The 226,682-nt window shown below is 60.8% G+C and carries 213 protein-coding genes, 2 tRNA genes and 11 pseudogenes (2 of these 226 cut by a window edge); 138 read left to right on the forward strand and 88 right to left on the reverse strand.

Annotation, left to right across the window (positions count from 1 at the left end):
- The 3 genes from BM110_RS09670 to BM110_RS09680 form a co-directional block, all read left to right on the forward strand.
- A protein-coding gene (locus BM110_RS09670) for a hypothetical protein (protein WP_093513253.1) crosses the window boundary here: on the forward strand, positions 1-2,765 show its 3' portion. The gene continues 1,066 nt to the left of window position 1, outside the view; only the last 2,765 of its 3,831 coding nucleotides appear in the window; its start codon lies off the left edge, out of view; it ends in the stop codon at positions 2,763-2,765.
- Between the two features lie 231 nt (positions 2,766-2,996).
- On the forward strand, positions 2,997-3,362 hold the full coding sequence (locus BM110_RS09675) for a response regulator (protein WP_092243648.1): 366 nt from the start codon (positions 2,997-2,999) through the stop codon (positions 3,360-3,362).
- Between the two features lie 159 nt (positions 3,363-3,521).
- Positions 3,522-4,922: a DUF1254 domain-containing protein gene (locus BM110_RS09680; RefSeq protein ID WP_092243651.1), complete on the forward strand. Its 1,401-nt coding sequence runs from the start codon at positions 3,522-3,524 to the stop codon at positions 4,920-4,922.
- Between the two features lie 60 nt (positions 4,923-4,982).
- On the opposite strand, the gene BM110_RS09685 is transcribed toward BM110_RS09680, so the two are convergent.
- Together BM110_RS09685 and BM110_RS09690 are read right to left on the reverse strand one after the other, a co-directional pair.
- On the reverse strand, positions 4,983-5,651 hold the full coding sequence (locus tag BM110_RS09685) for a DUF3313 domain-containing protein (protein ID WP_071488282.1): 669 nt from the start codon (positions 5,649-5,651) through the stop codon (positions 4,983-4,985).
- Between the two features lie 90 nt (positions 5,652-5,741).
- Positions 5,742-6,236, reverse strand: coding sequence for a hypothetical protein (locus tag BM110_RS09690; RefSeq protein WP_071488281.1), 495 nt, complete (start codon positions 6,234-6,236; stop codon positions 5,742-5,744).
- 166 nt (positions 6,237-6,402) lie between these two features.
- Here BM110_RS09690 and ccoN point away from each other — a divergent pair, with 166 nt between their 5' ends.
- The 3 genes from ccoN to BM110_RS09705 all read left to right on the forward strand — a co-directional run bounded on the left by ccoN (position 6,403) and on the right by BM110_RS09705 (position 8,824).
- Positions 6,403-7,830: a cytochrome-c oxidase, cbb3-type subunit I gene (gene ccoN, locus BM110_RS09695; RefSeq protein ID WP_093513254.1), complete on the forward strand. Its 1,428-nt coding sequence runs from the start codon at positions 6,403-6,405 to the stop codon at positions 7,828-7,830.
- 1 nt (position 7,831) lies between these two features.
- Positions 7,832-8,041: a cbb3-type cytochrome c oxidase subunit 3 gene (locus BM110_RS09700; protein ID WP_092243660.1), complete on the forward strand. Its 210-nt coding sequence runs from the start codon at positions 7,832-7,834 to the stop codon at positions 8,039-8,041.
- A 90-nt stretch (positions 8,042-8,131) separates the two neighbouring features.
- Positions 8,132-8,824 carry an aspartate/glutamate racemase family protein gene (locus tag BM110_RS09705; protein WP_092243663.1) on the forward strand — a complete coding sequence of 231 codons (693 nt, stop codon included), beginning with the start codon at positions 8,132-8,134 and terminating at the stop codon, positions 8,822-8,824.
- Here BM110_RS09705 and BM110_RS09710 read toward each other — a convergent pair.
- The 6 genes from BM110_RS09710 to BM110_RS09735 all read right to left on the reverse strand — a co-directional run bounded on the left by BM110_RS09710 (position 8,821) and on the right by BM110_RS09735 (position 14,958).
- Entirely contained in the window at positions 8,821-9,333 is a 513-nt protein-coding gene (locus BM110_RS09710; protein WP_092243666.1) for a GNAT family N-acetyltransferase, read from the reverse strand. The two genes, BM110_RS09705 and BM110_RS09710, sit on opposite strands and share 4 nt — an antisense overlap.
- Positions 9,334-9,394: 61 nt before the next feature.
- A complete protein-coding gene (locus BM110_RS09715; RefSeq protein WP_093513255.1) occupies positions 9,395-10,459 on the reverse strand; it encodes a DUF1176 domain-containing protein in 1,065 nt (354 codons plus the stop codon).
- Positions 10,460-10,521: 62 nt separating this feature from the next.
- Positions 10,522-11,244 (reverse strand): HNH endonuclease, encoded by a 723-nt coding sequence (locus BM110_RS29310; RefSeq protein WP_139220322.1) that lies wholly within the window; start codon positions 11,242-11,244, stop codon positions 10,522-10,524.
- Positions 11,241-12,518, reverse strand: a complete 1,278-nt coding sequence (locus tag BM110_RS09725) for an AAA family ATPase (protein WP_092243674.1) — start codon at positions 12,516-12,518, stop codon at positions 11,241-11,243. The genes BM110_RS29310 and BM110_RS09725 overlap by 4 nt, the downstream gene beginning before the upstream one ends.
- A 102-nt stretch (positions 12,519-12,620) precedes the next feature.
- Positions 12,621-13,760, reverse strand: a complete 1,140-nt coding sequence (locus BM110_RS09730) for a glycerate kinase (RefSeq protein ID WP_092243677.1) — start codon at positions 13,758-13,760, stop codon at positions 12,621-12,623.
- 91 nt (positions 13,761-13,851) lie between these two features.
- Positions 13,852-14,958 carry a sugar diacid recognition domain-containing protein gene (locus tag BM110_RS09735; protein ID WP_092243680.1) on the reverse strand — a complete coding sequence of 369 codons (1,107 nt, stop codon included), beginning with the start codon at positions 14,956-14,958 and terminating at the stop codon, positions 13,852-13,854.
- A gap of 160 nt (positions 14,959-15,118) precedes the next feature.
- Here BM110_RS09735 and BM110_RS09740 point away from each other — a divergent pair, with 160 nt between their 5' ends.
- Positions 15,119-16,429 (forward strand): MFS transporter, encoded by a 1,311-nt coding sequence (locus BM110_RS09740; RefSeq protein ID WP_093513256.1) that lies wholly within the window; start codon positions 15,119-15,121, stop codon positions 16,427-16,429.
- Positions 16,430-16,714: 285 nt separating this feature from the next.
- Here BM110_RS09740 and BM110_RS09750 read toward each other — a convergent pair whose 3' ends face one another.
- Positions 16,715-17,419, reverse strand: a complete 705-nt coding sequence (locus BM110_RS09750; RefSeq protein WP_093513257.1) for an SDR family oxidoreductase — start codon at positions 17,417-17,419, stop codon at positions 16,715-16,717.
- Between the two features lie 100 nt (positions 17,420-17,519).
- On the opposite strand from BM110_RS09750, the gene BM110_RS09755 reads away from it, so the two are divergent.
- The 3 genes from BM110_RS09755 (at position 17,520) to rarD (ending at position 20,670) form a co-directional block, all read left to right on the forward strand.
- Positions 17,520-18,422, forward strand: a complete 903-nt coding sequence (locus tag BM110_RS09755; RefSeq protein WP_092243692.1) for a LysR family transcriptional regulator — start codon at positions 17,520-17,522, stop codon at positions 18,420-18,422.
- Between the two features lie 81 nt (positions 18,423-18,503).
- Entirely contained in the window at positions 18,504-19,514 is a 1,011-nt protein-coding gene (locus BM110_RS09760; RefSeq protein ID WP_093513258.1) for an aldo/keto reductase, read from the forward strand.
- Between the two features lie 274 nt (positions 19,515-19,788).
- Positions 19,789-20,670 (forward strand): EamA family transporter RarD, encoded by an 882-nt coding sequence (rarD, locus tag BM110_RS09765; RefSeq protein ID WP_093513417.1) that lies wholly within the window; start codon positions 19,789-19,791, stop codon positions 20,668-20,670.
- A 57-nt stretch (positions 20,671-20,727) separates the two neighbouring features.
- Here the strand turns inward: rarD and hppD are convergent, their stop codons facing one another.
- Positions 20,728-21,804 carry a 4-hydroxyphenylpyruvate dioxygenase gene (hppD, locus tag BM110_RS09770; RefSeq protein WP_058425843.1) on the reverse strand — a complete coding sequence of 359 codons (1,077 nt, stop codon included), beginning with the start codon at positions 21,802-21,804 and terminating at the stop codon, positions 20,728-20,730.
- A 246-nt stretch (positions 21,805-22,050) separates the two neighbouring features.
- On the reverse strand, positions 22,051-22,974 hold the full coding sequence (locus BM110_RS09775; protein WP_093513259.1) for a DMT family transporter: 924 nt from the start codon (positions 22,972-22,974) through the stop codon (positions 22,051-22,053).
- 78 nt (positions 22,975-23,052) lie between these two features.
- Here BM110_RS09775 and BM110_RS09780 point away from each other — a divergent pair, with 78 nt between their 5' ends.
- From BM110_RS09780 to BM110_RS09790, 3 genes are all read left to right on the forward strand, one after another.
- Positions 23,053-23,940: a LysR family transcriptional regulator gene (locus tag BM110_RS09780; RefSeq protein WP_093513260.1), complete on the forward strand. Its 888-nt coding sequence runs from the start codon at positions 23,053-23,055 to the stop codon at positions 23,938-23,940.
- A gap of 346 nt (positions 23,941-24,286) precedes the next feature.
- Entirely contained in the window at positions 24,287-25,828 is a 1,542-nt protein-coding gene (locus BM110_RS09785; RefSeq protein WP_093513261.1) for an EAL domain-containing protein, read from the forward strand.
- Between the two features lie 198 nt (positions 25,829-26,026).
- The gene (locus BM110_RS09790) at positions 26,027-26,389 is read left to right on the forward strand and encodes a histone-like nucleoid-structuring protein, MvaT/MvaU family (protein WP_071488246.1); all 363 of its coding nucleotides are present in this window, start codon (positions 26,027-26,029) and stop codon (positions 26,387-26,389) included.
- 113 nt (positions 26,390-26,502) lie between these two features.
- Here the strand turns inward: BM110_RS09790 and BM110_RS09795 are convergent, their stop codons facing one another.
- Positions 26,503-27,039: a DUF4946 domain-containing protein gene (locus tag BM110_RS09795; RefSeq protein WP_093513418.1), complete on the reverse strand. Its 537-nt coding sequence runs from the start codon at positions 27,037-27,039 to the stop codon at positions 26,503-26,505.
- Between the two features lie 195 nt (positions 27,040-27,234).
- On the opposite strand from BM110_RS09795, the gene gloA reads away from it, so the two are divergent.
- Positions 27,235-27,756 (forward strand): lactoylglutathione lyase, encoded by a 522-nt coding sequence (gloA, locus tag BM110_RS09800; RefSeq protein WP_071488245.1) that lies wholly within the window; start codon positions 27,235-27,237, stop codon positions 27,754-27,756.
- Positions 27,757-27,808: 52 nt separating this feature from the next.
- Here the strand turns inward: gloA and ahpF are convergent, their stop codons facing one another.
- The 3 genes from ahpF to BM110_RS09815 all read right to left on the reverse strand — a co-directional run bounded on the left by ahpF (position 27,809) and on the right by BM110_RS09815 (position 31,143).
- Positions 27,809-29,374, reverse strand: coding sequence for an alkyl hydroperoxide reductase subunit F (gene ahpF / locus BM110_RS09805; RefSeq protein WP_093513262.1), 1,566 nt, complete (start codon positions 29,372-29,374; stop codon positions 27,809-27,811).
- Positions 29,375-29,502: 128 nt separating this feature from the next.
- Positions 29,503-30,066, reverse strand: coding sequence for an alkyl hydroperoxide reductase subunit C (gene ahpC / locus BM110_RS09810; RefSeq protein WP_010210361.1), 564 nt, complete (start codon positions 30,064-30,066; stop codon positions 29,503-29,505).
- A 144-nt stretch (positions 30,067-30,210) separates the two neighbouring features.
- On the reverse strand, positions 30,211-31,143 hold the full coding sequence (locus BM110_RS09815) for a site-specific integrase (protein WP_093121030.1): 933 nt from the start codon (positions 31,141-31,143) through the stop codon (positions 30,211-30,213).
- Between the two features lie 170 nt (positions 31,144-31,313).
- Here BM110_RS09815 and BM110_RS09820 point away from each other — a divergent pair, with 170 nt between their 5' ends.
- Positions 31,314-32,315 carry a DNA-binding protein gene (locus tag BM110_RS09820; protein ID WP_092243709.1) on the forward strand — a complete coding sequence of 334 codons (1,002 nt, stop codon included), beginning with the start codon at positions 31,314-31,316 and terminating at the stop codon, positions 32,313-32,315.
- Between the two features lie 6 nt (positions 32,316-32,321).
- Here BM110_RS09820 and gorA read toward each other — a convergent pair whose 3' ends face one another.
- Together gorA and galU are read right to left on the reverse strand one after the other, a co-directional pair.
- Positions 32,322-33,680: a glutathione-disulfide reductase gene (gorA, locus tag BM110_RS09825; RefSeq protein WP_071488241.1), complete on the reverse strand. Its 1,359-nt coding sequence runs from the start codon at positions 33,678-33,680 to the stop codon at positions 32,322-32,324.
- A 105-nt stretch (positions 33,681-33,785) separates the two neighbouring features.
- Positions 33,786-34,625 carry a UTP--glucose-1-phosphate uridylyltransferase GalU gene (gene galU, locus BM110_RS09830; protein ID WP_003173830.1) on the reverse strand — a complete coding sequence of 280 codons (840 nt, stop codon included), beginning with the start codon at positions 34,623-34,625 and terminating at the stop codon, positions 33,786-33,788.
- A 309-nt stretch (positions 34,626-34,934) separates the two neighbouring features.
- Between galU and BM110_RS09835 the strand changes: the two genes are divergently transcribed.
- On the forward strand, positions 34,935-35,120 hold the full coding sequence (locus BM110_RS09835) for a hypothetical protein (protein ID WP_012724166.1): 186 nt from the start codon (positions 34,935-34,937) through the stop codon (positions 35,118-35,120).
- 143 nt (positions 35,121-35,263) lie between these two features.
- On the forward strand, positions 35,264-35,545 hold the full coding sequence (locus BM110_RS09840) for a hypothetical protein (RefSeq protein ID WP_071488240.1): 282 nt from the start codon (positions 35,264-35,266) through the stop codon (positions 35,543-35,545).
- A 9-nt stretch (positions 35,546-35,554) separates the two neighbouring features.
- Here BM110_RS09840 and BM110_RS09845 read toward each other — a convergent pair whose 3' ends face one another.
- Complete coding sequence (locus BM110_RS09845) at positions 35,555-35,785, reverse strand: hypothetical protein (RefSeq protein WP_071488239.1); 231 nt, start codon at positions 35,783-35,785, stop codon at positions 35,555-35,557.
- Positions 35,786-35,900: 115 nt separating this feature from the next.
- The gene (locus BM110_RS09850; RefSeq protein WP_071488238.1) at positions 35,901-36,254 is read right to left on the reverse strand and encodes a hypothetical protein; all 354 of its coding nucleotides are present in this window, start codon (positions 36,252-36,254) and stop codon (positions 35,901-35,903) included.
- A gap of 212 nt (positions 36,255-36,466) precedes the next feature.
- On the opposite strand from BM110_RS09850, the gene BM110_RS09855 reads away from it, so the two are divergent.
- From BM110_RS09855 to ada, 4 genes are all read left to right on the forward strand, one after another.
- Complete coding sequence (locus tag BM110_RS09855; protein WP_003191319.1) at positions 36,467-36,769, forward strand: DUF1883 domain-containing protein; 303 nt, start codon at positions 36,467-36,469, stop codon at positions 36,767-36,769.
- Between the two features lie 30 nt (positions 36,770-36,799).
- Positions 36,800-36,967, forward strand: a complete 168-nt coding sequence (locus BM110_RS29575) for a hypothetical protein (RefSeq protein WP_012724160.1) — start codon at positions 36,800-36,802, stop codon at positions 36,965-36,967.
- Positions 36,968-36,971: 4 nt separating this feature from the next.
- On the forward strand, positions 36,972-37,637 hold the full coding sequence (gene alkB / locus BM110_RS09865; protein WP_093121032.1) for a DNA oxidative demethylase AlkB: 666 nt from the start codon (positions 36,972-36,974) through the stop codon (positions 37,635-37,637).
- A 75-nt stretch (positions 37,638-37,712) separates the two neighbouring features.
- Positions 37,713-38,765, forward strand: coding sequence for a bifunctional DNA-binding transcriptional regulator/O6-methylguanine-DNA methyltransferase Ada (ada, locus tag BM110_RS09870; RefSeq protein ID WP_092243718.1), 1,053 nt, complete (start codon positions 37,713-37,715; stop codon positions 38,763-38,765).
- A 56-nt stretch (positions 38,766-38,821) separates the two neighbouring features.
- Here ada and BM110_RS09875 read toward each other — a convergent pair whose 3' ends face one another.
- Positions 38,822-39,415: a CGNR zinc finger domain-containing protein gene (locus BM110_RS09875; protein WP_093121033.1), complete on the reverse strand. Its 594-nt coding sequence runs from the start codon at positions 39,413-39,415 to the stop codon at positions 38,822-38,824.
- Positions 39,416-39,589: 174 nt separating this feature from the next.
- Between BM110_RS09875 and BM110_RS09880 the strand changes: the two genes are divergently transcribed.
- From BM110_RS09880 to BM110_RS09915, 8 genes are all read left to right on the forward strand, one after another.
- Positions 39,590-40,468 carry an alpha/beta fold hydrolase gene (locus BM110_RS09880; RefSeq protein ID WP_093513263.1) on the forward strand — a complete coding sequence of 293 codons (879 nt, stop codon included), beginning with the start codon at positions 39,590-39,592 and terminating at the stop codon, positions 40,466-40,468.
- Positions 40,469-40,577: 109 nt separating this feature from the next.
- Entirely contained in the window at positions 40,578-41,636 is a 1,059-nt protein-coding gene (locus BM110_RS09885) for an NAD(P)H-dependent flavin oxidoreductase (protein WP_093513264.1), read from the forward strand.
- Positions 41,637-41,755: 119 nt separating this feature from the next.
- On the forward strand, positions 41,756-42,514 hold the full coding sequence (gene modA, locus BM110_RS09890) for a molybdate ABC transporter substrate-binding protein (protein WP_071488232.1): 759 nt from the start codon (positions 41,756-41,758) through the stop codon (positions 42,512-42,514).
- Positions 42,515-43,195, forward strand: a complete 681-nt coding sequence (gene modB / locus BM110_RS09895) for a molybdate ABC transporter permease subunit (RefSeq protein WP_092243734.1) — start codon at positions 42,515-42,517, stop codon at positions 43,193-43,195. It abuts the gene before it with no gap.
- Between the two features lie 5 nt (positions 43,196-43,200).
- Positions 43,201-44,280 (forward strand): molybdenum ABC transporter ATP-binding protein, encoded by a 1,080-nt coding sequence (modC, locus tag BM110_RS09900; RefSeq protein WP_093513419.1) that lies wholly within the window; start codon positions 43,201-43,203, stop codon positions 44,278-44,280.
- Positions 44,281-44,358: 78 nt separating this feature from the next.
- Positions 44,359-45,396: a DNA topoisomerase IB gene (locus BM110_RS09905; protein ID WP_071488230.1), complete on the forward strand. Its 1,038-nt coding sequence runs from the start codon at positions 44,359-44,361 to the stop codon at positions 45,394-45,396.
- Positions 45,397-45,520: 124 nt separating this feature from the next.
- Complete coding sequence (locus BM110_RS09910) at positions 45,521-47,143, forward strand: ABC-F family ATP-binding cassette domain-containing protein (protein ID WP_093513265.1); 1,623 nt, start codon at positions 45,521-45,523, stop codon at positions 47,141-47,143.
- 69 nt (positions 47,144-47,212) lie between these two features.
- Positions 47,213-47,917 (forward strand): YoaK family protein, encoded by a 705-nt coding sequence (locus tag BM110_RS09915; protein ID WP_093513266.1) that lies wholly within the window; start codon positions 47,213-47,215, stop codon positions 47,915-47,917.
- Positions 47,918-48,061: 144 nt separating this feature from the next.
- On the opposite strand, the gene BM110_RS09920 is transcribed toward BM110_RS09915, so the two are convergent.
- The 4 genes from BM110_RS09920 to BM110_RS09935 all read right to left on the reverse strand — a co-directional run bounded on the left by BM110_RS09920 (position 48,062) and on the right by BM110_RS09935 (position 49,882).
- Positions 48,062-48,415: a hypothetical protein gene (locus tag BM110_RS09920; RefSeq protein WP_058427861.1), complete on the reverse strand. Its 354-nt coding sequence runs from the start codon at positions 48,413-48,415 to the stop codon at positions 48,062-48,064.
- A gap of 176 nt (positions 48,416-48,591) precedes the next feature.
- A complete protein-coding gene (locus tag BM110_RS09925; RefSeq protein WP_071488226.1) occupies positions 48,592-48,903 on the reverse strand; it encodes an AzlD domain-containing protein in 312 nt (103 codons plus the stop codon).
- Positions 48,900-49,595, reverse strand: a complete 696-nt coding sequence (locus BM110_RS09930) for an AzlC family ABC transporter permease (protein ID WP_071488225.1) — start codon at positions 49,593-49,595, stop codon at positions 48,900-48,902. The genes BM110_RS09925 and BM110_RS09930 overlap by 4 nt, the downstream gene beginning before the upstream one ends.
- A gap of 71 nt (positions 49,596-49,666) precedes the next feature.
- Positions 49,667-49,882, reverse strand: a complete 216-nt coding sequence (locus BM110_RS09935; protein ID WP_025856028.1) for a hypothetical protein — start codon at positions 49,880-49,882, stop codon at positions 49,667-49,669.
- Positions 49,883-50,059: 177 nt separating this feature from the next.
- Here BM110_RS09935 and BM110_RS09940 point away from each other — a divergent pair, with 177 nt between their 5' ends.
- The 10 genes from BM110_RS09940 to BM110_RS09985 all read left to right on the forward strand — a co-directional run bounded on the left by BM110_RS09940 (position 50,060) and on the right by BM110_RS09985 (position 59,443).
- A complete protein-coding gene (locus BM110_RS09940; protein ID WP_071488224.1) occupies positions 50,060-50,416 on the forward strand; it encodes a metalloregulator ArsR/SmtB family transcription factor in 357 nt (118 codons plus the stop codon).
- Positions 50,417-50,435: 19 nt separating this feature from the next.
- Complete coding sequence (locus BM110_RS09945) at positions 50,436-51,719, forward strand: arsenic transporter (protein ID WP_093513267.1); 1,284 nt, start codon at positions 50,436-50,438, stop codon at positions 51,717-51,719.
- Positions 51,720-51,732: 13 nt separating this feature from the next.
- Positions 51,733-52,203, forward strand: coding sequence for an arsenate reductase ArsC (locus tag BM110_RS09950; RefSeq protein ID WP_093513268.1), 471 nt, complete (start codon positions 51,733-51,735; stop codon positions 52,201-52,203).
- Between the two features lie 11 nt (positions 52,204-52,214).
- Entirely contained in the window at positions 52,215-52,901 is a 687-nt protein-coding gene (gene arsH / locus BM110_RS09955; protein WP_093121041.1) for an arsenical resistance protein ArsH, read from the forward strand.
- Between the two features lie 49 nt (positions 52,902-52,950).
- On the forward strand, positions 52,951-53,742 hold the full coding sequence (locus BM110_RS09960; protein ID WP_093121042.1) for an AraC family transcriptional regulator: 792 nt from the start codon (positions 52,951-52,953) through the stop codon (positions 53,740-53,742).
- Positions 53,743-53,817: 75 nt separating this feature from the next.
- Entirely contained in the window at positions 53,818-54,429 is a 612-nt protein-coding gene (locus BM110_RS09965) for a LysE family transporter (RefSeq protein WP_093121043.1), read from the forward strand.
- 515 nt (positions 54,430-54,944) lie between these two features.
- Positions 54,945-55,238: a hypothetical protein gene (locus tag BM110_RS09970; protein WP_071488216.1), complete on the forward strand. Its 294-nt coding sequence runs from the start codon at positions 54,945-54,947 to the stop codon at positions 55,236-55,238.
- A 237-nt stretch (positions 55,239-55,475) separates the two neighbouring features.
- Entirely contained in the window at positions 55,476-58,190 is a 2,715-nt protein-coding gene (gene mgtA / locus BM110_RS09975) for a magnesium-translocating P-type ATPase (protein WP_092243754.1), read from the forward strand.
- Between the two features lie 65 nt (positions 58,191-58,255).
- On the forward strand, positions 58,256-58,603 hold the full coding sequence (locus tag BM110_RS09980; protein ID WP_025999705.1) for a DUF2493 domain-containing protein: 348 nt from the start codon (positions 58,256-58,258) through the stop codon (positions 58,601-58,603).
- An 18-nt stretch (positions 58,604-58,621) separates the two neighbouring features.
- A complete protein-coding gene (locus tag BM110_RS09985; protein ID WP_093513269.1) occupies positions 58,622-59,443 on the forward strand; it encodes a hypothetical protein in 822 nt (273 codons plus the stop codon).
- Here the strand turns inward: BM110_RS09985 and BM110_RS09990 are convergent.
- On the reverse strand, positions 59,440-60,129 hold the full coding sequence (locus BM110_RS09990) for a tellurite resistance TerB family protein (protein WP_093121045.1): 690 nt from the start codon (positions 60,127-60,129) through the stop codon (positions 59,440-59,442). The two genes, BM110_RS09985 and BM110_RS09990, sit on opposite strands and share 4 nt — an antisense overlap.
- Before the next feature lie 125 nt (positions 60,130-60,254).
- Here BM110_RS09990 and BM110_RS09995 point away from each other — a divergent pair, with 125 nt between their 5' ends.
- On the forward strand, positions 60,255-60,782 hold the full coding sequence (locus BM110_RS09995) for a DinB family protein (protein ID WP_092243763.1): 528 nt from the start codon (positions 60,255-60,257) through the stop codon (positions 60,780-60,782).
- A gap of 20 nt (positions 60,783-60,802) precedes the next feature.
- On the opposite strand, the gene BM110_RS10000 is transcribed toward BM110_RS09995, so the two are convergent.
- On the reverse strand, positions 60,803-60,988 hold the full coding sequence (locus BM110_RS10000; RefSeq protein WP_093513270.1) for a DUF2188 domain-containing protein: 186 nt from the start codon (positions 60,986-60,988) through the stop codon (positions 60,803-60,805).
- Positions 60,989-61,259: 271 nt separating this feature from the next.
- Here BM110_RS10000 and BM110_RS10005 point away from each other — a divergent pair.
- From BM110_RS10005 to BM110_RS10015, 3 genes and pseudogenes are all read left to right on the forward strand, one after another.
- A tRNA-Leu gene (locus BM110_RS10005) sits at positions 61,260-61,346 on the forward strand.
- 135 nt (positions 61,347-61,481) lie between these two features.
- A pseudogene (locus BM110_RS10010) lies at positions 61,482-61,709 on the forward strand (transposase); the annotation flags it as partial.
- 409 nt (positions 61,710-62,118) lie between these two features.
- Positions 62,119-62,682 carry a hypothetical protein gene (locus tag BM110_RS10015; protein WP_139217581.1) on the forward strand — a complete coding sequence of 188 codons (564 nt, stop codon included), beginning with the start codon at positions 62,119-62,121 and terminating at the stop codon, positions 62,680-62,682.
- A gap of 45 nt (positions 62,683-62,727) precedes the next feature.
- Here BM110_RS10015 and BM110_RS10020 read toward each other — a convergent pair whose 3' ends face one another.
- A complete protein-coding gene (locus BM110_RS10020; RefSeq protein ID WP_093513272.1) occupies positions 62,728-62,919 on the reverse strand; it encodes a hypothetical protein in 192 nt (63 codons plus the stop codon).
- Positions 62,920-63,001: 82 nt separating this feature from the next.
- On the opposite strand from BM110_RS10020, the gene BM110_RS10025 reads away from it, so the two are divergent.
- On the forward strand, positions 63,002-63,877 hold the full coding sequence (locus BM110_RS10025; RefSeq protein ID WP_139212858.1) for a hypothetical protein: 876 nt from the start codon (positions 63,002-63,004) through the stop codon (positions 63,875-63,877).
- Between the two features lie 50 nt (positions 63,878-63,927).
- Here the strand turns inward: BM110_RS10025 and BM110_RS10030 are convergent, their stop codons facing one another.
- Together BM110_RS10030 and BM110_RS10035 are read right to left on the reverse strand one after the other, a co-directional pair.
- Positions 63,928-64,272 (reverse strand): hypothetical protein, encoded by a 345-nt coding sequence (locus BM110_RS10030; protein WP_093121048.1) that lies wholly within the window; start codon positions 64,270-64,272, stop codon positions 63,928-63,930.
- Positions 64,269-64,607: pseudogene (locus BM110_RS10035) on the reverse strand (MFS transporter). The gene BM110_RS10030 and the pseudogene BM110_RS10035 overlap by 4 nt, the downstream one beginning before the upstream one ends.
- Between BM110_RS10035 and BM110_RS10040 the strand changes: the two are divergent.
- The 4 genes and pseudogenes from BM110_RS10040 to BM110_RS10055 all read left to right on the forward strand — a co-directional run bounded on the left by BM110_RS10040 (position 64,515) and on the right by BM110_RS10055 (position 67,924).
- Complete coding sequence (locus BM110_RS10040; RefSeq protein WP_256575383.1) at positions 64,515-65,954, forward strand: Heme peroxidase; 1,440 nt, start codon at positions 64,515-64,517, stop codon at positions 65,952-65,954. The pseudogene BM110_RS10035 and the gene BM110_RS10040 overlap by 93 nt on opposite strands.
- Positions 65,951-66,544, forward strand: coding sequence for a hypothetical protein (locus BM110_RS10045; protein ID WP_093513273.1), 594 nt, complete (start codon positions 65,951-65,953; stop codon positions 66,542-66,544). Before BM110_RS10040 ends, BM110_RS10045 begins: the two co-directional genes overlap by 4 nt.
- A 100-nt stretch (positions 66,545-66,644) precedes the next feature.
- Positions 66,645-67,499, forward strand: a complete 855-nt coding sequence (locus BM110_RS10050; RefSeq protein ID WP_093513274.1) for a hypothetical protein — start codon at positions 66,645-66,647, stop codon at positions 67,497-67,499.
- 94 nt (positions 67,500-67,593) lie between these two features.
- Positions 67,594-67,924: pseudogene (locus BM110_RS10055) on the forward strand (hypothetical protein).
- On the opposite strand, the gene BM110_RS10060 reads toward BM110_RS10055, so the two are convergent.
- The 3 genes from BM110_RS10060 to BM110_RS10070 form a co-directional block, all read right to left on the reverse strand.
- Positions 67,916-68,140: a hypothetical protein gene (locus tag BM110_RS10060; RefSeq protein WP_093513275.1), complete on the reverse strand. Its 225-nt coding sequence runs from the start codon at positions 68,138-68,140 to the stop codon at positions 67,916-67,918. The pseudogene BM110_RS10055 and the gene BM110_RS10060 sit on opposite strands and share 9 nt — an antisense overlap.
- Before the next feature lie 85 nt (positions 68,141-68,225).
- On the reverse strand, positions 68,226-68,768 hold the full coding sequence (locus BM110_RS10065; protein WP_139220324.1) for a hypothetical protein: 543 nt from the start codon (positions 68,766-68,768) through the stop codon (positions 68,226-68,228).
- Positions 68,728-69,285, reverse strand: a complete 558-nt coding sequence (locus BM110_RS10070; RefSeq protein ID WP_093513277.1) for a hypothetical protein — start codon at positions 69,283-69,285, stop codon at positions 68,728-68,730. Before BM110_RS10070 ends, BM110_RS10065 begins: the two co-directional genes overlap by 41 nt.
- A gap of 46 nt (positions 69,286-69,331) precedes the next feature.
- Here BM110_RS10070 and BM110_RS10075 point away from each other — a divergent pair, with 46 nt between their 5' ends.
- Both BM110_RS10075 and BM110_RS10080 read left to right on the forward strand, forming a co-directional pair.
- On the forward strand, positions 69,332-69,577 hold the full coding sequence (locus BM110_RS10075) for a hypothetical protein (protein ID WP_093513278.1): 246 nt from the start codon (positions 69,332-69,334) through the stop codon (positions 69,575-69,577).
- A complete protein-coding gene (locus BM110_RS10080; protein WP_093513279.1) occupies positions 69,574-70,299 on the forward strand; it encodes a hypothetical protein in 726 nt (241 codons plus the stop codon). Before BM110_RS10075 ends, BM110_RS10080 begins: the two co-directional genes overlap by 4 nt.
- Before the next feature lie 99 nt (positions 70,300-70,398).
- Here BM110_RS10080 and BM110_RS10085 read toward each other — a convergent pair whose 3' ends face one another.
- The gene (locus BM110_RS10085) at positions 70,399-71,040 is read right to left on the reverse strand and encodes a hypothetical protein (RefSeq protein ID WP_093513280.1); all 642 of its coding nucleotides are present in this window, start codon (positions 71,038-71,040) and stop codon (positions 70,399-70,401) included.
- 67 nt (positions 71,041-71,107) lie between these two features.
- Here BM110_RS10085 and BM110_RS10090 point away from each other — a divergent pair, with 67 nt between their 5' ends.
- Positions 71,108-73,189: a DNA cytosine methyltransferase gene (locus BM110_RS10090; RefSeq protein ID WP_093513281.1), complete on the forward strand. Its 2,082-nt coding sequence runs from the start codon at positions 71,108-71,110 to the stop codon at positions 73,187-73,189.
- A 313-nt stretch (positions 73,190-73,502) separates the two neighbouring features.
- Here the strand turns inward: BM110_RS10090 and BM110_RS10100 are convergent, their stop codons facing one another.
- Entirely contained in the window at positions 73,503-74,285 is a 783-nt protein-coding gene (locus tag BM110_RS10100; protein ID WP_093513283.1) for a hypothetical protein, read from the reverse strand.
- 128 nt (positions 74,286-74,413) lie between these two features.
- Between BM110_RS10100 and BM110_RS10105 the strand changes: the two genes are divergently transcribed.
- Together BM110_RS10105 and BM110_RS10110 are read left to right on the forward strand one after the other, a co-directional pair.
- Entirely contained in the window at positions 74,414-74,845 is a 432-nt protein-coding gene (locus tag BM110_RS10105) for a hypothetical protein (RefSeq protein ID WP_093513284.1), read from the forward strand.
- Positions 74,842-75,174 (forward strand): DUF4406 domain-containing protein, encoded by a 333-nt coding sequence (locus BM110_RS10110; RefSeq protein ID WP_093513285.1) that lies wholly within the window; start codon positions 74,842-74,844, stop codon positions 75,172-75,174. The genes BM110_RS10105 and BM110_RS10110 overlap by 4 nt, the downstream gene beginning before the upstream one ends.
- On the opposite strand, the gene BM110_RS10115 is transcribed toward BM110_RS10110, so the two are convergent.
- Complete coding sequence (locus BM110_RS10115) at positions 75,171-75,611, reverse strand: hypothetical protein (protein ID WP_093513286.1); 441 nt, start codon at positions 75,609-75,611, stop codon at positions 75,171-75,173. The genes BM110_RS10110 and BM110_RS10115 overlap by 4 nt on opposite strands.
- A 120-nt stretch (positions 75,612-75,731) precedes the next feature.
- Here BM110_RS10115 and BM110_RS10120 point away from each other — a divergent pair, with 120 nt between their 5' ends.
- The 6 genes from BM110_RS10120 (at position 75,732) to xerC (ending at position 78,792) form a co-directional block, all read left to right on the forward strand.
- Positions 75,732-76,157 carry a hypothetical protein gene (locus BM110_RS10120; protein WP_093513287.1) on the forward strand — a complete coding sequence of 142 codons (426 nt, stop codon included), beginning with the start codon at positions 75,732-75,734 and terminating at the stop codon, positions 76,155-76,157.
- Positions 76,154-76,510, forward strand: a complete 357-nt coding sequence (locus tag BM110_RS10125) for a hypothetical protein (protein ID WP_093513288.1) — start codon at positions 76,154-76,156, stop codon at positions 76,508-76,510. Before BM110_RS10120 ends, BM110_RS10125 begins: the two co-directional genes overlap by 4 nt.
- A gap of 234 nt (positions 76,511-76,744) precedes the next feature.
- Positions 76,745-77,287, forward strand: a complete 543-nt coding sequence (locus tag BM110_RS10135) for a hypothetical protein (RefSeq protein ID WP_256575384.1) — start codon at positions 76,745-76,747, stop codon at positions 77,285-77,287.
- 36 nt (positions 77,288-77,323) lie between these two features.
- Complete coding sequence (locus BM110_RS10140) at positions 77,324-77,542, forward strand: hypothetical protein (protein ID WP_093513290.1); 219 nt, start codon at positions 77,324-77,326, stop codon at positions 77,540-77,542.
- A 2-nt stretch (positions 77,543-77,544) separates the two neighbouring features.
- Positions 77,545-77,757 carry a DUF4224 domain-containing protein gene (locus BM110_RS10145; RefSeq protein ID WP_093513291.1) on the forward strand — a complete coding sequence of 71 codons (213 nt, stop codon included), beginning with the start codon at positions 77,545-77,547 and terminating at the stop codon, positions 77,755-77,757.
- Positions 77,758-78,792: a site-specific integrase gene (gene xerC, locus BM110_RS10150; protein WP_093513292.1), complete on the forward strand. Its 1,035-nt coding sequence runs from the start codon at positions 77,758-77,760 to the stop codon at positions 78,790-78,792.
- A 421-nt stretch (positions 78,793-79,213) separates the two neighbouring features.
- On the opposite strand, the gene BM110_RS10155 is transcribed toward xerC, so the two are convergent.
- Complete coding sequence (locus BM110_RS10155; RefSeq protein WP_093513293.1) at positions 79,214-79,411, reverse strand: hypothetical protein; 198 nt, start codon at positions 79,409-79,411, stop codon at positions 79,214-79,216.
- Positions 79,412-79,608: 197 nt separating this feature from the next.
- Here BM110_RS10155 and BM110_RS10160 point away from each other — a divergent pair, with 197 nt between their 5' ends.
- On the forward strand, positions 79,609-80,214 hold the full coding sequence (locus tag BM110_RS10160; RefSeq protein ID WP_093121050.1) for a cysteine hydrolase family protein: 606 nt from the start codon (positions 79,609-79,611) through the stop codon (positions 80,212-80,214).
- 57 nt (positions 80,215-80,271) lie between these two features.
- On the opposite strand, the gene BM110_RS10165 is transcribed toward BM110_RS10160, so the two are convergent.
- The 6 genes from BM110_RS10165 to pstS all read right to left on the reverse strand — a co-directional run bounded on the left by BM110_RS10165 (position 80,272) and on the right by pstS (position 85,389).
- The gene (locus BM110_RS10165; RefSeq protein ID WP_092243784.1) at positions 80,272-80,862 is read right to left on the reverse strand and encodes a hypothetical protein; all 591 of its coding nucleotides are present in this window, start codon (positions 80,860-80,862) and stop codon (positions 80,272-80,274) included.
- Positions 80,862-81,560, reverse strand: a complete 699-nt coding sequence (locus BM110_RS10170; RefSeq protein WP_093513294.1) for a hypothetical protein — start codon at positions 81,558-81,560, stop codon at positions 80,862-80,864. The genes BM110_RS10165 and BM110_RS10170 overlap by 1 nt, the downstream gene beginning before the upstream one ends.
- A 29-nt stretch (positions 81,561-81,589) precedes the next feature.
- A complete protein-coding gene (pstB, locus tag BM110_RS10175; RefSeq protein ID WP_217649954.1) occupies positions 81,590-82,351 on the reverse strand; it encodes a phosphate ABC transporter ATP-binding protein PstB in 762 nt (253 codons plus the stop codon).
- Between the two features lie 76 nt (positions 82,352-82,427).
- A complete protein-coding gene (pstA, locus tag BM110_RS10180; protein WP_058427836.1) occupies positions 82,428-83,321 on the reverse strand; it encodes a phosphate ABC transporter permease PstA in 894 nt (297 codons plus the stop codon).
- Entirely contained in the window at positions 83,321-84,286 is a 966-nt protein-coding gene (gene pstC, locus BM110_RS10185; RefSeq protein ID WP_092243790.1) for a phosphate ABC transporter permease subunit PstC, read from the reverse strand. Before pstC ends, pstA begins: the two co-directional genes overlap by 1 nt.
- Before the next feature lie 74 nt (positions 84,287-84,360).
- Positions 84,361-85,389, reverse strand: coding sequence for a phosphate ABC transporter substrate-binding protein PstS (gene pstS, locus BM110_RS10190; RefSeq protein WP_093121051.1), 1,029 nt, complete (start codon positions 85,387-85,389; stop codon positions 84,361-84,363).
- 141 nt (positions 85,390-85,530) lie between these two features.
- Between pstS and BM110_RS30010 the strand changes: the two are divergent.
- Positions 85,531-85,653 (forward strand): annotated as a pseudogene (locus BM110_RS30010) (hypothetical protein); the annotation flags it as partial.
- A gap of 43 nt (positions 85,654-85,696) precedes the next feature.
- On the opposite strand, the gene treS reads toward BM110_RS30010, so the two are convergent.
- From treS to BM110_RS10210, 3 genes are all read right to left on the reverse strand, one after another.
- Positions 85,697-87,760, reverse strand: a complete 2,064-nt coding sequence (gene treS / locus BM110_RS10200; RefSeq protein ID WP_093513296.1) for a maltose alpha-D-glucosyltransferase — start codon at positions 87,758-87,760, stop codon at positions 85,697-85,699.
- A gap of 43 nt (positions 87,761-87,803) precedes the next feature.
- Positions 87,804-90,833 (reverse strand): YobI family P-loop NTPase, encoded by a 3,030-nt coding sequence (locus BM110_RS10205; protein ID WP_093513297.1) that lies wholly within the window; start codon positions 90,831-90,833, stop codon positions 87,804-87,806.
- Between the two features lie 72 nt (positions 90,834-90,905).
- Entirely contained in the window at positions 90,906-91,697 is a 792-nt protein-coding gene (locus BM110_RS10210; protein WP_093513298.1) for an AraC family transcriptional regulator, read from the reverse strand.
- A 186-nt stretch (positions 91,698-91,883) separates the two neighbouring features.
- Between BM110_RS10210 and BM110_RS10215 the strand changes: the two genes are divergently transcribed.
- Genes BM110_RS10215 through BM110_RS10235 form a run of 5 tightly spaced genes read left to right on the forward strand, consistent with a single transcriptional unit; the run spans position 91,884 to position 98,299 of the window.
- The gene (locus BM110_RS10215; RefSeq protein WP_071488202.1) at positions 91,884-93,503 is read left to right on the forward strand and encodes an APC family permease; all 1,620 of its coding nucleotides are present in this window, start codon (positions 91,884-91,886) and stop codon (positions 93,501-93,503) included.
- A gap of 14 nt (positions 93,504-93,517) precedes the next feature.
- Positions 93,518-94,444, forward strand: coding sequence for a 4-hydroxyproline epimerase (locus BM110_RS10220; RefSeq protein ID WP_093513299.1), 927 nt, complete (start codon positions 93,518-93,520; stop codon positions 94,442-94,444).
- A 33-nt stretch (positions 94,445-94,477) separates the two neighbouring features.
- Complete coding sequence (locus tag BM110_RS10225; protein ID WP_093121057.1) at positions 94,478-95,425, forward strand: dihydrodipicolinate synthase family protein; 948 nt, start codon at positions 94,478-94,480, stop codon at positions 95,423-95,425.
- Between the two features lie 60 nt (positions 95,426-95,485).
- Positions 95,486-97,057, forward strand: a complete 1,572-nt coding sequence (locus BM110_RS10230; RefSeq protein WP_093513300.1) for an aldehyde dehydrogenase (NADP(+)) — start codon at positions 95,486-95,488, stop codon at positions 97,055-97,057.
- Positions 97,058-97,060: 3 nt separating this feature from the next.
- Positions 97,061-98,299 carry an NAD(P)/FAD-dependent oxidoreductase gene (locus tag BM110_RS10235; protein WP_093513301.1) on the forward strand — a complete coding sequence of 413 codons (1,239 nt, stop codon included), beginning with the start codon at positions 97,061-97,063 and terminating at the stop codon, positions 98,297-98,299.
- Positions 98,300-98,498: 199 nt separating this feature from the next.
- Here the strand turns inward: BM110_RS10235 and BM110_RS10240 are convergent, their stop codons facing one another.
- The 4 genes from BM110_RS10240 to BM110_RS10255 form a co-directional block, all read right to left on the reverse strand.
- Complete coding sequence (locus BM110_RS10240) at positions 98,499-99,413, reverse strand: ADP-ribosylglycohydrolase family protein (RefSeq protein WP_093513302.1); 915 nt, start codon at positions 99,411-99,413, stop codon at positions 98,499-98,501.
- Positions 99,414-99,445: 32 nt separating this feature from the next.
- Positions 99,446-100,453, reverse strand: a complete 1,008-nt coding sequence (locus BM110_RS10245; protein ID WP_093513303.1) for a GlxA family transcriptional regulator — start codon at positions 100,451-100,453, stop codon at positions 99,446-99,448.
- 467 nt (positions 100,454-100,920) lie between these two features.
- Entirely contained in the window at positions 100,921-101,529 is a 609-nt protein-coding gene (locus tag BM110_RS10250; RefSeq protein ID WP_071488196.1) for a LysE family translocator, read from the reverse strand.
- A gap of 250 nt (positions 101,530-101,779) precedes the next feature.
- On the reverse strand, positions 101,780-102,244 hold the full coding sequence (locus tag BM110_RS10255; protein ID WP_092243825.1) for a hypothetical protein: 465 nt from the start codon (positions 102,242-102,244) through the stop codon (positions 101,780-101,782).
- Positions 102,245-102,450: 206 nt separating this feature from the next.
- On the opposite strand from BM110_RS10255, the gene gcvA reads away from it, so the two are divergent.
- From gcvA to BM110_RS10270, 3 genes are all read left to right on the forward strand, one after another.
- Positions 102,451-103,356 (forward strand): transcriptional regulator GcvA, encoded by a 906-nt coding sequence (gene gcvA / locus BM110_RS10260; RefSeq protein ID WP_092243828.1) that lies wholly within the window; start codon positions 102,451-102,453, stop codon positions 103,354-103,356.
- 75 nt (positions 103,357-103,431) lie between these two features.
- Positions 103,432-104,259, forward strand: a complete 828-nt coding sequence (locus tag BM110_RS10265; RefSeq protein WP_092243831.1) for a DMT family transporter — start codon at positions 103,432-103,434, stop codon at positions 104,257-104,259.
- A 29-nt stretch (positions 104,260-104,288) separates the two neighbouring features.
- A complete protein-coding gene (locus tag BM110_RS10270; protein ID WP_093513304.1) occupies positions 104,289-105,050 on the forward strand; it encodes an SDR family oxidoreductase in 762 nt (253 codons plus the stop codon).
- A 14-nt stretch (positions 105,051-105,064) separates the two neighbouring features.
- Here the strand turns inward: BM110_RS10270 and BM110_RS10275 are convergent, their stop codons facing one another.
- On the reverse strand, positions 105,065-105,778 hold the full coding sequence (locus tag BM110_RS10275) for a CerR family C-terminal domain-containing protein (RefSeq protein ID WP_071488191.1): 714 nt from the start codon (positions 105,776-105,778) through the stop codon (positions 105,065-105,067).
- A gap of 99 nt (positions 105,779-105,877) precedes the next feature.
- Between BM110_RS10275 and BM110_RS10280 the strand changes: the two genes are divergently transcribed.
- The 5 genes from BM110_RS10280 (at position 105,878) to BM110_RS10300 (ending at position 110,900) form a co-directional block, all read left to right on the forward strand.
- Positions 105,878-106,987: an HlyD family secretion protein gene (locus BM110_RS10280; RefSeq protein ID WP_093513305.1), complete on the forward strand. Its 1,110-nt coding sequence runs from the start codon at positions 105,878-105,880 to the stop codon at positions 106,985-106,987.
- A complete protein-coding gene (locus BM110_RS10285; protein ID WP_093513306.1) occupies positions 106,980-108,548 on the forward strand; it encodes a DHA2 family efflux MFS transporter permease subunit in 1,569 nt (522 codons plus the stop codon). The genes BM110_RS10280 and BM110_RS10285 overlap by 8 nt, the downstream gene beginning before the upstream one ends.
- Positions 108,545-109,963 carry an efflux transporter outer membrane subunit gene (locus BM110_RS10290; RefSeq protein WP_093513307.1) on the forward strand — a complete coding sequence of 473 codons (1,419 nt, stop codon included), beginning with the start codon at positions 108,545-108,547 and terminating at the stop codon, positions 109,961-109,963. The genes BM110_RS10285 and BM110_RS10290 overlap by 4 nt, the downstream gene beginning before the upstream one ends.
- A 99-nt stretch (positions 109,964-110,062) precedes the next feature.
- Positions 110,063-110,317 carry a hypothetical protein gene (locus BM110_RS10295; RefSeq protein WP_078048589.1) on the forward strand — a complete coding sequence of 85 codons (255 nt, stop codon included), beginning with the start codon at positions 110,063-110,065 and terminating at the stop codon, positions 110,315-110,317.
- Positions 110,318-110,513: 196 nt separating this feature from the next.
- On the forward strand, positions 110,514-110,900 hold the full coding sequence (locus tag BM110_RS10300; protein ID WP_071488186.1) for a DUF1090 family protein: 387 nt from the start codon (positions 110,514-110,516) through the stop codon (positions 110,898-110,900).
- Positions 110,901-111,047: 147 nt separating this feature from the next.
- On the opposite strand, the gene BM110_RS10305 is transcribed toward BM110_RS10300, so the two are convergent.
- Both BM110_RS10305 and BM110_RS10310 read right to left on the reverse strand, forming a co-directional pair.
- A tRNA-Cys gene (locus BM110_RS10305) sits at positions 111,048-111,121 on the reverse strand.
- 212 nt (positions 111,122-111,333) lie between these two features.
- Positions 111,334-113,619, reverse strand: a complete 2,286-nt coding sequence (locus BM110_RS10310; protein WP_093513308.1) for a bifunctional acylase PvdQ — start codon at positions 113,617-113,619, stop codon at positions 111,334-111,336.
- 237 nt (positions 113,620-113,856) lie between these two features.
- On the opposite strand from BM110_RS10310, the gene BM110_RS10315 reads away from it, so the two are divergent.
- Complete coding sequence (locus BM110_RS10315) at positions 113,857-114,237, forward strand: fe2+ zn2+ uptake regulation protein (protein ID WP_093121115.1); 381 nt, start codon at positions 113,857-113,859, stop codon at positions 114,235-114,237.
- A gap of 6 nt (positions 114,238-114,243) precedes the next feature.
- Here the strand turns inward: BM110_RS10315 and BM110_RS10320 are convergent, their stop codons facing one another.
- Positions 114,244-114,432, reverse strand: a complete 189-nt coding sequence (locus BM110_RS10320) for a hypothetical protein (protein WP_010210250.1) — start codon at positions 114,430-114,432, stop codon at positions 114,244-114,246.
- 335 nt (positions 114,433-114,767) lie between these two features.
- Between BM110_RS10320 and BM110_RS10325 the strand changes: the two genes are divergently transcribed.
- Positions 114,768-118,277: a membrane-targeted effector domain-containing toxin gene (locus BM110_RS10325; RefSeq protein WP_093513309.1), complete on the forward strand. Its 3,510-nt coding sequence runs from the start codon at positions 114,768-114,770 to the stop codon at positions 118,275-118,277.
- 63 nt (positions 118,278-118,340) lie between these two features.
- Here BM110_RS10325 and BM110_RS10330 read toward each other — a convergent pair whose 3' ends face one another.
- Genes BM110_RS10330 through BM110_RS10350 form a run of 5 tightly spaced genes read right to left on the reverse strand, consistent with a single transcriptional unit; the run spans position 118,341 to position 122,742 of the window.
- Positions 118,341-119,087, reverse strand: coding sequence for an ABC transporter permease (locus BM110_RS10330; protein ID WP_170856070.1), 747 nt, complete (start codon positions 119,085-119,087; stop codon positions 118,341-118,343).
- Between the two features lie 11 nt (positions 119,088-119,098).
- On the reverse strand, positions 119,099-120,298 hold the full coding sequence (locus BM110_RS10335) for an ABC transporter substrate-binding protein (RefSeq protein WP_093513310.1): 1,200 nt from the start codon (positions 120,296-120,298) through the stop codon (positions 119,099-119,101).
- Positions 120,285-121,088, reverse strand: a complete 804-nt coding sequence (locus BM110_RS10340; protein WP_093513311.1) for an ABC transporter ATP-binding protein — start codon at positions 121,086-121,088, stop codon at positions 120,285-120,287. The genes BM110_RS10335 and BM110_RS10340 overlap by 14 nt, the downstream gene beginning before the upstream one ends.
- Complete coding sequence (locus BM110_RS10345) at positions 121,085-122,146, reverse strand: acyl-CoA dehydrogenase family protein (RefSeq protein ID WP_093121120.1); 1,062 nt, start codon at positions 122,144-122,146, stop codon at positions 121,085-121,087. Before BM110_RS10345 ends, BM110_RS10340 begins: the two co-directional genes overlap by 4 nt.
- Before the next feature lie 35 nt (positions 122,147-122,181).
- Positions 122,182-122,742, reverse strand: a complete 561-nt coding sequence (locus BM110_RS10350; protein WP_092243867.1) for a carboxymuconolactone decarboxylase family protein — start codon at positions 122,740-122,742, stop codon at positions 122,182-122,184.
- A 102-nt stretch (positions 122,743-122,844) separates the two neighbouring features.
- Here BM110_RS10350 and BM110_RS10355 point away from each other — a divergent pair, with 102 nt between their 5' ends.
- On the forward strand, positions 122,845-123,750 hold the full coding sequence (locus BM110_RS10355) for an AraC family transcriptional regulator (RefSeq protein ID WP_093513312.1): 906 nt from the start codon (positions 122,845-122,847) through the stop codon (positions 123,748-123,750).
- Here BM110_RS10355 and BM110_RS10360 read toward each other — a convergent pair.
- Positions 123,747-124,658, reverse strand: coding sequence for a LysR family transcriptional regulator (locus tag BM110_RS10360; RefSeq protein WP_093513313.1), 912 nt, complete (start codon positions 124,656-124,658; stop codon positions 123,747-123,749). The two genes, BM110_RS10355 and BM110_RS10360, sit on opposite strands and share 4 nt — an antisense overlap.
- Positions 124,659-124,777: 119 nt before the next feature.
- Here BM110_RS10360 and BM110_RS10365 point away from each other — a divergent pair, with 119 nt between their 5' ends.
- The 21 genes from BM110_RS10365 to BM110_RS10465 all read left to right on the forward strand — a co-directional run bounded on the left by BM110_RS10365 (position 124,778) and on the right by BM110_RS10465 (position 150,896).
- The gene (locus BM110_RS10365) at positions 124,778-125,773 is read left to right on the forward strand and encodes an aldo/keto reductase (protein ID WP_071488175.1); all 996 of its coding nucleotides are present in this window, start codon (positions 124,778-124,780) and stop codon (positions 125,771-125,773) included.
- A 134-nt stretch (positions 125,774-125,907) separates the two neighbouring features.
- Positions 125,908-127,902 (forward strand): methyl-accepting chemotaxis protein, encoded by a 1,995-nt coding sequence (locus BM110_RS10370; protein ID WP_071488174.1) that lies wholly within the window; start codon positions 125,908-125,910, stop codon positions 127,900-127,902.
- Positions 127,903-127,980: 78 nt separating this feature from the next.
- Positions 127,981-128,439 (forward strand): SRPBCC family protein, encoded by a 459-nt coding sequence (locus BM110_RS10375; RefSeq protein WP_093513314.1) that lies wholly within the window; start codon positions 127,981-127,983, stop codon positions 128,437-128,439.
- An 87-nt stretch (positions 128,440-128,526) separates the two neighbouring features.
- A complete protein-coding gene (locus BM110_RS10380; RefSeq protein ID WP_092243878.1) occupies positions 128,527-128,973 on the forward strand; it encodes a DUF411 domain-containing protein in 447 nt (148 codons plus the stop codon).
- A complete protein-coding gene (locus tag BM110_RS10385) occupies positions 128,970-129,401 on the forward strand; it encodes a YqaA family protein (protein WP_093513315.1) in 432 nt (143 codons plus the stop codon). The genes BM110_RS10380 and BM110_RS10385 overlap by 4 nt, the downstream gene beginning before the upstream one ends.
- Positions 129,402-129,457: 56 nt before the next feature.
- A complete protein-coding gene (locus BM110_RS10390; RefSeq protein WP_093121125.1) occupies positions 129,458-130,459 on the forward strand; it encodes an alpha/beta fold hydrolase in 1,002 nt (333 codons plus the stop codon).
- Between the two features lie 27 nt (positions 130,460-130,486).
- Positions 130,487-131,440 carry a D-2-hydroxyacid dehydrogenase family protein gene (locus BM110_RS10395; protein WP_093513316.1) on the forward strand — a complete coding sequence of 318 codons (954 nt, stop codon included), beginning with the start codon at positions 130,487-130,489 and terminating at the stop codon, positions 131,438-131,440.
- 507 nt (positions 131,441-131,947) lie between these two features.
- Positions 131,948-133,501: a glycogen synthase GlgA gene (glgA, locus tag BM110_RS10400; protein ID WP_092243891.1), complete on the forward strand. Its 1,554-nt coding sequence runs from the start codon at positions 131,948-131,950 to the stop codon at positions 133,499-133,501.
- 20 nt (positions 133,502-133,521) lie between these two features.
- Positions 133,522-135,267: a malto-oligosyltrehalose trehalohydrolase gene (treZ, locus tag BM110_RS10405; RefSeq protein ID WP_093121126.1), complete on the forward strand. Its 1,746-nt coding sequence runs from the start codon at positions 133,522-133,524 to the stop codon at positions 135,265-135,267.
- Positions 135,264-137,348 (forward strand): 4-alpha-glucanotransferase, encoded by a 2,085-nt coding sequence (malQ, locus tag BM110_RS10410; RefSeq protein WP_093513317.1) that lies wholly within the window; start codon positions 135,264-135,266, stop codon positions 137,346-137,348. The genes treZ and malQ overlap by 4 nt, the downstream gene beginning before the upstream one ends.
- Positions 137,345-140,095 (forward strand): malto-oligosyltrehalose synthase, encoded by a 2,751-nt coding sequence (locus BM110_RS10415; RefSeq protein ID WP_093513318.1) that lies wholly within the window; start codon positions 137,345-137,347, stop codon positions 140,093-140,095. The genes malQ and BM110_RS10415 overlap by 4 nt, the downstream gene beginning before the upstream one ends.
- Positions 140,096-140,120: 25 nt before the next feature.
- Positions 140,121-140,369, forward strand: a complete 249-nt coding sequence (locus tag BM110_RS10420) for a DUF2934 domain-containing protein (RefSeq protein WP_093121129.1) — start codon at positions 140,121-140,123, stop codon at positions 140,367-140,369.
- 120 nt (positions 140,370-140,489) lie between these two features.
- Complete coding sequence (gene glgX / locus BM110_RS10425; RefSeq protein ID WP_071488163.1) at positions 140,490-142,649, forward strand: glycogen debranching protein GlgX; 2,160 nt, start codon at positions 140,490-140,492, stop codon at positions 142,647-142,649.
- A 1-nt stretch (position 142,650) separates the two neighbouring features.
- Positions 142,651-143,649, forward strand: coding sequence for an acyl-CoA dehydrogenase family protein (locus BM110_RS10430; RefSeq protein ID WP_092243905.1), 999 nt, complete (start codon positions 142,651-142,653; stop codon positions 143,647-143,649).
- Complete coding sequence (locus BM110_RS10435) at positions 143,646-144,404, forward strand: PIG-L deacetylase family protein (protein WP_092243908.1); 759 nt, start codon at positions 143,646-143,648, stop codon at positions 144,402-144,404. The genes BM110_RS10430 and BM110_RS10435 overlap by 4 nt, the downstream gene beginning before the upstream one ends.
- Positions 144,401-145,000 (forward strand): SAM-dependent methyltransferase, encoded by a 600-nt coding sequence (locus tag BM110_RS10440; RefSeq protein ID WP_093513319.1) that lies wholly within the window; start codon positions 144,401-144,403, stop codon positions 144,998-145,000. Before BM110_RS10435 ends, BM110_RS10440 begins: the two co-directional genes overlap by 4 nt.
- The gene (locus BM110_RS10445; protein WP_093121132.1) at positions 144,997-145,656 is read left to right on the forward strand and encodes a glycosyltransferase family 2 protein; all 660 of its coding nucleotides are present in this window, start codon (positions 144,997-144,999) and stop codon (positions 145,654-145,656) included. The genes BM110_RS10440 and BM110_RS10445 overlap by 4 nt, the downstream gene beginning before the upstream one ends.
- A 178-nt stretch (positions 145,657-145,834) precedes the next feature.
- Positions 145,835-146,596, forward strand: coding sequence for a PIG-L deacetylase family protein (locus BM110_RS10450; protein ID WP_093121133.1), 762 nt, complete (start codon positions 145,835-145,837; stop codon positions 146,594-146,596).
- A gap of 249 nt (positions 146,597-146,845) precedes the next feature.
- Positions 146,846-149,257 carry an autotransporter family protein gene (locus tag BM110_RS10455; protein WP_093513320.1) on the forward strand — a complete coding sequence of 804 codons (2,412 nt, stop codon included), beginning with the start codon at positions 146,846-146,848 and terminating at the stop codon, positions 149,255-149,257.
- A gap of 131 nt (positions 149,258-149,388) precedes the next feature.
- Positions 149,389-150,417 carry an alpha/beta fold hydrolase gene (locus BM110_RS10460; protein WP_093513321.1) on the forward strand — a complete coding sequence of 343 codons (1,029 nt, stop codon included), beginning with the start codon at positions 149,389-149,391 and terminating at the stop codon, positions 150,415-150,417.
- A complete protein-coding gene (locus tag BM110_RS10465) occupies positions 150,417-150,896 on the forward strand; it encodes a cytochrome P460 family protein (protein WP_093513322.1) in 480 nt (159 codons plus the stop codon). Before BM110_RS10460 ends, BM110_RS10465 begins: the two co-directional genes overlap by 1 nt.
- 62 nt (positions 150,897-150,958) lie before the next feature.
- On the opposite strand, the gene BM110_RS10470 is transcribed toward BM110_RS10465, so the two are convergent.
- Positions 150,959-152,356, reverse strand: coding sequence for an amino acid permease (locus tag BM110_RS10470; RefSeq protein WP_093121136.1), 1,398 nt, complete (start codon positions 152,354-152,356; stop codon positions 150,959-150,961).
- Between the two features lie 58 nt (positions 152,357-152,414).
- Positions 152,415-153,449 (reverse strand): histone deacetylase family protein, encoded by a 1,035-nt coding sequence (locus BM110_RS10475; RefSeq protein ID WP_093513323.1) that lies wholly within the window; start codon positions 153,447-153,449, stop codon positions 152,415-152,417.
- A 121-nt stretch (positions 153,450-153,570) separates the two neighbouring features.
- Here BM110_RS10475 and BM110_RS10480 point away from each other — a divergent pair, with 121 nt between their 5' ends.
- From BM110_RS10480 to BM110_RS30015, 3 genes are all read left to right on the forward strand, one after another.
- Positions 153,571-154,062, forward strand: coding sequence for an Lrp/AsnC family transcriptional regulator (locus tag BM110_RS10480; RefSeq protein WP_093513324.1), 492 nt, complete (start codon positions 153,571-153,573; stop codon positions 154,060-154,062).
- A gap of 173 nt (positions 154,063-154,235) precedes the next feature.
- Positions 154,236-156,398 carry a TonB-dependent siderophore receptor gene (locus BM110_RS10485; protein ID WP_093513325.1) on the forward strand — a complete coding sequence of 721 codons (2,163 nt, stop codon included), beginning with the start codon at positions 154,236-154,238 and terminating at the stop codon, positions 156,396-156,398.
- Between the two features lie 167 nt (positions 156,399-156,565).
- On the forward strand, positions 156,566-158,062 hold the full coding sequence (locus BM110_RS30015) for a methyl-accepting chemotaxis protein (protein WP_092243934.1): 1,497 nt from the start codon (positions 156,566-156,568) through the stop codon (positions 158,060-158,062).
- 31 nt (positions 158,063-158,093) lie between these two features.
- Here BM110_RS30015 and BM110_RS10495 read toward each other — a convergent pair.
- From BM110_RS10495 to BM110_RS10505, 3 genes and pseudogenes are all read right to left on the reverse strand, one after another.
- Positions 158,094-159,971, reverse strand: a pseudogene (locus BM110_RS10495) (FUSC family protein); the annotation flags it as partial.
- The gene (locus BM110_RS10500) at positions 159,971-160,879 is read right to left on the reverse strand and encodes an efflux RND transporter periplasmic adaptor subunit (protein ID WP_093513326.1); all 909 of its coding nucleotides are present in this window, start codon (positions 160,877-160,879) and stop codon (positions 159,971-159,973) included. The pseudogene BM110_RS10495 and the gene BM110_RS10500, both read right to left, overlap by 1 nt.
- A 10-nt stretch (positions 160,880-160,889) precedes the next feature.
- Positions 160,890-161,078 carry a DUF1656 domain-containing protein gene (locus BM110_RS10505; RefSeq protein WP_092243940.1) on the reverse strand — a complete coding sequence of 63 codons (189 nt, stop codon included), beginning with the start codon at positions 161,076-161,078 and terminating at the stop codon, positions 160,890-160,892.
- Between the two features lie 126 nt (positions 161,079-161,204).
- Here BM110_RS10505 and BM110_RS10510 point away from each other — a divergent pair, with 126 nt between their 5' ends.
- A complete protein-coding gene (locus tag BM110_RS10510; RefSeq protein WP_093513327.1) occupies positions 161,205-162,017 on the forward strand; it encodes an AraC family transcriptional regulator in 813 nt (270 codons plus the stop codon).
- 132 nt (positions 162,018-162,149) lie between these two features.
- Entirely contained in the window at positions 162,150-163,487 is a 1,338-nt protein-coding gene (locus BM110_RS10515; protein WP_093513328.1) for an MFS transporter, read from the forward strand.
- A gap of 123 nt (positions 163,488-163,610) precedes the next feature.
- Here BM110_RS10515 and BM110_RS10520 read toward each other — a convergent pair whose 3' ends face one another.
- On the reverse strand, positions 163,611-164,777 hold the full coding sequence (locus tag BM110_RS10520; RefSeq protein ID WP_093121142.1) for an MFS transporter: 1,167 nt from the start codon (positions 164,775-164,777) through the stop codon (positions 163,611-163,613).
- Positions 164,778-164,871: 94 nt separating this feature from the next.
- Between BM110_RS10520 and BM110_RS10525 the strand changes: the two genes are divergently transcribed.
- The gene (locus tag BM110_RS10525; RefSeq protein WP_093513420.1) at positions 164,872-165,765 is read left to right on the forward strand and encodes a LysR family transcriptional regulator; all 894 of its coding nucleotides are present in this window, start codon (positions 164,872-164,874) and stop codon (positions 165,763-165,765) included.
- On the opposite strand, the gene BM110_RS10530 is transcribed toward BM110_RS10525, so the two are convergent.
- Positions 165,760-166,533, reverse strand: a complete 774-nt coding sequence (locus tag BM110_RS10530; RefSeq protein WP_093513329.1) for an NAD(P)-binding domain-containing protein — start codon at positions 166,531-166,533, stop codon at positions 165,760-165,762. The two genes, BM110_RS10525 and BM110_RS10530, sit on opposite strands and share 6 nt — an antisense overlap.
- Positions 166,534-166,649: 116 nt before the next feature.
- On the opposite strand from BM110_RS10530, the gene BM110_RS10535 reads away from it, so the two are divergent.
- From BM110_RS10535 to BM110_RS10560, 4 genes and pseudogenes are all read left to right on the forward strand, one after another.
- Positions 166,650-167,006 carry a VOC family protein gene (locus BM110_RS10535; protein ID WP_093513330.1) on the forward strand — a complete coding sequence of 119 codons (357 nt, stop codon included), beginning with the start codon at positions 166,650-166,652 and terminating at the stop codon, positions 167,004-167,006.
- Positions 167,007-167,249: 243 nt separating this feature from the next.
- Entirely contained in the window at positions 167,250-167,804 is a 555-nt protein-coding gene (locus BM110_RS10545) for an ATP-binding protein (RefSeq protein WP_093513332.1), read from the forward strand.
- Positions 167,805-167,878: 74 nt separating this feature from the next.
- A pseudogene (locus BM110_RS10550) lies at positions 167,879-168,247 on the forward strand (LysE family translocator); the annotation flags it as partial.
- A 452-nt stretch (positions 168,248-168,699) separates the two neighbouring features.
- Positions 168,700-169,158, forward strand: coding sequence for a hypothetical protein (locus tag BM110_RS10560; protein WP_093513334.1), 459 nt, complete (start codon positions 168,700-168,702; stop codon positions 169,156-169,158).
- 737 nt (positions 169,159-169,895) lie between these two features.
- Here BM110_RS10560 and BM110_RS30095 read toward each other — a convergent pair.
- The 3 genes and pseudogenes from BM110_RS30095 to BM110_RS29335 all read right to left on the reverse strand — a co-directional run.
- Positions 169,896-170,759 carry a methyl-accepting chemotaxis protein gene (locus BM110_RS30095; RefSeq protein WP_371914788.1) on the reverse strand — a complete coding sequence of 288 codons (864 nt, stop codon included), beginning with the start codon at positions 170,757-170,759 and terminating at the stop codon, positions 169,896-169,898.
- Positions 170,751-171,533: pseudogene (locus BM110_RS30100) on the reverse strand (MCP four helix bundle domain-containing protein); the annotation flags it as partial. The gene BM110_RS30095 and the pseudogene BM110_RS30100, both read right to left, overlap by 9 nt.
- Positions 171,534-173,527: 1,994 nt before the next feature.
- Positions 173,528-173,671 (reverse strand): annotated as a pseudogene (locus BM110_RS29335) (DNA polymerase V subunit UmuC); the annotation flags it as partial.
- A 345-nt stretch (positions 173,672-174,016) separates the two neighbouring features.
- Here BM110_RS29335 and BM110_RS10580 point away from each other — a divergent pair.
- The 4 genes from BM110_RS10580 to BM110_RS10595 all read left to right on the forward strand — a co-directional run bounded on the left by BM110_RS10580 (position 174,017) and on the right by BM110_RS10595 (position 175,959).
- Positions 174,017-174,316: a hypothetical protein gene (locus BM110_RS10580; RefSeq protein WP_093513337.1), complete on the forward strand. Its 300-nt coding sequence runs from the start codon at positions 174,017-174,019 to the stop codon at positions 174,314-174,316.
- Positions 174,317-174,425: 109 nt separating this feature from the next.
- Positions 174,426-175,046 carry a LysE family translocator gene (locus BM110_RS10585; protein WP_093513338.1) on the forward strand — a complete coding sequence of 207 codons (621 nt, stop codon included), beginning with the start codon at positions 174,426-174,428 and terminating at the stop codon, positions 175,044-175,046.
- A 3-nt stretch (positions 175,047-175,049) separates the two neighbouring features.
- Positions 175,050-175,442, forward strand: coding sequence for an ester cyclase (locus tag BM110_RS10590; protein WP_071488131.1), 393 nt, complete (start codon positions 175,050-175,052; stop codon positions 175,440-175,442).
- A 34-nt stretch (positions 175,443-175,476) separates the two neighbouring features.
- Positions 175,477-175,959, forward strand: coding sequence for a VOC family protein (locus BM110_RS10595; RefSeq protein ID WP_092243970.1), 483 nt, complete (start codon positions 175,477-175,479; stop codon positions 175,957-175,959).
- On the opposite strand, the gene BM110_RS10600 is transcribed toward BM110_RS10595, so the two are convergent.
- On the reverse strand, positions 175,956-176,852 hold the full coding sequence (locus BM110_RS10600) for an SGNH/GDSL hydrolase family protein (RefSeq protein WP_092243973.1): 897 nt from the start codon (positions 176,850-176,852) through the stop codon (positions 175,956-175,958). The genes BM110_RS10595 and BM110_RS10600 overlap by 4 nt on opposite strands.
- 207 nt (positions 176,853-177,059) lie before the next feature.
- On the opposite strand from BM110_RS10600, the gene BM110_RS10605 reads away from it, so the two are divergent.
- The 4 genes from BM110_RS10605 to BM110_RS10620 all read left to right on the forward strand — a co-directional run bounded on the left by BM110_RS10605 (position 177,060) and on the right by BM110_RS10620 (position 182,264).
- Positions 177,060-178,451, forward strand: coding sequence for a hypothetical protein (locus BM110_RS10605; RefSeq protein ID WP_093513339.1), 1,392 nt, complete (start codon positions 177,060-177,062; stop codon positions 178,449-178,451).
- A gap of 293 nt (positions 178,452-178,744) precedes the next feature.
- Positions 178,745-179,608: a 4-hydroxy-tetrahydrodipicolinate synthase gene (dapA, locus tag BM110_RS10610; RefSeq protein WP_092243979.1), complete on the forward strand. Its 864-nt coding sequence runs from the start codon at positions 178,745-178,747 to the stop codon at positions 179,606-179,608.
- Positions 179,609-179,724: 116 nt separating this feature from the next.
- Complete coding sequence (locus tag BM110_RS10615; protein WP_093513340.1) at positions 179,725-181,101, forward strand: pyridoxal-phosphate dependent enzyme; 1,377 nt, start codon at positions 179,725-179,727, stop codon at positions 181,099-181,101.
- A complete protein-coding gene (locus BM110_RS10620) occupies positions 181,098-182,264 on the forward strand; it encodes a cystathionine gamma-synthase (protein WP_092243985.1) in 1,167 nt (388 codons plus the stop codon). The genes BM110_RS10615 and BM110_RS10620 overlap by 4 nt, the downstream gene beginning before the upstream one ends.
- Positions 182,265-182,504: 240 nt before the next feature.
- On the opposite strand, the gene BM110_RS10630 is transcribed toward BM110_RS10620, so the two are convergent.
- Positions 182,505-184,703: an OsmC domain/YcaO domain-containing protein gene (locus tag BM110_RS10630; RefSeq protein ID WP_093513341.1), complete on the reverse strand. Its 2,199-nt coding sequence runs from the start codon at positions 184,701-184,703 to the stop codon at positions 182,505-182,507.
- 223 nt (positions 184,704-184,926) lie between these two features.
- Here BM110_RS10630 and BM110_RS10635 point away from each other — a divergent pair, with 223 nt between their 5' ends.
- Together BM110_RS10635 and BM110_RS10640 are read left to right on the forward strand one after the other, a co-directional pair.
- Positions 184,927-186,432 (forward strand): methyl-accepting chemotaxis protein, encoded by a 1,506-nt coding sequence (locus BM110_RS10635; protein WP_371914789.1) that lies wholly within the window; start codon positions 184,927-184,929, stop codon positions 186,430-186,432.
- 267 nt (positions 186,433-186,699) lie between these two features.
- Complete coding sequence (locus BM110_RS10640) at positions 186,700-187,320, forward strand: LysE family translocator (protein WP_093513343.1); 621 nt, start codon at positions 186,700-186,702, stop codon at positions 187,318-187,320.
- Here BM110_RS10640 and BM110_RS10645 read toward each other — a convergent pair.
- Positions 187,307-187,969: an O-methyltransferase gene (locus BM110_RS10645; protein ID WP_092243996.1), complete on the reverse strand. Its 663-nt coding sequence runs from the start codon at positions 187,967-187,969 to the stop codon at positions 187,307-187,309. The two genes, BM110_RS10640 and BM110_RS10645, sit on opposite strands and share 14 nt — an antisense overlap.
- A 111-nt stretch (positions 187,970-188,080) precedes the next feature.
- Here BM110_RS10645 and BM110_RS10650 point away from each other — a divergent pair, with 111 nt between their 5' ends.
- A complete protein-coding gene (locus tag BM110_RS10650) occupies positions 188,081-188,713 on the forward strand; it encodes a TetR/AcrR family transcriptional regulator (RefSeq protein WP_093513344.1) in 633 nt (210 codons plus the stop codon).
- A 148-nt stretch (positions 188,714-188,861) separates the two neighbouring features.
- Here BM110_RS10650 and BM110_RS10655 read toward each other — a convergent pair whose 3' ends face one another.
- Positions 188,862-189,374 (reverse strand): GNAT family N-acetyltransferase, encoded by a 513-nt coding sequence (locus BM110_RS10655; protein ID WP_093513345.1) that lies wholly within the window; start codon positions 189,372-189,374, stop codon positions 188,862-188,864.
- 162 nt (positions 189,375-189,536) lie between these two features.
- Here BM110_RS10655 and BM110_RS10660 point away from each other — a divergent pair, with 162 nt between their 5' ends.
- Complete coding sequence (locus tag BM110_RS10660; protein WP_093513346.1) at positions 189,537-190,097, forward strand: cysteine hydrolase family protein; 561 nt, start codon at positions 189,537-189,539, stop codon at positions 190,095-190,097.
- Positions 190,098-190,240: 143 nt separating this feature from the next.
- On the opposite strand, the gene BM110_RS10665 is transcribed toward BM110_RS10660, so the two are convergent.
- A complete protein-coding gene (locus tag BM110_RS10665; protein WP_093513347.1) occupies positions 190,241-191,743 on the reverse strand; it encodes an FAD-dependent oxidoreductase in 1,503 nt (500 codons plus the stop codon).
- Positions 191,744-191,792: 49 nt separating this feature from the next.
- Between BM110_RS10665 and BM110_RS10670 the strand changes: the two genes are divergently transcribed.
- Complete coding sequence (locus BM110_RS10670; RefSeq protein WP_256575385.1) at positions 191,793-192,290, forward strand: MarR family winged helix-turn-helix transcriptional regulator; 498 nt, start codon at positions 191,793-191,795, stop codon at positions 192,288-192,290.
- 231 nt (positions 192,291-192,521) lie between these two features.
- On the opposite strand, the gene nirD is transcribed toward BM110_RS10670, so the two are convergent.
- Both nirD and nirB read right to left on the reverse strand, forming a co-directional pair.
- Positions 192,522-192,884 (reverse strand): nitrite reductase small subunit NirD, encoded by a 363-nt coding sequence (nirD, locus tag BM110_RS10675; protein ID WP_093121166.1) that lies wholly within the window; start codon positions 192,882-192,884, stop codon positions 192,522-192,524.
- Positions 192,884-195,424 carry a nitrite reductase large subunit NirB gene (nirB, locus tag BM110_RS10680; protein WP_093121167.1) on the reverse strand — a complete coding sequence of 847 codons (2,541 nt, stop codon included), beginning with the start codon at positions 195,422-195,424 and terminating at the stop codon, positions 192,884-192,886. Before nirB ends, nirD begins: the two co-directional genes overlap by 1 nt.
- 516 nt (positions 195,425-195,940) lie before the next feature.
- Here nirB and BM110_RS10685 point away from each other — a divergent pair.
- From BM110_RS10685 to BM110_RS30110, 3 genes and pseudogenes are all read left to right on the forward strand, one after another.
- The gene (locus BM110_RS10685; protein ID WP_093513349.1) at positions 195,941-199,915 is read left to right on the forward strand and encodes a bifunctional nitrate reductase/sulfite reductase flavoprotein subunit alpha; all 3,975 of its coding nucleotides are present in this window, start codon (positions 195,941-195,943) and stop codon (positions 199,913-199,915) included.
- A 232-nt stretch (positions 199,916-200,147) separates the two neighbouring features.
- Positions 200,148-201,149 (forward strand): annotated as a pseudogene (locus tag BM110_RS30105) (cache domain-containing protein); the annotation flags it as partial.
- An 87-nt stretch (positions 201,150-201,236) separates the two neighbouring features.
- Positions 201,237-202,004, forward strand: a complete 768-nt coding sequence (locus tag BM110_RS30110; RefSeq protein WP_371322060.1) for a methyl-accepting chemotaxis protein — start codon at positions 201,237-201,239, stop codon at positions 202,002-202,004.
- Between the two features lie 34 nt (positions 202,005-202,038).
- Here the strand turns inward: BM110_RS30110 and BM110_RS10695 are convergent, their stop codons facing one another.
- From BM110_RS10695 to BM110_RS10705, 3 genes are read right to left on the reverse strand one after another with little or no spacing between them, the layout of a single operon-like run.
- Positions 202,039-202,815, reverse strand: a complete 777-nt coding sequence (locus BM110_RS10695) for a nucleotidyltransferase domain-containing protein (RefSeq protein WP_093513350.1) — start codon at positions 202,813-202,815, stop codon at positions 202,039-202,041.
- Positions 202,812-203,291, reverse strand: a complete 480-nt coding sequence (locus BM110_RS10700) for a P-loop nucleotide/nucleoside kinase family protein (RefSeq protein ID WP_093513351.1) — start codon at positions 203,289-203,291, stop codon at positions 202,812-202,814. The genes BM110_RS10695 and BM110_RS10700 overlap by 4 nt, the downstream gene beginning before the upstream one ends.
- Before the next feature lie 48 nt (positions 203,292-203,339).
- Positions 203,340-204,368 (reverse strand): apurinic/apyrimidinic endonuclease family protein, encoded by a 1,029-nt coding sequence (locus tag BM110_RS10705; protein WP_093513352.1) that lies wholly within the window; start codon positions 204,366-204,368, stop codon positions 203,340-203,342.
- Positions 204,369-204,542: 174 nt separating this feature from the next.
- Between BM110_RS10705 and BM110_RS10710 the strand changes: the two genes are divergently transcribed.
- The 3 genes from BM110_RS10710 to BM110_RS10720 all read left to right on the forward strand — a co-directional run bounded on the left by BM110_RS10710 (position 204,543) and on the right by BM110_RS10720 (position 207,236).
- Positions 204,543-204,956 (forward strand): DUF2231 domain-containing protein, encoded by a 414-nt coding sequence (locus BM110_RS10710; RefSeq protein ID WP_071487887.1) that lies wholly within the window; start codon positions 204,543-204,545, stop codon positions 204,954-204,956.
- The gene (locus BM110_RS10715; RefSeq protein ID WP_093513353.1) at positions 204,953-206,245 is read left to right on the forward strand and encodes a PQQ-dependent sugar dehydrogenase; all 1,293 of its coding nucleotides are present in this window, start codon (positions 204,953-204,955) and stop codon (positions 206,243-206,245) included. Before BM110_RS10710 ends, BM110_RS10715 begins: the two co-directional genes overlap by 4 nt.
- A 70-nt stretch (positions 206,246-206,315) precedes the next feature.
- Positions 206,316-207,236: a bifunctional helix-turn-helix transcriptional regulator/GNAT family N-acetyltransferase gene (locus tag BM110_RS10720; protein ID WP_071487889.1), complete on the forward strand. Its 921-nt coding sequence runs from the start codon at positions 206,316-206,318 to the stop codon at positions 207,234-207,236.
- A 37-nt stretch (positions 207,237-207,273) separates the two neighbouring features.
- Here BM110_RS10720 and BM110_RS10725 read toward each other — a convergent pair whose 3' ends face one another.
- A complete protein-coding gene (locus BM110_RS10725) occupies positions 207,274-208,677 on the reverse strand; it encodes an MFS transporter (RefSeq protein ID WP_093121173.1) in 1,404 nt (467 codons plus the stop codon).
- A 143-nt stretch (positions 208,678-208,820) separates the two neighbouring features.
- Positions 208,821-209,351: a GNAT family N-acetyltransferase gene (locus BM110_RS10730; RefSeq protein ID WP_093513354.1), complete on the reverse strand. Its 531-nt coding sequence runs from the start codon at positions 209,349-209,351 to the stop codon at positions 208,821-208,823.
- 153 nt (positions 209,352-209,504) lie between these two features.
- Here BM110_RS10730 and proP point away from each other — a divergent pair, with 153 nt between their 5' ends.
- From proP to BM110_RS10745, 3 genes are all read left to right on the forward strand, one after another.
- Entirely contained in the window at positions 209,505-211,007 is a 1,503-nt protein-coding gene (gene proP / locus BM110_RS10735; RefSeq protein WP_058424053.1) for a glycine betaine/L-proline transporter ProP, read from the forward strand.
- A gap of 55 nt (positions 211,008-211,062) precedes the next feature.
- Complete coding sequence (locus tag BM110_RS10740; RefSeq protein ID WP_058424054.1) at positions 211,063-211,569, forward strand: GAF domain-containing protein; 507 nt, start codon at positions 211,063-211,065, stop codon at positions 211,567-211,569.
- Between the two features lie 73 nt (positions 211,570-211,642).
- A complete protein-coding gene (locus tag BM110_RS10745) occupies positions 211,643-214,237 on the forward strand; it encodes a bifunctional diguanylate cyclase/phosphodiesterase (protein ID WP_093513355.1) in 2,595 nt (864 codons plus the stop codon).
- On the opposite strand, the gene BM110_RS10750 is transcribed toward BM110_RS10745, so the two are convergent.
- Positions 214,194-215,015, reverse strand: a complete 822-nt coding sequence (locus BM110_RS10750) for an AraC family transcriptional regulator (RefSeq protein WP_092244036.1) — start codon at positions 215,013-215,015, stop codon at positions 214,194-214,196. The genes BM110_RS10745 and BM110_RS10750 overlap by 44 nt on opposite strands.
- A 98-nt stretch (positions 215,016-215,113) precedes the next feature.
- On the opposite strand from BM110_RS10750, the gene BM110_RS10755 reads away from it, so the two are divergent.
- Both BM110_RS10755 and BM110_RS10760 read left to right on the forward strand, forming a co-directional pair.
- The gene (locus BM110_RS10755; protein WP_092244039.1) at positions 215,114-216,325 is read left to right on the forward strand and encodes an MFS transporter; all 1,212 of its coding nucleotides are present in this window, start codon (positions 215,114-215,116) and stop codon (positions 216,323-216,325) included.
- A 109-nt stretch (positions 216,326-216,434) separates the two neighbouring features.
- Positions 216,435-217,601 (forward strand): GGDEF domain-containing protein, encoded by a 1,167-nt coding sequence (locus tag BM110_RS10760; protein WP_093513356.1) that lies wholly within the window; start codon positions 216,435-216,437, stop codon positions 217,599-217,601.
- A 5-nt stretch (positions 217,602-217,606) separates the two neighbouring features.
- Here BM110_RS10760 and iolG read toward each other — a convergent pair whose 3' ends face one another.
- Both iolG and BM110_RS10770 read right to left on the reverse strand, forming a co-directional pair.
- Entirely contained in the window at positions 217,607-218,602 is a 996-nt protein-coding gene (gene iolG / locus BM110_RS10765; RefSeq protein ID WP_093513357.1) for an inositol 2-dehydrogenase, read from the reverse strand.
- A gap of 33 nt (positions 218,603-218,635) precedes the next feature.
- Entirely contained in the window at positions 218,636-219,661 is a 1,026-nt protein-coding gene (locus BM110_RS10770; RefSeq protein WP_093513358.1) for a LacI family DNA-binding transcriptional regulator, read from the reverse strand.
- A gap of 125 nt (positions 219,662-219,786) precedes the next feature.
- Between BM110_RS10770 and BM110_RS10775 the strand changes: the two genes are divergently transcribed.
- The 3 genes from BM110_RS10775 to BM110_RS10785 are packed head-to-tail and all read left to right on the forward strand — an operon-like array spanning position 219,787 to position 222,721.
- Positions 219,787-220,623: an SDR family oxidoreductase gene (locus BM110_RS10775; protein WP_093513359.1), complete on the forward strand. Its 837-nt coding sequence runs from the start codon at positions 219,787-219,789 to the stop codon at positions 220,621-220,623.
- Entirely contained in the window at positions 220,623-221,756 is a 1,134-nt protein-coding gene (locus BM110_RS10780; protein WP_093513360.1) for a phytanoyl-CoA dioxygenase family protein, read from the forward strand. The genes BM110_RS10775 and BM110_RS10780 overlap by 1 nt, the downstream gene beginning before the upstream one ends.
- Positions 221,757-221,797: 41 nt before the next feature.
- Positions 221,798-222,721 (forward strand): sugar ABC transporter substrate-binding protein, encoded by a 924-nt coding sequence (locus BM110_RS10785; protein WP_093513361.1) that lies wholly within the window; start codon positions 221,798-221,800, stop codon positions 222,719-222,721.
- 179 nt (positions 222,722-222,900) lie between these two features.
- Here BM110_RS10785 and BM110_RS10790 read toward each other — a convergent pair.
- Positions 222,901-223,017, reverse strand: a pseudogene (locus BM110_RS10790) (DUF2834 domain-containing protein); the annotation flags it as partial.
- On the opposite strand from BM110_RS10790, the pseudogene BM110_RS10795 reads away from it, so the two are divergent.
- Both BM110_RS10795 and BM110_RS10800 read left to right on the forward strand, forming a co-directional pair.
- Positions 222,984-223,445 (forward strand): annotated as a pseudogene (locus tag BM110_RS10795) (transcriptional regulator); the annotation flags it as partial. The pseudogenes BM110_RS10790 and BM110_RS10795 overlap by 34 nt on opposite strands.
- A gap of 54 nt (positions 223,446-223,499) precedes the next feature.
- Entirely contained in the window at positions 223,500-225,200 is a 1,701-nt protein-coding gene (locus BM110_RS10800) for an amidase (protein WP_175507963.1), read from the forward strand.
- A 59-nt stretch (positions 225,201-225,259) separates the two neighbouring features.
- Here the strand turns inward: BM110_RS10800 and BM110_RS10805 are convergent, their stop codons facing one another.
- Together BM110_RS10805 and BM110_RS10810 are read right to left on the reverse strand one after the other, a co-directional pair.
- Positions 225,260-225,730 carry a RidA family protein gene (locus tag BM110_RS10805; RefSeq protein ID WP_071487907.1) on the reverse strand — a complete coding sequence of 157 codons (471 nt, stop codon included), beginning with the start codon at positions 225,728-225,730 and terminating at the stop codon, positions 225,260-225,262.
- A complete protein-coding gene (locus BM110_RS10810) occupies positions 225,727-225,945 on the reverse strand; it encodes a DUF6434 domain-containing protein (RefSeq protein WP_093513363.1) in 219 nt (72 codons plus the stop codon). Before BM110_RS10810 ends, BM110_RS10805 begins: the two co-directional genes overlap by 4 nt.
- Before the next feature lie 246 nt (positions 225,946-226,191).
- On the opposite strand from BM110_RS10810, the gene BM110_RS10815 reads away from it, so the two are divergent.
- Positions 226,192-226,623, forward strand: coding sequence for a nuclear transport factor 2 family protein (locus BM110_RS10815; RefSeq protein ID WP_058424070.1), 432 nt, complete (start codon positions 226,192-226,194; stop codon positions 226,621-226,623).
- A gap of 28 nt (positions 226,624-226,651) precedes the next feature.
- Here BM110_RS10815 and BM110_RS10820 read toward each other — a convergent pair whose 3' ends face one another.
- Positions 226,652-226,682: the final stretch of an aminotransferase-like domain-containing protein gene (locus BM110_RS10820; RefSeq protein WP_093513364.1), read on the reverse strand. Its footprint extends 1,295 nt past the window's final position; the window shows 31 of its 1,326 coding nt (coding positions 1,296-1,326); its start codon lies off the right edge, out of view — the gene reads right to left on this strand; its stop codon occupies positions 226,652-226,654.

Genomic DNA, 226,682 nt, shown 5'->3' on the forward strand with positions numbered 1-226,682 from the left:
TGACCATGGGCTTCGACGAAATCATGATCAAGGCCGAAAAGGCCGCCCAGGCCGATCCGGCGGTGACCGAGCTCGCCCAGCAAACCGCACTGGTCGATTGGGGGGTCGTCAACGGCCTGATCAAGAGAAAAGATGACAAACAGTACACGAATCAAGAACTGGATCAGTTAAGAACCCAATACAACCGCGAGTTTGCCGAGCAGATTGACGCACAAGCGTTAGCCAATGCTGAAATACCCAACCGTAAGGACATCGCCCTTGCCAAACTGAAAGAACGTTTTGGTGAAGGTATTCCGTTTGAACAACCCCTGTTGAAACTCCAGACATCCGGCCATCAATCCACGGCGATGCCGCTTTATGACCCGAACTTGCGGCCTGAAGGGTATTTCTCGATGCTGGACATTGCGATGATGGAAAACCGTCATTACACCTGGACGACCGAGGACCCTCGTATCCCCCTCGCCGAAATCAACGATAATCCTGTGCTCGGCGTGAATGCAGCTTTCAAGCAACACTTCGACGAGGCCATTGTTTCGCGAAAGAAAGGTTTGAGTGCGACCGTCAGGCACCTCATTTCCAAACTTCCCCTGGATCAACGCAAAGACCTGGAATATGGAAAGCTGCGCTTCTTTCATGAGTCCGAGTACAGAATCAATCTCACGGATAAAACACTTCTCCACAAATACTCCACCTTTTCGATAAAAACCGAACGCGACAGCGTGTCGTCTGTTTATGAAGTTGACATCCAGAAAGGCACGATCACCAAGCTGGGGAGCGGCAACCATTACGATGAAACACGCTATGGTCCAGGCTCACGGCAAATTCACCGAACCGAGTTCCGGCCGACCCGCTATAGCCAGGAAAATCAAAAGGAAAACACCGGCGACACGTCAGTCACGCCGAAAAGCTTCAGCAGTGACCGGAGCACCTACATTGCCGATGCGTTCGTCGAGCACCTGGATATCGACAATGCCGATGTTGTAAAAGCGGCCAAAGGTTCTACGCAGTTGGACAAACAGTTTGAAGCACAGGATCGCGCGGCCAACTTCTTCCTGGACCTGATCCCGTTGAGATCGGCCATCGTCAACTTCATAAACGGCAACTATGTGGCGGGCGCTCTTGATCTGACGATGGATGTCATGGGGTTCCTGACCGCTGGCGCAGCGACCGCTGCCAAGCTGGTCAAGGTAGGGGCTATCACCGCCTCTGCGGCTACAAAGCTGGCCAAGGGTGCGCGCGTGATTGGAGCGGCGACCGTCAGTGCGTTCAATCCGCTGGGGGGCGCAGACGACGTGGTATTTGGCGGTGTAAGACTATTGGGCAAAAGCCCTCGGGCACTGGCTAAAGGCATACAAATACTGCGAGGTACATCAGACAGTTACGGGTTGCTGAAAAGCCTCAGCAACCAGTACGACGTAGCCGCGATAGGCAGCTACAAGGTCGGCGAGACAAAGATGCATACGGCTGCCGTGTTCAACGATGGGCAATGGTACCGCTACGACCCGGTCAAGGCTCAACCCTACGGGGCACCTCTGGAAAACTTCACGCCCTCTGTCGCAGCCTCCGGGGGTGAAATCAAAGGGTTGACGGAGTCGGCGACGACCGAGTGGTTCGCCAGTTGGTGGGGCTCCCCGCCTCCTGCCGCCCAGCCCGACCCCAATTACGCCGAGAAATTCACGAACTTGAAGGCGGACGCGTTGAAAACGGATCCCGACGGCTTCCACCTTGGTCTCAACAGCCGGACACCGCCGTCGATTGAGGGTTACTCAACCTCCCTGAACGTTGAGCAGCTCAAGCGACTTGCACTGCAAGCCAATCCGAGCGCGCAAGAGTTGGGACGCCTGAAGCGCCGCATAGATGATCTGGAAGAACTGCCGAACACGTTCTACACCAAAATGGAAAGCCTCAAGGCGTTCGAGGCGGACAGTTTCAAGCAGGGTTACAAGGCGGGAACGCCCGATTCGATAAAGGGGTACAGGCCTGGCCTGAGAATCCCTCAACTTCAGGAACTGGCCTTGCAACCCGGGTTGACGACTCAAGAAATGGGGTGTCTGTACCGACAGGTTGAAAAGCGCGCGATCGAGTTGAATCTTTCCCTTGCCAAACACTTCAGTGAAAACATCAAGACGGCAGGCGGAACCTTCATTCCAATGCCACAGGGCTTTTACCTCAGCCAAGTCAGTCCTATCTCGGGGGGGCAATGTGCCGTGTTTGCGAACTCGATGGCCTATGCCATTCAGGAAGGCAAGCAAGCCACCCTGCTGGAGAATTTATTCACGGTAATGGCTAATCCCGAGCATCCGGCCACACTGGTGTTTCAACAAAACATGCAACGCTTCCAGGCCAAGCTCAGGCATGACTTTCATGTGGGCCAATATAAGCAGCAGCAGACGGCTGCAGAAATCATCGAGCAACTGGCGAATGCCAGTACGTCGACCAGCCTGATGATAGGTAATACAACACACGGAATTACCGCCGGGGTTGTCATCAATGGCGGCAAAAAAGAATGGTTCTACTTCGACCCCAACTTCGGGTTGGCCACATTCAACTCCGAGGCCTCCATGCGCGCTGGAATAGAAAGCGCGATGATCTCGGGGTCAACGAGCCACTGGTTTCCACCCAATCCGGGCTCCTTGACCTATTCTGTTTCGCAATTCAGTGAGTTGCACTTGATGAACACCGTCGAGAGCATCAACGGCGTGCATGATATGGTATCCAATAAGATCTCAATCGCCTCCTCCAGATCGGTATCAAATGCCGGCTGAGGTGCGAGGTGAAGAACCGGCATCCTGCGCTTCCCGCAGATGCCGGGGACTCTCATTAGTACCACGCTGTGCCCCTGTAGAATATCGGTCGCAGACTCATGCGGGACATTCTTTTCCAACACCGGCACAATACCGGCTTCGGTGAGGGAACTTGCCGAGATCGCCGCGACTCATTAGAGGATGGTCTTTGCACCGCTCACGGCCAATCCTTTTCACTCTCGGGAATTTTTTATGTCCGTCACCGCCTCCACCATCCTTGTCGTCGAAGACGATGCCATCGTGCGCATGCTCATCGTCGATGTCCTGGAGGAGTTGGAATTCAACGTACTGGAGGCCGGCGATGCTGAAGAAGCGCTGACCCTGGTGCGAAACACCGACCAGGTGATCGACCTGATGATGACCGACGTCGGTTTGCCGGACATGGATGGCAAGCAACTTGCCACCAAGGTGCGCGAACTGCGTGCGGACCTGCCGATCCTGTTCGCCAGCGGCTATGCGGAAAACATCGAGGTGCCGACTGGCATGCACGTGATCGCCAAGCCGTTCTCGATCGATCAATTACGCGACAAAGTCAAATCGATGCTGCCCGCACGTTAATTCCAGCCTGTACTCCTCGATGCCGCCTGCATGGGCGGCATCTTCGCGTCAGGTGCTCAGAGATTAACGTGACGTTCGGTGAATAAAATCGGAAACTCGGCGCATTCGCGCGCCATTCAGCGCGACCCTGCAACCTGCACTCAGGAAGGACGCAACAACATGATTGGAAAACCGACGCGCCTGCTGTTGGCGAGCCTCTCGATACTCATGAGTACCGGCGCCTGGGCCGACTTCACGGCAACCCCGGCCGAAGCCCGGGCCATTGCCAAGGAAGCCTATCTGTATGGGTTTCCGGTGGTGGACATGTACAAGACGCTCTATACCCAGGCCGTTGACAAGGGCGGTGCCAACTTCAAGGCGCCGTTCAACCAGATCGGCAATACCGCGCAGGTGTTCACGCCCAAGGACACGGCCTTCGTCACGCCCAACGCCGACACGCCCTACTCGTTCGTCTGGATGGACCTGCGCCGCGAACCACTGGTGCTGACCCTGCCCAAGATCGAAGACGATCGCTACTACTCGGTGCAGTTGATCGATCTTTATACGCAGAACTTCGCTTACCTGGGCACCCGCAGCACCGGTAACAACGGCGGCCACTACATGATCGCCGGCCCCGACTGGAAGGGTCAGCAGCCGGTGAATGTCGACCGCGTGATCTACAGCGAAAGCAATATCGCCTACGCCCTGTACCGGACGCAGTTGTTTGATGAAAAAGACCTGGGCAAGGTCAAGCAGATCCAGGCCGGCTACAAAGTGCAGCCACTGAGCAGCTACGTGAAACAACCCGCGCCAGCCAAGGCGCCCAAGGTCGAATGGCCAAAGCCCACGGCGACCATGACCGAAGGCCCGCAACTGTTTCGCTACCTGAACTTCATGCTGGCCTTCGCCGCGCCGCAGGACAGCGAAAAAGACCTGCTGGCCCGGTTTGCCAAGATCGGAATTGCCCCGGGCGCGCCGTTCAAGGTCAAGGAGTTGACCGTCGAACAGCGCAAGGCTCTGGATGAAGGCATTGCCGACGCCCATGCCGAATTTGCCGCGTTCAAGAAAGACAAAGTGGACACTCACCAGGTCACCAGCGGTGATCTGTTCGGCAGCCGCGACCACCTGAACAACAATTACCTGTACCGCTATGCTGGCGCCAACCTGGGCATTTTCGGCAACTCCGCCGACGAAGCCGTCTACATGAGCTACTTCGTCGACAGCGAAGGCAAGCCTGCCAACGGCGCACGACACAGCTACACCGTGCACTTTGCCAAGGACCAACTGCCGCCGGCCGATGCGTTCTGGTCGCTGACCATGTACGACGCCAAGACCAAGCTTTTGGTGCCCAACCACAAGAAGCGCTACCTGATCAATTCGCGAATGCTGCCCACCCTCAAGCGTGACGCCGATGGCGGCCTGACACTGGCCCTGCAGCACCACGAGCCGCCGAAAGCCGAGCAAAGCAACTGGTTGCCGGCGCCACCCGGTCCGTTCTATGCGGTATTGCGCATTTACCTGCCCAAGCCTGAGGTGGGTAACGGCCAATGGAAGCTGCCGCCGTTGACGCCGCTCAAGTAACGTCACGCGCCCGGTCGCAACAAGGGTGAGGGCACCGCAGCCCTCACCTTCTCGCACGTTCTAGCGTGTAAGTTTCACGTACGACTGATGCAGGTCCGACGCCCAGCCGTCAATCACGCTTTTCACGTCATCGGCCTTCATCACCTGCGAATCGTTGGACAGCGGCTTGCCAGTGCCTTTGCGCACCACCTGGGCGAGCACCTTGCCATTGGCACCATCGAGGAACTGCGCCTCGGTGCCCAGGGTGGTTTCCTGATCACGGATCCCGGTGCCGGTGCTTACCGCCGCCACGACGAAGGCCACCGGAATGTACTCATAGGGTTTGAGGCCTTCGGTCTTGCTGCTCACGGCGGTGATTGCTGCGCGCACCACGATCACGCCTGGACCTGGCGCATTGGCCAGGGGCAGGGATTTTTCCAGCTCACGCTTGAGTGCCTGGTTGTAGTAGGTATTGATGCCGTTGAGGGTGGTTAGCGGAATTTTCGCGGTGGCCTGGGGCTTAGGGTAGAACTGGGTCGGTTCGACGTACACCGCGTGATAGCGGCTCAGATCCAGCTCGGGATCGACCCAGCGCATCACCTCGGCCCCCGATGGAGACTTGGCTTCCTTGAGCCGGCTGTAGTCCGAGAGAAAGCCGGAATACTCATCCGGCGCGGTGATCTTGCTGGCACACCCCGCCAGCCCGAGCGAAGCGATGCACAACGTGCAGAGCAAATGCCTAAGTGTCATGTCTGAACTCCCTGGCGGTCGACGTTGGAACACTGAGCTGTAGGTATAGCCAATCCTGGCAAAATAACCCTGTTCCCATCATTCGACGTTTCAGCTGCGTTCGCGGGGGATCAGGCTTTGCAACTGCGAGGCCAGGAAGTTGGCGTCGAATCCAAAGGTGTCCGGATCTTTGAGGCCATTGGTTTTCTTCCACAACCAGTCGTTCTTATCCGCGGGCAACACCAGCGACACACTGCCGTGGCGTGCCGCGGTCAGGCCCATGACCGACACGGAGATCAAGCCGCCCGCGCCCATTACATCCGGCACGAACTCCACCGGTTTGCCGGTGATCTGCACGGTCAGTTTCTCGGTCTTGAATGTCGAGGTCTCCATTGGCACGCTCGGGCCGCTGGCTACGTAAGCTTCACGGTGGACTTCAAGCAACCCCACCGTCTTCACCGGCTCAAGCCACTGCTCGATCTGCCCGAACAGCTCATCGAGCTTCTGCGCCCAACGGGCCGACTGCACGTCGAACTGTTGCTTCTTGTGCGCTTCGCTGTCGGCGTAATGACGAAGCATCTCGCCCAGTTGCTGTACATCATCCATTGCGGCGTTCCTTGGGTGAGCCTGGTTGCGAAGCCTGATCATGGCAGATGCAGCCATTCGACGTACGGCTAAAAACTGATCCGCAACAATGAGGTTTTTCTGAGCCTGTTTTGTTTTACCCATGCTTCCTACAGTGCCGCCACTTGGAACCGTGGGAGGACTGAGCATGAACAGCGCAACAATCGGACAGGCCTATAACTATAAAGTCGTCCGTCAATTCGTTATCGCCACTATCGCCTGGGGCGTGGTGGGCATGGCCATGGGCGTGTGGATCGCCTCGCAACTGGTCTGGCCGCAGATGAACCTGGATTTGCCATGGACCACCTTTGGCCGCCTACGCCCCCTGCACACCAGCCTGGTGATTTTCGGTTTTGCCGGCAGCGCGCAGTTCGCCGCCAGCTATTACGCGGTACAGCGTACCTGCCAGGTACGGCTGTTTTCCGACCGCCTGGCGGCGTTTACCTTTTGGGGTTGGCAGTCGGTGATCGTGATCATGCTGGTCAGCCTGCCGCTGGGTTACACCACCACCAAGGAATACGCCGAGATCGAATTCTCCGGCGCGGTGTGGATGGCGGTGGTCTGGGTGGCGTATGCCATAGTGTTTTTCACCACTGTGGTGCGACGCCAAACCCGGCACATCTACGTGGGCAACTGGTTCTTCGGCGCGTTCATACTGGTGATCGCCATGCTGCATGTGGTCAACCACCTGGCGATCCCGGTGGATTGGTTCAAATCCTATCCGGTGTATTCCGGGGCGACCGATGCCATGGTGCAATGGTGGTACGGGCATAACGCCGTAGGGTTTTTCCTGACCACAGGTTTCCTGGGGATGATGTATTACTTCGTGCCGAAACAAGTCGGGCGCCCGGTGTACTCTTATCGCTTATCCATCGTGCACTTCTGGGCGTTGATCACCCTGTATATCTGGGCCGGTCCGCACCATTTGCACTACACCGCCCTGCCCGACTGGGCGCAGTCGCTGGGCATGGCCATGTCGCTGATCCTGCTGGCGCCTAGCTGGGGCGGCATGATCAACGGCATGATGACCTTGGCCGGCGCCTGGCATCAGTTGCGCACCGACCCGATCCTGCGCTTTCTAGTGCTGTCCCTGGCGTTCTACGGCATGTCGACGTTCGAGGGGCCGATGATGGCGATCAAGACCGTCAACGCCCTCTCCCACTACACCGACTGGACCATCGGCCACGTACACGCCGGGGCCCTGGGCTGGGTGGCGATGATCACCTTCGGCTCGCTGTACCACATGATCCCCAAAGTGTTCGGCCGCGAGCAGATGCACAGCGTGGGGTTGATCAACCTGCACTTCTGGCTGGCCACCATCGGCACCGTGCTCTACATCGCGTCGATGTGGGTCAACGGCATCACCCAGGGCTTGATGTGGCGGGCGGTCAACGATGACGGCACCCTGACCTATTCGTTTGTCGAAGCCTTGCAGGCCAGCCAACCGGGGTTTGTGGTGCGGTTTGCCGGTGGTGTGTTCTTTCTGACCGGCATGCTGCTGATGGCCTACAACATCTGGCGCACGGTGCGCGTCGCGGATCTGCAAATAGCGCAGCTTGATGCGCGGATCGCCTGAAATGTGGGGCCTGTTGATGGTGGTATGCCTGTATGGCGCGGTGGAGTATTGCTTGCGCGGTCAATCGGACAAGAGCCTGGACGACGCCAGCCTGATGCCCTTTGCCGATGACCCGCAAGTGGCGCGGCGTGTGGAGTTGGCGACCGGCAAGCGGGTGCACGCAGTGGCACTGGATGAGGCCAGGCCCGGCTGGACCAGCCTGGACATGTGAAACTGCACCGGTCATTTCGCGGGCAACTGCGTATGACTAATCAATGGCCGATGGGTAAGGTGAAGCGACTTTCCTTGCCAGGAGCATCGCATGCGCACCATCGGCCTTATCGGCGGCATGAGCTGGGAGTCCAGCGCCGAGTACTACCGCATCATCAACCAACGCGTGCGCGACCAGCTCGGCCCGCTGCGCTCGGCACAACTGTTGATGTACAGCGTGGACTTCGGCCCGGTGGAGCAGGCGCAACATGCCGGGCGCTGGGATGACACCGCGCTGATCCTCGAAGACGCCGCGCGCCGTCTGCAAGCCGGTGGCGCCGACTGTGTGGTGCTGTGTACCAACACCATGCATTTGGTGGCGCCACGTATCGAGGCGGCAGTGTCGATCCCCTTCCTGCACATCGCCGATGCGGCGGGTGCGGCTGCCGTTGAGGCCGGCACGCTGACGGTCGGCCTGCTCGGTACGGCGTTTACCATGGAACAGGATTTCCTCAAGTCGCGCCTGGCCGCCCAGGGGCTGACCGTGCTGGTGCCGGAGGCCGACGAGCGTCAGGCCGTGCACCGGATCATCTATGAAGAATTATGCGTCGGCGTGATCAGCGAGGCGTCACGCAAAGTCTACCAAGGTGTCATCGAGTCGCTGGCTGCACGTGGCGCCCAGGCGATCATCCTCGGTTGCACGGAAATCGGTTTGCTGATCAAGCCTGAACACAGCGACCTGCCATTACTGGACACCACCGAGCTGCATGCGCAGGCTGCGGTGGCGTTTGCTTTGCAGGATTAAACCGACTGGCGCAGGCGCGCCATGCTCACGGTGTCGACAAACTGGCCGTCACGCAGGGCGTAATCACGCAATACGCCTTCGACAGCAAAGCCGAACTTGCGGTACAGCCGCTGCGCCGCTTCGTTGTCGGCGTACACCGTGAGTTCCACGCGGTGCAGGTTCATCCAGTTGTCGGCCACGTCCAGCGCGGCCGTCAGCAGCCGCGAACCGACGCCCTTGCCCTGCCACGCCGTTGCCACGCCCATGCCGAACGAACCGACATGGGCCTGGCGCACGCGCAGGTACTGTTCCAGGCCCAGCTGGCCGACCACCTCACCGCCATGCAACGCCACCAGTTGCAGCCGCCGCTCGTTGTCCATCACCAGGCGTTTGCGCCACATCTCGACTGACTGGAAAGGCATTTGCAGCACCTGACGGCACACGGCCGGTTCGTTGTAGAGCGCAGCGACGCCTTCAAGGTGGGCCTCGGTGAAGCGCTGGATCACGATAGGGGGTTCAGGCGTGTGCATGGTGTTTCATCCTTTGAAAGACACGTGGCCGGCCAGTGTAGGGGCGACATTGAGCCGGTGGCTAGGGGGCTGGCACGGTTGACCACAGCGACGGCCAGTCACCGTAACCGACCCCGGTGCAACGCGGCATCCGGTGGAACTCGCTGAGCTGGAAGCGCTTGCCGTCGAACACCCAGGAGGCCCCGCCGCCGCAATCACCGATGCCACGCTGCTTGTAGAAGTAACTCAGTGTGCCGGAAGCCTCGTCATAGCCGACCGAGCCTTGCAGCGCGGCGTCTTCCAGAGGCAGCGGCTGCAGGTCCATCAGCGTCTCGGTGTAGGGCGCCTGCCGCTCACGGCTGCTGACATTGAACTCGCAGTTGTAGGCCGCACAGTCATAACGTGTCACGGTCATTGCCTGGCGTGCCGTCAGGGCACCGGCTTTTGCCTCGGCTTCACCCTCTTCCGGCGTGACGGCCTGCAATGCAGCCGCCACCAACCCGGCCTGCTCCTGCGCGGTCAACGGCGGCGCTGGCGTAAACTTGCGCAATATCGGCGTTGGCGCCCGTGGTGGCACCTCGCTGGGCGCGCCCTTGCCAGGTCGAGCCAGGGCCGTCACGTTGTCCACGCGTCCCTGTACTGCATCCATCAACAGCAGCGAAGCACTCAACCCGCTCAGCGATACGTGCGCGGCGCCCTCGCCTGGCAACTGCAGGCGCTGGCCATTGCGCAGACGCTGCAACCAGCGCCGCGTCCCTGCGCCATCAATCACCCCATACGACTGCACCTCGGGATCACCGCCCTGGTCATCCAGCTCAACGTGCAATTCCCGCGTCAGCTCCAGGCCCAGGGGCTGGCCGTCCAGCGTCAAAGTGGAAAGGTCAACGTCCTGACCTCGATGATCGAAGCGCAAACGCGGATACCCTTGCGGGCCGGCCTGATGCCAGATGTGCAACGTCAACGAGCTGTAGTCCTCTTCATCCACGCCGCTGGGCGCGCTGAGGGCATGACAATTGCGCAGGTTGTCGCAACCGACCACCCACTGCTTGATCTCACGCAGCAGCGGTACGGTTTCGGAGGGTGGTTGGGCGAAGACCGGGGGGGTGGCGCCAGTGAGTAACAGGACCAGGAAGGCGGGGCGCAGCATGGGGACTCTCCGTGTCGAAAAGGCGCGGATTGTCCCATGTTCGGGGTTTGTGGCGGTAGCTGTCAGGGTCTGGCTTGACCACGAACTCGGGCTGCGCGTTTTTCCAGGTTTTGCGCGTGACGCTCGGCTTGCTGCTTGAGGGCCAGGCAGTACTCAGGCAGGCAATGTTGAGCGTCTGGTTTTACGACGTCATCGGCCAGACGCCGAGCGGTTGCGGCAGAAATAGGCGTGCCGCGTGGTTTCAAACGGCCTTTGATGACGGCAGCCCGATCATTGACCAGCGTTGGATGGTTGAGTTTGAGCACTTCGACCGTGGCAATCGCCTCGGGAGTCAGGCCCTTTACATAACCATCACGGGAGTATCGAAACTGCCGCTCGATATTGGCTGTCAGCGGTGAAACAAACGGCTTTGTCACCGTGTTGTAATCGGCCTTTTCCACCGCGCCGTAGCCGCAAGCGACTTTGCTTTGACTGGACGGATAGCAGGCGACTAAGTTTTTGTAAGCAATGTTGCTGTCAGCCTGTTGGTGCTTTTGTGGAATGATGTGCTCGATATGGCAACTGAACTGCGTGCCATGATCTCGAGCCTGACACTCAACGGCTGTCGGCAGCCGTCGCAAGGTATAGGCGCATAAATGAAACTGTTCCTTCAGGAGCGCCTGGCGCACTGCTTCACTCGGGAAGGTGCTTCCCTTGCCGTAGAAAAGGTTGTGGGGGGTGTCGCGATTTACCCTTCGCCACTCAATCAATGCTCGTGGTTCAGCCCCTTTTCTGATCGACTTCACGCTTCGCCCTCTTCGATTGACCTCAGAGAGTCGATATTGGCTTGGGCTTCGAGCACATCAGGTATTTTCCCGACGCTCTCGCGTAATTGCGTTAGTTGGGCTTGGGCCGATTCGAGATTGTCATCGTCGAGATCGCGGTAGATTTTTCTGAGTTGATGACTGACATGTTTGTTCTGGGCAACGCCCCCCATCAGCTCTTCAATGACTTCGCCACTGCGAAGGCCCAGCGAGCGCTCTGGGTGGCCCAGATATTGACCGTCTTTCAAAAGCATCACGGCCCCGGCAGGCAGCTCACCCAGGATTTGCGGAGAATGGGTGGTAATGATGAACTGGCAATTGGGAAACGTGCGCTCAAGCTTTTCAACGACAGTACGTTGCCAGCCTGGATGAAGGTGCAGGTCTAGCTCATCAATAAGCACGACCCCCTTTCCTTTAAGCGGTTCAAGCACTTCTCGGTTGAGTAACGTAAGCCTGCGCGCCAGATCCCCGACCATCGCTAACAGACATTTCTCGCCATCAGAAAGCTGTAAAACGTTGAATTCAAGGTTTTCTTTAAGAACAGTCATTCTCAGGGTTGGCTTACGGCGAATCCTAACGTCCTTGAAACCAGTGAACGTTTCGATCGCATCACGAACTGCCGAAAGCTCCGAGTCTCGATACCCGGGCAAGTCGCGGCTGCGTTCATTTTCGAGATCTTCCTGATTGCGGAACCAAATGAAAAATCTCTTGAAGTCCGCACCTCCGTGGCCAAGTGCATCGTCATAGCCTTCAGCGATTGCATTGATCAAACGCTCCCTGACTCGTAACGGCACATCCAGAACAGCTCTATGGACGTCGTAATAAACAGCTAACGGCAATTCGACAGGCTCGCCGCCGATCAACTCGTAATTGAATGCACTGGTTTCAACAGGAGCAATAGCCCTGTTCAAACGCACCAAGTCACTACTTTGCTCTTTAGGATGCTTACCCTTACCGGAGCGTCGGTTCAACGCGATAGCCCAGTCGACCTCCTCATTAGCCAATGAGACTACAACCGCCAGGCGCGAGTAGTCTTTGCCAACTGTGATGTCGTCTTTGGAAATGGCTCTGGATTTCGAAGCTTGATCAATGATCCGGCATGTCAAATTCGAAAGCGTAATAGCCAACGCATCCAGAATCGAAGACTTGCCCACCCCATTGACGCCCACTAAAGCGACAGTCTGCCTACCCTCGAAATCGAGCTCCATCTTCTCGATACCGCGGAAATTGACAAGGGTAAAACGCTTGATCTGCATGATCGGCTTCCAACGTGCCTGGCCGGGTCAGCCAGTCCTCAAAGTAAGCACGGATCATAGTAATTATCGACTGATCTGTCACGACGCTGACGGTGGCCGCTATCAGCACTCCGTTGCTACGCGCCACACCCGTGCGATAGCCGCCGCGCGCTCGCGCAATAAACGCGGCGCCTCAGCGCAGGCCTGTTCCAAAGTCATCGGTCCTGAGGGCAAGGCAAATGCCGCATCCACGCCATGGGCATACATCTGCTCGTAGCCATCGCCCAAGGTGCCGGCGATCACGATAACGGGCACCTTGTGCTGCCGGGCGATGCGCGCCACGCCGAACGGGGTTTTGCCGCGCAGGGTCTGGGCGTCGAAACGGCCTTCGCCGGTGATCACCAGGTCGGCGCCGCGTACGGCGGCGTCCAGGCCGACCAGTTCGGCCACTACCTCTACGCCAGCGCGGAACTGCGCGCCGAGAAAGGCCTTGGCCGCAAAGCCCAAGCCACCTGCGGCGCCGCTGCCGGGTTCATCGCGTACATCCTTGGATAGCACGTTGGCGCAGTGATCGGCGAAGCGGCCAAGGGCGGCGTCGAGTTGTTGGACTTGCTCGGGATTCGCGCCTTTTTGCGGGCCGAAAATCGCCGAGGCGCCGTGGGGGCCGCACAGCGGATTGTTCACGTCCGCGGCGATTTCAAAGCGTACCTGCGCCAGGCGTGGGTCGAGGTGTTCCAGGCTGATCCGCGCCAGGCGCGCCAGGGCCAGGCCACCGGGTGGCAGCGGTTGGTCGTCGGCGTCGAACAGCTGCACACCGAGCGCCTGCATCGCGCCGGCACCGCCATCGTTGGTGGCACTGCCGCCAATCGCCAGGATGATGCGCTCAGCGCCGGCATCCAGTGCCGCACGGATCAGTTCGCCAGTGCCATGGGTGGTGGTGGTGCATGCGTCGCGCTGGCCCGGCGGTACCAACTGCAGGCCGCTGGCCTCGGCCATTTCGATGATCGCGGTGTGGCTGTCGGCCAACCAGCCCCAGTGTGCTTCAACTGCGCTGTCAAGCGGGCCACGCACGACGTGGTGGCGCAATTGGCCGTTGCACGCCGCGAGCACCGCATCCACTGTGCCTTCACCACCGTCCGCCATTGGGCATTGGACCAACTCGGCATCGGGCCACACCTGTGCCAGCCCTTCGGCAATAGCCTGGGCGACGCCTTCGGCACTCAGGCTGTCCTTGAACGAGTCGGGGGCGATGATGATTTTCATGGGCTTTCTCCGGTTTTTATAACCCCCATGCTGCCAGTTGGCACGGCTGCTGACGCCGGTCCAATGCACAAGTGTGGCGGTGCTTTGTTGTTCATTCCGACAAAGCCTGGGGCAACAGCTGTACGCCCAGGTAGAGGGCGAGCATGCCGTCCAGGGTCAACGGGTCGACGCCACTGAGTTCGGCAATCCGCTCCATGCGATAACGCAGGCTGTTGCGGTGAATACCCAGGGCGTCGGCGCAGGCCTGGCTTTGCCCGTCGTGTTCGCACCAGCTGCGCAGCGTGGCCAGTAGTTGGCCATTGCCGTCCTTGGCCAGCACTTTGCGCAGCGGATTGAGCAGTTCGTCGAGGGCGTCGTCGTTGCGATGGCGCCAGAGCATTACCGGCAGGCGATAGCGGTTGAGCGTCAGCAAGCGTGACTGCGGCAACACATCGCGACCGTAGGCGAGTAAATCACCGACACGCCGATAGCAGCGACGCAGCCCCGCCAGCCCATCCGCTTGCCCGCCCACGGCGACACGCAGGACATGCCAGCCGAGGCCGTCGAGTTTTTCCAGCAGGCGCGGGTTGTCGACCGGCACCGCGGCTGGCCGGCACCACAACAATGAATACTGCGCCGAGCTGACACACCAGCTGTCCGGATAACGCGAGGTCAGCCAGCTACCCAACGCCTCTGCCGATTGCCCCGCGCCGAGTTCAAACAGATAAGGGGTGCGCGCCATCTGCGGCTTGAGCCCCAGTTGCTGGGCTTCGTCCACCAGGCGTGGCGAGTCGCCGGTTTCCGCCAGCAGCAGGGCCAGCAGGTCATCGCAACGCTGGCGCCGCCATTGTTGTTCGGCCTGCTGGTGGCGATGGCTCACCAGCATTTCGGCGGTCATGCGCACCAGTTCGGCGTAGGTACGCAGGCCTTCCGGTTCGCCGGTGATGCCCAGCACGCCGATCAGGCGGCCGTCGTGCAGCAGCGGCAGGTTGATACCCGGCTGCACGCCCTTGAGGTGCTTGGCGGTCTGGCCGTCGATTTCCACCACTCGGCCATTGGCGAGCACCAGTTGCGCGCCCTCATGGCGGGTATTGATACGCTCGGGTTCGCCGCTGCCGAGAATCAGGCCCTGGCTGTCCATGACATTGACGTTGTGAGGCAGGATCGCCATGGTCCGATCGACGATATCCTGCGCCAGGTCATGATCCAGCTCGAACATGCGGCTAAGTTCCTTGAAAGGATGATTGTTCATCGGCACAGCGCAAAGCAGGGTTCGCTGTGCGCAAGCACAAAGACAGCGGCCCGCCAGAGGGCCGAGACTCTTCAGGCGATCAACGTTACCCTCGCATCGCGAAAAATCATAATAAAGAGAGACTCCCATGTCACAGAGCGCCGCAGCCACACTGGCCACCGATGACGATAAAAACGCCATCTACAAGCGCATTACCCTGCGCCTGATCCCCTTCATTTTCATCTGCTATCTGTTCAACTACCTGGACCGGGTAAACGTCGGCTTTGCCAAGCTGCAGATGCTCGACGCGTTGAAATTCAGCGAAACCGTGTACGGCCTCGGGGCCGGGATCTTCTTTATCGGCTACGTGCTGTGCGGGGTGCCGAGCAACCTGGCGTTGACCAGGTTCGGTCCGCGCCGCTGGATTGCGTTGATGATGATCGTCTGGGGCACGCTGTCCACCTGCCTGCTGTTCGTCACCACACCGACGCACTTCTACACCCTGCGCCTGTTCACCGGTGCCGCTGAAGCGGGCTTCTTCCCCGGTGTGGTGCTGTACCTCTCGCAGTGGTTCCCGACGTTCCGCCGTGGGCGGATCATGGCGTTGTTCATGTCGGCCATTCCGGTGTCCGGTTTGCTCGGCAGCCCGTTCTCCGGCTGGATCCTCAACCACTTCGCTGCCGGCCAGGGTGGCCTTGCAGGCTGGCAGTGGATGTTCCTGCTGCAAGGCATCCCGACCGTGATTCTGGGCGCCCTTGCCTACTTCCTGCTCAGCGACAGTTTCGCCAACGCCAAGTGGCTCAAGCCCCACGAACGCGCGGTGCTGGAAGCCGACCAGGCGACTGACCTGGCCAATAAGCCGAAAACCACCACCGATTCGCTGGCCGAAGTGTTCAAGAACCCGGCGATCTGGGCGTTCGGCCTGATCTACTTCTGCATCCAGAGCGGCGTGTACGCCATCAACTTCTGGCTGCCGTCGATCATCAAGAACCTGGGGTTCAGCGATAACCTGGTGATCGGCTGGCTCAGTGCTATCCCCTACCTGCTGGCGGCGGTATTCATGCTGCTGGTGGGCCGTTCCGCCGACTTGCGCAAGGAGCGTCGCTGGCACTTGGTGGTGCCGATGCTGATGGGCGCAATCGGCCTGGTAATCGCGGTGAACTTCGCCACCACGCCGGCGATTGCGATCCTTGGCCTGACCATCGCCACCATGGGCGCCCTCACCGGCCTGCCAATGTTCTGGCCGGTGCCCACCGCCATGCTCAGTGCGAGCGCGGCGGCAGGCGGCCTGGCGTTGATCAATTCCATGGGCCAGATGGCCGGCTTCCTCAGCCCGTATATCGTGGGTTTTGTGAAGGATGCCACCGGGTCCACGGATGTGGCGCTGTACCTGCTGGCGGCGGTGATTGTCGCCGGCAGCGTGTTGGCGTTGCGGATGACGCGTACCCTTAAGGGCTAAGCGGCCTGCGTCAATAAGTGATTTTCGAATCGGGTGCTACGGGTTTCCCCTCCAGCACTCGCTTCTGGTCATCCGTCAGTGGTCTTTGTTCGGTGGGTTGCCGGCCTTGAATCGTGCCGATAATCGACTCGATGAGGGCGTTGGCCCCTGGGAACGGTGTGGGGTGATTTACTGTTGACATGGGCTCTCTCCAGAAAATGAACGTGAAGGGCTGCTCGGCTCGAGCAGCCCTCATGGGCTATGTGGTCTGCCGGACAATTTCGTTCAATCACCTTTCTCAACAAGCTACAGCGTACCGCCGCCGTCGATATCGATCACAGCACCGGTCATAAACCCATTCTCCATCGCCAACACATAGACCTGTGCTACTTCTTCAGCCTGTCCCACTCGCCCTACCGGCACCCCCTCTCCCACCTTGGCGAACATCGCCAGACGTTGTTCTTCAGACAACCCCCCATACGCTGGCGTATCAATCACGCCTGGGCTGATCACATTGACCCGACGCGGGGCCAGTTCTTTGGCCAACTGTTTGCCCAGAGCTTCGGTGGCGGCGTTGATCCCGGTCTTGATGAACTGGCCCGGCGCCAATTTACGTCCCAGTTGCCCAGAGGTCAGGCTGATGCTGCCGTGCTTATCCAGGAATGGCAGCGCCAGTTGGATCGCCCGTAACGAGCCCCAGAGTTTCACGTTGAAGTTGTCCTGAGCCTCGGTCAGATCGGTTTCGATCAAGGTCTTGGCACGCACGGTTGGCCCTGAGGTGTAGACCAGGTGGTCGAACCGCCCCACGCGTTCGAACAATTGTTGCAAAGACCCTGCATCGGTGACGTCCACCGGTTCGCTGCGCAGGCCGTTTACCACGCCGCTGACCAAGCGCCGCCCGGCCAACACCACCTGCGCCCCGCGCGCAGCGGCGGCCTTGGCCACGGCTGCGCCGATTCCGCTGCTGCCGCCAATCACGATGACGGTTTTGCCGTTGAGGGAAGAAGTCATGGGGAAATTCCTGATTGAGAAAGTGAGGGTTCATCTTCCCAGCTTGGCAATCGACGAAAAATCCCGGTAAAACGACAAGATCTTTAAAGGATTTTTACAAATGAGCTCAACCCTCGACCTTGAAGTCTTCGTGCGCACCGCCGACACCGGCAGCCTGTCTGCCGCCGCCCGCGGGCTCGGCTTGACCCCGGCCGCCGCCAGTATCGCCCTCAAGCGCCTGGAAACCCGCCTGGGCATTCGCCTGCTGGCGCGCTCGACCCGCAGCATGCGCTTGACCGAAGAAGGTCGGCGCTACCTGGAGAGCGTGCGCGTCGCACTGGAGGCACTGTCCGAGGGCGAACAGGCGATCAAGCAGCAGGGCCAGAGCCTCAGCGGTTTGCTGCAACTGGCGGCGCCCTCGGACTTCGGGCGCAATGTGCTGCTGGGCTGGCTGGATGCGTTCAAGCTCGAACACCCGAATATCCGCCTGCAATTGCTGCTCAACGACAGCAATGCCGACCTGTTCCGCGACACCGTGGACATTGCCCTGCGCTTTGGTGTCCCCCGGGACTCCAGCCTAGTGGCACTGCCAGTGGTGCCCGACCACCACCGCATCCCCTGCGCCAGCCCGGATTACCTGGCGCGTCACGGCACTCCCCGGACTCCGGCCGACCTGGCACAACACAACACGCTGCGCTACATGCGTCGGGGCCGTGCCAACAATACCTGGTATTTCCGCCAGGGCGCGGTGTTGCAGGAGGTCGAAGTGTCGGGGGACTACTTGAGCGATGACGGCGAAATCGTGCGGCGCTGGGCATTGGCCGGTCACGGCATCGCCTACAAGGCCAACCTGGATATTGCCCAGGACATCAAGGCCGGTCGGCTGGTGCCGTTGCTGCCTGACTGGCAGGGCGAACCGACGCCCTTCAACCTGATGTGCCCGCACCGGCTGCAGGTGTCGGAACGGGTGAAGGTGCTGCACCGTTTCCTGCAGCAGCGTTGTCAGGTGCTGCTGAGTCCATGAAGAAACGCGTGCAGGGCTTGTCCCAGAGCGGCCGAGTCTGGTATTGCATTGGGCACGTTTCCCTGCCTTGAGGAGTTTTCCATGATTTACCGCACATTGGGCCAGTCCGGGTTGAAGGTCAGCGCCTTGACCCTGGGCACCATGATGTTTGGCGAACAGACCAACACCGAGGACTCGCTGCGCATCATCGACAAGGCCTGGGACCAAGGCATCAATTTTATCGACACGGCGGACGTCTACACCGGCGGACGTTCCGAGGAAATCGTCGGCGAAGCCATCGTGCGCAATCGCCAGGACTGGGTGGTGGCGTCCAAGGTTGGCATCGGCCCGGTGGACGGTTTGCCCAACCGCAGCGGCTTGAGCCGCAAACGTATTTTCAATGCACTGGAAGCCAGCCTGACCCGGCTCGATACCGATTACCTGGACATCTACTACCTGCACCGCGAAGACCACAACACCCCGCTGGAAGTGACGGTATCGGCGATCGGCGACCTGATCCGCCAGGGCAAGATCCGCTACTGGGGCCTGTCGAACTATCGCGGCTGGCGCATTGCCGAGGTGATTCGCGTGGCCGAACGCCTGGGTGTCGACAAGCCGATCATCAGCCAGCCGCTGTACAACATCGTCAACCGCCAGGCCGAAGTCGAGCAGCTCACTGCCGCAGCCGCCTATGGCCTGGGTGTGGTGCCTTACAGCCCATTGGCCCGTGGCGTGCTCAGTGGCAAATACGCGCCGGACGTCACCCCCGAGGCCGGCAGCCGTGCGGCGCGCCAGGACAAGCGCATCCTGGAAACCGAATGGCGCGTGGAGTCGCTGCGCATCGCCCAGCAGATCCAGCAGTACACCCAAGGGCGTGGTGTGGGGATCGTGGAGTTTGCGATTGCCTGGGTATTGAACAATTCGGCGGTGAGCTCGGCGATTGTCGGGCCGCGCACCGAAGCGCAATGGGATGCCTACCTCGGGGCGTTGGACGTGAAGATCACGACCGAGGATGAAGCGTTCATCGATTCGCTGGTGACGCCGGGGCATTCGTCGACGCCAGGGTTCAATGACGTCGGGCATTTTGTGTCGGGCCGCGTGGCGCGAGCTTAAGCCCGGTAGCCCTGTTACTGAGCAGAACACAGTATTGTGGCGAGCGGGCTTGCCCCGCGTTGGAGTGCGCAGCGCTCCCAGTTTTTTTGGGCTGCTACGCAACCCAACGCGGGGCAAGCCCGCTCGCCACAGTTAGCCCGCTCCCGCAGCCAACTAACGCGAAAATTTGCTGAAAAACGCCCCAAAACAGCGCACCCCTCTCCTGCTAAAAGCACCATAATCCCCTCCTGAAATTTCCCCTCTTTTCGTATCAATGGTTTTTCGCGAGGACAGCGTGTCTAAAGGTGTGGTGTTATCGGTCTTGGCCTCGGTGTTGTTTGCCGTGATGTATTACTTCACGTCACTGCTCACGCCTTTGAGCGGCCTGGAAATTTTCGGCTGGCGCATGTTGCTCACCGTGCCGTGCATGACGGTGTTCATGATCGTCAGCGGCGAATGGCGACGGGTGTGGGAGCTGCTGCGGATGTTGGCGGCCCGACCTGCCTTGATCGCGGGCGTGCTAGTGTCTTCGGCTTTGCTGGGTGTGCAGCTGTGGCTTTTCATGTGGGCACCGTTGAATGGGCGCAGCCTGGATGTGTCGGTGGGGTACTTCCTGTTGCCGCTGACCATGGTCCTGACCGGCCGCCTGGTGTGGGGCGAACAGCTGTCGTACTTACAACAGATCGCCGTCTGTTTCGCCGGCCTTGGGGTGCTCAACGAGCTGTACCAGGCCGGTGGTTTTTCCTGGGCCACGCTGGTGGTGATCATCGGCTACCCGGTCTATTTCATCGTGCGCAAGTACCTCAAGACCGACCATTTGGGTGGGCTCTGGCTGGACATGGCGTTGATGCTGCCGGTGGCCTGGTGGTTTGTGCAAAGCGGCGAGCAAGGCTTTGCGGTGCTGGATGCGCACCCCAAGCTATACGCGCTGATTCCGACGCTGGGCCTGATCAGCGCGTCAGCACTGGTGAGCTACATCATCGCCAGCCGCCTGCTGGCGTTCAGCCTGTTCGGGCTGCTCAGCTACGTTGAGCCAGTGCTACTGCTGGGAGTGGCGTTGATCCTGGGTGAAGGGATCAAGGGCGGCGAATGGTTGACCTACATCCCAATCTGGCTGGCGGTGATGGTGCTGGTGTTTGAAGGGTTCAAGCACTTGGTACGCCAGCGTAAAGCCTGATCGGCAGACAGCAAAAAGCCCGGCCAGGTTACCCATGGCCGGGCTTTTTCGTGTGCGTTAGTCGGTGGTCAACACCCCACGACGCACCTGGTCGCGTTCGATCGACTCGAACAGCGCCTTGAAGTTACCCTCGCCAAACCCATCATCGCCCTTGCGCTGGATGAACTCGAAGAACACCGGCCCCATCAAGGTTTCCGAGAAGATCTGCAGCAGCAGGCGCTTGTCGCCTTCAACCGAGGAACCGTCCAGCAGAATGCCGCGTGCCTGCAGTTGATCCACCGGCTCGCCATGGTTCGGCAAGCGGCCTTCGAGCATTTCGTAGTAGGTGTCCGGCGGCGCTGTCATAAAGCGCATGCCGATCTTCTTCAACGCGTCCCAGGTCTTGACCAGGTCGTCGGTGAGGAACGCCACGTGCTGGATGCCCTCGCCGTTGAACTGCATCAGGAACTCTTCGATCTGGCCGGCGCCCTTGGACGACTCTTCGTTCAGCGGGATGCGGATCATGCCATCCGGCGCGCTCATGGCCTTGGACGTCAGGCCGGTGTACTCGCCCTTGATATCGAAGTAACGCGCTTCACGGAAGTTGAACAGCTTCTCGTAGAAGTTCGCCCAGTAAACCATGCGGCCGCGATACACGTTGTGGGTCAGATGGTCGATGACCTTCAGTCCCGCACCCACCGGGTTGCGCTCCACGCCTTCGAGGTAGACGAAGTCGATGTCGTAGATCGAGCTGCCTTCGCCGAAACGGTCGATCAGGTACAGCGGCGCGCCGCCGATACCCTTGATGGCTGGCAGGTTCAGCTCCATCGGGCCGGTTTCGATGTGGATCGGCTGGGCGCCCAGTTCCAGCGCGCGGTTGTAGGCTTTTTGCGAGTCCTTGACGCGGAACGCCATGCCGCACACCGACGGGCCGTGTTCGGCAGCGAAGTAGGAAGCGATGCTGTTGGGTTCGTTGTTGAGGATCAGGTTGATCTCGCCCTGGCGATACAGGTGCACGTTCTTGGAACGGTGGGTCGCGACCTTGGTGAAGCCCATGATCTCGAAGATCGGCTCCAGGGTGCCTGGCGTCGGCGACGCGAATTCGATGAATTCAAAGCCCATCAGGCCCATTGGGTTTTCGTATAGATCTGCCATGATTTGGCGCCTCATCATTCTTGTGTTTTGAAGGTTTCAATTGCCAGCAAGGATGGGGAGCACGGGCGGCGCACAGGAAAGACCTCGCACACTGCGGGCGAGGAAGTCACCAAAGATGAGGGGGGAGCCGAGTAGCTTCATGATGTCATCGGTCTCTGACGGCTTAGGCTTGCGTGAGCACAAGTCCATATTCTTGTATGCGTAAATCGATTCTACACAGCGTAACTGCGTTTGTCCGTACTCTTATCAAATCCCCATTACCCGCACCCGTGCAAGGGGTTTATTGCCCAGGTAGATGCCCGCCAGGATGATCGCACCGCCCATCAGCATGGGCAGGGTGAAAGGCTCGTCCAGCAGCACGGCGCCACAGATCACCGCCGTCAGCGGATTGAGCGCGATGAATACACCACTGCGGGTCGCGCCAATACGCCGGATGCCATCGTAATAGCCGATATACGCCAGGGCCGAGCCCAGTACCCCGAGGTAGAGCAGGCTGTACAACTGCGGCAGGTGGATAGCACTGAGCGCAACCAGAGTCAGTCGCCCGCTCAACAGCGTGATGAGCGTAAGCATCAGCGTTCCCAGCAACACCGACCAGGTGACGGTCTGCAAGGGCCCCAGGCGCTGGTTAAGCGCGCGTGCGCCCAGCGAATAGACGCCCCACCCCGCCACGCAGCCGGCGATCAGCAGATCGCCGCGCCAGTCGTTGGTCGCACCCTGCAGCCCCAGTGGGTCGCGGTTGATGATGACAACCGCCGCGCCCGCCAGGCACAACCCGATCCCCAGTGCCTTGCCAAGCCCCAGGCGTTCCTTGAATAACAGCCAGGATGTCAGGCCAATCACCGCTGGGTTCAAGGCGACGATCAGCGATGCCCGCGAGGCGCCGATGTACTGCAAGCCGTAGAAGAAGCACAGGTTGTAGAAAAAGATGCCGAAAAATCCCAGCAATGCCAGTCGCCCCAACTGCGCCAGGTTTGGACGGGCCAGGGGAATGCGCGCAAACGCCATGAACAGCAACAGCGCGACGCTGGCCAGCAGAAAACGCAGGCTGGCCGCCAGCAGCGGGTCGATGGCACCGGACAGGTAGCGCCCGGCGACGAAGGTGCCGCCCCAGATCATGGAGACGGCAGCGAGCTTCAAGTAGGTCAAACAATCGGTGGAAGGTTTCATGGTGGTATTGCTCTGGTGCTGAACGAGTTAGCCTAGTGTTTGCCTGATACTTGATCATCGTAAAATGAGTAAATACTCATGACCCTGACCCAACTTGAAATTTTCTCCCTGGTCGCTGAGCTGCAAGGCTTTACCCATGCGGCCAACCGCCTGGGTATCAGCCAATCGGCGGTGTCCCATGCCATCAAGGGCCTGGAGCAGGAACTGGGGGTGGAGCTGTTCCGTCGTCATCAAGCCCATGTGGCGTTGACCGACATTGGCGAACAATTGCTGCTGCGCGCCCGCGCCATGCTCGGCCTGGCCGGCACCCTTGAACAGGAGGCCGCCGATGCCCGGGGCTTGAAGCGCGGCACGCTGCGCATCGGCTCCTTCGGGCCAACATCGTCCAATCGGCTGTTGCCGCAGATCCTTCGGCCGTTTCGCCAGGCCTACCCCGACATTGAGGCGCATGTCGATGAAGGCCCGGACCGCCAGGTCATCCAATGGCTGGATGAGCGGCGCATCGACGTGGGTTTCGTGGTGCTGGAGCAAGAGCGATTCGACACCTTCGCGCTGTTCACCGATCAGATGGTCGCGCTGTTGCCGGCCAACCACCCCCTGGTCGCACACCCTGCCCTGCGCCTTGGAGATCTCTGCGAGGCGCCCTTCATCCTGACCGAGGCCGGCTCGTCGGAGCTGGTCTCGCGCCTGTTCGCCGATGCCCGGTTGACCCCGAAGGTGCGTTACCGTTGCGCGCAGTTGCTCAGCACGCTGGAAGCGGTGAGCCGTGGCGATGGCGTCAGCGTGGTGGCCCAGGGTTCCCTGCCGGTTACGCCAGACCCGCGTTATGTGGCACGCCCACTGGCACCGGCCATTACCCGTTCGATTGGACTGGCGGTGCTGGACCGCCGCCAGGCGTCACCCGCCACCCTGGCGTTTATTCGCGTGGCACAAGGCCTGGACTATGGGCATGTCACACCGCTATAGCGGCTGGCGATGATGGCGCAGCGCGCCGTTGTCATCCACGGTACTGAAGCGCAGGCTGGCAGCGCCGGATGGCAACTTCAGGATCGCGTCGAAGGACAGGCGGGTGGCGGACCGTGGGGCGATCAGTAGATATGGCGCGTGCCGTTGATGATCACACCGGCATTTACCGTCGCCGGTCCACCGTGCAGCAGCACTGCCAGTAGCAGTCCCAGATAACGCCCGCAAGGCTGCCTACTGACCGAACGGGTAGGTATCCCGAGCTTATTGCGGCGACTGCAACTATCATCGAGTCATGTCCGACCCGCCGTACTGACGCCTCTCTCACCTCGTACCAGGCTTTTACCCCATGCCCCTGACCGTCCAAGGCCCGCGCAGCCGTGCCACCCGTAACCTGATCAGCGTATTTTGCGCCATGGTGCCCGTTGCATTGGGCGTGGCGATCCTCCATTGGCAGGCCGAACGCACCCTTGAACAAAGCACCGCCCAGACCGCGCAGGAAGCTGTGCGCCAATTCGACTTGATGCTCGATAACACCGCCCTCGCCGCCCAGGCGTTGCTGCCACTGGCAGGTCAACCCTGTGATAACGGCGCGCAGCTGGCATTGCGCGAGCAGGTCACGCGCCGTCCATTCGTGCGGGCGACCACCTTGTCCTGGCAGAGAAACATCTACTGCAGCTCGTTGTTTGGCGACCAATACGCGTCGCCGGTCAATCCGGATGATTATGTAGACGGCAAGTTGTGGTTGATGGATGGCAACCCGGTGACGCCGGATACCGCTCTGCTGGTGTACCGGCTGGTCGAGGGTGACAAGGCCGCATTTGCGTCGATCGACGGCTACCACCTGACCAACGCCTTGCGCCTGATCAGTCGTTACGCCGACCTGGTACTGCAAGTCGGGCCCCATTGGCTGGGGGCCGATGGAAAAGTGCATGACACCGCGGTGCCGCTATTTGCCGTGGCGCACCATCATCTTGCATCCTCGCGTTATCACTACAGCGTCGACGCAGGCATGCCGGCTGGCGAAGTCTGGCGCTATATGCAGGCTCGATACCCGGCGTTGTTCAGCCTGCTGGTGTTCTTTGGCGTACTGGCTGGGGCGCTGGCGCATTGGTTGCAAAAACGCTCTTCGGCCCCCACCCATGAACTGTATCGGGCATTGGGCGCCAACGAATTCATTCCGTACTTCCAGCCCGTGGTGCGCGGTGATACCCGTGAATGGGCAGGCTGCGAGGTACTGATGCGCTGGCAACACCCTAAGGAAGGGCTGGTGCGACCCGATCTGTTTATCCCCCTGGCCGAGCATTCGGGCCTGATCGTGCCGATGACTCGTGCTCTCCTGCGCCAGACCGCCGCGCAACTGGCGCCCCATGCCACGCGTTTCAGCCCGGGATTCCATATTGGTGTGAACATCACTGCACGCCACTGCCAGGACCTGGCACTGGTGGAGGACTGCCGTGAGTTTCTCGCCGACTTTCCCGTAGGCCAGGTGACTCTGGTGCTGGAGTTGACCGAACGCGAGTTGATCGAACCCACCGAGATTACCCGCCGCTTGTTCGACGCCTTGCATCAATTGGGGGTGATGATTGCCATTGACGATTTTGGCACCGGCCATTCCAGCCTGGGCTATTTACGCAACTTCAATGTGGACTACTTGAAGATTGACCAGAGTTTTGTCGCCATGATCGGTGCAGATGCACTATCGGGGCATATTCTGGACAGCATCATAGAGCTGTCGGGCAAGCTCGACTTGGGCATTGTTGCAGAAGGTGTGGAGACGCGCGAACAGTGTGATTACCTGGCCGCTCAAGGGGTGGACTTCCTGCAAGGCTACCTGTTTGGAAAGCCTTTACCCTGTGATGAATTTATTAAATCGCTGGCGCGTCATTGAATAGCCATGCACTACCTGTACTGAAATAGTTGGGTCTGGAGAAAAGACATGATTTACTCGTGGCGCATTAACTACTACAATTTTTCCTGCCTGTGCAGAACTCGCGAGACGACTTCTTTCCTGGGTCGCCTTAAAGCGCTTGGCTTATAGCTTTGTCTGCAGTTGATATCAGCCAACTACACTATTGGAGTACAGATTTTGTCCAGACTCGCCGAATTTCGCGCAGCAGAAAAAGCCCTTCAAGAGCAGCTTGCCCAGCTGGAATCCCTGAAGAACGATGCTGGCCTGAAGAAAGAAATCGAATTCGAAGAAAAGCTTCAAGCCCTGATGAAGAGCTATGGCAAAGGCCTGCGCGACATCATTTCCATCCTTGATCCAAACCCGGGCAAGTCCAGCGCCGCTGCTGCCGCACCCAAACAGCGCCGTGCGCGAGTGGTCAAGGTTTACCAGAACCCGCACACCGGTGAACTGATCGAAACCAAAGGCGGTAACCACCGTGGCCTCAAGGCCTGGAAAGAACAGTACGGCCCTGCCACTGTAGATTCCTGGCTTCGCGGCTGATCGTACCGGATTTATAAAGAGCCCCGCTGACGCGGGGCTTTTTTATCTTATAAGGTTCGAAATCGAACTTAAATAACATTTCACTTTGTTCAAAATCGACATGCCTCACGCACTTAAAGTTTCAGGCTATCGCGTACCGAACTGACTTCCTCCTTGCTTGCTTCATACGCATCGGCCTGACCTGCGTATGAAAAAACATACGCCTTATCGGTATCAACCGCGCCCACCAATGTTTGCGAGAGCACGTGCCGCCCGTTCTCGGTTATCACGCAAGTAGTTTCCAGCGCTTCAAGACGGCTCAATGTTGAAGGGCGCATCTTGCTGCACACGCTTTGATAACCGCCCTGGGCAAAATCCTTCTGGATGGATTTGCGCATCTCCAGCAGTACGCCTTGAAGATTAACCTTGTGGCCAACTTCAATCGGTGTCCCGGTCAACTCCATGACCATCAGGGTCGTACCGTTTTCATCATTCTTGATTGCCCGCTGGCGTGATACTGCTTGGGGTTTTACAGGTGCCTGTTCATCCGCGACGACTTCCTCGACCTGCCACCCACCAGGCCAATGAATTTCGGGCTCGGCGGCCACTACGCAGGAACTGCCCAACCACACGCACAGCATGCCCAACAGCGGTTTACGAAATTCAGTCATTACCAAAAACACCCAAGGTTCAATGGCCAAAGTTTGAGCCCCAGCCTCCACAGGCCGCAAGGCCTGCGTGGCTTTTTCATCTGGCGACCGGACCGAGCCTTGCGTATCATGGCCCGGCTGCACGGATGCCAGCCGCAAGCCAAGGAACCGCTCACATTTCAGAGCCGCGTTTGCCCCATTTTTTCTGGAGGGCCCATGAGCCTGCACGAACTGAACACTTTCCCGGGCGTCACTGCCCAACCTGACACCGCCACCGCCAATTTCGTGTTCAACCACACCATGCTGCGGGTCAAGGACATCACCAAGTCGCTGGACTTCTACACCCGTGTCTTGGGCTTTTCCCTGGTTGAAAAACGCGACTTCCCGGAAGCCGAATTCAGCCTGTACTTCCTCGCTCTGGTCGATAAATCACAGATTCCGGCCGACGCTGCCGAGCGCACCCAGTGGATGAAGTCGATTCCAGGCATCCTGGAACTGACCCACAACCACGGCACCGAAAACGACGCTGACTTCGCCTATCACAACGGCAATACCGACCCACGTGGTTTTGGCCATATCTGTATCTCGGTGCCGGATATCGTCGCTGCCTGCGAGCGCTTCGAAGCTTTGGGCTGCGATTTCCAGAAGCGCCTGACCGACGGTCGCATGAAGAGCCTGGCCTTCATCAAGGACCCGGATGGGTATTGGGTCGAAATTATCCAGCCGGCGCCGCTGTAACGAAAAAAACCCCATGATCGCTCATGGGGTTTTTTCATTTGCGCGGCCTTCCTTACGCCGGGACAGAAGTCCGGATCAGGTGATCGAACGCACTGAGGGAAGCCTTGGCGCCCTCGCCCACCGCAATCACGATCTGCTTGTACGGCACTGTGGTGACATCACCGGCAGCGAATACGCCCGGCAGTGACGTCTCGCCACGCGCATCGACGATGATCTCGCCACGCGGCGTCAGTTCCACGGTGCCCTTGAGCCAGTCGGTGTTGGGCAGCAGGCCGATTTGCACAAAGATCCCTTCCAGGTCGATGGTCTTGAACTCGCCGCTGTCACGGTCCTTGTACGCCAGACCGGTAACTTTCTGGCCATCGCCTTTCACTTCGCTGGTCAGCGCGCTGGTGATCACATCAACGTTCGGCAAGCTGTAGAGCTTGCGCTGCAACACGGCGTCGGCGCGCAACTTGCTGTCGAACTCGAGCAAGGTCACGTGGCTGACGATACCGGCCAGATCGATGGCCGCTTCCACGCCGGAGTTGCCGCCGCCGATCACCGCTACACGCTTGCCCTTGAATAACGGACCGTCACAGTGCGGGCAGAAGCACACACCCTTGGCCTTGTATTCCTGCTCGCCCGGGACACCCATTTCTCTCCAGCGGGCGCCGGTCGCCAGGATCACGGTCTTGGATTTGAGAGTAGCACCGCTTTCGAAGCGAATTTCGTGCAGGTCACCGGCGTTTTTCGCCGGAATCAAGGCACTGGCGCGCTGCAGGTTCATGATGTCCACGTCGTACTGGCGCACGTGGGCTTCCAGGGCGCTGGCCAATTTCGGGCCTTCGGTTTCCTGTACCGAAATGAAGTTCTCGATGGACATGGTGTCCAGCACTTGCCCGCCGAAACGCTCGGCGGCGACGCCGGTGCGAATACCTTTGCGTGCGGCGTAGATCGCAGCCGATGAACCGGCAGGACCGCCGCCGACGACGAGTACATCGAAGGTCTCTTTGGCGCTGATTTTCTCGGCGGTTTTTTCGATGCCGCTGGTGTCGAGCTTGGCGAGGATCTCTTCCAGGCCCATGCGACCCTGGCCGAAGTTCACACCATTAAGGTACACACTGGGCACTGCCATGACCTGGCGCTCGTCCACCTCAGCCTGAAACAGTGCGCCGTCGATGGCGACGTGGCGGATGTTAGGGTTGAGCACGGCCATCAGGTTCAACGCCTGGACTACGTCCGGGCAGTTCTGGCAGGACAGCGAGAAGTAAGTCTCGAAGCTGAACTCGCCTTTGAGGGCGCGGATCTGTTCGATCACTTCGACACTGGCCTTCGACGGGTGGCCACCGACTTGCAGCAGGGCCAGCACCAGCGAAGTGAATTCATGGCCCATGGGGATGCCGGCAAAACGCAGGCTGATCTCGGCACCCGGGCGGTTGATGGAGAACGACGGCTTACGCGCATCATTGCCATCGGTTTTCAGGGTAATCAGCGTGGTGAGGCTGACCACGTCCTGCAAAAGGGCAAGCATTTCCTGGGATTTCGCGCCGTCGTCGAGGGAGGCGACGATCTCGATCGGCTGGGTGACCCGTTCCAGGTATGACTTCAACTGAGCTTTAAGATTGGCGTCCAACATACGGGCGATTTCCTGTTCATTCGGTTTATTGCAGACAAAAAAACGCCCGAGCGAATCTCGCCCGGGCGTTTTGGGGGGCGGATGCAGCTTACTTAAGTGCGGATTCCCGCCCTTGAGACTTCACAGACTTAGATCTTGCCGACCAGGTCCAGGGACGGAGCCAGGGTAGCCTCGCCTTCTTTCCACTTGGCTGGGCACACTTCGCCTGGGTGGGCAGCAACGTACTGAGCGGCCTTGATTTTACGCAGCAGTTCGGAAGCATCACGGCCAACACCACCGTCGTTCAGTTCAACGATCTTGATCTGACCTTCCGGGTTGATCACGAAAGTACCGCGGTCTGCCAGGCCGGCTTCTTCGATCAGCACGTCGAAGTTGCGAGAGATGGTCAGGGTCGGGTCGCCGATCATGGTGTACTGGATCTTGCCAATGGCTGGCGAAGTGTTGTGCCAGGCAGCGTGGGCAAAGTGGGTGTCGGTGGAAACGCTGTAGATCTCGACGCCCAGTTTCTGGAACTCGGCATAGTTGTCAGCCAGGTCTTCCAGCTCGGTTGGGCAAACGAAGGTGAAGTCGGCTGGGTAGAAGAACACAACGGACCACTTGCCTTTCAGGTCAGCGTCGGACACATCTACGAAGTTGCCGTTTTTGTAGGCGGTAGCTTTGAACGGTTTTACTTGGCTGTTGATGATAGGCATCGTTGACTCTCCGTCAGGTTTGTAGAAGGGCTTAGCAAGTTGATGAGGTGAATCCTACCCACTCTCTACGCCGATGGCTCATTGGCAAACCTGATGCTGACGATTGGTTTTCCCTATCAGGTGACTGTATTAATAGAAGAAATCTCAAAGCAGCGGTCGGGTCGCCAGGGTCATGCCGAGAAAGGGCGTGGCTTCAACATAGCGCATGGCGGATTTCATGTCGCTCCAGCCGACGTAACTCATCAACGACTTCAAATCCCAGCCGCTGCGATGAGCCCAGGTGGCAAAACCCCGGCGCAGCGAGTGGCTGGTGTAGTGCTCGGCGGGAATGCCGGCGCGCTCCAGGGCCTGGCGCAGCAGCGGGATCACACTGTTGGGGTGCAAGCCCTCTTCCCCCAGGTTGCCCCAGCGATCAATACCGCGAAACACCGGGCCACGTACCAAAGCCGCGGCACTGAGCCACTCGCTATAGGCCTGCACCGGACACAGCCGCAACAGTGCCGGGGTGTGATAGGTCTTGCCGAGGTTGTCGCGGTCGCTTTTGCTGCGGGGTAGATAGAGGCTGATCCCCGCTCCAGGCGTGGCTTGCACATGCTCGATGGAAAGGCGACACAACTCATCGCTGCGAAAGCCACGCCAGAAGCCCAGCAGGATCAACGCAGTATCACGCTTGGCACGCAGCAACCGGGGCTGGTCCTGTGCCTGCGCCGCCTCTATCGCTTCAGCGTCAAGAGAAGCAACCACTTGTTCCAGATGCTTGAGCTGCAACGGTTCGGCTTGCTTCTCCTGCGCCGGGTGCACAGCACGAATGCCCTTGAGTACCTTGCGCACCACGGGCGCCTTGGTCGGGTCAGGAAACCCCTGGCTGGCATGCCACTGCGCCAGTGCCGACAACCGCAGCTTCAGCGTGTTGACTGCCAGCACACCTGCATATGCGACCAGATAGCGCGCCACGCTGTCGCTGGTTGCCGGCAGGAACCCGCCCCAACTCACTTCGAAGTGCTCGATGGCCGCGCGATAACTGCGCCGCGTGTTATCGCGGGTGGCGGCGTTGAGGTAACGATCCAGATCGCTCATGGGAAGCCTATTTGTACTACTGGAGGGGACTTTCGCGAATCAAACACGCATGACACGGGATAATACGCCAATATCCCATCTGTTAAACGATGAGTCACAACAACTTTTTATTTATGATATGGTACGTATATACATACCACGTACCACATTACGAAATCGACGGAGACCCCATGGCTCGCGGCGGCATCAACAAAGCAGTAGTTCAAACAGCCCGCTTGGCAATCCTCGCCCGCGGCGAGAACCCCAGCATCGACGCAGTACGTATCGAGATGGGCAATACGGGCTCGAAAACCACCATTCATCGTTATTTGAAAGAGCTGGATGAAAGCGAAACGCGCACCACCATCACCCAAGCGCCGATCGACGACGAGCTTGGCGAACTGGTGGCGCGACTGGCACAGCGCCTGAAAGAGAAAGCCCAAGAGCCAATCGACCTGGCCCTGGCGCAGTTCGAACAGCAGAAGGCCGCCCTGCTCGCCCAGGTGCAAGCCCTTCAGGAGGCCCATGACCAACTCCAGCAGCGGTTCGATATCCAGGCGGCCGCCCTGGCAGAAGAAAGCGCAGCCCTGCAAACCGCCAGCACCAGCCTGCAGACCGAGCAAACCCGCAACGCCGGGCTGAGCCAGGCGTGCAGTGATTACGAGCTAAGGATCAGCGACAAGGACGAGCAGATTCGCTCGCTGGAAGAAAAGCATCTGCATGCCCGGGACGCCCTGGAGCATTACCGCAATGCCATAAAAGAGCAGCGCGAACAGGAACAGCGCCGCCATGAAGGCCAGTTGCAACAGGTACAGGCAGAACTGCGCCAGGCCCAACAGAGCGCCATGGTGCGCCAGGATGAAATCACCCAACTGCATCGCGACAACGAGCGTCTGTTGATCGAGCACCGGGTAACGGCGAGGGAATTGACTGCACTGCAAGAGCAATCCCGCAAGGATCAGGCCCGGCTGCTCAAGCTGACTGAACAGGTGAGCCTGATTGACAGCGAACGCACCCTGCTGCAGGAGCGCCTGCGAGTAGCAGCGGTGGAGAACCAGTCACGCCAGGAAGCGCTGGGCGAACAGCAGCAAGCCAATAAAACCCTGGAACTGGAGCTGATCAAGGCCCAGGCCAGTGTTGAGGCGCTGCGCCTGGCCGCCGCCGTTGCAGCGGCGCCAGAGGCAACGCCCTAGGCTTGATCAGCCCGCTACGGGCGTGCGCATGGTGACGAACTCTTCCGCCGCCGTCGGGTGCACGCCGATGGTTTCATCGAAGTGCTGCTTGGTCGCGCCTGCCTTGAGCGCGATCGCCAGGCCCTGCACGATTTCACCCGCATCCGGGCCGACCATGTGGCAACCCAGCACTTTGTCGGTGTCGGCGTCGACCACCAGCTTCATCAAGGTCTTTTCCTGGCACTCGGTGAGGGTCAGCTTCATCGGCCGGAAACGGCTTTCGAAGACCTGCACCTTGTGGCCCTTCTCCCTCGCCTCTTCTTCGCAGAGCCCCACGGTGCCAATGTTCGGCAGGCTGAATACCGCCGTCGGGATCATCTTGTAATCCACCGCACGATACTGCTCAGGCTTGAACAGGCGACGCGCCACGGCCATGCCTTCGGCCAGGGCAACCGGCGTCAATTGCACACGACCGATCACATCGCCGATGGCCAGGATCGAGGACTCGGCGGTCTGGTACAGGTCATCCACCTCAACGAAACCACGCTTGTCGAGTTTGACGCCGGTGTTCTCCAAGCCCAGGTTATCCAGCATCGGGCGCCGCCCCGTGGCGTAGAACACGCAATCAGCTTCCAGCACCCGGCCGTCTTTCAGCGTAGCCTTGAGGCTGCCATCGGCCTGTTTGTCGATGCGCTCGATATCGGCATTGAATTGCAGGTCCAGGCCGCGCTTGGTCAGCTCTTCCTTCAAGTGCGTGCGTACCGAACCGTCGAAGCCGCGCAGGAACAGGTCGCCGCGGTACAGCAACGAGGTCTGGGCGCCCAGGCCGTGGAAAATACCGGCAAACTCGACAGCGATGTAACCACCGCCGACCACCAGCACACGCTTGGGCAATTCCTTGAGGAAAAACGCTTCATTGGAGCCAATGGCGTGTTCGCGCCCAGGAATCTCCGGAATCTGCGGCCAACCACCCGTTGCGATCAGAATGTGCCTGGCGGTAAAGCGCTGGCCATTGATTTCGACCTGATGCGGATCCACCAGGCGCGCATGCCCTTCATGCAGGGTTACGCCGCTGTTGACCAGCAGGTTGCGATAGATGCCATTGAGGCGATTGATCTCGCGGTCCTTGTTGGCGATCAAGGTGGCCCAATCAAAATTCGCCTCGCCCAACGACCAGCCAAAACCGCTGGCCTGCTCGAAATCCTCGGCAAAATGAGCGCCGTACACCAACAGTTTTTTCGGCACGCAACCGACGTTGACACAGGTGCCGCCCAGGTAGCGGCTTTCCGCCACGGCCACCTTGGCACCAAAGCCTGCGGCAAAACGTGCCGCACGCACACCGCCGGAACCGGCGCCAATTACATACAGGTCAAAATCGTAGGCCATTTCACTCTCCTCGGCAGGACATCAGCATACCGACTTACATGGGGCTGAAAAACGAAAAAGCCACCCGAAGGTGGCTTTTTTGGAACAGGCTGCCTACACCGTGAATCAGTAAGCCTTGCCAGTCTTGTAGAAGTGCTCGTAGCAGAAGTTGGTCGCTTCGATGTAGCCCTCGGCGCCACCGCAGTCGAAACGCTGGCCCTTGAATTTGTAGGCAATCACGCAACCGTCTTTGGCCTGCTTGAGCAGGGCATCGGTGATCTGGATCTCGCCACCCTTGCCTGGCTCGGTTTCCTCGATCAGCTTGAAGATGTCCGGAGTCAGGATGTAACGACCGATGATCGCCAGGTTGGAAGGTGCGTCTTCCGGCGCTGGTTTCTCGACCATGTCACGCACGCGGATCAGGCCATCGCCAATGTCGTCACCGGCAATAACGCCGTACTTGTTGGTTTCGGTGGGGTTCACTTCCATCACTGCAACGATAGTGCAGCGGTACTTTTGATACAGCTTGACCATCTGGGTCAGTACGCCATCGCCTTCCAGGTTCACACACAGGTCATCCGCCAGGACCACGGCGAACGGTTCGTCACCGATCAACGGGCGGCCGGTCAGGATGGCGTGGCCGAGGCCTTTCATCTGAGTCTGACGGGTGTAGGAGAACGAGCATTCGTCCAGCAGTTTGCGGATGCCGACCAGGTATTTTTCCTTGTCGGTGCCCTTGATCTGGTTTTCCAGCTCGTAGCTGATGTCGAAGTGGTCTTCCAGCGCGCGCTTACCACGGCCGGTCACGATAGAGATTTCGTTCAGGCCGGCATCCAGTGCCTCTTCGACGCCGTACTGAATCAGTGGCTTGTTCACCACCGGCAGCATCTCTTTGGGCATGGCCTTGGTCGCTGGCAAGAAGCGAGTGCCGTAACCGGCTGCTGGGAACAAGCATTTCTTGATCATATGGGTCCTTACAAAGGGCTGTGCGTACGGAATTCGGCGCAGTCTAATCAGGCCGCAGTCACCTTACAATGGGTCCTGCTGGCGTTGCGATGTCATCATAGAGAAAAAATCTCGGCGTAAGTTCCGCGTATCTTACGAAGCGCATCTGCATCGGCACGGCCAAATGAGCCTGCACTGGGTATTTCCAAGGGCTGTGACCTTTTTAGCATGCTTTTACAGCGGTAACACTGACCTAGAATAACTTGCGCGTGCCCGCGACATTTGGCGCTATCATTAGGCCCTTGAACCAGACCACGAGATACTTGATAGATGTCAGAACCAAAAGGCGTGAACGGCTACCTGATCACCAAGCGAGCAGACGGTTGGCACCTGATCAACTTCCACGGCGACAGCGTCGCCGGCGCATTTGCCAGCGAAAGCCAGGCTATTGCCGTAGCCGAAGTGTTTGTGGATGAAGCAGGCCACGCTTCGAGCAAACGGCCCAAGGGCAAGTAAGCGTCAACGCCCTGTGCAGAAGGCCCCGGTGAACGGGGCTTTTTTGTGTTTGTCTGTACGTAGATGGCAGTTCGCTATAATCTCGCCAAAACGCCCCACGACAGTGTCAGCGTGCCCTCCAACACCCTCGATGATGAACCTACATGAATAAGATTCTGGCACTGACTGCAGGACTGGCGCTCGCCGGATGCACCACCACCTCTGACGTCTACCTGAAAAACGGTGAGCAAGGCCTGACCATCGACTGCTCGGGCGAAGCCAATTCCTGGGCCAGTTGCTATGAAAAGGCCGACGCTTCTTGCGCAGGCACCGGCTACCGTATCGTCGGCACCGAAGGCACGCCTTCGCTCAAGGAAAGTGAAAAGACCCTGGGCCAGGACGTTGGCAACTTCAAAAGCCGCAGTGTCGTAGTCGTGTGCAAGTAAGCTTAGCGCCTACAACTGGATGTCGGCGAACTTGATACCCAGGCCACGAATGGTCTCCACCAGGTCATCCAGCCGCGAGAACGACTCGACTTCATCCTGATCGTCCACCAGGAAAAAGCTGCGGCCACCGCTTTTCTTGAAAAATACAATCCACTCCCCCAAGTCAGCGGGGTTCTGGATGATGTGAGTGGCCGATATCTGGCCTTCGGCCTGGCGAGCCCTGACGTGTTCACGCTTCATAAAAGACTTCCCGAAAAAACAAATGCCGCACAAACCGGGGGTTTGCACGGCATTTTTGCATTGAATGGGCGAGAGTTTAACGGATGCCCTGCCCGATCAGTGGGTGAAACGGCGCTTATGAACCGGAAATGCACTCTTCGCCGGCCTTCTTCACATCACCGGGACGGATCGGCACATTGGACATGCTCTCATAGAGCTTGATACTGCTGCCACTGGAGCGGTCTTCGATCTCGAAAATCGCCGACGGGTCAGCCGAGAATTTCTGCGGCACAATCACCTGCACACCGTCCTTATGTGGCTCGATCTGCGGCGGGCGGCGCGTGGTGGACAGTTTGCGCACTACACAGGCAGCATATTCCTGCGGTTTCTTCCCGGAAATGACCGCCAGGGTCGGCGGGGTCTGCTTGATATCTGCAACCGAAGCACACCCACCAATCGCCAGGGCCAGAACCAACACACTCCACTTCATACAAAACCTCCGATAAAGACCCTACGACAGCGGGGATGGTATTTTTCTCCCGCCCACGTAGGATTTATCCCTGAAAACTCGGTAAATAACTGTTTTAAATTGTCGACGTCGTTGAACACGGGCCGATAATAAACGCGCTGGGGCTGATAAACTCCATCTTAACCTACGTATCGTTCTGATTTTTCAGAAAAAGCCCTTCTGGAGACACCCTCATGAAATTCATCCACCAGCGCGAGCACCTCAACGAGGGAGACATTGTTGTCATCGAATGCTCGCAGACTTGTAATATCCGGCTAATGAGCGATGCGAACTTTCGCAGCTTCAAGAATGGCGGCCGACACACCTACCACGGCGGCGCGTTCGACAAGTTCCCCGCCAAGATCACCGCACCGAGCACCGGGTTCTGGAATATCACCCTGGACGTGGTCACACGCCGTGCCATCAGCGTGACCCGCAAACCCGCGCTGTCTCACAAGATCCGCATTGTGCGTCGCACCAGCTCCAAGCTGAGCTGAGCTGACCCGCCCCTCCCACAGGAAACGATCGTGACCGCTACTACCAAATACGTGATCAAGTACAAGCTCAACGGCGAACGCCGCTTTGAGTTCGCTCAACTGCAGACCAACAGCGTCGAAGAAGCCAAGCAAGCCTTGGCGAAAATTCACGATGCCAGTGATGAAATCACCGACATCAATGTGAGCAAGGCGCTGTAGGCGAATGCCCGGCCCCACCGAAGATCTGTTCGCCGAAGACGCCTTGCAGCAACCCGCAGGGCGCGAGCAAATTGGCGAACAGTCCTGCGTATTAAAAGGCTACGCCCTGCCCTGGATTGAGCGCCTTCTACCGGAACTACGGCAGGTGCTGGCTCAATCACCGTTTCGGCAAATGGTCACACCGGGTGGTTTTACCATGTCGGCGGCATTGAGCAGTTGCGGCGACCTGGGCTGGACTACCGACACCTCTGGTTACCGTTACTCATCCGTGGACCCACGTAGCCAGCAACCCTGGCCGCCCATGCCGTGCGCCCTGCGCGAATTGGCGGTGCTGGCGGCCGCTGATGCCGGGTTCCCTGACTTTGCCCCGGACGCCTGCCTGATCAACCGCTATGTACCCGGCGCAAAAATGTCGCTGCATCAAGACAAGAATGAGCGTCGTTACAGCGAACCCGTGGTGTCTGTCTCGCTCGGACTGCCGGCGATTTTCCTGTTTGGTGGGCATGCGCGCAGCGACAAGCCCCGCAAAGTCTCGCTGTTCCATGGCGACGTGGTGGTCTGGGGCGGCGTGGACCGCCTGCGCTTTCATGGCGTGATGCCGATCAAGGAAGGCGTGCACCCGGTGATGGGTGCGCAACGCATCAACCTGACCTTTCGCACCGCCGGCTGATTTGACCGCAAGCTTCAGAGTGCCAGGCGTTCGCGACCCGGCTAATCTGGCCGGGATCCGTCAAGAGTGCCGAACATGACTACCGAACAAGACCCGCGCTGGGCCGCCGTACTTGCCCGTGACCCCAAGGCCGATGCGCTGTTCGTCTATGGCGTGAAGACCACCGGCGTGTACTGCCGCGCCAGTAGCGCTTCACGCTTGCCGCGCCCGGAAAACATCGAGTTCTTCGACACCCCGGCGCAGGCCGAAGCCGCCGGCTATCGCGCCAGCAGACGCGCGGTCGGCGACCAGACCCAGCTAGCGGCGCAGCATGCACAACTGGTGGCCGATGCCTGTCGTCATATCGAACAGGCCGACACTCCACCCAGCCTGAATACGCTGGCACTGCACGCCAATCTCAGCCCCTTTCATTTTCACCGTGTGTTCAAAGCCGTTACTGGCCTGACACCCAAGGGCTATGCCAGCGCCCATCGTTCGCGCAAGGTGCGCGACGGTCTCAAGAGCGCGCACTCAGTGACGGATGCACTGTATGACGCGGGCTTCAACTCCAACAGCCGCTTTTATGAATCCGCCGACCAACTACTTGGCATGAAGCCCGGCGACTACAAGGCCGGGGGCACCAACACTGCGATACTGTTCGCCGTCGGGCAGTGCTCACTGGGAGCGATCCTGGTGGCGCAGAGCGCTCGCGGTGTCTGTGCGATTCTGCTGGGGGATGACCCGGACCAACTGGTGCGCGATCTACAGGATCAATTTCCCAACGCGGAACTGGTGGGCGCCGACCCGGGTTTCGAGCAACTGATTGCGCAGGTCGTGGGGTTTATCGAAGCGCCCGCGCTCGGCCTGGACTTGCCACTGGACCTGCGCGGCACCGCATTCCAGGAACGGGTCTGGCAAGCCTTGCGTGAGATTCCACCGGGCAGCACCGCCAGCTACGCGCAGATCGCCGAGCGCATCGGCGCACCAAAGTCGTTCCGTGCGGTGGCCCAGGCGTGTGGCGCCAACAGCCTGGCGGTGGCCATCCCTTGCCACCGCGTAGTGCGTAGCAATGGTGAGCTATCGGGCTACCGCTGGGGGGTGGAGCGCAAGCAGCAATTGCTCGCCAGAGAACAGTCGTCTAAGACCTAGCGGATCCCTGACTGTCGCGACGTGCTGCTCCTGGATGGTGTGCAAGGCCATCTCCTTCAAAGCTTCAGTTTGCGTTTACGAAATTCAGCGACTTTATGCCGATTGCCACACAACGCCATGCTGCACCAGCGGCGCTTGTGGGCCTTGGTGCGGTCATAAAACCACAAGATGCATTCCGGATGCTCGCAGCGCCGGATCAAATTGAAATCTCCTTCCACCAGCAACGTGGCGGCCGCTTCGGCAATCGGGGCCAGGAACTGTTGCGCCGTCTGCTGCTTGCGCTGGCGCTCAAGCTTTGGCGCCTCGGACGCCGGCCACACCAACTGCGGGTGGCTCACCGCCTTGCGTAAAAAGCCGTTGAGCGCAGCCGGATTGCCAGGTAGTCGCGCTTTGCGCGCAGCCACCAACTCACGAATCACTTCGCGCAACTCCCGCGCAGCGCTGAGCAAGGCCCCTGGTTCAAACTGCGCAATACCGTGTTGTTCAACCCATTGCAGGCGCACCAACCAGGCGGCCACGTCGGCATCGGCCTGCCAGAAATCCCACGGCACGCCGTCGATGTTCGCCAGGGTATTGAGCATGTCCAACACCGGATCATCGGCCAGGACGTAGGGTTCCGAGGGGGCGGCAGTGGATGGGGAAAGGGTCATGGGGCAATCCTCTTGTGAGCGCCCGTATCGTAACCGCTATTACGCCATCAGGATAGTTACAAAAACAATAATTCTAACCCTCATAAATGATTTGACAGGTTACATTAATCAGCGCAGCTTTTTAAAAAGGTAACCCGTAAATCAACTCAATCTAGTTACAAAGGGCATTCCATCATGACCACTCCAACCCCTGTCGTTCACTACCGCCACGTCGATGCCGACGGCGTGCGCATGTTCTACCGCGAGGCCGGTGCTGCATCGGCACCGGTCATGTTGCTGCTGCACGGCTTTCCCAGTTCGTCGCACATGTACCGCGACCTGATCCCCTTGCTTGCCACGCGCTTCCGGGTCATTGCGCCGGACCTGCCGGGCTTCGGCTTCACCGAGGTGCCGGCTGAGCGCGATTACCACTACAGCTTCGACAACCTGGCAATCACGGTCGGGCATTTTGTCGATGCGCTGGCGTTGAGCCGTTACGCCCTATATGTGTTCGACTATGGCGCGCCGGTGGGCCTGCGCCTGGCGGTGGCGCATCCGGAACGGGTCAGCGCACTGGTGTCGCAGAACGGTAACGCCTATCTGGAGGGCCTGGGGGATGCCTGGGCACCGATTCGCAGCTATTGGAACGAGCCGTCCCAGGCCAACCGCGAGGTGATTCGCAACGCAGTGATCAGCCTGGAAGGCACGCGCTACCAATACCTGCATGGCGTAAAGCAGCCCGAGCGGGTAGCCCCGGAATCCTACATGCTCGATGTACTGCTCATGCAGCGCCCCGGCAATGACGAGATCCAACTGGACCTGTTCCTCGACTACCGCAACAACCTGACGCTGTACCCGGCGTTCCAGGCGTTCTTCAAGGCCACACACGTACCCACGCTGGTGATCTGGGGCCAGAACGACCCGTTCTTTATCCCGCCAGGCGCCCACGCCTATAAAACCGACAACCCGAACGCCGTGGTGGAACTGCTCGACACCGGTCACTTCGCCCTGGAAACCCATGCCGCCCATATCGCCGAGCGGATTCACGCCGTACTCGGCAACGCCATTGATTGATGACGCACCACGAAACGCCGCGATCGTCCAGTGAATAAAACAGAGTGGCCGCGGGCCATGGGCCCTGTTAAAACAGCGAAAAGCCTCACTAACGCTGGAGACGCATCCCATGAGCACCTGGCCAGACACCCGCCTTCTCGACCTGCTGGGCATTCAGTTGCCCATCATCCAGGCCCCCATGGCGGTGGGCACGACCACCGCCATGGTTATCGCCGCCAATCAGGCCGGTGCGTTGGGTTCGCTGCCGGCTGCAGCACTGAGCATCGAGCAGCTGCGCGAAGCGCTGACCGCCATTCGCCAGGCCAGCCCACGTCCGATCAACGTCAATTTCTTCTGCCACCAACCGCCCACGCCAGACCCCGAGCGTGATCGCCGCTGGAAGGCACTGCTGGAACCCTACTACCGCGAACTGGGCGCCGACTTTGATGCGCCCACCCCGGTCTCCAACCGTGAACCGTTCAATGACGCCGCGTGCCAGGTCGTCGAAGAATTCCGCCCCGAGGTGGTCAGCTTTCACTTCGGTTTGCCGGAAAAGTCCCTGCTGGACCGGGTGAAAGCCACTGGTGCCAAAGTGCTGTCTTCGGCCACCACCGTGGAAGAAGCGATCTGGCTGGAACAGCATGGCTGCGATGCAATCATCGCCATGGGCAGTGAGGCCGGCGGGCACCGTGGATTGTTCCTCAGCGACGACCTCAATACCCAGATCGGCCTGTTCGCCTTGTTGCCGCAAGTCGTCGACGCCGTCAGCGTGCCAGTGATTGCCGCCGGCGGCATCGGTGATGCGCGCGGGATTGTCGCAGCGTTCGCCCTCGGCGCCTCGGCGGTGCAGATTGGCACGGCGTACCTGTTTACTCCCGAAGCCAACGTCACGGCCTCACATCACTATGCTTTGCGCCATGCCCAGGCCAGCGAAACCGCGCTGACCAACCTGTTCACCGGTCGCCCGGCACGGGGCATCGTCAACCGGGTAATGCGCGAGTTGGGCGCGATCAACCCGGCCGCACCGGCGTTCCCCACTTCCGGTGGCGCGTTGATACCGCTCAAGGCCAAGGATGAAGCGGGCTTCAGCAACCTGTGGTCCGGCCAGGCACTGCGCCTGGGCAAAGACACCACGACTTTTGAACTGACCCGTGAATTGGCGGAGCAGGCGCTGGCCAAGCTCAACTAGCACTCGGCTGTGTGGCAACTTTGCACTGTACCGGCAAAGGCCAACCGCTATATATTCCCATACATAGCGGTTAAGCCTTCTACCTATAACAAGCCGTACACCCTCAAAGGAGCTGTTTCATGAAGAGTCATGCCTCACGCCTGGCCATCCTGGCCGTTGCCCTGGCATTCGGTTCGGCCCACGCCGATGAAGTCCAGGTGGCCGTCGCCGCCAACTTCACTGCACCGATCCAGGCGATCGCCACCGACTTCGAGAAAGATACCGGGCACAAACTGGTCGCGGCCTACGGTGCCACCGGCCAGTTCTACACCCAGATCAAGAATGGCGCGCCGTTCGAAGTATTCCTGAGCGCCGACGACACCACCCCGCAAAAGCTTGAAAGCGAAGGCGATACCGTCAAGGGTTCGCGCTTCACCTACGCCGTCGGCACCCTGGCGCTATGGTCGGCGAAGGACGGTTACGTCGACGCCAAAGGCGACGTATTGAAGAAAAACGAGTTCAAGCACCTGTCGATTGCCAACCCGAAAGCCGCGCCCTATGGCCTGGCTGCCACTCAGGTGTTGGCCAAGGAAGGTCTGACCGACAAGGTCAAGGACAAGATTGTCGAAGGCCAGAACATCACCCAGGCTTATCAGTTCGTGTCCACCGGCAACGCCGAGCTGGGCTTTGTGGCGTTGTCGCAGATTTATAAAGACGGCAACGTCACCAGCGGTTCGGCGTGGATCGTCCCGGCGTCCATGCACGACCCGATCAAACAGGACGCAGTGATCCTCAACAAGGGCAAAGACAGCGCCGCTGCCAAGGCACTGGTCGAATACCTCAAGGGGCCTAAAGCCGCTGCCGTCATCAAGTCCTTTGGTTACGAGCTGGCCAAGTAAATGCCGTTATCGAGTGCCGATTTCTCCGCTATCTGGTTGACCCTCAAACTGGCCTCACTGACCACCGTGATCCTGCTGGTCGTCGGCACTCCGATTGCCTTGTGGCTGTCGCGCACCCGTTCCTGGTGGCGCGGCCCCATTGGTGCGATCGTCGCCTTGCCGTTGGTGTTGCCGCCGACGGTGATCGGTTTCTACCTGTTGTTGACCATGGGGCCCAATGGCTATTTCGGCCAGTTCACTCAGTGGTTGGGCCTGGGCACCCTCACCTTCAGCTTCGCCGGGCTGGTGATCGGCTCAGTGATCTATTCCATGCCGTTTGTGGTGCAGCCGTTGCAAAACGCCTTCTCCGCCATCGGCACACGCCCACTGGAAGTGGCCGCAACTTTGCGTGCCAACCCGTGGGACACTTTTTTCACGGTGATTCTGCCCCTGGCCCGCCCCGGCTTTATCACCGCCTCGATCCTGGGCTTTGCGCACACCGTCGGCGAATTCGGCGTGGTGCTGATGATCGGCGGCAATATCCCGGACAAGACCCGCGTGGTCTCCGTGCAGATCTACGACCATGTGGAAGCCATGGAATACGCCCAGGCCCATTGGCTGGCCGGCTCCATGGTGGTGTTCGCGTTCCTTGTGTTGCTGGCGCTCTACTCCAGCCGTAAAACCAGGATGGGCTGGAGCTGATGTCGATGATCAATGTACGCCTGAACCTCAAGTACTCGAGCTTTGCCCTCGATGTGGACCTGCACCTGCCCGGCCGAGGCGTGACCGCGCTGTTCGGGCATTCCGGTTCCGGCAAGACCACCTGCCTGCGCTGCATCGCCGGGCTGGAACGCGCCGAAGACGGCTTCATCCAGATCAATGATGACGTCTGGCAAGACAGCCGTAACGGGCTGTTCGTGCCGCCGCATAAACGTGCACTGGGCTACGTGTTTCAGGAGGCCAGCCTGTTTCCGCACCTGTCGGTGCGCGCCAACCTGGAGTTCGGCCTCAAGCGGATTGCCCGTCAACAGCGTCGTGTGGACATGGCCCAGGCTACTGAGTTGCTGGGCATCGGTCATCTGCTCGAGCGCCTTCCCCAACACCTCTCCGGCGGCGAGCGCCAGCGCATCGGTATCGCCCGCGCCTTGCTCACCAGCCCGAGCCTGCTGCTGATGGACGAGCCGCTGGCTGCCCTCGACAGTCAGCGCAAGGGGGAAATCCTGCCGTACCTCGAACGCCTGCACGATGAACTGGATATCCCGGTGCTGTACGTCAGCCACGCCCAGGATGAAGTGGCACGCCTGGCCGATCACATCGTGCTGCTCAGCGACGGCAAGGCCCTGGCCAGCGGCCCCATCGGTGAAACCCTGGCACGTCTCGACCTGCCCCTGGCGCGGGGTGACGATGCCGGTGTGATCATCAATGGTACGGTCAGTGCCTACGACGACCACTACCAATTGCTCACGCTGCAACTGCCCGCCAGCGCCCTGCACATGCGCGTGGCCCATGCACCGCTGGCGCTGGGCAAGGCGCTGCGCATCAAGGTGCAGGCGCGCGACGTGAGCCTCAGTCTGCAAGCCGAGGAGCACAGCAGTATCCTCAATCGCCTGCCGGTCACCGTCACCCAGGAAATTGCCGCGGACAACAGCGCTCACGTGCTGGTACGCCTGGACGCGGGAGGCTCGCCGCTGTTGGCGCGCATCACGCGATTCTCCCGCGACCAGTTGCAACTGCACCCCGGCCAGACGTTGTGGGCGCAGATCAAGGCGGTCGCCGTGCTGGCTTGAGCAATCTTTTGGCACGACCGCATACGGCTGCGGTCAATCAGACATACCGGCCTGATGTGTTGCCAAGGAACCCGCCCCATGTCCGACTCTGCGCTGCCCCGCGACCTGCATTACGTTGACGACACCCAGCCCGGCATCCGTCGCAAGACGCTGCGGGGCAAGTTCCAGTATTTCGATTCCAAGGGCGAGCGTATCCGCGATGCGGATGAGATCAAGCGCCTCAATGCCCTCGCCGTACCGCCGGCCTACACCGATGTGTGGATCTGCGCCGACCCGCAAGGCCATCTGCAAGCGACCGGCCGCGACGCGCGCGGGCGCAAGCAGTACCGCTATCACGCGCGCTGGCGTGAGGTGCGCGACAGCGACAAATACTCGCGTCTGCAGGAATTCGGCAACGCCTTGCCGAAGCTGCGCAAACAGTTGGAAGCGCAAATCGCCGAACCCGGCTTTACCCGCGAAAAAGTCCTGGCCACGGTCGTCATGCTGCTGGACGCGACGCTGATCCGGGTCGGCAATACTCAGTATGCGCGGGACAACAAGTCCTACGGGCTGACCACCCTGCGCACCCGTCATGTGGATGTCAAAGGCAGCGAGATTCAGTTCCAGTTTCGTGGAAAGAGCGGCGTAGAGCACCAGATCAGCGTCAAGGACCGGCGCCTGGCCACGGTGGTCAAACGCTGCATGGAGCTGCCGGGGCAGAACCTGTTCCAGTACCTGGACGAAGACGGTGTACGGCACACCGTCAGTTCCCAGGACGTCAATGACTACCTGCACCGCCTCACCGGCGCCGACTTCACCGCCAAGGACTACCGCACCTGGGCCGGCACCGCCATGGCGCTGGCGGTGTTGCGCGAGCTGGAATGGCAGCCTGAGTCGGATGCCAAGCGGCATGTGGTGGCGATGGTCAAGGATGTCGCCAGGCAGTTGGGCAACACGCCGGCGGTGTGCCGCAAATGCTATATCCACCCGGCCGTGCTGGAGCATTTCAGCCTCGGCGAACTCTCCAAATTGCCCAAACCAAGACTGCGCAAAGGGCTCAAGGCCGAAGAAGTGGCCTTGGCGATGTTCCTGGAGCAACTGGCGCAAGACTTGCCGAAAAAAGCCAAGGCGGGTTAGGCTTTGCCTCCCTTCTGATGCGCAGGACGACCGCCGACGTGAACCACTAAGCCTTCCAAAATGTACCCGCAACGAGCCGCCTGGCGCGCTTGTTGGCCTGTCCGACATTTTTTTGGAGGTGCTGATGACTGACGTCAACCGGCTGCCTGTGCTTGTTTCCCTGCAACATTTATCCTTCCGGTTCGCCAATGGCGAGACGCTGCTGGATGACCTCAACCTGTCCATCGATTACACCCCCACCGGTATCGTGGGGCGCAATGGTCGAGGAAAAAGTGTACTCGCCAAATTGATCGCGGGGCTGTTGTCGCCCTCCTCCGGCTCGTTGAATTGCCCGCGCAGCGTGATCTATGTAGCGCAGAACGTCGTGGTAGCGCCAGGCGATACCGTCGCCGATCTTACCGGCACCGCAGTGATATTGACCGCCCTTGAGCGCATGGCCCGAGGCGCCCCACAGATCGATGATCTCGAATTGATCGATGATCGTTGGGACTTGGCCGAGCGTTTGCGCAGTAGCTTGAATGCCGCAGGGTTGTCGCGGCTTTCTGTTGATACCCCAGCCCGTCAACTCAGCGGCGGCCAGTTAGCCAGGGTTGCGATCATCGGCGCGCTGCTGGCCGCGCCACAGTTGCTGGTGCTCGATGAACCCACCAACCACCTCGATAGCGATGGCCGCGCCTGGCTGCTGCGTGTCCTCGACGAATGGCGTGGCGGCCTGCTGGTGGTCAGCCATGACCGGCAATTACTCAACGCCATGGGGCGCATCATTGAACTGTCGCCGCTCGGCGTAAACCTATATGGCGGGAACTACGACGCCTATCGACAACAGCGCGACGCTGAACAGCACGCCGCCGTCGCCGCACTGGAACACGCCCGCCTGGAACGCAGCCGCGAAAAGCGGCGCCTGCAAAAAGGCCACGACAACCTGCAACGCCATGCCGCCCGCTCACGCAAGCATGCGGAAACGGCCAACGTCGATCGCTTCACCAAAGCGCGCTGGAAAGGCGCTGCCACGCAGATCGTCAGCACCCTGCGCAGCGCCCATGAGCAACACAAACAGGAGCTGGATGCCCAGGTGCGCCAAGCCTATGCACGGGTCGAGGATGAAACACCGACGCTGTTGGCATTGCCTGCATCAGCGGTACCCAACGGCCGACAGGTGCTGTCGTTGATCAACGCGCAATTACCCTGGCTGCCGTCGACCTGCCTCAACGTGCACCTCACCGGCCCGGTGCGGGTGGCTGTGCATGGACCCAACGGTTGCGGCAAGTCCACGCTGCTCAAAGTGCTGGCGGGAGAATGGCGTGCGGAAAGCGGCGAATGCCACGTGCACGTGCCCAGCGCCTATATCGATCAGCACCTCGCGCTGCTCGACGACCACCGTTCCATCGTCGAACAACTGAACCTGCTGGACACCTCGCTGGCGGAAGGCGAATTGCGCACGCGCCTGGCCCTGCTGCAACTGGATGCCCTACGTGTGACCCAACCCGCCGGGCGACTCAGCGGCGGCGAACGCTTGAAAGCTGCGATGGCGGTTGCCTTGTGGCGCGCAGTGCCGGCGCAATTGCTGTTGCTGGACGAGCCGACCAACCATTTGGACCTGGAATCGGTGATGGCGTTTGAGCAAGCCATGCAAGGTTTTGCCGGGGCAATGCTGGTGGTGTCCCATGACGCGGCGTTTGTGCAGGCGATCAGGCCGACGCACTTTCTGAATTGGCATCCTGCGGGTTGGACCCTGACGCCTGCCTGAGGTCATTGCATGCGCGCTTAAAGCGTCCTACGGTAGTGGCCGGATAATCTCACCGAGGAACCCGGCCCTATGTTGCCTTCGCCACGAAAGCCCTACGTCAATGCCGCACTGGCCCATCGACAGCGTTGGCGTGGCCGCGTCGGACTGATGCTGGTAGCCAGCCTGTCGGTGCTGGCGGGCATGACCGATGCCATCGGCTTCATGGCGAGCGGTGACTTTGTTTCGTTCATGAGCGGGAACACTACGCGCCTGGCGGTGGCGATAAGCGCGGGTGACCTGGGCCTGACCGGGCGGCTGCTGTTGCTGGTGGCAACTTTTGTGGTGGGTAACGCGCTGGGCGTGGTGGTCAGCCGACTCAGCCGTCGCCATGCCCTGCCCTTGCTGCTGTGTATTGCCGCCTTGCTGTGCGGCGGTGCACTCCTGCCCTTCGCCGATACCTTGCCCGCGCTACTGGCGGCGATCATCGCGATGGGCATGCTCAATGCTGCGGTGGAAGAGGTCAACGGGCTGCCGGTGGGACTGACTTACGTCACCGGCGCACTGTCACGCTTTGGCCGTGGGCTGGGGCGCTGGCTGCTCGGCGAGCGCCGCAATGGCTGGCGCGTACAGTTGATCCCTTGGGCCGGGATGTTTGTGGGTGCGGTGATCGGCGCGCTGCTGGAGCAGCAGCTGGGGCTCAAGGCGCTGATCGTCAGCGGTGTATTGGCGGGGGTTCTGGGGCTGGTATCGCTGAAGATCCCTCGGCGCTGGCACCTGGGCTTCATGCCGCGCTGAAGGTTAAAAGGAGCTCGCCCGACGTTTAGGCCTCGACGTCCGTGTACTGGTAAAGAGCCATCATGTCGGGCGAGCCGGTGAATCATAAGCGAATGCCTCGCGGCTGTCGTGCCAGGCATTTCCTAAATCGACTAAGGCAACGGATTACAGGCAGGTCGCCAATGCGGCCAAACGACGCTTGGCCGGCATGTTGTCTTCGATGGCGTAGTACTTGATGGTGGAACCGCTGCCCGCGCTCTGCACATCGACGAAGTAATCGCCGGCGGTGGTGTACACCGTGAAGCCACCCGCGCCGATTGGCTCCTTGAAGCCGCCGGCGTCAACGCCGAACACACTTTCGTCCTGCCAGCCGAACTGCACGCATTCGGCAACGACCAGGGTGGCCTTGTCCGAAGCCAGGGTCTTGTAAGGCGTGCCTGCGCGCGCCTCTTTCATCTTCGAACCCGCGCAACCGGCCAGGGCCGCCAGTACCAGTGCGCCAATTACCACCTTGTGCATGCCATTGCTCCGTTGGAAAAAAACGCGACTGTACCATTGCCACAGGCCGGACTGACGGCCGCATGAACTTTGTTTCACTGTAAAGGGGCAAGACGCGACCTATAGTGGTCACGCTCATTTTTAGAAGTCTTCCTTCCGCCCGCTCTCCCGCGGGCTTTTTTTCGCCCCGGTTGTACTCAGAGCAGCCAGCGGAACAGATAGAACAACGCCATGCTCAGCAGCACCGTCATCAACACATTGCGCGTCCAGAACATCAATGCCACGGCGCTGATACCCGCCAGCAGGTAAGGGTTGGCCGGGCTCAGGTTGAGCTGGTGGTCAGCCAGGAAAATGATCGGCCCGCAAATCGCCGTGAGCATCCCCGGCACCGCGAATCCCAGAAACTCCCGCGCGCCACGGTTGAGGCGCACCGGCAGGCGTGGCTCGATAAACAGGTAACGGTTGAGAAACACCACCAGGCCCATGGCCACAATCATGATGTAGATCATTGCTGCCCTACTCCCAGTCGCTTGCAGGCATACCCTGCGCTCATGCCCAGCAGGCCGGACACCACCACCGCCGATTCCCAATGCAGGAAGCTCAGCCATACCGAGAACAGCAATGACACCGCCACACAGACCACCGTGGGAACGTCACGCACCACCGGCGTAATCAAGGCGATGAAGGTGGCGGCGATGGAAAATTCCAGGCCCAGTTGGTCGAGGCCGGGAATGCTTTTACCAAGCACGATGCCGGCCAGGGTGAACAGGTTCCAGGCGATATAGAACGTCAGGCCGACACCCAAGGCATACCAGCGATTGAAGGTCTCGCGGTCATAGTGACTGACCAGCGCAAAGAATTCGTCGGTCAGCAGAAAGCCCAGGCTCATGCGCCAGCGGGTCTTGAGGGGAGAAAGGACCGGCCGCAAGTGCATGCCATACAGCAAATGCTGGGAGGTCAGCAGCAAGGTGGTCAGCACGATGGAAATCAGACTGGCGCCGCTCTTGACCATGCCGATGGCAACCAGTTGCGCAGCACCGGCGAATACGATGGCAGAAAGGCCCTGGGCTTCCAACGGGCTGAATTGTGCATCGATGGCCATGGAGCCGGCCAACAGTCCCCAGGGCGCGCAGGCCAGGGACAAGGGAATGACGGCAATGGCGCCGCGAGCGAAGGCGTAATGAGGTAAGGCAGTAGGCATGGAAACGGCTCATCGACAGACAGTCGACAAGCATGCCAGCGCAACAATGGAGTTGTCTTGAACGATCTTGCTCAGGCGAGCCGGACCGACACTTGTTCCACCGAATCACGCGCTTCGCGCAGTTCGTGAGCATCCTGGTTGAGTCGGTGAATAGTATTGAGCAGGCGCTGGCGCAGCACTTCATCGCCGAGCTTTTCGACGGCGCGCATCAGGTCGAACGCCGCGGTTTCGTTATTTTCCGCGACGGAATCCAGGGTCTTGCGCAGGTTGCGAGTGGCACGGGTCACGCGGGGTCTTCCTTCATCAGCAATGGGCAGGCACTTTAGGACATTCGTGTTTCATTTTAATTTCAGACACTTGTGGTGATTTTCGAGACATATGATCCAAGTCAATTGAAACAGGATTTGACCAATACATATGGGAATACGTATATTCGGATAACCATATATACGAAGGCCTTGACCATGTCGGACCTCATCTCCCCGCCCACCCTGTTCAAATGCCTGGCCGATGCCACCCGGGCACGCCTGACGTTATTGATCCTGCGCGAAGGCGAACTTTGCGTGTGCGAACTGATCCATGCCTTGGACGACAGCCAGCCAAAAATCTCCCGTCACCTGGCGCAACTGCGCAGTTGCGGCTTGCTGCTGGATCGTCGTCAGGGTCAATGGATCTATTACCGCATCAATCCGGCATTACCCGACTGGGTCACTGCCGTGCTGCACACCACTTTGCAAGCCAACCAGCCCTGGTTGCACAGCGACGCACTGCGTCTGGATGCAATGGGCGACCGACCACAACGGGCCAGCACCTGCTGCTGAGCCACCGGAGCGTTTATCCATGCTTGTCGCCATCGCGATTTTTATCTTCACCATTGTTCTGGTCATCTGGCAGCCCAAAGGCCTGGGCGTCGGCTGGAGCGCAACCCTGGGCGCGATCCTGGCCCTGGCCTTCGGCGTGATCAGCCTGGCCGACATTCCAGTGGTATGGCACATCATCTGGAATGCCACCGGCACTTTTGTCGCGCTGATCATCATCAGCCTGCTGCTGGATGAGGCCGGTTTTTTTGCCTGGACCGCCTTGCATGTGGCGCGCTGGGGACGTGGACGCGGACGGCGTTTGTTTGCCTATATGGTGCTGCTCGGCGCGCTGGTGTCGGCGTTGTTTGCCAATGACGGCGCAGCGCTGATCCTGACGCCCATCGTGATGTCGATGCTGCTGGCCCTGCGCTTTTCCCCGGCGGCAACCCTGGCTTTCGTCATGGGCGCGGGATTCATCGCCGACACGGCCAGCCTGCCGCTGGTGGTGTCGAACCTGGTGAACATCGTTTCGGCCGACTACTTCAAGATCGGTTTCAACGAATACGCCGCCGTGATGGTGCCGGTGAACTTCGTCAGCGTCGCGGCCACCCTGGCGGTATTGCTGTGGTTCTTCCGCCGCGATATTCCACAAACCTACGACCCGGCCGACCTGGACGACCCCGCCAGCGCCATCCACGACCGCGCGACCTTCCGCGCCGGCTGGTGGGTGCTGGGCATCCTGCTGGTGGGGTGCTTCGCCCTGGAACCGCTGGGCATTCCGATCAGTGCGATTTCCGCCGCCTGTGCCCTGCTGTTGCTGGTGATCGCCGCCAAGGGGCACAAGATTTCCACGCGCAAAGTGCTGAAGGAAGCACCGTGGCAGATCGTGATCTTTTCCCTGGGCATGTACCTGGTGGTCTACGGTCTGCGCAACGCCGGCCTGACCACCTACCTGGCCACCTGGCTCGACACGTTTGCCACTTACGGCGTGTGGGGCGCGGCCATGGGCACCGGTGTGCTGACGGCGCTGCTGTCGTCGGCGATGAACAATCTGCCGACGGTGTTGATCGGCGCGCTGTCCATCGAGTCCAGCCATGCCGGGGGTGTGGTCAAGGACGCGATGATCTACGCCAACGTGATCGGCAGCGACCTCGGCCCGAAGATCACCCCTATCGGCAGCCTGGCCACCTTGCTGTGGCTGCACATCCTGGCGCGCAAAGGCATCAGCATCACCTGGGGCTACTACTTCAAGGTCGGCATCGTGCTGTCCCTGCCGGTGCTGTTGATCACCCTCGCCGCCCTCGCCTTGCGCCTGAGTTTCTAACGGAGATACCCCGATGAAAGTCCTGTTCATGTGTACCGCCAACAGCTGCCGCAGCATCTTGTCCGAAGCCATGTTCAACCACCTGGCGCCGGAAGGCTTCGAAGCGATCAGCTCCGGCAGTTTTCCCAAGGGCCAGGTGCTGCCACGTAGCTTGAGCACGTTGCAGGCGGCCGGGATCAGTACCGAAGGGTTGTACAGCAAGGGCAACGATGCCTTTGAAGGCAGCCCGCCGGATGTGGTGATTACGGTGTGCGACAAGGCCGCCGGCGAAGCCTGCCCGGTGTACTTCGGGCCGGCCGTGAAGGCGCACTGGGGGTTGGAAGACCCGTCGGACGTCCAGGGTGACGACGCCAGTGTGCAAGCGGCATTCGACGCCACACTGAAGACCATCGCCACGCGCTGCAGGGCGTTCTTCGTCCTGCCCTTCGGCGAACTCGGCCCTGCCGACCTCAAGGCGGAACTCGCGCGCATTGCGCAGTTGTAATCGGAGGCCCTATGACGACGCTGCCCAATCTGGACCTGTCCCTGATCGACTCAAAACCGGCCAGCCCGGACCAGCCGCCGCGCATCCTGCTGCTCTACGGTTCGACCCGCGAACGCTCGTTCAGCCGCCTGCTGGTGGAAGAAGCCGCACGGCTGTTGCAGCACTTTGGCGCGCATACCCGCATCTTCAACCCCAGCGGCCTGCCATTGCCGGATGACGCGCCCAGCGACCACCCCAAGGTGCAGGAACTGCTGGAACTGATGCAGTGGTCCGAAGGCCAGGTGTGGTGCTCGCCCGAACGGCATGGCTCGATGTCGGCGGTGTTCAAGGCGCAACTGGACTGGGTGCCCTTGACCCTGGGCGCGGTCCGCCCGACTCAGGGCAAGACCCTGGCGGTGATGCAAGTGTCCGGCGGCTCCCAGTCCTTCAACACCGTCAACCAGCTGCGGGTGCTGGGGCGCTGGATGCGCATGTTCACCATCCCCAACCAGTCCTCGGTACCCAAGGCCTTCATGGAGTTCGATGAACAGGACCGCATGAAGCCCTCGGCGCTTTATGATCGGGTCGTCGATGTAATGGAAGAACTGGTGCGCTTCACCCTGCTGCTGCGCGACCGCCCCGACCTGGTGGACCGTTACTCGGAACGCAAGGAAAGCGCCGATGAACTGTCGCGCCGGGTCAATCAACGGTCGATTTGACCACCCCTGCCAGCGTATGCTCGTGCCTGTCCCCGACTGAGTGAAATCGATGAGCGCCGTGCAACACGCCTGGCTGGGCAACTATGAAGTCAGCAGCACTACCTGCACCGGCCTGACTTTTGCCCGCCACAGCCATGATGAATGTGTGATCGGCGTGAACCTGGCAGGCGAGGAAAAGGTCTGGCTGGATCGTCGCGAGTTCCACGCAGGCCCAGGCTCCATCACCCTGTACAACCCCGGTCAGATTCAAGGCGGCGGTGCGGCCGATGGTGCACCCTGGCACTTTGTAAGCCTGTACGCCACGGCGGATCAATTGGCGGCGGACCTGGGGCTGGTGCATCTGGAATTTGACCGTGCCTTATGTGTTCAGCCCGAGCTTGCCCTGCGACTGGCCGCCGCAATCAAGGGCGCGCTAAACGGTGACACGCTGGTTCGCGACGTGAATGAAGATGCCTTGGTGCTCCTGTTGGCAGAGGTCGTGAACATCAGCGGCGTACGTCTGCCCGGCACCGCCAGCCCCGGCAAACCCCTGATCAGCCGCGCCCAGGCATTACTCGCCGAACACCTGCATCAACCCCTGACCCTGGACCACCTGGGCGGCGAACTGGGGTTGTCCAAATTCCACCTGCTGCGTGCCTTCCAGAAAGAAACCGGGCTGACGCCCAGGGAGTGGGCCATGCAGTTGCGTACCCGTCGCGCCAAAAGCCTGTTGCGCAATGGGGTTCCCGCCGGCGAGGCGGCCCACGACCTGGGCTTCGCCGACCAGAGTCACCTGAACCGGCATTTCCGGGCGGCCTACGGCATCACTCCTGGCCACTATCAAAGCACCGTGAAGCGCTGAACAGCGCAATCTGGTCCAAGACACCGCACCTGCACACCCTCACACTGCCCCACCTCACTTGAAGGAAATGCGGGCATGCTGACGATCTTTTTTTATGCACTGATATTCGGTTTTGTGTTTTGCCTCTCCCCCGGCGCCGTGCTCGCGGAGACCCTGCGCCGTGGCTTGCTGCATGGCTTTACACCTGCCCTGCTGGTGCAGTTCGGCTCACTGGTGGGCGATGCCGTGTGGGCAGTGATCGGCCTGACCGGGATCGCCCTGCTGATCCAGCATGACACGGTGCGTGTGCCGTTGACGGTGGTGTGTGCGTTGTACCTGGCCTGGCTGGGCGCACGCAGCCTGATCGATGCCTGGCACCTGCCACAACCGGACAGCGCGCCGGCCAGCACCCGGCAAAATGCCCTGGCGGTAGGCGCTGCAATTTCCCTGGCCAACCCGAAGAACATCGTCTACTGGGGCGCACTGGGCAGTGCGCTGTCGGGGATCGTCGGCACCACGCCCAGCCACGGGCAGACGCTGATGTTCTTTGCCGGGTTCATGCTCGCGTCGATCTTGTCATGCTTTCTGATTGCCGCTCTGGTGAACCTGTTGCGGCAGAACGCCTCGCCCACTTGGCAGCGCATCAGTTATGCCGCCTGTGGGCTGGTGCTGATCTACCTGGCGCTGCTGGCCTGGCAAGGCCTCTGATCAGGCCGGCCAGCGGCGGTGCAGGTCATCGATCACATAGGCATGCCCATGCACGCCGGCGTGATGGTGCAGCAGGTGCGGATGGCCGGCGGGCAGGTCGTGGTGTTCGTGCGCCACGGGATATAGACAAGCCCGTTCATCTCCACCTTCAAAAATAACTACTTCCCGCTCACAACGCTGAAGAAGTGCAAGTAACGATACAGCCGAAGCAGAACTGAAACAGCCCTTCTATCTGAACAGACTCTGAACTTGTAATGAATTAATACATTAAGCGTTGACATCCTGCATCGCCCTGAGTAGATTGCCCGTGCCTGCAACTGGGGCCTTTTTTAAACCTCACAAAAGAAGCCAATGGACACAGTATCTAGTCGCTGTCCGAGCACCGCCTTGGCGGGCATCGGGCGCCAAACCCAGAACATGACAGGACTCGCCTCCCCGGTCCGGTAAGCTGCGCTAGAGCTTGATGCTCCACCGTAACTGCCTCGCCGGTCGCTTGTCCGGTCCCGAGGTGTGTTATGACCTTGCTAACCCTTGCTTTGCCCGATGTACGCACACTAGCGGCAGCCCTGCGTGCCAAGCTGTGCCGTGAGCCTGTGGGTTTTTCGCCTACCCGCTCAACCTTTGCTGCACCCTCCCCCCAAGTGCGCCCGGCCTACCCGCTGGCGCATTGGCGTATCTGCCCTGACAGCGGCCAACTGGTCCAGCACTGGGATCACGCCGACCCTCAAGACCCACAGAGACCCAAGGTTTCCAGCCTGGCAAAGGCCAGCTTGATGCTCGGTCTGTATGTGAGCGCTCGCGCCGCCTGACTTGGCTGGAAACAGCAACTTCCTGATTATTGTTCTGGAGTTCTTTTATGAACACGTCCAGTAGTAGCCCGCTGCGCGCTAATTAATTAACGCGCTGTTAGCGGGCACTGTAGAAGTTATGTGAACACCTTATTTAAACCGATCGCGAAGTTAGCGACTCGGCATGCTTTCGCTCGCCTGTCATCAGGCCGGTAACGGGTATGTTTTGTCGAAAAATTGGCGACAGGAGCACACACCATGAGCGCCGTAAAAAACGCCCCATTGAACAAAAAGAGCAGCAGCCACACCGACACCAGACTGTCGATGCGCGCCGCCCGCGAAGCCCAGAACGGATTGTCGGCCACCTTGGCCAACGTCCGCGCCACCAAGGACGGCCTCACCGAGCTGGACGCCCAGGCGCGCCTGCAACGCGAAGGCTACAATGAAGTCGCCCATGACAAGCCGCCTCACGCCATCGTGCAGTTCCTGCAGGCACTGAACAACCCATTCATCTATGTGCTGCTGACCCTGGGCGGCATCAGCTTCTTCACTGACTGCTGGCTGCCGATGCAGGAAGGCGAAGACGCCGACCCGACCAAAGTCATCATCATCATGACCATGGTATTGCTCAGCAGCCTGCTGCGCTTCTGGCAGGAACATCGCTCGGCCAAATCCGCCGAAGCCCTCAAGGCCATGGTCCGCACCACGGCCACCGTGCTGCGCCGTGAGCAAGTGGGCTCGCAACCGACCCTGCGTGAAGTGCCGATGCGCGAGCTGGTGGCCGGCGATATCGTGCAGCTGTCGGCCGGCGACATGATCCCGGCCGATATCCGCCTGATCGAGTCCCGTGACCTGTTCATCAGCCAGGCGGTGCTGACCGGCGAAGCCTTGCCGGTGGAAAAGTACGACACCCTCGGCGAGGTCACACAGAAATCCGCCAGCGCCATGGCCGCCGACCAGGGCAACCTGCTGGACCTGCCCAACATCTGCTTCATGGGCACCAACGTGGTCAGCGGTCGGGCACAAGCTGTCGTCGTGGCCACCGGGGCACGCACCTACTTTGGCTCCCTGGCCAAGGCGATTGTCGGCTCGCGGGTGCAAACCGCGTTCGACCGCGGCGTGAACAGCGTCAGTTGGTTGCTGATCCGCTTCATGCTGGTGATGGTGCCGATCGTGTTCCTGCTCAATGGTTTCTCCAAGGGTGATTGGGGGGATGCGTTCCTGTTTGCCCTGGCAGTTGCCGTAGGCCTCACCCCGGAAATGCTGCCGATGATCGTCAGCGCCAACCTGGCCAAGGGCGCCACGGCCATGGCCAAGCGCAAAGTGGTGGTCAAGCGCCTCAACGCGATCCAGAACTTCGGTTCGATGGATGTGCTGTGCACCGACAAGACCGGCACCCTGACCCAGGACAAGATCATTCTCGAACACCACGTCAACGCCTTCGGCCAACGTGACGACGCCGTGCTGTCCCTGGCCTGGCTCAACAGCCATCACCAGAGCGGCATGAAAAACCTGATGGACCAGGCGGTGGTGGAGTTCTCGGAACGTAATCCGAAGTTCCAGGTGCCGTTTGCCTACAGCAAAGTCGATGAGTTGCCGTTCGACTTCGTCCGCCGTCGCCTGTCGATCGTGGTCAAGGATGCCGCCGACGATCAACTGCTGGTGTGCAAAGGCGCCGTGGAAGAGATGCTGAGCATTTCCACGCATGTGATGGAAGCCGGCGCTGCGGTGCCACTGGATGATCGTCGCCGCGAGGAGCTGCTGGCGATCGCCAACGACTACAACGAGGACGGTTTCCGCGTGCTGGTAGTGGCGACCCGTCACATCCCTAAATCCCTGGCGCGTCAGCAGTACACCACGGCCGATGAGCGCAACCTGGTGATCCAGGGCTTCCTGACCTTCCTTGATCCACCGAAGGAAACCGCCGGCCCTGCGATTGCCGCGCTGCAACAGATTGGCGTGGCGATCAAAGTGCTCACCGGCGATAACGCCGTGGTCACCAGCAAGATCTGCCGCCAGGTCGGCCTCGATCCAGGCCAGCCGTTGCTGGGCACCGAAATCGAAGCGATGGACGACGCGACGCTGCTGCGCCGCGTGGAAGAACGTACCGTGTTTGCCAAGCTGACACCGCTGCAGAAATCCCGGGTGCTCAAGGCGCTGCAAGCCAACGGCCACACCGTAGGCTTCCTCGGTGACGGGATCAACGATGCACCGGCGCTGCGTGATGCCGACGTGGGGATCTCGGTCGACACCGCCACCGATATTGCCAAGGAATCAGCCGATATCATCCTGCTGGAAAAGAGCCTGATGGTGCTGGAAGAAGGTGTGCTCAAGGGCCGCGAAACCTTCGGCAATATCATGAAGTACCTGAACATGACCGCCAGCTCCAACTTCGGCAACGTGTTCTCGGTGCTGGTCGCCAGTGCATTCATTCCGTTCCTGCCGATGCTGTCGATCCACCTGCTGCTGCAGAACCTGATGTACGACATCTCCCAGCTGGCGCTGCCGTGGGACAAGATGGACAAGGAATACCTGGCCAAGCCGCGCAAGTGGGATGCGAAAAACATCGGCCGCTTCATGATCTGGATCGGGCCGACTTCGTCGATCTTCGACATCACCACCTTTGCGCTGATGTGGTACGTGTTCGCCGCCAACAGCGTCGAGATGCAGACCCTGTTCCAGTCCGGCTGGTTCATCGAGGGCCTGCTCTCGCAAACCCTGGTGGTGCACATGTTGCGCACCCGCAAGATCCCTTTCTTCCAGAGCACCGCCGCGTGGCCGGTGTTGATGATGACCTGCGTGGTGATCGTACTGGGGATCTACGTGCCGTTCTCGCCGCTGGGCACCCTGGTGGGCCTGCAACCGTTGCCGATGGCCTACTTCCCATGGCTGGTGGGCACCCTGCTCAGCTACTGCTGCGTGGCCCAACTGATGAAGACGATCTACATCCGCCGCTTCAAGCAGTGGTACTGATCTTCCCCGCCGTTTAAACGGTGGCGGTCGCCCGGCCGCCACCGTGCACTACAAGGAAACACCCTATGCGCGTCTTGATCTGTGCAGGTCGTCATTACGCCGACACCAAAATGTCCCGCCAGGTGCTGGACGCTTACCACCGCCTGCGTCCGGTGCAGGTATTGATCCACGGCGGCAACCAATTCCTCGGCAGTGACGTCGAGGAATGGGCGCGGGAGCTGGGCATCGACGTGGTGCGCTACCCGCCCAACTGGCAACGCCACGGCAAACAGGCGGAACGCCAGCGCAACCATTTCATGCTGACCGACAGCCGCCCCGATGTGGTCATCGCCCTGCCCGGCGGGGACGACACCAGCGAGCTGGTGTGCCAGGCCAAGGCCAGCGGCATTTCGGTACTGACCGTAGAAAGCTGAATTCATGTGAGGTGCATCATGCACAAAAAACACACCCCAGCCCGCCAGGACGGGTTTGCCAAATACCGTGCGCGTCACTACCGCGGCGCACGCCACACGTTACTGCTGCTGCCACCGGCCAAACGCCGCGCATTGCAGCGCAATTTGATCTTTATCGGCCTGACACTGGGCATCCTGTTGACGATTGCCTTGCTGTCAAAAGCCAACGCAGCCGGCGGTTCCTATGTGGTCGACGATGGCGCGATCAACGCGCCGGGCGAATGCAACGTCGACGCCTGGTACACCGCTGACCGCCACGACGGCAGTACGCATACAGAAACGCTGTCACCGGTCTGTACCTTCGCCGAGCTGCCGTCGGTGCAATGGGGTGCTGCCCTGTCGCGTGCAACCAGCACAGACAAGGGCGAAACCCAGGTGAACCCGCAGCTCAAGGCCCAGGTATGGTGGCGGGAGGATCTGGGCCTGGAGCTGGCCCTGTCCACCGGCGTGCATTTGGCCCTGGGTCGTCAACACGGGTTTGATGGCGCAGACTTCAATATCCCGTTGACCTGGCAACCGCTGACGCCCCTGCGGCTGAACCTGAATGCCGGCTGGTCCCATGCCTACAACGATGGTGACCAGCAACACCGCCTGACCTGGGGCACCGGTTTCGAGTATCAGGTGGCACCGTTGTTGACGCTGATCGCCGAGCGCTACGGCCAGGAAGGCGGTGACCAGGCCTGGCAGGCCGGGCCCCGGCTGCATTTGGGCGAATTCGTCGACGTGGACCTGGTGGTCGGTCGCAGCCTGATCGGGGATCGGGCGCAATGGCTGACCACCGGCGCCACACTGCGCTTCTAGGCCTTGGCCTGTTGTTCCAGGTGCAGTTGCAATTGCGGGTCGATTTGCAACTGCCCTGCCAGGTCGTCCAGGTAATTGCGTTCGGCGTCCTGCTGATCGTCCACCAGCATCACACTGGCCAGGTACACCTCGGCTGCCACCGCCGGGTCGCTGGCAAACTCGGCGAAATCCGCCGCATCCAGCGGCTTGGCCACCTCAGCGTCGAGCCATTGTTGCAGTTGCGGGTCGTCGGTATGCCGGCCCAGTTCATTGGAAATCAACTGCTGCTCTTGCTCATCGATGCGCCCGTCTGCCTTGGCCGCCGCGATCAAGGCACGCAGTACCGCGTGGCTGTGGGCTTCGGCGGCGGGACCGTCGAGCTGGTCCACCGTCTGGAAGGCTTGCTGTGGCGCGTTGGCCTGCTGGCGTTGCCAGGCCTGATAGGCCTGGAATGCGGCCATGCCCAGGGACGCGAGCGCCGCGTAATTCATTCCCCCGGAACGCCCTTGGGCAGGACGAGCGCCCGTGGTACCGCCCAGCATGCCGCCAAGGCCGCCCAATAGATCACCCAGGCCGCCACCGGTGGAAGCGTTGCCGGTGCTGGAGCCTTTCAGTAAACCGCCCAGCAGCCCGCCGAGGCCGCCAGTGGAAGCACTGCCACCTTGCCCGGCGCGCAAGAGTTGTTCCAGTAAGTCGCTGGTGTTCATGGTGCTACCCTCCCAGGGCACAGTGTTGGCGTCTGACAACCATAGCCCGGCCTTGCCGGAACACCATGACCGCCGGGCGGGCACGGCTTATCATCCCGTCACCGCGTCTTCGAGAGAACACCCACGTGAACCGGATTGAACACATCGCATTGATGGCGAACTACAACCAGTGGATGAACCGCAAGCTCTACGACGCGGCCAGTACGCTGTCGGACGCCGAGTTATTGATGGATCGCCAGGCGTTTTTCGGCTCGATCCTCGGCACGCTCAACCATGTGGCGCTGGGCGACACTGTGTGGCTCAAGCGGTTTGCCGGGCATCCAGCCGGCTACACGGCGCTGGCGCCGCTGGAGGCGATTGTCGCACCGGTCGACCTGAGGCAGTTGGCATTTGCCGATATCCGCGAACTGGCCACCCACCGCGCCTGGCTGGACCAGCTGATCATCGACTGGGCCCACACCGTGCGCGAACCCGACCTGAATCAGCGCCTGCACTACAGCAACATGCGCGGGGTGACAGCCGACAAACCCTTCTTCAGCCTGCTGGTGCATTTCTTCAACCACCAGACCCATCACCGGGGCCAGGCCACCACGCTGCTGTCCCAGGCGGGGCTGGATGTGGGCACTACGGATTTACTGGCGCTGATCGACTGAGTTCGGCAGCAAGCATCGATCTACCTGGCCATCGGCCTGGTGCGGGCACGATACCCGGGCAGCGTGGCAGCATACGCCAGTGCCTGCTCACGGGAATTGAAGGACGCCAACCGGTCCTGGGGCGTGCACACCCGCCAGGGTCCATAGTTTACCCGTACCACGTCGTACCCATTGATGTGCAGCTTGTTCAGCATTGGAGTGCTCATAATCACCTCGTCTACCTGAGATGTTGCCAGCGTTGCAGGCTTTACCTTACACCCCGAATACCGCAATGGACGACCGCATGTCGTGTCGGCTTTTGATGCCAGGGTCAACAGCGCGGGCCGACGACATCCTCCGGAGCGCTGCCGAAAACCTTTCTAGATCACTGATCTGGCAAGCTTTTTCGCCCATCAACGAATGCAATAAAGCCCCTCTGCGACCTTGCATCCAAGCGTCTGGATCTATATATTCCCAACCCTGCTACACCGCGCTACCGCCCGAATGGCGAAACTGGTAGACGCATGGGACTTAAAATCCCCCGCTCGTAAGGGCGTCCCGGTTCGATTCCGGGTTCGGGCACCATCTCTTGCTCCATGGGCAGCCAGTAACGTCCATGAAGCCTTTTAAAACCCGCCCCAGCAGGCTGTGTAAAAACCTAGCAATCTGCCGCCCGGTTTAAGAAAAATGCCCGTATCGCAAGATACGGGCATTTTTCTTATGCGCTATATCCAAGGTGAAGACCGTACTCAAGGCACTCAGTTTCCAGTCTCACTGGACGAACTCATTCCCGAAGACCATCTGGTTCGGGTGATCGAAGCCTATATTTCTCTGCTGGACCTTGAGCAACTTGGGTTCGACAAAGCCGTTCCAAAAGCAACCGGACGCCCGTCGTACCATCCCGGCGACCTGCTTAAACTCTACCTCTACGGCTATTTCCAACAGGTCTTGAGACTTTGGTGCCTCGCTTGGGCAGGACTTGAAATGGTGGCTGGATGCCGGTATTGGTGGGGATCAAATTCACATATAGAGATCAAACATGTCGCAGCTATTTACGGAGCTATCCAACTACAACCTTCGCTCAAAATCCGCTGAAGACAAGCGTAGCCTGGCCGTAATTGCCGCTCTCGCTCTCATTCAAGCCAAGGTTTCAAATACCCCTGCTGACTGTAATATCGTCGCAGACGAGATGAATAAGCTCAGCGAATATGCTGACCAGATTCAAGAGGCCCTGAAGGTGAACTGAGCCAGCTGTGCCGCACTCACCTGCGGCACTTTTTCCCGATCAACGATCCGCCCATATTTGTGATTTAGTCGCGTGATGAATGGGTTGGACTAGCGAGATTCGCATTACCTGATGAAGAAAGTAGCCCCGACACAACAGCTCAATCACCTTGAAAAAAAACCTCGAATGCTCCTGAGAGCTATCGCTACTTTCGGAGCAGGCCTGATAGCCGCTGTACCGCTTTTTCATCTTGTCGGTTACGGCGCCGAAAAATTAGTTGGCATTGGAAAGATTCAATCGACCGTCGAGGTGCAAGCCAAGCTAATCGCTGAGCTACAGGTTGAGAAGAAAACCCTTTCGGAGAAATCCGATCAACTGCAGGCCAAAGCGCATGACCTAGAGCTTAAGTTGAACAGGTCCGACTCAGACCTAAATGCCGCGAACCAGCAGTTGACTCAGCTAACGAATCTGCTTGGGGAGTACAAGAATCTCAACTCTCAATTGGGCAACCGCGTAAAAGCGAATGACCCGTGCTTGGCAATACAGCGTGTAATTGCTGACATTGAAGAAAAACTGGCGGTCAATCCGCCATGGACACATGCTTTGCAGGGCGAGCGCCGGGAAGAGGCCATGATTCAACTTGAAAAGCATCAGCAATCGCTCAGATCTTGCCTTTCCCCCAGCGTAAAACCCTAACCTGATGGCTGTTAAGTCTCGGCCTGAACAACTGCGACTTGCCAGTTATTCGGTCACCACTTGGTGTGTCTGTGCGTGGGCATGGCCGTGCAGATCTGCGACGATCAAGCCCTGGGGCAGCCCGGAAGCCTTGGCAGCCTCGATCGCCTTGGCAATGGCGCTATCCAGATCAGTCAGGGCCTTGTTGATTTCCGGGCTCATCGGAAGCGCGTGGCGCAGGCGGATGACGTTGCTCATGCATGACCCTCTGCAATGAAACTCTGCACCAATCGGAAACCTCACCATAACTCCGACTCATACCGGAGTGACGGTCAAGCACGTGAGCTACCCCACCCTGATTGAATCCATTACAGTAATGGCGACTCGAACAACTGCAATCACGGAAGAAACGCCTTTGAAACTTCGTCTTTCAGTCCTGCTTTTCAGCATAGCTCTGTGTGCTGAGGTACAGGCTGCGCCATCCCCCGAAACCGAAGCTGTCTTTGAACACGCAATGCTGTTAGCTGATGACATACAGCAACGAGCTGATCAGCTGGTTGAAAACGAACAGCAGGGTAAAACTGACAAGCTCACACTGAGCCAATCAATACAGGAGGCAACGAAAGGACTTGAGACCTATGAGGATGAACTGCGTAAAGCTAGCGCCGGGGGGCACGGTGTAGCTACTTTCATGTTGGCGAATATGCAAGAGAGTCGCGCGGCAACCTTTTTAAATGGCCATAAGGCTATGCATGTAGAAGCCTGCGCGCTTTACCAGAGCGCTGCGGATCAAGGCCTGGTTGCCGGAGCGATAATGCTGTTGCGCGACTGTGACGAGGCGTTCCTGCGATTCAAGTTCGATGACCCCGAATTTCTTCGCAAGTATAGCCAGCTAGCCAATGCCCTAGAGCGACCAGATCTGTACTCTGACCACTATCCATTGCCGGCGATACGCTCGTACTGCTTCAAAGATTCACTGAAAACGGAAGCCAACCGTCAACTACCCTTGACCACTATGAGGGACTTCTTCGAACCTGTTTCTCTGAGCCTGGAAAAGTTTCGCGCCGACGGGTATTACCTGTTGGCTCTTAAGGGCGATTTTGCGAACCCGAAAGTCCAGGGCTATTTCAAGCAGTCGCAGACGATAGCACCTGACTGCCTAGACCCTTCCAATCTCAAGTCACTTTTCGAAAATATAGAGAGAAAAAGCCACTGACTTCAGCCATCGTTCAACACGATTTGGCGCATTCGAAAACGTGGCGCGAATTACTTGTCCCTGCGCTCTATTCCACCTGGCGGGTTGTCACAGTTCAAGCAGTGCTCGCAGTTCAGCGTCCGGCACAGCCAGACCGTCACCCGCTGCCAGTACGTGACCATGAAGATGTGGCGGGCACCGGCCAGGGCCAGGGCGACGTGCAGCGTCAGGCCAGCACTGGTCGGACCGAAGAAGATGTTCTGGCTGCGCGCCATTACGACGAAGCCGCTGATGGCGATCGTCGAGTAGATCAGCTTCCCGAGGATGCCGTCCCTCACCTTCCCGCTCAGTACGCACCAGGCAGCCCACAGCGCGATAAGGCCGCAGGCGATGGAGTTGATCAGTTCAAGATTCATGGTGGATTGCCTCCCCCGAACCGCTGGCGAATGACCGCCCAGAGGTCAGCGGCTTTGATGGCTCGGTTGATTGCTGCCAGGAGAGAACCGCCGAACGTGCCCAGGAGAAAGCCAATCCCGGCGACGATCTTTGGCTCGGTGACATTCAGGTAGGCGCTGACCATGCTCGTCAGATACAGCGAGCAGGCCACACCCGTAACCAAGAACACCATTCAGGCGCGCCAGTCGGACAAGTCGTCTTTGTGCCACCAGCTCGCAACAACGGCCCCAATCAGGCCCGCAATCAAGAATTCGAACCTGTCGATCTTGTCGAGCAGGCGCTGGAGATACTCCATGCGCTCGACTCCGTCTGGCACGTTGGTGGTGAGACATTGTTCGAGCACAAACTGTGGAATGAGTCAGTCGTGGCCCAGGTGAAAGCTGGCGATCTGGCTCCGCACTACTATTGGCAGCTTGAGCAGCAACTGCTGGTGAGCGGCGCTGAGCGGGTCATCTTTGTTTGCCCGGACGGAACGCCGGAGAACTTCGTGCACATGGAGTACCGGCCGGTGGCCGGGCGCGCAGCCCAGTTGATCGAGGGCTGGAAACAGTTCGAGGCAGACCTGGCCAACTTCGAGCTGGCCGACGCGCCTTCAATCGTCGTCGGCAAGGCACCTGACGAGCTGCCAGCCCTGCGCATCGAGCTGACCGGCATGGTTACCGCCAGCAACCTGAAGGTGTTTGAAGATTCGGCGCTGGCCGTCATCGACTCGGTGAAAACCACGCTCTCCACCGACCAAGACTTCGCCGACGCCAAGAAGGCGGTCAAATGGTGCGGAGATGTTGAAGAGGCCGTGTCGGTCGCCAAGAAACAGGCCCTGTCGCAGACCCAAAGCATCGACGAGCTGTTTTCGTCGCTGGATCGCATCAGTGCCCATGCTCGCGAGACTCGCCTGAAAGTCGACAAGCTGGTGAAGGCCCAGGAACTGCTGGTAACGACCACCATCAAGCAAAAGGCAGAGCTAGCGCTTGCGGAACACATCGCCGGGATCAACAGGACCTTGGGCCAGGTGGCGCTGCCTAATGTGCACGTCGACTTCGCCGGCGCCATGAAGAACAAGCGCACCATCGCCAGCCTTCAGGACGCAGTTGATACCGAACTGGCCCGGGCAAAGATCGACGCGAGTCAGGCGGCGGATAGCATTCGCTTGAACCTGACCAGTCTGGCGGAGCTCGCTGTTGATCACGCCTTCCTGTTTAGCGATGTGCAGCAGCTGGTAACCAAAGCCAACGATGACCTGGTGACGCTGATCAAATTCCGCATCTCCGAACACCAGAAGGCGGAGCAGGAAAAGGCCGACGCGAAGCGCATCGCCGAAGAGCAGGAAGCCCGGCGACTGGCAGCCATCAAGCCAGAGCCAGTCGCGGAGAAAGTGGCGGCGCCCGAGCCAGTCCGCGCCGCGCCTGTTCAGGCAGCGGCACCCGTCGCCCAGGCTACAAAGCCAGTAACGAGCCACGTGGTCGATCAGGTAGCGCTGCAGGCCAGCGTGACGGACTTCGAGGCACTGGTGAAGGCCGTAGCATATGGTCAGGCGCCGATTACGCTGCTTCTGGTCAACTGGGATGTGCTCGACGCAATGGTCGCAGCGCAGGGGTCAACCTTCAGCATGGCCGGGGTGACACTCGGCAAGGCGGCAGCATGATCAGCAACCACCATAACGAAGTAGAGCGCCTGCGCCCTGCACATGAAGAACTTGCCGCCCAGGTCGCTGAGTTTGTGGCGGCTGGCGGCAAGATCGAAGTGGCCGAGCCGATCGGCTACAAGCCCAAACCCATCACCTACAGCAACCAGATGCCGCCGGCGCCGAAGCCATTCGTTCGGCGGCGTGTTGAGGCGGCTCCCCTGCCCCTCGACAAAACCGACATCCGATCACAGGACCGGCTCAAGATGGCTGAGCAGATACGCCAGTTGGGCCTAACCCTCACCCAGACCGAGGTGGCGGCCGAACTTGGTATAAGTCGACGGCTTATCTACAACTACGCCGCCCGGTACGACATCACGTTCAAAGCCCCAACCCGGGGAGGCGCGCGGAACCTGGTGCGCAAGGAAGTTGACGAAGCGCGCGACGCCAAGCTCGCCGAACGCATCCGTGCCTTCGTTGAGTTGGGCATCACTCGGCGCCAGTGCTGCGGGAAGCTGGCGATTGGCAACAAGGCCTTTGAGCGGATCATAGCCGCCCACGGCATCGACTATCCCAAAGCGCGGCGTGGCAGCACCTCATACGCCGCATAACCCGCACCCAGCAACGCAGCTTTGGAGGATCACAACGACAAATCATCTCTTAAAACGCTTCACCCGAAACGACAACCAACCAAACTTGAAAGGAATCAACATGAAAAAGATCATCATGGCACTCGCATGCCTAGCATCCGTCGCCGCAAATGCAGAGACATATTCAACATATCCGGAATCCCCTGGCACAGCTGTCGGTTTCGTAACGTCTGTTGTGGAGTACAACCCCGGCAGCGGCGGATATGGCGACGGGGCGATTCAAAGTAACGCCCTTGGTGCTCCCAACGGAAACTATCTGTCCCTCGGCAAGCTGGGAAATGCTGTCTTCAAAGTCGGCCCGAATCCACTCAAAGCTGATGGAACTCCAGCGATCGATATTTACGTCTATGAGGCGGGTTGGTGGGACTCATTCGACGTCTACATTTCAGCCAACGGTGTTTCCTACACAAAGCTCGTACCGACTACTACTGCAAAAGCATCGGGCGGTTCCGGCTCATGGGTGGGCTTTAACATTGACGGTCAAGTCGACACCGCGCTCTCCTACCCTTATGTGAAGGTGGTCGATACCAGCAGCAACCCCAGCACCATTCCCGGTACAGACGGCGCCGATATCGACGGCATTATGATTACGCACGCAGCCGCTCCGACAGGAGACTATGTGATGTATGACACTGATATGTATCAAGGTAAAACCTACAACCTGTACCAGGACAAAGACTCCGGGGCTGTGGGAGTGAAGGTAATTACTGCGACCGGCGCAGTTTCATATGTGCCGTTCTCAAGCGACAACTCTCTCCTCCCGATCGCGGTATCCGTGCAATCGGACGTCAATGGCGACTCGATCAACGACATAGATGTTTTGGTGACTCGTAAATCCGATAACGCGCAGCTCAACATTTACCGAGACTTCAGCGGCGCGCTCATCAAAACGATAGACAACTCCGCCATCAAGTAGCACTGCGCAGCGTCGTCCGGACCCAGATATTGGGCGAGGACGACAACCGAATCAGCTGCAACCCATCAATACCGAACCCAATAAGAGGTATGCCATGGCCAAGACTGTTCAGGAAAGATCGGCCAAGGCTGCGCAGAAGCGCCTGGCGGTCGCCGAGAAGGAATTGCGACCAAGGTCAGGCCAGGCATCGAGCAGGCCATGGAGCGTATCCGGCTGCGCGGTCAGGTGCCAATCATCAGCGAGGTCTTGCAGATCGCCATCATGAAAATGGACTTGATGGGCGACGACGAGTTGATCGAATTTTTGAGTTATCCGCGCCACGAATCATTTTTAGCGAAAAGGTGGCGCGAGACTTTCACAATCAAAGCTTGGGCGAATTAAGGCGCGATCCAGGCGATGAAGTGGTGCCTCCCGAGTCAGTTTGAATGACGATTAGGAAACCCATCAGAGATCAAACGCTGCCCCATGAGAACGGCGCAAGCAGGGTGAAAGAAAATACCTTTCAGCGTGTTTGAGTCTGAGTGTCCGTCGTAACGTACAACGCCTTTGTCGATTCGGCCGCCGCACTCAAAACAAAGATTTATGTCCGTGAAATAGGCGACAAGTTGGTCTGCCTCTTTCGTGCTCTTGAAATAGCTCATGCGATCTCCTTGATCCGGCTCCATGCCGGTCACCCGTAATACCCCAACCTAAACCAAATTGCCACCAGGCGCGGCAGCCTGACAATCACTTGGGCGAGACGTGCTGATCCACGCGCTCCCCGGTGCTTGTGTCGACAATGATTATGTCCCACCAAGTGTTTGCAGGAGGGTTGGTGAGCTTGTACGTGCGACCAGCAACAAAATCAACATCCCGAATCTTCCGCTCCAAAGAAGGAGTGGTGCCGATCCACTTCCTCAGTTCCAGTCGATGTCTGCCGGGAGCTAGTCGATATTCCGTTTGGGTGCCGAGCGCGAAATTGGTTTTCTGACCATCAATTGTGGCAATGAACAGTGACTTGTCGGTTAGGCCGATACGCGCAACGTCAGAATCCGGTAATCCTTCAGCTGCTTTTTCGGTGTAAGAGATACAGCCACTGGTGACAGAGATCACCAGAGCTAATCCTAATACTCGCAACACTTGCCCTTTCCACATGCCAATCTCCAGTTCCTTATGGATGAGCGCAGCATTCAACCCCAACCCAAACCAAATTGCCACCATGCCGTAACAGCCTTCTGAGATCAGTAGCTCATTTGAATACCCTGAGAAGAAATCGCTCGATTCGGTCATTTAAGGAGGGTTTTGGCGCTAGCAGCGACTGAAGCTTGTTAACCGCCTCAGTGATTTCTGCCTGGTAACCATGAACAGGACTTATGGTGAGCTCCGGCTTCTCGATCACCTCGAAAACCTGATTGAACTCATTGAGTACACCTTCGACGGCATGGCGAACGGAAGAAATATGACCGCAAACTTCTGCGTCTGCACCTGAATCAGCTTCAAAGGACCGAAGGGGAAAAAGCGCCTGGTTCAGGCTAGACATGACTACGGATTGCAAGCTTTTCGTCTGTAAGCCCTTACTCCAAGTATCCAAAGCTTGAATCACTCTGACTCTACAATTTTCGGCGATCAAGATGGCGCGGGCAGTAGCATTCTTTCGAGCTTGTCGCTCAACCTGCAATCGGTATCGGGACTCCCTTCCGGATAGCCAGATCGCAACCAAGATTGCTGCAATAGCGCCAAACGCCTGAACCCATGACGCCAGTCCTGGATGACTCTCGATCCAACGAAAAACGACTTCCCAGCTCATAACCCACTCCCCTGTAGATCCGGAACTATACCGGCGAGGATCCCTTATGAACACGTATCGACACACGTTCGCCGCGGTCTGCCCGTCCGACGGCGAAACCATTGTTTATCGACTTGAGTTGAAATCCTTGTCGATGATCCATGTCGAGCATATCCGGGCAGCCACCGCGCTGATTAAAAAAGGCTGGCATGAACAAATCGCCGATCGGCTGTCGGGATCTTTGGGCGGCGATCAAACCATAATCGCTACGCACCAGGGCGTCGAGATCGAAACAGTGAGGCTAAGCGGATGATCCATTACCACGGCACGCCTGTCGGCGGTAAGCGAGAGGATGCAGCAAAGTTCCTGGCAGGTCGGCATGCGCTGGTGCCGTTCCCACGCAAGGATGATCTCGGGATTGTCGCCGATGTGTGCAAGTCGTTCGTATTCGATAACGGTGCCTTCACGGTGTGGAAGAAAGGCGGCCAGGTGGATGTGGACGGTTACACACGCTGGGTAGAAGACTGGCACCGTCACCCTGGGTTCACTTGGGCGCTCATTCCGGATGTCATCGATGGCGACGAAGAGGCCAACGACGACCTTGTTCGGCAGTGGCCAGAGGAACTCCACGGCGTGCCTGTCTGGCATTTGCACGAATCGCTTGAGCGGTTACAGCGGCTGGCGAGGTGCTGGCGAATAGTTGCGCTGGGCAGTTCAGGGCAATGGGTTTCACCGGGCACTGGAGCATGGTGGAAGCGTATGGGCGCAGCTATGGACGCTGTCTGCGATGACCAGGGCCGACCGATGTGCAGGCTGCACGGCCTACGCATGCTCAACCCTGAAATATTTCAGCATCTACCCTTCGCATCAGCTGACAGCACCAACGCAACGGTGAATGGCGGCAGCATTAGCCGCTTCGGAATGTACGCCCCGCCCACTGCTGGCCAGCGCGCCAACGTCATAGCCGACCGGATCGAGGCGCACAACAGTGCACCAATCTGGCAGCGGGAAACACAGGTAGAAATGGCGCTTTGAGGACGCTCCGGCATCTTCTGGGGGACTGAACTCAAACTAACAGCCAACTGCCTTGTTCGCGGGTCAGCGATTTAATATATTTTCAAAACCTCAAGAGATCTATTGAATATCCTTCAAGAGTCTCTTCTCTAGTTCATTCAACATCGGGCTTATTAACTTTTCAATAAAAACCTTTGAAGACTCAATACTATCAATTCCATTAGCTGCAAATTTTGCCCAAGCTTTAATAGAGTCCTCAGACACCTCAATAGCTTGTTCATCGTATCCAACGCGAGACATCAGATAAAGATAATTATGTATACAACTTGCACACTTTGATTCAAATTGATAAAGCTTCTGGAACCCTTCTACGAACACCCCGCCAAAAATGGCGGCGCACTCAATGGCTATAGGCTCGAGGTCCGCCCTTGCTTGTTCAGCCTTATCAATATGAGGCTGATAAATTGACCTTGAATATGAGTCTTCGCCCATAGAGGCAATCCAATTTTCATCATTGGTGTGCATTGCTGCTGAACTAGCATAACCCCACAACAGCACCAGTGCAGTTTTGTATTTATAGATAGCTGTTGCAGCGTCACGTGCCAATTTATGGTCCGCAGCCCCTCTTAACTGACGCTTCCACGTAGACAAACCAACAAGACCAATATAGAACGCCAAGCCAACACCAAACACACTCGCAATAGTGCCAGCTATCGAAAAAACATCTTTAGTTAATTGCCAATCAACGTCTGATATCGCCATACAGAAAGACATCCTTTTACCAACCCTATTCCTGAATTCAGCTCCAATATACCGGCGAGGATCCCCCATGTCCGAAAAACAGAAGAAACACCCCTCCGATTTCAAAACCCAATACGGACTCGGCTTCAACCCTCAGGACGATGAGATTGTTGTCGACTTCTTCTGCGGCGGCGGCGGCGCCGGGACTGGCTTGGAAATGGGCCTGGGCCGCACCGTGAACGTGGCGAAGAACCACAGCCCTCAGGCGATCAGCATGCACACCGTGAATCACCCTGGCGCGAAGCACTTCACCACTGACGTGTTTGAGGGTGATCCTGACACCGAATGCGGGGGCAAGGCCGTGGGCTGGTTCCACATGTCACCGGACTGCACGCACCACTCCCAGGCTGCCGGCGGCCAGCCGCGCAAGCGCGAGATCCGCAACCTTTCGTGGATCGGCCTCAAGTGGGGAGGTAAGAAGCGGCCCCGGGTGATCAGCCTGGAGAACGTGAAACAGATTCTGCAGTGGGGCCGGTTGATCGCCAAGCGCGATAAGGCCACCGGCCGGGTGGTGACCCTGGACCAAGTGCCGCACCCGACCAAGAAAGGAAAGACCACCAACCGTGTCGCCGGGCCAGGCGAACAGGTGCCGGTGTCGAACCAGTTCCTGGTGCCTGACCCGAAACAACGTGGCCGTACCTGGCGCCGCTTCGTGGCTCTGCTGGAAGGCATGGGCTATGTCGTTGAATGGAAGGTGATCAAGGCCTGCGACTTCGGCGCACCGACCAGCCGTGAACGCCTGTTCATGATCGCCCGGTGCGATGGGCAGCCAATCGTGTGGCCGGAGCCAACCCACGCCAAGAACCCCGCCAAGGGCCAGCAGAAATGGAAAACGGCCGCTGACTGCATCGACTTCACTGACCTGGGCAAAAGCATCTTCGGTCGCAAGAAAGACCTGGCCCCGGCCACGCTGCGCCGCGTTGCCAAGGGCATGAAGAAGTTCGTCATCGACTGCGCGGCCCCGTTCATCGTGCCTATCGCAAATTGGTCAGGTGAGACGGTGCAGTCGGTCGGCGAGCCGCTGCGCACAGTCACCTCCTACCCCAAGGGCGGCGCGTTTTCGGTGGTCAGCCCTGTCATTGCACCAGCAACGCACCAGGGCAGCGACCGCATCAACGACCCGCTCGACCCGTTGCCGACGGTGACCTGCGCGAATCGCGGCGAGCTGAAGCTTATCAGCCCGTTGATGGTTGGGGCCGGCGGCCCGGAGTACTCAGGCAAGCCGGTGGGCATGGACCAGCCGATGGGCACGCTGATGACACAGAACCACCGCGCGATCGCTGCGGCACACCTGGTGAAGTTTCGATTCAACGACGCGGGCAAGGCGCTGGATGAGCCGCTGCCGACCATCACCAGCGGCGGCAACTATCAGCGCCCGGCCGGTGCCGCCCACGCCATGGGCATTTCAACGGTGTTCATGGCTCAAATGAACGGCGGCTTCAACACCACGGCCGCCAAGAGCATCGAAGACCCGATGACCACGGTGACCAACACCGGCAGTCAGCAGCAGCTGGTGGCGGCGAACCTGGTGCACCTTCGCGGCAACTGCGATGCGCGTGACGTAAACGGCCCGCTGCACACCATCAGCGCCGGCGGCCAGCACCACGGGTTGGCCAGCGCATTCATGGAGCGGGCATTCGGCGGCAGTGTTGGCCAGGGCCTGGAAGACCCGGCTCCGACCATCACCGCCGGTGGCGGCGGCAAGAGTTCATTGGTGTCGCTCACCCTCTCGCCAGCGCATGAAGCGGGCGCCCTGCGCGTTGCCGCGTTCCTGATCAGCTACTACGGCACAGAGAACATCAGCGCTTGCGACTCACCGGCGCCCACCATCACCACTAAGGACCGCCTGGCCATGGTCACCGTGATGGTCAAGGGCACACCCTACGTGATCGTCGACATCTGCCTGCGGATGCTGAAACCGGCTGAGCTGTACAAGGCCCAGGGCTTCCCGAGCGATTACATCATCAGCCACGGCGCCGACGGCAAGCCGTTCACCAAGACTCAGCAGGTGCACATGTGCGGCAACAGCGTCAGCCCGCCGCCAATGGCAGCCCTTGCCAGGGCAAACGATCCATGGCGTACGGAACAACGCCAAGCGCGTGCAGCTTGACGATCAGCTCGAACCAGGCGGAATACCGTCCTTGTTGAAGTCCTTCAGGCGCTCCCGCTCTTCCTCGGTGGAATGTGCCGGGGTTTCTTGCTCGGGCTCTTTCTTCTTTTCTTCATTCATCGCTATGTCCTCTGGGTGTTAGCTGTTTCGGCACCTGGTGGAATCAGCAGTTCAAATCAATCACCTCCACAGCCCGGGCATGGCCCGGCAAGGACTCGTTCGGGCGGCGTGATCAAGCAGTCGCAGTTTGGCCACCCATGAGATGCGAAACTATTCTGCCGCATGTACGAAAATAGTCATCAAATCAACGTAACTAATAGTTTGAGAAGGGTCGCTGAGTGTTCAGATAATTCAGCGCAAAAACGAGTGAAATCATCCCTAATAAAATCGGGAGCACGACCTCAAGAATTACAACTCGGAGACCTTGCCAAGAAATAAGATTCTTGTGCCAAGCTTCATACCGCTGCAATGAAACCTCTATTCGTGGGCTCAACAAAATCTCTCTATTCGTTTTAAGGTCATTAGTGAGATTAATTAGATTTGCGTTAACCTGCCCCATCAGATGGGATGTTCCAGCTATCTCAGGTGAGCTGCTTCTTTCGCCCATGTTTTCTATACGGCGCTTGATTTCTTCAAGGTCTGTGTTGACCTTATCCGCGAGCTCTTCAACTACGATCAAACGGCGCGTGTAGGTTTTCCACCAATTTAATAGGCTTGTTTGCTTGGGGTCATCTGGATAATCTACATATTGACTACCTGCTCTGGCGCCGGTTTGAAATGCCAATTTTGCACCAGTAACACGAACCCGATATTCAAGTAACAACTCACCAACGTAACTTATAAAATGAATCAAAGAATATATCAGAACTAAAATGCCGCCAATTACGATTTTGTCTGCGGTCACCCCCTTAAATGCTACCCCGAATATCGTAAATGTGTCGCTTGGCTCGATCTTAGCAAGAACCAGACAAAGCAAGGCGATAGACGCAGCCATCAGGCTTTTTCTAACCCTGACGGCTGGTTCAGAAATATCAAACCCAGCAGGTTTTCCTAAGACCTCAGTCACCGATGCAATGTCTTTATCCCGTTGTTCCACAATTAACTCCTAGAATGCGCATCGATTTTTTACATCATGCCATGCGCACGCGCGTTCAGCAGGCAGTTGAGCTGGTCGCTTGCCCTCCTTTCTTCATAGATTGCCACATGACTGTGGAAGGACTCCCCATGCCTACAGAAAACAAACTCACCCTGAAGCAACAGCGAGCCGAGCAGGTCAATCAGGTGATCCGGATCATCGGCACCCATGGCCGGCGCTTCTTCTTCAACCAGGTCGCTGATCGCTACGCCAGCATGGAAGTGGATCAGCGCGGCAAGGTCTGGTTCATCGACGACTACAGCGCGCGCCGGATCTTCACGCACAAAACAACCTGGGGTGGCCGGTGGCGAGGCTTCAGCCATGGCGGCACGCTTCGATCGCTCGTTGAAGGGTTCCGGGACTACATCCGCACCGGGGAGCCAATGCACCCTGGTTACCTCGGGTCTGAGCGGTTCGATGACAGCAACATTTGGGGTTACGACGCGGAAAGCATGAAGGCAGTGCGCGAGCAGGCCGGCGCCATTCCAGTGTTTCGCCAGCCAGTCGCGGAGGCAGCATGAAGCGCATCTACCTGAGCGGCCCCATGACCAACATGCTGGACCTGAACTTCCCGCTGTTCAATTCCACCGCCGCCAGCCTTCGCGCCGCAGGGCACAGCGTCATCAACCCGGCCGAACTCAATCCAGACCCAGGGACGTGGAACGACTGCATGCGCCGCGACATTGCCGCCCTGATGAACTGCGACACCGTGGCCACCCCCCCTGGCTGGGAGCATTCAAAGGGTGCCCGCCTGGAAGTCCTGATCGCCGAACGCCTCGGTATGGCGGTTGTGAAAGCCCATGATCTGGTAACGAGGGAGGCTGTGACTCCACTCGAGCAGAAGCATTAAGTCTGTTCGATCTCGGGGAAGCGGCTCACCCACTCAGCCATTAACGGGGCCAATGCTTCGTTGAGGGCAACGCTTTCTGATCTAACTCTTGCACATAACTCGAGTATTTCAACGCGCTGAGCATCTGTACAAGGGCCAGGCCATCCACCCTCGTCGACCAATCTGTGAATCACCCGATGGCGATCTTCGAGGAGTTGGCTTATGCGCTCTTCAAGCCGCTCTATGTGGACGTTTCCTGAGATCTGTTTCAAGAGTGACATTGTCGCCTGCCTAAAGGCTTTTGCCGCTTCAACGGATTTGATCCCATCAAATGAATGAACGTCATCCTGCATTACGGCAAATCGGACCGTTACAACAAAAACCTTCTCAAATACCTGAGAGGCAATCGTGGCAAGGCCAACAGCTTGATAGAGAGCTGCGTCCGATAAGTCTTCCATATGCCCCTCACTAAATAAATGGCCTAAAGCCAGCGGTTATTGGCTCGACAGTACCACACCAAACCTGTAACCCCTCCCCCTTCAAAGTCAGCCGCTATAGCGGAAAGGACAGGTATCGTCATGCCTAAACATCAGCCAGAACTGGCCCGCATCTACAACGTGTTCGGCCTAAGCTCGAACCACGATCTGGGTGTCCTGCTGACCAACATCGAAAACACCAAGCGCTTTGCCGATCTGCTGCATGCAGTAGAGCGCGAGTTCTTCATGGTCCCGGGCGAACCCTCAGACGAACCAGAAGACGAAGGCCTGCCCGGTGAAGACGAATGTCTCGTCAACAGCTGGGGCTCGACGGAGCCCGAGTACCTAAAGCAGTTCCGCGCGGCGCTAGAGACCATCGCCAGCGAAGAGGTAAAAGCGCTCCGCAGGGCTCTTGGGGGCATGTTGTTCGCGTTCGACGACGGGGTTGGGCGGGAGTGGTCGCAGGATCTTCTGGATTTCGCGCGCAAGGTTACGCCCGCTGTCGAGTTCAAGCGGGTGACGCCATGAAGCTCACAGAGAAACAGCAACTCGTCCTCCATGAGCTGCGCAAGATAGGACGGAAAAACGCCAACCTCTATCGAGATAGCCAGCCGTACCTGCATCAGAAGGATTGCGAGAAGCTGGCGCTTGGTGACCAGGCATGCGTGTTCGGCATGGGCGGCCTTACCTACCAGGTTGGGCACCGCCTCGGCGTATCAGCATCTTCCGTGCTCAGCATCTTCAAGGCCCTTCGCCGAAAGGGCCTGGTGATTCGCGAAGAGAGCTATCCGGATTATCAGCGTGCGCGCTACTGGTGGCCGGTTGGCCTGGCCGCCGAACTCAATGCCGAATTGCAGAAGGCTGAACGGGTGACGCCATGATCCCGCGAGACGGATTCATCCGGCGAAAGTTCGAGGCGGCAATGATCCGACTTGCTATCGCAATTCTCATGGGCCGGAATGTTCAGCGCTCCCTTGTCGTGTCACGCAGCGACAACAATCACATGTGGAGCATGGCCGAAAGGCTCGAAGCCATCGCAACCCGTATCAGCAAGAACTACCCCTAACCCCAATCCCCCTACATGCCTGCCGGTGAGCGGCGGGCGAGGTATTCGTATGTCCGAAGAAAAGAATGCATTCCGGGAAGCCGCCATCGAAGCGATCTCGGATATGGCACAGCACCTGCCACTTGATTGCGAGCTGCTGGTGGTGGCCTGCCGCCCAGGCAAGAAAGACTTTGACCTGGTGCTGCCTTCGCCTGAGTCGAACCTGAACAACACCCTCGACGCGCTTCGCCGTAATGGCCTGAGCATCGACGGCGACAACGCCTACAAGCGCGACCTGTGCGATGTAATTGTCGGCGCCCTGGCCATGGGGGCACAGAACACCAACCCGCCGCCGGCTGACCACTGGGGCCAGCGCTTCTGGGATATCGGCCGGGAGGAGCGCGCCAGCAGCGAGCAACTGCTGAAAGCACTGACGGCGCTTACCCAGGTGGCAGGCGAATGCGAGAAGATCGCCAGCAACTACAGCGGAACCATCGACGGAATCTTCGAGCACGGCGGCGACGATCACGAAGACCCTAGCCGCGCGATATTCCACCGCCTGTACTACGCCATGTTCGACGCGCGAGCCGCAATCAAGAAAGCCACCACCTAACCCACCTTCTGCCGCCCAGCGCGGCAAGGACACCCCATGTTCGCTACGAAACTCACCCTGATACTGCTGGGCGCTTTGCTGTACCTGGGCGGAACCTGCACCTGGTTCATCTGGATATGCCCCGACCTAGTTGGTACCGGCACCACCGAGGCGCTGCTCTACGCATTCGCCGGCACCTGCGCCTGGCTGCTGATCACCTTTGGCCTGGCAGTTCACATCATCAAACAAGCACGGCCCACGGCCGGCAAGAGGTAGGTATGGACGGAATTCACTTCCTGTCACACGAAGACGTCTGCACGCTCACAGGTGCCAGAACCAAAGCTGGCCAGATTCAGGTGCTCAAAAGGAACGGCATTCGCCACACCATCAAGCGCAGCGGATGGCCATGCGTCATCGCGTCCTCCCTAACCGGCGAGGCCATTGCTGTATCAGCAGAGAAACCAAAGTGGCAGCCACGGCTGGTGAGTTAAATGGGAAGGAAACCAACAAACCCTGACAGCGTTACCCGCCTCAGGAAGCGCAAGCAGCGCAGCGGGATCATCTATTACTACTACGACATCGGCGGCTCTCCAAGGAAGGAGATCGCCCTGGGCAGCGACTATGGGCTGGCGATTGTCGAATACGCGAAGCTGGAAAAGAGTCGCGCCTCGTCTGCCATGGTGCAGGCGGTGCTGACATTTGCCTATGTCGCAAACATATACATGGGCGAGGTAGTACCCACCAAGAGCCCGGCAACACAGAAGGATAACGCCCGGGAGCTGAAGCAACTGCTGAAGTTCTTCGATGATCCGCCGGCGCCTCTGGAGGCGATTGAGCCGCAGCACGTCGTGCAATATCTCCGACAGCGGGGCAAGACAGCCCCAGTGCGCGCCAACCGGGAGAAGGCGCTGCTCAGCGCCATATGGAACTTTGCCCGAAGCAGCGGCTATACCGCCTTGGCCAACCCGTGCGCCGGCGTCAAAGGACACAAGGAGGCCGGCCGCGACCAGTACATTGAGGACGAGATGTTCGCTCTCGTCTACCAACACGCCGAGCAACTGTTAAGGGATGCTCTGGACCTGTTCTACCTGACGGGTCAGAGGATCGCCGACACCCTGAAAATGGATGAGCGCGACATCCGCGACAACCGGCTGGCCGTCATGCAGGGCAAAACCAATGCGAAAAGGAGGATTGAGATTACTGGACAGCTGAAGGTCGTGATTGATCGAATCCTTGCGAGAAAGGACGGGCACAAGATTCGAACAAGCCGGCTCATCGTTATGGATAACGGACAGCCAATGACCAAGAGCATGTTGCGCGGGAGGTTTGACGCGGCTCGAGAAGCGGCCGGTGTTGAGAAAGGAGATTTTCAGATGCGCGATCTGCGCGCTAAGGCGGGTACTGACAAGGCGGAATCGAGTGGTGACATTCTCCAGGCGCGCGACCAACTTGGGCACACCACTGTGGTAATGACCGAGAACTACATCAGGAAAAGGATCGGCAAAAAGGTCACTCCGACCAAGTGAATTCTGCACCGCAATCATTTTTACCCCCTTGAAAACAAAGGGCTACAAGGGAGGTAACGCAAATGCATAGCGGTGCAGAATAATCGCTAACCTGTTGATTTATTGGAAATACCTTGCGGACTTAAAATCCCCCGCTCGTAAGGGCGTCCCGGTTCGATTCCGGGTTCGGCACCATCTCTTGCTCCATGGGCAGCCAGTAACGTCCATGAAGCCTTTTAAAACCCGCCCCAGGTCGGGTTTTTTCGTTTCCATCCTCAGAGCCCCCCTGGCCTGACGGTACTTTCCCTGTGCAAATCAACGCTTGCCAATCTCCAGACGGGAACGATGTGTAGCCTGCCTCGCACCCTCTACTGATCAGCAGCCGACCGGCCCAACAAAAATCCCTACGCAAAGGTAGGGATTTTTTGTGCCGGGAGGCTCATCAATTGTCGGGGTGTTCCCGCGCGACTGAATCGGCAGCATCCACGTCAGACATATCCTCTTCAAGCGGTGCCTCGTCGTCTGCCGGGAGCGGGATATTATCCTCGTCATGCCTTGGATCATGCCCGGTCTCGTTGTCTGTGCCGCGGGTCACGTCCTGTTGTGAAATATTCCCTGGGGCGTTTTCATTGATGTCCATACGGGTTCTCCATTTGTAGGCTCGGGTTATCCGCGCTTATTGTTCAGAGACGGCACGGCGTCTGGAGTGCCCGGCATTAGACGAATGGCGAAATATAAAACCAGGGTCAAACCGGTGGTTGCGGGATAACGCGCCAGAGGTGTCTATGCTGAAGCGACACGCCGCCCCTCTATCATCAACCCTATCGGAGACCCGACATGAATCCAAACGCCACAGCCCTTGTCCTGATCGAGTTCCAGAACGACTTCACCACGCCAGGGGGCGTGTTTCATGACGCCGTCAAAGACGTCATGCAGCAGTCCGACATGCTGGCCAACACCGCAACCACGGTGCAACAGGCACGCAAGTCGGGCGTAAGGATCATTCACCTGCCAATCCAGTTCGCCGATGGCTATCCCGAACTGACCACGCGTGACTATGGGATTCTCAAAGGCGTTGCCGACGGCAGCGCGTTTCGCACAGGCAGTTGGGGAGCCGAAATCACCGATGCGATTCCCCGTGAAACCAGCGACATCCTCGTGGAGGGCAAGCGCGGGCTGGATGGGTTTGCAACCACGGGACTGGACTTGGTGCTGCGCAACAACGGCATCCACAACCTGGTAGTGGCAGGGTTCCTGACCAACTGCTGTGTCGAGGGCACCGTGCGCTCAGGCTATGAAAAAGGCTACAACGTCGTGACCCTGACCGATTGCACGGCGACATTCACCGAAGAACAGCAAAAGGCTGCCGAGAACTTCACCCTGCCGATGTTTTCCCAGGCGTTACGGCATACCGAGTTCCTGGACGCATTGAGCGCCAAGTAGAAAAAAGGGGCGACTGATCAATCAGTTGCCCCTTTTGCTTGATGCCCGTTATTGCGCTCAACCGTTCAGCGTCAACCCCGGATAAGCCTGCACCGGCACCTTGTGCCGCTGCGGTTGCTGCCGTGCAAGCTGCGCCCGGACCTGCGCGACCGCATCCAACACGCGTTGCGCCCACTGCTCGTCTTCCGGGTCGACGACCACCACGCGAAAACCATGGTCGACACCTTCAAGCTGCACACCCTCGGAGTCATCGACGTGCAAGTCGATGTCGAAGGCTGGTGGGAATTTCGACGGTGTGCTCGTCAGCCCACGCTCGGTGAGAGCCTGGTTGTGTCGCACGCTGTTGACGACGCCGTCCACATGAATGCCGTACAGCAGCAACCAACGACGGATGTAGGACGGCGTACGACCCGACGAGGTGTAGACCCACACACTGCAGCCCTGGCGGCGCAGCTCGCGGGTCAGGGACCGGGTGCCGCTGCGCAGCGGCTCACCCAGCCAACGGTGCACACACGCCGGCAAGCGGCTGTGTTCGGTCGCGCTGTGGTGCAGCTGGCAGGCCAGCGTGTCATCGATATCGAATGAGATACGGACGCGTTGACGCTTGAACACCTGCTTGATTGTGTCGAGCACGGGGTACCTTCCCATCATTGATTTCCCTGATACACAGGCACAGGTGTGTCGCTCAGGAAAAACTCCATTGGATCAGGGGCCTTGTCTTCCAGGAACGCGGCATATTTTTTCTTGATCTTCGGCAATTCGTACAAAGCCATGACGCCATGCTTGGCGGAGTTACGTATGACCGAGGACGGGTTGAAATAGCCCTCGGCGTTGTCCAGCGTCAGCACAAACGGTGGCAACCCCTCGCGCATCAACAGGTAGCTGACGATCAGCGAGCCACTGCGGTGGTTGCCTTCAATGAACAACTGCGGCTTGCTGAGCACTCGCACATACACCCCGGCGGCCCGCTTCCACACCGACTCGCTGTGGTGCTTGCAGTACCAGTTGTACAAGTCCTTGATGCCACCTTCGACATTATTGAAAAAGTGCACTTCGGTGGCCGCCAGGTGCTGGGCGTATTCACGCCGGCGTCCCGGGTCTGTGCCGCACAGCACGGTGGCATTGATCTCCAGCATCAGGTTCAACTGCTGAAGGTCGAACAGATCCACACCGCGCGCAACATAGTCGTCAATCAAGGCGTAGCCTTCAAGCACATTCTGCAACACTTCGTCCGTCAGGGGGTCGCGTGGCTCGGTAAAGTCCCGGCTGAGCTGGGCAAAACGGCTCTGGACCTCACGCAGGGCGCGTTCGATGGCGAGCAAATCAAGACGACGTGTTGCAGTCATTGGCAATCCTGAAAACGGAGAATGGCGGGTCAGCTGAACTTGCCGCTGATGTAGTCCCCGGTCATTTGTTCGCGCGGGTTTTCGAAGATCTGCGTGGTCGCGCCCATTTCCACCAGGTAACCGGTACGGGTGCCCTGGGAGATGTCCACCGAGAAAAACGCAGTGGTATCGGCCACACGAATCGCCTGCTGCATGTTGTGGGTGACCAGCGCGATGGTGTAGTCCTTTTTCAACTCGACCATCAGTTCTTCGACACGGCGTGTGGCGATGGGGTCGAGTGCCGAGCACGGTTCGTCCAGCAACAGCACTTCCGGCTCGGTGGCGATGGCGCGGGCGATGCACAGGCGTTGCTGCTGGCCGCCGGACAGCGAGAGGCCGCTGACCTTGAGCTTGTCCTTGACCTCATCCCACAGCGCAGCGCCTTGCAGGGCGTGTTTGACGCGGTCGCCGAGGTCGCCTTTGTAGCGGTTCAGGCGCAGGCCAAAGGCCACATTGTCGAAAATGCTCATCGAAAACGGGTTCGGCTGCTGGAACACCATGCCGATGTAACGGCGCACGACTACCGGGTCAACGCCCTTGCCGTACACGTCCTGGCCGAGGAAGTGCACGTGGCCTTCGAAACGGAAGCCCTTCACCAGGTCGTTCATGCGGTTGAGACTACGCAGCACCGTGGATTTGCCGCATCCGGACGGGCCGATGAAGCCGGTGATCTTGTTTTTCTCGATCGGCACATGGCTGTCACGCACCGCCATGAAGTTGCCGTAGAAAATCTTGTCCAGCTTGCAGTCCATGACCACAGGCGACTGGGTGATAAACGGAGCGGCTACTTGCGCAGTTGACATGTTCAAAATTCAGATGCTCCCGTTCTTAGTACTTGGGCTTGCCGAAAATACGGCTCACGATATTCACGACCAGCACGATCATCACCAGCACCAACGAAGCCGCCCAGGCAAGTTCGAGCTGGTTGTCGAACGGCATGCCGGAGAAGTTGTAAATCAGCACGGCCAGGGACGCCGTCGGATTCATCACTGCCAGGCTGCCGTCGTGGTAGATCCAGTAGTTGCTGAACAGCGCGGTGAACAACAGCGGTGCGGTTTCGCCGGCGGCGCGGGCCACGGCGAGCATGACGCCCGTGAGGATCGCGGGCATGCCGGTGGGCAAGACGATTTTCCAGATCACCTGCGAGCGGGTGCAGCCCATGCCGTAGGCGGCGTCCTTCATGATCTTGGGCACCATCTTCATCGACTCTTCAGCCGTGAGTACCACGATCGGCAGCATCAGCACGGCCAGCGCCACGCCACCGGCCGGGGCCGAGTATGTGCCGGTAGTCATCACCACCAGAGCGTAGGCGAACACACCGGCCAGGATCGATGGCAAGCCGGTCAGCATTTTGGCGGCAAAGCGCGAGGCGTTTGCCAGCTTGCTGTCCGGCCCCAGTTCCGCCAGGAAAATCGCCGCCAGGATGCCGACCGGCACCGCGATGGCGGCGGCAATACCGACCATCACGAAGGTGCCGGCCATGGCATTGCCAAAACCGCCGCCAGTCTCGAAACCGGTAGGTGGCAATTCGGTGAACACTTCCAGGCTCAGGCGCGCACCGCCACGGGTGATCAGCATGTAGAGCACGGAAATCAGCGGCACGCTGGCCAGCAGCGCGCCGAACCACACCAGGGTGGTCAGCACCAGACTGCGCAGGGCACGGCCTTCGAACCGACGCTGCAGGCTCGGCATCGCCGTCATAGGCGTAGAAAGGTCAGTCATTATTTAGTCCCCCGCTGGGCGTAGACCATGATCATCGAACCGATGATGTTCACCAGCAGCGTGATGAACATCAGCACCAGCGCGGCGTACATCAACACTTCGATCTCGTTGGGGCCGGCTTCGGGGAAGTTCAGCGCCAACAGGGCCGCCAGGGTGTTGGCCGGCGCAAACAGCGACAGCGAAATGTTGTTGGCGTTACCGACCAGCATGGCCAGGGCCATGGTTTCACCCAGGGCACGACCCAGGCCGAGCACCAGGGAACCGAAAATACCGGTCGCAGCGGACGGCACCATCACCTTGAGAATCGCTTCCCAGTGGGTAGTGCCCATGCCGTAGGCCGCTTGCTTGGTTTTCATAGGCACTGCGGTGAGGGCGTCCTGGGAAACGGCGGCGATGGTCGGCAGGATCATGATCGCCAGCACCAATGCAGCCGGTAACAGGCCAGGCCCGCTGAGGGACGTGCCGAAAAAAGGAATCCAGCCGAGTTCGCTGTTGAGCCACGCAGTGAGCGGGCGGATGGCCGGGATAACCACATAAATGCCCCACAGGCCGTAGACCACGCTGGGGATGGCGGCAAGCAATTCGACGATGGTGCGAAACACCGCTGCCAGTTTTGCCGGCAGGAAATCCTGGGTGAGAAAAATCGCCATGCTGACACCGAAAAAACCCGCGATCAGCAACGCAATAAGGGCGCTGTAAAGCGTGCCCCAAATAGCTGGCAGAATGCCGTACTTGCCTTGGTTAACGTCCCAGACACTGCCGAACAGCACGTCGAAACCGTGCTTTTCCATGCCGGGAAGTGCCTTGCGCCCTACTTCGAAGACCAGCGCGAACACCAGCGCCAGCACCAACACCACGCCTATGCGTGCAAGCGCACGGAAGGTACGGTCAACCAGGAAATCCTTCGTAGAGGGTGGCTGGCACGCAGAATCCGGGTTGACCGGTACGACAAAGGGTTTGTTCATTGGTTGATTCCGGAACAAGGGGGGATCGCTCCCGACATGGCTGACGGCCCATGCCGGGAGTGGCGTGGCGAGCCTTACTGGATGTTGGCGGAAGCTTTGCGCACTTGATCGACAACCGATTCAGGCAGCGGGATGTAGCCCATCGAGTCGGCGATTTTCTGGCCTTCGGTCAGGCTGTACTCGACCATTTCACGCATGGCCTTGGCCTTGGCCGGGTTGCCGTTATCCTTGCGGAAGATCATCCAGGTGTAAGAGGTGATCGGGTAGGACTTGGCGCCATCCGGATCCGGCAGCCAGGCCACCAGGCTTTCCGGCATCTTCACCGCAGCCAGGGCTTCGGCACCGCTTTCGGCGTTGGGCACAACGTACTTGCCAGCCTTGTTCTGCAACTGGGCGAAGTCAACCTTGGCCAGTTTGGCGAAGCCGTATTCGATGTAACCGATGGCACCCGGGGTCTGGCGCACGGTGGCGGTCACGCCGTCGTTCTTCGGCGATTTGATGAACTTGTCACTGGCAGGCCAGTTGACGGTGTTGCCTTCGCCCAGGTCTTTCTGGAACTCAGGGTTGATCGCTGCCAAGTGCTTGGTGAATACCGCAGTGGTGCCGCTGGAGTCTGCACGCACGACCACAGTGATCGGCAGATCCGGCAGTTTCAGGCCTGGGTTGGCGGCAGCGATCTTCGGATCGTTCCACTTGGTGATCTTGCCCAGGAAGATGTTGGAGTAGACGTCGCGCGGCAACTTGAGCTCTTTAGGATTGCCCGGCAAGTTGAACGCCAGCACGATTTCACCCGCCGTCATCGGCAGCAGTTGCACGCCTTCGGCCACCTTGGCGATGTCTTCGTCTTTCATGGCCGAGTCGCTGGCGGCGAAATCGACGGTTTTATTCAGGAAGTCCTGTACACCCGCACCGCTACCCTTGGACTGGTAGTCAACGGTGACGCCCTCGCTCTTCTTGCTGAAATCCTTGAACCAGGTGAGGTAGATCGGCGCTGGGAAACTCGCACCGGAACCGGTCAGGCGGATGCTCTCGGCAGCAAACACCGAGGTGGCACTGAGAGAAACCGCAACGGCGAGTGCAGCAGACTTCATCAGACGTTTCATTCAGGAAAATCCTTGTGAATTACGGGCTGGGGAACTCTGCAACAATCTTGTTACGGTTTTATGAATGTGGAATGGCAAAACGCCTGGTTGTCCCCCTCTCCCGCCGCAATCCGGCATTTTGACGTCATTGGTTCGTAACAAATTGAGACTAAGACGTTGCCACGGTCCACGTCCTCGATCGAAGGCGCCCTGCCCGCGCCGAATGACCGCGAACAGACCCAGTGGTACTTCCGGCGCTATGTCTCACACCCGCCAGCCGGCGGAGCTGATCATGCCGCAGCTCTCCTGAATCAGCTCGCTCCCGCCATTACACGGGCGAGTTGCTCACCACCCGCAGCGCCAGGCCCTCATAGGCATCCAGCGTAATCGTAAACTCGCCCTGCGCCGTCAAGTCACCCTCGACCCGCTCATTGATGATGTCCACCACCATGCCCGCGCCAATATCCGGTAAATGCAGGATTTCGGTGATGGGCGTGGCACCGAAGTTCAACGCGGTGATTTGGATGCCTTTGCCGGCGGGCAACTCGTGGACCATCACCAGCAGCCCTGGGTTTTCCACTTCCGGCACCTGGATCTGGCGGCTGGCGGCGATGTCGTAGGCACGGCGCACCGCGAGGATTTTTTGCAGCTGCGAGGCAAACGACTCGGGGTCCTGCAATTGGCTATTGAGGCTGCCATACAGGCTTTTCGAGCGCGGCATCTGGCCTGCGGACAATTCGGCGTCCGGGTTCAAATCCACCAGGTCATAAGCACCGCGATGAATCCAGCGCGTATCGCCGTCCTGCATCAAGTGTTCGACCTCTTCGGCCGCCAGCGGCAGCGCACCCACCAGGTCCCAGCCCGACAAGGCAAACACCCCCGGCTGCATGGCGTTGTACATCACCAGCAGCAAATGGATCTGGCGAATCTGCTGGATATCCGCTTGGGTGATGGCGTCCAGGTCTCGGATGCCCAATGCCGCCGTGATGATGCTGGCGGTGGTGCAGGACACACCGTTGGTGACGAACTTGAGGTTGTACGGTGCCTGCTCGCCCGTCAATCGCTCATACATCTGCTCACGGATATGCTCGCGCAGGATATTCCCGGGAAAGGTCTGGCCCTGGTACAGGAACGTGTCATGGGCATGCAAAGTCCAGAAGTGCACCAGTTCCAGGGTCAGCTCATCGTGGTTCTGCAACGCGTGGATCAGTGAGCCGGGGTCGATGCCCTGGCGGTGCATTTCGCGCAGCATCAGGCGCAGAAACTCGGCATCGCCCATCAGCAACGCGTGCTGGTAAGCGGGACGGGTGATGAAGTCATAGGACAGGTCGGCACCGCCGTGGGACATGGACGCAATGTCATCCACGGTGAGGTTCAACTCCTGGAAACTGAAACCGCCCGCCTTGCGAATCGCCCCGCCCAGCAACTGGTTGCCGGTGATCGACAGCGGATGGCTTTCGGACCAGGCCGTACCGTCCAGCTTGCGCTCCACGCCGAGGAAACCGTTGGCGTCCAGGCGCAGGATCTTCGCGCCCATCACATCGATGGCATGCAAAGCGTCGCCGATGATCATCTGCTGCGCGGCAAAGGTCGGGTCCAGCCAGTTCAGCGATGGCTGGCCTTCCTTGAAGTAATGCAGGTACACCCAGCGACGCGGCTTGCCATCCACGCCCAGCACCACGTCCGTGGCGCTCCAGTCGGTTTCCTTGACGCCGGGCTCGAAGAAGATCACCCGCTGCAACTGGCCGACGATGTAGTGTTTGTCGCGCAAGGCGTCGACCTGCGCCGGGCTGAGGTTCTGCGCATCGCGCCCTTCGGCAACGTCGGGCAGCAACGACCAGTCTTCTTCGCGGATTTCCACCATGTGGTACAGGCCGGGATAGTCCTCGTAGGCCATCTCGGCCAGGCGGAAGTCCGCACCCTTGCCGGTATGGGACGGGATCACATCGTCGATGACCACCGCATTGTGCGCCGCCGCCATGCGCGTCAACGCCTGCAACTGCGCCTCGGTGCCCAGCTGCGGGTCGATCTCGAAACTGATGCGGTCGAAATTGCCGTCGATGGTCGGCGTGTGCTGCATGCCGTTCAGGCCGCCGGATTTTTTCAGCGGGCCGTTATGGATGCCCTGGATGCCGATTTTCGACAAAGCATGCCACAGCGCCTCATCCCCCAGCGCCTCCAGCACCGTGCCGCCTTCGCGGGTCACGATTGATGCCGGGTACGCGGTAAACCATACCGACGACAGCGCCGAAGCGTCCCGGGGCCGGGTCTGCGCGTAAGGCTGCTGCCACAACCGGCCCTGGCCCGAATAGAGCTTGGCGCGCTGGCGGGCCGCGTGCAGCATCGATTGGTCCACCAGCCAGTTCACATGGTTGTTTTCAGCCGCGGTCATAAGCCTGTTACCTGTTGTCGTGAATGAGCCCGACGCGGAGGTATCAGGTATCGATAACACCGGTCGTAGTCATATGAGGCGTATGGGCGCTATTCGTTGCATCGAATTCAAGGTTACGTCGCTCAAAACGTTCAGCTTCAGGCGGGCTGGCGTTCATTTTGACAATGCTACTAATTTCCTCCGTGTAAGGCAGGAAGGTGGAAGCAACAAGCATTCCCCAGCGCACGTCGGGGACGTTGTTCAAGATATCAATCGATTTCAGGGTAGTGGTAGACAGCAACAGCTTGAGCGTGTCATTGCGTAGTACTTTGTCCTGAAGCAAGTATCGTTGTAGTTCGTGATGGTGCTCGGGATGAAGAGTCCATAGCGTGTCGGCCAGGACTTCTGCATGACGCTCAAGGAAAGTGGTCAAAATCCCCTTTTCGGGCTTTTTACTGAACTTATCATTGAGCGGTGCGAAAATACTTCGGCGAAAGTTGCTGGATGGAGGGATAGCTCGAAAATACGTCCAGACTGCCTGAGATTTGTCACTGATCCTTTCAGCATCTAATAAAAGCGACCAGATAGCTTCGGGCGTGCTTTCAAGTGCTATCAATTGACACTTCGTGTATTCAAGCAATGAAGCAACCTGATCAGGCTTGTCTGCCCCTGCGGTAAGCAATTTTGTCAGCGACTCAGCGGATTCATCCAACACAACGCTCTGGCTGAGCAACTCCTTGATGAGTATATGCGGGGCGTGATCCAACAGCTTGTCTATACCGCCCAATTCCAGGGCCAATAGTCGGCGGTAGGTGATCAGTTCGTCATTGCCTGACGCTGTTTCAAACGTTGAACAAATCAGGCGAAGCATATTCAGTCGAGGTTCGACAAACCCCAGACTCACTAACTGCTTGAGGTCATCTGCGCGGGTTGTATCGCTGAGGTTATGAAACAGCACAGGTTGTTCATGCAACCACTTCCAGGCACCTTCGCCCTGTGCAAGAAGCGGAACCAAATCGGCAACTTCCGGCAATCCTTGAACACTGTGCAGAACGCCCCTGTCGCCTTCTTCCAGCACAGCGACCTGCTCAGGAGTCAAGCTGCTGAAGATCGCGCAGAGCAAGGCCTGCCTTGGCCCGCTCTGCACAGATATCACCAGTCGTTCTAAAAGCGTGGGATCTATCTCGTAGATAGACTGAATCAGGGCGGTTGCATGTGAGCTCGGCAAAAGTGAATCGACCATCTCGGCAAAACGGTCCATGCATTGAGGCGCCGCGTTAAGGATCGTAGCGAGTTTTCCCGCGTGGGGCCCTTCATCCGAAGCGCTGCGTTGACTGCAGAGGTACTCGACCAATCCTGAGATCAGACCGCGCCCTTCTTCCAGGGAATCATGCTCAAGTTTGCCAAGCACCCTCGCAGGATCGTTGACGACAGTCATTACCTGCGGAGACTCGCCTCGGCGTAAGGCCAGGATCAGATTCTTGTCATCTTGCGTCAGCGCGCCTTCATAAAAGAAGCTCAGGTAATCGTGGTAATCGGTATCGAAAAAACCATCACGCATCAAATCAATCACGGCTTCAAGTCCAGTCAGCTTCTGGGCTACGACATCGCCGTACGCTTGACTTGCGGCAACTTTGAACGTCATTCGCTTGGTCAGTACATGCTTAGTTCTGAGCGGTTCGATTTCCCGCTCTAGAAGCTCTGGTGCCATGTCCGCGTTGCGGTCCTGGAGGTAATCGATATCGACTTCGATACTACGTACTTGCTCAGCTCGCCACGCAGGAAACGCGGTGAATATCGAGTAGATATCCCCGCTGCGCTTGATCAGTTCGGCAAACGCTTCCGGGTACAAGTTGCGCACGACCACCATCGCAAACAGCTTGTTTGCGTCAAGAATCACGCCACGACCGCCGAGCAGGCTGGAGAAGATGTCAAACTCATTGACAATGTTCTTGATTAACCTCATCTCATCAATGTAGTCGCACACCGTCTCGATCAACCCGCGATCAAGGCGCCCTATCACGGATTTAAAGCGCTCTGCTTTCAACAAGTCCATCATCTTTTCTCCGGAGTTTTCCGAGCTGACGACGGGAATCACAGGAATGACCAGGTCGAAGAACTTGGTCTTCTCACCCACTGAGAACAACTCATCGCGGATTGCATAGATGAAATACACGGGACGTCTGATTTGCGGGGACTGCCTGATCGTGAAATTGATTTCCCGCAACCGGAAAAACACATCCTGGATACCGAACCGATCGAGATCCTCAATCACCACCACGTCGATATCGCTGCGTTCAAAACAGTAGATGATTTCGTCGACGTACTTGTGCAGTACGGACCCATGATGAGTCGCTTCCAGCTTTCCGCCTTTGAGCGTCAGCCCATCAATGCTGAAGAGCGAAAGGTACTTCAACACAGAATGAAGAATGTACAGGCTCGACGCACCCGCAAAAATCAGAGCGATCCAGTCGGGTAAGCGCATGAGTGCTGGAACAAGCCAAGCCGGGTCGATTTTCGGGAGCATGTTGACAGAGGGAAGGTATATCCGCAGAACGCTGACGATCAGCAATGCGAAGAACACCGTGTGCAGCGTGATACTGGAATTGGAGGCTTGTACGATGCGTTTCAATCGCGTTTTCGGCAGTTTTCCCGCAGGAACGGCATACAACAGTTGCTGGACGATTGTTTCTTCAATGCGCAACATCAGATCGGCTTCTGCTTTGTCCCCTACCGGACTTTCCTTCGTGAAGGTCGCTAGTGAAACCAGAACATGCTTGTACTCTGGGTGGCGATCAAAAAAGGTTCTGATGACACTACTCTTGCCTGCACCGTACCCGCCGGTAAGCGCAATATTACGAACTTGGTCATTTCGCAGCGCGTGCAGAAACACACTCTCATAGCGATCTGCCTGGCCGCCCTCAAGCAATGCAGGCGTCAGTGGTTCAAAAGCGCCTTCACTTTCGGGAATTGCCTTATCGGCTTTCCAGGATTTAAGAAAGGCATTGAAACTGCGTTTGAACCTGCAAACTAATCCTTGAGTCACTGAATCGTCCTGTTTTCCAATCAACGGTGCCGTGCGAATGCGCGCCATAATAGCTTATTGCCACCCAGCAGTCCCGCCCTGTTCCTTGAACGCAAAGCACCTATCCCAAATAGCGAGCCGTTAGATGGATTGCTCGCCCGCGGGCGCCGTCGCCTGCCGATACTGCCTCGGCGTAAACCCCGTCGAGGCCTTGAACTGCCGAGTGAACGCGCTGTGGTCGGTGTACCCGCACTGCAGCGCGACCTCAGTGATCGGCAGGTCGCTGTGCAATAACCGATGGGCGTGTTCCAGCCGTACTTTCTGGATCATTTGCCGGGGGGTGAGGTGGAACACGCGCTTGCAGTAACGCTCCAGCTGCGCCACGGAAATCCCGGCGATGCGCGTCAACTCACCGAGGGTGACGCGGCGGTTGAAGTGCGTGCGGATATGCGCGTCCACGGCGGCCAGGCGTTGGTAGGCGGGGTGACTTTCGCTGGCGGTTTGCAGGTCGACCGAGATGCCGGCCAGGCCGATGATCGCGCCCATGTGGTTGTACAGCGGCCACTTGTGGGTCAGGCACCAGCCGGGTTCACGGGTGCCATACAGGTGCAGTTCTAGCTGGTCTTCCAGCACAAAGCCCTGTTCCAGCACGCGTCGGTCCTGCTCGGTGTAACCCGGCCCCAGTTGTGCGGGGAACACTTGTGCGCTGGTCTTGCCCAGCAGCGGTTGCAGCTGCTTGAGGCCGCAGCGGTGCACCAGGGTGCGGTTGGCGAGGACATAGCGGGCCTGGGTGTCCTTGATGAAAATCGCCGCGTTGGGGATCACATCCAGCATCGGCAGGAGCTGCACAACGCCGGCCAGGAGCTGCTCGATGCTGTGGGGCCGATGCGCCTCATTCCCTTGGCACAGGGCCGCAAACGCAGTCTGCAACATGACTTTCGATCCCCGTTGAGTGCCTCGACGCACGCAGATTGCCCGATGCCCGGCGCCCTGTCGAGCCACGAAAACTGTGCCGATTTCGTCATCGATGTCGGCAAAAAACATCAATCGCGCCGCCGGCTGTGAGTTCACTGTATGGCCACTGCATGCCTATCCAATAACTCACAAAAAGGCGACGCTATGTCAGGTCAAGGCAAGTTCAAGAAACAACTTTCATTGATGGACCTCACTTTTATCGGGCTGGGGGCCATCTTCGGTTCGGGTTGGTTGTTCGCAGCCAGTCATGTGTCGGCCATTGCCGGCCCGGCGGGGATCATCTCCTGGCTCATTGGCGGGTTCGCGGTGTTGCTGCTGGGCATTGTGTATTGCGAGTTGGGCGCCGCACTCCCCCGCGCCGGTGGCGTGGTGCGCTATCCGGTCTACTCCCATGGCCCGTTGCTGGGCTACCTGATGGGCTTTATCACGCTGATTGCGTTTTCCAGCCTGGTCGCCATCGAAGTGGTCGCCTCGCGCCAATACGCGGCGGCCTGGTTTCCCGAGCTGACCAAGGTCGGTTCCAGCGACCCGACCACCCTCGGTTGGCTGGTGCAGTTCGCCCTGCTCTGTGTTTTTTTCGCGCTCAATTACCGCAGTGTGAAAACCTTCGCCATCGCCAATAACCTGGTCAGCGTGTTCAAGTTCATCGTGCCGTTGCTGGTGATCGGTGTGCTGTTCACCTTCTTCAAACCGGCGAACTTTCAGGTGCAGGGCTTCGCGCCGTTCGGCCTGTCCGGGATTGAGATGGCGGTGTCGGCCGGCGGGGTGATTTTTGCCTACCTGGGGCTCACTCCGATCATCTCGGTGGCCAGTGAAGTGAAGAACCCGCAGCGCACGATTCCGATTGCGTTGATTCTTTCGGTGTTGCTGTCGACTGCCATCTACGTGCTGCTGCAAACCGCATTCCTCGGTGGCGTACCCACGCAGATGCTTGCCAACGGCTGGGCCGGGATCAGTAAGGAACTGGCGCTGCCTTACCGGGATATCGCCCTGGCACTGGGCGTGGGCTGGCTGGCCTACCTGGTGGTGGCGGATGCGGTGATCTCCCCCAGCGGCTGCGGCAACATCTACATGAACGCCACGCCGCGGGTGGTGTATGGCTGGGCGCAGACCGGCACGTTCTTCAAGATTTTCACGCGCATCGATGAGAAGTCCGGCATTCCGCGTCCGGCGCTGTGGCTGACGTTTGGCTTGTCGGTGTTCTGGACCCTGCCATTCCCGTCCTGGGAAGCGTTGATCAATGTGGTGTCCGCCGCGTTGATCCTCAGCTACGCAGTGGCCCCGGTGACCGTCGCCGCACTGCGCCGTAACGCACCGCAGATGACGCGGCCGTTCCGGGTCAAGGGCATGGCCGTGCTCGGTCCGCTGTCGTTCATCATCGCTGCGCTGATCGTGTACTGGTCCGGCTGGGGCACGGTGTCCTGGCTGCTCGGCCTGCAAATCCTGATGTTCGTGGTGTACCTGCTGTGCGCGCGCTGGGTACCGACCGCGCACCTCAACCTCAAGCAACAGGTGCGCTCGTCTGCCTGGCTGATCGGCTTCTACGCAGTGACCATCCTGCTGTCCAAACTCGGCAGTTTTGGTGGCATCGGTGCGATCGGCCATCCGCTCGACACCATTGTGGTCGCGGCTTGCGCACTCGGCATTTACTACTGGGGCGCCGCCACTGGCGTGCCAGCTCACTTGGTTCGGCTGGAACACGAAGCCGATGAAAGCGAAGCGGTTGACGAGCCTCGCGCCCCGCTGACGCCCGCGACCTACTGATTCAGGAGCGTTTTATGAAGCGACTGCATGTGATCGACTCCCACACCGGCGGCGAACCGACGCGGCTGGTCATGAGCGGTTTTCCGGCGCTGGAGGGCGTCACGATTGCCGATCAGCTGCACCACCTGCGCACCGAGCACGACCAATGGCGCCGCGCCTGCATCCTGGAGCCACGTGGCAATGATGTGCTGGTCGGCGCACTGTACTGCGCGCCGGTCACGCCGGGCGCCATCTGCGGGGTGATCTTCTTCAACAACGCTGGCTACCTGGGCATGTGTGGCCACGGCACCATTGGCCTGGTCGCGTCCCTGCATCACTTGGGTCGCATCGCGCCAGGCGTGCACACAATCGATACCCCCGTCGGGCCGGTCGCGGCGACCTTGCATGAAGACGGCGCGGTGACCTTGCGCAATGTTCCTGCCTACCGCTATCGCGAGCAGATTGCAGTGCTCGTGCCCGGTCACGGCATAGTCCATGGCGATATCGCCTGGGGCGGCAACTGGTTTTTCCTGGTGTCGGAGCATGGCCAGCGCCTGCAGATGGACAACGTCGACGCCCTCACCGACTACACCTGGGCAATGCTCAAGGCCCTTGAAGACCAGGGCATCCACGGCGCCGACGGTGCACTGATCGACCACGTCGAACTGTTCGCCGACGACGACCACGCCGACAGCCGCAATTTCGTGATGTGCCCCGGCAAAGCCTACGACCGCTCGCCCTGCGGCACCGGCACCAGCGCCAAGCTGGCCTGCCTGGCCGCCGATGAAAAACTCGCGCCCGGCGAAACCTGGGTGCAAGCCAGCATTACCGGCAGCCAATTCGAAGGTCGCTACGAATGGGACGGCGAACGCGTGCGCCCCTTCATCACCGGCCGTGCCCACATGACCGCCGACAGCACCTTGCTGATCGACCCGCAAGACCCTTTTGCCTGGGGCATCTGAGCCCTCCCCCGACTGGAAACTGGAGTGATAAAAATGAGCGACAACATCTTCACCGGCTGCATCCCTGCCCTGATGACCCCGTGCACCGCCGAACGCAAGCCGGACTTCGACGCCCTGGTCGCCAAGGGCCGCGAGCTGATCGATATCGGCATGAGCGCCGTGGTGTACTGCGGCTCCATGGGTGACTGGCCATTGCTCACCGAAGCCGAACGCCAGGAAGGCGTGGCACGGCTGGTGGCGGCCGGTGTGCCGACCATCGTCGGCACCGGCGCGGTGAACAGCCGTGAAGCCGTGGCCCATGCGGCCCACGCCGCCAAGGTCGGTGCCCATGGCTTGATGGTGATTCCGCGTGTGCTGTCCCGGGGTGCCTCCGCCACTGCACAAAAGGCGCACTTCTCGGCGATCCTCAAGGCCGCGCCCAACCTGCCCGCGGTGATCTACAACAGCCCCTACTACGGCTTCGCGACCCGCGCCGAGCTGTTCTTCGAACTGCGCCGCGAGCACCCGAACCTGATCGGTTTCAAGGAATTCGGCGGCGGTGCCGACCTGCGCTACGCCGCCGAACACATCACCTCCCAGGACGACAACGTGACCCTCATGGTGGGTGTCGACACCCAGGTGGTGCACGGTTTCGTCAACTGCAATGCCACCGGCGCCATCACCGGCATCGGCAACGCGTTGCCTCGGGAGGTGCTGCAACTGGTGGCCCTGAGTAAAAAAGCTGCCAAGGGCGATGCCAAGGCCCGTCGCCAGGCGCGTGAGCTGGAGGCCGCGCTGGCGGTGCTGTCGTCCTTCGACGAGGGCTGCGACCTGGTGCTGTATTACAAGCACTTGATGGTGCTGAACGGTGACCAAGGCTACGCCCTGCACTTCAACGAAACCGACGCCCTCAGCGATGCCCAGCGTCGTTACGCAGAGCACCAGTACGCCCTGTTCCGCCAGTGGTACGCCAACTGGTCGGCGGAACAGAACGTCGCCTGACCCTTCGCGCGCCGCTGCGACGCTCGCAGCGGCCAACCTTCTTTTATCCAGGAAATCCCCATGACTCTGACGGGCAAGATGCTGATCGGTCAGCACGCCACTGCCGGCAATCGCGAAGCAATCCAGGCGATCAACCCCGCCACCGATACCACCTTGGAACCGGCCTACCTCGGCGGCAACGGCGAGCATGTCGCGCAGGCCTGCGCCTTGGCGTGGGCGGCATTGGATGTCTATCGCGAAACCTCTTTGGAAGTGCGCGCCAAATTCCTTGAGACCATCGCCGCGCACATCGAGGCCCTGGGCGATGAGTTGATCGACCGCGCCGTCGCCGAAACCGGCCTGCCTCGCCCCCGCATCCAGGGCGAACGAGGGCGCACCTGCGGGCAACTGTGCACCTTCGCCCGCACCGTGCGTGCCGGGGAATGGCTGGATGTGCGGATCGATCACGCACAACCGCAACGCCAACCCCTGCCTCGCCCAGACCTGCGCCAACGCCATATAGCGGTGGGCCCGGTCGCGGTGTTTGGCGCCAGCAACTTTCCACTGGCGTTTTCCGTGGCCGGTGGGGACACCGCCTCTGCGCTGGCTGCCGGTTGCCCGGTCGTCGTCAAAGCCCACGGCGCGCACCCGGGCACCAGTGAACTGGTGGGGCGTGCGGTGGCGCAGGCGGTCAAGGCGTGCGGTCTGCCGGAAGGTGTGTTTTCACTGTTGTACGGTTCGGGCCGTGAGGTGGGCATTGCGTTGGTGACCGATCCGCGCATCAAGGCCGTCGGATTTACCGGCTCGCGCAGCGGTGGCCTTGCGTTGATCCAGGCAGCGCAGGCACGGCCGGAGCCTATTCCGGTCTACGCGGAGATGAGTTCGATCAACCCGGTGTACCTGTTTCCGGCAGCGTTGGCAGCCAGGGCTGAAGCACTGGCCCAGGGTTTTGTGGCGTCGTTGACCCAGGGCGCGGGGCAGTTCTGCACCAATCCAGGGTTAGTGATTGCAGTACAAGGGCCTGCCCTGGATCGCTTCATCAGTACCGCCAGTGGGTTACTGCCGAACTGTGCGGCTCAAACAATGCTGACACCCGGCATCGCCAGTGCCTACATGTCAGGCATAGACACACTGACGGGACACGCCGAGGTCGTCGCACAGGGTTCGGCGACTGAAGGTCCCAACCAGGGCCAGGCCCACCTGTTCGTGACCCAGGCAACTGCGTTCTTGAGCAACGAACACCTGCAAGCCGAAGTCTTCGGTGCGGCTTCATTGGTTGTGGTGTGCGCGAATAACGAAGAAGTGCGCCGGGTATCCGAACACCTGGAAGGCCAACTCACCGCCACGCTGCACATGGATGACGACGATGTGCCAAGCGCGAGGGCCCTGCTGCCGGTGCTGGAGCGCAAGGCTGGCCGCCTGCTGGTCAATGGCTGGCCGACTGGCGTTGAGGTGTGTGACGCCATAGTCCACGGCGGCGCCTTCCCCGCCACCTCGGATTCGCGCAGCACTTCGGTGGGCACGGCGGCCATCCAGCGGTTCTTGCGCCCCGTGTGCTATCAGGACTTCCCCGACGCGTTGTTGCCGGATGCGCTCCAACAGGGCAATCCGTTGCGGCTGCGGCGTTTGCTTGATGGCCAGAGAGAGGCATAGGCCATGTCCGATCCCGATATCGTCGTAGTCGGCGCCGGCATTATCGGCGTCGCCTGCGCCCTGCAACTGTCGCGTCAGGGCCGGCACGTGGTGGTGGTCGATCAACAGGAACCCGGCATGGGCGCGTCCTATGGCAACGCCGGGCACCTGGCGACCGAACAGGTGTTCCCGATTGCCGACGTGTCGATCCTCAAGCGCTTGCCCGGCATGCTGCTGGACCCCATGGGCCCGCTGCGCCTGGATTGGAAATACCTGCCGCGCGCCGTGCCCTGGTTTGTGCGGCTGCTGTTGAACCTGCGTCCGGCGCGCTATCAGCGTACCGTCGCGGGTATTCGTGCGCTTAACGAAGGCAGCCTGGGCGCCTGGCAGCGCCTGCTGACCAGCATCGGACGCGCGCACCTGCTGCGTGAAGACGGGTCATTGTTGGTGTACGAACGAGCGGACTCACGCGACGCGCTCCGGGCCTTGCAGCAGCGCATGCAAGCGCAGCAGGTGCCCGTGACGTTCTGGACCGCCGATGCCATACGCCAGGCTGCGCCGCAGTTAAGCGAGCACATCCAGGGCGGGTTGTTTTTTCCGGGCACCGGGCACTTCCTCGACCCGTTCCAGGTGGTGTGCGAACTGGTCGAGGCCGCCAAGGCCAGTGGCGTGCAGTTCCTCAAGCGCCAGGTACTGGATGGGCGGCTTGACCAACACGGCGTCTCCCTCACCACCGCTCAGGGCCCCCTGAGCGCACGCCAGGTGCTGATTGCCTGCGGCGCCCACTCAGCCAGATTGACCGCTGCCCTGACCGGCAAAAAAGTCCCGCTGGACACGGAACGCGGCTATCACCTGATGCTGCCCCACGAGCCGCATCGCCTGCCGTTTGCCGTCACTTCCCTGGAACGAAAATTCATCATGACCCCCATGACCGACGGCCTGCGCCTGGCCGGTACAGTGGAGTTCGCCGGCCTTGACCGCCCGGCGAATATGCAGCGTGCCTGGCAGTTGCATCGGTTGAGCAAGGGGTTGTTTCACGATGACCTCAGCGCAGAGGGTGCGACACCGTGGATGGGGTTTCGGCCGTCGCTGCCGGACTCGTTGCCGGTGATTGACCGGGTGTGTGACGGGAAGGTGCTGCTTGCGTTCGGGCACCAGCATCTGGGGTTGACGCAGGCGGCGGTGACGGCGGAGATGATTGGGGAGTTGGCGAGCAAGGGTCAAACTCCGTTATTCACGCCTTATCGTCTGGACCGATTCTGACCAAAGCGTTTTTTGCGGTGAGTTGCCTGTTGTGGCGAGCGGGCTTGCCCCGCGTTGGGCTGCGCAGCGGCCCCAATAGAAAACACCGCGGCCTGTCAGACAGCACGCGGTGTTCGTTTTTAGGGCTGCTGCGCAGCCCAACGCGGGGCAAGCCCGCTCGCCACAGCTAGTCCGCTGGTCACACAAGCGGGGGGCTTAATCATGGGGTTTGAGCAGCCGTGCTGTAGAGTGCATCAGCCATTTCCTCAATTTCATCACGCATACAAAGCTTGTCCAGCCAACCCGTCGGGATGCCTTGCACGCCGTAATATGCACCCGCCAACTGACCAACGATGGCGGCAGTAGTGTCAGCGTCGTCACCCAGGTTCGCGGCAGCCAACACAGCGTCGGCGAAGCTGTCAGTATGTTTTACGCACCACAGCGCCGCCTCCAATGACGCCACGGCGTAACCGGAACCCGTTATCTGCGCACGGGTCTTGTTGCAATACTCCCCCTGGGCAATCGCGACGACTTTGGGCGCAGAAAGACCCGCGCAAGAGATATTCAACAGGTGCACCTTTGTTGCTCCACTCAACGCGATACCGATGGCTCTCGCCAACACCACGCAACACTCGATTGCCTCTTGGGCTCCGTGAGTCGTACGGGAGCTTTCTCGGGAAAAGTCATCAACGCTTTTCAGGTTTGGAAAGTAAAACAGCACCAGCGGCGCGAGGCGCATCATCGAACCGTTGCCTGCGGAAAAAGGCTCTGTTGAACCTGCAAACGGATCACCTTGCGACTCAAACGCCGTGAGCGCCGTGCGCACGGTCATGCCTATATCAAAGCAATCACCGGTAGAGCTCAGGTAGCCCCACTTCCACCAGTTCAGGTATCGCCCCATCTGGTCAGCGGCATCAAAACCACCTTTACGCAACAAGCTTTCTGCAAGGCACAACGCCATCGAGGTGTCGTCTGTCCATTGGCCCGCTTTCAGGTTGAACGGTCCTCCTCCAACCATGTCAGTGACCGGTGTGAATGTGCCGCGAGGCATGAATTCAACAGTGGTACCCACTGCGTCGCCACAGGCCAAGCCCAGCAGGCTGCCGCGGTAACGATCCAAAAGCGTGAGAGACATTTGTCATCCTTGAAAGAGAGTGAGTCAGCACTTTACTTGACCAACCGCTTCTCCTTCGAGGGGCGATATCCGAAGTACGAGCTATAGCACTTGCTGAAATGGCTCGGCGACACGAACCCACATGCCACCAGCACCTCCACCTGCGACAACTCGGTGTGCTGCAACAGCCGCCGCGCCTCGGTCACGCGCAGTTCCATGTAGTACCGCTGCGGGGTGGTGCCCAGTTGTTCCTTGAACAAGCGCTCCAACTGGCGCCGCGAGCGGCCGGCGTAGACCGCCAGTTGGTCCAGCTCCAAAGGTTCTTCGAGGTTGGCGTCCATCAGTTTCACCACTTCACGCAACGGCGCACTGACGCTGACGTTTTCGGTGGGTTTGATGCGGCGGTAGCGGGACTCTTCGAAGGCCAGGATGTCTTCGATGCCTTCAACGAGTGCCTTGTCATGCAGGCCCTTGATCCAGTCCAGCGCCATATGGAAGGCACCGGACGGGCTGGAAGCGGTGAGGCGGTCGCGGTCGATCACGTAGGGTTCGCTGGTGACGTGGGTCGCCTTGGAGACTTCCGCCAGCGCCGGACGGTGTTCGGGGTGGATGGCGCAGCGATAGCCTTGCAGCAGGCCGGCACGGCCGAGGAACCAGGCGCCGTTCCACAGCCCCGCAAGGCTGATGCCCTGTTCGGCGGCGGTGTGCAACAGCTGGATGAAGGCTTCGCCGGCCTTGAGTTCGGTACGGAAACCGCCACAGATCACCAGCAGGTCCAAGTCGTGCAATGCTCCGGCATCCAGGCGCGCATCGGGGCGTATCACCAGGCCCAGGTCGCTGATGACTTCGCCATCGTCACAGCCGAAGGTGCGTGAGGCGAACAGGTCGGGGCGCAGCAGGTTGGCGGTGACAAAGGTGTCGAGGGTCTGGGTGAACGCCGGCAGGGAGAAATGTTCAAGCAACAGGAAGCCGACGCAGGTGACCGACGCCGGCTGTTGGGTTTCGTTGAGGTAGCGCAGGTTCTTGCCTTTCATGCCACCGCTGAATTGACGTCTTTGCATCGAGGGTTGGCCCACTCTTATTGTTGAGGTCTTTGAAAAACCGGCCATTAAGGGCGAACACTGTAGCTGTGGCGAGCGGGCTTGTCCCGCGTTGGGTTGCGAAGCGAGCCTGGATTGAGGAATGCGCTGAGTCAGGCACTCTCTGGCCGCTGGTTTTGGGGCTGTTTCACAGGCCAACGCGGGACAAGCCCGCTCGCCACAGCGTACTTATCGCCTGATGTCCGGCGCTGATCCTGAAACAGCCACACGCGCTGAAAGCCCCCGGCTGAACAGCGGCAAGCGCATCTGATACGGTTTTTTCTTTGCTATCTGCGTCTGTATCGAAACGCCGTCTGGGCGGACAATGGCCCCATCCCCACTCCCTTCCCTTCGGAGGCCTTATGACCAAGATGGCACTTTTCCTGTTCGGCTTTTTGGTACTGACCATCGGTATCGGCCTGCTCGCGACCATCTCGCCGGTCTGACGCTCAGCCGGCAAACAGCATCGGGTACAGCGACAGCACCAGCAACCCGGCCATCGTCCAGTTGAACAGGCGCAACCAGCGCGGCTCACGCAGCACATTGCGCAAGCCGCTGCCACATCCGACCCATACACACACACTGGGCAGGTTGACCACGGCGAACACCAGCGCGATCACCAGCACATTGGTGACGTAACCTTCGGCCGGCGTGTAGGTGGTGATTGCGCCCAGCGCCATGATCCAGGCCTTGGGGTTCACCCACTGGAACGCCGCCGCGCCGAGGAAAGTCATGGGTTTGCCCTGTTCATCAGGGCTGTCGGACATGCCGCCCGCCGTCGCGATCTTCCACGCCAGGTACAGCAAGTACGCAGCCCCCACGTAGCGCAACACCGTGTAGGCCCACGGGAACACCTTGAACACTTCGCCCAGCCCCAGCCCCACCGAAATCACCAGCAGCATGAAACCGATGCTGATCCCCAATGCATGGGGCATCGAGCGGCGAAAACCGAAGTTCACCCCCGAGGCGAGCAGCATGGTGTTATTGGGCCCGGGCGTGATCGAGGACACGAAGGCAAACAGCACAAAGGCGGACAACAGGCTGGTAGACATGAACATGACGCGGCATCCAAACGGCAGTGGTATGCCTGCGACAGTAGAGGGTTATCGACCGCCCTGCCCCGTACAGCCATGGCGGGATTGAGGCATACACTTTTTTGCCGTGGTTTTCACAAACCTTTCACAGACAAGCGCCTAGGGTGGCCTCAGCTCCTAATGAACATCCCTTTAGCCCGCGCTCCCCACGCGGGCTTTTCTTTGCCTGGGCTATCGTGTAACCCGTTGGCAAGGGACAGTACAACGCACTGTTTTAGTTCTGCGGCCGTTGTTTGGTCGAATCCAGCTCGGCTTTTTTACCCGTGGAAATCTCGGTGATCTGCGCAGACTTGGCAATCGCGAAATCGAACGTGTCTTGCATCTTCGCAATCGCGTCGGTCGACGTACCGTTCAATCCACCGTTGGCGGCCCAATCGAAGTTCCACACGCCGGAGAGGTTATCGGCGCCCGGCACATCGTGGGTTTCGATGGCAGTGAAGACGTCAGGATGACGCTCCATGTACTTGGCCGCATCGCAGACTTCGGCCGGCACCTTGCCCGAGGCGTTGTTGGCCAGTTGGGTCAGTTCCTGCTTGGTAATGGCCGACTTGCCGGTCTGGCGCATGTAGTCGGCAATCACTTTGCTGGACTTGGCGATGTTCAACTTGTCATCGAACACCGACGGTGACGCTTTAGGCGTGTTTGCCCCGCTGCCGGCGGGCGTTACGGTGGTAGACATCGGCGCTGCTCCCCTGATGGTACGAATGAAATCGTCGTGCTGACGATAGCCAGGAGCAGACGTTAGCATGGGCAATGGGCCATTAATCTGTGCTTCACAACAATTCACAAGGCCATGGTCTGCGGCTTCTGTGAAAGCCTGCCAATCCATTACCATGAACCTGTATTCATGCCGATTAATCGCCAGCACCCGACCCGGACCCAGTCATGAGAGATCTACCGCCCACCGCCACGCTGCGAGCTTTCGAAGTAGCGACCCGGCATGCGACGTTCACATCGGCTTCAGAAGAGTTGCATGTGACCCAGAGCGCCGTCAGCCACCAACTCAAGCACCTCGAAGACCTGTGGGGCCTGCAGCTGTTCCAGCGCGGCAAGGCGTTGCGGCTGACCCCGGCCGGGGCCGCACTGGCGCCCATCGTGCGCGAGTTTTTCATGAACCTTGAGGCCACCCTGGCTGACCTGCGGGAACAAAAAGGCCGGGTTCGCCTGAAGGTCAGCACCACCTATTCGTTTGCCTTGAAATGGCTGCTGCCCAGGTTGCCCAGCCTGTCGCAGCAACATCCGGAAATCCTGATCACGCTGGAGACCAGCGACAAGGCCATCAAGTTCTCCAGCTCAGACCCGGATGTGGCCATCCGGCTGGGCAACGGCAATTATCCCGGCCTGCACTCGGAATTCATGCTCCGCGAGCAGATCTTCCCGGTGGCCAGCCCGGATCTGCTCAACCGTTTCGGCGCGCCCCACGAGCCCGCTGAGCTGCTGCGTTACCCGTTGCTGACGCGCGACGGCGCAGACCTGGTGCCCAAGTGGGACGCCTGGTTCGAGCATATCGGCGTCAGCATTGCACCCCTCAAGGAAAGCGTCAGGTTCGCTGACACCAACATGACCATCGAGGCGGCGCTGCTGGGCCAAGGTATTGCGCTGGCGCGAAGCGGCCATGTTGAAGCTGAAATCAACGACGGCCGCCTGATCAGGCTGTTTGAGCTGCCGTTCGCGTCGCCGGTCGGCTACTACTTTGTCTGCCCCAAAGGGATCGAAACCCAGCCACACATCATCAGCTTTCGTAACTGGCTGTTGGCCGAGTCGATGCAGGCACAGCAAAATTATCAGTGATGCATGAACATTCACTCATGACAGGATGAAAGGACTTCGCTGTTAAACACGCCCTTGTGGTGTTTACCATGGCGCATGCCTTTACCCATCGTTCTACTCATCCTCTTCGCCGCCCTCTTGCATGCCAGCTGGAACGCATTGTTGCGTGTCGGCGCCGACCGGCTGTGGTCAATGACCATGATGTGCGTGGCGGTCGCCATCGCCAGCAGTGTCATCGCCTTGTTTCTCGCCCCTCCCGCGCCAGCCAGCTGGCCCTACGCCGTGCTGTCGGGCGTGTTGCACGTGGGCTATAACCTGTTCCTGGTGCGAAGCTACAAGGTGGGCGACCTGGGGCAGACGTACCCGATCGCCCGCGGTTCCTCGCCCATTCTGATCACGCTTTGCGCCTTGGTGTTTGCCGGTGAAACGCTCAGCACGAACGCTCTGATCGGCATCCTGCTGGTATCCGGCGGCATTATTTCTCTGGCCTTCAGACAGCGCAGACTGGCGGTGCCCAGCCTGCCCTACGCCCTGGGCACGGGTTTTTTCATCGCGGCCTACAGCGTCACGGACGGTATTGGCGCGAGGCTGTCCGGCGCACCGATGGCCTACACCGTATGGATGTGTGCGCTCTGGGGCGTATTGATGCCCCTGGTGTACATCGGCCTGCGCGATACACGCAGCCTCTTCGCACCACGCCCCGGCGTCATCACGGCCTTGATCGGGGGGCTTGTGTCCCTCCTGGCCTACGGCATCGTCATTTACGCCATGTCCCACGCGCCGATGGGCGCCGTTTCGGCCCTGCGCGAAACCAGCGTGCTGTTCGCGGCCTTGATCGGTTATTTGTTTTTGGGCGAGTCGCTGACTGTCCGCAAAGTCCTGGCGTGCGTGGTCATTGCGACTGGCACCATGCTGATAGGCTGATCCTTAACCCCTCAAAGGAGGTCCAAGCAATGAGTACTGTGTCTTCGACACCGCTGATTCTGATTACCGGCGGCAGCCGCGGTGTCGGCGCGGCAACCGCGCGCCTTGCAGCGGCGCAAGGCTACGATGTCGCGATCAGCTACGTCAGCAACGAGGCGGCGGCGCTCGGCGTGGTGGCGGATGTGCAAGCGTTGGGGCGCCGTGCCTTGGCCATCCGCGCCGACAGTGCGGACCCTGCTCAGGTCGCGCAGCTGTTCGCAGCCATTGACCAGACGTTTGGCCGTATCGATGTGCTGGTCAACAACGCCGCGATCATTGCCCTGCAGTCACGCTTTGAAGACCTCGACTTTGCCCGCATGCAGCGCATCTTCGCGATCAATGCCATCGGCCCGATGCTGTGCGCGCAGCACGCGGTGAAACGCATGTCGCTGCGCCACAATGGCACGGGTGGCAGCGTGATCAACGTGTCCTCCGCCTCCGCCCGGCTAGGCAGCCCCAACGAGTATGTCGATTACGCTGCCTCCAAAGGCGCCCTGGAGACGTTCACCATCGGCTTATCCAAGGAAGTCGCGCGCGAAGGCATACGCGTCAACTGCGTACGGCCTGGGCATATCTACACCGACATGCACGCCAGCGGCGGCGAACCGGGGCGTGTGGATCGGGTCAAGGACAGCATTCCCATGGGCCGTGGCGGCGAACCCGAAGAGGTGGCCCGCGCTATCCTGTGGCTGGCCGGTAAGGAAGCGTCGTTCATCACCGGGACCTTTCTGGACGTGACAGGCGGCAAGTAGGCGGCAACCGCCGATTAACGGGAGGCGTGCTGGTCCCGGTGCCGGGCCAGCCCTTCCAAAGTGAACCGCGCCTGCATCAGCACCACCTCCCGCACCTGTTCCATTTCCTTCTGGTTCACTTCGCTCCACTTCAACGCCTCCAGCAGCTTGGGCTTCTGGATGCGGAACGCCAGGCCCTGGGTAAACAGCGCCATGGAATGGATCACCGTGCGCTCATCCTCAAGCGCCAGGCCGGCCACGCGTGCGATCAGTTGGCGGATGACTCGCGCAATACGCGCCTTGAAACGCTCCTCGAAAGCCATCGTTGCGCTTTGCGGGCACAACCCGGCCTGGTGGCGATCCATGAACGCACGCCAGGCCGTGGTTTGCGGGCTGTCCTGGATGGTTGAAACCACGGTGCCCAGGATGCCCAGCGAGGCGTCGATCAGCGCGTTGTCGCCGGAATCGGCATCGGCCAGCACGCTTTCCGCCGCCTCCACCGGCGGCGACATCTTGCGCCACAGCAGCGTGATCAAGTGCTCGACGCACGCCAGGTACACGCCTTCCTTGCCATCGAAGTAGTACTGGATCGCAGGTGCGTTGACGCCGGCAGCCGTGGCGATATCACGCGTGGACGCCCCATCGTAGCCACGCGCGCCGAATACCTCGACAGCCGCCTCGATAATGCGGGCGCGGGTTTCTTCGCCCCGCTGGTAACCACCCTCGGCGGCAGGTTTGTGTCGTGCCATGTGCAGCTCCCTTCGAATACCGGACCAAAATATACCAGTTGACAAAAATTCGCGAAAAAAGGAATTTATTCCACTCGTTATAAATCTGGAGTGACCTCGATGTCGGCTGCACCTCCCTCCCCTCAGGTCATGCCTGAAGAAACCGTCAACGGTCAACGTGGCAAGGCCCGGCGCATCCTGCTCAGCGTGGCCGGCGTTGCCGTGCTGGCGGGCGTGTCATGGGGCGCCTGGTGGTGGATCACCGGGCGGTTTATCGAGACCACCGATGACGCCTACCTGCAAGCCGACAGCATCAGCGTGGCGCCAAAGATCAACGGCTACGTGGCCGACGTGCTGGTGAGCGACAACCAGAACGTCAAGCGTGGCGACGTGCTGGTGCGCCTGGATGCGCGCAAGTACCAGGCCGTGAGCGACGAAGCCTCCGCGACCATCGCCGCACGCAACGCCGACTTTGCCAAGGCCCAGGCCGACCTGGTGCAACAGGATTCCACCATCGCCGAAGCCCGCGCCCAATTGCAGGGCGCCGAGGCCGATGCCCGGCATGCGCAGACCGAAGTCGCCCGCTACGCGCCGCTGGCCCGCTCGGGCGCCGAACCGGAAGAGCGCCTGGCCCAACTGAACAACCAACTGGCACAGGCCCGCAGCACCGTGGCGGCCAAACAGGCGGCGCTGCGGTCCAGCCAGACTCGCTACGGCACGTTGCAGGCCCAGCTCAAGCAGGCCCAGGCGCAACTGGGCGTCGCCAAGGCCAGCGAGGCGCAAAGCCAACTGGACGTCGACGACGCGGTCATCCGCAGCCCGCTGGACGGCCGTGTGGCTGACCGTGGCGTACGCGTGGGGCAGTACGTGCAACCTGGTACGCGTTTGCTGACCGTGGTGCCGATCAGCGCGATCTACCTCACCGCCAACTACAAGGAAACCCAGATCGGTGGCATGCGCCCCGGCCAGACCGTCACCGTGCATGTCGACGCCCTGCCCGGCCGCGACCTGCAAGGCCACATCGACAGCCTGGCGCCCGGCACCGGCGCGCAGTTCGCCCTGCTGCCGCCGTCGAATGCCACCGGTAACTTCACCAAGATCGTGCAACGGGTACCGGTGCGCATTGCCCTGGACATACCGGATGACCTGCGTGCCGCATTGATGCCAGGCCTGTCGGCCACCGTGGAAGTCGACACCCGCACCCACGCCGCAGACGCCAACCATGGCTGAGGCGAGCATGGCCGGGGTGGCTGCCGAGAAACCGCGCAACGCCTCGCTGACCGACTGGATCGCCGTCGCCGCCGGTGCACTGGGCGCCTTGCTGGCGACCCTGGATGTGTCGATCACCAACTCGGCGCTGCCGCAGATCCAGGGCCAGATCGGCGCCACCGGCACCGAAGGCACCTGGATCGCCACCGGCTACCTGATGTCGGAAATCGTGATGATCCCGCTCGCGGCCTGGCTGACCCGAGTCTTCGGCCTGCGCCGGTTTCTGATCGGCACCGCACTCACCTTCACCCTGTTCTCGATGTTCTGCGGCTTGTCCACCAGCCTTGGCGCGATGATCGCCGGGCGCATCGGCCAGGGCTTCGCCGGCGGCGCGATGATCCCGACCGCGCAGACCATCGTGCGTACGCGCCTGCCACCCCACCAACTGGCCATCGGCACCACGATGTTCGGCATGACCGTGATCCTCGGCCCCTTGCTCGGCCCGGTGATCGGCGGCTGGCTGACGGAGAACATCAACTGGCGCTGGTGCTTCTTTCTCAACCTGCCCATCAGCATCGCGCTGATCACCCTGCTGATCACCGGCCTGCCCAGCGAGCGCATGAACCTGCAGCGCTTTATCAGCGCCGATTGGCTGGGCATTCTGGGGCTGGCCATGGGCTTGAGTTCGCTGACCGTGGTGCTGGAAGAAGGCCAGCGCGAGCACTGGTTTGACTCGCTGCTGATCGTGTGGCTGAGCATTGCCACGGTCACCGGTTTTTTCCTGATTGCCGTGGGGCAATTGCGCTCCAGTACGCCGATCCTGTGCCTGCCACTGGTGCTCAACAAAAGCTTTGGCAGCGTGTTGCTGATCGGTACGGCGGTGGGTGCGGGGCTGTATGGCACGGCGTATCTGGTGCCGCAATTTCTCGGGATTCTGTCCGGCTACAACGCGCAGCAGTCCGGCGCGATCATGCTGTTGTCGGGGATTCCGGCGTTTTTGCTGATGCCGATCCTGCCGCGAATGCTCGGCCGCTACGACCTGCGCTGGATGGTCGGCGCCGGCCTGCTGCTGTACTGGGCCAGTTGCTTTGTAGACACGCTGTTGACCGCCGACAGCGTCGGCCATGATTTTGTGTGGTCGCAGTTGCTGCGCGGCTTCGGGCAGATCCTGGTGATGATGCCCCTCAGCCAACTGTCCATGCGTTCGGTCGAGACCAAGGACGCCGGCGACGCGGCCGGGCTCTACAACATGTCGCGCAACCTCGGCGGCACCATTGGCCTGGCGTTGCTCGGCGTGTTGATGGACCGGCGCAGCCACTTCCATGACGACCGGCTGCGCGAAGGCATCCTGGCCAACAGCCAGTTGACCCAGGACCACATGGCCAGCAACACCGCCAGCTACCTGGCACAAACCGGCGACGCCTCCACCGCCTCGTTGCAAGCCATGGCCCAACTGGCCAACGACATCGCCCGCCAAGCCTCGGTGATGGCCTATAACGATTCGTTCTACGTATTGGGACTCGCAATGCTGGCGTGCCTGCCCCTGATCTTCATCCTGAAAAAGCGCACGGTACAGCCATGATTGCTCGCTCGTTTCCTCTGCTCCTGACCGTTGGCCTGCTGTCGGCCTGCACCGTAGGCCCGGACTACTCAGGCGCACCCGACGCCGCGCCGAAAACCCTGGCCGCCGGGCATTTGCCCCATGCCGACCGCCAAGCGCCAAGCGCCCCGGCTGTGGCGCAGTGGTGGCGAACGTTGAATGACCCGCAGCTCAATGAGCTGGTCGAGATGGCGCTGAACAACAGCCCCGACATCGCCACCGCCCAGGCCCGCTTGAAACACTCCCGCGCCAGCCTCAGCGGTGCGCGGGCCGACGCCCTGCCCAAGGTCACCGGTGACGCCGCGATGCTCAAACTGCGCTCGCCCGACACCTCCGCACTGGGTGGCGGCGGTGCCGGTCGCGGGCCGTTGACGCTCTACCTGGCCGGCTTCGATGCCAGTTGGGAGGCCGACCTGTTCGGCGGCACACGTCGCGCCGTCGAAGCCGCGCAAGCCGAAGCCGACGCTGCCCAGGCGCAACTGGCCGACGCCCAGGTGCAACTGGCCGCCGAAGTGGTGCAGGCCTACACCGACCTGCGCGACCAACAGGCACGCCTGGCGTTGGTAGACGCGAGTGTCGACATCGAAAACCAGGCTCTCGACCTGACCCAGCAACGTCGCAGCCGTGGCGTGGCCTCACAGCTGCAACTGGAACAAGTCCTCACCCAGGCAGAAAACACCCAGGCCCAGCGCCTGCCGTTGCAAGCCGCCATCGTTGAATCCCTGGATCAACTCGGCCTGCTCTGCGGCCGAGAGCCCGGCGAACTGGATGGCCGCCTCGCCACCGCCAAAGCCCTGCCCGCCATCCCCGGTGTGGTACCCGTGGCAGACCCCGCCGCCCTGCTCAAGGCCCGCCCAGACATCCGCGTCGCCGAACGCAAACTGGCCTCCAGCAACGCGCAGATCGGCGAGAAAACTGCCGACTGGTTTCCCAAGCTCAGCCTGATGGGCGACCTGTCATTCTCCGCCGGCGACCCCGGTCACCTCGCCCGCAAGGACAACGGTACCTGGCTGATCCTGCCGCGCCTGACCTGGAACGCGCTGGACTTCGGCCGCGTGGCCGCCAGCGTCAAAGGCGCCGAAGCCGGTCGCGACGAAGCGCTCGCGCAGTACAAAAGTGTGGTACTGAGTGCGCTGCGCGACGCCGATGTGGCCCTGGCGCGGTACGGCCATCAACGCCAGAACGTAGTGCTGTTGCGCAGTGTGGAGTCCTCGGCGGTACGCGCGGCGGACCTGACTCGCCAGCGCTACCGTGCGGGCACCGCCAGCACCCTGGATTGGCTGGATGCGGAGCGTACCCGCTACCAGGCCCAGGAGAACCGGATTTCCGGGGACGCGGAACTGCTCAAGGATTTTGCTTCACTGCACAAGGCATTGGGGCTGGGCTGGACGTTGTGACACATCAGGCGTTTGATGGGAGAAATTCCATTCAAGACCGATCTGGCGGAGATCGGGATGGATATCATGGGGTTTGACCTGAAGCGGGAGGGGCAATAAATGAAAGAATTGATCCAGGGGCTCGACGGCCCCAGAACGGCACAGCAGGAATTGTTCTACGACCTGGAGGACGCGGCTGCTGTGATCGGGTGGTCGGTGGTTGAGTTGACCGCTTTGGCCGCCAGCGGTCGCACGCCGGATGAGGCGCTGGCGCTGATGAAAATCTGCGCGTTGCTGGCAGCGCAACAGGAAAGGCTTCACGCGTATGCAGGTGAGGTGAAAGACCAGCGCATCGCCAGGTCTGAAATCCTGTAATCACAGGAGGCATACCCCAATGGCGCTCAGCCGACGAACAACGTGAAAGAATTCACATTTATTGACACTGGATATTGAAGCTCAAAATTTGACCAAATAATATTTTGCCGCAACCGAGCACACACCTTATACGGATATTGCTCTGCACCAGCTCGGGAGCCACGCGCGTGCAGACAATAAAACATTGAGGTTTGCCATGCGTCTTTCCAAGCTCGCTCCATCCGCCGCCCTGTTCAGTCTGATCGCCCTATCGGCACAAGCCGCTGACTTGAGTGCCCTGACAGGGGCTCTGTCCTCTGCTCTGGGTGGTGCAAACAACACCACCAATAACACCAATTACTCCAATAACGCTTCCTCCTGCCAGCAACAGGTCCGCGACCTGCAGGCGAACATCAATGCAGCCAATGCCAAGGGCGATACCTTGCGCGCAACCGCCTATCAAGCTGCGCTGACCCAGACAAACAAAAGCTGCAGTAACGCCAGTTACAACACCCAGGCCCAAGTGAATACCAACCCGCAGCACCAACAAAACGTGAACAAGGCAGCGGATGCGATCAATGCAATCGGTGGGCTGTTTAAATAAGCCGGAAAGTCGTGTGCGAGAGGCCCGCAATTGCGGGCTTTTCCATGCCTGCGGGACGTGCCCTGCAAAAACCTTGATCGGCACGCCCGTACTTTCGTCCAGGCAATAAAAAACCCCGCAGACGCTAATCTGCGGGGTTTTCAAGAGTGGAGGCCGAGGTCGGAATCGAACCGGCGTAGGCGGATTTGCAATCCGCTGCATAACCATTTTGCTACTCGGCCTCAAACGATCAATGTCCCGACTGCTGACACTCACCGCATAAAAACTTGAGTGGGCTGTACAACCCTGCCCCTACTCTAACTCATTGAATACATTGAAGTTTTTAATGCTTCATTGCGTTCGATGGGCGCCATTATGTACGTATTTGCCTAGGCGTGCAACCCCTTGATTTCAAAAATATTTCGTATTGGCATCAAGGGGTTGCGGGCCTGCCCTACTCCTTGATGCGCAGTTGTTGGTACTGCGGGTCGGCCTTGATTTGGGCTTCGGTGAAGGGCAGCGGGCGCAGTTGTTTTTGGGAGAAGGCTCGGGTCTGGTCCTTGGCGTGTGGGGAAGCCGGGTTGCTGGACTCGGAGAACGCGAGCACGCCTTGGGCATGGGGCCCCTGGTCGTCGAAGGTGACGATTTGCAGGTAGCTGGTGCCGCTGACCACTTCGCGCTTGCCGTCGGCGCGGGGCACGGTTTGCATGGCGTTGTAGATGCCGAGTTCCTGCGGGCCGCCGTGGATCGGGGTTTGCCCGGCGACTTGGACCTCACCCCAAGTGCTGCTGGCGGTCAAGCCGCGTTTGGCGACGTCGGCGGTGGAGGCCAGCATGGCTTCGCGCAGGGCTTTGGCGACATCGGCGCGGTCGATGGCCAGGCCGCGTGGGGTGGTGAGGGGTTGGGCCGGGTCGAAGGCCACGCGCCAGGCGTCGGGGATTTGCTGCAGGTGCTGCACCAGGTTGATGAAGTGCACCAGGCCGAGGCCGCTGTCGAGGTTGGCACGCTGGTCCCAGGTTTTCAGGCTGGAGCACAGGGGGTGCAAGGCAGTGGCGTCGCTGCCGAGGTGTTTGGCGCAGAACGCGAGCAGATCGGGCATGACTTGGCCGGCCAGGTACACCTCGTTGTCCATCACCATGTTGTGCAGGTCGCTGACGCTGATCGGTTTAGCCAGGGATTGCAGGCGTTGCAGGGCAAAGCGCGCGCGTGGGCCGAGGCCGATATGGTCCTGGCTGATCAGCGGGGAGAAACCGGTCAACGGCGCCTTGGGGTTGGCCAGCCACGCCGAGTCATTGGAGTGCTGCACGTAATCGGTGCGTTGCAATTGCGGCAACTGCTCGGCCGGGAAGATGCCGGCCTGGGCGGCGCGCGGATCAACGTCCCAGGCACAGGCGCTATGGGCGCCGTCGAGCATGATCATCTGCAGGCCGGCGCGTGGGTCGCTGCATTGCGCCAGTTTGGCCGCGCTGACGTTGGGCACCACCGACAGGTTCATGTACAGGCTCTGGCCCTGGTCATCGGCGGCCAGGGTGTTGACCCACGGGATGCCTTGCAGGGTGTGTACCGAGGTTTTCAACTCATTGAGGCTGGCGGCGCGGTTCATGGCGTACCACTGTTGCAATACACGGTCGTTGCCCAGGTTGGCATCGCGCAGGCTGAAGGCGTAGTGGCTGTCCCAATCGAGCTTGCCCGGCCACTGCACCACCGGGCCGAACTGTGAGCTATAGACGGTGTGCGATTGGTCCTTGAGGCTGCCATCGGCCTGTTTGACCTGCACGGTTACCGTGGTTTTATCCAGGGCGACCGATTTGCCATCGAGCATGTAGCGCGTGGAGTCCTTGGGGTCCAGGGTCAGGCGGTACAGGGTGAAGTGCTTGGACGTGTCCACGGTGTGGGTCCACGCCACATGCTGGTTGAAGCCGATATTGATCACCGGCAGGCCCGGCAGCGCAGCGCCCATCACATCCAACTGGTCGGGGATGGTCAGGTGCATCTCGTAAAACCGCATGCCGCCCACCCATGGGAAGTGCGGGTTGGCCAGCAACATGCCGCGCCCGTTGAACGAGCGGTCACGCCCCACTGCCACGGCGTTACTGCCACGATCGAAGGCGAAACGCTGTTGATTGGCCACGACCTGATCAAAGGCCTTGGCACTGCTCGACACACCGGCGGTTGCTTGAGGCGGCGCCGCACCCACCAGGGCTTCGGCGAATTGGCCGACACCGCCTTCGACCAACAGCCTGCGGGTCAGCTTGACCAGATCTTCAGCCACCAGTGGCCGCACCCACGCCGCCTGGCACTGCGCAGGCGCGCCCTGCTCTTTCAGATAACGGTTGTAGCCGGCCACATAACCTTCAATACGCTGCTGGATCTGCGGGCTCTGCGCCTTCCAGAATGCCGCCACCGCATCCGGCGTATTGAGCCAGCCAAAGAACAGGTCGCTGGCCAGGTTGTTGCGCTCTTCCAGGGTCGCCTGCTCGGGGCCGAAGAAGCGGGCGCGCTGGCCATTTACGGTGACCACTTCATTGGCCAGCAGGCACAGGTTGTCCTGGGCGTAGGCGTAGCCAATGCCGAAGCCCAGGCCACGTTCATCGTTGGCGCGGATATGCGGTACGCCGTAACTGGTGCGGCGGATGTCCGCCGCCGCTGGCGTCACCTGCTCCCGCGCAGAGGCGGCCAGGCCCAACCCCAGCAACACTCCGGCCATGCAGACCCTGGACAACCCATTGGAAATAATCACGCAGACTCCACCGTCAGATTTAACCGTCTCACAAGGGGCAATAACCCCACCGTAAGAACGCAAATCACCGGGAATAATTTAATGCACGGGGTCGTTTATTTAAGGCGATGGGGATGTGACAAAACCGATACCGACGAAATTTCTACATCCGACACTTCATGATTTCGCTCGCTCGTTCGTCTTATTAACCAAGAGCGCTCATTTTTTCCTGATCAGGCTCTGATAAGGAGTTTTTGCATGTACAACCCGCAAGTGCCCACGGATGGACATTCACACGCGGCCGACGCCAGTTTCGGCAGCGGCCCGCAAGCGTTCGGCAAAACGCCCGAACAGCAAGGCAACCAGCGTATCCGCCATCTGCTCAAGTGTTTTGGCCTGCGTACCAGCCTGATCCGGCTGAAGGTCATCGACGCCCTGCTCACCGCCGCCGACAACCAGCGCACCCTTGGCGTACGCGGCGTGCACAGCCACTTGCTGGAGCTGGGCATTCCGTTGTCGTTTCTCAGCGTGCGCGAGGTACTCAAGCGCCTGTGCAGCGAAGGTGTGATCACCCTCAATGCGGACAAAAGCTACAGCCTCCATGAAGAGGCTGCCAAGGTACTCGAAGGCCGCGCCTGATCGCCGTTAAAGCTTGACCTTGCGGCGCATGATGCCGTTGATCACCACCACGACCACTGCGACGGCAATGGCGATGGTCTGGAATGTCTTCTCGCTGATGACCCCGGTGTTCTGCAAATAGGACAGGCCAAACATCGTCGCCAGTACGGCCAGGGCAATCAGAATCGAATATTTCAAACGCTGTTTTTGGGTCATCAGGGGGGTCCTGTATCTGGGAGTGGAACGGGATCAATAGGCGCTCATGTTACAGGTGATGAAACGCTTTGGCTCGTCTGGCGCACGCTGCGATAAACCCAGCCCGAGTAAGCAGAAAATATTCCCTGACAGTGCAATGCTGACGCTGTCGTCGGTACGGAACTGACTGCACTTGACCAGCCCGCCTACTCCCCGCCTACATCCGATCTTACAAAACCTGTACCCGCAGCCGGAACGCGAACGGACGTTTTCAGCACACAGCGGTGCGCCATGGGAAAAGGGAACCTCCCGTTGACAGGCGCTTGTTCTCAGTACGTCTGAATAGGTACCCAACAATGACCCAACTACATACTCGCTCGCCTCAGCAGTCATACACGTATCAACCGCCCCACCCTAACGGTCCATCTCTATCCGCCCTCCGAGACACCGCCAGCGCACACCTCGATTCGGCAGCAGGCCCCACTCCCCAGCCACAAACAGACAATTGCCCAGACAGCGGTGACTTCAAGCAACAGCTCGCAGATCAGAAGAACTTCAGGACCCTGGCACGCAAACTCAATGAGCTGGCGGCGCAACTGGGTGAAGCGGCCACCCCGCTGGCTGTCCTCACGGCACTCAAGTCCACGTCGATGGAAGTCGCGCCGGGCTCATCTTCCTCTGAGGAAGCCGGCAGAACCACCACACTGGAGAACTACATCACCTCCAACGGCCTCCCCGTACCGGACAGCCACTATTCCTTGATCGCCCTGGCCAGAGCCCTGATCGACAGAGCTCTGGAACACCCCCTTGGCAATTTTGGTGGTGCGTTGAGCTGGCCTATTCCCTTGAGCACAGCTGATCAAGGGCGCCTGCGTAAGTTCGCCATGAACTACGAACATCATCTCGGTGACAAGCCCTTGGTCATGGGAGTGAAGGGGGGGTTGCTGGAGTTTTTGCGTTACAAGGCCCCCCTTCCCGAGGGAGTCCTGAGTGATCCCATCCAAGTGAGGGAAATGCTGATGGGTACTGCCGAGGGGTTATTGATGGCTGAAACCCTGTGCAAGCAAATGAATTGGGTTGCCACCCGCGAAAGCGCGTACGAATGCCTCAAGACAGCAATAATTCTGCAAATGGACCCGGAGTGCTTGACCGAGCCTAACCCTAATAAAGTGGCCGGTTTTGATTTGTCCAACAAAACCCATTGGGGCAAGCCTTTATCGATGATTGTAGACGGCTTGAGTACGCACCTGAGCAAATCAGGTAGAACCTCCGCCGAGATGTCCAAAACAGGTGCACACCTGTTGCTTTTAATGAAGCACCCCGAACTCTTGATCAAAGACGTTCCCGACGCTGTGGTGTACGCCAGCGCCGCCTGGGTCAGGCTGCGGACCGCGGCAGCATCGATAGAGGCCAAGACGCCAGGAAAAGTGCAAAACATGACCTTTAACCAAGTCATGGCTGAAGCTGAAACTGCCGCCCTTTACAATCCGCAGGCCACTCAACGTGCGCAGATCGCTGCCCTGCGAGTATGGGGGCTGGTCAATGGCGTGCTTTCTCCGGAGCAGGCCGGACGTTACAACGCAGCCGACATCGAGGTGGTCAGAAACGCGTTCAACCAACAGGCCATTGAGCAGATTGACGCCTCCAGCCTGATCCAATCCGAAATGCCCAGCCGCAGGGATATCGCCCTCGCTCGCCTCAAGGAGCGGTTTGGCGAAAGCGTTCCGTTTGAAGAAAAGTTGCTGAAGGTCCATGACACCAAGCAACCTTCAATTCAACCGGTCTACGACCCGAATCGCGCGCCTGCGGGCATGATGTCGCTCCTGGACATTGCAATGAGTGGATTGGACAACTACGAATGGGTGAGCCAAGACCCGCGCATCAATGCCGCACTGGAAGGCAAGTCGCTCAATTTGGGAGTCAATGCCGAATTCAACAGCCAACTTGCACAGGCCATCAGCGACAAGAAAAAAGGCATCGGCGTAGCGATCAAACATATGATCGCCCAGCTTCCACTGGCTGACAGGCAGAACCTCGAGTACGGGCAGCTTGAGTTTTATCAGCTCAATACCTATCGCCTGGGCCTCGGTTTCACCGACAGAACCCTCCACCATAAAAATGAAAAGCTCTACGTCAAGGCCACTGGCGCGAATGGCACCACCACGTATGAGGTGGACCTGAGCAAGCATTCCATCACGCAGGTCAGTAACAGTGTCCTGACCTGCGAGCGTGAGCGCGATGCCAATCGGGTCTATCCGATCGAGAAATTCACACCCGTTGCCAATGCCGACTTCAGCCAGAACACACAAGCCGGATCAGCGCAGCCTACCCCCTCCACCTTCACAAGCGCTCGAACCCAGGCCATTGCAGATACCTTTGTGAAACACCTTCACATTGATAATCGGGACGTCATCAAGCAAGCCAAGGGCGTCACCAGCTTCGATAAGCAGATGGATGCCGAATGGGCCTTGACCAACTTTTTCCTGGATTTGATCCCTCTCAGATCGGCGATTTGCAATTTCAAGGAGGGTCAATACATCGACGGCGCCACAGACCTGTTCCTGGACGTCTTCAGTTTTGTCACTGCCGGTGCAGCGGCCGCAGCGAAAGTCGCCAAGGTTGGTACCAAAGCCATCACCATGACGAAGAAGGCGCTGCAATGCTCGAGAATCGTCGGAACCACCGTTATCAGTGAGTTCAACCCGTTGAATGGTGTAGGTGATTTGTTGCTCGGGGGCACCCGCCTCGCAAGCAAAGGCATTACTAAAGCCAAGATTGCGGCAGGCTTGACTCCGCCGCCTTACGGTGATGTCACATGGGGGACCTTAAAGGTCGGGGAGCAAACCCTGGAGACCAGCAGCATTATTCATAATGGGCAACGGTACGCCTATGACCCGGTCACGATGAAGCCTTACGGCCCGCCACTGAAGGATTTCAGCGTGCAGGACACCTTGAATCCTAACTCTCCCACAACACACAGAAAACCCAACAAAAGTCATCGATTCAACCCCTTGAATACCGACGCTCGTCCGTTACACATCAAAAAGCCATTACCCGAGGGCGACTACGTAGAAAGCTTGCAAGGCAAGTTGGAGCTTGACCATTTCGAACCGGATACCATAGAAGCAACCATGAACAAGTTCAAACAAGAAATGAACGCATTTTATGACGCCCTGCCCCCTATAAAAAAGCTGGAGCGTCCTCTTATCCCATCGGTGCCCAAATCCGTCAGCGTGCCAACACTGTTTGAAGAGGCGTTCAAAACCTCTAACGGCATAGTGTTGGGGGAAAAGCACTCACAGATGGCGAGTTTCAAGGTGCTTTTCGCTAACGTGGAAACGTTAAAGAACCAAGGCGTCAAGAAAGTGTATTTCGAAGGGCTTATCGATACGCCGACAGGCCTGCGGGATGACGGTATAGGTGTACTGGGTGAACAAGGGCGTCGAACTAATCCGACGCTCGAGGAACTACTCGGAAAGCTTGAGGCCAATGGCATAGAAGTCATGCCCATTGATCACTGCTTCCTCACGCGACACAAAGACCAGCCCCATAAAAAGCGTACAACAACGGGCGAAAGCTCGCAACGCCGCCTCAGGGAGTGCAACTACTACGCCTCGGAAACCATCCAGGCGACTTCAGGAACTGAAAAATGGGTCGCACTGGTTGGGTGCGCCCATATGAACACTTGCGAAAATGTACCAGGCCTGGCTGAGTTGACACACAGCATCGGCATCTACGTGGCTAACGCAGATAACGTCAAAGGGCAGGTCGGCAAGCAGTTAATTGGCCGGCCTCAAGACCCTACAAAACCGGTAGGCTGGGGAGGCGGCATTCCGGGTGATCTGCATATTTTTGTAGAACGCTGACCTTACTTGCTGCTCTCCCGCAAACAACGGCCCGGGGATGTATCCGGGCCGTTGTTTGCCCTATCAGCCAGCACGCACCCACCGCTGGTGCAGCCACCGCGCCAAGGCATCCAGCGCAAAGCCCAACAAGCCGATCAACACCACCATCGCCATCAGCTCCGAATAAGCCAGCCTATCACGGGTATCGAGGATGTAATACCCAAGCCCCGCACTGACTCCCAACATCTCGCACGGCACCAGCACGATCCACAGAATGCCGATGGCCAGGCGCACGCCCGTCAGCACATGCCCCACCACGCCGGGAATGATCACCCGGCGCAAGGTCTCCCAGCGGGTCGCGCTCAAACTGGCGCTCAACTGCAACCAGCGTGGGTCGAGCTGACGCACCCCGGCGGCGGTGTTGAGCATGATCGGCCATACGGCAGCAAAGGCCAGCAGGAAATAGATCGGCAGGTCGCCTACCCCCATCAGCATCACCACGATGGGCATCCACGACAGCGGCGAGATCATGCGCAGGAACTGGAACGCCGGCGTGGTCGCCGCCTCCAGGTTGCGCGAACTGCCCACCAGCAATCCCAGCGGCACGCCGACCAGCAAGGCCAGGAGCAACCCAACGAAAATACGCTTGAGGCTCACGGCGATGTGCAGGTACAACTCCCCGCGCCCGAGCAATTCCCACAGGCTGGCGGCCGTGGCGGCCAGGGAAAAGCGTGCCGACAAGCCGTCCGCCGCGCCAAACACTTTCACCCCCAGCCACCAGAGCAACAGCAACCCCGCCAAGCCACTCAACCCGAGCAACCAGCCCGGGATTTCCCGTTTGTTCAAACGCCAATCTCCTCATGCCGCTCAAACCCCTCAGGCAAACCAAAGGTCTTCATGCCGCCCACGGACTCAATGGCGTTGCGCACGAAACGGTCGTCTACCAGGTCCTTGGCGACAAACGCCGGGTCCAGGTCGGCGAGGAATTTCTTGTCGCCCTCGATCAGCGTGTCCTTCAGGCGGCGCACCAGTTCCTCGGTGTAGCTGGGGAATGGGTAGGGCTGGAAATCGATGCGGTGCTCATCCCAACTCCCATGCTGGATCGCGCCGTCGGCCAGGTAGGCCACACGGTCGGCCGCGGCGGGCGCCAGCACTTTGCTCAACACCGGCTCGGCATGCGGGGTATAGCGGTTAGGGCCGTCCTTGGACAGCAGCTTCACCGCCGCTTCGCGGTTGTCGCGGGTCCACACCTGCGCCTTGACGATGGCATTCACCACCTTCTGCGACCACTCCGGGCGGCTGGTCAGGTCGTGCTCGTGCATGAACACCACGCAGCATGCGTGGTTGCGCCACACGTCACCGGTGAAGCGCTGCACGCGACCGACCTTGAGGTTTTCCGCCAGGGCGTTGAACGGCTCGGCGACGATATAGCCATCGATACGCTGGCTGGCCAGCGCCGGTGGCATGTCCGACGGTGGCAGCACGATGAGGTTGACCTCATTGGCCGCAATCGCACTGCCCGCCGCCCGCGCCACCGGCGTGAGGCCGTTGTCGCGGAACAGTTGCTGCACTACTACGTTATGGATCGAATACCAGAACGGGATCGCCACCGACTTGCCGCCCAATTGCTTCACATCGGTGATGCCCGGCGCCACGGTCAGGCCCGAGCCACCCACATGGTTCCACGCCACCACTTTGGCTGGCACCTTGCTGCCATAGCGTGCCCACACGGTCATTGGCGACAGCAGGTGAATCACGTTGACCTGGCCCGAAATGAACGCCTCGATCACCTGCGCCCAACTGCGCAGCAGCACCGGGCGCTCGGCCTTGATGCCTTCGGCTTCGAACAGGCCATTGTTATGCGCCACCAGCAACGGCGTGGCGTCAGTGATCGGCAAGTAGCCAATGCGCACGGGTGCGTCCGGCTCGCTGGCAGCGCGGGCCTGCAGACTGCTCAGCAGCGGCAAGGCGCCGGCGGCACTGAGCACGGCGGAGAGTTTGAGAAAGTCGCGACGCGAGTGGGTCAGGTCATCCAGGCACATGGGCAGGCTCCAGCAGGTCAAGGGGGTTGGGTTGAGGGCGGCTCGCCTGCCGTAGGGTTTTGAGGATATCGATGCGCAGCGCGCCGATGGCTTCCACCTGTTCTTCGCGCGGTTGCGGCAGGTCGATCAGCCACTCGCCCAACGTCCGCGCCGGGCGGTTGCCCAGTAGCAGGATGCGGTCCGACAGCAGCAGCGCTTCATCAATGTCATGGGTGATCAACACGGCCGCCGAGCCCTGCTCGCGGTTGACCTTGAGCAGCAGGTGCTGCATGTCGGCGCGGGTCACCTCGTCGAGGGCACCGAACGGCTCATCCAGCAACAGCACCTGGGGCTGGCGCGCCAGGCAACGGGCCAGCGCCGTACGCTGGGCCATGCCGCCGGAAAGCTGCGCCGGGAAGTGCTGGCGCGCATGCTCCAGGCCAACGGCGGCGATGGCGTGGTCGACACGCTGGCGGCGTTCCTCAACGCTCAAGTGTGGCTGGCGGGCGAAGTCCAGGCCGAAGGCAACGTTCTTTTCCAGGCTCAGCCAGGGCAGCAGGCTGGGGTCCTGAAACGCCACCGCAACACGCGGGTGAGGGCCATCCACAGGTTCACCGAGCACCCGCACACTGCCGCCCTGCGGCGCCTGCAAACCGGCAAGCACCCGCAGCAGGCTGGACTTGCCTACCCCGCTGGGACCGAGGATCGACACCACTTCGCCGGGCTGCAGTTGCAGGTCAAAGCCCTGCAACACTGGACCGCCGGCGTACCCCAGGCAAATCCCCTGGGCGTTCAATACCGCGTTCGTCATAGATTGGCCTGGCGCTGTAACTCGGTGCGCAATTGCACCAGGCTCGGGGTCACGATCGGCACGAACGCCGACTCACGCCAGCGCCGCGCAAAGCCGCTGCCGTGGGCGGTGAGGTAGGCCTTGCCGCCGCTGGCCTGCAACTCCAGTTGCACAGCATGGGCGGCCGTTTCGGCCAGGGCGATGCGCAGCTTGAACAACGCTGCCGGCTCGGCCGCAAAGCGCCCGGCCAACAGGCCGTTCTTCAGGTCGCTGACCAGGTGATCCAAAGTCCCGCGCAGCGTCTCCAGCTCTTCGCGCAACACCGTACGGGTCGCGCCCAGGTGGTTGGCCACTTCCGCCAGGGAGCGCCGGGCCAGGCCGATGGACATGCCACACTGCAACCCAAGGAACGCCGGGCGCACCGCAGGTAAAAACTTGCGTGCATCCTCATGCAGCAACCAGTCGCGACTCAGCGCCACGCCTTCGAGCCCCAGGGCCGCCGTGTTGCTGGACTGCAACCCCAGCAGTTCCAGGTCGCGGGAGCGCTGCAAGCCGGCCACCGCATCCGGAATCGCCAGGATAAACGGCGCACCACCCCCGGCATGCTCGATAGCAGCCGCAGCGACAAAACCGCTTTTGCGCAGGTTGGTGACCCAATGCAGCCGGCCGTTGAGGGTCCAGCCGTCGTCGGTAGGCTCGGCGCTGATCTGCAGGGCTTCAATACCCGACAAGAACTTCATCGCATTGGACAGCCCCGTGGCCCCCGCCAACTTGCCGCTGAGCAGGTCCGGCAAGAGTCGCTCACGCAGTTGCGCATTCGGGCTTTGCAGCAAATATTCGATAAACGAACGCTGGCCCCAGCACACAAACGCCGCCGCCAGGGAATGGCTGGCAACATTGGCGATAGCCTCCACCGCACCGGCCACATCCCCACCCAGGCCACCAAGCTGAGCCGGCACGCCGATACGCAATACATTGGCCTCTGCCAGCCGTGGCAGCACTTCCTGTGGATCGCAACTGCCCACGTCCAGGGCCTGCGCTTGAACATCGAGCCAACGGCTCAAGATTGGGTCAAGCATTCATGTTTCTCCTTTTCACAGCGGGTGGGTCATCTTCAGCTTGCGGGTTTTTCCCAGCGGTATTGCGCCAGCTCCGGGTTCAACGGGGTGCGCGCAAACACGTTAGCGAAGTTGCACAGGGTTGCCAGGCTCACGCCCAAAATAACTTCCAGCGCCTGGCCCTGGGTATAACCGGCGGCCAGGAACGCATCAAAACCGGCATCGCTGACATCGCCACGGCTGGCGATCACTTCGCGGGTAAACGCAGCCAGGGTTTCATAGCGGGCATTGGGCAGCTCACCGCGTTGGCGCAGGGCGTCGATGACTTCTTCCGGCAATTTGGCTTTGTTGCGTGCCACGGCAGTATGCCCGGCCACACAGAAATCGCAGCCGTGGGTGGTGGCTGCAATCAACTGCACCACTTCGCGATCGGCCAGGCTGAGTTCGGCCTTGGCGTTCAGCCCGGACACGGTGATATAGGTCTCCAGCGCCGCCGGAGCGTTGGCCAGTACCGCCAACAGGTTGGGGATGAAACCCGAGCCTTTCAGCGCGTTTTCCAGGAAGGGCTTGGCCGCGTCCGGCGCGGTTTCAGGGGTAAGCAGGGGTACACGGGACATGGAGTGGTCTCCTGATGGGTTCGTGTATCCAGTCTGTTGGTTATAAGAAATCGTCTCAATAGGCTAAAGTAGCGATTACTTGCTCTTGAGTCTTTCCATTAGATGAATTCGTCCAGTGCACTTGTCGATTGGTTATTAGACAGCCTCGAACTCGACACCAGCCTGTTCCATGTGGGCCGCTACTGCGGCGACTGGCATGCGAGCACCCACGGCCTGGCGAGCGCCAGTTTCCACCTGATTGTGCAGGGTCAGTGCTGGCTGCATATCGAGGGCGACGCCACGCCGCATCGGCTGGATAACGGCGACGCGGTGTTCCTGTTGCGCGACCTGGAATATCGGCTGTCCGGTGAGCCCACCGCCGCCGGCGCCCAGGAATGCCCCCGTGTACCGATGGAGCCCCTGGACAGCGCCGCCAGCGATGGCGTCGGCCTGGTCTGCGGGTTCTTTCACTTCCAGTCCGGCCTGTCGGCGATGATCGTCGACACCCTGCCCGCCTGGATCATCCTGCGCGCAGGCGACCCTTCGTTGACCGCCGCGCGCAACCTGTTCGACCTGATCCTGCAAGAGTGCGAGCGCGTGCCTGCGCCCTCCTCTGCCTTGCTTGAGCGGCTGTGCCACCTGTTGTTCCTGTATGTCCTGCGCCAACAAGTGCTGGACAACCGTGAACTCGGCGGCCTGGCGGCGCTGGCCCGGCAACCGGCGTTCGCCAACTTGCTGGAGCAGTTGATCGCCCAGCCCGCCGAGGCCTGGACCCTGGAAAGCATGGCCGCGTGCACCGGGTTGTCGCGCTCGGCGTTTTTCAAGCGTTTCAATGAACTGTGCGGGCAGTCGCCAGGGCAAGTGCTGCTGATGATGCGCATGCGCCATGCCTGCCAACTGTTCAAGCAGGACCAGACGGTGGCAGACGTCTCGCTGGCCGTGGGGTATCAGTCGGTGGCAGCGTTCACCCGGGCGTTTCACAAGGTCACCGGGCAACAGCCTGGGGCGTATCGCAAGGCCCAGACCTAGCGCTGCAAACCGGTGTCGGGCCGGGCGCAGAGTTCGACCAGCCAGTCCACGAACACCCGCACACGCTGGGACAGTTGACGGTGCGGCGGATATAGCGCCGACAGGGCCATTTTCGGCACCGCCAGGCTGGGCAATACCTGCACCAGGGTGCCCTCGGCCAATTGGCGCATCGCATGGTAACCGGGTGCCTGGATCAAGCCGAACCCGGCTTCACAGGCCGCGAAGTAGCCATCGGAACTGTTCACCGCCAAGCCTTTTGACAGGTTGACCGTGCGCAATTGGCCGTCGACCTCAAACTCCAGGCCAAAGCGTTTGCCCGTGACGCTGGAGACATACTCGACCATCTGATGGTTGGCCAGGTCCTGAAACGATGCAGGCATCCCTCTGCGCGCCAGATACCCCGGGCTCGCCAACGTCAATTGATCCATCATCGCCAGAGGCCGTGCCACCAGCGACTCATCCAGGGCCAAACCACCACGCAGCACGCAATCCACGCCTTCACGGATCAAGTCCACCGGGCGGTCGTTCAGGCTGATCTCCAGTTCGATCTGGGGGTAGCGGGCGGTGAATGCCGGCAATGCAGGGATCACGATCAAGCGCCCTATTCCTGACGGCATGTCTACGCACAGGGTGCCGCGTGGATTCTGGCGCCGGGTGGAAAACACCGCCTCGGTTTCCTCAAGGTCCGACAGCAACTGCACACAGCGTTGGTAGTACGCCGCGCCATCCAGCGTCGGGCTGACTTGCCGCGTGGTGCGCTGCAACAGTTGCACGCCCAGGTGCGCCTCCAATTGCTTGATCAACACCGTCACCGAGGCGCGGGGCAATTGCAGGCTGTCGGCGGCCTTGGCAAAACCGCGCAATTCGACGATCCGGGTGAACACGCGCATCGCGTTGAAACGGTCCAAGGGGCGGTTCCTTGCGCTGATTATTCAGATATTACGAATAGTGTTAGTGCTTTTAGCCGGTTTATCCCGGTTTTGTCGAGCGTGACAATGCAGGCCTTCCCACCCAAGGAGCACAACCCATGCATACCCGCACACTCGGCACCCACGGCCCACTCGTCTCAGCCATCGGCCTCGGCTGCATGGGCATGAGCGATTTCTACACCCCCGGCAGCGACACCCGCGAAGCCACGGCAACCCTGCACCGCGCGTTGGAGTTGGGCATCAACCTCCTCGACACCGCCGATATCTATGGTCCGCACACCAACGAAGCACTGATCGGCAAGGCCATCGTCGGCAAGCGCGACCAGGTGTTCCTGGCCAGCAAGTTCGGCATCGTGCGTGACCCGGCCAACCCCGCCGTGCGGGGTGTGAACGGCCGCCCTGAATACATCCGCAAGGCCATCGACGGCACGCTGCAACGACTTGGCGTAGAAACCCTCGACCTGTATTACCAACACCGTATCGACCCGGAGGTCGCCATCGAAGAGACCGTCGGCGCCATGGCCGAGCTGGTGCAACAGGGCAAGGTGCGTTACCTGGGGCTGAGCGAAGCCTCCGCCGCCACCCTGGAGCGCGCCCACAAGGTGCACCCGATCAGCGCCCTGCAAAGCGAATACTCGCTGTGGAGCCGCGACCAGGAACACAACGGCTGCCTCGCTGCCTGCCAGCGCCTGGGCATCGCCTTTGTGCCCTACAGCCCGCTGGGCCGTGGCTTTCTGACCGGCGCGCTGCAAAGCCCGGACGACTTCGGCGCCGATGACTACCGCCGCTTCAGCCCACGCTTCCAGGGCGAGAACTTCGGCAAGAACCTAGAACTGGTGAAAAACGTGCAGGCACTGGCCGCCGACAAGGGTATCAGCGCCGGGCAACTGGCGTTGGCGTGGGTGCTGGCGCAGGGTGATTTCATCATCCCGATTCCCGGCACCAAGCAGCGCAAATACCTGGAGGAGAATGTCGCCGCGCTGTCGGTCAGCCTCAGCCCGGGCGAACTGGCGGCGCTGGAGGCCATCTTCCCTGCCGAGGCGCCCGCCGGCTTGCGCTACCCCGAGGCCGTCATGGCTATGCTGGATATCTGAATAAATACCGCGTCGGTCACCGGCGCGGTATTTTCTTGCACCATCGTACCTAAAGCTCTGTCCTGCCAAGCCGATAGCCCTACGAAGCTCTAACAAAGCCGCGTCGACAATAAACGCTTCGTAAGGACGACCCCATGCCCCCACTGCGCTCCATCCAAGCCCGCTATACCCTGTTCCTGGTGCTGTTCGTCCTGGTGTTATTTGTGTTGACCGTGGTGGGTATCGGCCAGTTGGTCGCACCCAAGCTACAGCACACCGAAGAGCAGGTGGTGCTCAACCGTGTCGCCGAGGTCGCCGAGCAGATCCAGGGCGAACTCAACAAGGTCCAGTCCCAGCAACGCAGCATCACCCAGACCATTCCATTGCTCGACAGCGATGCCATCGACAAAGTCCTGCCGGGCCTGGTCGACCAGTATGGCGAGTTGAAAGTCTTCGGCGGCGGCATCTGGCCGCTGCCCAACCAGCGCACCCCGGGGCGCAACAAGCACAGCACGTTCTGGCACCGCGATGCATCGGGCAAGCTGACCGTGAACACCTTCTGGAACAGCGACCCGGCGCCCAACTATTACGACCAGAGCTGGTACAAGGGCGGCCTCGCTTCGCCACGCGGTCAATGTGCCTGGGCCGCCGCCTACAAGGACGACGCCAGCCAGGAGCCGCGCACCAACTGCGCCATGGCAATCCAGCGCGACGGCGTGCCTTATGGCGTCGCCACCATCGACGTGACCCTGGGCTTCTTCAATGATCTGGTGGCCAGCAAAGAGAAAGACATCGGCGGGCAAATGCTGATCGTTGAAGGCGACGGCAAGATCATCAGCAACAGCTCGCGCATCAGCGGCCCGGTGGTGTTGAAAAACATCAGCGAACTCACCGGCACTTCCGCGTTTGCCGCCCAGGTCAGCAAAGCCCTGGCCCATCGCGACCAGGCCCTGCAACGCAATGAGTTCGACAACCAGGGCGTGGCCAGCACCTTCTACATGCGCCCTATCGAGGGCACCCCGTGGTTCCTAGCCACCGCCCTGCCCACCTCGCTGATCACCGCCCAGCGCAATGACGTGCTCGGCAGCCTGGCGCTGTTGCAGATCCCCATGGTGTTGTTGCTGGTGCTGCTCGCGGTATATGCGATCCGCCAACTGGTGCAGCGCATGAAGTCGCTGAAAACCAATATCGACGCACTCTCCGCCGGCGACGCCGACCTCACGCGACGCATCACCATCCGTGCCGAAGACGAACTGGGCGCCATCGGCCATTCGGTTAACCGCTTTATCGTCTACCTGCAAAACATGATCGGCGAAGTGACCCAGGCCACCGGCGCCATGTCGTCGAGCCTTGCGCAGTTGCAACAGACCTCGGCGCACACCAACCAGATCCTGGTGCGGCATGCGTCGGAGACCGACCAGACGGTGACCGCCATTACCGAAATGAGCTCCACCGCCGACACCGTGGCGCAAAACGCCGCCGAAACCGCCGCGTTCACCCAGCGCGCCAACGAGCATGCCGATCGTTCCCGCGTGGTGGTCGGTGAGGCGTCCAACAGCGTCAGCGCGTTGATCGGCGAAGTCTCCAGCGCTACCCACAGCGTAGAGAACATGCGCCAGGACGCTGCACGCATCACCGAAACCCTCGGCGTGATCGGCGCGATTGCCGGGCAGACCAACCTGCTTGCCCTCAACGCCGCCATCGAAGCGGCGCGGGCTGGCGAGCAAGGCCGTGGGTTTGCGGTGGTTGCCGATGAAGTGCGCGCGCTCGCCGCACGCACCCAGGCCAGTACCTCGCAGATCAACGACATGCTCACGCGCCTGACCGCGGGCGTGAGTTCCTCGGTGGCAGCGATGGAAAACACCCAGGCCAGTTGCCAGTCGGCGGCGGACGCCACGGCGCGGGTGAATACCGGGCTGGATGAAATGGCCGGCTCCGTCAGCCATATCAACAACCTCAGCACCCAGATCGCCACGGCCGCCGAACAGCAAAGCGCGGTGACCGAGGAGATCAACCGCAGCATGGTGCAGATCCGACAAATGGTCGAAGAGCTGGTACAGAGCGGCCACGCCACCGAAAACAATACCCAGAGCCTGCTCGAGGCGAATGGGCGGGTGATTACCCTGATGAGTCGTTTCAAGGTGTGCTGATAAACGGCTGAAACACTCCCGTGCAATGTACGGGAGTGGGACTATTCTGACAGTTCGAAGACGCACAGGAGGTGTGCCATGCGCGCAGCCGAGCAGTCGGTCCGCTTGGAACGGATCAGTCAGGAACGCTTTATCCAAGCTCCCATCGATGCCGTTTATGACTATGTGACCCAGCCGGATCGCTGGCACGAATGGCACCCCACGTCCCTCGGAGCCGACACCGGCACCACCGGCTCACTCCCCGCCGGCGCCCGCTTCACCGAAATGATCGACCTGCTGGGTGTACGCGTGCCCATGAGCTACCGCGTGCAGATCGCCCGGCGCCCCGGCGAGTTCAAGACCGTGTTTACGTCCCTGGCCGTGGATGGTTCGATTCACTACTTCCTCATGCCCCACCAGGGCGGCACGCTGTTCAAGCGGGTACTGACCTATGAAACCGAATTGCAACTTGCCACCTTGCATAAACGCATGATCGAACTGTCGACACTTGCCCTGGACCAGCTCAAGCACCGGCTGGAAAATCCACCGCTCGTATAATCTTGAAACATTCTCGCCCTGTGGACACTGGCTTGCCTGCGATGACGTCGTCATGATCGCCGCCATCCCACCTGCACGCGAGATCCTATGAAAATCCCATTGCGCCTGGCCCTGCTGTCGACCCTGTTCACCGCCACCCTGGCCCAGGCCGCCGACCTGATCCCCATCGACGTGCACCGCGACGCCAACTGCGGCTGCTGCAAAAAATGGATCAGCCACCTGGAAAGCAACGGCTTCAAGGTCAATGACCACGTCGAAGCCGACATGAGTGCCGTCAAGCAACGCCTGGGCGTAGCGCCGCGCCTGGGCTCGTGCCACACCGCCGTGATCGACGGCAAATTCGTCGAGGGCCACGTCCCCGCCGAACAGGTGCTGGCCCTGCGCAAGCGCGACGACCTGCTGGGAATCGCCGCGCCGGGCATGCCCATGGGCTCGCCCGGCATGGAAGTGGAAGGCCGCAGCGAGGCCTATCAGGTCATCGGCCTGACCCGTGAGGGTAAAGATGTCGTCGTGGCTGAATACCCGGCGCAATGATCGCGGGCTACCTGGGGTTATTCTTCGCGGCGTTTGGCGCCGCGACCTTGCTGCCCCTGCAATCGGAAGCCGTGCTGGTCGGCCTGCTGCTCAGCGGGCATTACAGCCTGTGGCTGTTGCTGGGTATCGCCACCCTGGGCAATGTGCTCGGTTCGGTGGTGAACTGGTGGCTGGGACGCTGGGTGGAGCACTTCAAGGGGCGGCGCTGGTTTCCGGTCAGCGACCAGCAACTGGACAAAGCCCGCCAGCATTACCAGCGCTGGGGCCATTGGACGCTGTTGCTCAGTTGGGTGCCGATCCTTGGCGACCCGCTGACGCTGGTAGCCGGAGTGCTGCGCGAGCCGTTGTGGCGATTTCTGTTGCTGGTGACCCTGGCCAAAGGCCTGCGTTATGGCGTGCTGGCCGCCGTGACTTTGCAATGGGTTTAATCGCTGCTTAATCCTTGGGCAACAGCATCCGAACCACCTTTCCAGGAGCCCTGCCCATGCCTCTGTTCCGCGCTTTTTGCATCGCCGGCCTGATCACGGCCACCGCCGCGCCGGTGTTTGCCGCCACCTACGGTCCTGAACTGCAAGGCTTCGACTACCCCTATCCGCTCAAGCATTTCGAGTTTCAATCCCAAGGCGAGTCCCTGCAAATGGGCTACATGGACGTGCCGGCCAATGGCAAGCCCAACGGTCGCAGCGTGGTGCTGATGCACGGCAAGAACTTCTGCGGCGCGACGTGGGAAAGTTCGATCAAGGCCCTGAGCGACGCCGGCTACCGCGTGATCGCGCCGGACCAGATAGGCTTCTGCAGCTCCAGCAAACCCGATCACTATCAATACAGCTTCCAGCAACTGGCCCTCAATACCCACCAACTGCTGGAAAAGCTCGGTATTCAGAAGGCTACCCTTGTCGGCCATTCCACCGGCGGCATGCTTGCCACGCGCTACGCGCTGATGTACCCCGGGCAAACCGAACAGTTGGCGCTGGTCAATCCGATCGGCCTGGAAGACTGGAAAGCGCTGGGGGTGCCCTCGCTCAGCGTCGACCAATGGTATGCCCGTGAGCTGAATGTCAGTGCCGAGGGCATCCGCAAGTACCAACTCAACACTTATTACGTCGGGCGCTGGAAGCCGGAGTACGAGCGCTGGGTAGACATGTACGCCGGCCTCAGCAACGGCCCCGGGCATACGCGGGTCGCATGGAACTCGGCGCTGATTTACGACATGATCTTCACCCAGCCGGTGTACTACGAGTTCAAGGACCTGAAGATGCCGACGCTGCTGCTGATTGGCACGTCCGACAACACCGCCATCGGCAAAGACGTCGCGCCGCCAGCCGTCAAAGCCAAGCTCGGCAACTACGCCGTGCTTGGCAAGCAGGCAGCCAAGCTGATCCCCCATGCCACCCTGGTGGAATTCCCAGGCCTGGGGCATGCGCCGCAAATGGAAGAGCCGGCCCGGTTTCACGCAGCACTGTTGCAGGGGCTGAACGCCCTTTAATCCAACCTTTTTCGAGGCACTCGTTGAATGTCGGTACAGATCGCAGTCATTGATGATTGGCAGGACGTGGCCAGAGGCGTGGTGGATTGGTCAGTCCTTGAGGCAGTAGGCCAGGTGCACTTCCTGCACGATTACCCGGCGGATACCGCCACGATGATCGAGCGTTTGCAGGGGTTCGAGGTGATTTGCGTGATGCGCGAACGCTCCACCTTCGACAAGGCGCTGCTGCAAGGCCTGCCCCGGCTCAAATTGCTGGTGACCGGCGGCATGCGCAACGCCGCCATCGACATTCCCGCCGCCAAGGCCCTGGGCATTCAGGTCTGCGGCACCGACAGCTATAAACACGCCGCGCCGGAACTGACCTGGGCATTGATCATGGCTTCCACCCGCAACCTGGTGGCCGAAGCCAATTCGCTGCGTGCCGGCCATTGGCAGGTGGGCCTCGGCGGCGACCTGCACGGCAAGACCCTGGGGATTCTCGGCCTGGGCAGCATTGGCCAGAAGGTCGCGCAGTTCGCCCAGGTGTTCGGCATGCGCGTGATTGCCTGGAGTGAAAACCTCACGCCGGAACGTGCCGCCGAGTCCGGCGTGACCTGGGTCAGCAAGCAAGCGCTGTTTGAACAGTCGGACATCCTTACCGTTCATCTGGTACTCAGCGACCGTAGCCGTGGGCTGGTGGATGCCCAGGCGCTGGGCTGGATGAAACCCGGCGCGCGCCTGGTCAACACTGCACGCGGGCCGATTGTGGATGAGCAGGCACTGGTGCAGGCCCTGGAAAGCGGTCGCCTGGCCGGGGCGGCGCTGGATGTGTATGCCGAGGAACCGTTGCCGGCGGATCACCCGTTGCGCAGGTTGCCGAATGTGCTGGCCACCCCGCACGTGGGCTACGTGAGCGAGCAGAATTACCGGCAGTTCTATTCACAGATGATCGAAGACATTCAAGCCTGGACGAACGGCACGCCCATTCGCGTGCTGGGCTGACGCACCGTTTCTGTGCGTTCGCACTCTTATAGCGAACCGCCTTGCTGTGGCGAGCGGGTTGTTGTGGCGAGCGGGCTTGTTGTGGCGAGCGGGCTTGCCCCGCGTTGGAGCGCGAAGCGCTCCCCAATGCTCCATAGCCCAACGCAGGGCAAGCCTGCTCGCCACAGAGCACCTGGCATATGGTTACAATTTTTTTGTCCTACAAAATATTCCCAGAAAGCCTACAGGCTCTGGGATCTGTCCTAGACTCATGACCGATGGGTCCGTTCCAAAACAAAAACCCCGCAAAAAATCTAAACTTTTCAACTCGGCCATTGGTCAAGTTTTAAGGTACGACGAGCACACACGGTTCCAGCCCGATGCCCGTCCATCCAATCTATATCTGCCAACCGTGCAACTGGCATAAGCCTTGCCAGATCTGTACAGCGCTTGTGCGCGTGGCCGCAGGATGCGGTCGACGGAGTTAATGGCAGCCGGCCATTAGCCGACCAACACGTGGAGAGAATTATGATCAGTGCCGCTGCAAGTATTCAGGGAGAGCGTGTTAGTCAGAGCGTTGGCGGGGTCGCCGCGTTGGCTGACCTCACCACAGTGCGGCCGGTTCCGAGCCACAACCCCAACCGTAAGAAAGTCCTGTTTGTGACCTCCGAGTTCGCCGACCTGGTGAAAACCGGTGGCCTGGGCGACGTCTCCGCCGCCCTGCCCCGCGCCATGGCCCACCTGCACGATGTGCGGGTGCTGATCCCCGGTTATCCGCAGGTGATGGAAAGCGACAACCCGATCCATATCATCGGTGAGCTGGGCGGCCACGCGGCGCTGCCGCCGTGCAAGATCGGGCGCATGGACCTCAAGGATGGCCTGGTCATCTATGTACTGATCTGCCCCGAGCTCTACGAGCGCGAAGGCACGCCCTACGGCGCCAACAACGGCCGCGACTGGCCGGACAACCATATTCGTTTCGCCCGCCTGGGCCTGGCCGCCGCCGACATGGCCGCCAACCTGGCACAGATCCACTGGTGCCCGGACCTGGTGCACGCCCACGACTGGCCCGCCGGCCTGGCCCCGGCGTACATGCACTGGCGTGGGTCACGCACGCCGACATTGTTCACCATCCATAATCTGGCCTATCAAGGCGTGATCAGCCTGGCGTCGACGCCAGAGCTGGGCATTCCACCCCACGCCCTGCAGCAGGAAGGCATGGAGTTCTACGGCAAGATGTCGTTCCTCAAGGCCGGCATGGCGTATTCCAGTCATATCACCACGGTGAGCGCCACCTATGCCCGGGAAATCACGACGCCCGAGTTCGGCTGCGGCCTCGATGGCTTTTTGGCCAGCAAGACCCAGCAAGGTTTGCTCAGCGGTATTCCCAACGGCATTGAAGACAGCTGGGAAACCTCCACCGACCCGCACTTGACGCACAACTTCAACATCGGCGACTGGGAAGGCAAAGCCGTGAATGCCGCACAGGTGCGCAACCTGTTCGGCCTGCATGACTCGACCGGCCCGCTGTTCGCCGTGGTCTCGCGTCTGGTGTTCCAGAAAGGCCTGGACCTCACCGAAGCGGTGGCCAGTTTCATCGTCGAGCAAGGTGGGCAAATTGCGATCATCGGTCGCGGCGAACCGGAAGAAGAAAACGCCATGCGCGAACTGGCGCTGCGCTTTCCCGGCCAGATCGGTGTGCGCATCGGCTTCAACGAGACCGATGCCCGCCGCATGTTCGCCGGCAGCGATTTCCTGCTGATGCCTTCGCGCTACGAGCCCTGCGGCCTGAGCCAGATGTACGCCCAGCGCTTCGGCTCGCTGCCCGTCGCCCGCAACACCGGCGGCCTGGCCGACACCATCGAAAACGGTGTGACCGGCTTTCTGTTCAATGAATCCACGGTCGACAGCTACAAAGAAGCCTTGAACCGCGCGTTCAAAGTGTTTGCCTTCCCTGGCCTGCTCAATGCCATGCGCAGCCGAGCGATGACCCAACCGTTCAACTGGAGCCAGGCGGTGGAACCCTACGCCGAGCTGTACGAGCGACTGGTGGCTAAAGCACTGGGGAAATCCGCTAAATAATCATCGGGAGGTCTCTATAGATGCCGTTACGGACTCTGGAAACCTGGCCCCACGGCGCAATCATGCTGGACGCGCAACACACGCGTTTTGCCTTGTGGGCGCCAGACGCGTTTTATGTCAGCGTTGAATTGGAACACGGCAAATCTGTTGCCATGCTGCCCCAGGCAGATGGCTGGTTTGAAACCGAAATAGCGTGCCCGGCGGGCACGCGCTACCGCTTCAATATCGATGGGCAAATGGATGTACCCGACCCGGCCTCCCGGGCCCAGGCCGCGGATGTGCACGGTTGGAGCGTGGTGGTCGATTCCCTTGCCTATCACTGGCGCCACAGCACTTGGCAAGGCCGCCCCTGGCACGAGGCCGTCATCTATGAACTGCATGTCGGCGCCATGGGGGGTTATGCCGGCATCGAACAACATCTGCCACGCCTGGCCGAGCTGGGTGTTACCGCGATTGAATTGATGCCGTTGGCGCAATTCCCCGGTGATCGCAATTGGGGCTATGACGGGGTCCTGCCCTACGCGCCCCAAGCCTCCTACGGCACGCCCGAACAGCTCAAGCACCTGATCGACAGCGCCCACGAGCACGGCCTGGCGGTGATCCTCGACGTGGTCTACAACCACTTCGGGCCGGACGGCAACTATCTGGGTCAGTATGCCAAGGGCTTCTTCCAGGAAGACGTGCACACGCCCTGGGGCGCCGGGATCGATTTCAACCGGCGCGAGGTGCGCGACTTTTTCCTGGATAACGCCTTGATGTGGTTGCTCGAATACCGCTTCGACGGCCTGCGCCTGGACGCCGTCCACGCCATCGACAACCCGGACTTCCTCAAGGAACTGGCGCACCGGGTGCGCGAGCAGGTGGATTCCGGCCGGCACGTCTGGCTGATGCTGGAAAACGAACTCAACCAGGCCAGTCTCCTGCAGCAGGATTTCGACGCGCAATGGAACGATGACTTCCATAACGTCCTGCATGTGCTGCTGACCGGCGAAACCGACGCGTATTACAGCGACTTCGCCGAAGAGCCCACGGCCAAACTGGCGCGCTGCCTGGGCGAAGGGTTTATCTACCAGGGCCACACCACCCGGCATGGCCATGAACGTGGCGAACCCAGCGGGCATCTGCCGCCGAGCGCGTTTGTGGCCTTCCTGCAGAACCACGATCAGATTGGCAACCGTGCCCTGGGCGAGCGCCTGCATCAACTCTGCTCGCCGCAGGCATTGAAGGCGGCGACCGCCCTGCTGTTGCTCTCCCCGATGATCCCGTTGATGTTCATGGGCGACGAATCGAACGCCCGCGAGCCGTTCCTGTTTTTCACCGATCACCATGGCGAACTGGCAGAAGCCGTGCGCGAAGGCCGTCGCAATGAGTTCAAGGATTTCGCCGCGTTCCAGGACCCGGAGCGACGCGAACGCATCCCCGACCCGAATGCCCTGACGACCTTTTTGCAGACCACGCCAAGCTTTCACGAGAACGAACACACCGAGCTCTACCGCCAACTGCTGAGCCTGCGCCACGGCCACATCGTGCCGCACTTGCCCGGCAGCGTGGCCCTGGGCGCCGAGGTGCTGGCCGAAGGCGCCGTCAGCGCTCGTTGGCGCCTGGGCAATGGCAGCCTGTTGCAGATCGACCTCAACCTGAGCGCCAACCCGCTGGATCAACCAGCGACGGCGCCTGTGCTGTTTGAAACGCCTGCCAACGCCGGCGCGCACCTGCCGCCGTATAGCGCACGCGTCACCCTATCCCCTGTTGGAGAGCACCCTTGAGCGAAGCGAACCTGGAAATCCTCGCCAGCCGAGCGGGCCTGGCCGTCGATTGGATCGACGCAAACGGCCGCCCGCAACGTGTCAAACCCGACGCCCTGCGCGCCGTCCTCAAAGGCCTGGGCCACCCCGCCGACACCGATGCCGAAGTCAACGCCAGCCTGCGGGCACTGGAACAGGTGCAACAAGACAAACACCTGCCGCCCCTGCTGACCATCGAAAGCGGCGCAGGCCTGGACCTGGCCCGCTACTTCGAACCGGACACCCTCTGCCGGGTCTGCCTGGAAGACGGTGAAACCCTGGAGCTGCGCCTGGATGGCGACGCCGTCCTGCCCGGCGTCATCGCCCTCGGCTACCACCAGGTGCATATTGCCGACCAGACCTTCACCCTGGCCGTCGCGCCCACCCATTGCTACAGCGTGGCCGAAGCGGTCGACAGCCGACCTGCCCGCGCCTGGGGCCTCAGCGCGCAACTTTATAGCTTGCGCCGCCTGGGCGATGGCGGCTTCGGCGACACCCTGGCCCTGGAGCACCTCGCCCGCTCAGCGGCCGAGCGTGGCGCCGATGCCCTGGCGATCAGCCCGATGCACGCGATGTTCAGCGCCGACACCGCGCGCTACAGCCCGTACTCTCCCTCCAGCCGCTTGTTCCTCAACAGCCTGTATGCCTCGCCGGGTTGCATCCTGGGCGAGCGCGAAGTGCGCAACGCCATCGAAGCCAGCGGCCTGGCGGATGAACTGCACGACCTGGAGCAACACAGCCTGATTGACTGGCCCACCGCAGCGAACGCCAAGCAGCGCCTGCTGCGTGCGTTGTACGAAGACTTCCGCCACGGCCACCACCCGCAACACGCCGACTTCCAGAGTTTCCGCCAGGCCGGCGGTGAGGCCCTGGAAAACCACTGCCGCTTCGAAGCCGTGCAAACCGCCCGCGCCGCCGCCGGTGAAGACCTCGACTGGCGCCATTGGCCAGAAGACTGGCGCACCCCACAGAGCCCGGCATTGGCCCTGTTCGCCGAAGACCACCGTGAAGAGATCGGCTACTTTGCGTTCTGCCAATGGCTGATCGCCCGTTGCCTGGAGCGCGCACAACAAGCCGCACGCGGCAGCGGCATGGGCGTCGGCCTGATTGCCGACCTGGCAGTGGGCGCCGACGGGGGTGGCAGCCAGGCCTGGAGCCGCCAGGATGAATTGCTCGCCGACCTGACCGTGGGCGCGCCACCCGACATTCTCAACCGCGCCGGCCAGGGCTGGGGCATTTCCGCGTTCTCCCCCGAAGGCCTCAAGCGCCACGGCTTTCGCGCCTTTATCGAAATGCTGCGCGCCAACTTCGCCCACGCCGGCGGCTTGCGCATCGACCACGTGATGGGCCTGCAACGCCTGTGGGTGATGCCCGTGGACGCCTCGCCGCGTGACGGCGCCTACCTGTATTACCCGGTGGACGACCTGCTGCGCCTGCTGGCCCTGGAATCCCACCGCCACCGGGCCATCGTGCTCGGTGAAGACCTGGGCACCGTGCCGGACGGTCTGCGCGAAAAGCTCATCGCCCGCTCGATCCTGGGCATGCGCGTGTTGCTGTTCGAACAGAACCACGAAGGCCAGTTCAAGCCGATCCTCGACTGGCCGGACAACGCCCTGGCCACCACCAGCACCCACGACCTGCCGACCCTCAACGGTTGGTGGCACAGCCGCGATATCGAGTGGAACATCCAGCTGGGTCTGATCGATGCGCCGACCGTGGAGCAATGGAGCGAGCACCGCCTGCGCGAACGCCAGGCACTGCGCCAGGCCTTGAGCCAGGATCCGCAGAACTTCGTCGAAGAGATCCGCAATGAAACCGACCACATGATCGACGCCAGCGTGCGCTACCTCGGCCACACCCGCGCACCACTGGTGTTGCTGCCGCTGGAGGACGCCCTCGGCGTTGAGGAACAAGCCAACCTGCCCGGCACTACCGATACCCACCCCAACTGGCGCCGCCGCCTGCCGGGCGAGGCGTCCAGCCTGCTCGACAATGCCGGCGCCGCCCGCCGCCTCGAACTGTTGGCCGTCGCGCGCAACCAAGCCTATGAGCGTGACCGATGAAAGCCCTGCCCCTGCGCGCCACCCAGCGCCTGCAATTCCATAAAGGTTTCACCCTCGATGACGCGGTGCCACTGGTGCCGTATTTCGCCCGTTTGGGCATCAGCCACCTGTATGCCTCGCCGCTGCTGAGTGCACGCGCCGGTTCCATGCACGGCTACGACGTGGTCGACCCCACCACGGTCAACCCGGAACTCGGCGGCGAGCCGGCCCTGCGGCGCCTGGTCGCTGCGCTGCGTGAACACGACATGGGGTTGATCCTCGATATCGTCTCCAACCATATGGCCGTCGGCGGGGCCGACAACCCCTGGTGGCTGGACCTGTTGGAGTGGGGCCGCCTGAGCCCCTACAGCGAGTTCTTCGACATCCAGTGGCATTCGCCCGACCCCTTGCTCAAAGGCCAATTGCTGATGCCGTTCCTCGGCAGCGACTACGGCGAAGCCCTGCAGGCCGGCACCCTGACCCTGCACTTCGATGCCGACCACGGCGCGTTCTATGTCGAGCATTACGAACACCGTTTCCCCATCTGCCCCAAGGATTACGCGGCGATCCTGGGCACCGATGAACGGCTCCACCCCCTGGCCGAGCGCTTCAGCGCCCTCGCCCACCAGGACGACGCTTACCACGCGGCCGCGTCGCTCAAGCAAGCGCTGGCCGAGCGCGCCACCGACGTGCTGCCGGCGATCGAACAGCGCTTGAAGGCTTTCGACGGCCGCCAGCCCGAGGGTTTCAAGCGCCTGCATCAGTTGCTGGAACAACAGGCCTATCGCCTGGCCAGTTGGCGCACCGCGGCGGACGATATCAACTGGCGGCGCTTCTTCGACGTCAACGAACTCGGTGGCCTGCGCGTCGAGCGCAGCGCTGTGTTCGAGGCCACCCATGGCAAGATCTTCGAACTGATCAGCGAAGGCCTGGTGGATGGCCTGCGCATCGACCACATCGACGGCCTGGCCGACCCGCGTGGTTACTGCCGCAAGCTGCGCCGTCGGGTGGACTCGCTGTCACCCGAACGGCACTTGCCGATCTTCGTGGAGAAGATCCTCGGCGAAGGCGAAACCCTGCGCGACGACTGGCAGGTGGACGGCACCACCGGCTACGAGTTCATGAACCAGTTGTCGCTGCTGCAACATCACCCGGACGGCTTCGCGCCATTGGCCGCGTTGTGGACCCGTCACAGCGAGCGGCCTGCTGCGTTTATCGAAGAAGCGCAATTGGCCCGCCAGCAGATCCTCAACGGCTCCCTCGGCGGCGACTTTGAAAGCGTGGCCCAGGCCCTGCTGCAAGTGGCCCGCGACGATGTGATGACCCGCGACCTGACCCTCGGCGCCATCCGCCGGGCCTTGCAGGAACTGATCGTGCACTTCCCGGTGTACCGCACCTATATCAGCGCCCGTGGCCGCAGCGCCGCCGACGACAGGCTGTTCCAACAGGCCATGGATGGCGCCCGCACCACCCTGGGCGAAGGCGACTGGCCGGTGCTCGACCACCTGGCCAACTGGCTGGGCGGCCAGCCGTGGCGCAATCGCCCGGTGGGCCGTGAACGCAAGATCCTCAAGCATGCCTGCGTGCGCTTCCAGCAACTGACGTCGCCCGCCGCCGCCAAGGCCGTGGAAGACACCGCGTTCTATCGCTCGGCGGTATTGCTGTCGCGCAACGACGTGGGCTTCAGCACCGAACAATTCAGCGCCCCCTTGGCCGACTTCCATGGGGTCAACCAGCAACGCCTGCAGAGCTTCCCTGACAACCTGCTGGCCACCGCCACCCATGACCACAAGCGCGGCGAAGATACCCGCGCGCGCCTGGCCGTGCTGAGCGAGTGCGCGGCGTGGTACGCCGAGCAGGTCGAGCAGTGGCGCGCCCTCGCCGCGCCACTTAAGACGGATGCAAGCACGCCTTCAGCGGGCGATGAATTGATCCTCTACCAGGTACTGCTGGGCAGTTGGCCCCTGGACCAGACCGATGACTTCGAGGGCTATCGGCAGCGCCTGTGGCAATGGCAACAGAAAGCCCTGCGCGAAGCCAAATTGCAAAGCAGCTGGAGCGCGCCCAACGAAGCCTATGAACAAGGCGTCGAAGCCTTCCTGGCGCGGCTGTTGCTCAGCGATGAAGGCCAGGTGTTGCGCACTGCCATCGGCGCGGCGGCCCAGGCCATCGCGCCGGCCGGTGCGCTCAATGGCCTGGCGCAATCCTTGCTTCGCATGACGGTGCCGGGTGTACCGGACCTGTACCAGGGCGCCGAGTTCTGGGACTTCAGCCTGGTGGACCCGGACAACCGCAGGCCGGTGGATTTCAACGCCCGGCAACAGGCGCTGGATACCCCACCGGACATCGGCGAACTGTTGTTCAACTGGCGCGACGGGCGTATCAAACAGGCATTGATTGCCCAGGTGCTGGGCTTGCGCAAGGCCTGTCCCGAGCTGTTCCGCAAAGGAACCTACACACCGCTGCAAGTGCTTGGCAAACACGCCGAACGGGTGGTCGCGTTCGCGCGCGAGCACCAGGGCAACTACCTGCTGGTGGTGGTGCCGAGATGGCCGCATGACCTGCTTGAAAACGGTGTGCATCCCAAGATCAATGCGCAGGTTTGGGGCGACACACGGGTGAAATTACCGTTCGCCGCGACAAACAAAAACTGGAAGGGACTTTTTCATACAGGCGCAGTCACACCAGACAAGGAGCTGTTGATCAGCACTGCCCTGGGGGATTTCCCGGTCAATGTCCTTATCAATCCTGATGATCAAGAAAGCTGAAAATTTTCTGTTGAGGAGCATTGCGATGAGTACTGACGAAAAACGCATAAAAGAGTTGGCTCACCAGATCTGGGAGTCCGAAGGCAAGCCCCATGGGCAAGACGCGCGGCATTGGGAGATGGCGCGCAAACTGGCCGAAGCCGAAGCGCTGACGCCGAGCAAACCCAAGGCGGCCGCCAAGCCCAAGCCAGCCACCAAAGCCAAGCCTGCGCCCAGCAAGCCGGCGCCACCGGCGGCTAAAAAACCTCCCGCGCCGAAGAAACCCAAGCCTTGATACCCCCCTCTTGCCGGCACGGTCGGCAAGAGGTGATTCCACCTTCCATATTCTCAGCTGAAATTTCGTCGGCACGGCCACGTTCGGCCTGAAAAACATCTTTGCAGGAGCAAGTTTTCAATGAGCAAACCCGATAAAACCCCACCGACGCCGGGCAATGAACCGTCGCGGATCCGTGAAGGTTTGCCCTTCCCGCTGGGCGCGACCTGGGATGGCCTGGGCGTCAACTTCGCCCTGTTCTCGGCCAACGCAACCAAGGTCGAACTGTGCCTGTTCGATGATTCCGGCGAGGTCGAGCTGGAACGTATCGAACTCCCCGAGTACACCGACGAGACCTTCCACGGCTATCTGCCCGACGCCCACCCCGGGCTGATATACGGCTACCGAGTGTACGGTGCTTACGACCCGGCCAACGGCCACCGTTTCAACCACAACAAATTGCTGATCGACCCCTACGCCAAGCAGTTGGTGGGCGAGCTCAAGTGGTCGGAGGCGCTGTTCGGCTACACCATCGGCCACCCGGACGACGACCTCAGCTTCGACGAGCGCGACAGCGCACCCTTCGTGCCCAAATGCAAGGTGATCGACCCGGCGCACACCTGGGGCAACGACCAACCGGTACGCGTGCCGTGGGACCGTACGATCATCTACGAGACCCATCTTCGCGGTATCAGCATGCGTCACCCTTCCGTAGCCGATGAAGTACGCGGCACCTGCGCCGGGCTGATGGAAGACGACGTGCTCAAGCACATCCGCCAACTGGGCGTGTCGTCGGTGGAGCTGCTGCCGGTGCATGCCTTCGTCAATGACCAGCACCTGCTGCAAAAAGGCATGACCAACTACTGGGGGTACAACAGCATCGCGTTTTTTGCCCCCGACCCGCGCTACCTGGCCAGCGGCAAGATTGCCGAGTTCAAGGAGATGGTCGCGCACCTGCATGAACAGAAGCTCGAAGTGATCCTCGACGTGGTCTACAACCACACCGCCGAAGGCAACGAGCGCGGCCCGACGCTGTCCATGCGCGGCATCGACAACGCTTCGTACTACCGCCTGATGCCGGACGACAAGCGTTTCTACATCAACGACTCCGGCACGGGTAACACCCTGGATCTGAGCCACCCGTGCGTATTGCAGATGGTCACCGACTCGCTGCGTTACTGGGCGACCGAGATGCACGTCGACGGCTTCCGCTTCGACCTGGCGACCATTCTTGGCCGCTACCGCGAGGGTTTCGACGAGCGTCACAGCTTCCTCGTGGCTTGCCGCCAGGACCCGGTGCTGCGCCAGTTGAAAATGATCGCCGAGCCCTGGGACTGCGGCCCCGGTGGCTATCAAGTGGGCAATTTCCCGCCGGGCTGGGTGGAATGGAACGACCGTTTCCGCGACACCGTGCGTGCATTCTGGAAAGGCGATGACGGCCAACTGGCCGACTTCGCGGCCCGCATGACCGCCTCCGGCGAAATGTTCAACCACCGTGGGCGACGTCCCTACAGCTCGGTGAACTTCATCACCGCGCATGATGGTTTCACGCTGCACGACCTGGTGTCGTACAACGACAAGCACAACGAAGCCAACGACGAAAACAACCAGGATGGCAGCAACAACAACCTGTCCTGGAACCACGGCGTCGAAGGCCCGACCGACGACCCGCAAATCAACGCCCTGCGCCTGCGCCAGATGCGCAACTTCTTCGCCACATTGCTCCTGTCCCAAGGCACGCCGATGCTGGTGGCTGGCGATGAGTTTGCGCGCACCCAGCACGGCAACAACAACGCTTACTGCCAGGACAGTGAGATCGGTTGGATCAACTGGGACCTGGACGAAGATGGCAAGGCGCTGCTCAAGTTTGTGAAGCGCCTGATCAAGCTGCGCCTGGCCTACCCGATCCTGCGTCGTGGCCGCTTCCTGGTGGGCGACTACAACGAAGACATCGGCGTGAAGGACGTCACCTGGCTGGCGCCGGATGGCAACGAGATGACCACCGAGCAGTGGCAGGACAGCAACGGTCGCTGCCTGGGCATGTTGATGGATGGTCGCGCCCAGGAAACCGGGATTCGCCGTCCCGGCGCCGACGCTACCTTGCTGCTGGTGGTCAATGCCCATCACGACATGGTCAACTTCCGCTTGCCGCCGGTGCCCGAAGGTGAGTTCTGGACGTGCATGCTCGACACCAACGAGCCCGCCGTACGCGGCCAGGAACGCTTTGAGTTCGATCACGAGTACGCCGTTACCGGGCGCTCGCTGTTGTTGTTCGAGTTGCAGCGCGAAGACGAGGTGTGAGATGGCTCTGCATGGATTCCTTCAAGGCTTCCGGGGCTATGCGGACACGCAAGCCCTGGGCGACGCCCTGAAGGCCCTTCAGGAAGAAGGCCTGGACCAACTGCCGCTGCCCGGCGGCGGTCAGACCCTGGCGCGGTTCAGTCGCCTGGCGCAGGTGGCGGGTCATGACCTGCGCCTGTGCAAGCTGTTCGAAGGCCACACCGATGCCCTGGCAATCATTGCCGAGCTCAACTCCCCACTGCCGCCCCTGGGCAGCACGTGGGGCATGTGGGCCGCCGAGCCGCCAACGGCGAAGGTGCGCGTGCGCCAGGAGGGCCATCGCCTGCGGGTGCAAGGCCGCAAGGCCTGGTGCTCCGGCGCGGCGGTGGTGAGCCATGGGTTGTTGACCGCCTGGGACGAAGACGATCGCCAGCAGTTGGTGGCCGTGCACATGGATCAACCCGGCATTGTGGTCACGGATGAGGGGTGGAACGCGGTGGGTATGGCGGCCACCGGCAGTGTGGAAGTCGTGTTCGACGGGGCCTGGGGATTGGCGGTGGGCGGACCGGGGGATTACCTCGCCCGCCCAGGCTTCTGGCAAGGCGGTATCGGTATCGCCGCCTGCTGGTACGGCGCCGCGCAACGCCTGGCCGAGGTCTTGCGCGCGCAGTGCAGTAAACGCCCGGAACCCCACGCCCTGGCTCATCTGGGCGCCGTCGACAGCGCACTGAACAGCGCCGCCTGTGTGCTGCGTGCCAGCGCGGCACAGATCGACCTTGAGCCCAAGGCTGACGCCCGGCAATTGGCCCAGCAGACGCGGGCCTGTATCGAAGACACGGTCGAGCAGGTCATACGCCATGTCGGGCGCGCCGTCGGCGCCGGTCCTTACTGCAAGGACCCGCACTTTGCCCAGTTGATGGCAGACCTGCCTGTGTATGTACGCCAGAGTCATGCCGAACGCGACTTGGCCGGGCTCGGAGAGCTGGTGGCCGGTGAACCCACAGGGAGGTGGCAGTTATGAGACCCAATCCGATCGTTGGCCAGGGCACGCCGCTGCATCACTGGCAGGCCTCGCCGAAAATGGCCGACTTGCCGTCGATCAGCGTCGAGCAGTTGGTGCCCAGCGGCCACCGTGCGGTGATCATCGCACCACATCCGGATGATGAAATCCTCGGCTGCGGCGGCCTGATGCAGGGCCTGGCGGCACTGGGTAGGCCGATCCAATTGATTTCGGTGACCGACGGCAGCGCCAGCCACCCCGGCTCGCAGCGTTGGCCAGTGGAGCGTTTGAGCGTGGTGCGCCCGCAGGAATCGGCACAGGCCCTGCACCGCCTGGGGTTGCCGCTGCACAGCCTGAAATGGCTGCGCGCCGGTTTTACCGACAGCCAGGTGGCGGCGCGGGAACAGGAACTCGTAGGGTTTATCCAGCGCTACCTCAAACCCACCGACGTAGTGTTTACCACTTGGCGCGAAGACGGCCATTGCGACCATGAGGCCGTCGGGCGTGCCAGCGCCCAGGCCTGCACGGCGGTCGGCGCTACCCTGTATGAGCTGCCGGTGTGGACCTGGCACTGGGCAACGCCCGAAGACAGCGGGGTGCCCTGGCACCGTGCACGTAAGATTCCGCTGACCTGTGAAGCCGTTGCCCGCAAACGGCATGCCATCCACGCCTTCGCCAGCCAACTGGAAGGCGACCCGCAGATCGGCCTCGCGCCGGTGCTGGCGCCCTACGTGGTGGAGCGTCTGTTGCAACCCTTTGAAGTGGTATTTGTATGAGTGTGGCCACGCCTTACTTCGACCAGCTGTTCGCCAATAACGATGATCCCTGGGCCTTTCGCCAGCGCTGGTATGAGCGGCGCAAACGTGCGCTGACCCTGGCGATACTCACGCGGCCCCGCTACGCCTCGGTGTTCGAACCCGGCTGCGCCAATGGTGAGCTGAGTTTCGAACTGGCACCGCGTTGTGATCGGCTGCTGTGCTGCGACACCGCCGCGGCCGCCGTGGCCCTTGCGCGCACTCGCTTGCTGGGGTTCCCCCAGGCCCAGGTGCAGCAGTGCCGCTTGCCCGAACAGTGGCCGGCGGGCCAGTTCGAGCTGATCGTATTGAGCGAGTGGTGCTACTACCTCGACGCCGATGACCTGCGCCAACTGATCGATCGCGTCCGCACCGCGCTGACCGCCGACGGCCAGCTGCTGGCCTGTCACTGGCGCGCGCCTATCGACGGTTGCCCGCAAACCGCGGAACAGGTACACGCCCTGCTCCAGGAATGCCTGGACATGCCTCGCGTCGCCAGCCACCACGAACCTGATTTCCTGCTCGACCTCTGGAGCCGCGACGGCACCTCGGTCGCCACCCTTGAGGGCCTGCGATGATCGGCATTCTGATCCCGGTACATAACGAAGAAGCGCTGCTCGGCGACTGCCTGGAAGCCGCGTTGATCGCCGCCCGCCATCCTGGGTTGCTCGGCGAAACCGTGACTATCCTGGTGGTGCTCGACAGCTGCAGCGATGCCAGCGCCGCCATTGCCCAGGCCTACCCGGTGCAGTGCCTGGAAGCCCAGGCGCGCAACGTGGGGCATGTGCGTGGCGTGGGTGCGCGGCATTTGCTCAATCAGGGCGCACGCTGGATCTCCTGCACCGATGCCGACAGCCGGGTAGCCCCCGACTGGTTGGTGGCCCAATTGGCGCTGGAGGTGGACGCCGTGTGCGGCACCGTCACGGTCGATGCGTGGAGCGAGGGTTTCGACCCCGTCGCGCAGATTCGCTACCACCAGGGCTACGAGGCCCGCGACGGTCATCGGCATATACACGGGGCCAACCTGGGAGTGAGCGCCGGTGCGTACGTGCGCGCCGGTGGTTTCGAGCCGTTGGCGTGCCATGAGGATGTGCAATTGGTGCGCAACCTGGAACTATGCGGCGCCTCCATCGCCTGGAGCCACGGCCCGCAGGTGATTACCAGTGCGCGCCTGGACGCCCGTGCACAAGGGGGATTCGGCGATTACTTGAAGAGCCTGATGCACGCCACCTGAAAAAACGCCGTTACCGAATGTGAAACCGAGCAATCCTTGTCTATGCTGAGAACGCCTTGCTGGCATTCCAGGGTTGGGATGCCACGCAGCCACTGCGGCGGAGTCTGTGGTGGAAACAAGAGAGTCGTCCCGTCAACGGGGCACGACCCCGCATCAACCGACAAGGATGTGACACCCCATGAAGCTTGCTTCCTTAAGCGATGGCCGCCGCGGCCCCGCGCAAGTCTGGAACAGCGCCCCGCAACTGGCGCTGATCCCCCCCGTTACGCCCTCCTCATTAGTGCCGCCTGGCGCACGCGTGGTGATCATCGCGCCTCATCCCGGCGATGAAGTGCTGGCCTGCGGCGGCTTGCTGCAATTGCTCAGCACGCTGGAACACCCGCTGCAACTGATCTCCATCACCGACGGCAGCGCCAGCCATCCTGGGTCCAACGTGTGGCCGGCGAGCCGCTTGAGCGTGGTCCGCCCCCAGGAAAGCGCTGAAGCCCTGCGCCGCCTGGGCATGCCGCTGCACAGCCTGAAATGGATTCGCGGTGGTTTCTGCGACAACGCCCTCGCCGCCCGCGAGCCGCAACTGAGCCAATTCATTGCGCGTTACCTGCAGCCCGGCGACGTGGTGTTCAGCACCTGGCGCAACGACGGCAATGATGACCATGACGCGGTCGGTCGTGCCAGTGCCAAGGCGTGCAGCCTGGTGGGCGCGCAGTTGCACGAACTGCCGATCTGGGCGTGGCACTGGCCTGCTCGCGAAGGCGCGCTCATCCCCTGGCAACGCGCGCGCAAAGTACGCCTGGACACCTGGACCGTGGCGCGCAAACTCCACGCCGCCCATGCCTATGCCAGCCAGTTGGCCGGTGACCCGCAGATCGGCTTGCCGCCCATACTGGCCCAGGTGCTGCTGGAACGAATGCGTGAACCTTATGAAATCGTGCTGTCCTGACACCCAACTCGTTCATACCTGTTAATTCTGACAGTGGCGGCCTGGCGAATGGATGGCTAGGGTAGAAAAAGCGCTGCACCACGTCAGGTGCAGTCGAGAAAGCCATGCCAACCCTTTGCATTGGCCGGTGTTTTCAGAATCAGGTAACCCGCTGTCCCTGCTCCGTATCGCGCATCACGTTGTCATGGTCTGGCCCGCGCCTGCCTTTGCAGGCGCCGGGGCAACTATCCCCTCGAGTGAGGACGGATCATGCGCGCACGGACACTCTCTTGGTTGTACCTGATCGTCATAACGGTGTGGCCGCTGGCCTCTTATGGCGCCTGCACCATCAACAACACGGCCGGCGATGACGTCTCCAATTGTGACAGCGGCACGGCGCCGGGCTTTACCGACACCGGGGGCAACAACACGCTCAATGTCTCAGGGACGGGCCAGGTGACTGGCGACGTGACGTATGGCGACGGGGAGGATAAGGTGGATATCAGCGGCGGTCGGGTCGGTACCGTCAGCACGGCGGACGGTATCGACACCTATGCCCAGAGCGCCGGCACTGTAGCGAATGTGTTTCAAGGCAACGGCCGGGATATCTTCAGGATGAGCGGTGGCACCATCACAGGCGCCTTCGAAGACGGCGACGATGCCAAAATGGCCGCCGGCACCATCGGTCGCGTCGACATGAAACTCGACAACAACATCTTTGATATGTCGGGTGGCCGCATCATCGGCAACCTGGTCACCGGCTTCGGCAACGACACCATCCTGATCTCGGGCACCGCATTTGTGGGCGGCAACATCAGTGTCAGCGGCGGTGACGACCACGTGACCGTCTCGGGCGGTGAGGTGAACGGGCAGATCCTCCTCAGTTTCGGCAATGACGACTTCATCTGGACCGGCGGCAACCTGCATTCGTTTGTGCTGATGGGTGCGGGGGACGACACGGCACTGCTGCAGAATCTGACAAGCGCTCAATTGGCGGCAGCGCAACTGGTGGACGGCGGTTTGGGCAACGACAAACTTACCCTGGACAACACCAAGGCCGGGGACCCTGGCCTGCTGCCCAACTGGGAAGCCATCCAGCTGGACAACGGCTCCGAGCTGACCCTGAGCGGTACGACGCTCAAGCTGGGTGATAGCGGTTCCGGTACCGGCACACTGGGACTGGATGGCACGAGCAAACTGCAGGCCGGTACGGGCGTGATCGAAGCCTTTACCGCCGGCCGGTTGGTTACCGTAAAAAACAGCGGCGTGATCGACATGACCACGGGCAGTTCCAGCACCAGCGACTCATTGACCATCAGGGGCAATTACACCGGCAATGGTGGGCGCTTTGCACTGCAAAGTGTTCTGGGGGGCGACGGTTCGCCCAGCGACAGGCTGGTGATTGACCAAGGTGTCATTGGGGGTAGCACAGCGATCAGCGTGACCAACCTGGGGGGTGCGGGTGCGGCAACGCTGCAGGATGGTATCCAGGTGGTGCAGGCCCTTAATGGTGCCTCCGGCAGTGCCAACGCCTTTACCCTCGCCGGCCCGGTCTCCGCGGGTGCGTTCGACTACCGCCTGTTCAAGGGCGGTGTAACCGCAGGCACGGCAGAGAATTATTACCTGCGCTCCACTGTCCCGGTGCAGCCATCAGGCCCTGAGATCATCGTACCTTTACCGAGCCCGGGCGAGCGTCCCTTGCCCCCTAACCCAGGGACCGAGCCAGAGCCTATCTACCGCAAGGAAGTGCCGATCTACGCCGCACTGTTTCCAGCTGCCAAGCAGATCGTGCTCGCCATGCTGGGGACCTATCACGAACGCATGGGGGACCAGAGCCAACAACAGAGCGGCAACGGCTTGGCCGGCTGGGGCCGAGTCTACGGCAGCAGCAGCCGTCAAGGGTTTGCTGGCACGGTGAGCCCGACGCTGGACAGCACGGTCAAGGGCTTCCAGGTAGGCAGCGATGCCTACACCGCCACCGACGACAGCGGGCGTACCCATCGTATTGGGCTGTTTGTGGGCCACAGTACGCTCAAAGGCAACGTCAAGGGCTTCAACGGTGGCTGGCAAGATCTGGACGCCGGCAAGACCACCTTGCGCGCTGACAGCGTGGGGGGGTATTGGGCGCTGATCGGTGCCAATCGGGCGTATCTGGACCTGGTGCTGATGGGCAGTCGTTTCAATGGCAACAACGAATCGGACCGTGGCGTGAAGATGAAAACCCGAGGGCGCAACATGAGCGCGTCCGTCGAAGTCGGCTGGCCGTTCCAGGTCACCCCGCGCTGGACAGTGGAACCACAGGCTCAAGTGATCGTCGGCAAGACAAAGCTCGACAGCCAGAACGACGGTATCTCCGACGTCAAGTACGACGCCGATACCAGCGTCACCTCCCGCCTGGGTGTAAGGCTACGCGGTGATTACAACGTCCGTGGCATGCCGTGGCAGCCCTATGCGCGCGCGAACGTCTGGCACGCCAGCGCCGGGGACAACAGTGTGATTTACAACCGCACCAGCCGGATCGATACCGAACAGAAATCCACCACCCTGGAAGTCAGCCTGGGTGCCATCTTGCAGGTTGCTCGCGATGTGGCTCTGTATGGCGAAATCGGCTCCAACCGCAATCTGGACAGCAACACTTACAACGGCCACGAAGGCACTGTGGGTGTCAGGGTGGCGTTCTAGGTTTGTATCGCAGTGTGTACGCAGCCCGCTGCGATACACAGCCTTTAACTCGGCGGGTTTCCTGAAACAGGCCAGATACAGCCGGGCGTTCAACTGAGCACCGGCACACATCCAGCCGCAGGAGGCTCGCCATGCACGCTCAGTTGAACCGCCGCTCCACACCACTTTTCCTGGCCATTGCCCTGGCGCAATTCGGCATCCTGGGCATGGCCCACGCCGAAATGCCCGAGGCACCGACCAAAGTTGTCGCCAGCGCGCAAACCGCCTTCGGTGCCCTCAAGCACGTCAAGGCCGGCCTGCTCGATGTGGCCTATGCCGAAGTCGGCTCCGCCACCGGCCCGGCGGTGATCCTGCTGCATGGCTGGCCCTACGACATTGACAGCTACGCCCAGGTCGCGCCGTTACTGGCGGCCAAGGGCTATCGCGTGTTGATCCCTTACGCACGGGGTTATGGCGACACACGTTTCCTCTCGAATGACACCCTGCGCAACGGCCAACCGGCGGCGCTGGCCAGTGATGTGATCGACTTCATGGACGCCCTGAAGATCAAGCAAGCGGTACTCGGCGGCTACGACTGGGGCGCGCGCTCGGCGGACATCGTCTCGGTACTGTGGCCGGAGCGGGTCAAGGCGCTGGTGTCGGTCAGCGGTTACCTGATCGGCAACCAGGCCGCCGGCAAGAACCCACTGCCCCCCAAAGCCGAGTTGCAATGGTGGTACCAGTTCTACTTCGCCACCGAGCGCGGTGCCGCCGGCTACCAGAAAAACACCCACGACTTCGCCAGGCTGATCTGGCAACTGGCGTCGCCGCAGTGGAAGTTCGATGACGCCACGTTCGACCGCAGCGCCAAAGGCCTGGAAAACCCGGATCACGTAGCGATCACCGTGTTCAACTACCGCTGGCGCCTGGGCCTGGTCCAGGGCGAGACGAAGTACGACCCACTGGAGCAGAAACTCGCCCAGGCGCCGTCCATTGGCGTGCCGACCATCACCCTCGAAGGCGACGCCAACGGCGCCCCGCACCCGCAGCCCGAGGACTACGCCAAGCGCTTTACCGGCAAGTACGAGTTCCGCCTGATCAAGGGTGGCATTGGCCACAACCTGCCGCAGGAAGCGCCCGAGGCATTTGCCAAGGCGGTCATCGATGCGGATCACCTGTGATGAAGCGCCTGTGCATGGCCGCATTGGCCCTCGCGAGTTCGACCGGCGCCTTCGCCGACAGCGCAGCCTCGCCGATCTACGGCGTGACCATCCCCGACGGCTACCGCCAATGGGAACTGGTGGCGCCGGCCCAGGAAGCCGACCCGTTGAACGAACTGCGCGTGGTGCTGGGCAACAGCGCTGCGTTCAAGGCTTACCGGGAGGGCAAGTTGCCTTTCCCGGATGGCACCGTCCTGGCCAAGTTGGCGTGGAAACACGAGCCGTCACCGGACTTCAAGACCGCGTCCATCCCTGGCGCGGCGACCACGGTGCAGTTCATGGTCAAGGACTCGAAAAAATACGCATCTACCGGTGGCTGGGGGTTTGGACGCTTCATCAATGGCAAACCCGCCGATGAAGCGCAGCACCAGACGTGTTTTGCCTGCCACCAGGCGTTGGTGAAAGACCGCGATTACGTCTTCACCAGGCTGGCCCCCTGAAAGCCAGCCCTTTGGCCTTTAGTCAGAACTGGCCACAAATCACCCAGATATGGCCGGTTTTTTCAACGACCTTGAAAGCGCAGACCCTGAAAGCGCGAAAACTGATAGGCGATTCCCAGCCAGATGAACCAGGCCGGCATCACGCACAGCGCCAGGCGTGTATCCGGCCGCAACGCCAGCAGGCCCAGTACAAACGCGAGAAACGCCAGGGCAAACCAGGCCATCGGCACACCGCCTGGCATCTTGTAGGTGGATTGGGCGTGCAGGTCCGGGCGTTTTTTGCGGTAGGCGATGTAGGACGCGAGGATGGTCGACCAGGTAAAAATCACCAGGATCGCCGACACCGTCGACACGATGGTGAAGGCGGTCATCACCTCCGGCACCACAAACAGCAACACCAGCCCCAGCAACATCAGCAAACTGGTAAACGCCAGGCTGATAAACGGCACGCTGCTGTTGGACAAGCGCCGGAAGATACCCGGCGCATCACCCAGGTCGGCCAGGCCGAACAACATGCGGCTGGCGGAAAACACCCCGCTGTTGGCCGACGACGCTGCCGAGGTCAGCACCACAAAGTTCACGATGCCCGCTGCGGCGGGAAACCCTGCGACGAGGAACAACTCGACAAACGGGCTCTTGCTCGGCGACACCTGCTGCCAGGAGGTCACCGCAATGATGCATGCCAGGGCCAGCACGTAGAACAGGATGATGCGCAGCGGGATCGAGTTGATCGCCTTGGGCAAGGTCTTTTCCGGCGCACGGGTTTCGGCGGCGGCGGTGCCGATCAACTCGGTGCCGGCAAAGGAAAAGATCGCCATCTGGAAGCCGGCAAAAAAGCCGAACAGGCCGTTGGGAAATGCCGCCTGTTTATCCAGCAGGTGGCTCAACGAAGCGGTGACACCGGTGGGCGAGACGAACGAACTGGCGATCAGCACTCCACTCACCCCGATCAAGGTCACCACGGCGACGATCTTGATGATCGCGAACCAGAACTCCACTTCGCCGAACAGCCTGACCGTCAGCACATTCAGTGCGAACAGGGTCAGCAACATGCCCACCGCCGGCATCCAGGCCGGTACATCGGGGAACCAGTACTGGAAGAAACCGCCGACCACAACCGCGTCCCCCACCACCGCCACGCTCCAGCTCAACCAGTACGACCACCCGAGAAAGAACGCCGCGCGCGGCCCCAGGTAAGCACCGGCAAAGTCGGCGAAACTCTTGAAGTCGAGGTTGGACAGCAGCAGCTCGCCCATGGCGCGCATCACGAAGTACACGAACAGCCCGATGATCATGTAGATCAGGATGATCGAGGTGCCGGACAGCGCGATGATCTTGCCGGAGCCCATGAACAGGCCGGTGCCGATCGCGCCGCCCATGGCCATCAACTGGATATGGCGGTTGCTCAGGGTGCGTTGCAACGCAGGCTGTTCACACAGCCCGGGCGTGGTTGCTTTCATCACAAAACCTCTTGTTATGTTTTTGAGTTTTGGCAGAAGAAAAGTCGAGGGGTCGTTGTTATTGGCTGTGGTGTTCGAAACCGTGCAGCACGTTGACCGCATTGATGCCGATCTCATCGACCATGTAGCCGCCTTCCATCACGAACAGCGTGGGCACGCCGACGCTGGCGATGATCTCCCCCATGCGGAGGAAGTCTTCGCTGTCGAGCAGGAAGTGGCTGATAGGGTCGTCCTTGAAGGTGTCGACGCCCAGGGAAATCACCAACACTTCAGGGGCTAAGCGGCGCAGTTGCTGGCAGGCGTCGATCAGGGCGGTGCGGTAATGGGTCCAGGTGGTGTTTTTCGGCAATGGGTAGTTCAGGTTGAAGCCCTCCCCAGCGCCGACGCCGCGCTCGCTGCCGGCACCGGAAAAGTACGGGTAGGACACCGCCGGATCGCCATGCAGGGATATGAACATCACGTCCGGGCGGTCGTAGAAAATATTCTGGGTGCCATTGCCATGGTGGAAATCCACATCCAGCACCGCCACGCGCCGAGCGCCCTGGGTGATGGCGTGCTGCGCGGCAATTGCGGCGTTGTTGAGGTAGCAGTAACCACCCATGTATTCACGGGCTGCGTGATGGCCCGGTGGGCGGCACAGGGCAAAGGCGCTGCGATGGCCTTCGTCGAGCAACGCCAGGCCGGTCAGTGCGATGTCGGCGCTGGTCTTCACCGCCTGCCAGGTGGTGCGGGTAATCGGCGAACCGGCGTCCATCGCGTAAAAACCGAGCTTGCCGTCGATGAACGCCGGCACCTGCTGGTTGGCCAGGTCGCGTACCGGCCACACCAGGGGCAAGGCGTCATGGCTGCGGCCGATGGCAGTCCATTCGGCCCAGGCGGTTTCGAGGAACGCCACGTAGCGTTCGCTGTGGGCGGCGACGTAGCAGGCCCGGTCAAAACGGCGCGGCGTAATGATATCGCCCAGGCCAACCTGACGGACCCGGTCACGCACGGTGTCGGCGCGACTGGGTTGTTCGAACGAGGGCTTGAGCACGCCGTCCTTGAGTTCGGTGCCATGGTGCAAACGGTGGGCTTCGCTGAAAACAGTCAACATGTGAGGGCATCCGCCAGTAAAAGACAGGGTCTATTTTGTTCTGGCGGCAGTGGGCTTTCTTTGCTTTTACTTACGGCACTGTTAGGTTTATCGAGAATATTTACCTCAACGGCGCATGATTATGAAAAATAAAACCAGACAGGTCGTTCTTGACGACACCGATCTCGCCATCCTCGCCCTGCTGCAGCAAGACGCCAGTATTTCCAACGCGCAGTTGAGTGAGCGCCTGTCCCTGAGCCTCACGCCCTGCTGGCGCCGACGCAAACGCCTGGAAGAAGAAGGCGTGATCAAGGGCTACCAGGCCAACCTCGACCGCAAGATGCTCGGGCTGGACATCCTGGCGTTCGTGCATGTGCGTTTTGCGATCCATACCGACCATGCGCCGGACGCGTTCGAGACCGTGGTGAAGGAACTGCCGCAGGTGTTGTCGTGCCACAAGATCACCGGGGATGCCGATTACCTGTTGCAGGTGCTGGCCGAAGACCTGGACAGCTACAGCGAGTTCGTCGAGAGCGTGTTGCGGCGCCAGTTAGGGATTGCGGCGATTCAATCGAGCCTGGCGCTGAGGGAGGTCAAGGCGACGAGTCGGGTGGCCATCCCACAGCGCGAATAACCGGCGCTTTCCAGGGGCGCGATATGGCAAATCGCCGTCACTGCGATGTGAAAAATTCGTTAACTAATTCTCCCTGAAGGCTTTTTCCTACAGGAACAATCTGCCAGACTAATGCGAATAATTATCAACAGATTTATTATTCGCCAGGGACGGCGTTCGGGGGAGTCAGTTCCATGTCTGTGCAACAACACGGCGGTAACGTTTTTTCACCCAGCCTGATGGCATTGGCGGTCTGTCTGGCCAGTTCTTCCGCGGTCTTTGCCGCCGATACCCAGGCACCGGCCGCCACCCTTGAGTTGGGCGCCACGCAAATCTCCGGCGAAGAGCAACTGGGCGAAACCACTGAAGGCACCCAGTCCTACACCACCGGCGCGATGAAAACGGCAACCAAGCTGCCGTTGACCATGCGCGAAACCCCACAGGCCGTCACCGTCATTACCCGCCAGCGGATGGATGACCAGGCGATGACCAGCATCAACGATGTGGTCAAGGCCACCCCGGGTTTGTTCCTGAATTTTTCCAGTGGCCCTGGCCGGCAGTCCTACACGTCACGCGGCTTCGACATCGACAACCTGATGTATGACGGCATCCCCAGCGGCTACAACGGCGTCACTGTCGGCGCGCAACCGAACCTGGCGATGTTCGATCGCGTCGAAATCGTGCGCGGCGCCACCGGCCTGGTCACCGGCGCGGGCAACCCTTCCGCCGCTATCAACCTGGTCCGCAAGCGCCCACTGGACGAGCAGAAAGTCACGCTGACCGGCGCCGCCGGCAGTTGGGACGACTATCGCGGCGAACTCGACGCCTCCAGCCCGCTCAACGACAGCGGCACCTGGCGCGGTCGCGTGGTTACCTCGTACCGCGACGCCAACAGCTTCATCGACAACGCCGAGGAGTATCACGGCCTGTTCTATGCCGTCACCGAAGCCGACCTGAGCGAAGACACCACCCTGACCCTGGGTTTCTCCAACCAGAAGGACAAGACCAATTACTTCTGGGGCTCGTCGATGGTCGGCCTGGATGGCCATCACCTGAACCTGCCGCGCTCCTACAACCCCGGCACTGACTGGGAAAACAAGGACCAGGAGATCAACACCGTATTCGCCGAACTGCGCCAGCAACTGGCCAACGACTGGAAACTGCAAGTCAACGCCAACTATGCCGAACAGAACGCGTTGTTCTCCGGTTCCTACCAGTCGCGCTGGGTCGCCAACACACTGGCGCGCACGGTCTACCAGGCGGCCTACGATGAAAACCAGGCAGGTGCCGACGTCTTCGCCAGCGGCCCCTTCCAGGCGTTCGGGCGTACCCATGAACTGGTGGTAGGCGCCAGCCGGCGCATCTACGACATGACCACCCACAACTACAGCCCCTACAACACCAACTGGCCGCTCACAGCGGGCAAACCGGACTTCGTCCATACCACCAATGACCGTGACGTGACCACCCAGGATGGTGTCTACGTCACCACCCGCCTGAACCTGGCCGACCCGTTGAAGCTGATCCTCGGCGGGCGCCTGGACTGGTACGACTACGACGCCCATGGCAGCAACACCGGTGACTACAAGGTCACCCGCAACCTCACCCGCTACGCCGGCCTGATCTACGACCTGGACGACCACCACTCGGTGTATGTCAGCTACAGCGACATCTTCACGCCCCAGAGCGAAAAAGACACCTCCGGCAGCCCGCTCAAGCCCATCGTCGGCAAGAACTACGAGCTGGGTATCAAGGGTGAATACCTGGGGGGTGCGCTCAACGCGAGCGTGGCGCTGTTCCGCGTCGACCAGGAAAACCGTGCCGTCGGCGTGACAGTCGCAAACTGCCCGCAGGCCTCCTGCTCTGTGGCGTCCGGCGAGATTCGCAGCCAGGGCATCGACTTCGAACTGCAAGGCGCCCTGACCGAGAACTGGCAGGTCGGCGGTGGCTACACCTACGCGCGCACGCACACCATCAAGGACGCCGCCAACCCGCAGAAGGTCAACAAGCAGTTCGACACCGACACCCCGGAGCACCTGTTCAAGCTGACCACCAACTACCGCTTCCAGGGCCCGTTGGAAAAACTCCGCGTGGGCGGCAACGTCTCCTGGCAGAGCCGCATGTACAACGACTTCAAAGTCGCGGATGGCAGCACCTACCGCCTGCAGCAGGGCGCCTATGCAGTCACCGACCTGATGGCCGGCTACCAGGTCAACCAGCACCTTGACCTGCAACTCAACGCCAACAACATCTTCGACCGTCGTTACTACCAGTCCATCTCCAACTCCGTAAGCTATGGCGGTGACTCCTACGGCAACCCACGCAATATGATGCTGACGGCAAAGTACAGCTTCTGACCGGCGTCCGAACCACGGCTATCCGCCCGGGTAGCCGCCCCTAAAGTCCCACCTCCCGATGCCGATACACGTTTGGCATCACTGAATCCAATAACAATCAAAAACACCTGATTCGCTCCACCCTGCCCTTCGCTTTGTTCCGGCCAGACCACATGGAGTAAGTGTGAATGCCCACCCGCACGCGTTTTTCCGAGCACTACCGTAAAGCCGACCGCATCATGCTGGCGCTGGTCTGGCTGATGTTCCTGTTTTCCCTGGGCCTGGCGTTCTGGCACGACACCTTGGTGCAGGCCGTGATAGTCGGCGGTAGTACCAGCGTGGTGCTGACCGCGCTTTACCGCGCCATCGGTGGTACCCGTGTCATGCGCTGCGCGCTCGGCGCGGGCTTGATGGTCATGGCGGCATTGCATATCAACCAGGCCCAGGGCTTGATCGAAGCGCACTTCGGCATCTTCGCGTTGCTCGCGGTGCTGACGTTTTACCGTGACTGGCTGCCGATCCTGGTGGCGGCGGCCACCATCGCCGTGCACCACGTGGTTTTCCATGCGCTGCAACATCAAGGCTTTCCAGTGTTCGTGATGGAACACCACGGCGGCTGGACCATGGTGTTCGTGCATGCGTTCTACGTGGTGATGGAGACCGTCGCCCTGCTCTACCTGGCCGTGCACAGCCAGGCCGAAGCGGTCGAGAGCCAGGAAATGCTCGAGAAGATGCTGGCGGTCACTTCCCAGCTCACCGTTGAAACCGCCCAAGGCGACCAGGGCAAGACCCACGTTTCCCTCGCCAAGCGTTTCGACCATTTTCTGCATCAGTTGACCGGCCTGATCGACGGCGTCGCCCGTGACTCCCACGGCCTTGGCCAACTCGGCCAGGAACTGGCCAGCGCCAGCGGCACCCTGGAAAAAGGCGCACGGCACCAACTGGCGCAAATCACCGAGATGAGCGGCTCGATGCAGCGCATGGAAGACGCCATGGGCCACATTGCCGTGCACGTCGAGCAAGCGGTGGATCATGCCGGCAAGGCCAGCCAACAGATCCTGCGCGGCCAGGAAAGCGTCGGCCGCGCCCAGCAGGAAATCACCCAACTGGCCTCACGCCTCAACGGCACCCACGACACGGTGCAGGGCCTGGCCCTGCAAACCGAACAGATCGGCACCGTGCTTGAAGTGATCAGCAGCATTGCCAACCAGACCAACCTGCTGGCCCTCAACGCCGCCATCGAAGCCGCCCGCGCCGGCGAGCAAGGCCGTGGCTTCGCCGTGGTTGCCGACGAAGTGCGCAACCTGGCGCAACGCACGGCGGTATCCACCCAGGAAATCAAAACCATCATCGAAGGCCTGCAACACGGCAGCCGGCAGGCGGTGCAAGCCATGCAAGATAGCCGCGAGGGCGTAGAGCGCTGCGTGGAGGACAGCCAGGTGGCCGTTGACATGCTGCGCGCAGTGGGCGACGACATCGCCCACATCGATGACCTCAATGGCCGTATCGTGACCACAACCCGCGAGCAGACCACGGCGAACCTGGAGATTGTCGGGCGTCTGCAGTCGGTGCAGAGCATTGCGCAAAGCACCGCGGACGATGTGGAAACCCTGGCACGCAGCAGCGAGCGGTTGCCGCCGATCGCGGTGCGCCTGGATGCGCTGGGGCGCAGGTTTCATCAATGATGTCTGGTTTGTCGGCAACGCCCGCAAGGTTTGCATAGTGCGCCAACAGGCGGGCAACCACCTGGTACCGCTCAGCCAGACCGGGCTCACCGAGCCGCCTCAACGCGTTCGCCGTCCGCCGCGCCTGAAGTGCGTTGATTGCAGGGTGACCGGCATACCGGGCCAAGCGATAAGCACCGCGATCTGCGCATTGTGCAATCGAGGTTCCTGGGACCAGCAGCCTGGCGGCGTTATGCAGCCGCCCCAGGCTGCGTCCCAGTTCGAGTGACAGATAACCCACTGCATCGAGTGGCGGGTCATCCGTGCCCGACAACGCCCGCAATGAGACCAGCCGATGAAGCTGCCTGGCGTGCCACTTCGACAGGTTCATACGTCCCCCGGCACGCAGTAGTCGCAAGATGTCCCGATGAAGCGCGTGCTGTAGGGCACGCACATGGCTGCCGGGTTTCCTCGGCAGGATCTGGAACGCCAACATACAGATAGCCATCGCCACCAACCAGGCGAGCGCCTGATTGGCGAAGTCGATGAAATCGTAATGGGCCGTGCCGCCGGTGCCGACCAGCGTGTTGAACGCAATCAGGTAGGCAATGCCTTGCAGGGCATGGCGCGGCTGGGTCGTAGCCTGGATACCCCATACCCAGAACACGCTCAATACAACGCTGAGCAGCGCAAAACCATTGATCTGAGGCAGCAGCAGAAACTTGCAGGCAGCCGCCGCCACAATGCCGTAGAGCGTGCCCCTGAGGAAGCCGTCAAGCCCTCGGGTAGGCGCCGGGTGGGTCGCCAGCAAGGTGCAACACGGCCCCAACACCGCCAGCAAGGTCGGGCCCTGGTCCCAGCCCGTCAGGTACCACACCGCGCCGGTCACCAGGGTGGCGGCCAAGGCGCGGACCCCATTGCGCAGCGCATCGCCATAATGACGATGGAAAGCTACCGTCCGTACAGGCGGCGGGGTGGCGCTTTCAAGGCTGGCAAAACTCGATAAGGCGCCGGACAGGTCCGCCAATGCCTCGGTCAACCCATCCGGGGATTCACTTTCATTCTCAAGAACGCCTTGCAGGACGCTGACCCGCGCGGCAGCCGTGACGAAATCGAAGGGGATCTGCGCCAGTTGTTCAAGGGCCTGGCCCGCTCCAACGCACGCGGGCAACGGGGGCAGGCTTGGAGTGACCAGCACGGCGGCCTGCAAATGCGCCAGCCCACCCTGGAGCGTCTTGAGCCTGGAACGAATCAGGTACGACTCACCTCGCCCGATCCCGAGCAGTTCATCCACCTTATTGATATCGAGGGCGAGTTGCGCGGGGTCGCCTGCGTCGCCCTTGAATCGAAGGGCCAGTAACCGTAGCGTGCGCGTGGAAACGTCCCCAAGCGCCTGCTTCAGTTGTGCCTCGACCGTCTTGCGCCCCAGCAGCGAGGCCACCAGGCTCAGGCTCAAGACCCCAAGGACCACCGCCGTTCCCCGTGTGACGATGTGATCGAAGCCTTGCTCAGGCGCAACGATGGCAGTGCCAAGGGCAAGGCATACGGTATAGCCCGCAACCACGGCCGCCGTGGCGTGATAGTGCCGCAGCAGGGTCATGGCTGCGACACACAGCCCCAACCACACGCCGATCCCCAGAATGAACAGCAGCATCTGTTGGGCGAACATCCCTATCAGGATCACGGCAACGGCCAACCCCAGCAGGGTACCCACGACGCGCATCACACCTTTGCCCACCACCGCGCCCTGGATCGGATGAATCAGTAGCAACACCGTCGACGCTGCCGAGAACGGCGAGTCCAGGTGCAATTGCAAACCCAGCCACAGTGCCAGCACGGCCGCTACCACACTGCGGCCCACATAGCCCAAGGTCTCCCGGGTCCATGGCCGCGGCAGCGCGGCCAACCAGCGCCATACATGCACGGCCATCACATGAACGCCTGCAGCCAGCGCGTGAGCCGCCAACGCGCGTCGGCATTTGCCTGGCCGACTTCAATGCTCGCCGTCATGCCCGCCGCCAACTCCACTCCCTGTGGCACGCTGTCCAACTCGATCCGCACGGGCACGCGCTGGGCCAGGCGTATCCAACTGAACGTCGGTGCCACCTGGGGCAAGCCGCTGTCACCACGCAGCTCGTTAGTGTCGGCGATGCCCCGGCCAATACTGGCGACATGCCCTTGAAGCAGCGGCGCAAACCCCATCAGTTTGATCGACGCCGGCGCGCCCAACAGCACGCCAGGCAGCTTGGTTTCTTCAAAATAGGCGGTCACCCAGAAACTCTGGCTGTCGACCACATAAATATTGGTGCTGCCCGCCACGGCGTAGTCACCCGGTTGAAGCCGAAGTTGCGTCACATATCCTTCGACCGGCGAACGCACGGCAGTGCGCCCCAGGTCGAGCTGGGCCTGGGCCAACTGGCTGCGCGCCGCGTCCAGCCGGGCTTTGGCCACAGCCAATTGCTGGGCGGCGTTGTCGGTTTCTTCTCGTGCAATCGCATCGCCGAGTTGGCTGCGGCGCTTGAACTGCGCAGTGCGCTGCTCGAAAACACTGCGAGCCTCGGCCAGCTCCGCCATGCGCTGTTGCTGGGCGATCTGGTAGGCACGCTGATCGATCTCATACAGCAATGCACCTTTGGCAACCCATTGGTTGTCGCCCACCAGCAAGCGTTCCACCTGCCCGGACACCTCGGGCGCAATGTGGATGACCTGGGCGCTGACCCGCCCATCCCGCGTCCAGGGCGCCAGCACATAGGCGCGCCACAACTGCATGCAGAACAACAGGGCAACCAGCCCCAACCCCAGCGTCACGGCCATCTTGAACAGTTTATTGAGCGTCATGGCGCCGCCCTCACAGCTTCAGCACGAGGGTCGAGAGGACAATGAGCGAGACAAAAAACCGCGCCAGGCTGGGGTGCCAGGTCCGGTCCAGCCAAGTGCGCACGACCCGCTCCAGCACACCGTAGACCAATGCCGCCGCTCCCACGTACAGCAGGAACGGCGGCAGGTAGAGGTTGGCAATCGTGATTTCGCTCAGCATGGTTCAAGTCTCGTAACGGCCTTCAGGGTGAGGCCCTTGGTGAGCATGGTAGGGCGTGCCAGAAACGGCCGATATTGAGTATGCTGCCAGCCTATAATCAATTTCGGACAGTCGACGGGGGATTTGATGAACGAGACAACCCTGTACACGGTGGAGCAATTCGAACTCGACGACCTGGGTCAACCCGCCGTGGCGGTAATGCTGGGCGCACAGCGCAACGACGCGGAATACGCGGTGCACAGCCATCGCAAAGGCCAGCTGGTGGTGGCCTATCACGGCGGCATCGTGTGTACGGTGGAGGATGGTGTATGGATGGTGCCTACAGGATTCGGCGTGTGGATTCCGGCGGGTATCGCTCACAGCAACCGCATCACCGCCAACGGCAAAGTCGGTTTTCTGTTCATAGAGCCCAATGCGGCTGCGTTGCCGCAAACCTGCTGCACGCTGGTGCTGTCGCCACTGATTCTCGAACTGATCCTGCACCTGAGCACCCTCGACCAGGACTATCCGGATCCGAGCGCGAGCGCACGCCTGGCCCGCGTGCTGCTTGAACAACTGGAGCAGGCCCCTTCGGAGCGACTGTACCTGCCCCTGCCCGCTTCGGCGCAGCTGCGCGTCATCGCCCGTCGTCTGGCCGAGGCTCCGGATAACCGCTGCACCATGGCGCAATGGGCGCAGCAGGTGGCGATGAGTGAGCGTTCCCTGGCGCGCCTGGTCAAGCGCGAAACCGGACTGACCTTTGGCCAATGGCGCAAGCAATGGCAAATCATCGTAGCCTTGCAGAACCTGGCCGAGGGCGAGTCGGTGCAGCGTACCGCCGAGGCGCTGGGGTACGAGTCCGTCAGCTCGTTTATCAGCATGTTTCGCAAGACGCTGGGGTCCTCGCCAGCACGCTACATCCGCAGTACCCGACCGACGACGCCTGGCGCCATTGCCTGACCTGGCCCAATTCCTGCGTGCCTCCCCCCACCCCGTCGCTACTGACTACGCGGACGACTCTTTTGGGCCCCGCCGCCCAAGCACCTGCACCGATAATCGGGCATCCCCCCAGCTATCCTGAGGCCTTCCCCCATGACGAGCCCCTCCACCGAACAGGTCAGCCCGCAAACCCTGCGCAAGGTCATCATCGCCGCCGGCATCGGTAATTTCGTCGAGTGGTTTGACTTCGCCGTCTATGGCTTCCTCGCCACCACCATCGCCCAGCAATTCTTCCCCAGCGGCGACGCCAGCGCGGCGTTGCTCAAGACCTTCGCCGTGTTTGCCGTGGCCTTCGCGTTCCGGCCCCTGGGCGGTATTTTTTTCGGCATGCTCGGCGACCGCATCGGCCGCAAGCGCACCCTGGCCATGACCATCCTGTTGATGGCCGCTGCCACCACGTTGATCGGCCTGCTGCCCACCTACGCCGCCATCGGCGTCACGGCGCCGATTCTGTTGTCGCTGATCCGCTGTGCCCAGGGGTTCTCCGCCGGCGGTGAATACGCCGGTGCCTGTGCTTATCTGATGGAGCACGCGCCGAGTGACAAACGCGCCTGGTATGGCAGTTTCGTGCCGGTGTCGACGTTTTCCGCTTTCGCCGCCGCCGCCGTGGTGGCCTATGCCCTTGAGGCGTCATTGTCCGCCGAAGCCATGGGCAGTTGGGGCTGGCGCCTGCCGTTCCTGATTGCCGCGCCACTCGGCCTGGTGGGCCTTTACCTGCGCTGGAAGCTGGACGAGACGCCTGCCTTCCAGGCCGTGAAGGAAGAGCACGCCGTCGCCCACTCCCCGCTCAAGGAAACCTTGCGCAACCATGGTGCGGCGATCTGCTGCCTGGGCGCTTTTGTGTCACTGACGGCGTTGTCGTTTTATATGTTCACCACCTACTTCGCGACGTACCTGCAAGTAGCGGGCGGGTTGAACCGGGCGATGGCGCTACTGGTGTCGCTGATCGCGTTGATTTTCGCGGCGGCGATCTGCCCGCTGGCGGGGCTGTATTCGGACCGGGTCGGGCGGCGCGTCACGGTGATGACTGCCTGTGTATTGTTGATCGTGGTGGTGTATCCGTCGTTCCTGATGGCCAGCTCCGGTTCGTTTGCGGCGTCGATTGTCGGCGTGATGTTGTTGGCGGTTGGGGCGGTGCTGTGCGGCGTGGTCACGGCGGCCTTGCTCTCGGAGACCTTCCCGACCCGTACGCGCTATACCGCTTCGGCGATCACCTACAACATGGCGTACACGATCTTCGGCGGCACCGCGCCGCTGGTGGCGACATGGTTGATCAGCACCACGGGCAGCAACCTGTCACCGGCGTTTTACCTGATTGCCGTGGCGTTGCTGGCACTGGCCGGTGGGTTGGCGTTGCCGGAGACGTCGCGGATGTCCTTGCACGACGTGGGTGGTGAGCAAACAAGCACCGCACCTTTGCTTTCACGGTAAACGGCAGGAGGGTGAACGCCGCTGGACGCAGGTAGGATCAGTTCGACACCTGCCTGCTGCCGCATCCAGACCTTCAACAGCGTTTTCTGCAGGTGCCGCAGCGAACCCTTTGGTGCGCATCTGCTAAACCGCCGCAGCCATGCGCGCTCTAGCCCCCCAGGCGAACGTCACGACCATCAGCAACCCCATGCCCGCCATCGCCGCGCCGGCCAGGGAAATCGCCGGGTAGCCCAGCCCTGCGTTGATCACCGCTCCCCCCACCGCTGCACCAATCGCGTTGCCGAAGTTGAAGGCGCCGATGTTCACGGCCGAGGCCAGGTTCGGCGCATCTTTGGCCGCTTCCATCACACGCATCTGCAACGGCGGCACGACGGCGAAGCTGGCGATACCCCAGATGAGGATGCTCACCGCTGCCGGTATCGGCCAACGCATCAGGAATGCGAAGGCCAGCAGGACCAGAATCAGTGCGCTCAGCGAGACGATCAGGGTCCGGTCGATCGAGCGATCTGCCGCCTTGCCACCCCATACATTGCCCAGGGTCAACCCGACGCCGAACAGCACCAGCATGGCCGTGATAAAGGGGGTAGACGCATGGGTCTCGTTGCTCAGGATCGGCGCGATGTAGGTAAACACGGTGAACATAGCACCGGAACCCACCACGGTCAGGGCCAGAGCCGCCAGTACCGAACCACGCCCCAGCACCTTGATTTCGGCCAGCACACCGTCGCTTTTCGGCAGCGGCAGGTCAGGCAGCGCGAACCACAGCGCGACCATGGTCACCAGGCCCAGTCCGCCAATGCCCCAGAACGCCGTACGCCAGCCAAGCAGTTCACCCAACCAGGTCGCCAGTGGCACCCCACCAATGGTCGCCAGGGTCAGACCCATAAACATCGCGGCGACGGCTCCGGCGCGCTTGTCCGGCGCGACCACACTGGCCGCGACGATGGAACCGACACCAAAAAACGCGCCGTGGTTGAGCGAAGTGATGACGCGGGCAATCAACAGATCGTAATAGCCGGTTGCAAGCGCCGACATTACGTTACCCAGGGTGAAAATGGCCATAAGCCCGACCAGCAAGTGACGACGGGGAATCTTGCCAGTGGTCAAGATCATCAGTGGCGCACCGAACAATACCCCCAGGGCGTAGGCGCTGACCAACAGCCCCGCAGTGGGAATCGAAACGCCCAGGTCATTGGCGATGGTGGGCAACATGCCCATGGGCGCGAACTCAGTGACGCCAATGCCAAAGGCACCGACAGCAAGGGCTACAAGGGGTGGATTGATACGCATGGAAGACTCCTCATTTATGCCGCAAATGCTACGATCAACGCTTTGACGGCACTAGACCGTTTAATTGGCAATCACCTTTGCGCGCGAGGCAAAAATGGATTTCAACGGCAGATCGGGTGAGATGGCGGTATTCGCGATGGTGGCGCAGGAAGGCAGCTTGTCGGCAGCAGCGCGGGCATTACGATTGACGCCCTCGGCCGTCAGCCGCGTCATCGCACGCACAGAACAACGCCTGGGCACCCGCCTGTTGATTCGCACGACCCGCGCCCTCGCCTTCACAGCCGAAGGCGAGGCGTACCTTCGCGGGGCCCGGCGCATCCTGGCCGACATGGCGGAAGTCGAAGAAGCCATCGCCGACCAGGGTGCGCCCAAAGGCCGGCTGCGGGTCAGTGCGGCCCTGGGCCACGGCCGCATGACCATCGTGCCGTTGGTGGCGGCGTTCAGCGCCCGCTACCCAAACATTGTGGTGGACCTGACCTTGGGCGACGAAGTGGTCGACATCCTCGGCGGCCAGGCTGACGTGGCGATCCGCTTTGGCGACCTGCCAGACAGCCCGCTGACAGCCCGGCGCATCGGCGACACCGGCCAGGTCCTGGTGGCATCGCCGGAGTACCTCGCGCAACACGGCACGCCTCTGGAACCCAACGACTTGCTGCGCCACAACTGCCTGCGCTTCAACTTCCGCCGTGCGCAATCCGATTGGCCCTTCGCCCGCGACGGCAGGGAGTTTTCCCTGAAGATAAACGGCAATATCGAATGCAGCAGTGGCGAAGCCCTCGCTCAACTGGCGCGATTAGGCGCCGGTATCGCACGCATCGGCGAGTTCACGGTTGCACAAGATCTGCAACGCGGTGACCTGGTGCGCCTGCTGGAATCCTGGAACCCCGGCGACCGGGAGCCGATCCACGTGGTGTTTGTCGGCGGTGCGAGCATGCCAGCGCGGATCCGCGTGTTTGTGGACTTTTTGCTGGAGCATCACCGGCTATAAACGTGCAGGCTTGTGCAGCCGCTCAAGCACCTCGTCAGCCGCCTCGCGCCATGCCTGCGTCGCGCCTTTGTTTCTCAACACCGCCAACCCGGCCGCCGTAAAGGTGCCCGGTGTCGCAATCGCGCGCCCCAACGCTTCCAGGCTCGCGGATGGCTGGTGGCGGGCGCTGGCCAGACAGTCTTGCAGGTTGCCCATCACCAGTTGGGCGGCCTGGTCCTTGGACAGGCCTTTGTCGGTAAACCACTGCTGAAGATCACTCAGGAAAAAATAGAACCAGCCGTTCATGCAGGCCGCGACAGTGGCCAGTTCGAACGCCTCTTCCTCGTCCAATACAACCAATGAACCGAGCGCGCCCAGCAGCGTTGCATGGGGTTCGCCACCGGGCGTGACCACCACGGTCGCCTGGTTGATCTGCGCGGCATAGGACAGCATGGCGCGCACCACACGCGCTTGCGGGAACCGGCGTTGAAGCTCGGCCAGCTTCAATCCCGCCACCAGCGACACCAGCGTTTGCTCAGGTCTGAGCTGCACTTCATTCGAAAGCTGATCGACCACCTCCGGGCGCACGCCCAGGACCAACAAGTCCGCCCCATCGACCACCTGTTGATTGTCAGCCATCACCTCACAGTCCCACTGTTCAGCGAGTTGCTGCGCACGTTGGTGGTTACGCGGGGACAGCAGCACCCGCCCGCCAAACTCGCTGCGCCGCAGGCCGATCACCACCTTTTCCGCCAGCTCACCGACGCCCAGGATTCCAATCTTCAGCACACTGTCCGCTCCGATTAATTCTGTAGTCGAGTGCATCATAGGCACGATTGCTGTCTTCATGCAGGCAGGCGTTCACGCTACACTCGCCGCTCTTAACATCGGCCAGGAAGGCAAGCATGAGCACTCAAGGGAAAGACCGGCAAATCGACAACATCGAATTCAACGTCAGCGATATTGCCCGCAGCAAAGCCTTCTACGGCGGCGCGTTCGGCTGGACGTTTATCGATTACGGCCCCACCTATACCGAGTTCAGCGATGGGCGTCTGACTGGCGGGTTCACCACGGGGGAGCCGGTTCGGCCGGGTGGGCCTCTGGTCATTTTGTACGCCGATGACCTCGATGCCACGCAGCAGCGGCTCAAAAGCCTGGGGGCTGTCATCACCCGCGAGATATTTTCGTTCCCTGGTGGACGCAGGTTCCACTTCACCGATCCGGATGGCTATGAACTGGCGATTTGGAAGGCTGATCAATAGGCCTCGACCCGACGCTTAGGCGAAGGCATCAATCGTTCTCCCTCAAGACCCACCTTCACAGGCCCTTTATTGCAGGGTTCGCCATGGGCGGTTCGCAAATGTCCTGCCTTCCCGCGCCTGTCACACTCATTCCCGAGCCCGGTAAAGACTATGCAATGGAACTTCAGAGGGTCAAAATCAGCACGTTCAAGGCCGGTTGCGTGATTGCCGTTCGCCAACCCGGCTTGTATTCATGGAGGAAAAATGCGGATCTACATCACAGGTGCATCTTGCGCGGGCGTCACCACGCTGGGTCGCAACCTCGCGATACGGCTCGGTATACGACACGTCGACGTCGATGATTTTTACTGGATGCCCACAAACCCTCCATTCACCACCAAGCGACCTCCCGGCGACCGCGTGTCCCTGATGCAACAAGCACTCGGTGACGACGACTGGGTGCTGACCGGTTCGTGCATGATCTGGGGCGATGCGTTGATCGCCGATGCTGACTTGATTGTGTTTGTGGTCACACCCACGCCCGTTCGCCTCGAACGGTTGGCGGCCCGCGAAAAGGCCCGCTTTGGCGATCGGATCACACCCGGTGGTGATATGCATGCGATACACGCGGCCTTCCGGGAATGGGCTTCGCAATACGACGACCCGAATTTCTCAGGGCGCAACCGGGCGTGGCACGAATCATGGCTGTCACAGCAGACGGTACCGGTCTTACAGATTAACGGGATGCGCAGTGCTGAACAGATGGCCGCTGAAGTCGCTCAGGCGGTGTCGCAAATGCCGAAACAGCTCAAAACATGAACGGCTGAGACTGTCCAACGACTTCCACTCCCCTTATCCTCACACCTCCCCGCACCCACGAACCCGGAGCCGCCATGGACCTCGCCACCCTCGCCCTATTCCTCCCCGCCTGCTTCGCCCTGAACATGGCGCCGGGCCCGAACAACCTGCTGTCCGTGAGCAATGCCACTCGCTATGGCTATCGCACCTCATGCCTTGCCGGTATCGGTCGCCTGCTGGCCTTTGCCGGCATGATCGCCCTCGCCTCTGCAGGCTTGGCGGTGGTGCTGCAGACGTCGGAGCTGTTGTTCTACGGGATCAAGATTCTGGGAGCGGCGTATCTGTTTTACCTGGCGTTGCAGTTGTGGCGCGCGAATCCCGAGGCTGAGGCGCAGGCGGGTACGGCCAAGGTCGGATTGTGGGCATTGGCACGGCAGGAATTTTTAGTGGCGGCGGGCAAGCCAGGCGATGCTCAATATAAACTTGTATGACAGACTGCTTTCGGCCAGAAGCGGTCACTGCGCATCACATCCCCGGCCTGAAAGCCTGGATAGCCGAGTTGACCGTTCACGATGCAGTGCAGCAGCATGTGATCAATGATTAAGTGCTTCCAGGAAACCTATGCATAGCCCTGTAGATCTTCATGAGTTGTTGGCGCACGTCAGAGATCAACCGTCGTTCATACGATTTATCGAAGCCCTCGGTGTAGATTTCGCCAGCGGGCGTTTAATTGAAAAGACATCGCCTTCATCGGTCTATGGGCCAAGTGCTCTTGGCTGGGAAAATGTGTCCGTTGACGCGTTTTTTGATGCTGCAGCTTCGTGGGCAGACGCCAGTTCCCGACTTGCCCAAGAGGATAGGTCGATACCCAATGTTTGGCATCGCTGTGCGGCCATTTTGCTGGCTGGGAAGTATTATGAGTGACACTGGTACGACATCCGCAACGTGGAAGGGAACCGTGGACGGGAGGTTGCCAAAGAACCAACGCAATAAGCTTTTGGTTGAAGCCGAAGCCTACGGTTTAACGTTGAATGATCTTGCTGCCACCTGCGAGGAATTCGGCGTGGCCCCCAGCAATCTGCTGAACGAGCTATCCATAGCGGTTGCTGAAGGCTACTTGGCAGGGGCTTTGACTTACGAGTTCTGCGATGGCGTCATGAACGGGCTCATCGCTGCCATCGTTGATGTGGGCATGACCAATGACATGCCGCAGCCTGCTTTCTCGCTTTATCAGGCCTTTGATCAGGGGGAGTGGGTGCGCCATGATGATCCGCCGGAGATTGATACCATTGAGAAATATGTGAAGCCGCTGGTTGTGCAGATAGTGCGTGAGTTTCAGGGTGGTAGCGGATATCGGTCAGAAGCAGATCTTTAAGCTGGAAAAATAAATCCTTCGAATTTCTTCCCGCTTTGAGAGTTTGTCTACGCACTTTTACGCTCTCTGGGCTGGTAAGCAGAGTTGGGAAATCAACTCGTCCCCTCTTCAAAGTAGGTGCAAATGATGGCTCCCTTCGTTCTTCAGGACTTTGACGTTGGATGGGTCGCTACCGACGCCCTCGGACAGGTTGCGCTCTTCACTACAGGTGGCCCCGGACCAGTTCCTGATTCCGCGATACCCTCCGTCGAAAACTCCGAAGAATTTGTCCTTTCCTTGCCGAAAGTGTCCGATGTAGATCGGGCCACTGTTGGGGCTGGTGCAAACGCTTTCGTTGAATTTGCTAAACGTGGGTTCTTTGCGTACGACTGGTCGGACGTTCATCGCGATTCACGCCAGGCGTTGAGGGGGTATGAGCTGCAATACCGTCCCCAGAATCCACTGAAACTATTCGATTTGCCTGCCCCATTACGGGCATTGACTGAGGTTACCCGGCTATCCCAAGTAATCTTCGGAGCATCCATCATAGTGATAGGTGATCAGGTTTCTTAGCCTTTATTCGGCGATTAGGGACCGCTTTTTTGGGGCGGAAGCGTTCAGTTGCGTACGGTAGCTATCGGCCATAAGCGGACGTATGCAAGCAACCGCTACCGGCCCTTTACGACAGGCAGCAATTTGCCGGTTAGTGGGGCTTATCCGAGACGAGTATGAGCGGAACAGAAAGGACCGTTCATTACTCAAACTTTAAATCGACTAATCAACACGCCAAAGGATGTGGCCAAGCGCGACAATTCGTAGCTTGAAGCATTGGTTTGATGTGCTCCGGCCGCTGTTTGTGTTGAAAGGTCCTGAATGTTTATCAGGTTACGATCAACCTCACGTGCAACCTGAGCCTGTTCTTCAGCGGCACTTGCGATCACGAGGTTCCTTTCACTGATGGTTGAAACACCCTCGGTGATTCGTTCAAGAGCCTGGCCAGCCTCCACGGACTGCGCCCGCGTATCGGCTGCCAGTTCTTTACTTTTATTCATCGCGAAGACGGCTTCATCAGCTCCAGAGCGCACCTGTTGCATCATCGATTCAATGTCCGCCGTCGATGCTTGGGTCCTATGGGCAAGAGCGCGCACCTCATCCGCTACAACAGCGAACCCACGCCCTTGCTCGCCCGCCCTGGCCGCTTCAATGGCTGCGTTCAAGGCCAAGAGGTTAGTCTGCTCGGCAATGGCTCTGATCACATCAAGAACTTTAGTGATCTCGTTGATGCGGGTGGCAAGCACCTCAACTTTGGCAGTTGAATTTGAAATCTCATCCGCCATCAATCCAACTGAATTAACAGCTCTGCGTACCTGATCACGACCTTCTACAGCATTGCGGCTGACTTGCTCTGAGGCTTCAGAGGCACCCGCCGCATTTCTGGCGACTTCATCTACGGCTGCAGTCATTTCGTTCACCGCCGTCGCAGCTTGCTGAATCTCATCATTCTGCCGCGTCAGGCCGCGTGAGCTTTCTTCAGTAACCGCGTTTAACTCTTCAGATGCAGAGGCCAATTGGTCAGCAGCGCTGCCAATTTCGCTTACCGTAGTTCGTAAGTTATTCTGCATTTTATCGAGTGCGCTCAGCAGTACACCGACTTCATCTCGTCCACTGATTACAATGTGTTTAGAAAGGTCACCATCAGCCACTTCCTCAGCGCTTCGCAACGCGATGGATAGAGGAAGAGTGATTGAACGTGTGATAATCAGTCCCAAAGCGATGGCTGCTAGGAAAGCAATTATTACACCTATACCCAATATCCAGTAAGCACTCTTTGTCTCGGCCTTTGCTGCATCTGCTACCTCACCGCTTTGGCGATAGTTGGAAGCAACAATAACTTGAAGATTATCACTTACTCCCTTGAATGCCGGCGAGACTTTCTCCTGGAAAATCTTGGTAGCGCCATCAATATTACCTGCCTTAGCTAATTCGATCACTGTGCGTGCATCCTGCAAATAGGCTGGCCAGTTTTTTTCGAACTGATCACCTGCCGCACGCTCGTCATCAGCGAGAGGAGTTTGTCGGTACTCCTTGAAAAGTCGGTCAGCCTCTTTCTCGTTTTCAGACATGGATTGAACAGCAGTGTCAAATTTAAGATCTTCTTTTGCGTACTTGTAGAGTAGAGCAGCGTGTAAAGATCTGGAGTACGAAAAAACACTTGCGCGGGCATTAGCTGTATTATAAACAGAAATTAAATTATTGCTTACAATGCCTTCTATTGCTTCTTTTTGCTTAGTGATACCTGAATAGCCTAAGAATCCCACTCCTAAGGTGATCATTGCGCACACTAAAAAAGCAGAAATCAGTCGCGAGGAAAGCTTGGTTCTACGTAATGTGTCCATAAGACTCTCGAAAATTATTAATTGGTTATCCAATCAGGCTTGGTGCGAGTACTGTGTCGGAAGAAAAACCCATAACTATAATTTTTATTTTATTGTCCTGATAAATGACCTTTTTTAAGGCGGAGGCTGGTTTTTTTGATAGTAATCAACAGCTGAACGAGACAACACAATAGAATTTCTATCGAGTCGATAGCGCATGCATAAATGATAGGGTTTAAATAATTTAACCCGGGTTTTAAGCGAATGTAAGCCAGGCGATTGCCTACTTCAACGGCCGTAAAGGGTCGGAAGTCGTCGCTCATGAACGTCTGCTTTTGGCCGATTGCTGCCTATCCTGAGGTCAGCAGTAACAAGCAGACGGCACAAAGCGGCCTCCTATCAAAAGAGTCCGAGGGGACAGTCAAGCAGTGTCGACTTCATCCTTCTTGCCTGCTCTCCATCTAAAACTGAGCCTGTCATCGGAGTCAATTACAAACAGCCCTGACCAGATAGCCAACCAGAACTGAGCTGTCACAAGCGGGGAGAGTGCCATGAACTGCCCAATCCCTCGAAGGAGTGTTTGTATGACTGGTTTGCGGCGTCGGCCTGTTGCGTAAGGCGAATACACTCGATTTCGGGGAAGCCCAAAGCACAAACGCCAATAAATGGCGATTTCTCCCTTAGCAAACTTTATCGAGTTACAGTTCCACCAATGCCCCCACCGATACATCCACTTATCATTCAGGAGCCAATTTTGGGACAGGTATGAACGCATAGTATTACAAGGTGGCAGAGCCTCTCCGCTCGAAAGCCTTACAACACACTGCCGCAATTCAACCTCTTCGACTGAGAATGCTATTTCCTCTCGGGCGCCTCCAACAAAATCCAGAACCGGAACATTTATCAAATTCCAGATCATCGGGGTTCGGTCAACGTCACAGACAGATATTTTGTCCTGATAGCGAATGCCAGCGCCACGGGCTTCGAAATAAAAATCCACATTTGACAGCCTCTGGCCGGTCGATCTTAAGGCGAGCTTAGAGACATGTGGCTTGTGGTCTGTAGGCTGCGCCAGCCTCAAGGAATACTCGAGGTAGTCTCCTAATGGCTCCCACCGCGATCCGAGTCGATGGCGAGAATTCCATCTTCGATGTGATCCAACATAAGTCTTGTGTAGCAGCACCCTGGTTACACGCTGCCAAACCCAGGAAGCGGCCTTTACGATCAAGTTGAACGGAAGAGGCAGATCCAAATTAAACTCCAAAGCGTAAGCGCGCAGGACGGTCGGTTTTAGCATCTTATGCGTCACTAAACCATGAGACCTCCTGAATGGCCAGCAGCGACTAGGTGATATAGATGATCTGAAGAATCCACCAGCAGACTCACCGTCGAAGGTCTACGTGTTAGATCTGCTGGTCGAGTAGGATGCTTCTGGGGCCAATAAGTAAGCGAGATGCAAAGCGGGTCGGGATCCACCAGCAAACGGTGCATACCGACCTGTCCCAAGCACTCGAGATGCCGCGTTGCGTGGGTAGATTACGCTTTTGCGTTTTTTCGCCAGATTGCGTGAAAAGCCTTTCCACGCGGATAAACACCTGATTTCATGACACGGTGTTCAGCTGTTTCAGCGCGACACCTTGCTGAAAGCCCGGCTATTTCGTCGGGCTTTTGCTTTGTATTTATTCGTAGAAGTGTTCCCGCACAGAGGTGACCTCGATATTGTGCCTTTTTAAGATGTCACCCAGCCCTTTGTAGCCATTGTTAGGGATCTGGCAATTATCTACCAACGTCTCGTAGATCGTCTCCAGTTCGGGTTCCTCGTGACCACCTTCAAAAATCAATTCCTGCGTCTCACCGTCGCGGGTGTACATCACCTGCCAAATTGCCATCTGACATTCCTCAAGTATTCGGCCTACTAAGATACCAAAGGATCGTTCGGTGGAGCTCATTGAGGCAAAAATTATCAAGATGCATTTGGATTCCCATCTTAAATCTTGACCACCTGCACCTCCTTTGATGCTGTACACCTCAACCGCCGGCACCATCGCCTCGATCAGGCTCATCACGCGTTCGCTCATGTCGCCGTACAGCGCATAGTTGGAGGAGAACGGGACAATCCCGTGCTGCTTGAGCTTGTGCTTGATCTGGAAATACGGCTCTAGACTAAGCAGTCCTGGACAATATGACCCTATGTGCGGCTTTGTGCGCCACCATACTCTTACAACCTTCCAGTTGCCCCCAAAAGCCAATGCCGCTTATAGTCCGCCCCGTCGCCCACATGGCGATCAGGTTTGGCGACCTGACTATCGGATGCAGAAGCACTGCGCTTTTTTGTAGAGGCTGTTGCACGCCTGCAAAGCTGTCTTAATGGCGGCTGTGCGCGGGAGACCTTCGGGTCTGCCGGGTTTTCCGATACCGGTTCGCCAACCTGCGTACAGCTGTCACCCTATCGTTTGGCGACGATTAAGTGACGGTTAATGACTGCACTTATCGGAGTTTTCAAAATGGAACGTTACATCCCTCTCACTGGAATCGATCTGGTCCCAGCCTCTCTGTTCATTGACTCAGAAGCGCCGCTCGATGTACTGCAAGCGATGGCAGATTACCGCATTCGCACCGTCACTCAGGTGTTGGAAAACATTGCCTTTCGCAGCGAGTTGGAAGCTGATTCCGTCGTGCTTTCTGACTTCGCGCAGTTGCTGGCTATCCCCTTGCGAAATGGCTGCGACCTGATGGATATCATTGGGCAACGCTTACGGGCTGAGGTTTGTACCACTGACGAAGTACCTGCAAGCCAAAGCTAAGTCGGCTCACACGCGTGGGTGCCATAGCAGCCCCCACGCGCACATTGTCCAACCACCCCACTCCCCCTTATCCTCACACCTCCCCGTCCGCCGCGAATCCGGAGCTGCCATGGACCTCGCCACCCTCGCCCTTTTCCTCCCCGCCTGCTTCGCCCTGAACATGGCGCCGGGCCCGAACAACCTGCTGTCCGTGAGCAATGCCACTCGCTATGGCTATCGCACCTCATGCCTTGCCGGTATCGGTCGCCTGCTGGCCTTTGCCGGCATGATCGCCCTCGCCTCTGCAGGCTTGGCGGTGGTGCTGCAGACGTCGGAGCTGTTGTTCTACGGGATCAAGATTCTGGGAGCGGCGTATCTGTTTTACCTGGCGTTGCAGTTGTGGCGCGCGAATCCCGAGGCCGAGGCGCAGGCGGATATGCCCAAGGTCGGTTTGTGGGCATTGGCACGGCAGGAATTTTTAGTGGCGGCGGGCAATCCGAAGGCGATCCTGATCTTCACGGCCTTCCTGCCGCAATTCGTGGTGCCCGGCGAGCCGATTACGCCGCAGTTCGCGCTGCTGGGCGCGCTGTTTCTGGGACTGGAGTGGATCGCCATCAGTGCCTACGCCTATATGGGCCTGCATATGCGGCGCTGGTTTGCCGAGCCTCGGGGCAAGCGGATCTTCAATCGCTGCTGCGCCGGGTTGTTGTCGGCGGCGGCGTCGGTGTTGTTGATGGCGCGCAGGGCCTGAACGATGACTCGCGACGAACTCGCTGCCTTTTACCAAGGCTATATCGACTGCCTGAACCGTCAGGATTGGGAGCACTTGGGTGACTTCGTGCACCCGGACGTGACCTACAACGGCGAAGTCGTCGGCCTCGCCGGCTACCGCGCCATGCTGGAGCGGGATTTTCGCGAGATACCGGACCTGGTGTTCCGCATCCAGCTGCTGGTGGCCGACCCACCGACCGTGGCCAGTCGCCTGAACTTCAAGGTCACGCCCAGGGGCGAGTTCTTCGGGTTGCCGATCAATGGACGCCAGGTGACGTTCGACGAAAATGTGTTCTATGAGGTGGTCGACGGCACGTTCGCCCACGTCTGGTCGGTGATCGACAAAGCGACCATCGCGCAGCAACTGGGCGGCTAAACTCCACAGGGCCATTCTCACGTGGAGACCGATCATGACCCACAAAAACACGCTCTGCCTCTGGTACAACGGCACCGCCCTTGAGGCCGCGACCTTCTATGCCCTGACCTTTCCGGACAGCCGGGTGAATGCCGTGCACCTGGCGCCCGGCGATTATCCGTCCGGCAAACAGGGCGATGTATTGACCGTGGACTTCACCGTCTTGGGCATCCCCTGCATCGGCCTCAACGGCGGGCCGATCTTCCCGCATACCGAGGCGTTTTCGTTCCAGGTGGCCACCGATGACCAGGCCGAAACCGACCGTTACTGGAACGCCATCGTCGGCAACGGCGGCCAGGAAAGCGCCTGCGGCTGGTGCAAGGACAAGTGGGGGCTGTCGTGGCAGATCACCCCACGTGTGCTGACCGATGCGGTGACCCACCCCGACCCGGCGACGGCAAAGCGCGCCTTTGACGCGATGATGACCATGAGAAAGATCGACATCGCGACGATTGAGGCGGCGATAGCGGCGGGCTAAGGCCGCGCATCCAGCATGGCGTTGGCCGCCAGGGCATGGACCTTGCGGGTGGGGTGCCATTCGTCCCAGTAATAATGCGCGTCGGGGTTGGCACACACCGGTTCAGCCTCCGGATAAGTGGCCTGGCACGGCGTATCGAGGTCGGTGAAACCATGGGCTGTCGGATTGGCGCGCAGTGTGTCGCTGAAAGCCAGGTGGTCGAAGTAGCTGACCTTCGCCGTACCGATCTGCGCCAGCACGGCCGGGAGTTTCTGCGCGAGCAACTGCTGGTATTTTTTCGCATTGTCGACCTGGTTGCCCTGCACCACCGCAGGCACATGGCTGAGGTCTGTGGTGCCCACCACCATCACATGCCGGGCACCCGCTGCCACCAGTTGCTCAGTGGCTTTGCGGATATTCGCCAGGCTCGATTCGCTCAGTGCCTCAAGGGTTTGCGAGTGGGAGAAGTCGGCCCACTCGAAAAAGTCATTGGCCGAGATGAAGATGAAGTACAGCGCCTTGGGGTCGGCCTTGTGGGACTTGGCAGCCTGCAAGTGCTCGGCGACCTGCCCCAATACGCCGGTGTCCTGGGAAGGCATCATCCAGGCGTAGTAATTGCCGTGGCCACTTTTGGCGCCGCCCACCGCGTAGTCGGTCAGCGGTGTGTGCAGAGCCTGGGCCAGGCCCTCGACGGCGGTCGGGCCGTTGCTCCAGCGCCCCTTCCAGTACAGCGGCCCAGGCAACGCCTGGGCGTCCTTGATGTGCTGTGCGGCGAGCTGTGTGGTGAGCGCTTCGCCCGCGCCGTTGTCGGAATAGCTGTCACCGAAGGCATACAGGTGATCGTAGGTCGAGGCGCCAAAGGCGGTCGAGGCGGACAGAGTCAGCAGAGCGGCCAAACACGCACGTCGGATCATTGCGTTTCTCCCGGAATGTCTGCACAGACTACCGGTTGGCGGCAACCACACAGGAACGATTGCGACGCGCACATATCCAGCGGCGGCCACATCACGGCTGTACAGCGACCACCCGGCTGGTTAGGCTTGGCGCCTGCAACATCCCGTTAAAGTTTCCGCGTCACCCGCCGTCACCCTGACATCCCGAATGGACTCAACGAGGCTCTCGTGCGTTTTATCACCCCGCTTTTGCTGATCGGTGGCATCGCCACCCTGGCCGGTTGCGTCACCCAGAAAACCCAGGTCGAAACCATGCTCGCCGGCGCCCTCGCCCAGCCCCTGGTGGAAAACAGCATCGTGCGCGAAGGCGACGTGCTCAGCTTCGAGCTGTTGATGCCTGGCGATCCGGGCGCCCTGCGCCGCACGTTGCAAGTCGAGGCCGCCTGTTCCTCGCCGCAACTGCACCTGCTGTACCTGGACGGTTCGCAACGGGTCTACCCCGCCAGTGCCGGCCGCTACAGTTCGCCCCGCAGCTTGTCGCCGCAGTTGCGTGCAACCCTGGCCGCCAACCAGACCTTCGTCCGTGCCTGCGCGGAAACACCGAAGCCCGACTGGCGCCTGGTACAGACCAACGAGCGCGACAACCAGGTGCTGATCGACGCCAACAGTATCAAGAACGCCAACGGCGAAACGCGCTTCTGGGCCGCCTTCGACAACCCGACGGTGCTCAACGACCTGCCCTACAACGCCCCGTACGCGCAAAAACGCGAACACTTTGCGGTGTCGTGCAAAGGCGGCACCTACAAGCAGTTGGCCGGCTACGACATGGATGCCAACAACCGCGTCAGCGACGGCCGGGTCGACAGTTTCCCTACGCCGCAGAACATCGCTGGCAGCAATGCCGACTACGAATTGCTGTTCAACAAAATCTGCGTCAACCCGGAAAAGATCACCGCACTGCCCGCGTTCAAGCCGCGCATGAAAGCACCGGCCACCATTGCCCTGACCTCGGTGCAACCGGCGGTGCTGGCGGCCATCGCCCAGCTGAACCTGGACAAACCCACCCGCTCGTTCAAATACGTCCAGTTCGCGGGCACCAGCAACTACCGTGGCAAGACCAGCGATAACCAAAGCACGCAATTCATCAGCCAGGACGCACCAAGCGGCCAGTTGGCCCTGGCCACCCGTGGCGACGGCTATGAGAGTCAGGCCGTGAGCTGGCGCAACCTGTTCCACCTGGTGTCCAAAGCCACCTACGGCGGTTCGGGCATGGCGGAAAGCTCGACCCTGACCCAACTGAACTTCACCGGTAACTGGAAGGCCCTCCCCGTGGGCGAGACCGTCACCTACACCACCGTACGCTCCAGCCTCAACAGCCTGATCGGCAGCAGCACCAACACGCAGACCAACCGTTGCCAGGTCGAGCGTGAACTGCCGGCCAGCGAACTCAACGCGAAACTGGCGGGCAGCGCCAAGGCGTTGTCCTGCCGAACCGACGACGACAAGTACAAGCGCGTCAACCACCTGTACTTCCTGACCGACTACGCCTACTTCTTTGAATCGAGCACCGACAAGAACGAGTTTTTCTACTCTGACTCGCGTATCGATAAATTCGAATAAGCCCCGTTGACACACTCTGCAATATTCCATGAAGATGGAGGCCTTGTTCAGGGTGTGTCAGCTTATGTCCGCAATGCCTTGCGTTAACCGTTCCGTCATTGGCTTGATTGCCAAGGCGCAAGGTTGCGTTGCGCACGCCCTCAAATCGAAGAAACAGTCGCTCATGTGACCGGGGCGCGCTGTCCCGTCAGATGAGCTGACAGGACATTGAGCGCGACGGTCTACTCTCCCTTGCACAATTGCCCCTGCCCTTCTGACGGTGACTCAAGCGGTCAATCATCAGGAGAAAGTGCATGTCATCGTTTCAAGGTATCTGGGTTCCCGTGGTCACGCCGTTCCATGACGGCGCCATTGATTTCATTGGCCTGCACCGCCTGGTCAACCACCTGCTGGAAAAACACGTGGCCGGGATCATGGTGTGCACCACCACCGGCGAAGCGGCGTCGCTGAGTCGGCAGGAACAATTGGCGGTGCTCGATGCGGTGTTGCAATGGGTGCCGGCGCACCGCGTGGTGATGGGCCTGGCGGGCTATAACCAGATTGAGCTGCTGCACTTTCAGCGTGAAATCCTGCAACGCCCGGTGGCTGGGCTTTTGGTGCCGGCGCCGAGTTACATCCGCCCATCCCAGGCCGGCCTGGAAGCGTTCTTCCGCACCGTGGCCGATGCCTCCAGCGTGCCGATCATTCTGTACGACATTCCCTACCGCACCGGCGCCACGTTCGAGCAGGCCACCTTGCTCAACATCGTCGCCCACGAACGCATCGTGGCGATCAAGGACTGTGGCGGCAACCTGGACAATACCCTCGCGCTGCTGGCCAGCGGTGAGGTGGATGTGTTGTGTGGCGAAGACCTGCAGATCTTCAACGCGCTGTGCCTGGGCGCGACGGGCGCGATTGCAGCCTCGGCGCACGTCAACACGGAACAGTTCGTGACGCTTTGCCAGCAGGTACGCGACAACCAGTTGGCCGACGCGCGGGCAACGTTCATGCAGTTGGTGCCGCTGATCAACACGCTGTTCATGGAGCCCAACCCGGCACCGGTGAAAGCCGCCCTGGCCCTGCAAGGCTTGATCGGCAGCGAGTTGCGCGCACCGATGCAGGCAGCCAGCGTGGCAGTTGTCGCCCGTTTGCAGCAGGTGCAGAACCTGCTCGGCTAATGCGCCAAAAACAGACAACGAGCGGACCGTCCGGTTGCGACCGGACCGATCCCGGCCTATCGTCGAACCCAGGCTTTGCCTTTTGCTGTCCAACCCATCCGTATTCAGGTGACGACATGCCCACGCTGCCCCGCCCCGCCGTGCTCGAACTGATCGGCAACACGCCGCTGGTTCGGGTCAGCCGGTTCGATACCGGCCCTTGCACGCTGTTTCTCAAACTCGAATCCCAGAACCCCGGTGGCTCCATCAAGGACCGCATCGGCCTGGCCATGATCGACGCCGCCGAACGCGATGGCCGCCTGCGCCCCGGTGGCACCATCATCGAAGCCACCGCCGGCAACACCGGCCTGGGCCTGGCGCTGGTCGGCCGGGCCAAGGGCTATCGGGTGGTACTGGTGGTGCCCGACAAGATGTCCACGGAAAAAGTACTGCACCTCAAGGCCATGGGCGCGGAGGTGCATATCACCCGCTCCGATGTGGGCAAGGGCCATCCCGAGTATTACCAGGACGTGGCCGCACGCCTGGCCAGGGATATTCCGGATTCGTTCTTCGCCGACCAGTTCAACAACCCCGCCAACCCCCTGGCGCACGAAACCAGCACCGCGCCGGAGATCTGGGCACAAACCCAGCACGATGTGGATGCGATCGTGGTGGGCGTCGGCTCGGCCGGCACCCTCACCGGCCTGACGCGCTTCTTCAAGCGCGTGCAACCGGCACTGCAAATGGTGCTCGCCGACCCGGTGGGTTCGGTGATGGCCGAGTACAGCCGCAGCGGCAAGCTGGAAACGCCAGGCTCCTGGGCGGTAGAAGGCATCGGCGAAGACTTCATCCCGTCGATTGCCGACCTGTCCAGCGTGCGCCACGCCTATTCCATCAGCGATGAGGAGAGCTTCGATCACGCCCGGCAGTTGCTCAAGGCCGAGGGCATTCTCGGCGGTTCCTCCACCGGCACCCTGCTCGCCGCCGCCCTGCGTTATTGCCGCGAACAGACCACGCCCAAGCGTGTGGTCACCTTTGTCTGCGACACCGGCACGCGCTACCTGTCGAAGGTCTACAACGACCAATGGATGACCGACGCCGGCCTGTTGCACTACAAACACTACGGCGACCTGCGCGACCTGATTGCGCGGCGCTTCGAGGACGGCCGCGTGATCAGCGTGAGCCCCGACGACACCCTGCTCACCGCGTTCCAGCGCATGCGCCTGGCGGATGTCTCGCAACTACCGGTACTGGTGGACGGCCAGCAACTGGTCGGTGTGATCGACGAATCCGATATCCTGCTCGGCCTGCACCAGGACGCCAGCCACTTCACCCTGAACGTCGCCAGCGCCATGACCACGTCCCTGCAAACCCTGCCCCCCAGCGCCAGCCTCGCGCAATTGCAAGCGGAGCTGGATCGCGGCCTGGTCGCCATCATTGCCGACGCGTCGGGCTTCCATGGCCTGATCACCCGCGTCGACCTGCTCAACCACCTGCGGAGATCCCTTGCATGAGTCAGTCCGATAAAAGTGCGTTTGCCACCCGCGTGATCCATGCCGGGCAATCTCCCGACCCAACCACCGGCGCGCTGATGCCGCCGATCTATGCCAACTCCACCTACCTGCAAGACAGCCCCGGCGTGCACAAGGGCTTTGACTATGGTCGCTCCCACAACCCTACGCGGTTTGCCCTGGAACGCTGCGTGGCCGACCTGGAAGGCGGCAGCCAGGCGTTTGCCTTTGCCTCCGGGCTGGCGGCGATTTCGACGGTGTTGGAGTTGTTGGACGCCGGCGCCCATGTCGTGTCCGGCAATGATTTGTACGGCGGCACCTTCCGCCTGTTCGACAAGGTGCGCCAACGCAGCGCCGGGCACCGCTTCAGCTTTGTCGACCTGAGTGACCTGTCGGCCTTTGAAGCGAGTCTGCAGGACGACACGCGCATGGTCTGGGTCGAAACCCCGAGCAACCCGCTGCTGAGCCTCACCGACCTCAGCGCCATCGCACGCATCTGCCGCGCTCGCGGGATCATCTGCGTGGCCGACAACACCTTCGCCAGCCCGTGGATCCAGCGCCCGCTGGAGCTGGGCTTTGATGTGGTGGTGCACTCCACCACCAAATACCTCAACGGCCATTCCGATGTGATCGGCGGCATTGCCATCGTCGGCGACAACCCCGAACTGGCCGAACGCCTGGGCTTTTTGCAGAACTCGGTCGGCGCCATCGCCGGGCCCTTCGACGCCTTCCTCACCCTGCGTGGCGTGAAAACCCTGGCCCTGCGCATGGAGCGCCATTGCAGCAACGCCCTCGACCTGGCCACCTGGCTGGACCAACAGCCGCAAGTGGCGCGGGTTTACTACCCGGGCCTCGCGTCCCACCCGCAGCATGAACTGGCGCGCAAACAGATGCGGGGGTTTGGCGGGATGATTTCAATCGACCTGAACAGCGACCTGGCCGGCGCCAGGCGCTTCCTGGAAAACGTCAGGATCTTCGCCCTGGCCGAAAGCCTGGGTGGTGTGGAAAGCCTGATCGAACACCCGGCGATCATGACCCACGCCAGCATCCCGGCGGCGACGCGGGCGCAGCTGGGGATTGGCGATGGGTTGGTGCGGTTGTCGGTGGGGGTTGAGGATGTGGAGGATCTGCGTGCGGACCTGGCGCAGGCCCTGGCGCTCATATAAACAGCTTGCCCTGATCTATGTGGCGAGCAGCCTGGTTGTGGCGAGCGGGCTTGCCCCGCGTTGGGTGGCGAAGCCGCCCCAATAAAAACGCCGCATTCTTTCAGGCAGAATGCGGCGTCTGGTTTTAGGGCTGCTTCGCAGCCCAACGCGGGGCAAGCCCGCTCACCACAACAGGCCCGCTCGCCACAACAAGCCTGCTCACCACAGCACACCTGCTCAGCACAGCAAGCCAGATAGGCGTCAGGCGGAGGTGATGTTGGCCCGCGCCGCATGCAGCTTCTTGTAGCTGTCGATCAAGCGCAGATGCCGGTCCAACCCTTCCAGCTTCATGCTGGTCGGCGTCAGGCCATAAAAGCGCACATCGCCCTTCACCGAGCCAATCACCGCATCCATCCGCTCATCGCCAAACATGCGGCGGAAGTTGGCTTCGTAGTCGGCCAGTTCCAGGTCGTCGTCCAGTTCCATCTCCAGCACCGCATTCATCGCCTGGTAGAACAGGCCGCGCTCGACGGTGTTGTCGTTGTATTGCAGGAACATCTCCACGCACTCCTTGGCCTCTTCATATTGTTGCAAGGCCAGGAAGATCAGCAGTTTCAGTTCCAGGATGGTCAGTTGGCCCCAGGCGGTGTTGTCGTCGAATTCGATGCCGATCAGGGTGGTGATATCCGTGTAGTCGTCCAGCTCGCTTTCGATCAGGCGCTCGACCAACGCCTGCAATTCTTCCTCGTCGAGGCGGTGCAGGTTGAGGATGTCCTCGCGGAAAAACAGCGCCTTGTTGGTGTTGTCCCAGATCAGGTCATCCACCGGGTAGATTTCCGAGTAGTCCGGCACCAGGATGCGGCAGGCGGTGGCGCCGAGGTGTTCGTACACGGCCATGTAGGACTCTTTGCCCATGCCTTCGAGAATGCCGAACAGGGTCGCGGCTTCCTGGGCATTCGAGTCTGCACCTTCGCCGGTGAAGTCCCACTCGACGAATTCGTAATCCGACCGGGCACTGAAGAAGCGCCACGACACCACGCCGCTGGAGTCGATGAAGTGCTCGACAAAGTTGTTGGGTTCGGTCACCGCCTGGCCTTCGAAGGTCGGCGGCGGCAAGTCGTTCAGGCCTTCGAAGCTGCGGCCTTGCAGCAGTTCGGTAAGGCTGCGCTCCAGGGCCACTTCCAGGCTTGGGTGGGCGCCGAAGGACGCAAACACGCCGCCGGTGCGCGGGTTCATCAGGGTCACGCACATCACCGGGAATTCGCCGCCCAGGGAGGCGTCTTTGACCAACACCGGGAACCCCTGGGCTTCAAGGCCCTGGATGCCGGCGAGGATGCCGGGGTACTTGGCCAGCACCTGCGCCGGTACGTCCGGCAAGGCGAACTCGCCTTCGATGATTTCACGCTTCACGGCACGCTCGAAGATCTCCGACAGGCACTGCACCTGGGCTTCGGCCAGGGTGTTGCCGGCGCTCATGCCGTTGCTGAGGTAGAGGTTCTCGATCAGGTTGGACGGGAAGTACACCACTTCGCCATCCGACTGGCGCACGAACGGCAGCGAAACGATGCCGCGTTGTTCATTGCCGGAGTTGGTATCGAACAGGTGCGAACCGCGCAGTTCGCCGTCGCGGTTGTAGATTTTCAGGCAGTAGGCATCCAGGATCTCGCTCGGCAGCTCGTCGTTGGGACCTGGCTGGAACCAGCGCTCATCCGGGTAATGCACGAACGGTGCGTTGGCCAGTTCCTCGCCCCAGAACTGATCGTTGTAGAAGAAATTGCAGTTGAGCCGCTCGATGAACTCGCCCAAGGCCGACGCCAGGGCGCCCTCCTTCGTCGCACCCTTGCCGTTGGTGAAGCACATCGGCGAATGCGCATCGCGGATGTGCAGCGACCAGACGTTGGGTACGATATTGCGCCACGACGCGATCTCGATCTTCATGCCAAGGCCTGCGAGGATGCCGGACATGTTGGCGATGGTCTGTTCCAGCGGCAGGTCTTTGCCGGCGATGTAGGTGCCGCCCTCGGAAGTCGAATTCGGCATCAGCAACGCCTGGGCATCGGCGTCGAGGTTCTCGACTTCTTCGATGACAAACTCAGGCCCGGCCTGTACCACTTTCTTGACGGTGCAGCGGTCGATGGAACGCAAAATGCCCTGGCGGTCCTTCTCGGAGATATCCGCAGGCAACTCGACCTGGATCTTGAAGATCTGGTTGTAGCGGTTTTCCGGGTCGACGATGTTGTTCTGCGACAGGCGAATATTGTCGGTGGGGATATTGCGCGTCTGGCAATACAACTTCACGAAGTACGCCGCGCACAGCGCTGACGACGCCAGGAAGTAATCGAACGGCCCCGGTGCCGAGCCATCGCCTTTGTAGCGAATGGGCTGGTCGGCAATCACCGTGAAGTCATCGAACTTGGCTTCAAGCCGGAGGTTGTCGAGAAAGTTGACCTTGATTTCCATGGGGGGCACACCAGAATAACGGCTAAACAAAAATGGCCGCCATTATGAGGGGTTTCACCGCGAAGTTTCAGGCTTTTGAGCAATGGCTGGCGAATTGGCCAATGTGGATTAACCTTTTTGCGTTTGGCGCCGATGGACTGAGGGCAACCAGGGAGTAGTCGGAATGCGCAATAACCAGCCCGTAACACAGCGTGAGATTTCCCTCGCGCCTTCGCAAAAACTCATCTCCGCCACGGATGTCCGAGGGGTCATCACTTACTGCAACGACGCCTTTGTCGACATCAGCGGCTTTGAACGCGCCGACCTGATCGGCGCGCCGCAGAACATCGTGCGCCATCCGGATGTGCCACCCGCCGTGTTTGCGCACATGTGGGGTGCGCTCAAGCAAGGCCTGCCGTGGATGGGCATCGTCAAGAACCGCTCGAAAAACGGCGATCACTATTGGGTCAACGCCTACGTCACGCCGATCTTCGATGGCAGCCAGGTCGTCGGTTTCGAGTCGGTGCGGGTCAAGCCCACGGCCGATGAAATCCGCCGGGCCCAGGCCCTGTATCAACGGATCAGCCAAGGCAAACCGGCCGTCCCGCGCCAGGACGCCTGGCTGCCGGCCGCACTCGGTTGCGTGCCTTACGTGGCCACCGCAGTGGCCGGCAGCCTCGCCGGTCTGTTCCTCGACGCGCCGCTCGCAATTGCCGTGGCCGTCGCCGTCGCGGTGCCGGTGGGCGTGCTCTGCTCACGCTGGCGCCAAGGCAGCACACTGCGCCTGCTGCAGGGCGTAGAACCTTCGACTTCGGACGCCTTGATCGCCCAGATGTACAGCGACGCCAGCGGGCCACAGGCACGCCTGGAAACTGCGTTCCAAAGCCAGGCCGCGCGCCTGAAAACCTGCCTCACGCGCCTGCAGGACAGTGCCGAACAATTGAGCGCCCTGGCCGGGCAATCCGATCAGTTGGCCACCGCCAGCTCCAAGGGCCTGGACCGCCAGCGCGTCGAAACCGAACAGGTCTCGGCCGCCGTCAACCAAATGGCCGCCACTACCCAGGAAGTCGCCAGCCACGTCCAGCGCACGGCGGATGCCACCCAGCAAGCCAATGTGCTGACCGGGCGCGGCCGTGAAGTGGCACGGGACACCCGTGAGGCCATCGAACGTTTGTCCAGCGTGGTCAGCGAAACCGGCGCGACCGTAGCGCAACTGGCGCGGGACAGCGACGAAATCGGCAGCGTGGTGGACGTGATCAAGGCCATTGCCGACCAGACCAATCTGCTGGCCCTCAACGCTGCCATCGAAGCAGCGCGGGCCGGTGAGCAAGGCCGTGGCTTTGCCGTGGTCGCCGATGAAGTGCGCCAACTGGCGCAGCGCACGTCCCAGTCCACCACCCAGATCCACGGGCTGATTACCCAACTGCAGGCGTCGTCCAACAACGCCGTGCAAAGCATGGAGAACGGTCAACGCCAGGCGCAGGAAGGCGTGGCCTGGGTACTCGAAGCCGACCAGGCCCTGGTGGGCATCAGCGAGGCGGTGTCGCATATCACCGACATGACTACCCAGATCGCTGCCGCCACCGAGGAACAGAGCGCGGTAGCCGAAGAGATCAGCCGCAACATCACCACCATCGCCGAACTGGCCGACCAGACGTCGACCCAGGCCCGTCAATCCACGGACCTGAGCAAGGAACTGACGAACACTGCGTCCACCCAGTATGCGTTGGTGGAGCGGTTCAATCGCTGAGCCTTTGCTGAACGCCTGGCTAGCCGGTTTGTTGTGGCTAGCCGGTGTCCTGTAGCTAACCGGTGACCTGTGGCGAGCGGGCTTGCCCCGCGTTGGGCTGCATAGCAGCCCCAAAACCAGACACTGAGGAATACCTGACACATCGCAGCTCTCATTGATGGGGCTGCTGCGCAGCCCAACGCGGGGCAAGCCCGCTCGCCACAACAATTTCCTTCACTACAACATAGTATGCTTGGGTTCACCTCCGCCCAATCACGAAGCCCGCCCATGTCCATCACGGATAACCTCCTCGCCTTCACCTTCGCCGCCACCCTGCTGACGCTCACACCCGGCCTCGATACAGCCCTGGTGCTCAGGACCGCGGCGGTGGAAGGCAAGCGCCAGGCACTGCAAGCTACGCTGGGCATCAACGCCGGCTGCCTGCTGTGGGGCGCAGCGGTTGCCTTCGGTCTGGGCGCACTGATCGCTGTGTCAGAAGTCGCCTTCAACCTGCTCAAGTACTGCGGCGCCGCGTACCTGGCCTGGCTGGGGTTGAACATGCTGCTGCGTCCGCGCCGCTCACTGGCCAGCGCCGAGGTGCAGGGCAAGCCGGCCGGCAACTGGTTTATCAAGGGCATGCTGGGCAATGTGCTCAACCCCAAGGTGGGAATTTTCTATGTGTCGTTCCTGCCGCAGTTCATCCCCCAGGGCCAGCCGTTGATCCTGTGGACGTTCGGCCTGGTGGGCATCCATGTGCTGCTCGGCCTGGCGTGGTCACTGGTGTTGATGGGTGCCACGCAGCCGCTGTCCGGTTTCCTGCGCCGGGAAAAGGTCATCCAGTGGATGGACCGCACCACTGGAATGATCTTCATAGTGTTTGCAGCGCGGTTGGCATTCAGCAGGCGCTGAGCCGTATGGACAGTTCGATGTCATCGGCAAACGGTACAGACACGTAGCCGTTCTCCGGTGCGCGTACGTGGGCCAGGTATTCAGGGCAGTAATCGGTGTTGTCCGCCACCACCAGCGCGCCGGGGCGCAGGTGCTTTTCCACCAGGCCCAGCACGTCGCCATACAGCGTCTTGGCGCCGTCCAGCAGCAGCAAGTCCACGCTGTCCGGCAGGCCGCTGGCCAGGGTGACCAGTGCGTCGCCTTCGCGGATATGGATCAAGTCACTCACCCCGCCTTCGATGAAGTGCTCACGCGCCAGGGCAATCTTCGAGGCTTCGAATTCGCTGCCGATCAGCACACCGCCGCCGTTGTCACGCAGCGCAGCGGCCAGGTGCAAGGTGGACAGGCCGAACGACGTGCCAAACTCCACAATCGCCCGCGCCTTGCTGCTGCGCGCCAACAGGTAGAGCAGCTTGCCGGTGTCCCGCGAGACCGGCAGCCACAGGTCCTTGAGCAGCGAATACAGCGCCACGTATTCGGTCTTGCTGCGCATCAGCCGATCGCGTTCCTCCTTGGATACCGAGTTCACCAAGGGGCTGGTAGCGGCGCTGGCCTGGGTATAAAGACGTTCGATCAGGGGCGCCAAAGGCGCAGTGGTCAGGCTAGACATAATGGATTTCCGTAGGGTTGGGGCTAAGATGCGACTCATTCGTCGCATTAAAAGTATGCGAGTGATTCCCATCCTTCGCTATTCGCATTCGCCCTGCTTACGGAGCCCCGTATGACCCGCCGCCAGCCCCCGTGTATTTCCACGCGCAAACAGCCACAACAGGCGCGTTCCACCGAGCTGGTGGCGGCGATTCTCGAAGCGGCTGTTCAGGTTTTGGCCAAGGAAGGCGCCACCCGTTTCACCACCGCTCGGGTCGCTGAAAAGGCCGGCGTGAGCGTAGGGTCGGTGTACCAATACTTCCCCAACAAAGCGGCGATTCTGTTCCGTTTGCAGAGTGATGAGTGGCAACAGACCACCCGAATGCTGCGCAACATCCTGGAGAAACACGATGAAGCACCGCTGGATCGCCTGCGCACGTTGGTGCATGCCTTTATCCAGTCGGAATGCGAGGAAGCGCAGATGCGCGGGGCATTGAGCGATGCGGCGCCGCTGTATCGCGATGCACCGGAAGCGCTGGAAGTCCGGGCGGCGGGCCGGGAGACTTTCGAAGCGTTCATGCTGGAGCTGCTGCCCGAGGTGGCCGAGAACACACGCACATTGGCCTGCGACCTGATGCTTACCACGCTCAGCTCAGTGGGCAAGGAGTTCTCGTGCAGCCCGCGCACGACGGAAAAAATTGCTGTGTATGCCGAGGGAATGGCTGATATGTTTCGCGCCTATGTAAAGGCGCTCAACCCTCCGTGAAGCGCGGCAAAGCTTGTTGCAAGTTCGCTTTGGCGAAACGGCTTGGTAAGCCGCGGAAGATCCGGCGTTCGGCATACCCGGAGACCAGCAGGATCGCGGTTTCAGGCAACAATTGGAAATTTCACTGACAGTTTCTCCGACACCCGCGCTAAAAAGCCAACCGATACCGCACTTCTTCCAGTGTGACACCGCCCCTCTGGAGCGTACGCTCGCTGCCTGTGTCCTCGACACAGCCCGCCCTGCGATAAAACCGGATAGCTCGTTCATTCCGGCTCAAGACCCAAAGCGTCAAATCCTGGTACCCCTGCACCATCAAGTTCTGCAAGCCCGCTTTCCACAACGCCAGCCCCACGCCTGTTTGCCAGTACCCGGCCAACACATAGATGGCCATGACCTCACCAGTGTTTTTACCCGCAGCCTCCTCGTCACGGCTGGCACCGACCGATATCCAACCGACCACCTGCCCATCCACCTCCGCGACCCAAACCTTGGGCTCGTCCGCTTCAATCGAGCGCATCCAAAAGGATTCACGCTGCGCCAGGGTGGCTTGCAACCCGCTCAAATACTCGGCCGGCATCAGGTCACGGTAGGCGTCCTGCCAACTGCTGATATGCACCTGGGCAATGTCCCTTGCGTCGTCGGGTAATGCCTTGCGGATCATGCCGGTATTCCTTTTTCGAGCAATGGCCTTCCAGTAAACCCACGCCTCATGACCGTTTATATTCGCCGGGTGGCGACGGGGCTATCCGGCTTCGAACAAATCGCTGTCTAGGCGCCCAGGTTGGCTGATATGTTGCGAGCCTCACGAGCAAAGGTAAGCGCTATGACACCGTTAACCAGCAATGCCGCACTGCTGATCATCGACATGCAGCAAGGCATGAACCAGCCGAAGCTTGGGCGACGCAACAACCCCGGCGCCGAAGCGCAGATACAGCGCCTGCTGCAGGCGTGGCGGCAGTCCAACCGCACGGTGGTGCACATCCGCCACATATCCCGCTCGCCCGACTCGGTGTTCTGGCCGGGCCAACCGGGTTGCGAGTTCCAGCCGACCCTGCAACCGCTGGCGCATGAGCACGTGGTGGAAAAGAACGTCCCGGATGCTTTCACGGCCACGGGGCTGGAGCGCTGGCTGCATGTGCGTGGGGTCCGGCAACTGGTGATCGTGGGTGTGATTACCAACAACTCGGTCGAGGCCACCGCACGTTCGGGCGGCAACCTGGGTTTTGAGGTGACGGTGGTTGCCGACGCCTGCTACACCTTCGACCAGACCGATTTGTCCGGGCGCCTGTGGCCGGCCGAGGATGTGCATGCGCTGTCGCTGAGCAATCTGGCGATGGACTATGCCAAGGTTGTAGAGACCACTGAAATCCTGGATAGGTTGTGAGCATGACGCATCAGACCGGCAAGCGAATCGCCTTGCGCAGGTTTCCATGCTCGCTTTCGGCATGTGGCAGCGCATGCGTCCAGTCATAAAACGGCCCGTACGCGCCTCGATATCGGCTTGTATGACGAACTGATCCAGAGTTATCAGGCCGCCGGGCTTATCCCGGCGTAAACCAACAGATAGGCCTCCAGTTCCTCTCGTTGCCCGGACGTTACAATCGCGCCGATATACCCATCAGGCCGCACCAGCACCCACTCGCCAATCGCCAGTTGGTAGGCACGTTGAAACTCACCTTGCTCGTCAATCACATCTCCCTCAGGCCCAACGATATGGACCTGCACGCCCGGCCAAGCGGGCACTGAATCACGCGTGACGCCATACCCCAGCAGTGTCCAGTGCGTGCCCTGGAACAGATGGAACAGCCGCAGCGCCTGCCCGGCGGCACCTCGGACCGGCGCGTCCGGCGCCCGGTCGCCCGCTGCAACGCCTTTACGCACGGGGCTCTTCAACGCCAGTGAGGACTCGGGGTAGCCGATGTCCAGTTGATGCACTTCCCTGCCCCGGCGCAGTTCGCCATGCTGCATTTCTCCCAGCAGTCTGGTGGACAAACCGAGCACGGAGGCAGCCACCGGCCGGCGCTCTTCTTCATAGGTATCGAGTAAAGCCTCAGGGGCGCCCTGCACCACCGCTGCCAGCTTCCAGCCGAGGTTGTAGGCGTCCTGCACACTGGTGTTGAGGCCCTGGCCACCGGTGGGCGGGTGGATATGCGCGGCGTCACCCACCAGCAGCACCCGGCGCAGGCGGTAGTGATCGGCCAGGCGTGCATTCATGGTGTAGGCCGATGACCAGCTCACGCTGTGCACCTGGACATCGGCGCGACCAGTGCGTTGGGCGATCAGTGCGGTGAGCCCTTCGGCGCTGAAGTCGATGTCGCCATCGGCCGGGATCGGCCCCTGAAGCTGGAACAGGTCGGTGCCGGCCAGCGGGCAGATCGCAATCTGGCGTTGCATATCCCCTTCGCCAAAGCGATGCCAGGCCTCACGCGTCAGGCCGGTAAGCACCCCATCCGCCACCAGGGCGCGCACGCCCAGGGTCTTGCCGGGGAAGCCGATAGCCAGCGCATGCCGGACAAAGCTGCGACCACCATCGGCCCCCACCAGCCAGCGGGCACGCAGGCTTTCTTCGCCGCCCTGGCCGGCCAGCCTGGCGGTGACGCCATCGGCATCCTGTTCGAAGCCCACCAGCTCACAACCGAACTCAGGCCAGTGGCCCAGTTCAAGCAGGCGCTCGCGCATCACCTGTTCCGTCAGAAACTGCGGCACCATCAAGGGTTGCCGGTAGGGCTCGGCCGGTGTCGGCGCCTTGGATGCAGTGAATTCGGCATCGCTGTAGCTGCCATCGTCGCGGTAGCGCCGGTCAGTCGGATAGACTCCACCCACCGCCATCAAACGGTCGAGAATCCCCAGGTCCTCGAAGACTTCCTGGGACCTGGGCTGGATACCCTTGCCACGTGAGCCCTGGAATGGCTGGTGGTTTTTTTCGATCAGGCGGAAGCTGATGCCCCTTCTCGCCAGGTCGATCGCCAGGGTCAGGCCGGCGGCACCGGCACCGCAAATCAGTACATCGACAGCCAATTGCGCTTTCATATGGATCACCTATATGTGCAATACGCACATATTAAGAGAGGCCAACACCGTGTCAATTAAAAGTGTGCAAAAGGCACATATATCCGCCCAGCTGCGTGACCTGCATGGCTCATTGGTCGAGATCGTAGGGGTGATGAATCGCCCGCAACGCGACGAGGCGATGGTGCGCGAAGCCGGGATTGCCCTGGACCGCGCCCTGTTTCCGTTGCTGGTGCTGGTCGAGCGCCTGGGGCCGATTGGCGTGGTCGAACTCGCCGACCGCGTGGGCCGTGACTACACCACGGTGAGCCGGCAGGTGGCGAAGCTGGAAAGCCAGGGGTTGGTTACGCGACAGGCAAGCGCACTCGACCGCCGAGTGCGCGAGTCGGTGATCACCGAGAAAGGCAAGGCCATGACCGACCGCGTCGATGACGCGCGGGAAAGGATCGGTATGTCGATCTTCTCCACCTGGGAGGAAGGCGATTTCGACAACCTGGTGCGACTGATGCGCAAGTTTGCCGAGGACATCAAGGAGGATTCCGTGCGTGCGACGAAGGGGATTTCCTGAGGCCATCCACTTGCTGGTTTGCTGTGGCGAGCGGGCTTGTTGTGGCGAGCGGGCTTGCCCCGCGTTGGGGCGCGAAGCGCCCCCCTCTCTCAGGGCCACATCGCTGCTTCAGGTAGACCGAGGTGATGGGATTGGGGCTGCTGCGCAGCCCAACGCGGGGCAAGCCCGCTCGCCACAACAAGCCCTTTCACCTCAGCTAGCTCTTTCACCTCAGCAAGCCCGCGCACGGCATCAATCCAACGCCAACTCCACCACCCCACCGTTCAACCGCACCGGCCATACCCGCAAGCGCTGCTCCGGCGCCTCCAGGCACTGCCCGTCTGCCAGGCGGTAATGCTGCTTGTAGATCGGCGCTGCCACCACCAGCTCACCCTTGATGCTGCCGATCAAACCGCGACCGATCACATTCGCCCCCGACTGCGGGTCGTGATTGTCGATGGCATACAGCGTCTGCGCCTGCGCGCCCGGCAGGTAGAACAGTGCGACTTGCGCGCCGTCCAGCCACACCACCACGCCGGAGTTGCTCACCAGGTCTTGCTCGCGGCACACCTGCGTCCAGGTGGCCAGGTTGCGTTGGGTAGTGGCTTGGCTCATCAGGCAATCTCCTCGGTGACGGCAATCAGGTTGAGTTCGGCGGCCATGATTGGCCGGCGCTGGCCGCGTTCCTGGACGAAGTGGATGTCCGGGTCGGGGCGTTTGTCGTTGACGAAGGTGCGGAAGCGCTTGAGTTTTTCCGGGTCCTTGAGGGCGTTGGCCCACTCGCATTCGTAGCGGTCGACCACCTGTTGCATCTGCGCTTCGAGTTCGGCGCCCAGGCCCAGGCTGTCGTGCAGGATCACGTCCTTGAGAAAATCCAGGCCGCCTTCCAGGCTCTCGCGCCACACCGAGGTGCGCTGCAACTTGTCGGCGGTACGGATGTAGAACATCAGGAAGCGGTCGATGTAGCGGATCAGCGTGGCGTCATCCAGGTCGGTGGCGAACAGCTCCGCATGGCGCGGGCGCATGCCGCCGTTGCCGGCGATGTAGAGGTTCCAGCCTTTCTCGGTGGCGATCACGCCCACGTCCTTGCTCTGGGCTTCGGCGCACTCGCGGGTGCAACCGGACACCGCGAACTTGAGCTTGTGCGGCGAACGCAGGCCCTTGTAGCGGTCTTCGATCAGCAGCGCCATTTTCACGCTGTCCTGCACGCCGTAGCGGCACCAGGTGCTGCCCACGCAGGACTTCACCGTACGCGTGGACTTGCCGTACGCATGGCCGGTCTCGAAACCGGCCGCGATCAATTCACCCCAGATATCCGGCAACTCGTGCAACTGTGCGCCAAACAGGTCGATGCGCTGGCCGCCGGTGATCTTGGTGTAGAGGTCATATTTCTTCGCCACTTCACCGATCACAATGAGTTTGTCCGCAGTGATCTCGCCACCCGGAATACGCGGCACCACCGAGTAGGTGCCGTTCTTCTGCATGTTGGCCATGAACGTATCGTTGGTGTCCTGCAACGGCACCAGGGACGGGTCCATGATCGGCTGGTTCCAGCACGACGCCAGGATCGAGCCCACCGCCGGCTTGCACACGTCGCAACCAGTGTGACCACGGCCATGTTTGGCCAGCAGTTCGTCGAAGGTGACGATGCCTTCCACGCGCACCAGCGCGTACAGCTCCTGGCGGGTATGGGCAAAGTGTTCGCACAGGCTCTTGTCGACACTCACGCCACGGGCGATCAGCTCATGCTCGAACACCTGCTTGAGCAACCCGGCGCAGCCGCCGCAACCGGTGCAGGCCTTGGTCTGCGACTTGAGCAGGCCGAGGTCGCTGCACCCGTCGTCGATGGCAGAGCAGATCGCGCCTTTGGTCACGTTATGGCAAGAGCACACGGTAGCCGATTCCGGCAGCGCGCCGGGACCGAGGGTGGGTGCGCCGCTGGAAGACGGCAGGATCAGGCTGGCCGGTTCGGACGGCAACGCGATGCCGTTCTGCATGTACTGCAGCAAGGTGTCGTAGTAGCTGTTATCGCCGACCAATACGGCACCGATCACCTGCTTGCCCGAAGCATCCACCACCAGGCGCCGATAGCTGGCACTGGCCTCGTCGATGAATTGGTAGCTGCGCGCCCCGGGCGTGTGGGCATGGGCGTCGCCGATGGAACCCACGTCCACGCCGAGCAGCTTGAGCTTGGTCGACATGTCGGCGCCCACAAACGGCTCGGCGGTTTGCGCGCAGAGCAGCGCGGCGACGCCTCGCGCCATCTGGTAGCCCGGCGCGACCAGGCCGAACAGGCTGCCGTTCCAGGAAGCGCACTCGCCAATCGCGTAGATATTCGGGTCGCAGCTCAGGCATTCATCGTTGATCACCACACCGCCACGCGGGCCGATGTCCAGGCCGGCCTTGCGGGCCAGTGCGTCCTGGGCGCGGATGCCGGCGGAGAACACGATCAGGTCGGTTTCGAGGAATTCGTCATTGGCAAAGTTCATGCGGTAGCGGTACTGCTCGCCGGCGCTGATCGACTGGGTCGCACGGGACAAATGCACGCCCACGCCCAGCCGCTCGATCTGCGCCTTGAGCGCCAGGCCGCCGAAGTCATCCAGTTGCACCGGCATCAGGCGCGGCGCGAACTCCACCACATGGGCTTCAAGGCCCAGGCTTTTCAGCGCATTGGCGGCTTCCAGGCCTAGCAGGCCACCGCCCACCACCACGCCGCGTCGGGCATTGGCGGCGGCCTTGCGGATCGCATCCAGGTCTTCAAGGGTGCGATACACCAGGCGTGAGTCGCCCTCGGCGCCTTCGATCGGCGGCACGAACGGATAGGAACCGGTGGCCAGTACCAGCTTGTCGTAGGCGACACAGCCGTCGGCGGTGATCACTTCACAGCGGGCGCGGTCGATCTCCAGCACCGGCACGCCCAGGTGCAGGGTCACCCCCGGCGTCTGGTACAGCGCAGCGTCGGACAGCGCCAGCGACTCGGCATCGCGCCCGGTGAAATACTCGGACAGATGCACCCGGTCATAGGCGCGCATCGGCTCCTCGCTGAACACGTGCAAACGGTAGTGAGCCAGCGCGCCGCGTTCGATCAGTTGCGCCACACAGTGGTGGCCGACCATGCCATTGCCGACGACGATCAAGGTTTTGAGAGGGTTCATAGTAAGCACCTGACAACGCTCATCACGGTTTTAAAAGCAAAAAAAAACGCCTGAAACCTTGCGGTTCCAGGCGTCTTTGCCTGTTCTTGTGCGGGTTCGGATCAGGCGACTGCGCCGGATTCACCGCTATTGCCCTGGTTGTCGATCGTCGTTGACCGAGGTGGGTTGATGGGGAGCTTGCAGGGTCTGTGCCAAGCGAAGACAAAGCCCGCACTCAAGGCATCACACGCAAAACAACGGCGATGAAACTGCGCGTAATCGCCTCCAACTGGTGCACCTCGCGTCATAAAAGTGCACAAACCCCTTCTGTGGCGAGCGGGCTGGCCCCGCGTAGGGCGGCTTCGCAGCCCTACGCGGGGCCAGCCCGCTCGCCACAAAAAAACCTGGCGCGTGACTTGCTAGGAACACTCCAACCAGGCAGTCAACGCAGACTGCCCTCTCACGACAAAGGCGCCGTGTAACCCCCGTTCTGAACGGAGGGTTACAAGGCGCCTTTTTTGTTTATACGGGTTTCAGATGGCCAACCAAAACATACGCAGTGTGTGTCCCTATTGTGGCGTGGGCTGCGGCATCATCCTGCAGGTCGAGCACAATAAAGTGGTCAAGGTGATCGGCGACAAGGCCCACCCCACCAACTTCGGGCGCCTGTGCACCAAGGGCACTACCTGCGGCCAGGCCATCGCCGAGTCCGGCCGCATGGAGAACGCCTATGTGCGCCAGGCCCGCGACCATGACCCCGTACGCCTCGGCATGGACAAGGCCATCAGCGAAACCGCCCGGCGCCTGCGCCAGACCCTCGACACACACGGCCCGGACGCGCTGGCCTTCTACGTATCAGGTCAGATGTCGCTGGAGTCCCAGTACCTGATCAACAAATTGGCCAAGGGCTTTGTGCGCACCGCCAACATCGAGTCCAACTCGCGCCTGTGCATGGCCAGCGCCGGCAGTGGCTACAAACTGTCCCTCGGTTCCGACGGCCCACCGGGCTCCTATGAAGACTTCGACCGCGCCGACCTGTTCTTCGTGATCGGCGCGAACATGGCCGACTGTCACCCTATCCTGTTCCTGCGCATGATGGACCGGGTCAAGGCCGGGGCGAAGCTGATCGTGGTCGACCCCCGGCGCAGCGCCACGGCAGACAAGGCCGACCTGTTCCTGCCGATCAACCCCGGCACCGACCTGGCCCTGCTCAATGGCCTGTTGCACCTGCTGGTGAAAAACGGCCATACCGATCCTGCCTTCATCGCGAACTTCACCGAAGGCTGGGAGGCGATGCCGCCATTTCTGGAGGACTATTGCCCCGAGCACGTCGCCGCCATCACCGGCCTCGCCGAAGCGGATATCCGCCAAGCCGCCGACTGGATCGGCCAGGCCACCGAGTGGATGAGCTGCTGGACCATGGGCCTCAACCAGAGCACCCACGGCACCTGGAACACCAACGCGCTGTGCAACCTGCACCTGGCCACCGGCGCCATTTGCCGCACAGGCAGCGGGCCGTTTTCCCTCACCGGCCAACCCAATGCCATGGGCGGCCGCGAGATGGGCTACATGGGCCCGGGCCTGCCGGGGCAGCGCTCAGTGTTGGTGGACGCGGACCGCGCCTTCATCGAAAACCTGTGGCAAATCCCCCACGACAGCCTGCCGCGCCAGGCCGGCAGTGGCACCGTGGCGATGTTCGAGCAGATGGCCGCCGGCCGGATCAAGGCCTGCTGGATCATCTGCACCAACCCGGTGGCCAGCGTGCCTAACCGGCAAACCGTGATCAACGGCCTGCACACCGCCGAGCTGGTGATCAGCCAGGACGCCTTCCTCGACACCGAGACCAACCGCTACGCCGACATCCTGCTGCCCGGCGCACTGTGGGCCGAGGCCGAGGGCGTGATGATCAACTCCGAGCGCAACCTGACCCTGATGCAAAAGGCCGTGGACGCGCCCGGCGAGACCCTGCCCGACTGGCAGATCATCGCCCGGGTCGCCTGTGAGATGGGCTTTGCCGAGGCCTTCACCTACGCATCCGCCGCCGAGGTCTTTGAAGAAATCAAACAGGCCTGGAACCCCAAGACCGGCTACGACATCCGTGGCGCCAGCTACCCGCGCCTGCGTGAAAACCCTGTGCAATGGCCCTGCGCACCGGTTGAGGCAGCGCACCGCAACCCGATCCGCTACCGTCATGGCGGCACCCTCACCTTCGCCACCGAAAACGGCAAGGCGCGGTTCTTCGCTCGCGCGCATATGCCGCCCGCCGAGATGCCCGACGACGGGTTTCCCTTCGTGCTCAACACCGGTCGTGTGCAGCACCAGTGGCACACCCTGACCAAGACCGGCAAGATCGCCACCCTGAACAGACTCAACCCCGGCCCCTTCGTCGAACTGCACCCCGAAGACGCCGCCCGCCTGGGCATCAAGGACAAGGACCGGGTCGAAATACGCTCCCGGCGCGGTCACGCCGTGCTGCCCGCCGTGGTCACCGACCGCGTGCAGCCGGGCAACTGCTTTGCGCCGTTTCACTGGAACGATGTGTTCGGCGAACACCTGGCGATCAACGCAGTGACCCATGATGCGGTGGACCCGATTTCCCTGCAGCCGGAGTTCAAGTGCTGCGCCGTCGCCCTCAGCCGTGTCGAGCTGATCGACCACCAGTTCCTCGACCTCCCTTCCCCCGTAGCAGAGGACACCGCCATGTCGCGCCTCGACGCCTTCGCCGACATCACCGGCATCCGCCACCTATCGCCACCGCCCCTGAACGACAGCGAACGCACCTACCTCGCCGGCTTCCTCAGCGGCTTGCACACCAGCGCCGCGCGCCAGGGTTTCGGCGTACCGACCCTGCCGGCGACTGCGCCGCTGACCGAGGCGTCACGCTTATGGCTGAACGGCTTGCTCGCCGGCTTGTTCAGTCCTACAGAACCCCTCGCCGCGCCCTCCCCGGCCGTCACCCTGCTGTGGGCCTCGCAGACCGGCAATGCCGAAGCCCTGGCCGAACGCTTTGCCAAGCGCCTGCGCGAAACAGGCATCAGCGTGGAACTGAGCGCGATGGCGGATTTCCCCGCGAGTAAACTGGCAAGCACCCACACCCTGGCGCTGATCAGCAGCACCTTTGGCGACGGCGACCCGCCCGACAACGGCGAAGGTTTCTGGCACAGCCTGCGCACCGCCGATACTCGCCTGGAGTCGTTGCGCTTTGCGGTATTGGCCTTGGGCGACGCCAACTACGAGCAGTTCTGCAACCACGGCAAGCAACTGGACCGGCGCCTGCTGGAACTGGGGGCAACGCGCCTGCTGGAACGGGTGGACTGCGACACTGAATTCGAAGCCGCCGCCGATGCCTGGCTGGCGCGGTTCCAGCAGGCACTCAACCCGGCAAAACCGGTGGCACCGGCCACCCCCGCCGGTAAAACCAAGCTGTACGGCTCGCGCCTGCTGCTCAACCGCCATCTCAACCCGCACAGCGCGCACAAGGAAACCCGCCAGTTCGCCCTGGACCTGGCCGACTCCGGGCTGACTTATGAAGCCGGGGATGCCCTGGGCATACGACCACGCAACTGCCCCGAACTGGTCAGCGAACTGCTCGACCTCACCCGCCTGAATGCCAGTACTTGCGTGAACATCGACACCTTCGGCGATGTGCCGTTGCAACAGGCCCTCACCCAGCACTTCGAAATCGCCCGGCCCAGCAGCGACACCCTGGCCTTCATCGCCGAGCGCAGCGCCAACCCGGGTCTCAAGCACTTGCTCAACCCCGAGCACAAGGCCGAACTCAATGACTGGCTGTGGGGTCGGCAACTGGCGGATGTGTTGCAGGAATACCCCATCGACTGTTCGGCGGATGAGCTGCTGGGCACTCTCAAGCGCCTGCAACCGCGCTTGTATTCGATCGCCTCCAGCGCCAAGGCGTACCCGCACGAGGTGCACCTCACCGTGGCCGCTGTGCGTTATGGCAAGCGCAAAGGCGTGTCGTCGACCTTCCTCGCCGACCGCGTCGGTGACGGGGAAGTGCCGCTGTTCGTGCAACCGTCGAAACACTTCCGCACGCCCAGCGACGCAGAGGTGCCGATGATCATGATCGGCCCCGGCACCGGCATCGCGCCGTTCCGTGGGTTCTTGCAGGAACGCCGGGCGCTGGGTCATCAGGGGCGCAACTGGCTGTTCTTCGGTGAACAGCACGCCGCCAGCGACTTCTACTACCAGGACGAGTTGCAAGGTATGCAGCGCGATGGCCTGCTCACCCACCTGAGCCTGGCGTTCTCTCGCGACCAGGCGCAAAAGGTGTATGTGCAGGACCGCATCCGCGATCAGGGCGCCGAGCTGTGGCGCTGGCTACAGGACGGCGCCAGGCTGTACGTCTGCGGCGATGCCAGCCACATGGCCAAGGACGTCGACCAGGCCTTGCGTCAGGTCGCGCAAACCCACGGCGGGCTTGGCGTTGAGGGCGCCGTGGAGTACTGGCGACAGATGAGCGAACAGAAACGTTATCTGCGTGATGTGTATTGATTGGATACAGAACAATATGCACTTTGTATTGTGTACAAAAAACCCTAAAGATTTATCGGTGCCAGGCCGAAACAGCAGTGATAGCAAATCGCCTGACTCCTGATCGAGGAATGCAGCGATTTGGCCGCCCTTCACGCTGATGGTCGTCTCGATGAAAATAAAAAATAAGCTGGTCCTGGCATTTGTCTCTGTTGCATTTATTCCGGTCAGCCTGGTGGCCGTGATTTCGGTCATGAACACGCGGACCCAGGCGGTGGATCAGTTCATCGATGGCAGCACCCGGGAGATTCGCCAGATCGACGGCAACATTCGCCAGTTCTTCGATGGCACGTTGCAAAACGTCGATCAGATGGCCACTGATCCTGTATACACTTCCGTCAGCACGCTGAAGAACTACCAGGCCGCCGATGCCGCCAGCCAACCGCTGCCGGCCGAGGCGCAAGCCGTGATCGAGCGCTTCGCACGCTTTGGCGCCACCCACCCGGCGGCAGCGATCCTGTCCATCGGCCTGGAAGACGGCACCTACGCCAAATGGCCGGATGACCCCCAACTGGCCAAATACGACCCGCGCACCCGCCCCTGGTACAAGGCGGCCATGGCCAGCCCCGGCAAAACCGTGCGCACCCCCGCGTATTACTACGACAAGGACGATGTAGCATTGGTGGGCACCGCCCGGGCGATGCTGGAAAACGGCAAGGCCAAGGGCGTGTTCGTGGTCAGCGTCTCCCTGAAAAACCTCACCGAGCTGGTCAAGAGCATCAAGCTGGGCGAAAGCGGCTACGTGATGCTGATCGAAGACGGCGTGGTGCTGGTGGACCCGCGTGACGCCGCCCACAGCTTCAAGCCGCTCAAGGACCTGGGCGCGCCCTACGCGCAGCTGGCCGACACGCCTCAGGGATCCACCGAGGTGGTGATCGATGGCGTGCGCTACATGGCCAACGTGTGGACCTCCCCCGGCCTTGGCTGGCGCTACATCGGCCTGATCGAACACCGTGAAGTCATGGCCGAAGCCACGCGCATGACCTACCTCACGGCCATCATCGTCGGCGTGCTGGTGCTGATCTTCGGGCTGATCGCGGCGGCGTTCTCCAAGGTCATCGTCAAGCCCATCGGCCAGGTCAGCACCGGCTTGCAGTCCATCGCCCAGGGCGAAGGCGACTTGCGCCACGAACTGCAGGTACAGGGCAAGGATGAAACCGCCGAGCTGGCCGGCTGGTTCAACAAGTTCCTCGCGGCGATCCGCCAACTGATCCAGCACATCGGCGCGGCGTCGGCCAATTTGCAGAACGCTTCCAAGGTCAACAGCGAGGTGGCGCACAATATGAACGAGGCGGCCGGACGCCAGCGCGAGGCCGTTGAATTGGTGTCGACCGCATTCAATGAAATGGTCGCCACCGCCAACGAAGTCGCCCGTTCCTGCAGCGGCGCCGCGGAGTCCGCCGAAAACGGCCACCGTCGCGTGGCCGAGGGCAAGCAGCAGATCGAAGTCACCACCGACAACGTCAACCGCCTGGGGCGCCGTCTCACCGAGTCCTCCCAGGCCATGGTCGAACTGGAAGCTGGCAGCCGCAGCATCAACCAGATCCTCGGCACCATCCGCGCGATTGCCGAACAGACCAACCTGCTGGCCCTCAACGCCGCCATCGAGGCCGCCCGTGCCGGTGACCAGGGCCGTGGCTTCGCGGTGGTGGCCGATGAAGTGCGTGCCCTGGCCAAGCGCACGTCCGACTCCACCGGCGAGATCGAGCAACTGCTCGGCACCCTGGAAAACAAGACCCAGGAAGTCACCCAGAAGATGGGCAGTTGCCTGGACTTGTCGCGGGCCAGTGTGTCATCCATCGAAAGTGCGCGGGACAGCTTCGAGGGTATCCAGACGTCGGTGAACGAGATCCGCGACCAGAACCTGCAGATTTCCGCCGCCGCCGAGGAACAACACAGCGTGGCCGAAGAGATCAACCGGCACATCCAGCAGATCTACGACGAGGCACGCCTGGTGGAGAGCCTGGCCAACTCGGCGCAGGACGACTCGGGGCGCTTGTCCACTCTATCGGATGAATTGAATGGATTGGTGGGGCGCTTCAAGTCCTGAGGAAGTCAGTGCTCTGGCGCCATATGGCAAACGCTCAAATGCGCGATTGCGCAACCATCCAGGCCTGGAACGCCTGAAGTCGAGCCGTGAATGTTTCACGGTCGGCACTCGGGTTCCGGGCCTCGAACAAAAAGAAGGCCACCTGAGTCATCTTGGATGGGTACTCCTTCACGAACAGCGCCACATGCATTTCCAGCGTATGCGGCCACGATGCCTGCTCACCGCAGAGTATCTGGGTGGCTCTGAGCAGCTTGCGTGACGCTTCGCGCTGCAGGCGGAGTCGCTCCTGCTCGTTGGCGGCATGTGCGATGCGGCCAAGGTAAGCGGTGAGCACCGCTTCAAAGTCACCGTTCACGGCCAGGGCAATATCCAGTGATGGCCGAAACCGCTCGAACTGCGCCGACAGATCATTGCCCCACACGCACCGGCAGTGGTGCTTGAGCCAGAATCCCCAGCTGTTGCTGTTTTCGATGGCCAGTACCTGTGCGCGGCTGCCGATATCGAAATCCACCTTGGTGACTTGCGGGTACCGCACGGCCAGGTCGCATCGCACCCGCTCCAACCGCTCCAAAACTGCAGAGGTCGGCGGCTCACATAGCACCACCGTCAGATCAAGATCGGAAACGCCCGGCAGCGCATCGCCACGCGCGACGCTGCCATAAAGATAAAGGCCGTCCACTCCCAAGTCAGGCTGCGAGAGCACGTTGCAGACAGCCTCGAGCAGTGGCTGAAATTCACGCTGCACGGGGACGTGGGGAACCGTAAGGATAAAGCCCTCGGCGTCCACCCCCGTGGATTGCGCCGGGCTCATGGGTGATGTCTCTCGATCACCAGGCCTTCAGCCTCGCTCGGTACCGTGAAATGGCGGGTAATCAGATCAAACTCAGCATCAGTGGCGGCAAAGTCATGCTCACCCTGGGCGTTGCGCGCATGCAGCCTGGCCCGACAGGTGGCGTCATCCAGCTCCAGGTAGTGCAGGCAGTGCCGGGCCTTGGCGGCGTGTGCCAACCCCAGCAGCCATTCGCGACTGGCCACTGTATTGGCAGGGAAATCCAGCACCACGTCGAGGCCCGACTGCAGCACATTGATCACCAAGGGGCCCAGTACGCCGCGAATACGCTGGGCGCATTTGATGTAATCCGCAATGGCGTGGATTTCACCGGGGTAAAGCGTGGCGAGCCAGTGGTCTTCGCTGAGCACAATGGCAGCGTGCTCAGTGGCGAGGGTCTTGGCGAGTGTGGACTTGCCGGAGGCGATCTTGCCGCAGAGCAAATGCAGGGTTGGCATGGGGCGGTTCCTTATGTCAGTCCCGCCAGCATGACCGCCATGGATTGATCACACAACGCCCCGTTTCCAATGCTCGTGGAACGCCAGGGCCGCGACATTCTTGTCCTTGGCTTCGAGCATGATGTCGAAGCGGTCGAGAAACTGCAGCGCATAATCGTTGGTCCAACGGTTCCACATCTGTGCGCTGTGGGCGTAGAGGTCGCGCTTGGACACCACCTGCAACAGCGCGTCCATTTCCAGCTTGTGTTCGGCATCAAAGCCCAGCTCTTGCAGGCTCTCCGGGGGCTGGGAGTAATGCATGGTCGGTCGCACGCCGCGCCAGCTTTCAATCACCCGGGCGACCCGCTCCGAGTGGGGGTCGATGTAGTCGTTTTCGTTGATCCAGCAGTGGTGGATGTCCAGGACCACCGGTGCCAGGTCGGCGACTTGCAGGCAATGGTCCAGGCCATAGGTCTTTTCGTCGTTCTCGAACGTGATGCAGTTGCGCGCCACCTCCGACAGGCGCGACCACACGGCGCGGGTGCCTTCCACGCCGAGGCGGCCGGCGATATGCACGTTGCACTTGAGGTCCTGGAAGCGCCGGCCATAACCCATCATGCGGATCATGTCGGCGTGGTATTCGAATTCGGCAAGGCTGTTTTCCACCACGCCGGGGTTTTCCGAGCCGAGTACACAGTATTGGCCCGGGTGGAATGACAGGCGGATATCCGAGGCGCGGGCCAGCTCACCGATGGCGGCAAAACCCTCAACCAATTGACGCTCGATAGCCGGGTCCTTGTAGACGCTGGCCACTTTGGGATGGCTGTAGAACGGCAACAGGTCGCTGCTCAAGCGCAGCATGCGCAGGGTCGAAGGCAATTCAGCGACATACGCCAGCAGGCGCAATTGAGCGGCCAGGTTGTGCGTGACCACTTCCACCAGTTTGTCCCGGGCCACCTGCGGTGTAACGCTGTCCATCCAACGCAACGTGGTGGTGCGCGGGTTGAACGGACCTTCGATCAGCTTTTGGGCGCTGGCCGACAGTAGCCGTTCGGGATGTTTGTATTGGCACGCGAAGCCAATGCGTGGGTGAGTCATGGAGGCGCCTGGCGTAGGAAAAAGGAGCGAATGATACGGGGTTAGTCCGGGGTAGACCCAGGCGGGTTCCCACTATTTCGAAACGTTTCACGCTGAACTTTCTCACCGGCGCTGCGTTCACTTCTTATGCGCTGCCCCGTCCAGGGGCGTTGTACAACAAGGAGCCGCCCCCGTATGACTACCCTCCCCGTTTACCGATATGCCCCAGGGCCGCTGCATGCGACCTTGCTCGCCGGCACCGTGCCGTTGTTTCTTGGTGCCTTGCTCAGCGACATTGCCTACACCCAGACCTACCAGATCCAATGGGCCAACTTCGCCTCCTGGCTGATTGCCGGCGCGTTGGTGTTCGCCGGTTTCGCGTTTCTGTTCGCGCTGGTCAACCTGCTGCGCGCCGAGCACAAGGCCGGTCAACCCACTCGCTATGTGCTGTTGCTGTTGGCCACTTGGGTACTGGGCCTGGTCAATGCCTTCCAGCATGCCAAGGACGCCTACGCCTCGATGCCCGGCGGCCTGATCCTGTCGGCCATTGTCTTGCTGCTGACGTTGGCGGCCACATGGACCGGCCTGCGTTCGGGAGGTGTCAAATGAAAACGTCCAGCACCCTGACCCTATTGAGCGCCGCGCTGTTGCTGAGTGCCTGCGGTGGCGAAGGCGACAAGACCCAGGCCCGTGGCCCCGATCCCAAGCTGCCGGAACAGCAAAGCAGCCTGTTGCCGAGCATGAAAATCGCCGAACCTGCGCCCTGGGGCGAACAGAAACCCAAGGTGCCGGACGGCTACAGCATCACCGCGATTGCCACCGACCTGGCGATCCCGCGCCAGACCCTGGTGCTGCCCAACGGCGATATCCTGGTTGCCGAAGGCCGTGGCGGCAGTGCGGCCAAGCTCAAGCCCAAGGATGTGATCGCCAGCCTGATCAAGGCCGAGGGCAACACCAAGGTCAAGAGCGGCAACCGCCTGACCCTGCTGCGCGACGCCGATGGTGACGGCACCTACGAACTCAAGACCGTATTCGCCGACAACCTCAATGCGCCCTATGGCCTGGCGTTTGCCAACGGCAAACTCTACGTGGCCAACCAGGACGCACTGGTGAGCTTCGACTACGCCGACGGCCAGACCAAAGCCAGCGGCCCGCCGAGCACCGTCACCGACCTGCCGGCGCAGATCAACCATCACTGGACCAAGTCCCTGGCCGTGAGCGCCGATGGCAGCCAGCTTTATGTGGGCATCGGCTCCAACAGCAACGTCACCGAACGCGGCATGGAAGTGGAGATCGACCGTGCGATGGTCTGGCAGATCGATGCCGCCACCGGGGCGCACAAGCCCTACGCCACTGGCTTGCGCAACCCCACGGCACTGACCATCCAGCCGGACACCGGGCAACTGTGGACGGTGGTCAACGAGCGCGACGAACTGGGCCCGGACCTGGTGCCGGACTACCTGACCTCGGTGCGTGAAGGCGCGTTCTACGGCTGGCCGTACAGCTACTGGGGCCAGAACGTCGACCCACGCGCTCAACCGCAGAACCCAGCCAAGGTGGCCGCCGCGATCAAGCCGGATTACAGCCTGGGCTCCCACGTGGCCGCCCTTGGCGTGGACTTTTCCATCCCGCAGATGGGCGAGCAGTTTGCCGATGGTGTGTTCGTCGGCGAGCACGGCAGTTGGAACCGCGACAACCCGGTGGGCTACAAGGTGATCTTCGTGCCGTTCAGCAATGGCAAGCCGTCCGGTGAGCCCATCGACTTCGCCACCGGCTTTCGCGGCGACGACGGCAAGACCCGTGGGCGCCCGGTGGGTGTGACGGTGGACCCGAAAGGTGCGCTGATCATTGCCGATGACCTGGCCAATACCGTTTGGCGCGTGACGCGGAACCGCTAAACAAAATGTTTGACATGGTTGCCTGAAGCAACAATATTGTTGCCTAAGGCAACCATTCGAGCATTTCAGCATGTCCACCCCCTTGCTTGTCGAACGCGCCGGCATTGTGCGCGGCTTCAACCGCTTCTACACCCACCAGATCGGCGTGTTGCAGGAACACTTGCTGCAAAGCGACTACTCCCTGACTGAAATCCGCGTGATGTACGAGTTGTCTTCCCGGGGAGACCTCACCAGCGCCGACCTGTGCCAGATGCTCGGCCTCGACGCGGGTTACCTGAGCCGGCTGACCAGTGGCTTTGAAAAGCGCGGCCTGATCCAGAAAGTCCGCTGCGCCACCGACGCCCGCGCCGTGCAATTGCACCTCACCGACCACGGCCGCGCCGTGCTGGCGCCGCTGGAGCAGCAAACCCAGCGCGAAGTCATCGCCCTGCTCGAGAGCCTGCCCGAACCGCAACAGCAACAACTCACCGAAGCGATGAAGCGCATCCAGGCCCTGCTGCAAGGCACCGCGCCCAGCTATCTGCTGCGTGACCCGCAACCCGGCGACATGGGCCGCGTGGTGCAGCAGCAAACCGCGATCTATGCCCGTGAATACGGCTGGAATTGGGAATTCGAAGCGCTGGTGGCGGAGATCGTCGCCAAGTATCTGCGCGAATATGACCCCACGTGCGAGCGCTGCTGGATCGCGGAAAAGGACGGCGAGGTGGTGGGCTCGGTGTTCGTGATCCGCCATGACCAGACCACGGCCAAGCTGCGCATGCTCTACGTGGATGCAAGCGCACGGGGCATGGGTATTGGCCAGCGCCTGGTGGATGAGTGCGTACGTTTTGCCCGCCAGGTGGGCTACACACGCATGCTGCTGTGGACCGTGGATATTCTGACCGACGCGCGCAAGCTGTATCAGAAAGCCGGGTTCGAGCTGGTGGAGGAAGAGCCGATGGTCAGCTTCGGCAAAGCCCTGGTCAGCCAGACCTGGGCTCGCCCGCTGTGAAACAGCCCCGCGCCATGGCGGCGCGGGACGTGGAGCCTTACAGGTCAGTGATTTCCTTGTGGCGCGGCACCAACGTCTTCATCACGCTCCAGGCCACCAGGTAGGCCAGCGCACAGATCGCGAACATGATCATGTAGCCGGTATGGATGTCGTTGATGGACTTGTAGTAGTCGAACACCCAGCCGCCGATCTTGGTCATGACCACGCCGCCCAGGCCGCCGGCCATGCCACCGATACCGACCACCGAGGCCACGGTTTTCTGCGGGAACATGTCCGAGACGGTGGTGAAGATGTTGCACGACCACGCCTGGTGCGCCGAGGCGCCCACACCGATCAGCAGTACCGGCACCCAGAAGCTGATATAGCCCAACGGCTGGGCCAGCAACACCACCAGCGGGAACAATGCGATCACCAGCATGGCTTTCATGCGCCCGTCGTACGGTGCATCGCCGCGCGCCATGAAGTAGCTGGGGAACCAGCCGCCACCAATGCTGCCGACCATGGTCATGCTGTACAGCACCGCCAGCGGCATGACGATATCGGCGCCTTTCATGCCGTACTGCGCCGACAGGTAGGTGGGCAGCCAGAACAGGAAGAACCACCACACGCCATCGGTCATGAACTTGCCGAAGGCAAAGGCCCAGGTCTGGCGATAGGTGAGCAACTTGAACCACGAGACTTTTTTCTCCACGGCGCCGGCCGGTGACGGGGTGAACGGCTGCACGGTCTGGTCACTGCGGATATAGGCCAGTTCTGCGGCCGACAGGCGTTTTTGCTCCTCCGGCTTGCGGTAGAGCGCGATCCACACCGCGACCCACACGAAGCCGAGCCCGCCGATCACGATAAATGCCGCTTCCCAGCCCCACAGACCGGCAATCAATGGCACGCAGATCGGCGCCAGGATCGCGCCCACGTTGGCGCCGGAGTTGAAGATACCGGTGGCCAGCGAGCGTTCTTTCTTGGGGAAATATTCGGCGGTGGCCTTGATCGCAATCGGGAAGTTGCCCGCCTCGCCAATCGCCAGCACCGCACGGGACAACATGAAGCCGGCAATCGACACCGGGATCACCGCCAGGCCGATCGCGCCGCTGATGACCGCGATGCCCTCGCCCATCGGCACCGAGAAGGCATGCATGATCGCGCCCGTGGACCAGATGCCAATCGCCACCACATAGGCCGCCTTGGTGCCGATCTTGTCGACGAAGCGCCCGGCGAACAGCATGGAGATCGCGTAGACAAACTGGAACACCGCCGCGATGTTCGCGTAGTCGGTGTTGCTCCAGCCAAATTGCGTGGACAACTGCGGTGCCAACAGGCTGAGCACCTGGCGGTCGAGGTAGTTGACGGTAGTCGCGAAGAACAGCATCGCGCAGATGGTCCAGCGATAGTTGCCTACCGCTTGGCCAACGCGGTGAGCGTGGATGGGCTCGTTCAAGTTCATGGCATCACTTTTTATTTTTGTTAGGTAGGACATATGTAACGTCATATGTCGTCGTACAACTGCGACTTTTATATCGGGCCGCCTACCGGCTGTCAATCTGAAAGATTGCCGTTTATCGAGGTTCTACGTGGGTCTGTAAAAGGTCAGGCAAATACAGTTGTAGGATGACAAATACGCATGACCAGGCTGGGCGCTTTGCCCGGTACATCGTCGAGCACACCAAAAGGCTGCATACCGATCTTTTCCAGCACCCGGATCGAGGCCCCATGATCCGGTCGCACCAGCCCGAACACCTCGGGCAACCCCAGGCTGTCGAATGCCAGCGCCAACGCGTCGTGCCCCAACTCGGTGGCATAGCCCTGCCCCCAGGCCTGCACCGCAAAACGGTAACCCAGGTTGATGCGCCGCTCGGTCAGGTAGTTGAGGGGCGCGATACCGCCGAAGCCGATGATGTGGTCCGGCGCCTCGCGCCGTGCAATCGCCCACCAGCCGTACCCTAGGGTCGCCCACTGTTCAAGCCAGTGATCCAGCAGACGCTGCGCCGCCTCCAGGCTGGCCATGGGGCCCGATGGGTTGAACAGGTTGGTCTGCGGGTCGCCGAAGATCGCGAACAATCGCTGCAGGTCGCCCGGCTGCGGCTGGCGGTAGACAAGGCGGGAATGGGCGGCTGGCATTCGCATAACTCGTGTGTGGGCGGACAAAGTTCAATCCATCTGCAAAAAAACGCAAATAGTGGTGAATTATTTCATGTCCGCTTGTATCTGAAGTGACAGAGCGGTGCCATCGCAGTGATGGCGCCTCCCCTGTTCTGCTTTAGAGTGCCCCGCATGAAATTACGTAAGAAAAGCGTCAAGCCCATCGGATTGAAAGACATCACCATCGTCGACGACACCAAGGTGCGCAAGGCGATCACCGCCGCCGCCCTGGGTAACGCCATGGAATGGTTCGACTTTGGCGTCTACGGGTTTGTCGCCTATGTGCTCGGCAAGGTGTTCTTCCCCGATGCCTCGCCCAGCGTACAAATGATCGCAGCACTGGGTACCTTCTCCGTGCCGTTCCTGATCCGTCCCCTGGGTGGCCTGTTCTTCGGTGCACTGGGTGATAAATACGGGCGGCAAAAGGTCCTGGCCGCGACCATCGTGATCATGTCCCTGAGCACCTTCGCCATCGGCCTGATCCCCTCCTACGCCTCGATTGGCATCTGGGCGCCGATCCTGCTGTTGCTGTGCAAAATGGCCCAGGGTTTTTCGGTGGGTGGCGAATACACCGGTGCGTCGATCTTCGTCGCGGAGTATGCGCCGGACCGCAAGCGCGGCTTCCTCGGCAGCTGGCTGGACTTCGGTTCCATCGCCGGCTTCGTGCTGGGTGCCGGTGTGGTGGTGTTGATTTCCAGCATCCTGGGCGAAGCCGACTTCGAGTCGTGGGGCTGGCGCCTGCCGTTCTTCCTTGCCCTGCCCCTGGGCATCATCGGCCTGTACCTGCGTCACGCCCTGGAGGAAACCCCGGCGTTCCAGCAGCACATGGACAAAATGGAACAGGGCGACCGCGAAGGCTTGACCCACGGCCCCAAAGTCTCGTTCAAGGAGGTCGCGACCAAGCACTGGCGCAGCCTGCTGACCTGCATCGGCATCGTCGCGGCCACCAACGTGACGTACTACATGCTGCTCACCTACATGCCGAGCTACCTGTCCCATAACCTGCACTACAAAGAAAACAGCGGCGTGCTGATCATCATCGCGATCATGGTCGGCATGCTGTTCGTGCAGCCGTTCATCGGTTTTGTCAGCGACAAGATCGGCCGCAAGCCGTTCATCATCGCTGGCAGTATCGGTCTGCTGTTCCTGTCCATTCCGGCGTTTATGCTGATCACCAGCGGCAAGATCGGCCTGATTTTCGCCGGCCTGCTGATCCTCGCGGTGATCCTCAACTTCTTCATCGGCGTAATGGCCTCCACACTCCCCGCGATGTTCCCCACTCACTTGCGCTACAGTGCATTGGCCAGTGCGTTCAATGTCTCGGTATTGATCGCAGGCGTCACGCCGACCGCCGTGGCCTGGCTGGTGGAAAGCACCGACAACCTGTACATGCCCGCCTACTACCTGATGGTGTTTGCCGTGGTCGGCCTGGTCACCGGCCTGACCATGAAGGAAACCGCCAACAAGCCGCTGCGTGGCGCAGCGCCGGCGGCGTCGGACATGGAAGAAGCCAAGGAGTTGTTGCAGGAACATCACGACAACATCGAGCAAAAGATCGAAGATATCGACGCGCAGATTGCCGAATTGGAAGCCAAGCGCCAAACCCTGGTGCAGCAACATCCGCGTATCAACTGAAGCCTGACCCTGCATGGCGGCCCCACCCGCCGCCATGTTTCTGGAGAGTTCAACCATGGTTCCAAGCGTCACCGCACCACAGTCGTTGCTCAGCGCAGATGAACGCGCCGCCATTGCCGAAATAGAAGCCACCACCAGCATCCTGCAACTGGTTACCCGCCTGACCGGCATGCGCTTCGCCGGCATCGCCAAATTCACCGACCTGGAATGGGTGGTCTGCTCCGTGCATGACACCGTCGACATGGGCATTCATGTCGATGACGTGCTTGAGCTGGAAACAACATTGTGCAGCGAGTTCTGTATCAACCCACAGACCCTGTTCATCCCGCAGATCAGCCAGAGCGGCCGCTTCGCCGCACGTCCGGTGGTCAAGCAATACGCCATCGAGAGCTATGCCGGTGCACCGATCTTCCTGCCCGACGGCCGTCTGTTCGGTGCGCTGTGTGCACTGGATTCGCGGGCAATGCTGTTCGAAGACCCCAACCTGCCGGAAACCCTCAGCCTGTTTGCTCGGCTGATCGGCTGCATTTTTTTCGCCAACCTGACGACCAGCGATACCTGAGCGTTCAGTTTTCCAGCAGCGCCGCCGATAACCAGGGATACCCCTGACTTGCAGCGCTGCCCTGCGGGAAACAATGCCGAACACTCTCGTCCCGATCACCCGAACGCTCTCCAACCGCACCAGCCTGTCGCTGACACGGACCTCACTGTTCAATTTCACGGCCCTGTTGGTCCTGGTATTTGCAGCAGCAGCCTACTCGCTGATCTACCTGGCCCATGACCTGGACCACGCCGAGCAAGAGGAAAACGCGTTTTACACGCGTAAAGCCGTGCAGTCCCTGGAAAAATCCCTGCGGGTGACCGTCAAGGACTACGCCTTCTGGAGCGATGCCTACAAGCACTTGCACCTCAAGGTGGATACCGATTGGGCCTACGGTCGCGGCAACGTCGGCGCCACACTATTCCAGGATTTCGGCTTCCAGGGGCTGTTTGTGGTCAACGACGCCAACAGCACGGTGTACGCCGTAATCGAAGGCGAGCTGCAACCCATTGACCTCAGCGACTGGCTCGCCCAGCCCATCACGCAGGTCCTCGAGCAGGCTCGTGCCGGAGCCGAACAGGAAACGCCGGTCACCGCCTTCATCAACGTGCGCGGCAGCCCGGCACTCGTGGCCGCAGCCGCCATCACGCCCGGCACCGACCCCACGGTGAAGGTGGATGGGCGCCCCGCGTCGGTACTGGTGTTTGTCGACATTCTCGACAGCGCCCACCTGGCCCTGATCGGCAATGATTTCGGGGTGAATCAACTGCATATCGCCAGCGCCGATGAGGTCGGCAATACCTTGCTGGTCCCCCTGGGCGAAAACGGTGCAGCCGGCAGCCTGCATTGGCAGCCGGCGCGCCCAGGCGTGCGGTTGATGGGTGTTGGCTTGCCGCTGCTGGGCCTGGCCGCATTGCTGGTATGCCTGATGACCTGGGTGATCCTGCGCCGCGCCAGTGCCGCTGCCCTGGCCCTGGATGCCAGCCATGCGTCGCTGCTAGACAGCCAGAATGCCCTGACTACCAGTGAAGCGCGCTTTCGCGATGTGGTGGAAGCCAGCTCCGATTGGGTCTGGGAAATCGACGCCGGCTGGCGTTTCACGTACTTGTCGGAGCGCTTCGAGAACGTAACCGGCCTGGCCCGTCATACCTGGATCGGCGCCGCCATCAACGAGCTCCTGGACACGGAAGCCGGCGCGCTTTCGCAATGGCTGAACACCCCCAGCCGTACCGCGGACCTCAGCGTGCAATGCCGCTACGTCGACGCCCACGGCCAGGAACGCACCACACGGCTCGCGGCAAGGCAAATGCCCTGTGGCGGTTTCCGCGGAACCGCCACCGACGTGACCGAGGAAGTCGAAGCACGGCGGCGCATTGAATTCCTGTCTCAGCACGACGCACTCACCGGGCTGGCGAACCGAACGCGCCTGCAAGCGTTCCTCGACGACAAGCTCAAGGCACTGCCGGCGTCGGGGCAGCCTTTGGTCATGCTCAGCCTGGACCTGGACCGCTTCAAACCGGTCAACGACCTGCTCGGGCACGCCGCGGGCGACCACGTGCTCAACGAAGTGTCGACCCGCCTGGCCGATTGCGTGCGCCACGGCGACCTGGTAGCCCGGGTGGGTGGCGATGAGTTTGTGATGATCCTCACGAATGCGGGGACCCAGGACGATGTCGAGTCCTTGTGCCTGCGCTTGATCGAGTCCGTTGAACAGGCGGTCAGGATCGGTGAGCAGGAAGTGTTCGTCAGCGCGAGTATCGGCATCGTGCTGGCCCCCGACGATGCCAGCGAAGCCGCCGAACTGCTGCGTTATGCCGATATCGCGCTATACGAAGCCAAGGCTGCTGGCCGTAACACCTGGCGGTTTTACTCAGGGGAGATGAATGCACGGATCATCGAGCGTCGCCGCCTGGAAAGCGACCTGCGTTTTGCAATCAAGCACAACGAACTGCGCCTGCACTTCCAACCACGCTATCGCATTGCCGATGGGCGGATGGTCGGCGCCGAAGCGCTGGTGCGCTGGCAGCACCCACAGCGCGGGCTGATTCCACCCGACACCTTCATACCGATTGCCGAAGAGTCAGGGCTGATCCTGTCGCTGAGCGACTGGGTACTGCAAACCGCCTGCGCCTGCGCCGCCCAGTGGCCCGAAGCACTGTTTGTGTCGGTGAACCTGTCGTCCACGGAGTTCAAGCGTGGCGACCTGGTGGAACGCATTCGCAACGCCCTCAAGACGTCGGGGATCGATCCGGCGCGGGTTGAACTGGAAATCACCGAAAGCGTGATGCTCGAAGACGCCGCGGGCGCACTGGCGGTAATGCACACCCTCAAACGCCTGGGCATACGTATTGCCATGGATGACTTCGGCACCGGGTACTCCTCGTTGAGCTACCTGCGGGCCTTCCCCTTCGACGGGTTGAAGATCGACCGCAGCTTCCTCAGCCGCCTGGAAGACAGTGAGGATGACAAGGCGATCATCCAGGCCATCGTCGGCCTGGGGCGTGCCCTGGCATTGACGGTGACCGCCGAGGGTATCGAGACCTCCGGGCACCTGGAGATGCTCCGGGCGGTGTCCTGTGACGAAGGCCAGGGCTACTACCTCAGTCGGCCGCTGGATATCGACACGTTCAACGGGCTGCTCGGCGCTAGCGGAAAAAATGGCTCGGTGTCTTGCCAAACTGTTTCCTGAACATGCTGGTGAACGCACTCGGGCTGTCATAACCCAGCTCCATGGCGATATCGATCACCTTCTCGCCCACCGCAATGCGCTCCAGCGCCAGCAGCAAACGCGCCTGCTGGCGCCATTGGCCGAAGGTCATGCCGGTTTCCTTGCGAAACAGGCGCTGGATGGTTTTCTGGTCCAGGTGCAGGCGCTCGCTCCAGTCCGCCACGGTGGAGGCATCGCCCGGCTCTTCCTGCAGCGCCAGGCAGATGCGTTGCAGGCGCGGGTCGGCGGGCTGCGGCAAGGACAGCGGTAACGCCGGCAGGATCGCCAGTTCGTCGAGGATCAGGTGCATGATCCGCGCATCCCGCGAGTCTTCGGCGTACGGCGGCTTCAGGCTCACGGACGCCTTGATCAGCTCGCTCAGCAACGGCGAGATACTCACGGTTTTCGGCTCGCCGGGCATGTTCGGGAAGCGATCCGGGCGCACAAACACGCTGCGCATTTTCAGGGTGCCCACGCAACGCAGGGAATGCACGTGCCCGGCGGGCATCCAGATGCCACGGTTGGGCGGCACGGTCCACTGGTTCAGCGCCGAGTACACCACCATCACGCCTTCGATGGCGTAGAGCAGTTGATGCTTCTCGTGGCTGTGGTCGGGGATCACCCAGTTTTCGGGGTAATCGGTGGCGGAACTGATGACAGCCCAGGCGCCTTCGTTGATTTCCTGGAGAAATTCGTTCAGAGGTTTGATCATTTCGCCCTTTTTGCGACAGTTGCCGCCCCAATTGCGCGAGACAGGCATTACTGACAAATCTAGCATGAACGCCGAATCATTTTGTAATGGATGGCCACCTTAAGAAGTGGCCGCCTCTGATTAGCTGCCTTGTATGGAATGCCTGCATGTCGACCCTTACCGCGTCACCCGCCGCTGCAACCACTGCACCCCAGGCCAGCCCGTTGGTCATGCGCATCCTCGGTGCCTGCGCCCTGGCCCACTTGATCAATGACCTGATCCAGGCTGTGCTGCCATCGATCTACCCGATGCTCAAGGCCAACTACGGCCTGACATTTACCCAGGTCGGGCTGATCACTCTGACCTTCCAGTTGACCGCCTCCCTGCTGCAACCCTGGATCGGCTATCACACCGACCGCCACCCCAAACCCTGGCTGCTGCCGGCGGGCATGGTGTGCACCCTGGTCGGCATCCTGATGCTGGCGTTTGTCGGCAGCTTCCCGGCGATCCTGCTGGCGGCGGGCCTGGTGGGCGTGGGCTCGTCGACCTTTCACCCGGAAACCTCCCGCGTCGCGCGCCTGGCCTCCGGCGGGCGCTACGGCCTGGCGCAGTCGACCTTCCAGGTCGGCGGCAACACCGGCAGCGCCTTGGGCCCTCTGCTCGCAGCGGCGATCATCATCCCCTACGGCCAGGGCCATATCGCCTGGTTCGGGCTGTTTGCGGTGTTCGCCATCCTGGTGCTGTATGGCTTGAGCCGCTGGTACCGCCACCACCTCAACCTGTTCAAGCTCAAGCAAGGCGGCAAAGCCACCCATGGCCTGTCCAAAGGCCGCGTGACCTTTGCCCTGGTGGTGCTGGCCGTACTGGTGTTCTCCAAGTACTGGTACATGACCAGCCTGACCAGCTACTTCACCTTCTACCTGATCGAGAAATTCCAGCTGTCGGTCGCAAGCTCGCAGATGTATTTGTTCCTGTTCCTCGGCGCCGTGGCCGTCGGCACCTTCGCCGGCGGGCCGATCGGCGACAAGATCGGCCGCAAGAAAGTCATCTGGTTCTCGATCCTCGGCGCGGCACCGTTCACCCTGGCCCTGCCCTACGTCGACCTGTTCTGGACGGCGGTACTCAGCGTGGTGATCGGATTCATCATCGCGTCGGCCTTCTCGGCCATCGTGGTGTATGCCCAGGAACTGGTGCCCGGCAATGTGGGCATGATCGCCGGGATCTTCTTCGGCCTGATGTTCGGCTTCAGCGGGATTGGCGCGGCGCTGCTCGGCCTGCTGGCGGACACCCACGGCATCGAGTATGTCTACAAACTGTGCTCGTTCCTGCCGCTGGTGGGCATCCTGACCATCTTGCTGCCCTCGACCAAGGGCGCCTGACCTGCCGAACATCGCCTGGCCGTGTGCCATCACACGGAATGCTCTGAAAAACCTGCGTGTGCGCTTACAATCCCGGTTCTAAACGCACACCAGGCAGACCCGGCAAGACATGACGCTCGACCCTCCCACCATTTTGGCACTCACCGTTGCCCTGGCAGCCGCTGCCGCCCTGTACCTGGCCGTTGAATGGCGCAGTGTGCGCGAACCTTCGCTGCTGTGCTGGAGCGCCGGTTTCGCGACGATCACCGTCGGCTCCACCCTCGCCCTGCTGCGGCTCAATGGCTTGCTGATGATCGGCATCTGGTTCGCCAACGGCCTGCTGGTGACCGCGCACTTCCTGTTTTTACTGGGTGTGGCGCGGTTCACCCAAACGCGGCTGTCGCCCGTGTGGTTGCTGATGCTGCTGGTCTGGCTGGGCATGCTGATGTTGCCGGCCGATCCATCATGGTCCAAAGCCATGCTGGCGGTGCAGTCCCTGTTGGTGGCGCTGCCGACCCTGCGCGCCAGCTTCTTGCTGCGCCCCCACGGCAAGTCCCTGAGCATCGGCGCGGTGCAGTTGCGTTATGTGCTGCTGATCCATGGCGCGTTCTATGTGGCCAAGGCGCTCTCGGTGCTGATACCCGGCACCTTGATCGACCTCGCGGCCTTCAAGGGCGAGATCATCCAGATCTCCCTGGTGGAAGGCGCCATGGCGATCATGCTCATCGCACTGTCGATGACCGGCTCCGAACGCTATCGCCGCGAACAGCAGATCGCCCGCCTCGCCGCCCGCGACCCGCTCACCGCTCTCTACAACCGCCGCGCCCTCGACCTGCGCGCACCACGCCTGCTCGCCCAGGTATCCCCCGCACAACCGGGCGCCCTGCTGCTGATCGACATCGACAACTTCAAATCGGTCAACGACCTCCACGGCCACAGCGCCGGCGACCGCCTGCTGATCGCCCTCAGCGAGATGATCCGCAGCGTGGTGCCCCAAGGCGCACTGGCCGCCCGCCTGGGCGGGGATGAATTCGTGATCCTGCTGAACCCGGCGTCCACCGAACAGATTGTCGAACTGGGCAGCAGCCTGCGCGACCAGTTCCAGCAACTGGCCGCACAGCACTTCACCACGCCGGCGCCGGTGACGCTGAGCATTGGCGCGAACCTGTTCGACCAGCCGCCGCCGAGTTTGACGGCGCTGATCGAGCAAGGGGATACCACGCTGTATGAGTCCAAGCGCGGTGGGCGCGATAGCATTCGCCTCGTCGACCGCACGGGCGCCAGCCCCTTTGGCTAAAGGTCTTAACTGACCGCCACCCCACGCCCAGTCCTCACCGACTCCAACGCACACTCCGCCAAATGCAACGCATACAACCCATCCCGCACGCTGGTGGGTAATGCTGTGCCGTTGTTCAATGCGTCGATGAACTGCGCCAGCTCATTGCGATACGCATCCGCATAGCGCTCCAGGAAAAAGTGCTGCAACGGCTCCAGCGCCTCGGTGTGTTCGGCACTCCAGTGGCGCAGGGTGCTGGGGCGGTGGTTGTCGGTGAGCAGCACGCCGGTGGCGCCGGAGACTTCGACGCGCTGGTCGTAGCCGTACACCGCCTGGCGGCAGCAGTTGATGTGGCATTGCTTGCCGGAGGCGGTGCGCAGCAGCACCATCACGCTGTCGTAGTCGTCGATCTCGGCCAGAGCGGGGTCGACCAGGCGGCTGGCGATGGCGCTGACTTCCACCGGTTCTTCGCCGAGCAGGTGGCGGGCGGTGTCGAAGTCATGGATGGTCATGTCGCGCAGGATGCCACCGGAGTGGGCCAGGTAGTCACGCGGGGCCAGGCCGGGGTCGCGGCTGGTGATGATGACTTGGCGCACCGCGCCGATCTGACCGGCATCGAGGGCCGCGCGCAGGCGCAGCATGTCGGGGTCGAAGCGCCGGTTGAAGCCGAGCATCACCCGGCCACCCTGGCGCTCCACGGCTTGGGCGGCGCTACGAGCCTTGACGATATCGAGGTCGATGGGCTTTTCGCAGAGCACCGCCTTGCCTGCGGCAACCGCCGCCAGCAGCAGGTCGATATGGGTGTCGGTGGGCGTACCGATCACCACGGCGTCGATGTCATTACGGGTAAGCACCGCGGCGCAATCGTAGGCCGCCTCACACCCCAGTTGGGTACTCAATGCATCGACCCCTTCGCGCCAGGGGTCGGCCACCAGCACCAGCGTGGCATTGGGATGGGCGGCGACATTGGCGGCGTGGATCCTGGCGATGCGCCCGGCACCCAGGACGGCGATTCTCAGCATGGTCGAACTCCTGATGTTGTTATTGAGGGAGATTCAGTCCGGCAGGTTGAACGGCGTGACGATCTGCACCTGGGACGGTGCAATCGGCCCGGCCTTCCATAGCCGGTGGTAGTGCAGGATGTGCAGGAACACGTGGCGGGCATCGATCTGCAGGTTGTGATCGATGATCGCCGCGACCTTTTCTTCGCGCAGCAATTGGCGGTTTTCTTCGTCAAGGTCGTGACCGATAAACACCTCCAGTGGCCGATCCAGGGCCGCGAACGCGTCGACAATCGCGCGATTGCCGCCGCCGACGCTGTACACCGCCTTGAGCTCGGGATGCTGTTGCAGCGCCTGGGTCACCCGCTCGAAGGTGCGGTCGTACACCCCAAAGCCGCCGCTCACGTCCAGCACTCGCAGGTGCGCGGCACGCCCACGCAGCCAGGCACGAAAGCCCATCTCGCGCTCTTCTTCGCCACGGAACAGTTCGCTGCCAATCACCACCGCCACGTCCTGGGGCTGCGCCGGCAGCCAGCGCGACATCAGGTAGGCAGCGGTCTGGCCGGCGGTGCGGTTGTCCATGCCGACATAGCCGATGCGCTCGCTTTGCGGCAGGTCCGTAACCAGGGTCACCACCGGAATCCCGGCCGCGATCAGTTGTTTGACCGCCAGGTTCACCGCAGGCTCATCGGCGGCCTTGAGCACCACGCCCTGGCTGCCGGTATCCAGGCAGCGCAGCAGTTGATCGTGCATGGCCTGGGGCTCGATCTCTTCGAACAGGTGAAAGCGCGGAGCAATGCGGAACGGCGCCAGGCTGCCCAGTTGTGCGGTAATCGCCGTCTGCACCGCGCTACTGAAGCGCTTGGGCGTGTGCATGATCACGTCGACGTGGAACGTGCGCCCTACCGCCAGGCCGTTTTTTTCCTGGGACTCCAACTCCTCCAGCGCCTGCTCGATACGCCGCCGGGTCTGGGCATGCACGCTGCCACGCTGATGCAGGACGCGGTCGACCGTAGCTTTGCTGACGCCGGCCTGCATCGCCAGTTGCTTGATGGAGAAGTGTTTGGCGCGTTCGAGCATGGAGCCTCGCATGAGGTGTTTTTGAGGTGTTTTTTGGGTATTACTGAGGTTTTGCAATGCTAGTCTCAGTTTTGTCCGGCGTCGAGCCGGACGATGCACAACAACAAAAACTCCTGGAGAACTGCATGCCTAACACCGATCTCGCCACGTCGTTCAGCGGCCAATACTTTGTCGTCACCGGCAGCACCCAGGGCCTGGGCGCGGCGGTCGCCCGTACTCTGGCGCAACGTGGCGCCGCCGGGCTGATCATCTGCGGGCGACGACGCGCCCAGGGTGAAGAGCAGGTGCGGCAGTTGGCCCAGCTGGATTGCCCGGCGTTTTTTGTCGAGGCGGACCTGGAGCAGGTCGAGGATTGCCGCGCGATCATCGATGCGGCGCGTACCCACTTCGGCACCTTGCATGGGCTGGTCAACTGCGCCGGGATGTCGGATCGCGGCACCATCCTGGACACCTCGCCCGAGCTGTTTGATCGGCTGATGGCGGTGAATGTGCGGGCGCCGTTTTTCCTGATGCAGGAGGCGCTGAAGCTGATGATCAGCAACGGCGTGGAAGGCGCGGTGGTGAATATCCAGAGCGTCACCGGGCACGGCGGGCAATCGTTCCTGAGTGCCTATGCCGCGTCCAAGGGCGCGCTGGCGATCCTCACCAAAAATGTGGCGTTCAGTGCCCTGCGCAATCGCATCCGGGTCAATGGCCTGAACATCGGCTGGATGGACACGCCCCACGAAGATGACATCCAGCGCCAGTACCACGGTGCCCAGGATGGCTGGCTGGAAAAGGCCGAGCGCGCACAGCCGTTCGGGCGCCTGCTCAAGCCTGAAGAAGTGGCGCGCAGCGTGGCCTTCCTGCTGTCCAGCGAGTCGGGAATGATGACCGGCTCGGTGATCGACCTGGAACAAGGCGTGGTCGGCTGTACCGACGGCGGCAGCCCGCAACCGAATCAGGCGCTGGGAGGTGTGTGATGTCGGCGTTCGTGACGGAACAGGCCGTGCGCCTGGCGGATTTCAATGACATCTGTGCGCAACGCGTGAGCCGAGAGGATTACCCTCTCTGCGCTCAAGTGCAGAGCAATGTGCCGATCTATCAGGCCCACACCCTGCGCAACAGCGACCGCCTGGCGGTGATGAATGAACTTCACCACCTGTTCCGCGAGGGGCCCGGGGTGATGGTGGTGCGCCGGGCCTATGAAGACCTGGAAGTGGTCGACCGCCACAGCCAGGTGTTCGAGGCGATCTTCGCCCATGAGGCGGCGCAGGGCGTGGCGGCCGATCACTTCGCCAAGGCCGGCAGCAACGGGCGCATCTGGAATTCATTGCAGAAAGCCGCGCTGCAGTCGCCGGCGTCGTTTGTGGAGTACTACGCCAACCCGCTGTTGGGGTTGATTGCCGAGGCGTGGCTGGGGCCGAGCTATCAGGTCACGGCGCAGGTCAACGTGGTGCATCCCGGTGGCCAGGCCCAGCAACCGCACCGCGATTACCACCTGGGCTTTCAGACCAATGATGTAGTGGAGCGCTTTCCCCTGCCCCTGCACCTGCTGTCCCAGTACCTGACGTTGCAAGGCGCGGTGGCGCACTCGGACATGCCGCTGGAAACCGGCCCGACTCAGTTGCTGCCGTTTTCCCAGCAATACGCCCTGGGTTACCTGGCGTGGCGGCGTCCGGAGTTTATCGACTATTTCCAGCAGCACGCCGTGCAACTGCCGCTGAACAAGGGCGACCTGCTGTTCTTCAACCCGGCGCTGTTCCATGCCGCCGGCACCAACCGCACAGCCGACCGCCAACGCATGGCCAACCTGTTGCAGATTTCCTCGGCGTTCGGCAAGCCCATGGAAGCCCTCGACCGCGACCGCATGATGCTGGCGGTGTACCCGGCCTTGCTGGACAACACCGCACTGGATGCCCAGGCCGCGGCGGCGGTGATCGCCTGCACCGCCGACGGCTATTCCTTCCCCACCAACCTCGACACCGACCCGCCCTTGAAGGGCCTGGCCCCGCAAACCGGGCAGCAACTGATGCAGCAAGCCCTCGACGAACGCTGGCCATTCCCGGCGTTTGCCGCTGCCGTGGAGCAACTGCGGACCAAGCGCCAGGCGTGAACCCTCTGTTTCAACAACAACAAAAACAACGGAGCACCATCATGAAGAAGCAACTCCTTGCGGCACTCCTGACCCTGGCGATAAGCCCCTGGGCGCTGGCCGACATCCGTATCGGCGTGAGCATCGCCCAGGTCGACGACGTCTTCCTCGCGCAGATGCGTGACTACATGGCCGCCCACGCCAAGCAACTGCCCGGCGTGACCCTGCAATTCGAAGACGCCCAGGGCGACGTGGTGCGCCAGCTCAACCAGGTGCAGAACTTCACCGCCCAGGGCATGGACGCGATTATCGTCAACCCGGTGGACACTGCTGCCACGCAAAAAATGACCGCCAACGCCCAGCAAGCCAAGACGCCGCTGGTGTACGTCAACCGCCGCCCGGATGCTCAGCAGTTGCCACCGGGCGTAGGGTATGTGGGCTCGGACGAGGTCAAGGCCGGTGAAATTCAGATGCGTTACCTGGCGCAAAAGATGGGTGGCAAGGGCAACCTGGCGATCATGCTCGGGCTTCTGTCCAACAACGCCACGCATAATCGGACGCTGGGGGTGAAGACCGTGCTCAAGGAGTATCCCGACATCAAGATCGTCGAGGAACAGAGCGCGGAGTGGCAGCGCAGCAAAGCGATTGACCTGATGAACAACTGGATCGTGTCCGGGCGCAAAATCGATGCGGTGGCGGCAAACGCGGATGAGATGGCGATCGGCGCGGCCATGGCGATCAGCCAGGCGGGCATGCAGCCGGGCAAGGACATCCTGGTGGCGGGCAGCGACGGTGGGGCTGCCGGGCTGGATGCGGTGAAGAAAGGCCAGTTGCTGGTGACGGTGTATCAGGACAACAAGGGCCAGGCCGTGGGCTCGATCGACCTGGCGGTGAAGATGGTGAAGAAGGAGCCGTACACGCCTGAGCTGACCATTCCTTATCAGCAGATCACCAAGGACAACTACCAGGCCTTCCTCAACCCTTGAGCCGAACGAACCTGTTGTGGCGAGCGGGCTTGCCCCGCGTTGGGCTGCGAAGCGGCCCCTTTTAAAACCGCTGCGGTGTTTCAGTTGAACCACGACATCAGTTATTGGGGCCGCTTCGCAGCCCAACGCGGGGCAAGCCCGCTCGCCACATCAAGCCCTCTCACCCGAGGGAGTTTGCGTCAACCGGTCTTCTCGCTGAACGGTTCAAGCCCATTCACCACCAGATAAAGCAACGGCCCCACCGACACAAACACCGCCGTCAGCACAAAATACGGCACCAGCGAAGCCAGCGACCGCCAGCACCGCCGTGTTGTTTGATCTGGCTGGCATCCCGTCCGATTCAGCCGAGGACTTTAACCTGCTGACCACGCTGTTGCAGTCGGGCGGCCTGGGCGATCACCTGATCAACGCCAACGAGGTCCGCACCCTCGCCTGGCAACGCGCCACCCGTGAGGCGCTGGGCAATCCTGAACTGGCCGCCCTGCTGGCGCGTTTACCGACGCCGGCCAGCACCGAGCTGCCCGCCGACATGCCGCCGCTGGTGCTGACGCGCATCCGCTCAAGCCGGGGCGAACTGAGTTTTCTCTCCACCTTCACCACCTTCGGCATGCCCCAGGACATCACCCTTTCCTCCCTGCGCATCGAACATCTGATTCCTGCCGACGACGCCACTTGGCAGGTGATGCGCGCGGCCTATGCGAGTTATGCCGCGCTGGTTTTGTGAAATATCTGTACGTAGACTGCCGCCATACCCCCACCTGAAGGCGGCGAAAAAAACCTGATGCAAGTTACCGAAGTCTCCATTGCCCAATTGCGCGCGGCACTTGAATCCGGCCAGACCACGGCCGTTGAACTGGTAGAAGCCTACCTGGCGCGGATCGATGCCTATGACGGTCCGCAGACCGCCACGGCCTTGAACGCCGTGGTGGTGCGCAACCCCCGGGCGCTCGAAGAAGCCGAGGCGTCCGATGCGCGCCGGGCCAAAGGCGAAACCCTGGGGCCTTTGGATGGCATTCCCTACACCGCCAAGGACAGCTACCTGGTCAAGGGCCTGACGGCGGCCTCCGGCAGCCCGGCGTTTGCCGACCTGGTGGCCCAACGCGATGCGTTCACCATCGAGCGCCTGCGCGCCGGCGGCGCTATCTGCCTGGGCAAGACCAATATGCCGCCGATGGCCAATGGCGGCATGCAGCGTGGCGTCTATGGTCGGGCGGAAAGCCCGTACAACGCCAACTACCTGACGGCACCGTTTGCTTCGGGCTCGTCCAACGGTGCCGGCACGGCGACGGCAGCCAGTTTCTCGGCCTTTGGCCTGGCCGAAGAAACCTGGTCCAGCGGGCGCGGTCCGGCGTCCAACAACGGCCTGTGCGCCTACACGCCGTCCAGGGGGGTGATTTCGGTGCGCGGCAACTGGCCGCTCACACCCACCATGGACGTGGTGGTGCCCTACGCACGCACCATGGCCGACCTGCTGGAAGTGCTCGATGTGGTGGTGGCCGAAGACCCGGACACCCGTGGCGACCTGTGGCGCCTGCAGCCCTGGGTGCCGATCCCGAGCGTCGCCTCGGTGCGCCCGGCGTCTTACGCTGACCTGGCCGTGAGCGCGGCCTCCCTCGCAGGCAAGCGCTTTGGCGTACCGCGCATGTACATCAATGCCGACCCCGACGCCGGCACCAGCGAGAAACCCGGCATCGGCGGCCCCACCGGGCAGAAGATCAACACCCGCGCCAGCGTTATCGACCTGTGGAACGACGCCCGCCAAGCCTTGGTGGCGGCCGGCGCTGAAGTGATCGACGTGGATTTCCCGTTGGTGTCCAACTGCGAAGGCGACCGCCCCGGCGCGCCCACCGTGTTTACCCGTGGGCTGGTGTCCAAGGAATTCCTGCACGATGAACTGTGGGAACTCTCGGCCTGGGCCTTCGATGATTTCCTGCGCGCCAACGACGATCCAGCGCTCAACCGCCTGGCGGATGTGGACGGGCCGAAGATCTTCCCCCACGACCCGGGCACCCTGCCCAACCGCGAAGACGACCTGGCCGCCGGCATGGATGAGTACGTGCGCATGGCCCAGCGTGGCATCACCCCGTGGGACCGGATCAGCACCGTCCCCGATGGCCTGCGCGGCCTGGAACAGACGCGCCGGATCGACCTGGAAGACTGGATGGACAAGCTTGGCCTCGACGCCGTGCTGTTCCCCACCGTGGCCGACGTAGGCCCGGCTGACGCCGATGTGAACGAAGCCTCTGCCGACATCGCCTGGAGCAACGGTGTCTGGGTGGCCAACGGCAACCTTGCCATCCGCCACCTGGGCGTGCCGACCGTCACCGTGCCCATGGGCGTGATGGCCGATATCGGCATGCCGGTGGGGCTGACGTTTGCCGGGCGCGCCTATGATGACTCGGCGTTGCTGCGGTTTGCGTCGGCGTATGAGTCGACCGGCAGCAAGCGCCTGGTGCCGCCGCGTACGCCGGCACTCTAACTCAAGGCAGGGGCACGGCAATCAACAGGATTGCCGTGCCGTGGGTAATCATCGCTCGCTCAGCCGTGCGCCAGCGCAATCATGTCGATCTCCACCGCCGCCGACTTCGGCAGCTGCATCACGCCGATCGACGTCCGCGTATGCACCCCGGCGCTACCGAGAACCTCGTGCAACAGGTCCGACGCGCCGTTGGCCACTTCACTCTGCTGATCAAAATCCTCGGCACTGCGCACGTACACGGTGATGCGCGGGATGGCCTTGATCTGGTCCAGCGAACCCAGGGCTTGCTGGAGTAACCCCAGGCAGCGCAACGCGCTGATGCCAGCGGCGACTTGCGCCTGGGCCAGGGTCAGGCTGTCACCAACCTTGCCCGGCAGCACGATGGCATCGCCGACACGCGGGATCTGGCCGCTGATATACAGGTGGTTGCCATCGCGGACCAGCGGCGTGTAGTTGCCGCCGATCTTGAACTCATTCAACTGATAGCCGATACGCAATTGGGCGGCCTGGTATTTTTCGTCGCGGGTCATGGGCGTTTTTCCTCGTTGCGACGTTGCCACTCATCCACCATGTCGCCCAGGGTCTTGGGCCTATCGTTGCGAATCCAGGCCATGAACGGCCGGTCGAACTTGAACCCCGGGCCGCAGTGCTCAAGCATGAAGCGGCGAACGTTCTGAGTGTTCTTGTAGTGTGGGGTGACGGGGGTAGTGCGGGTGATGGGGTCGCTGTGCCAGTCAAAATCCATGTTGTCTCTCGGGCGCCGTGGGGTTTCGGCGCTAGCATAGCGATGTGCTACCCGTGCAGGAAGCAAGGCGTGCATTGCTTGATGTCTTAGGACATCACATAAGCAGAAGATCTATTTATAACGCCATAAAGCCGAAGCTTTCAGGCTATTTCAAAATTTCACTTTCCTTCCCCATCTGAAATACTGCATGGTTGTACGACGACTTAACCCGTCGTGCCAGCCCCCAACAACAATAAGGAAACATCCATGCAAAACGTCAAAGTGTTGATCGGTTTTCTGTGCCTGTTCAGCGGCTATGTCGCCGCAGCGCCTGCCCCAGCCGAAAAGGACGTGGCCCAAGCGGTCGACCAACTGACCCAGGCCATGCTGCACCTGGACCTCAAGCAGCTTCACGCACTGACCTCCGACAAGCTCACCTACGGCCACTCCAGCGGCAAGGTGCAGAACAAAGACCAATTCATTGCTGACCTGGAAACCCACACCAGCGCGTTCAAGACCCTGGAAATGCAAAACCAGACCATCACCCTGCAAGGCGACACCGCACTGGTGCGCAACCACTTCCATGCCCTGGCGGTGAACAGTGGCGTTGAAGTGCCCACCGATATCGACAACTTCCAGGTCTGGCAGAAGCAAAAAGGCAAATGGCTGCTGATCGGACGTCAGGCCTACAAGTACTGATGCCCAGCGGTGAGCCGCTGAAACCGGCTCACCACGCCACCCCCTTGCGCACCGTCAAC

It is taken from the genome of Pseudomonas sp. NFPP28 (assembly GCF_900115535.1).
GTDB classification, from domain to species: domain Bacteria; phylum Pseudomonadota; class Gammaproteobacteria; order Pseudomonadales; family Pseudomonadaceae; genus Aquipseudomonas; species Aquipseudomonas extremorientalis.

Coding starts and splice junctions, on each gene's coding strand:
- BM110_RS10075 (WP_093513278.1), top strand. CDS start 69,332: ATGAACACGTATCGACACACGTTCGCCGCGGTCTGCCCGTCCGACGGC.
- BM110_RS09735 (WP_092243680.1), bottom strand. CDS start 14,958: ATGTTCGAGCTGGATCATGACCTGGCGCAGGATATCGTCGATCGGACC.
- BM110_RS09850 (WP_071488238.1), bottom strand. CDS start 36,254: ATGAAGTGGAGTGTGTTGGTTCTGGCCCTGGCGATTGGTGGGTGTGCT.
- BM110_RS09710 (WP_092243666.1), bottom strand. CDS start 9,333: ATGCACACGCCTGAACCCCCTATCGTGATCCAGCGCTTCACCGAGGCC.
- BM110_RS09885 (WP_093513264.1), top strand. CDS start 40,578: ATGAGCACCTGGCCAGACACCCGCCTTCTCGACCTGCTGGGCATTCAG.
- BM110_RS10210 (WP_093513298.1), bottom strand. CDS start 91,697: ATGTTGCAGACTGCGTTTGCGGCCCTGTGCCAAGGGAATGAGGCGCAT.
- BM110_RS10455 (WP_093513320.1), top strand. CDS start 146,846: ATGCGCGCACGGACACTCTCTTGGTTGTACCTGATCGTCATAACGGTG.
- BM110_RS10345 (WP_093121120.1), bottom strand. CDS start 122,146: ATGCTTGACCCAATCTTGAGCCGTTGGCTCGATGTTCAAGCGCAGGCC.
- BM110_RS09915 (WP_093513266.1), top strand. CDS start 47,213: ATGTTGCCTTCGCCACGAAAGCCCTACGTCAATGCCGCACTGGCCCAT.
- BM110_RS10520 (WP_093121142.1), bottom strand. CDS start 164,777: ATGCGTATCAATCCACCCCTTGTAGCCCTTGCTGTCGGTGCCTTTGGC.
- BM110_RS10335 (WP_093513310.1), bottom strand. CDS start 120,298: ATGTGCCTGGATGACCTGACCCACTCGCGTCGCGACTTTCTCAAACTC.
- BM110_RS09980 (WP_025999705.1), top strand. CDS start 58,256: ATGCGCGTCTTGATCTGTGCAGGTCGTCATTACGCCGACACCAAAATG.
- BM110_RS09840 (WP_071488240.1), top strand. CDS start 35,264: ATGAATAAGATTCTGGCACTGACTGCAGGACTGGCGCTCGCCGGATGC.
- BM110_RS09970 (WP_071488216.1), top strand. CDS start 54,945: ATGACCTTGCTAACCCTTGCTTTGCCCGATGTACGCACACTAGCGGCA.
- BM110_RS10815 (WP_058424070.1), top strand. CDS start 226,192: ATGCAAAACGTCAAAGTGTTGATCGGTTTTCTGTGCCTGTTCAGCGGC.
- alkB (WP_093121032.1), top strand. CDS start 36,972: ATGCCCGGCCCCACCGAAGATCTGTTCGCCGAAGACGCCTTGCAGCAA.
- BM110_RS10480 (WP_093513324.1), top strand. CDS start 153,571: ATGAAAAATAAAACCAGACAGGTCGTTCTTGACGACACCGATCTCGCC.
- ahpF (WP_093513262.1), bottom strand. CDS start 29,374: ATGTTGGACGCCAATCTTAAAGCTCAGTTGAAGTCATACCTGGAACGG.
- BM110_RS10240 (WP_093513302.1), bottom strand. CDS start 99,413: ATGTCTCTCACGCTTTTGGATCGTTACCGCGGCAGCCTGCTGGGCTTG.
- treZ (WP_093121126.1), top strand. CDS start 133,522: ATGCCGTTACGGACTCTGGAAACCTGGCCCCACGGCGCAATCATGCTG.
- BM110_RS10315 (WP_093121115.1), top strand. CDS start 113,857: ATGTACAACCCGCAAGTGCCCACGGATGGACATTCACACGCGGCCGAC.
- BM110_RS10640 (WP_093513343.1), top strand. CDS start 186,700: ATGTCCATCACGGATAACCTCCTCGCCTTCACCTTCGCCGCCACCCTG.
- BM110_RS09880 (WP_093513263.1), top strand. CDS start 39,590: ATGACCACTCCAACCCCTGTCGTTCACTACCGCCACGTCGATGCCGAC.
- treS (WP_093513296.1), bottom strand. CDS start 87,760: ATGACCGCGGCTGAAAACAACCATGTGAACTGGCTGGTGGACCAATCG.
- BM110_RS10275 (WP_071488191.1), bottom strand. CDS start 105,778: ATGGCACGACACAAACCTGCCGCCGAGGGTGGTTACCAGCGGGGCGAA.
- BM110_RS10650 (WP_093513344.1), top strand. CDS start 188,081: ATGACCCGCCGCCAGCCCCCGTGTATTTCCACGCGCAAACAGCCACAA.
- BM110_RS10745 (WP_093513355.1), top strand. CDS start 211,643: ATGCCGAACACTCTCGTCCCGATCACCCGAACGCTCTCCAACCGCACC.
- BM110_RS10060 (WP_093513275.1), bottom strand. CDS start 68,140: ATGAGCTATTTCAAGAGCACGAAAGAGGCAGACCAACTTGTCGCCTAT.
- BM110_RS10285 (WP_093513306.1), top strand. CDS start 106,980: ATGGCTGAGGCGAGCATGGCCGGGGTGGCTGCCGAGAAACCGCGCAAC.
- BM110_RS10320 (WP_010210250.1), bottom strand. CDS start 114,432: ATGACCCAAAAACAGCGTTTGAAATATTCGATTCTGATTGCCCTGGCC.
- glgX (WP_071488163.1), top strand. CDS start 140,490: ATGAGCAAACCCGATAAAACCCCACCGACGCCGGGCAATGAACCGTCG.
- BM110_RS09725 (WP_092243674.1), bottom strand. CDS start 12,518: ATGCAGATCAAGCGTTTTACCCTTGTCAATTTCCGCGGTATCGAGAAG.
- ahpC (WP_010210361.1), bottom strand. CDS start 30,066: ATGCCTATCATCAACAGCCAAGTAAAACCGTTCAAAGCTACCGCCTAC.
- BM110_RS10020 (WP_093513272.1), bottom strand. CDS start 62,919: ATGAGCAACGTCATCCGCCTGCGCCACGCGCTTCCGATGAGCCCGGAA.
- dapA (WP_092243979.1), top strand. CDS start 178,745: ATGTCATCGTTTCAAGGTATCTGGGTTCCCGTGGTCACGCCGTTCCAT.
- BM110_RS10390 (WP_093121125.1), top strand. CDS start 129,458: ATGCCTCTGTTCCGCGCTTTTTGCATCGCCGGCCTGATCACGGCCACC.
- BM110_RS10810 (WP_093513363.1), bottom strand. CDS start 225,945: ATGGATTTTGACTGGCACAGCGACCCCATCACCCGCACTACCCCCGTC.
- BM110_RS10065 (WP_139220324.1), bottom strand. CDS start 68,768: ATGACCGAATCGAGCGATTTCTTCTCAGGGTATTCAAATGAGCTACTG.
- BM110_RS09690 (WP_071488281.1), bottom strand. CDS start 6,236: ATGGATGATGTACAGCAACTGGGCGAGATGCTTCGTCATTACGCCGAC.
- BM110_RS10115 (WP_093513286.1), bottom strand. CDS start 75,611: ATGGAAGACTTATCGGACGCAGCTCTCTATCAAGCTGTTGGCCTTGCC.
- BM110_RS10545 (WP_093513332.1), top strand. CDS start 167,250: ATGCGGATCTACATCACAGGTGCATCTTGCGCGGGCGTCACCACGCTG.
- BM110_RS10250 (WP_071488196.1), bottom strand. CDS start 101,529: ATGTTCATGTCTACCAGCCTGTTGTCCGCCTTTGTGCTGTTTGCCTTC.
- BM110_RS10385 (WP_093513315.1), top strand. CDS start 128,970: ATGATCGCGGGCTACCTGGGGTTATTCTTCGCGGCGTTTGGCGCCGCG.
- BM110_RS10125 (WP_093513288.1), top strand. CDS start 76,154: ATGAAGCTCACAGAGAAACAGCAACTCGTCCTCCATGAGCTGCGCAAG.
- pstS (WP_093121051.1), bottom strand. CDS start 85,389: ATGAAACGTCTGATGAAGTCTGCTGCACTCGCCGTTGCGGTTTCTCTC.
- BM110_RS10585 (WP_093513338.1), top strand. CDS start 174,426: ATGGACCTCGCCACCCTCGCCCTTTTCCTCCCCGCCTGCTTCGCCCTG.
- modA (WP_071488232.1), top strand. CDS start 41,756: ATGAAGAGTCATGCCTCACGCCTGGCCATCCTGGCCGTTGCCCTGGCA.
- BM110_RS10780 (WP_093513360.1), top strand. CDS start 220,623: ATGTCGGCGTTCGTGACGGAACAGGCCGTGCGCCTGGCGGATTTCAAT.
- BM110_RS10560 (WP_093513334.1), top strand. CDS start 168,700: ATGAGTGACACTGGTACGACATCCGCAACGTGGAAGGGAACCGTGGAC.
- ada (WP_092243718.1), top strand. CDS start 37,713: ATGACTACCGAACAAGACCCGCGCTGGGCCGCCGTACTTGCCCGTGAC.
- BM110_RS10395 (WP_093513316.1), top strand. CDS start 130,487: ATGTCGGTACAGATCGCAGTCATTGATGATTGGCAGGACGTGGCCAGA.
- BM110_RS09835 (WP_012724166.1), top strand. CDS start 34,935: ATGTCAGAACCAAAAGGCGTGAACGGCTACCTGATCACCAAGCGAGCA.
- BM110_RS10615 (WP_093513340.1), top strand. CDS start 179,725: ATGCCCACGCTGCCCCGCCCCGCCGTGCTCGAACTGATCGGCAACACG.
- BM110_RS09845 (WP_071488239.1), bottom strand. CDS start 35,785: ATGAAGCGTGAACACGTCAGGGCTCGCCAGGCCGAAGGCCAGATATCG.
- BM110_RS09950 (WP_093513268.1), top strand. CDS start 51,733: ATGAAAGTCCTGTTCATGTGTACCGCCAACAGCTGCCGCAGCATCTTG.
- pstC (WP_092243790.1), bottom strand. CDS start 84,286: ATGAACAAACCCTTTGTCGTACCGGTCAACCCGGATTCTGCGTGCCAG.
- BM110_RS10300 (WP_071488186.1), top strand. CDS start 110,514: ATGCGTCTTTCCAAGCTCGCTCCATCCGCCGCCCTGTTCAGTCTGATC.
- BM110_RS10710 (WP_071487887.1), top strand. CDS start 204,543: ATGACTACCCTCCCCGTTTACCGATATGCCCCAGGGCCGCTGCATGCG.
- BM110_RS09705 (WP_092243663.1), top strand. CDS start 8,132: ATGCGCACCATCGGCCTTATCGGCGGCATGAGCTGGGAGTCCAGCGCC.
- BM110_RS10070 (WP_093513277.1), bottom strand. CDS start 69,285: ATGAGCTGGGAAGTCGTTTTTCGTTGGATCGAGAGTCATCCAGGACTG.
- BM110_RS10620 (WP_092243985.1), top strand. CDS start 181,098: ATGAGTCAGTCCGATAAAAGTGCGTTTGCCACCCGCGTGATCCATGCC.
- BM110_RS10000 (WP_093513270.1), bottom strand. CDS start 60,988: ATGAGCACTCCAATGCTGAACAAGCTGCACATCAATGGGTACGACGTG.
- BM110_RS10120 (WP_093513287.1), top strand. CDS start 75,732: ATGCCTAAACATCAGCCAGAACTGGCCCGCATCTACAACGTGTTCGGC.
- BM110_RS10720 (WP_071487889.1), top strand. CDS start 206,316: ATGTCCACCCCCTTGCTTGTCGAACGCGCCGGCATTGTGCGCGGCTTC.
- BM110_RS09910 (WP_093513265.1), top strand. CDS start 45,521: ATGACTGACGTCAACCGGCTGCCTGTGCTTGTTTCCCTGCAACATTTA.
- pstB (WP_217649954.1), bottom strand. CDS start 82,351: ATGGACTGCAAGCTGGACAAGATTTTCTACGGCAACTTCATGGCGGTG.
- BM110_RS10415 (WP_093513318.1), top strand. CDS start 137,345: ATGAAAGCCCTGCCCCTGCGCGCCACCCAGCGCCTGCAATTCCATAAA.
- BM110_RS10460 (WP_093513321.1), top strand. CDS start 149,389: ATGCACGCTCAGTTGAACCGCCGCTCCACACCACTTTTCCTGGCCATT.
- BM110_RS10245 (WP_093513303.1), bottom strand. CDS start 100,453: ATGCAAAGACGTCAATTCAGCGGTGGCATGAAAGGCAAGAACCTGCGC.
- BM110_RS10225 (WP_093121057.1), top strand. CDS start 94,478: ATGAGCGACAACATCTTCACCGGCTGCATCCCTGCCCTGATGACCCCG.
- BM110_RS10295 (WP_078048589.1), top strand. CDS start 110,063: ATGAAAGAATTGATCCAGGGGCTCGACGGCCCCAGAACGGCACAGCAG.
- BM110_RS10595 (WP_092243970.1), top strand. CDS start 175,477: ATGACCCACAAAAACACGCTCTGCCTCTGGTACAACGGCACCGCCCTT.
- BM110_RS10725 (WP_093121173.1), bottom strand. CDS start 208,677: ATGAACTTGAACGAGCCCATCCACGCTCACCGCGTTGGCCAAGCGGTA.
- BM110_RS30015 (WP_092243934.1), top strand. CDS start 156,566: ATGCCCACCCGCACGCGTTTTTCCGAGCACTACCGTAAAGCCGACCGC.
- ccoN (WP_093513254.1), top strand. CDS start 6,403: ATGAACAGCGCAACAATCGGACAGGCCTATAACTATAAAGTCGTCCGT.
- BM110_RS09820 (WP_092243709.1), top strand. CDS start 31,314: ATGGCTCGCGGCGGCATCAACAAAGCAGTAGTTCAAACAGCCCGCTTG.
- BM110_RS10255 (WP_092243825.1), bottom strand. CDS start 102,244: ATGTCTACCACCGTAACGCCCGCCGGCAGCGGGGCAAACACGCCTAAA.
- BM110_RS10445 (WP_093121132.1), top strand. CDS start 144,997: ATGATCGGCATTCTGATCCCGGTACATAACGAAGAAGCGCTGCTCGGC.
- BM110_RS09875 (WP_093121033.1), bottom strand. CDS start 39,415: ATGACCCTTTCCCCATCCACTGCCGCCCCCTCGGAACCCTACGTCCTG.
- BM110_RS09760 (WP_093513258.1), top strand. CDS start 18,504: ATGATTTACCGCACATTGGGCCAGTCCGGGTTGAAGGTCAGCGCCTTG.
- BM110_RS10770 (WP_093513358.1), bottom strand. CDS start 219,661: ATGCTCGAACGCGCCAAACACTTCTCCATCAAGCAACTGGCGATGCAG.
- BM110_RS09925 (WP_071488226.1), bottom strand. CDS start 48,903: ATGATCTACATCATGATTGTGGCCATGGGCCTGGTGGTGTTTCTCAAC.
- BM110_RS10685 (WP_093513349.1), top strand. CDS start 195,941: ATGGCCAACCAAAACATACGCAGTGTGTGTCCCTATTGTGGCGTGGGC.
- BM110_RS10465 (WP_093513322.1), top strand. CDS start 150,417: ATGAAGCGCCTGTGCATGGCCGCATTGGCCCTCGCGAGTTCGACCGGC.
- BM110_RS10340 (WP_093513311.1), bottom strand. CDS start 121,088: ATGACGAACGCGGTATTGAACGCCCAGGGGATTTGCCTGGGGTACGCC.
- BM110_RS10230 (WP_093513300.1), top strand. CDS start 95,486: ATGACTCTGACGGGCAAGATGCTGATCGGTCAGCACGCCACTGCCGGC.
- BM110_RS09815 (WP_093121030.1), bottom strand. CDS start 31,143: ATGAGCGATCTGGATCGTTACCTCAACGCCGCCACCCGCGATAACACG.
- BM110_RS10580 (WP_093513337.1), top strand. CDS start 174,017: ATGGAACGTTACATCCCTCTCACTGGAATCGATCTGGTCCCAGCCTCT.
- BM110_RS09940 (WP_071488224.1), top strand. CDS start 50,060: ATGTCGGACCTCATCTCCCCGCCCACCCTGTTCAAATGCCTGGCCGAT.
- BM110_RS10215 (WP_071488202.1), top strand. CDS start 91,884: ATGTCAGGTCAAGGCAAGTTCAAGAAACAACTTTCATTGATGGACCTC.
- BM110_RS10750 (WP_092244036.1), bottom strand. CDS start 215,015: ATGCCTGTCTCGCGCAATTGGGGCGGCAACTGTCGCAAAAAGGGCGAA.
- BM110_RS10775 (WP_093513359.1), top strand. CDS start 219,787: ATGCCTAACACCGATCTCGCCACGTCGTTCAGCGGCCAATACTTTGTC.
- BM110_RS10015 (WP_139217581.1), top strand. CDS start 62,119: ATGAAGAAAGTAGCCCCGACACAACAGCTCAATCACCTTGAAAAAAAA.
- BM110_RS10380 (WP_092243878.1), top strand. CDS start 128,527: ATGAAAATCCCATTGCGCCTGGCCCTGCTGTCGACCCTGTTCACCGCC.
- BM110_RS09795 (WP_093513418.1), bottom strand. CDS start 27,039: ATGACTGAATTTCGTAAACCGCTGTTGGGCATGCTGTGCGTGTGGTTG.
- BM110_RS10705 (WP_093513352.1), bottom strand. CDS start 204,368: ATGACTCACCCACGCATTGGCTTCGCGTGCCAATACAAACATCCCGAA.
- modC (WP_093513419.1), top strand. CDS start 43,201: ATGATCAATGTACGCCTGAACCTCAAGTACTCGAGCTTTGCCCTCGAT.
- galU (WP_003173830.1), bottom strand. CDS start 34,625: ATGATCAAGAAATGCTTGTTCCCAGCAGCCGGTTACGGCACTCGCTTC.
- BM110_RS09985 (WP_093513269.1), top strand. CDS start 58,622: ATGCACAAAAAACACACCCCAGCCCGCCAGGACGGGTTTGCCAAATAC.
- BM110_RS10160 (WP_093121050.1), top strand. CDS start 79,609: ATGAATCCAAACGCCACAGCCCTTGTCCTGATCGAGTTCCAGAACGAC.
- gcvA (WP_092243828.1), top strand. CDS start 102,451: ATGAGAGATCTACCGCCCACCGCCACGCTGCGAGCTTTCGAAGTAGCG.
- BM110_RS10270 (WP_093513304.1), top strand. CDS start 104,289: ATGAGTACTGTGTCTTCGACACCGCTGATTCTGATTACCGGCGGCAGC.
- BM110_RS10155 (WP_093513293.1), bottom strand. CDS start 79,411: ATGGACATCAATGAAAACGCCCCAGGGAATATTTCACAACAGGACGTG.
- hppD (WP_058425843.1), bottom strand. CDS start 21,804: ATGGCAGATCTATACGAAAACCCAATGGGCCTGATGGGCTTTGAATTC.
- BM110_RS09715 (WP_093513255.1), bottom strand. CDS start 10,459: ATGCTGCGCCCCGCCTTCCTGGTCCTGTTACTCACTGGCGCCACCCCC.
- BM110_RS09700 (WP_092243660.1), top strand. CDS start 7,832: ATGTGGGGCCTGTTGATGGTGGTATGCCTGTATGGCGCGGTGGAGTAT.
- BM110_RS10205 (WP_093513297.1), bottom strand. CDS start 90,833: ATGGCGCGCATTCGCACGGCACCGTTGATTGGAAAACAGGACGATTCA.
- BM110_RS09780 (WP_093513260.1), top strand. CDS start 23,053: ATGACCCTGACCCAACTTGAAATTTTCTCCCTGGTCGCTGAGCTGCAA.
- xerC (WP_093513292.1), top strand. CDS start 77,758: ATGGGAAGGAAACCAACAAACCCTGACAGCGTTACCCGCCTCAGGAAG.
- BM110_RS10140 (WP_093513290.1), top strand. CDS start 77,324: ATGTTCGCTACGAAACTCACCCTGATACTGCTGGGCGCTTTGCTGTAC.
- BM110_RS10235 (WP_093513301.1), top strand. CDS start 97,061: ATGTCCGATCCCGATATCGTCGTAGTCGGCGCCGGCATTATCGGCGTC.
- BM110_RS10110 (WP_093513285.1), top strand. CDS start 74,842: ATGAAGCGCATCTACCTGAGCGGCCCCATGACCAACATGCTGGACCTG.
- BM110_RS10805 (WP_071487907.1), bottom strand. CDS start 225,730: ATGACCCGCGACGAAAAATACCAGGCCGCCCAATTGCGTATCGGCTAT.
- nirD (WP_093121166.1), bottom strand. CDS start 192,884: ATGAGCCAAGCCACTACCCAACGCAACCTGGCCACCTGGACGCAGGTG.
- BM110_RS10355 (WP_093513312.1), top strand. CDS start 122,845: ATGAATTCGTCCAGTGCACTTGTCGATTGGTTATTAGACAGCCTCGAA.
- BM110_RS09920 (WP_058427861.1), bottom strand. CDS start 48,415: ATGCACAAGGTGGTAATTGGCGCACTGGTACTGGCGGCCCTGGCCGGT.
- BM110_RS10525 (WP_093513420.1), top strand. CDS start 164,872: ATGGATTTCAACGGCAGATCGGGTGAGATGGCGGTATTCGCGATGGTG.
- glgA (WP_092243891.1), top strand. CDS start 131,948: ATGATCAGTGCCGCTGCAAGTATTCAGGGAGAGCGTGTTAGTCAGAGC.
- BM110_RS10375 (WP_093513314.1), top strand. CDS start 127,981: ATGCGCGCAGCCGAGCAGTCGGTCCGCTTGGAACGGATCAGTCAGGAA.
- BM110_RS10440 (WP_093513319.1), top strand. CDS start 144,401: ATGAGTGTGGCCACGCCTTACTTCGACCAGCTGTTCGCCAATAACGAT.
- BM110_RS10370 (WP_071488174.1), top strand. CDS start 125,908: ATGCCCCCACTGCGCTCCATCCAAGCCCGCTATACCCTGTTCCTGGTG.
- BM110_RS10475 (WP_093513323.1), bottom strand. CDS start 153,449: ATGTTGACTGTTTTCAGCGAAGCCCACCGTTTGCACCATGGCACCGAA.
- BM110_RS10500 (WP_093513326.1), bottom strand. CDS start 160,879: ATGACGCTCAATAAACTGTTCAAGATGGCCGTGACGCTGGGGTTGGGG.
- BM110_RS10785 (WP_093513361.1), top strand. CDS start 221,798: ATGAAGAAGCAACTCCTTGCGGCACTCCTGACCCTGGCGATAAGCCCC.
- BM110_RS10755 (WP_092244039.1), top strand. CDS start 215,114: ATGTCGACCCTTACCGCGTCACCCGCCGCTGCAACCACTGCACCCCAG.
- BM110_RS10435 (WP_092243908.1), top strand. CDS start 143,646: ATGAGACCCAATCCGATCGTTGGCCAGGGCACGCCGCTGCATCACTGG.
- BM110_RS10420 (WP_093121129.1), top strand. CDS start 140,121: ATGAGTACTGACGAAAAACGCATAAAAGAGTTGGCTCACCAGATCTGG.
- proP (WP_058424053.1), top strand. CDS start 209,505: ATGAAATTACGTAAGAAAAGCGTCAAGCCCATCGGATTGAAAGACATC.
- gorA (WP_071488241.1), bottom strand. CDS start 33,680: ATGGCCTACGATTTTGACCTGTATGTAATTGGCGCCGGTTCCGGCGGT.
- BM110_RS10170 (WP_093513294.1), bottom strand. CDS start 81,560: ATGACTGCAACACGTCGTCTTGATTTGCTCGCCATCGAACGCGCCCTG.
- BM110_RS09685 (WP_071488282.1), bottom strand. CDS start 5,651: ATGACACTTAGGCATTTGCTCTGCACGTTGTGCATCGCTTCGCTCGGG.
- BM110_RS10485 (WP_093513325.1), top strand. CDS start 154,236: ATGTCTGTGCAACAACACGGCGGTAACGTTTTTTCACCCAGCCTGATG.
- nirB (WP_093121167.1), bottom strand. CDS start 195,424: ATGAACCCTCTCAAAACCTTGATCGTCGTCGGCAATGGCATGGTCGGC.
- BM110_RS09960 (WP_093121042.1), top strand. CDS start 52,951: ATGAGCGCCGTGCAACACGCCTGGCTGGGCAACTATGAAGTCAGCAGC.
- BM110_RS10665 (WP_093513347.1), bottom strand. CDS start 191,743: ATGAAAGCGCAATTGGCTGTCGATGTACTGATTTGCGGTGCCGGTGCC.
- BM110_RS10740 (WP_058424054.1), top strand. CDS start 211,063: ATGGTTCCAAGCGTCACCGCACCACAGTCGTTGCTCAGCGCAGATGAA.
- BM110_RS10265 (WP_092243831.1), top strand. CDS start 103,432: ATGCCTTTACCCATCGTTCTACTCATCCTCTTCGCCGCCCTCTTGCAT.
- BM110_RS10280 (WP_093513305.1), top strand. CDS start 105,878: ATGTCGGCTGCACCTCCCTCCCCTCAGGTCATGCCTGAAGAAACCGTC.
- BM110_RS09675 (WP_092243648.1), top strand. CDS start 2,997: ATGTCCGTCACCGCCTCCACCATCCTTGTCGTCGAAGACGATGCCATC.
- BM110_RS30095 (WP_371914788.1), bottom strand. CDS start 170,759: ATGCAGAATAACTTACGAACTACGGTAAGCGAAATTGGCAGCGCTGCT.
- BM110_RS10730 (WP_093513354.1), bottom strand. CDS start 209,351: ATGCCAGCCGCCCATTCCCGCCTTGTCTACCGCCAGCCGCAGCCGGGC.
- BM110_RS10590 (WP_071488131.1), top strand. CDS start 175,050: ATGACTCGCGACGAACTCGCTGCCTTTTACCAAGGCTATATCGACTGC.
- BM110_RS09755 (WP_092243692.1), top strand. CDS start 17,520: ATGAGCTCAACCCTCGACCTTGAAGTCTTCGTGCGCACCGCCGACACC.
- modB (WP_092243734.1), top strand. CDS start 42,515: ATGCCGTTATCGAGTGCCGATTTCTCCGCTATCTGGTTGACCCTCAAA.
- BM110_RS10660 (WP_093513346.1), top strand. CDS start 189,537: ATGACACCGTTAACCAGCAATGCCGCACTGCTGATCATCGACATGCAG.
- BM110_RS09855 (WP_003191319.1), top strand. CDS start 36,467: ATGAAATTCATCCACCAGCGCGAGCACCTCAACGAGGGAGACATTGTT.
- BM110_RS10645 (WP_092243996.1), bottom strand. CDS start 187,969: ATGTCTAGCCTGACCACTGCGCCTTTGGCGCCCCTGATCGAACGTCTT.
- BM110_RS10430 (WP_092243905.1), top strand. CDS start 142,651: ATGGCTCTGCATGGATTCCTTCAAGGCTTCCGGGGCTATGCGGACACG.
- BM110_RS09730 (WP_092243677.1), bottom strand. CDS start 13,760: ATGAAAATCATCATCGCCCCCGACTCGTTCAAGGACAGCCTGAGTGCC.
- BM110_RS09965 (WP_093121043.1), top strand. CDS start 53,818: ATGCTGACGATCTTTTTTTATGCACTGATATTCGGTTTTGTGTTTTGC.
- BM110_RS10220 (WP_093513299.1), top strand. CDS start 93,518: ATGAAGCGACTGCATGTGATCGACTCCCACACCGGCGGCGAACCGACG.
- BM110_RS10080 (WP_093513279.1), top strand. CDS start 69,574: ATGATCCATTACCACGGCACGCCTGTCGGCGGTAAGCGAGAGGATGCA.
- arsH (WP_093121041.1), top strand. CDS start 52,215: ATGACGACGCTGCCCAATCTGGACCTGTCCCTGATCGACTCAAAACCG.
- BM110_RS10105 (WP_093513284.1), top strand. CDS start 74,414: ATGCCTACAGAAAACAAACTCACCCTGAAGCAACAGCGAGCCGAGCAG.
- BM110_RS10030 (WP_093121048.1), bottom strand. CDS start 64,272: ATGAATCTTGAACTGATCAACTCCATCGCCTGCGGCCTTATCGCGCTG.
- BM110_RS10145 (WP_093513291.1), top strand. CDS start 77,545: ATGGACGGAATTCACTTCCTGTCACACGAAGACGTCTGCACGCTCACA.
- BM110_RS10700 (WP_093513351.1), bottom strand. CDS start 203,291: ATGCCAACCCTGCATTTGCTCTGCGGCAAGATCGCCTCCGGCAAGTCC.
- BM110_RS10695 (WP_093513350.1), bottom strand. CDS start 202,815: ATGAGCCCGGCGCAATCCACGGGGGTGGACGCCGAGGGCTTTATCCTT.
- BM110_RS10050 (WP_093513274.1), top strand. CDS start 66,645: ATGAAAAAGATCATCATGGCACTCGCATGCCTAGCATCCGTCGCCGCA.
- BM110_RS10450 (WP_093121133.1), top strand. CDS start 145,835: ATGAAGCTTGCTTCCTTAAGCGATGGCCGCCGCGGCCCCGCGCAAGTC.
- BM110_RS10290 (WP_093513307.1), top strand. CDS start 108,545: ATGATTGCTCGCTCGTTTCCTCTGCTCCTGACCGTTGGCCTGCTGTCG.
- BM110_RS10365 (WP_071488175.1), top strand. CDS start 124,778: ATGCATACCCGCACACTCGGCACCCACGGCCCACTCGTCTCAGCCATC.
- BM110_RS10630 (WP_093513341.1), bottom strand. CDS start 184,703: ATGGAAATCAAGGTCAACTTTCTCGACAACCTCCGGCTTGAAGCCAAG.
- BM110_RS09740 (WP_093513256.1), top strand. CDS start 15,119: ATGTCACAGAGCGCCGCAGCCACACTGGCCACCGATGACGATAAAAAC.
- BM110_RS10505 (WP_092243940.1), bottom strand. CDS start 161,078: ATGCTGAGCGAAATCACGATTGCCAACCTCTACCTGCCGCCGTTCCTG.
- BM110_RS10085 (WP_093513280.1), bottom strand. CDS start 71,040: ATGGCGATATCAGACGTTGATTGGCAATTAACTAAAGATGTTTTTTCG.
- BM110_RS10655 (WP_093513345.1), bottom strand. CDS start 189,374: ATGATCCGCAAGGCATTACCCGACGACGCAAGGGACATTGCCCAGGTG.
- BM110_RS09930 (WP_071488225.1), bottom strand. CDS start 49,595: ATGCCTACTGCCTTACCTCATTACGCCTTCGCTCGCGGCGCCATTGCC.
- BM110_RS09990 (WP_093121045.1), bottom strand. CDS start 60,129: ATGAACACCAGCGACTTACTGGAACAACTCTTGCGCGCCGGGCAAGGT.
- pstA (WP_058427836.1), bottom strand. CDS start 83,321: ATGACTGACCTTTCTACGCCTATGACGGCGATGCCGAGCCTGCAGCGT.
- BM110_RS10510 (WP_093513327.1), top strand. CDS start 161,205: ATGAACGAGACAACCCTGTACACGGTGGAGCAATTCGAACTCGACGAC.
- BM110_RS30110 (WP_371322060.1), top strand. CDS start 201,237: ATGAACGAGGCGGCCGGACGCCAGCGCGAGGCCGTTGAATTGGTGTCG.
- BM110_RS09680 (WP_092243651.1), top strand. CDS start 3,522: ATGATTGGAAAACCGACGCGCCTGCTGTTGGCGAGCCTCTCGATACTC.
- BM110_RS09750 (WP_093513257.1), bottom strand. CDS start 17,419: ATGACTTCTTCCCTCAACGGCAAAACCGTCATCGTGATTGGCGGCAGC.
- BM110_RS10135 (WP_256575384.1), top strand. CDS start 76,745: ATGTCCGAAGAAAAGAATGCATTCCGGGAAGCCGCCATCGAAGCGATC.
- BM110_RS10715 (WP_093513353.1), top strand. CDS start 204,953: ATGAAAACGTCCAGCACCCTGACCCTATTGAGCGCCGCGCTGTTGCTG.
- BM110_RS10045 (WP_093513273.1), top strand. CDS start 65,951: ATGATCAGCAACCACCATAACGAAGTAGAGCGCCTGCGCCCTGCACAT.
- BM110_RS10090 (WP_093513281.1), top strand. CDS start 71,108: ATGTCCGAAAAACAGAAGAAACACCCCTCCGATTTCAAAACCCAATAC.
- mgtA (WP_092243754.1), top strand. CDS start 55,476: ATGAGCGCCGTAAAAAACGCCCCATTGAACAAAAAGAGCAGCAGCCAC.
- BM110_RS10760 (WP_093513356.1), top strand. CDS start 216,435: ATGACGCTCGACCCTCCCACCATTTTGGCACTCACCGTTGCCCTGGCA.
- BM110_RS09945 (WP_093513267.1), top strand. CDS start 50,436: ATGCTTGTCGCCATCGCGATTTTTATCTTCACCATTGTTCTGGTCATC.
- BM110_RS10535 (WP_093513330.1), top strand. CDS start 166,650: ATGAGCACTCAAGGGAAAGACCGGCAAATCGACAACATCGAATTCAAC.
- BM110_RS10600 (WP_092243973.1), bottom strand. CDS start 176,852: ATGATCCGACGTGCGTGTTTGGCCGCTCTGCTGACTCTGTCCGCCTCG.
- BM110_RS09775 (WP_093513259.1), bottom strand. CDS start 22,974: ATGAAACCTTCCACCGATTGTTTGACCTACTTGAAGCTCGCTGCCGTC.
- iolG (WP_093513357.1), bottom strand. CDS start 218,602: ATGCTGAGAATCGCCGTCCTGGGTGCCGGGCGCATCGCCAGGATCCAC.
- BM110_RS10325 (WP_093513309.1), top strand. CDS start 114,768: ATGACCCAACTACATACTCGCTCGCCTCAGCAGTCATACACGTATCAA.
- BM110_RS10350 (WP_092243867.1), bottom strand. CDS start 122,742: ATGTCCCGTGTACCCCTGCTTACCCCTGAAACCGCGCCGGACGCGGCC.
- BM110_RS10165 (WP_092243784.1), bottom strand. CDS start 80,862: ATGGGAAGGTACCCCGTGCTCGACACAATCAAGCAGGTGTTCAAGCGT.
- gloA (WP_071488245.1), top strand. CDS start 27,235: ATGAGCCTGCACGAACTGAACACTTTCCCGGGCGTCACTGCCCAACCT.
- BM110_RS09785 (WP_093513261.1), top strand. CDS start 24,287: ATGCCCCTGACCGTCCAAGGCCCGCGCAGCCGTGCCACCCGTAACCTG.
- BM110_RS10515 (WP_093513328.1), top strand. CDS start 162,150: ATGACGAGCCCCTCCACCGAACAGGTCAGCCCGCAAACCCTGCGCAAG.
- BM110_RS10470 (WP_093121136.1), bottom strand. CDS start 152,356: ATGAAAGCAACCACGCCCGGGCTGTGTGAACAGCCTGCGTTGCAACGC.
- BM110_RS09905 (WP_071488230.1), top strand. CDS start 44,359: ATGTCCGACTCTGCGCTGCCCCGCGACCTGCATTACGTTGACGACACC.